The organism is Streptomyces rimosus (genome assembly GCF_008704655.1).
In the GTDB taxonomy this organism is placed as follows: Bacteria; Actinomycetota; Actinomycetes; order Streptomycetales; family Streptomycetaceae; genus Streptomyces; species Streptomyces rimosus.
Genome location: NZ_CP023688.1, coordinates 3,845,691 through 4,069,729, shown reverse-complemented (window position 1 = coordinate 4,069,729; position 224,039 = coordinate 3,845,691). Strand labels below are relative to the sequence as shown.

The 224,039-nt window shown below is 71.6% G+C and carries 211 protein-coding genes, 1 tRNA gene, 3 rRNA genes, 1 pseudogene and 1 riboswitch (2 of these 217 cut by a window edge); of the genes and pseudogenes, 115 read left to right on the top strand and 101 right to left on the bottom strand.

Features of this window, described 5'->3' with window-relative positions; genetic code table 11:
- The 10 genes from CP984_RS17085 to CP984_RS17040 all read left to right on the top strand — a co-directional run.
- Positions 1 to 499: the 3' portion of a Rossmann-like and DUF2520 domain-containing protein gene (locus CP984_RS17085; RefSeq protein WP_004571892.1), read on the top strand. It extends 479 nt beyond the left edge of the window; 499 of the gene's 978 nt are visible here — the last part of the coding sequence; the start codon falls outside the window, past its left edge; the stop codon is at positions 497 to 499.
- On the top strand, positions 496 to 1,521 hold the full coding sequence (gene panC / locus CP984_RS17080; protein ID WP_030184249.1) for a pantoate--beta-alanine ligase: 1,026 nt from the start codon (positions 496 to 498) through the stop codon (positions 1,519 to 1,521). Before CP984_RS17085 ends, panC begins: the two co-directional genes overlap by 4 nt.
- A 71-nt stretch (positions 1,522 to 1,592) precedes the next feature.
- Entirely contained in the window at positions 1,593 to 3,359 is a 1,767-nt protein-coding gene (locus tag CP984_RS17075; RefSeq protein WP_032921095.1) for an L-aspartate oxidase, read from the top strand.
- Positions 3,356 to 4,372, top strand: a complete 1,017-nt coding sequence (nadC, locus tag CP984_RS17070; RefSeq protein ID WP_003982972.1) for a carboxylating nicotinate-nucleotide diphosphorylase — start codon at positions 3,356 to 3,358, stop codon at positions 4,370 to 4,372. The genes CP984_RS17075 and nadC overlap by 4 nt, the downstream gene beginning before the upstream one ends.
- Positions 4,373 to 4,377: 5 nt before the next feature.
- Positions 4,378 to 5,175, top strand: coding sequence for a type III pantothenate kinase (locus CP984_RS17065; protein ID WP_003982973.1), 798 nt, complete (start codon positions 4,378 to 4,380; stop codon positions 5,173 to 5,175).
- A gap of 250 nt (positions 5,176 to 5,425) precedes the next feature.
- A complete protein-coding gene (locus CP984_RS17060; protein ID WP_003982974.1) occupies positions 5,426 to 6,022 on the top strand; it encodes a hypothetical protein in 597 nt (198 codons plus the stop codon).
- 46 nt (positions 6,023 to 6,068) lie between these two features.
- Complete coding sequence (locus CP984_RS17055; RefSeq protein WP_003982975.1) at positions 6,069 to 6,248, top strand: hypothetical protein; 180 nt, start codon at positions 6,069 to 6,071, stop codon at positions 6,246 to 6,248.
- A 209-nt stretch (positions 6,249 to 6,457) separates the two neighbouring features.
- The gene (locus CP984_RS17050; protein WP_078575499.1) at positions 6,458 to 6,949 is read left to right on the top strand and encodes a BlaI/MecI/CopY family transcriptional regulator; all 492 of its coding nucleotides are present in this window, start codon (positions 6,458 to 6,460) and stop codon (positions 6,947 to 6,949) included.
- A gap of 9 nt (positions 6,950 to 6,958) precedes the next feature.
- Positions 6,959 to 7,477: an amino-acid N-acetyltransferase gene (locus tag CP984_RS17045; RefSeq protein ID WP_003982977.1), complete on the top strand. Its 519-nt coding sequence runs from the start codon at positions 6,959 to 6,961 to the stop codon at positions 7,475 to 7,477.
- Positions 7,478 to 7,633: 156 nt separating this feature from the next.
- A complete protein-coding gene (locus CP984_RS17040; RefSeq protein ID WP_003982978.1) occupies positions 7,634 to 7,966 on the top strand; it encodes a histone-like nucleoid-structuring protein Lsr2 in 333 nt (110 codons plus the stop codon).
- Here CP984_RS17040 and CP984_RS17035 read toward each other — a convergent pair.
- Positions 7,897 to 8,595: an SCO3374 family protein gene (locus tag CP984_RS17035; RefSeq protein ID WP_043978339.1), complete on the bottom strand. Its 699-nt coding sequence runs from the start codon at positions 8,593 to 8,595 to the stop codon at positions 7,897 to 7,899. The two genes, CP984_RS17040 and CP984_RS17035, sit on opposite strands and share 70 nt — an antisense overlap.
- A 508-nt stretch (positions 8,596 to 9,103) precedes the next feature.
- Here CP984_RS17035 and CP984_RS17025 point away from each other — a divergent pair.
- On the top strand, positions 9,104 to 11,623 hold the full coding sequence (locus tag CP984_RS17025) for an ATP-dependent Clp protease ATP-binding subunit (RefSeq protein WP_003982979.1): 2,520 nt from the start codon (positions 9,104 to 9,106) through the stop codon (positions 11,621 to 11,623).
- Positions 11,624 to 11,967: 344 nt separating this feature from the next.
- On the opposite strand, the gene CP984_RS17020 is transcribed toward CP984_RS17025, so the two are convergent.
- Positions 11,968 to 14,580 carry an NACHT domain-containing protein gene (locus CP984_RS17020; RefSeq protein WP_030184252.1) on the bottom strand — a complete coding sequence of 871 codons (2,613 nt, stop codon included), beginning with the start codon at positions 14,578 to 14,580 and terminating at the stop codon, positions 11,968 to 11,970.
- 577 nt (positions 14,581 to 15,157) lie between these two features.
- Here CP984_RS17020 and CP984_RS17015 point away from each other — a divergent pair.
- Positions 15,158 to 15,847 (top strand): M23 family metallopeptidase, encoded by a 690-nt coding sequence (locus CP984_RS17015; protein ID WP_003982981.1) that lies wholly within the window; start codon positions 15,158 to 15,160, stop codon positions 15,845 to 15,847.
- Positions 15,848 to 15,898: 51 nt separating this feature from the next.
- On the opposite strand, the gene CP984_RS17010 is transcribed toward CP984_RS17015, so the two are convergent.
- A complete protein-coding gene (locus tag CP984_RS17010) occupies positions 15,899 to 16,504 on the bottom strand; it encodes a TetR/AcrR family transcriptional regulator (RefSeq protein WP_003982982.1) in 606 nt (201 codons plus the stop codon).
- Between the two features lie 139 nt (positions 16,505 to 16,643).
- Here CP984_RS17010 and CP984_RS17005 point away from each other — a divergent pair, with 139 nt between their 5' ends.
- The 3 genes from CP984_RS17005 to CP984_RS16995 all read left to right on the top strand — a co-directional run bounded on the left by CP984_RS17005 (position 16,644) and on the right by CP984_RS16995 (position 19,465).
- On the top strand, positions 16,644 to 18,257 hold the full coding sequence (locus tag CP984_RS17005; RefSeq protein WP_003982983.1) for an MDR family MFS transporter: 1,614 nt from the start codon (positions 16,644 to 16,646) through the stop codon (positions 18,255 to 18,257).
- A gap of 244 nt (positions 18,258 to 18,501) precedes the next feature.
- Positions 18,502 to 18,942, top strand: a complete 441-nt coding sequence (locus CP984_RS17000) for a helix-turn-helix transcriptional regulator (protein WP_043978393.1) — start codon at positions 18,502 to 18,504, stop codon at positions 18,940 to 18,942.
- A 67-nt stretch (positions 18,943 to 19,009) separates the two neighbouring features.
- Positions 19,010 to 19,465: a VOC family protein gene (locus CP984_RS16995; RefSeq protein ID WP_003982985.1), complete on the top strand. Its 456-nt coding sequence runs from the start codon at positions 19,010 to 19,012 to the stop codon at positions 19,463 to 19,465.
- Between the two features lie 48 nt (positions 19,466 to 19,513).
- Here the strand turns inward: CP984_RS16995 and cseC are convergent, their stop codons facing one another.
- The 5 genes from cseC to CP984_RS16970 all read right to left on the bottom strand — a co-directional run bounded on the left by cseC (position 19,514) and on the right by CP984_RS16970 (position 24,247).
- The gene (gene cseC / locus CP984_RS16990; RefSeq protein ID WP_003982986.1) at positions 19,514 to 20,815 is read right to left on the bottom strand and encodes a two-component system sensor histidine kinase CseC; all 1,302 of its coding nucleotides are present in this window, start codon (positions 20,813 to 20,815) and stop codon (positions 19,514 to 19,516) included.
- A gap of 8 nt (positions 20,816 to 20,823) precedes the next feature.
- Complete coding sequence (cseB, locus tag CP984_RS16985) at positions 20,824 to 21,534, bottom strand: two-component system response regulator CseB (RefSeq protein WP_003982987.1); 711 nt, start codon at positions 21,532 to 21,534, stop codon at positions 20,824 to 20,826.
- Between the two features lie 9 nt (positions 21,535 to 21,543).
- Complete coding sequence (locus CP984_RS16980) at positions 21,544 to 22,149, bottom strand: hypothetical protein (protein ID WP_003982988.1); 606 nt, start codon at positions 22,147 to 22,149, stop codon at positions 21,544 to 21,546.
- 239 nt (positions 22,150 to 22,388) lie between these two features.
- On the bottom strand, positions 22,389 to 22,940 hold the full coding sequence (locus CP984_RS16975) for a SigE family RNA polymerase sigma factor (RefSeq protein ID WP_030023568.1): 552 nt from the start codon (positions 22,938 to 22,940) through the stop codon (positions 22,389 to 22,391).
- Positions 22,941 to 23,296: 356 nt separating this feature from the next.
- Positions 23,297 to 24,247 (bottom strand): HhH-GPD family protein, encoded by a 951-nt coding sequence (locus CP984_RS16970; protein WP_003982990.1) that lies wholly within the window; start codon positions 24,245 to 24,247, stop codon positions 23,297 to 23,299.
- Between the two features lie 205 nt (positions 24,248 to 24,452).
- Between CP984_RS16970 and CP984_RS16965 the strand changes: the two genes are divergently transcribed.
- A complete protein-coding gene (locus tag CP984_RS16965; RefSeq protein ID WP_003982991.1) occupies positions 24,453 to 24,935 on the top strand; it encodes a hypothetical protein in 483 nt (160 codons plus the stop codon).
- Between the two features lie 52 nt (positions 24,936 to 24,987).
- Here CP984_RS16965 and CP984_RS16960 read toward each other — a convergent pair whose 3' ends face one another.
- Positions 24,988 to 25,572, bottom strand: a complete 585-nt coding sequence (locus CP984_RS16960) for a phosphatase PAP2 family protein (RefSeq protein WP_003982992.1) — start codon at positions 25,570 to 25,572, stop codon at positions 24,988 to 24,990.
- Between the two features lie 229 nt (positions 25,573 to 25,801).
- Between CP984_RS16960 and CP984_RS16955 the strand changes: the two genes are divergently transcribed.
- Both CP984_RS16955 and CP984_RS16950 read left to right on the top strand, forming a co-directional pair.
- Complete coding sequence (locus tag CP984_RS16955) at positions 25,802 to 26,629, top strand: hypothetical protein (RefSeq protein ID WP_003982993.1); 828 nt, start codon at positions 25,802 to 25,804, stop codon at positions 26,627 to 26,629.
- Between the two features lie 120 nt (positions 26,630 to 26,749).
- On the top strand, positions 26,750 to 27,748 hold the full coding sequence (locus tag CP984_RS16950) for an NAD-dependent epimerase/dehydratase family protein (protein ID WP_032921090.1): 999 nt from the start codon (positions 26,750 to 26,752) through the stop codon (positions 27,746 to 27,748).
- Between the two features lie 104 nt (positions 27,749 to 27,852).
- Here the strand turns inward: CP984_RS16950 and disA are convergent, their stop codons facing one another.
- Together disA and radA are read right to left on the bottom strand one after the other, a co-directional pair.
- Positions 27,853 to 29,007, bottom strand: coding sequence for a DNA integrity scanning diadenylate cyclase DisA (gene disA / locus CP984_RS16945; protein WP_030184262.1), 1,155 nt, complete (start codon positions 29,005 to 29,007; stop codon positions 27,853 to 27,855).
- Positions 29,008 to 29,216: 209 nt separating this feature from the next.
- A complete protein-coding gene (radA, locus tag CP984_RS16940; protein ID WP_003982996.1) occupies positions 29,217 to 30,659 on the bottom strand; it encodes a DNA repair protein RadA in 1,443 nt (480 codons plus the stop codon).
- A 222-nt stretch (positions 30,660 to 30,881) separates the two neighbouring features.
- Between radA and CP984_RS16935 the strand changes: the two genes are divergently transcribed.
- Entirely contained in the window at positions 30,882 to 32,726 is a 1,845-nt protein-coding gene (locus CP984_RS16935) for a hypothetical protein (RefSeq protein WP_003982998.1), read from the top strand.
- A 50-nt stretch (positions 32,727 to 32,776) separates the two neighbouring features.
- Here the strand turns inward: CP984_RS16935 and CP984_RS16930 are convergent, their stop codons facing one another.
- Positions 32,777 to 33,610, bottom strand: coding sequence for a hypothetical protein (locus tag CP984_RS16930; protein ID WP_003982999.1), 834 nt, complete (start codon positions 33,608 to 33,610; stop codon positions 32,777 to 32,779).
- Positions 33,611 to 33,703: 93 nt separating this feature from the next.
- Between CP984_RS16930 and CP984_RS16925 the strand changes: the two genes are divergently transcribed.
- The 4 genes from CP984_RS16925 (at position 33,704) to ilvD (ending at position 38,146) form a co-directional block, all read left to right on the top strand.
- Positions 33,704 to 34,636: a Ppx/GppA phosphatase family protein gene (locus CP984_RS16925; protein ID WP_003983000.1), complete on the top strand. Its 933-nt coding sequence runs from the start codon at positions 33,704 to 33,706 to the stop codon at positions 34,634 to 34,636.
- A gap of 57 nt (positions 34,637 to 34,693) precedes the next feature.
- Positions 34,694 to 35,506, top strand: a complete 813-nt coding sequence (locus tag CP984_RS16920) for a sugar phosphate isomerase/epimerase family protein (RefSeq protein ID WP_003983001.1) — start codon at positions 34,694 to 34,696, stop codon at positions 35,504 to 35,506.
- On the top strand, positions 35,503 to 36,132 hold the full coding sequence (locus CP984_RS16915) for a TetR/AcrR family transcriptional regulator (RefSeq protein ID WP_030184266.1): 630 nt from the start codon (positions 35,503 to 35,505) through the stop codon (positions 36,130 to 36,132). The genes CP984_RS16920 and CP984_RS16915 overlap by 4 nt, the downstream gene beginning before the upstream one ends.
- A 163-nt stretch (positions 36,133 to 36,295) precedes the next feature.
- Positions 36,296 to 38,146 (top strand): dihydroxy-acid dehydratase, encoded by a 1,851-nt coding sequence (gene ilvD / locus CP984_RS16910; protein ID WP_003983003.1) that lies wholly within the window; start codon positions 36,296 to 36,298, stop codon positions 38,144 to 38,146.
- A 33-nt stretch (positions 38,147 to 38,179) separates the two neighbouring features.
- Here the strand turns inward: ilvD and CP984_RS16905 are convergent, their stop codons facing one another.
- Positions 38,180 to 40,555 (bottom strand): protein kinase domain-containing protein, encoded by a 2,376-nt coding sequence (locus CP984_RS16905; RefSeq protein ID WP_003983004.1) that lies wholly within the window; start codon positions 40,553 to 40,555, stop codon positions 38,180 to 38,182.
- A gap of 159 nt (positions 40,556 to 40,714) precedes the next feature.
- On the opposite strand from CP984_RS16905, the gene CP984_RS16900 reads away from it, so the two are divergent.
- Complete coding sequence (locus CP984_RS16900) at positions 40,715 to 41,095, top strand: SH3 domain-containing protein (RefSeq protein WP_003983005.1); 381 nt, start codon at positions 40,715 to 40,717, stop codon at positions 41,093 to 41,095.
- A 52-nt stretch (positions 41,096 to 41,147) separates the two neighbouring features.
- Here the strand turns inward: CP984_RS16900 and CP984_RS16895 are convergent, their stop codons facing one another.
- On the bottom strand, positions 41,148 to 41,867 hold the full coding sequence (locus CP984_RS16895) for a hypothetical protein (protein ID WP_156100323.1): 720 nt from the start codon (positions 41,865 to 41,867) through the stop codon (positions 41,148 to 41,150).
- A 123-nt stretch (positions 41,868 to 41,990) separates the two neighbouring features.
- Between CP984_RS16895 and CP984_RS16885 the strand changes: the two genes are divergently transcribed.
- Positions 41,991 to 42,509, top strand: a complete 519-nt coding sequence (locus CP984_RS16885) for a hypothetical protein (RefSeq protein WP_003986493.1) — start codon at positions 41,991 to 41,993, stop codon at positions 42,507 to 42,509.
- A 17-nt stretch (positions 42,510 to 42,526) separates the two neighbouring features.
- On the opposite strand, the gene CP984_RS16880 is transcribed toward CP984_RS16885, so the two are convergent.
- Entirely contained in the window at positions 42,527 to 42,985 is a 459-nt protein-coding gene (locus CP984_RS16880; RefSeq protein WP_030184269.1) for a nuclear transport factor 2 family protein, read from the bottom strand.
- Positions 42,986 to 43,083: 98 nt separating this feature from the next.
- Between CP984_RS16880 and CP984_RS16875 the strand changes: the two genes are divergently transcribed.
- On the top strand, positions 43,084 to 43,887 hold the full coding sequence (locus CP984_RS16875; RefSeq protein WP_030184271.1) for a class I SAM-dependent methyltransferase: 804 nt from the start codon (positions 43,084 to 43,086) through the stop codon (positions 43,885 to 43,887).
- A 39-nt stretch (positions 43,888 to 43,926) separates the two neighbouring features.
- Here the strand turns inward: CP984_RS16875 and CP984_RS16870 are convergent, their stop codons facing one another.
- From CP984_RS16870 to CP984_RS16860, 3 genes are all read right to left on the bottom strand, one after another.
- The gene (locus CP984_RS16870) at positions 43,927 to 45,336 is read right to left on the bottom strand and encodes a M1 family metallopeptidase (RefSeq protein WP_003986490.1); all 1,410 of its coding nucleotides are present in this window, start codon (positions 45,334 to 45,336) and stop codon (positions 43,927 to 43,929) included.
- A 102-nt stretch (positions 45,337 to 45,438) separates the two neighbouring features.
- Positions 45,439 to 46,980: a SulP family inorganic anion transporter gene (locus CP984_RS16865; RefSeq protein ID WP_078575498.1), complete on the bottom strand. Its 1,542-nt coding sequence runs from the start codon at positions 46,978 to 46,980 to the stop codon at positions 45,439 to 45,441.
- 169 nt (positions 46,981 to 47,149) lie between these two features.
- Complete coding sequence (locus CP984_RS16860; protein ID WP_003986487.1) at positions 47,150 to 47,530, bottom strand: hypothetical protein; 381 nt, start codon at positions 47,528 to 47,530, stop codon at positions 47,150 to 47,152.
- Between the two features lie 211 nt (positions 47,531 to 47,741).
- On the opposite strand from CP984_RS16860, the pseudogene CP984_RS16855 reads away from it, so the two are divergent.
- The 3 genes and pseudogenes from CP984_RS16855 to proC form a co-directional block, all read left to right on the top strand.
- Positions 47,742 to 48,536, top strand: a pseudogene (locus CP984_RS16855) (ABC transporter ATP-binding protein); the annotation flags it as partial.
- A gap of 305 nt (positions 48,537 to 48,841) precedes the next feature.
- On the top strand, positions 48,842 to 49,600 hold the full coding sequence (locus tag CP984_RS16850; protein ID WP_003986484.1) for an ABC transporter permease: 759 nt from the start codon (positions 48,842 to 48,844) through the stop codon (positions 49,598 to 49,600).
- Positions 49,601 to 49,982: 382 nt separating this feature from the next.
- The gene (gene proC / locus CP984_RS16845; RefSeq protein WP_003986483.1) at positions 49,983 to 50,792 is read left to right on the top strand and encodes a pyrroline-5-carboxylate reductase; all 810 of its coding nucleotides are present in this window, start codon (positions 49,983 to 49,985) and stop codon (positions 50,790 to 50,792) included.
- Between the two features lie 95 nt (positions 50,793 to 50,887).
- Here the strand turns inward: proC and trpS are convergent, their stop codons facing one another.
- Positions 50,888 to 51,910, bottom strand: a complete 1,023-nt coding sequence (gene trpS, locus CP984_RS16840) for a tryptophan--tRNA ligase (RefSeq protein WP_003986482.1) — start codon at positions 51,908 to 51,910, stop codon at positions 50,888 to 50,890.
- A 954-nt stretch (positions 51,911 to 52,864) separates the two neighbouring features.
- Here trpS and CP984_RS16830 point away from each other — a divergent pair.
- From CP984_RS16830 to CP984_RS16815, 4 genes are all read left to right on the top strand, one after another.
- Positions 52,865 to 54,391: ribosomal RNA gene (locus CP984_RS16830) — 16S ribosomal RNA — on the top strand.
- Positions 54,392 to 54,694: 303 nt separating this feature from the next.
- Positions 54,695 to 57,819, top strand: a 23S ribosomal RNA gene (locus tag CP984_RS16825).
- 74 nt (positions 57,820 to 57,893) lie between these two features.
- Positions 57,894 to 58,010 (top strand): 5S ribosomal RNA (gene rrf, locus CP984_RS16820).
- Together the 16S, 23S and 5S rRNA genes form the textbook arrangement of a ribosomal RNA operon.
- Positions 58,011 to 58,121: 111 nt before the next feature.
- Positions 58,122 to 58,664, top strand: coding sequence for a GNAT family N-acetyltransferase (locus tag CP984_RS16815; RefSeq protein WP_003985762.1), 543 nt, complete (start codon positions 58,122 to 58,124; stop codon positions 58,662 to 58,664).
- 62 nt (positions 58,665 to 58,726) lie between these two features.
- On the opposite strand, the gene CP984_RS16810 is transcribed toward CP984_RS16815, so the two are convergent.
- From CP984_RS16810 to CP984_RS16765, 10 genes are all read right to left on the bottom strand, one after another.
- Positions 58,727 to 60,301 carry a type IV secretory system conjugative DNA transfer family protein gene (locus CP984_RS16810; protein WP_003985763.1) on the bottom strand — a complete coding sequence of 525 codons (1,575 nt, stop codon included), beginning with the start codon at positions 60,299 to 60,301 and terminating at the stop codon, positions 58,727 to 58,729.
- 32 nt (positions 60,302 to 60,333) lie between these two features.
- On the bottom strand, positions 60,334 to 61,758 hold the full coding sequence (locus CP984_RS16805) for an ATP-binding protein (protein ID WP_030180105.1): 1,425 nt from the start codon (positions 61,756 to 61,758) through the stop codon (positions 60,334 to 60,336).
- A gap of 28 nt (positions 61,759 to 61,786) precedes the next feature.
- Complete coding sequence (locus tag CP984_RS16800) at positions 61,787 to 63,349, bottom strand: SCO6880 family protein (protein ID WP_003985765.1); 1,563 nt, start codon at positions 63,347 to 63,349, stop codon at positions 61,787 to 61,789.
- The gene (locus tag CP984_RS16795) at positions 63,346 to 64,740 is read right to left on the bottom strand and encodes a hypothetical protein (protein ID WP_030180102.1); all 1,395 of its coding nucleotides are present in this window, start codon (positions 64,738 to 64,740) and stop codon (positions 63,346 to 63,348) included. Before CP984_RS16795 ends, CP984_RS16800 begins: the two co-directional genes overlap by 4 nt.
- Positions 64,730 to 65,575 carry a hypothetical protein gene (locus tag CP984_RS16790; RefSeq protein WP_003985767.1) on the bottom strand — a complete coding sequence of 282 codons (846 nt, stop codon included), beginning with the start codon at positions 65,573 to 65,575 and terminating at the stop codon, positions 64,730 to 64,732. Before CP984_RS16790 ends, CP984_RS16795 begins: the two co-directional genes overlap by 11 nt.
- 591 nt (positions 65,576 to 66,166) lie before the next feature.
- Positions 66,167 to 66,475: a hypothetical protein gene (locus tag CP984_RS16785; RefSeq protein WP_003985768.1), complete on the bottom strand. Its 309-nt coding sequence runs from the start codon at positions 66,473 to 66,475 to the stop codon at positions 66,167 to 66,169.
- Between the two features lie 216 nt (positions 66,476 to 66,691).
- Positions 66,692 to 66,919, bottom strand: coding sequence for a DUF397 domain-containing protein (locus CP984_RS16780; RefSeq protein WP_003985770.1), 228 nt, complete (start codon positions 66,917 to 66,919; stop codon positions 66,692 to 66,694).
- A gap of 35 nt (positions 66,920 to 66,954) precedes the next feature.
- A complete protein-coding gene (locus CP984_RS16775; protein ID WP_003985771.1) occupies positions 66,955 to 67,152 on the bottom strand; it encodes a DUF397 domain-containing protein in 198 nt (65 codons plus the stop codon).
- A 43-nt stretch (positions 67,153 to 67,195) separates the two neighbouring features.
- On the bottom strand, positions 67,196 to 67,396 hold the full coding sequence (locus CP984_RS16770) for a DUF397 domain-containing protein (protein ID WP_003985773.1): 201 nt from the start codon (positions 67,394 to 67,396) through the stop codon (positions 67,196 to 67,198).
- Between the two features lie 9 nt (positions 67,397 to 67,405).
- The gene (locus tag CP984_RS16765; protein ID WP_003985774.1) at positions 67,406 to 68,287 is read right to left on the bottom strand and encodes a helix-turn-helix domain-containing protein; all 882 of its coding nucleotides are present in this window, start codon (positions 68,285 to 68,287) and stop codon (positions 67,406 to 67,408) included.
- Between the two features lie 192 nt (positions 68,288 to 68,479).
- Here CP984_RS16765 and CP984_RS16760 point away from each other — a divergent pair, with 192 nt between their 5' ends.
- The 3 genes from CP984_RS16760 (at position 68,480) to CP984_RS16750 (ending at position 70,917) form a co-directional block, all read left to right on the top strand.
- Complete coding sequence (locus CP984_RS16760) at positions 68,480 to 68,911, top strand: ATP-binding protein (protein WP_003985775.1); 432 nt, start codon at positions 68,480 to 68,482, stop codon at positions 68,909 to 68,911.
- Between the two features lie 93 nt (positions 68,912 to 69,004).
- Positions 69,005 to 70,009: a bifunctional lytic transglycosylase/C40 family peptidase gene (locus tag CP984_RS16755; protein WP_003985776.1), complete on the top strand. Its 1,005-nt coding sequence runs from the start codon at positions 69,005 to 69,007 to the stop codon at positions 70,007 to 70,009.
- Positions 70,010 to 70,218: 209 nt separating this feature from the next.
- Positions 70,219 to 70,917, top strand: a complete 699-nt coding sequence (locus tag CP984_RS16750) for a phosphatase PAP2 family protein (RefSeq protein WP_030180097.1) — start codon at positions 70,219 to 70,221, stop codon at positions 70,915 to 70,917.
- Positions 70,918 to 71,089: 172 nt separating this feature from the next.
- Here the strand turns inward: CP984_RS16750 and CP984_RS16745 are convergent, their stop codons facing one another.
- The 3 genes from CP984_RS16745 to CP984_RS16735 all read right to left on the bottom strand — a co-directional run bounded on the left by CP984_RS16745 (position 71,090) and on the right by CP984_RS16735 (position 73,295).
- Positions 71,090 to 71,305: an antibiotic biosynthesis monooxygenase gene (locus tag CP984_RS16745; RefSeq protein ID WP_157849119.1), complete on the bottom strand. Its 216-nt coding sequence runs from the start codon at positions 71,303 to 71,305 to the stop codon at positions 71,090 to 71,092.
- Between the two features lie 36 nt (positions 71,306 to 71,341).
- Positions 71,342 to 72,928: an FAD-binding oxidoreductase gene (locus CP984_RS16740; protein WP_003985780.1), complete on the bottom strand. Its 1,587-nt coding sequence runs from the start codon at positions 72,926 to 72,928 to the stop codon at positions 71,342 to 71,344.
- Positions 72,929 to 73,112: 184 nt separating this feature from the next.
- Complete coding sequence (locus CP984_RS16735; protein WP_078575062.1) at positions 73,113 to 73,295, bottom strand: hypothetical protein; 183 nt, start codon at positions 73,293 to 73,295, stop codon at positions 73,113 to 73,115.
- Positions 73,296 to 73,441: 146 nt separating this feature from the next.
- On the opposite strand from CP984_RS16735, the gene CP984_RS16730 reads away from it, so the two are divergent.
- Both CP984_RS16730 and CP984_RS16725 read left to right on the top strand, forming a co-directional pair.
- A complete protein-coding gene (locus tag CP984_RS16730; RefSeq protein ID WP_003985781.1) occupies positions 73,442 to 74,425 on the top strand; it encodes a hypothetical protein in 984 nt (327 codons plus the stop codon).
- A gap of 138 nt (positions 74,426 to 74,563) precedes the next feature.
- Positions 74,564 to 74,758 carry a hypothetical protein gene (locus CP984_RS16725; protein WP_030180091.1) on the top strand — a complete coding sequence of 65 codons (195 nt, stop codon included), beginning with the start codon at positions 74,564 to 74,566 and terminating at the stop codon, positions 74,756 to 74,758.
- 57 nt (positions 74,759 to 74,815) lie between these two features.
- On the opposite strand, the gene CP984_RS16720 is transcribed toward CP984_RS16725, so the two are convergent.
- Positions 74,816 to 75,217: a metal-sensitive transcriptional regulator gene (locus CP984_RS16720; protein ID WP_030180089.1), complete on the bottom strand. Its 402-nt coding sequence runs from the start codon at positions 75,215 to 75,217 to the stop codon at positions 74,816 to 74,818.
- Between the two features lie 194 nt (positions 75,218 to 75,411).
- Here CP984_RS16720 and CP984_RS16715 point away from each other — a divergent pair, with 194 nt between their 5' ends.
- Both CP984_RS16715 and CP984_RS16710 read left to right on the top strand, forming a co-directional pair.
- Positions 75,412 to 76,032, top strand: coding sequence for a DUF47 domain-containing protein (locus tag CP984_RS16715; RefSeq protein WP_003983068.1), 621 nt, complete (start codon positions 75,412 to 75,414; stop codon positions 76,030 to 76,032).
- Between the two features lie 6 nt (positions 76,033 to 76,038).
- Positions 76,039 to 77,037: an inorganic phosphate transporter gene (locus tag CP984_RS16710; RefSeq protein WP_003983067.1), complete on the top strand. Its 999-nt coding sequence runs from the start codon at positions 76,039 to 76,041 to the stop codon at positions 77,035 to 77,037.
- Positions 77,038 to 77,204: 167 nt separating this feature from the next.
- On the opposite strand, the gene pstB is transcribed toward CP984_RS16710, so the two are convergent.
- From pstB to pstS, 4 genes are all read right to left on the bottom strand, one after another.
- On the bottom strand, positions 77,205 to 77,981 hold the full coding sequence (gene pstB / locus CP984_RS16705) for a phosphate ABC transporter ATP-binding protein PstB (RefSeq protein ID WP_003983066.1): 777 nt from the start codon (positions 77,979 to 77,981) through the stop codon (positions 77,205 to 77,207).
- A 38-nt stretch (positions 77,982 to 78,019) separates the two neighbouring features.
- Positions 78,020 to 79,099: a phosphate ABC transporter permease PstA gene (gene pstA / locus CP984_RS16700; RefSeq protein ID WP_003983065.1), complete on the bottom strand. Its 1,080-nt coding sequence runs from the start codon at positions 79,097 to 79,099 to the stop codon at positions 78,020 to 78,022.
- Positions 79,096 to 80,091 (bottom strand): phosphate ABC transporter permease subunit PstC, encoded by a 996-nt coding sequence (pstC, locus tag CP984_RS16695; protein ID WP_030180084.1) that lies wholly within the window; start codon positions 80,089 to 80,091, stop codon positions 79,096 to 79,098. Before pstC ends, pstA begins: the two co-directional genes overlap by 4 nt.
- 99 nt (positions 80,092 to 80,190) lie before the next feature.
- The gene (pstS, locus tag CP984_RS16690) at positions 80,191 to 81,318 is read right to left on the bottom strand and encodes a phosphate ABC transporter substrate-binding protein PstS (RefSeq protein WP_003983064.1); all 1,128 of its coding nucleotides are present in this window, start codon (positions 81,316 to 81,318) and stop codon (positions 80,191 to 80,193) included.
- A 253-nt stretch (positions 81,319 to 81,571) separates the two neighbouring features.
- Here pstS and CP984_RS42630 point away from each other — a divergent pair, with 253 nt between their 5' ends.
- The 3 genes from CP984_RS42630 to CP984_RS16680 all read left to right on the top strand — a co-directional run bounded on the left by CP984_RS42630 (position 81,572) and on the right by CP984_RS16680 (position 84,625).
- On the top strand, positions 81,572 to 81,694 hold the full coding sequence (locus CP984_RS42630; protein ID WP_255304232.1) for a hypothetical protein: 123 nt from the start codon (positions 81,572 to 81,574) through the stop codon (positions 81,692 to 81,694).
- 204 nt (positions 81,695 to 81,898) lie between these two features.
- Complete coding sequence (locus CP984_RS16685; protein ID WP_003983063.1) at positions 81,899 to 82,924, top strand: C40 family peptidase; 1,026 nt, start codon at positions 81,899 to 81,901, stop codon at positions 82,922 to 82,924.
- Positions 82,925 to 83,299: 375 nt separating this feature from the next.
- Positions 83,300 to 84,625, top strand: coding sequence for a PP2C family protein-serine/threonine phosphatase (locus tag CP984_RS16680; protein WP_003983062.1), 1,326 nt, complete (start codon positions 83,300 to 83,302; stop codon positions 84,623 to 84,625).
- Between the two features lie 69 nt (positions 84,626 to 84,694).
- On the opposite strand, the gene CP984_RS16675 is transcribed toward CP984_RS16680, so the two are convergent.
- From CP984_RS16675 to CP984_RS16655, 5 genes are all read right to left on the bottom strand, one after another.
- The gene (locus CP984_RS16675) at positions 84,695 to 85,036 is read right to left on the bottom strand and encodes a DUF2516 family protein (protein ID WP_003983061.1); all 342 of its coding nucleotides are present in this window, start codon (positions 85,034 to 85,036) and stop codon (positions 84,695 to 84,697) included.
- 98 nt (positions 85,037 to 85,134) lie between these two features.
- Positions 85,135 to 85,728, bottom strand: coding sequence for a hypothetical protein (locus CP984_RS16670; RefSeq protein WP_003983060.1), 594 nt, complete (start codon positions 85,726 to 85,728; stop codon positions 85,135 to 85,137).
- Positions 85,729 to 85,762: 34 nt separating this feature from the next.
- A complete protein-coding gene (locus CP984_RS16665; RefSeq protein WP_003983059.1) occupies positions 85,763 to 86,188 on the bottom strand; it encodes a helix-turn-helix domain-containing protein in 426 nt (141 codons plus the stop codon).
- A 312-nt stretch (positions 86,189 to 86,500) separates the two neighbouring features.
- Entirely contained in the window at positions 86,501 to 87,724 is a 1,224-nt protein-coding gene (locus tag CP984_RS16660; RefSeq protein ID WP_003983058.1) for a cytochrome P450, read from the bottom strand.
- 489 nt (positions 87,725 to 88,213) lie between these two features.
- The gene (locus tag CP984_RS16655; protein WP_003983057.1) at positions 88,214 to 89,140 is read right to left on the bottom strand and encodes an NADP-dependent oxidoreductase; all 927 of its coding nucleotides are present in this window, start codon (positions 89,138 to 89,140) and stop codon (positions 88,214 to 88,216) included.
- A 96-nt stretch (positions 89,141 to 89,236) separates the two neighbouring features.
- Between CP984_RS16655 and CP984_RS16650 the strand changes: the two genes are divergently transcribed.
- Together CP984_RS16650 and CP984_RS16645 are read left to right on the top strand one after the other, a co-directional pair.
- Positions 89,237 to 89,617 carry a winged helix-turn-helix transcriptional regulator gene (locus tag CP984_RS16650; protein WP_003983056.1) on the top strand — a complete coding sequence of 127 codons (381 nt, stop codon included), beginning with the start codon at positions 89,237 to 89,239 and terminating at the stop codon, positions 89,615 to 89,617.
- A 191-nt stretch (positions 89,618 to 89,808) separates the two neighbouring features.
- Entirely contained in the window at positions 89,809 to 90,183 is a 375-nt protein-coding gene (locus CP984_RS16645) for a VOC family protein (protein WP_003983055.1), read from the top strand.
- Positions 90,184 to 90,221: 38 nt separating this feature from the next.
- On the opposite strand, the gene CP984_RS16640 is transcribed toward CP984_RS16645, so the two are convergent.
- On the bottom strand, positions 90,222 to 90,782 hold the full coding sequence (locus tag CP984_RS16640) for a GNAT family N-acetyltransferase (protein ID WP_030180081.1): 561 nt from the start codon (positions 90,780 to 90,782) through the stop codon (positions 90,222 to 90,224).
- A 755-nt stretch (positions 90,783 to 91,537) separates the two neighbouring features.
- A complete protein-coding gene (locus CP984_RS16630) occupies positions 91,538 to 91,906 on the bottom strand; it encodes a hypothetical protein (protein ID WP_003983052.1) in 369 nt (122 codons plus the stop codon).
- Positions 91,907 to 92,050: 144 nt separating this feature from the next.
- On the opposite strand from CP984_RS16630, the gene CP984_RS16625 reads away from it, so the two are divergent.
- The 3 genes from CP984_RS16625 to CP984_RS16615 all read left to right on the top strand — a co-directional run bounded on the left by CP984_RS16625 (position 92,051) and on the right by CP984_RS16615 (position 95,545).
- A complete protein-coding gene (locus CP984_RS16625) occupies positions 92,051 to 92,509 on the top strand; it encodes a helix-turn-helix domain-containing protein (protein ID WP_003983051.1) in 459 nt (152 codons plus the stop codon).
- Between the two features lie 69 nt (positions 92,510 to 92,578).
- A complete protein-coding gene (locus CP984_RS16620) occupies positions 92,579 to 92,992 on the top strand; it encodes a VOC family protein (protein WP_003983050.1) in 414 nt (137 codons plus the stop codon).
- Between the two features lie 162 nt (positions 92,993 to 93,154).
- Positions 93,155 to 95,545, top strand: coding sequence for an ATP-binding cassette domain-containing protein (locus CP984_RS16615; protein ID WP_003983049.1), 2,391 nt, complete (start codon positions 93,155 to 93,157; stop codon positions 95,543 to 95,545).
- Here the strand turns inward: CP984_RS16615 and CP984_RS16610 are convergent.
- Together CP984_RS16610 and CP984_RS16605 are read right to left on the bottom strand one after the other, a co-directional pair.
- On the bottom strand, positions 95,530 to 96,480 hold the full coding sequence (locus CP984_RS16610) for a GNAT family N-acetyltransferase (RefSeq protein WP_003983048.1): 951 nt from the start codon (positions 96,478 to 96,480) through the stop codon (positions 95,530 to 95,532). The two genes, CP984_RS16615 and CP984_RS16610, sit on opposite strands and share 16 nt — an antisense overlap.
- Positions 96,481 to 96,547: 67 nt before the next feature.
- Positions 96,548 to 97,408 (bottom strand): putative protein N(5)-glutamine methyltransferase, encoded by an 861-nt coding sequence (locus tag CP984_RS16605; protein ID WP_003983047.1) that lies wholly within the window; start codon positions 97,406 to 97,408, stop codon positions 96,548 to 96,550.
- 343 nt (positions 97,409 to 97,751) lie between these two features.
- Between CP984_RS16605 and CP984_RS16600 the strand changes: the two genes are divergently transcribed.
- Together CP984_RS16600 and CP984_RS16595 are read left to right on the top strand one after the other, a co-directional pair.
- The gene (locus tag CP984_RS16600; protein ID WP_030417428.1) at positions 97,752 to 99,137 is read left to right on the top strand and encodes a carotenoid oxygenase family protein; all 1,386 of its coding nucleotides are present in this window, start codon (positions 97,752 to 97,754) and stop codon (positions 99,135 to 99,137) included.
- A gap of 75 nt (positions 99,138 to 99,212) precedes the next feature.
- On the top strand, positions 99,213 to 99,428 hold the full coding sequence (locus CP984_RS16595) for a hypothetical protein (protein ID WP_003983045.1): 216 nt from the start codon (positions 99,213 to 99,215) through the stop codon (positions 99,426 to 99,428).
- Between the two features lie 34 nt (positions 99,429 to 99,462).
- Here CP984_RS16595 and CP984_RS16590 read toward each other — a convergent pair whose 3' ends face one another.
- The 6 genes from CP984_RS16590 to CP984_RS16565 form a co-directional block, all read right to left on the bottom strand.
- Positions 99,463 to 99,822: a winged helix-turn-helix transcriptional regulator gene (locus CP984_RS16590; protein ID WP_003983044.1), complete on the bottom strand. Its 360-nt coding sequence runs from the start codon at positions 99,820 to 99,822 to the stop codon at positions 99,463 to 99,465.
- Between the two features lie 97 nt (positions 99,823 to 99,919).
- The gene (locus CP984_RS16585; RefSeq protein WP_003983043.1) at positions 99,920 to 100,486 is read right to left on the bottom strand and encodes an NADPH-dependent FMN reductase; all 567 of its coding nucleotides are present in this window, start codon (positions 100,484 to 100,486) and stop codon (positions 99,920 to 99,922) included.
- A gap of 132 nt (positions 100,487 to 100,618) precedes the next feature.
- Positions 100,619 to 101,050 carry an ankyrin repeat domain-containing protein gene (locus tag CP984_RS16580; RefSeq protein ID WP_003983042.1) on the bottom strand — a complete coding sequence of 144 codons (432 nt, stop codon included), beginning with the start codon at positions 101,048 to 101,050 and terminating at the stop codon, positions 100,619 to 100,621.
- Between the two features lie 118 nt (positions 101,051 to 101,168).
- On the bottom strand, positions 101,169 to 102,410 hold the full coding sequence (locus tag CP984_RS16575) for a GNAT family N-acetyltransferase (protein ID WP_003983041.1): 1,242 nt from the start codon (positions 102,408 to 102,410) through the stop codon (positions 101,169 to 101,171).
- Between the two features lie 76 nt (positions 102,411 to 102,486).
- The gene (locus CP984_RS16570; protein ID WP_030180074.1) at positions 102,487 to 103,467 is read right to left on the bottom strand and encodes an asparaginase; all 981 of its coding nucleotides are present in this window, start codon (positions 103,465 to 103,467) and stop codon (positions 102,487 to 102,489) included.
- Positions 103,468 to 103,524: 57 nt separating this feature from the next.
- On the bottom strand, positions 103,525 to 104,199 hold the full coding sequence (locus tag CP984_RS16565) for an RsiG family protein (RefSeq protein WP_078587088.1): 675 nt from the start codon (positions 104,197 to 104,199) through the stop codon (positions 103,525 to 103,527).
- A 185-nt stretch (positions 104,200 to 104,384) separates the two neighbouring features.
- Here CP984_RS16565 and dtd point away from each other — a divergent pair, with 185 nt between their 5' ends.
- On the top strand, positions 104,385 to 104,810 hold the full coding sequence (gene dtd, locus CP984_RS16560) for a D-aminoacyl-tRNA deacylase (protein ID WP_003983038.1): 426 nt from the start codon (positions 104,385 to 104,387) through the stop codon (positions 104,808 to 104,810).
- 40 nt (positions 104,811 to 104,850) lie between these two features.
- Here the strand turns inward: dtd and ygfZ are convergent, their stop codons facing one another.
- From ygfZ to CP984_RS16530, 6 genes are all read right to left on the bottom strand, one after another.
- The gene (ygfZ, locus tag CP984_RS16555; protein WP_003983037.1) at positions 104,851 to 105,831 is read right to left on the bottom strand and encodes a CAF17-like 4Fe-4S cluster assembly/insertion protein YgfZ; all 981 of its coding nucleotides are present in this window, start codon (positions 105,829 to 105,831) and stop codon (positions 104,851 to 104,853) included.
- Positions 105,832 to 105,885: 54 nt separating this feature from the next.
- Positions 105,886 to 106,368 (bottom strand): Fur family transcriptional regulator, encoded by a 483-nt coding sequence (locus tag CP984_RS16550; RefSeq protein WP_030180071.1) that lies wholly within the window; start codon positions 106,366 to 106,368, stop codon positions 105,886 to 105,888.
- A gap of 55 nt (positions 106,369 to 106,423) precedes the next feature.
- The gene (locus tag CP984_RS16545; RefSeq protein ID WP_003983035.1) at positions 106,424 to 107,464 is read right to left on the bottom strand and encodes an ABC transporter substrate-binding protein; all 1,041 of its coding nucleotides are present in this window, start codon (positions 107,462 to 107,464) and stop codon (positions 106,424 to 106,426) included.
- An 8-nt stretch (positions 107,465 to 107,472) separates the two neighbouring features.
- Positions 107,473 to 108,267 (bottom strand): ABC transporter ATP-binding protein, encoded by a 795-nt coding sequence (locus CP984_RS16540; protein WP_003983034.1) that lies wholly within the window; start codon positions 108,265 to 108,267, stop codon positions 107,473 to 107,475.
- A gap of 37 nt (positions 108,268 to 108,304) precedes the next feature.
- Positions 108,305 to 109,405, bottom strand: a complete 1,101-nt coding sequence (locus tag CP984_RS16535) for a FecCD family ABC transporter permease (RefSeq protein WP_003983033.1) — start codon at positions 109,403 to 109,405, stop codon at positions 108,305 to 108,307.
- A 240-nt stretch (positions 109,406 to 109,645) separates the two neighbouring features.
- Positions 109,646 to 110,209: an FABP family protein gene (locus CP984_RS16530; protein WP_003983032.1), complete on the bottom strand. Its 564-nt coding sequence runs from the start codon at positions 110,207 to 110,209 to the stop codon at positions 109,646 to 109,648.
- Between the two features lie 260 nt (positions 110,210 to 110,469).
- On the opposite strand from CP984_RS16530, the gene CP984_RS16525 reads away from it, so the two are divergent.
- The gene (locus CP984_RS16525; RefSeq protein ID WP_003983030.1) at positions 110,470 to 110,835 is read left to right on the top strand and encodes a DsrE family protein; all 366 of its coding nucleotides are present in this window, start codon (positions 110,470 to 110,472) and stop codon (positions 110,833 to 110,835) included.
- A 46-nt stretch (positions 110,836 to 110,881) separates the two neighbouring features.
- Here CP984_RS16525 and CP984_RS16520 read toward each other — a convergent pair whose 3' ends face one another.
- From CP984_RS16520 to CP984_RS16495, 7 genes are all read right to left on the bottom strand, one after another.
- Positions 110,882 to 111,163 carry a DUF3099 domain-containing protein gene (locus CP984_RS16520; protein ID WP_003983029.1) on the bottom strand — a complete coding sequence of 94 codons (282 nt, stop codon included), beginning with the start codon at positions 111,161 to 111,163 and terminating at the stop codon, positions 110,882 to 110,884.
- A gap of 122 nt (positions 111,164 to 111,285) precedes the next feature.
- A complete protein-coding gene (locus tag CP984_RS16515) occupies positions 111,286 to 111,573 on the bottom strand; it encodes a DUF1416 domain-containing protein (protein ID WP_003983028.1) in 288 nt (95 codons plus the stop codon).
- Positions 111,574 to 111,628: 55 nt separating this feature from the next.
- Positions 111,629 to 112,474, bottom strand: a complete 846-nt coding sequence (locus CP984_RS16510) for a sulfurtransferase (protein ID WP_003983027.1) — start codon at positions 112,472 to 112,474, stop codon at positions 111,629 to 111,631.
- Positions 112,475 to 112,606: 132 nt separating this feature from the next.
- A complete protein-coding gene (locus CP984_RS43015; protein WP_351860202.1) occupies positions 112,607 to 112,714 on the bottom strand; it encodes a putative leader peptide in 108 nt (35 codons plus the stop codon).
- A 268-nt stretch (positions 112,715 to 112,982) separates the two neighbouring features.
- Positions 112,983 to 113,693, bottom strand: a complete 711-nt coding sequence (locus CP984_RS16505) for an LmeA family phospholipid-binding protein (RefSeq protein ID WP_030180067.1) — start codon at positions 113,691 to 113,693, stop codon at positions 112,983 to 112,985.
- A 185-nt stretch (positions 113,694 to 113,878) separates the two neighbouring features.
- On the bottom strand, positions 113,879 to 115,453 hold the full coding sequence (locus tag CP984_RS16500; protein ID WP_030180063.1) for a hypothetical protein: 1,575 nt from the start codon (positions 115,451 to 115,453) through the stop codon (positions 113,879 to 113,881).
- 8 nt (positions 115,454 to 115,461) lie between these two features.
- Positions 115,462 to 115,725: a MoaD/ThiS family protein gene (locus CP984_RS16495; RefSeq protein ID WP_208853437.1), complete on the bottom strand. Its 264-nt coding sequence runs from the start codon at positions 115,723 to 115,725 to the stop codon at positions 115,462 to 115,464.
- A 226-nt stretch (positions 115,726 to 115,951) separates the two neighbouring features.
- Between CP984_RS16495 and CP984_RS16490 the strand changes: the two genes are divergently transcribed.
- The gene (locus CP984_RS16490; protein WP_030180060.1) at positions 115,952 to 117,685 is read left to right on the top strand and encodes an ABC transporter ATP-binding protein; all 1,734 of its coding nucleotides are present in this window, start codon (positions 115,952 to 115,954) and stop codon (positions 117,683 to 117,685) included.
- 59 nt (positions 117,686 to 117,744) lie between these two features.
- The gene (locus CP984_RS16485; RefSeq protein WP_100246749.1) at positions 117,745 to 119,646 is read left to right on the top strand and encodes an ABC transporter ATP-binding protein; all 1,902 of its coding nucleotides are present in this window, start codon (positions 117,745 to 117,747) and stop codon (positions 119,644 to 119,646) included.
- Positions 119,647 to 119,728: 82 nt separating this feature from the next.
- Here the strand turns inward: CP984_RS16485 and CP984_RS16480 are convergent, their stop codons facing one another.
- Entirely contained in the window at positions 119,729 to 120,601 is an 873-nt protein-coding gene (locus tag CP984_RS16480; protein WP_030180055.1) for an alpha/beta hydrolase, read from the bottom strand.
- Between the two features lie 293 nt (positions 120,602 to 120,894).
- Here CP984_RS16480 and CP984_RS16475 point away from each other — a divergent pair, with 293 nt between their 5' ends.
- The 6 genes from CP984_RS16475 to CP984_RS16450 all read left to right on the top strand — a co-directional run bounded on the left by CP984_RS16475 (position 120,895) and on the right by CP984_RS16450 (position 127,065).
- Positions 120,895 to 121,734, top strand: coding sequence for a response regulator transcription factor (locus CP984_RS16475; RefSeq protein ID WP_030180052.1), 840 nt, complete (start codon positions 120,895 to 120,897; stop codon positions 121,732 to 121,734).
- Positions 121,735 to 121,758: 24 nt separating this feature from the next.
- A complete protein-coding gene (locus CP984_RS16470) occupies positions 121,759 to 122,829 on the top strand; it encodes a LacI family DNA-binding transcriptional regulator (protein ID WP_043979922.1) in 1,071 nt (356 codons plus the stop codon).
- Positions 122,830 to 122,962: 133 nt separating this feature from the next.
- Positions 122,963 to 124,108, top strand: a complete 1,146-nt coding sequence (locus CP984_RS16465) for a S1C family serine protease (protein WP_030180045.1) — start codon at positions 122,963 to 122,965, stop codon at positions 124,106 to 124,108.
- Positions 124,109 to 124,367: 259 nt separating this feature from the next.
- A complete protein-coding gene (locus CP984_RS16460) occupies positions 124,368 to 124,670 on the top strand; it encodes a hypothetical protein (protein WP_030180042.1) in 303 nt (100 codons plus the stop codon).
- A gap of 161 nt (positions 124,671 to 124,831) precedes the next feature.
- A complete protein-coding gene (locus CP984_RS16455) occupies positions 124,832 to 125,569 on the top strand; it encodes a response regulator transcription factor (RefSeq protein WP_003981295.1) in 738 nt (245 codons plus the stop codon).
- On the top strand, positions 125,566 to 127,065 hold the full coding sequence (locus tag CP984_RS16450; protein ID WP_030417429.1) for a sensor histidine kinase: 1,500 nt from the start codon (positions 125,566 to 125,568) through the stop codon (positions 127,063 to 127,065). Before CP984_RS16455 ends, CP984_RS16450 begins: the two co-directional genes overlap by 4 nt.
- A gap of 45 nt (positions 127,066 to 127,110) precedes the next feature.
- Here CP984_RS16450 and CP984_RS16445 read toward each other — a convergent pair whose 3' ends face one another.
- Positions 127,111 to 128,484: an LmeA family phospholipid-binding protein gene (locus CP984_RS16445; RefSeq protein ID WP_003981292.1), complete on the bottom strand. Its 1,374-nt coding sequence runs from the start codon at positions 128,482 to 128,484 to the stop codon at positions 127,111 to 127,113.
- 257 nt (positions 128,485 to 128,741) lie between these two features.
- On the opposite strand from CP984_RS16445, the gene CP984_RS16440 reads away from it, so the two are divergent.
- Positions 128,742 to 129,596 (top strand): NAD(P)H-binding protein, encoded by an 855-nt coding sequence (locus CP984_RS16440; RefSeq protein WP_003981291.1) that lies wholly within the window; start codon positions 128,742 to 128,744, stop codon positions 129,594 to 129,596.
- Between the two features lie 22 nt (positions 129,597 to 129,618).
- On the opposite strand, the gene CP984_RS16435 is transcribed toward CP984_RS16440, so the two are convergent.
- Positions 129,619 to 130,077 carry an ATP-binding protein gene (locus CP984_RS16435; protein WP_003981290.1) on the bottom strand — a complete coding sequence of 153 codons (459 nt, stop codon included), beginning with the start codon at positions 130,075 to 130,077 and terminating at the stop codon, positions 129,619 to 129,621.
- Between the two features lie 132 nt (positions 130,078 to 130,209).
- Between CP984_RS16435 and CP984_RS16430 the strand changes: the two genes are divergently transcribed.
- Together CP984_RS16430 and CP984_RS16425 are read left to right on the top strand one after the other, a co-directional pair.
- Complete coding sequence (locus CP984_RS16430) at positions 130,210 to 131,067, top strand: helix-turn-helix domain-containing protein (protein WP_003981289.1); 858 nt, start codon at positions 130,210 to 130,212, stop codon at positions 131,065 to 131,067.
- A gap of 10 nt (positions 131,068 to 131,077) precedes the next feature.
- Entirely contained in the window at positions 131,078 to 131,275 is a 198-nt protein-coding gene (locus tag CP984_RS16425) for a DUF397 domain-containing protein (RefSeq protein WP_003981288.1), read from the top strand.
- Between the two features lie 6 nt (positions 131,276 to 131,281).
- Here the strand turns inward: CP984_RS16425 and CP984_RS16420 are convergent, their stop codons facing one another.
- Positions 131,282 to 131,716, bottom strand: a complete 435-nt coding sequence (locus tag CP984_RS16420) for a VOC family protein (protein WP_003981287.1) — start codon at positions 131,714 to 131,716, stop codon at positions 131,282 to 131,284.
- Positions 131,717 to 131,807: 91 nt separating this feature from the next.
- Here CP984_RS16420 and CP984_RS16415 point away from each other — a divergent pair, with 91 nt between their 5' ends.
- The gene (locus tag CP984_RS16415) at positions 131,808 to 132,023 is read left to right on the top strand and encodes a DUF4287 domain-containing protein (RefSeq protein WP_003981286.1); all 216 of its coding nucleotides are present in this window, start codon (positions 131,808 to 131,810) and stop codon (positions 132,021 to 132,023) included.
- Between the two features lie 24 nt (positions 132,024 to 132,047).
- Here the strand turns inward: CP984_RS16415 and CP984_RS16410 are convergent, their stop codons facing one another.
- Positions 132,048 to 132,764, bottom strand: coding sequence for an NADPH-dependent F420 reductase (locus CP984_RS16410; RefSeq protein WP_003981285.1), 717 nt, complete (start codon positions 132,762 to 132,764; stop codon positions 132,048 to 132,050).
- Positions 132,765 to 132,909: 145 nt separating this feature from the next.
- Complete coding sequence (locus tag CP984_RS16405) at positions 132,910 to 133,431, bottom strand: DUF3574 domain-containing protein (RefSeq protein WP_003981284.1); 522 nt, start codon at positions 133,429 to 133,431, stop codon at positions 132,910 to 132,912.
- A 197-nt stretch (positions 133,432 to 133,628) separates the two neighbouring features.
- Between CP984_RS16405 and CP984_RS16400 the strand changes: the two genes are divergently transcribed.
- Positions 133,629 to 134,549, top strand: coding sequence for an META domain-containing protein (locus CP984_RS16400; RefSeq protein WP_078575068.1), 921 nt, complete (start codon positions 133,629 to 133,631; stop codon positions 134,547 to 134,549).
- A gap of 72 nt (positions 134,550 to 134,621) precedes the next feature.
- Here the strand turns inward: CP984_RS16400 and CP984_RS16395 are convergent, their stop codons facing one another.
- Positions 134,622 to 136,454 carry a bifunctional metallophosphatase/5'-nucleotidase gene (locus CP984_RS16395; protein ID WP_063604370.1) on the bottom strand — a complete coding sequence of 611 codons (1,833 nt, stop codon included), beginning with the start codon at positions 136,452 to 136,454 and terminating at the stop codon, positions 134,622 to 134,624.
- 135 nt (positions 136,455 to 136,589) lie between these two features.
- Here CP984_RS16395 and mshD point away from each other — a divergent pair, with 135 nt between their 5' ends.
- The 8 genes from mshD (at position 136,590) to CP984_RS16355 (ending at position 145,017) form a co-directional block, all read left to right on the top strand.
- Positions 136,590 to 137,537, top strand: a complete 948-nt coding sequence (mshD, locus tag CP984_RS16390; RefSeq protein ID WP_003981281.1) for a mycothiol synthase — start codon at positions 136,590 to 136,592, stop codon at positions 137,535 to 137,537.
- A 314-nt stretch (positions 137,538 to 137,851) separates the two neighbouring features.
- A complete protein-coding gene (locus CP984_RS16385) occupies positions 137,852 to 138,736 on the top strand; it encodes an MEDS domain-containing protein (protein WP_003981280.1) in 885 nt (294 codons plus the stop codon).
- Positions 138,737 to 138,740: 4 nt separating this feature from the next.
- On the top strand, positions 138,741 to 139,223 hold the full coding sequence (locus tag CP984_RS16380; RefSeq protein WP_003981279.1) for an ATP-binding protein: 483 nt from the start codon (positions 138,741 to 138,743) through the stop codon (positions 139,221 to 139,223).
- Positions 139,224 to 139,456: 233 nt separating this feature from the next.
- Entirely contained in the window at positions 139,457 to 139,711 is a 255-nt protein-coding gene (locus CP984_RS16375) for a hypothetical protein (RefSeq protein ID WP_030417430.1), read from the top strand.
- A gap of 321 nt (positions 139,712 to 140,032) precedes the next feature.
- Positions 140,033 to 142,315, top strand: coding sequence for an RNA degradosome polyphosphate kinase (locus CP984_RS16370; RefSeq protein ID WP_003981277.1), 2,283 nt, complete (start codon positions 140,033 to 140,035; stop codon positions 142,313 to 142,315).
- Entirely contained in the window at positions 142,299 to 143,504 is a 1,206-nt protein-coding gene (locus CP984_RS16365) for a CHAD domain-containing protein (RefSeq protein WP_371280485.1), read from the top strand. The genes CP984_RS16370 and CP984_RS16365 overlap by 17 nt, the downstream gene beginning before the upstream one ends.
- 7 nt (positions 143,505 to 143,511) lie before the next feature.
- Positions 143,512 to 143,940: an NUDIX hydrolase gene (locus tag CP984_RS16360; protein WP_003981275.1), complete on the top strand. Its 429-nt coding sequence runs from the start codon at positions 143,512 to 143,514 to the stop codon at positions 143,938 to 143,940.
- 654 nt (positions 143,941 to 144,594) lie between these two features.
- Positions 144,595 to 145,017, top strand: coding sequence for an Hsp20/alpha crystallin family protein (locus tag CP984_RS16355; protein WP_003981274.1), 423 nt, complete (start codon positions 144,595 to 144,597; stop codon positions 145,015 to 145,017).
- Between the two features lie 51 nt (positions 145,018 to 145,068).
- Here CP984_RS16355 and CP984_RS16350 read toward each other — a convergent pair whose 3' ends face one another.
- Positions 145,069 to 146,076 carry an aldo/keto reductase gene (locus tag CP984_RS16350; RefSeq protein WP_003981273.1) on the bottom strand — a complete coding sequence of 336 codons (1,008 nt, stop codon included), beginning with the start codon at positions 146,074 to 146,076 and terminating at the stop codon, positions 145,069 to 145,071.
- A 236-nt stretch (positions 146,077 to 146,312) separates the two neighbouring features.
- Here CP984_RS16350 and CP984_RS16345 point away from each other — a divergent pair, with 236 nt between their 5' ends.
- Positions 146,313 to 147,164: a helix-turn-helix transcriptional regulator gene (locus CP984_RS16345; RefSeq protein ID WP_003981272.1), complete on the top strand. Its 852-nt coding sequence runs from the start codon at positions 146,313 to 146,315 to the stop codon at positions 147,162 to 147,164.
- Between the two features lie 21 nt (positions 147,165 to 147,185).
- Here CP984_RS16345 and CP984_RS16340 read toward each other — a convergent pair whose 3' ends face one another.
- Positions 147,186 to 147,998: a methyltransferase domain-containing protein gene (locus CP984_RS16340; protein ID WP_003981271.1), complete on the bottom strand. Its 813-nt coding sequence runs from the start codon at positions 147,996 to 147,998 to the stop codon at positions 147,186 to 147,188.
- 202 nt (positions 147,999 to 148,200) lie between these two features.
- Here CP984_RS16340 and mshA point away from each other — a divergent pair, with 202 nt between their 5' ends.
- Together mshA and CP984_RS16330 are read left to right on the top strand one after the other, a co-directional pair.
- Positions 148,201 to 149,595, top strand: coding sequence for a D-inositol-3-phosphate glycosyltransferase (gene mshA / locus CP984_RS16335; RefSeq protein ID WP_003981270.1), 1,395 nt, complete (start codon positions 148,201 to 148,203; stop codon positions 149,593 to 149,595).
- A complete protein-coding gene (locus tag CP984_RS16330; protein ID WP_003981269.1) occupies positions 149,588 to 150,082 on the top strand; it encodes a type III secretion system chaperone family protein in 495 nt (164 codons plus the stop codon). Before mshA ends, CP984_RS16330 begins: the two co-directional genes overlap by 8 nt.
- 33 nt (positions 150,083 to 150,115) lie before the next feature.
- Here the strand turns inward: CP984_RS16330 and CP984_RS42625 are convergent, their stop codons facing one another.
- Positions 150,116 to 151,201 carry an alpha/beta hydrolase family protein gene (locus CP984_RS42625; RefSeq protein ID WP_324604676.1) on the bottom strand — a complete coding sequence of 362 codons (1,086 nt, stop codon included), beginning with the start codon at positions 151,199 to 151,201 and terminating at the stop codon, positions 150,116 to 150,118.
- A gap of 488 nt (positions 151,202 to 151,689) precedes the next feature.
- Between CP984_RS42625 and CP984_RS16320 the strand changes: the two genes are divergently transcribed.
- From CP984_RS16320 to CP984_RS16305, 3 genes are all read left to right on the top strand, one after another.
- On the top strand, positions 151,690 to 152,451 hold the full coding sequence (locus CP984_RS16320; protein WP_003981267.1) for a phosphoglyceromutase: 762 nt from the start codon (positions 151,690 to 151,692) through the stop codon (positions 152,449 to 152,451).
- 234 nt (positions 152,452 to 152,685) lie between these two features.
- Positions 152,686 to 154,533, top strand: a complete 1,848-nt coding sequence (asnB, locus tag CP984_RS16315; protein WP_003981266.1) for an asparagine synthase (glutamine-hydrolyzing) — start codon at positions 152,686 to 152,688, stop codon at positions 154,531 to 154,533.
- Between the two features lie 394 nt (positions 154,534 to 154,927).
- A complete protein-coding gene (locus tag CP984_RS16305; protein WP_003981265.1) occupies positions 154,928 to 155,110 on the top strand; it encodes a hypothetical protein in 183 nt (60 codons plus the stop codon).
- A 377-nt stretch (positions 155,111 to 155,487) separates the two neighbouring features.
- On the opposite strand, the gene phoU is transcribed toward CP984_RS16305, so the two are convergent.
- Positions 155,488 to 156,165, bottom strand: a complete 678-nt coding sequence (gene phoU, locus CP984_RS16295) for a phosphate signaling complex protein PhoU (protein WP_003981264.1) — start codon at positions 156,163 to 156,165, stop codon at positions 155,488 to 155,490.
- A gap of 233 nt (positions 156,166 to 156,398) precedes the next feature.
- On the opposite strand from phoU, the gene CP984_RS16290 reads away from it, so the two are divergent.
- Complete coding sequence (locus CP984_RS16290; protein WP_003981263.1) at positions 156,399 to 157,673, top strand: sensor histidine kinase; 1,275 nt, start codon at positions 156,399 to 156,401, stop codon at positions 157,671 to 157,673.
- Positions 157,670 to 158,350, top strand: coding sequence for a response regulator transcription factor (locus tag CP984_RS16285; protein ID WP_003981262.1), 681 nt, complete (start codon positions 157,670 to 157,672; stop codon positions 158,348 to 158,350). Before CP984_RS16290 ends, CP984_RS16285 begins: the two co-directional genes overlap by 4 nt.
- A gap of 207 nt (positions 158,351 to 158,557) precedes the next feature.
- Here the strand turns inward: CP984_RS16285 and CP984_RS16280 are convergent, their stop codons facing one another.
- Positions 158,558 to 159,217 carry a copper chaperone PCu(A)C gene (locus tag CP984_RS16280; RefSeq protein WP_003981261.1) on the bottom strand — a complete coding sequence of 220 codons (660 nt, stop codon included), beginning with the start codon at positions 159,215 to 159,217 and terminating at the stop codon, positions 158,558 to 158,560.
- A 747-nt stretch (positions 159,218 to 159,964) separates the two neighbouring features.
- Here CP984_RS16280 and CP984_RS16270 point away from each other — a divergent pair.
- From CP984_RS16270 to CP984_RS16240, 7 genes are all read left to right on the top strand, one after another.
- On the top strand, positions 159,965 to 160,447 hold the full coding sequence (locus CP984_RS16270) for a CarD family transcriptional regulator (protein WP_003953493.1): 483 nt from the start codon (positions 159,965 to 159,967) through the stop codon (positions 160,445 to 160,447).
- Positions 160,448 to 160,841: 394 nt separating this feature from the next.
- Complete coding sequence (gene ispD, locus CP984_RS16265) at positions 160,842 to 161,627, top strand: 2-C-methyl-D-erythritol 4-phosphate cytidylyltransferase (RefSeq protein WP_003981260.1); 786 nt, start codon at positions 160,842 to 160,844, stop codon at positions 161,625 to 161,627.
- Positions 161,620 to 162,120: a 2-C-methyl-D-erythritol 2,4-cyclodiphosphate synthase gene (gene ispF, locus CP984_RS16260; protein ID WP_003981259.1), complete on the top strand. Its 501-nt coding sequence runs from the start codon at positions 161,620 to 161,622 to the stop codon at positions 162,118 to 162,120. The genes ispD and ispF overlap by 8 nt, the downstream gene beginning before the upstream one ends.
- Before the next feature lie 275 nt (positions 162,121 to 162,395).
- Positions 162,396 to 162,800: a PPOX class F420-dependent oxidoreductase gene (locus tag CP984_RS16255; protein WP_003981258.1), complete on the top strand. Its 405-nt coding sequence runs from the start codon at positions 162,396 to 162,398 to the stop codon at positions 162,798 to 162,800.
- A 105-nt stretch (positions 162,801 to 162,905) separates the two neighbouring features.
- The gene (cysS, locus tag CP984_RS16250) at positions 162,906 to 164,300 is read left to right on the top strand and encodes a cysteine--tRNA ligase (protein ID WP_003981257.1); all 1,395 of its coding nucleotides are present in this window, start codon (positions 162,906 to 162,908) and stop codon (positions 164,298 to 164,300) included.
- A gap of 230 nt (positions 164,301 to 164,530) precedes the next feature.
- Positions 164,531 to 165,484, top strand: a complete 954-nt coding sequence (rlmB, locus tag CP984_RS16245) for a 23S rRNA (guanosine(2251)-2'-O)-methyltransferase RlmB (RefSeq protein ID WP_003981256.1) — start codon at positions 164,531 to 164,533, stop codon at positions 165,482 to 165,484.
- A 284-nt stretch (positions 165,485 to 165,768) separates the two neighbouring features.
- Entirely contained in the window at positions 165,769 to 167,406 is a 1,638-nt protein-coding gene (locus tag CP984_RS16240; RefSeq protein WP_078575072.1) for a DoxX family protein, read from the top strand.
- A gap of 121 nt (positions 167,407 to 167,527) precedes the next feature.
- On the opposite strand, the gene CP984_RS16235 is transcribed toward CP984_RS16240, so the two are convergent.
- The 3 genes from CP984_RS16235 to CP984_RS16225 form a co-directional block, all read right to left on the bottom strand.
- On the bottom strand, positions 167,528 to 168,253 hold the full coding sequence (locus CP984_RS16235; RefSeq protein ID WP_030180005.1) for a nucleotidyltransferase family protein: 726 nt from the start codon (positions 168,251 to 168,253) through the stop codon (positions 167,528 to 167,530).
- Between the two features lie 30 nt (positions 168,254 to 168,283).
- Entirely contained in the window at positions 168,284 to 168,703 is a 420-nt protein-coding gene (locus tag CP984_RS16230) for a hypothetical protein (RefSeq protein ID WP_030180004.1), read from the bottom strand.
- A gap of 515 nt (positions 168,704 to 169,218) precedes the next feature.
- Positions 169,219 to 170,355 (bottom strand): ABC transporter ATP-binding protein, encoded by a 1,137-nt coding sequence (locus CP984_RS16225; protein WP_003981252.1) that lies wholly within the window; start codon positions 170,353 to 170,355, stop codon positions 169,219 to 169,221.
- A gap of 177 nt (positions 170,356 to 170,532) precedes the next feature.
- Between CP984_RS16225 and CP984_RS16220 the strand changes: the two genes are divergently transcribed.
- Positions 170,533 to 170,606: transfer RNA gene (locus CP984_RS16220), tRNA-Thr, on the top strand.
- Between the two features lie 108 nt (positions 170,607 to 170,714).
- A complete protein-coding gene (locus CP984_RS16215; protein ID WP_043978851.1) occupies positions 170,715 to 171,152 on the top strand; it encodes a nuclear transport factor 2 family protein in 438 nt (145 codons plus the stop codon).
- Positions 171,153 to 171,214: 62 nt separating this feature from the next.
- Here the strand turns inward: CP984_RS16215 and CP984_RS16210 are convergent, their stop codons facing one another.
- On the bottom strand, positions 171,215 to 172,087 hold the full coding sequence (locus CP984_RS16210; RefSeq protein WP_003981250.1) for an AraC family transcriptional regulator: 873 nt from the start codon (positions 172,085 to 172,087) through the stop codon (positions 171,215 to 171,217).
- Between the two features lie 235 nt (positions 172,088 to 172,322).
- Here CP984_RS16210 and CP984_RS16205 point away from each other — a divergent pair, with 235 nt between their 5' ends.
- Entirely contained in the window at positions 172,323 to 173,444 is a 1,122-nt protein-coding gene (locus tag CP984_RS16205) for an aminopeptidase P family protein (RefSeq protein ID WP_030179997.1), read from the top strand.
- A 131-nt stretch (positions 173,445 to 173,575) separates the two neighbouring features.
- On the opposite strand, the gene CP984_RS16200 is transcribed toward CP984_RS16205, so the two are convergent.
- Positions 173,576 to 174,574 (bottom strand): zinc-binding dehydrogenase, encoded by a 999-nt coding sequence (locus CP984_RS16200; protein ID WP_003981248.1) that lies wholly within the window; start codon positions 174,572 to 174,574, stop codon positions 173,576 to 173,578.
- 173 nt (positions 174,575 to 174,747) lie between these two features.
- Positions 174,748 to 176,025 (bottom strand): FAD-dependent oxidoreductase, encoded by a 1,278-nt coding sequence (locus tag CP984_RS16195; RefSeq protein WP_003981247.1) that lies wholly within the window; start codon positions 176,023 to 176,025, stop codon positions 174,748 to 174,750.
- A 458-nt stretch (positions 176,026 to 176,483) separates the two neighbouring features.
- On the opposite strand from CP984_RS16195, the gene CP984_RS16185 reads away from it, so the two are divergent.
- Positions 176,484 to 177,128, top strand: coding sequence for a pentapeptide repeat-containing protein (locus CP984_RS16185; protein WP_030179991.1), 645 nt, complete (start codon positions 176,484 to 176,486; stop codon positions 177,126 to 177,128).
- Positions 177,129 to 177,203: 75 nt separating this feature from the next.
- Here CP984_RS16185 and CP984_RS16180 read toward each other — a convergent pair whose 3' ends face one another.
- The gene (locus tag CP984_RS16180; protein ID WP_003981245.1) at positions 177,204 to 177,701 is read right to left on the bottom strand and encodes a hypothetical protein; all 498 of its coding nucleotides are present in this window, start codon (positions 177,699 to 177,701) and stop codon (positions 177,204 to 177,206) included.
- A gap of 337 nt (positions 177,702 to 178,038) precedes the next feature.
- Between CP984_RS16180 and CP984_RS16175 the strand changes: the two genes are divergently transcribed.
- Positions 178,039 to 179,397, top strand: a complete 1,359-nt coding sequence (locus CP984_RS16175) for an SGNH/GDSL hydrolase family protein (protein ID WP_003981244.1) — start codon at positions 178,039 to 178,041, stop codon at positions 179,395 to 179,397.
- A 543-nt stretch (positions 179,398 to 179,940) separates the two neighbouring features.
- Here the strand turns inward: CP984_RS16175 and CP984_RS16165 are convergent.
- Positions 179,941 to 181,401 (bottom strand): erythromycin esterase family protein, encoded by a 1,461-nt coding sequence (locus CP984_RS16165; protein ID WP_030179985.1) that lies wholly within the window; start codon positions 181,399 to 181,401, stop codon positions 179,941 to 179,943.
- A gap of 223 nt (positions 181,402 to 181,624) precedes the next feature.
- On the opposite strand from CP984_RS16165, the gene CP984_RS16160 reads away from it, so the two are divergent.
- Positions 181,625 to 182,059 (top strand): type II toxin-antitoxin system Phd/YefM family antitoxin, encoded by a 435-nt coding sequence (locus CP984_RS16160; protein ID WP_003981242.1) that lies wholly within the window; start codon positions 181,625 to 181,627, stop codon positions 182,057 to 182,059.
- 405 nt (positions 182,060 to 182,464) lie between these two features.
- Here CP984_RS16160 and CP984_RS16155 read toward each other — a convergent pair whose 3' ends face one another.
- Positions 182,465 to 183,040: a TerD family protein gene (locus CP984_RS16155; protein ID WP_003981241.1), complete on the bottom strand. Its 576-nt coding sequence runs from the start codon at positions 183,038 to 183,040 to the stop codon at positions 182,465 to 182,467.
- A 208-nt stretch (positions 183,041 to 183,248) separates the two neighbouring features.
- Between CP984_RS16155 and arfB the strand changes: the two genes are divergently transcribed.
- Complete coding sequence (gene arfB, locus CP984_RS16150; RefSeq protein ID WP_003981240.1) at positions 183,249 to 183,686, top strand: alternative ribosome rescue aminoacyl-tRNA hydrolase ArfB; 438 nt, start codon at positions 183,249 to 183,251, stop codon at positions 183,684 to 183,686.
- A gap of 244 nt (positions 183,687 to 183,930) precedes the next feature.
- Here arfB and CP984_RS16145 read toward each other — a convergent pair whose 3' ends face one another.
- Positions 183,931 to 184,431, bottom strand: coding sequence for a flavin reductase family protein (locus tag CP984_RS16145; protein ID WP_003981239.1), 501 nt, complete (start codon positions 184,429 to 184,431; stop codon positions 183,931 to 183,933).
- Between the two features lie 404 nt (positions 184,432 to 184,835).
- Between CP984_RS16145 and cdgB the strand changes: the two genes are divergently transcribed.
- Both cdgB and CP984_RS16135 read left to right on the top strand, forming a co-directional pair.
- Positions 184,836 to 186,524, top strand: coding sequence for a diguanylate cyclase CdgB (gene cdgB, locus CP984_RS16140; RefSeq protein ID WP_003981238.1), 1,689 nt, complete (start codon positions 184,836 to 184,838; stop codon positions 186,522 to 186,524).
- A gap of 211 nt (positions 186,525 to 186,735) precedes the next feature.
- The gene (locus tag CP984_RS16135; protein ID WP_003981237.1) at positions 186,736 to 187,698 is read left to right on the top strand and encodes a carbohydrate-binding protein; all 963 of its coding nucleotides are present in this window, start codon (positions 186,736 to 186,738) and stop codon (positions 187,696 to 187,698) included.
- 83 nt (positions 187,699 to 187,781) lie between these two features.
- Here CP984_RS16135 and CP984_RS16130 read toward each other — a convergent pair whose 3' ends face one another.
- From CP984_RS16130 to CP984_RS16120, 3 genes are all read right to left on the bottom strand, one after another.
- The gene (locus CP984_RS16130; RefSeq protein WP_003981236.1) at positions 187,782 to 188,711 is read right to left on the bottom strand and encodes a 1-phosphofructokinase family hexose kinase; all 930 of its coding nucleotides are present in this window, start codon (positions 188,709 to 188,711) and stop codon (positions 187,782 to 187,784) included.
- Positions 188,712 to 189,058: 347 nt separating this feature from the next.
- Entirely contained in the window at positions 189,059 to 190,267 is a 1,209-nt protein-coding gene (gene nagA / locus CP984_RS16125; protein ID WP_003981235.1) for an N-acetylglucosamine-6-phosphate deacetylase, read from the bottom strand.
- The gene (locus CP984_RS16120; protein WP_030179979.1) at positions 190,267 to 191,199 is read right to left on the bottom strand and encodes an ROK family protein; all 933 of its coding nucleotides are present in this window, start codon (positions 191,197 to 191,199) and stop codon (positions 190,267 to 190,269) included. Before CP984_RS16120 ends, nagA begins: the two co-directional genes overlap by 1 nt.
- Positions 191,200 to 191,458: 259 nt before the next feature.
- Between CP984_RS16120 and CP984_RS16115 the strand changes: the two genes are divergently transcribed.
- From CP984_RS16115 to otsB, 3 genes are all read left to right on the top strand, one after another.
- Positions 191,459 to 192,727: an extracellular solute-binding protein gene (locus CP984_RS16115; RefSeq protein ID WP_003987423.1), complete on the top strand. Its 1,269-nt coding sequence runs from the start codon at positions 191,459 to 191,461 to the stop codon at positions 192,725 to 192,727.
- 80 nt (positions 192,728 to 192,807) lie between these two features.
- Positions 192,808 to 193,077 carry a DUF3263 domain-containing protein gene (locus CP984_RS16110; protein ID WP_003987422.1) on the top strand — a complete coding sequence of 90 codons (270 nt, stop codon included), beginning with the start codon at positions 192,808 to 192,810 and terminating at the stop codon, positions 193,075 to 193,077.
- A 102-nt stretch (positions 193,078 to 193,179) separates the two neighbouring features.
- Positions 193,180 to 194,037, top strand: a complete 858-nt coding sequence (gene otsB / locus CP984_RS16105; protein ID WP_030179976.1) for a trehalose-phosphatase — start codon at positions 193,180 to 193,182, stop codon at positions 194,035 to 194,037.
- A gap of 10 nt (positions 194,038 to 194,047) precedes the next feature.
- On the opposite strand, the gene CP984_RS16100 is transcribed toward otsB, so the two are convergent.
- Positions 194,048 to 195,508: an alpha,alpha-trehalose-phosphate synthase (UDP-forming) gene (locus tag CP984_RS16100; RefSeq protein ID WP_003986829.1), complete on the bottom strand. Its 1,461-nt coding sequence runs from the start codon at positions 195,506 to 195,508 to the stop codon at positions 194,048 to 194,050.
- Between the two features lie 95 nt (positions 195,509 to 195,603).
- Positions 195,604 to 196,551 (bottom strand): glucosyl-3-phosphoglycerate synthase, encoded by a 948-nt coding sequence (locus tag CP984_RS16095; RefSeq protein WP_003986830.1) that lies wholly within the window; start codon positions 196,549 to 196,551, stop codon positions 195,604 to 195,606.
- A gap of 163 nt (positions 196,552 to 196,714) precedes the next feature.
- A riboswitch (SAM riboswitch) is annotated at positions 196,715 to 196,867 on the top strand.
- A 17-nt stretch (positions 196,868 to 196,884) separates the two neighbouring features.
- Between CP984_RS16095 and thrC the strand changes: the two genes are divergently transcribed.
- The 6 genes from thrC to CP984_RS16065 all read left to right on the top strand — a co-directional run bounded on the left by thrC (position 196,885) and on the right by CP984_RS16065 (position 203,930).
- On the top strand, positions 196,885 to 198,174 hold the full coding sequence (thrC, locus tag CP984_RS16090) for a threonine synthase (protein ID WP_030179972.1): 1,290 nt from the start codon (positions 196,885 to 196,887) through the stop codon (positions 198,172 to 198,174).
- Positions 198,175 to 198,329: 155 nt separating this feature from the next.
- Positions 198,330 to 198,608, top strand: coding sequence for a MoaD/ThiS family protein (locus tag CP984_RS16085; RefSeq protein WP_003986832.1), 279 nt, complete (start codon positions 198,330 to 198,332; stop codon positions 198,606 to 198,608).
- A 432-nt stretch (positions 198,609 to 199,040) separates the two neighbouring features.
- Entirely contained in the window at positions 199,041 to 199,244 is a 204-nt protein-coding gene (locus CP984_RS16080; protein ID WP_003986833.1) for a cold-shock protein, read from the top strand.
- A gap of 366 nt (positions 199,245 to 199,610) precedes the next feature.
- A complete protein-coding gene (gene groL, locus CP984_RS16075; RefSeq protein WP_003986834.1) occupies positions 199,611 to 201,236 on the top strand; it encodes a chaperonin GroEL in 1,626 nt (541 codons plus the stop codon).
- 171 nt (positions 201,237 to 201,407) lie between these two features.
- Positions 201,408 to 202,283, top strand: a complete 876-nt coding sequence (locus tag CP984_RS16070) for an SDR family NAD(P)-dependent oxidoreductase (RefSeq protein WP_030179967.1) — start codon at positions 201,408 to 201,410, stop codon at positions 202,281 to 202,283.
- Between the two features lie 168 nt (positions 202,284 to 202,451).
- Positions 202,452 to 203,930 carry an alanine/glycine:cation symporter family protein gene (locus tag CP984_RS16065; protein ID WP_003984367.1) on the top strand — a complete coding sequence of 493 codons (1,479 nt, stop codon included), beginning with the start codon at positions 202,452 to 202,454 and terminating at the stop codon, positions 203,928 to 203,930.
- 13 nt (positions 203,931 to 203,943) lie between these two features.
- Here CP984_RS16065 and CP984_RS16060 read toward each other — a convergent pair whose 3' ends face one another.
- From CP984_RS16060 to CP984_RS16050, 3 genes are all read right to left on the bottom strand, one after another.
- Positions 203,944 to 205,530, bottom strand: coding sequence for a PTS transporter subunit EIIC (locus tag CP984_RS16060; protein ID WP_003984366.1), 1,587 nt, complete (start codon positions 205,528 to 205,530; stop codon positions 203,944 to 203,946).
- Positions 205,531 to 205,585: 55 nt separating this feature from the next.
- Positions 205,586 to 206,545 (bottom strand): N-acetylmuramic acid 6-phosphate etherase, encoded by a 960-nt coding sequence (gene murQ / locus CP984_RS16055; RefSeq protein ID WP_003984365.1) that lies wholly within the window; start codon positions 206,543 to 206,545, stop codon positions 205,586 to 205,588.
- Between the two features lie 86 nt (positions 206,546 to 206,631).
- Complete coding sequence (locus CP984_RS16050; protein ID WP_003984364.1) at positions 206,632 to 207,579, bottom strand: MurR/RpiR family transcriptional regulator; 948 nt, start codon at positions 207,577 to 207,579, stop codon at positions 206,632 to 206,634.
- Between the two features lie 110 nt (positions 207,580 to 207,689).
- Between CP984_RS16050 and CP984_RS16045 the strand changes: the two genes are divergently transcribed.
- Both CP984_RS16045 and CP984_RS16040 read left to right on the top strand, forming a co-directional pair.
- Positions 207,690 to 208,052: a hypothetical protein gene (locus CP984_RS16045; protein WP_003984363.1), complete on the top strand. Its 363-nt coding sequence runs from the start codon at positions 207,690 to 207,692 to the stop codon at positions 208,050 to 208,052.
- 1 nt (position 208,053) lies between these two features.
- Positions 208,054 to 208,326: a DUF4031 domain-containing protein gene (locus CP984_RS16040; protein ID WP_003984362.1), complete on the top strand. Its 273-nt coding sequence runs from the start codon at positions 208,054 to 208,056 to the stop codon at positions 208,324 to 208,326.
- Positions 208,327 to 208,371: 45 nt separating this feature from the next.
- Here CP984_RS16040 and CP984_RS16035 read toward each other — a convergent pair whose 3' ends face one another.
- Positions 208,372 to 209,595: a Cmx/CmrA family chloramphenicol efflux MFS transporter gene (locus tag CP984_RS16035; RefSeq protein ID WP_003984361.1), complete on the bottom strand. Its 1,224-nt coding sequence runs from the start codon at positions 209,593 to 209,595 to the stop codon at positions 208,372 to 208,374.
- A 275-nt stretch (positions 209,596 to 209,870) separates the two neighbouring features.
- On the opposite strand from CP984_RS16035, the gene CP984_RS16030 reads away from it, so the two are divergent.
- Both CP984_RS16030 and CP984_RS16025 read left to right on the top strand, forming a co-directional pair.
- Entirely contained in the window at positions 209,871 to 210,341 is a 471-nt protein-coding gene (locus tag CP984_RS16030; RefSeq protein ID WP_003984360.1) for a DUF2243 domain-containing protein, read from the top strand.
- Entirely contained in the window at positions 210,338 to 211,147 is an 810-nt protein-coding gene (locus tag CP984_RS16025) for a cytochrome c oxidase assembly protein (protein WP_003984359.1), read from the top strand. Before CP984_RS16030 ends, CP984_RS16025 begins: the two co-directional genes overlap by 4 nt.
- Here the strand turns inward: CP984_RS16025 and CP984_RS16020 are convergent.
- On the bottom strand, positions 211,134 to 211,865 hold the full coding sequence (locus tag CP984_RS16020) for an HD domain-containing protein (protein WP_003984358.1): 732 nt from the start codon (positions 211,863 to 211,865) through the stop codon (positions 211,134 to 211,136). The genes CP984_RS16025 and CP984_RS16020 overlap by 14 nt on opposite strands.
- Positions 211,866 to 212,062: 197 nt before the next feature.
- Here CP984_RS16020 and CP984_RS16015 point away from each other — a divergent pair, with 197 nt between their 5' ends.
- Positions 212,063 to 212,767, top strand: a complete 705-nt coding sequence (locus CP984_RS16015; protein ID WP_003984357.1) for a copper homeostasis protein CutC — start codon at positions 212,063 to 212,065, stop codon at positions 212,765 to 212,767.
- A gap of 104 nt (positions 212,768 to 212,871) precedes the next feature.
- Here CP984_RS16015 and CP984_RS16010 read toward each other — a convergent pair whose 3' ends face one another.
- Complete coding sequence (locus CP984_RS16010; RefSeq protein WP_003984356.1) at positions 212,872 to 214,929, bottom strand: HelD family protein; 2,058 nt, start codon at positions 214,927 to 214,929, stop codon at positions 212,872 to 212,874.
- Between the two features lie 390 nt (positions 214,930 to 215,319).
- Between CP984_RS16010 and CP984_RS16005 the strand changes: the two genes are divergently transcribed.
- Both CP984_RS16005 and CP984_RS16000 read left to right on the top strand, forming a co-directional pair.
- Positions 215,320 to 215,511 (top strand): hypothetical protein, encoded by a 192-nt coding sequence (locus CP984_RS16005; RefSeq protein ID WP_030179948.1) that lies wholly within the window; start codon positions 215,320 to 215,322, stop codon positions 215,509 to 215,511.
- Between the two features lie 197 nt (positions 215,512 to 215,708).
- Positions 215,709 to 216,998, top strand: a complete 1,290-nt coding sequence (locus CP984_RS16000; protein ID WP_003984354.1) for a glycosyltransferase 87 family protein — start codon at positions 215,709 to 215,711, stop codon at positions 216,996 to 216,998.
- Positions 216,999 to 217,039: 41 nt separating this feature from the next.
- Here CP984_RS16000 and CP984_RS15995 read toward each other — a convergent pair whose 3' ends face one another.
- A complete protein-coding gene (locus CP984_RS15995) occupies positions 217,040 to 218,683 on the bottom strand; it encodes a DNA repair helicase XPB (RefSeq protein ID WP_003984353.1) in 1,644 nt (547 codons plus the stop codon).
- A 162-nt stretch (positions 218,684 to 218,845) separates the two neighbouring features.
- On the opposite strand from CP984_RS15995, the gene CP984_RS15990 reads away from it, so the two are divergent.
- Positions 218,846 to 219,475 (top strand): TetR/AcrR family transcriptional regulator, encoded by a 630-nt coding sequence (locus CP984_RS15990; RefSeq protein WP_030179945.1) that lies wholly within the window; start codon positions 218,846 to 218,848, stop codon positions 219,473 to 219,475.
- Positions 219,476 to 219,490: 15 nt separating this feature from the next.
- On the opposite strand, the gene CP984_RS15985 is transcribed toward CP984_RS15990, so the two are convergent.
- Positions 219,491 to 222,244: a helicase C-terminal domain-containing protein gene (locus tag CP984_RS15985; protein WP_003984351.1), complete on the bottom strand. Its 2,754-nt coding sequence runs from the start codon at positions 222,242 to 222,244 to the stop codon at positions 219,491 to 219,493.
- A gap of 141 nt (positions 222,245 to 222,385) precedes the next feature.
- Here CP984_RS15985 and CP984_RS15980 point away from each other — a divergent pair, with 141 nt between their 5' ends.
- Positions 222,386 to 223,675 carry a hypothetical protein gene (locus tag CP984_RS15980; protein ID WP_003984350.1) on the top strand — a complete coding sequence of 430 codons (1,290 nt, stop codon included), beginning with the start codon at positions 222,386 to 222,388 and terminating at the stop codon, positions 223,673 to 223,675.
- Positions 223,676 to 223,714: 39 nt separating this feature from the next.
- Here CP984_RS15980 and CP984_RS15975 read toward each other — a convergent pair whose 3' ends face one another.
- A protein-coding gene (locus CP984_RS15975) for an ABC transporter substrate-binding protein (RefSeq protein ID WP_003984349.1) crosses the window boundary here: on the bottom strand, positions 223,715 to 224,039 show its 3' end. It continues 740 nt past the right edge of the window; only the last 325 of its 1,065 coding nucleotides appear in the window; its start codon lies beyond the right edge, outside the window; it ends in the stop codon at positions 223,715 to 223,717.

Here is a 224,039-nt window from a genome sequence, read left to right as displayed (position 1 = left end):
GATGGCCGCCGAGGCGCTGGTCATCGAGATGGGCGGGGAGCCGGAGTGGATCGAGGAGGACGCCCGTCCGCTCTACCACGCGGCCCTCGCGATCGGCGCGAACCACCTGGTCACCCTGGTGGCGCAGGCCATGGAACTGCTCCGGCGCGCCGGGGTCGGCGCGCCCGACCGCATGCTCGGACCGCTGCTGGGCGCCGCCCTCGACAACGCGCTGCGCTCGGGGGACGCCGCACTGACCGGCCCGGTCGCCCGCGGCGACGCCGGTACGGTCGCCGCCCACGTCTCCGAGCTGCGTAAACACGCCCCGCAGAGCGTCGAGGGCTACCTCGCCATGGCCCGTACGACGGCCGACCGCGCCCTCGCGCACGGCCTGCTGAAGCCGGAACTGGCCGAGGACCTGCTGGGCGTCCTGGCGAACATCGGCACCGGCCCCGCAAACCCAGGCACCGGCCCCCAGGAGGACCAGGGGCCCGACCACCCCGAAGAAGGCGACCGATGACCGCCCCGCGCCCCCGCCTCGTACACACCGCGGCCGAACTGCGGGCCCTGCCGGACCGCCCCGGGCAGCGGGCCGTCGTCATGACCATGGGCGCTCTGCACGAGGGACACGCGACGCTGGTACGCGCCGCTCGCGAGCAGGCCGGGCCGGACGGGCTCGTCGTCGTCACCGTCTTCGTCAACCCGCTCCAGTTCGGCGCAGGCGAGGACCTCGACCGCTATCCGCGCACCCTGGAGGCGGACCTCGTGCTGGCCGGCGCGGCCGGTGCGGACGTGGTGTTCGCGCCGGGCGTCGACGAGGTCTACCCGGGCGGGGCGCCGCGGATACGGATAGCCGCCGGCCCCATGGGCGACCTCCTGGAGGGCGCCAGCCGGCCCGGCCACTTCGACGGCGTCCTGACCGTCGTCGGCAAGCTGCTGCACCTCACGCGCCCTGACGTGGCCCTGTTCGGCCAGAAGGACGCGCAGCAACTGGCCGTCATAGAGCGCATGGTGACCGACCTGAACTTCGGCGTACAGATCGTCGGCGTCCCCACCGTCCGCGAGGACGACGGGCTGGCGCTCTCCAGCCGCAACCGCTACCTCTCCGCCGCCGAGCGCCGTACCGCCCTGGCACTGTCCCGGGCCCTGTTCGCGGCCCGCGACCGGCTCGCCGCCGAAGAAGCGCTGCGCGACCGCGCCTCCTGTACGGCGCGCACGGCACACCGCGCGCACGACCGTTCCGCGGCGCTCGCCGCCCTCGGTGAGGACCGCGCGGCAGCCGACGCGCACGCCCTCGCGCACGCCGTCGCCACCCCGCTGCACGCCCCCGCGGTGGCCCGCGCGGCGGCCCACGCCGTCCTGGAGGACGCCGCCCGCCTCGACCCGCCGCTCGCGCTCGACTACGTGGCGCTCGTCGACCCGGCCGACTTCACCGAGGTCCCGGACACCTACGAGGGCGAGGCAGTCCTCGCGGTCGCCGCCAAGGTCGGCACCACCCGCCTCATCGACAACATCCGCCTCACATTCGGAGCGCCCCGATGACCGGCACCGGCCCCATCGGCCACCACGACCCCATCGGTCACGACAACCCCAGCGGCCCTACCGGCCCCGACATGCCCACCGCCTCCGACCACGCCACCCTCCGCCTCCAGGCCCCCGCCCCCGGCTGGTCCATCGAGGCCGATGTCGTCGTGGTCGGTTCGGGAGTCGCGGGCCTGACCGCCGCCCTGCGCTGCGCCGCCGCGGGCCGCCGCACCGTCGTGGTGACCAAGGCCCGCCTGGACGACGGCTCCACGCGCTGGGCCCAGGGCGGCATCGCGGCCGCGCTCGGCGAGGGCGACACCCCCGAGCAGCACCTGACCGACACCCTCGTGGCGGGCGCCGGGCTGTGCGACGAGAACGCCGTACGCACCCTGGTCACCGAAGGCCCGGACGCCGTCCGCCGCCTCATCGCCACCGGCGCGCGCTTCGACACCACGCCCGGCGGCGACGAGATAGCCCTCACCCGCGAGGGCGGGCACCACCGCCGCCGCATAGCGCACGCGGGCGGCGACGCGACCGGCGCCGAGATCTCCCGCGCCCTGGTCGACGCCGTACGCGCCCAGGGCCTGCGCACCATCGAGAACGCGCTCGTCCTCGACCTGCTCACCGACGCCGAAGGACGCACCGCCGGCGTCACCCTGCACGTGATGGGCGAGGGCCAGCACGACGGCGTGGGCGCCGTGCGCGCCCCCGCGGTCGTCCTCGCGACCGGCGGCATGGGCCAGGTCTTCTCCGCGACCACCAACCCGGCCGTCTCCACGGGCGACGGCGTGGCCCTCGCGCTGCGCGCCGGCGCCGAGGTCTCCGACCTCGAATTCGTCCAGTTCCACCCGACGGTCCTCTACCTCGGCCCGGACGCGGAGGGGCAGCAGCCGCTCATCTCGGAAGCGGTACGCGGCGAGGGCGCCCACCTGGTGGACGCCGACGGCATCCGCTTCATGACCGGACAGCACGAACTCGCCGAGCTGGCCCCGCGCGACATCGTCGCCAAGGCGATCATGAGGCGCGCCCACGAGCGGGGCACCGAGCACATGTACCTGGACGCCCGGCACTTCGGCGCGCGCATGTGGGAGGAGCGCTTCCCGACCATCCTCGCCGCCTGCCGCGCCCACGGCATCGACCCGGTCACCGAGCCGATCCCGGTCGCGCCCGCCGCGCACTACGCCTCCGGCGGCGTACGGACCGACCTGTACGGCCGGACGACCGTGCCGGGCCTGTACGCGTGCGGCGAGGTCGCGTGCACCGGCGTGCACGGCGCGAACCGGCTCGCCTCCAACTCCCTCCTGGAGGGGCTGGTCTTCGCGGAGCGCATCGCGGACGACATCACGTCCGCGCCCGCCCGCCGCCCGGGACCGGCCGTCGAGCCCGCCGCCGCCCCTGTACCGCTGCTCGCCCCCGAGGCACGCACCGCCATCCAGCGGATCATGACCGCGGGCGCCGGAGTGCTGCGCTCCGCCGCCAGCCTCACCGAGGCCGCCACCGCCCTCGCCCGCCTCCAGCGCGACGCGGCCGAAGCAGCCACCACAGCGGCCCAGACCGCCGCCCCGGAAGCCACCCCCACCGACCGCCCCAAGCCCGCCGAGCCCGGTGTCGAGGCGTGGGAGGTCACCAACCTCCTGCTGGTCGCCCGGGTGCTGGTCGCCGGGGCGATGCGCCGCGAGGAGACCCGCGGCTGCCACTGGCGCGAGGACCACGCCGACCGGGACGATGCGCACTGGCAGCGGCACTTCCTGGTCACCCACCGCCCCCCGCACACCCTGCACACCCGTACGACCGACACCGCCGCGTTCCCCGCGACGACCGCCGCACCCGCGCCCGAAACGGAGCCGACCCAGTGAGCACTCCCGACGACCTCCCCCTGCACCAGATCGGACGTCAGGACCAGGCCCCGGCTTCCGGCGGCGGCTGCGGCGACTCCTGCGGCTGCGGCGACGGCGACGCGTACGAACTCGACCCGACGGCCTGCGGCCTCGACCCCGCCCTGGCCGCCCTCCTGGTCGAAGCCGGCCTGGATCCCGTACAGGTCGAGGACATCGCCCACGTGGCCCTCGCGGAGGACCTCGACCAGGGCGTGGACGTGACCACCGTCGCGACCGTGCCCGAAGAGGCCGTGGCCACCGCCGACTTCGCCGCCCGCCAGGCGGGCACCGTGGCGGGCCTGCGGGTCGCCGAGGCCGTGCTGTCCCTGGTGTGCACCACCGAGTTCGAGGTGGAACGGCACGTCGAGGACGGCGACCGCGTCGCGGCCGGCCAGAAGCTGCTCAGCGTCACCGCCCGCACCCGCGACCTGCTGACCGCCGAGCGCACCGCCCTGAACCTGCTGGGCCGCCTGTCCGGCATCGCCACCGCCACCCGCGCCTGGGCCGACGCCCTGGAGGGCACCGGCGCCAAGGTCCGCGACACCCGTAAGACGACGCCCGGACTGCGCGCCCTGGAGAAGTACGCGGTGCGCTGCGGCGGCGGCGTCAACCACCGCATGTCCCTCTCGGACGCGGCCCTGATCAAGGACAACCACGTCGTCGCGGCGGGCGGCGTGGCCGAGGCGTTCAAGGCCGTACGCAGCGGCTTCCCCGGAGTGCCGGTCGAGGTGGAGGTGGACCGGCTGGACCAGATCCCGCCGGTCCTCGCCGAGGGCGCCGACCTGATCCTGCTGGACAACTTCACGCCCGGGCAGACGCGGGAGGCCGTGGCGCTGGTGGCCGGGCGGGCGGCCCTGGAGTCCTCCGGCGGGCTCACCCTCGACAACGCCCGCGCCTACGCCGAGACCGGCGTGGACTACCTGGCCGTGGGCGCGCTCACGCACTCCTCCCCGGTCCTCGACATCGGCCTCGACCTGCGCGAGGAGCGCTGACGCAGATGCTGCTGACCATCGACGTGGGCAACACCCACACCGTCCTCGGCCTGTTCGACGGCGAGGAGATCGTCGAGCACTGGCGCATCTCCACCGACGCCCGCCGCACCGCCGACGAACTCGCCGTGCTCCTCCAGGGCCTGATGGGCATGCACCCGCTGCTCGGCGAGGAGCTGGGCGACGGCATCGAGGGCATCGCCATCTGCTCCACCGTCCCCTCCGTCCTCCACGAGCTGCGCGAGGTCACCCGGCGCTACTACGGCGACGTGCCGGCCGTCCTGGTCGAGCCGGGCGTCAAGACCGGCGTGCCGATCCTCATGGACAACCCCAAGGAGGTCGGCGCCGACCGGATCATCAACGCGCTGGCGGCGGTGGAGCTGTACGGCGGCCCGGCGGTGGTGGTCGACTTCGGTACGGCCACCACGTTCGACGCGGTCAGCGCGCGCGGCGAGTACGTCGGCGGTGTGATCGCCCCCGGCATCGAGATCTCGGTGGACGCGCTCGGCGTCAAGGGCGCCCAGCTCCGCAAGATCGAACTGGCCCGGCCGCGCAGCGTCATCGGCAAGAACACCGTCGAGGCCATGCAGTCCGGCATCCTGTACGGCTTCGCCGGACAGGTGGACGGCGTGGTCCAGCGCATGGCGCGGGAGCTGGCCGACGACCCGGACGACGTCACGGTGATCGCCACCGGCGGGCTGGCCCCCATGGTGCTCGGCGAGTCCTCGGTCATCGACGAGCACGAGCCGTGGCTGACGCTGATCGGGCTGCGCCTGGTGTACGAGCGCAACGTTCCCCGGAGCTGATCCGTACGGGACGGTCGGACCGGCCGTCCGGCCCGGCGGGCGGCCGCCGGCCCGGGGCCGTCCGTCCCGACCGGATGGCATGGCGAATTTCCCACTTGGCCCCTATACGTACCTACTTCTAACTGATGAGGCTTTTGCTGCCCTCTGCGAGTTCCGCGACACTTGCAGCATTCCAATGGTGTTAAGCGGATTTTGTCCGTCAACGGCGTAAGGTCGGCCCATGCCTATGCCATACGGATCCCGCGGCGGTATGGCCTTCAGCGCCGACGAGTTGCGCGTGCTGCGGCGCGCCCTCGCCGCCGCTCTCGGGCCGACGCGCCACACGACCGGTGCCCCGGACGCCCCGGCGGGCTACGACGCCGACGGCGCCCAGGAGGTCCAGGAATATCTGCGGCTGGCCGAGGCCGTGGACGAAGCGGCGCGCGAGGGCGGGCGGCTGCGCGCCTTCCTCCTCGCCGACCTCGTCCGCTACCGCGAAGCCCTGCCCGGCTCCGCCAGTGGCTACCTGGCGCATCTCCAGGAGGCCCTGGCGGTCGGTTACGATCCCGCCCCCGCCGACCTCGCCGCCCTGCGTTCGCTGGTCGCGGGCGCCCGGGGAGCGGCCGAAAGCGAGCGCCGCACCGCCCTGCTGCGCCGCTGCGAGAGCCTGGCCGAGCAGTTCGTACGGGCCCGGCTGCGCGCGCTTCCGGGCGGGAGGGGCGCCAAGGAGTCCGAGCCCGCGCCCCGTCCCGCACCGGTGCGCCCGCAGCCGAAGGCGCCGCGCCCCGGCCGTCCCGTCCCCACGCCGGGCGAGGTGTTCCCGCCACGCCGCAAGCCGGCGCCGCCCCCCGCGGCCCGGACCGCCTGAGCGCTGCGTACTCTGGAAGCCTCACTCCCGAAGGAGGCCCCTGGTCATGGATTACGTCGCAGCGCTGGTACCGCCCGTGGTGATGGCCGTGGCGTTCGTCGCGCTCATCGTGACGATCGTGAAGAGCCAGGGCGGCGAGAACAAGTCCAAGGAGGACGCGGCGGTCGACGCCGCGCTGGCCCGCGCCGAGGGCGCCCGCCAGGAGCCCAAGGCCCACGGCGCCTGACCGCCGCCGGCCGGACCCCTCCGGCCGCTGCCGCCCGTTCCGGGCCGCCGACGGAATTCGTTTGTCCGTTCGGCGGCCGGTCCGGCTGTGCGCACCGAATCCGTCCCGTACGGCCCGAGATCGCGTGTCCCGGGCCGTACGGCCTTTTTCCGGCGCAAATCAATCGGGTAAGAACCGGCATTCGCGACATCTCCCACTATTGTGCTGGTGTGCCACGACGCTTGGGTGATCTGGAAGACGCGGTCATGACGCGGGTGTGGGAGTGGAACCGCCCGGTCACCGTTCGGGAAGTCCTGGAAGACCTGCAGAAGGAACGGTCGATCGCCTACACGACGGTGATGACCGTATTGGACAACCTCCATCAGAAGGGCTGGGTGCGCCGGGAAGCCGAAGGGCGCGCCTATCGATATGAGGCGGTCTCCACTCGTGCCGCCTACGCGGCCGCACTGATGAACGAAGCGTGGTCCGCGAGTGACAACCCCGCGGCGGCTCTGGTGGCCTTCTTCGGCATGATGTCGCCGGAACAGCGCCATGCGCTACGGGATGCCGTACGGATGGTGCAGGGCGACGAACCGGCGGAACCCGCACCGGCCGCGCAGCAAGCAGAGCGGGCGGAACCCGAAGCCGCCGCACCTGCGGATGCGGGGGAAGCAGATGCGGGGGAAGTACCCGCGGCGGGTTCCGGCGACTCGGGGCGATAGCGTCGCCGCATGCCGCCGCTATCCAATGGAGTCACCGTCCGCCGCGCCAGGACCAGCGATGTACCTGCTGTACGCAGCCTCATCGACGCCTACTCGCAGGACGGCATCCTCCTCGACAAAGCCACCGTGACGCTTTACGAGGACATCCAGGAGTTCTGGGTGGCCGAGCGGGACGAGGACGCCGCGGTCGTCGCCTGCGGAGCCCTGCACGTCATGTGGGAAGACCTGGCCGAAGTGCGCACATTGGCCGTCGATCCGCGCCTGAAGGGCACCGGAGTCGGCCACCAAGTCCTCGACAAGCTGCTGCGCACCGCGGGCTGGCTCGGAGTGCGGCGCATTTTCTGCCTCACCTTCGAAGTCGACTTCTTCGCCAAGCACGGCTTCGTGGAGATCGGTGAGACGCCCGTCGACGGCGATGTCTACAGCGAGCTGCTGCGTTCCTATGACGAGGGCGTTGCCGAGTTCCTCGGTCTCGAACGAGTGAAGCCCAACACCCTGGGCAACAGCCGCATGCTTCTGCACCTGTGATCAGCGTTCTATGTCCGAATCGCGCCCCTATCTCATAGCTGTGGAAGCAAGCGTTCCCCGGCTGCCGTGCAACTGAACCCTACCCAGGGGTTTGTGTTTTTCCCGGAAAAGCGGTTTGCTTTCCGTCGTAATCCACATTCGATGAAAGGGAAACCGGTGGCACAGAAGGTTCAGGTTCTTCTTGTCGACGACCTCAACGGCGGCGAGGCCCATGAGACCGTGACGTTCGCCCTCGACGGCAAGTCCTACGAGATCGACCTGTCCGACGACAACGCCCAGAAGCTGCGCGACTCGCTCGCCGAGTTCGTGAAGGCAGGCCGCAAGACCGGTGGCCGTTCCGGTGGCCGCGGCAAGGCACGGGCGTCTTCCGGCGGCAGCCAGGACACCGCGAAGATCCGCGCGTGGGCCAAGGAGAACGGCTACAACGTCAATGACCGCGGCCGGGTGCCCGCGGAGATCCGTGAGGCGTTCGAGAAGGCGAACGGCTGATCGCCGTACCCGCGATCTGTTTGTCTTCGAGCTTGACGACCGCGCAGCAAACGGGCCCGGTGGCATTCCGTGGCCGCCGCGCTCACGAGTCGTACGAGGTCGGGGGCGCGCCCCTGGCGATCAGCGAGGGGAATTCCGCGGCCCCCGTGCCCTGCCCCCGTCCCCGTGGTGGGCAGGCAAGCCTCGATCTCGTACCCCGGCTCGGGAGGCCGCACCCACCCCGCGGCCTCCCGCGGACCGGTTCCGCACGGCCACCGCGCGTGCGGGGCCGGCGGCGGTGACGGCGCGGGCATCCGGTCCCCGGTGCCGCGCGCGGTCAGATCCAGCCCCAGCGAGCCCCATTCCAGCCATTCCAGGAGACCGGCCAGCTCCTCGGCCGCACCGGCGGCCACGAGCATGAGCATCCTGGGGCCGGCGGTGCCGCTGCGGTCGATCGCCACGGGCCCCGTGCGGCCCACCCGCCCCAGTACGGCCCGGCCCGCGTCGGCGGGCAGGTCCAGGGCGTCGAAGCGCTCCCCGGTCAGCAGCTCCACCGGCTCCGTGCCGGTGGTCGGCCAGCGCAGCTCGTCCTCGTACCACTGCCGTACGGCGGCGAGGGGGAAGCGGGATCGCGGGATCGCGACGGGCATACCCGGAGCAACTCACCAAGCCCCGAGAAGTTACGCTGGGTTGACGTACGGGTACGTACTGTCGCCAGGGAAGGGGGTGGGCGGGGCGTGACGGCGCATTGAACGGCGCGCGGGTGTTCGCCCGTAGCGGAGGGAAGAGGCCCGCGCCGCATGGAGTGTCAGTGGCGGCGGGTAAGACATTACCGGTGGGAAGAGACGGTGCAGCGGCGTGCGCAGCGCTTTTTCCGGAGCGGCGGCGGACTCCGGGCGGGCGTGTCGGTCAAGGGTGCGTTCGCCACGGGCGTACTGACCCGGGGCGTATATGCCTGGCCTGCGGGAACATCGTCTCGCACCATCGGGTTGGAGCAGATGTCGGCTGTTCGGCAGCAGATTTCCCCGCCGACGCGGGGGTGATCCGGACGGATGTCGGCAGTTGGAATGAGCTGTCCCGTCCCACGGGACTAGCATGCGGAAGGACAGGGAGGGGACCGACCCCTAACTGCCTGACCGCTCTGAGGAGCGATTAACGATGTTCGAGAGGTTCACCGACCGTGCGCGGCGGGTTGTCGTCCTGGCTCAGGAAGAAGCCCGGATGCTCAACCACAACTACATCGGCACCGAGCACATCCTCCTGGGCCTGATCCACGAGGGTGAGGGTGTCGCCGCTAAGGCCCTGGAGAGCCTCGGGATTTCGCTCGAGGCGGTCCGCCAGCAGGTGGAGGAGATCATCGGCCAGGGGCAGCAGGCCCCGTCCGGTCACATCCCCTTCACCCCCCGTGCGAAGAAGGTCCTGGAGCTGTCGCTCCGCGAGGCCCTTCAGCTCGGCCACAACTACATCGGTACGGAGCACATCCTGCTCGGCCTGATCCGCGAGGGTGAGGGCGTCGCCGCCCAGGTCCTCGTGAAGCTGGGCGCCGATCTGAACCGGGTGCGGCAGCAGGTCATCCAGCTGCTCTCCGGCTACCAGGGCAAGGAGGCCGCCACCGCAGGCGGCCCGGCCGAGGGCACGCCCTCGACCTCGCTGGTCCTGGACCAGTTCGGCCGCAACCTGACGCAGGCCGCCCGCGAGACCAAGCTCGACCCGGTCATCGGGCGCGAGAAGGAGATCGAGCGGGTCATGCAGGTGCTGTCCCGCCGTACCAAGAACAACCCGGTCCTCATCGGCGAGCCCGGCGTCGGCAAGACGGCGGTCGTCGAGGGCCTGGCCCAGGCCATCGTCAAGGGCGAGGTGCCCGAGACCCTCAAGGACAAGCACCTCTACACCCTGGACCTGGGCGCCCTGGTCGCCGGCTCCCGCTACCGCGGTGACTTCGAGGAGCGCCTGAAGAAGGTGCTCAAGGAGATCCGCACCCGCGGCGACATCATCCTGTTCATCGACGAGCTCCACACCCTGGTGGGTGCGGGTGCCGCCGAGGGCGCGATCGACGCCGCGAGCATCCTCAAGCCGATGCTGGCCCGCGGTGAGCTGCAGACCATCGGTGCGACGACGCTCGACGAGTACCGCAAGTACCTGGAGAAGGACGCGGCCCTGGAGCGCCGCTTCCAGCCCATCCAGGTCGCGGAGCCGTCGCTGCCGCACACCATCGAGATCCTCAAGGGCCTGCGCGACCGTTACGAGGCGCACCACCGCGTCTCGATCACGGACGAGGCCCTGGTGCAGGCCGCCCAGCTGGCCGACCGCTACATCTCCGACCGCTTCCTGCCGGACAAGGCGATCGACCTGATCGACGAGGCCGGCTCCCGGATGCGCATCCGCCGGATGACCGCGCCGCCGGACCTCCGCGAGTTCGACGAGAAGATCGCCGACGTGCGCCGGGAGAAGGAGTCCGCGATCGACTCGCAGGACTTCGAGATGGCCGCGGGTCTGCGCGACAAGGAGAAGCAGCTCCTGGCCGCGAAGGCGAAGCGGGAGAAGGAGTGGAAGGCCGGCGACATGGACGTCGTCGCCGAGGTCGACGGCGAGCTGATCGCCGAGGTCCTGGCCACGGCCACCGGCATCCCGGTCTTCAAGCTCACCGAGGAGGAGTCCTCGCGGCTGCTGCGGATGGAGGACGAGCTCCACAAGCGCGTCATCGGCCAGAAGGACGCCATCAAGGCGCTGTCGCAGGCCATCCGCCGTACGCGGGCCGGTCTGAAGGACCCCAAGCGCCCCGGTGGCTCGTTCATCTTCGCCGGTCCGTCCGGTGTCGGTAAGACCGAGCTGTCCAAGACGCTCGCCGAGTTCCTCTTCGGCGACGAGGACGCGATGATCTCCCTCGACATGTCGGAGTTCAGCGAGAAGCACACGGTCTCCCGGCTCTTCGGTTCGCCCCCCGGCTACGTCGGCTACGAAGAGGGCGGCCAGCTCACCGAGAAGGTGCGCCGCAAGCCGTTCTCCGTCGTGCTGTTCGACGAGGTGGAGAAGGCCCACCCCGACATCTTCAACTCCCTGCTGCAGATCCTGGAGGACGGTCGCCTGACCGACTCCCAGGGCCGCGTGGTGGACTTCAAGAACACGGTCATCATCATGACGACCAACCTCGGGACCCGGGACATCTCCAAGGGCTTCAACCTGGGCTTCGCCGCCCAGGGCGACACCAAGAGCAGCTACGAGCGGATGAAGAACAAGGTCAACGAAGAGCTCAAGCAGCACTTCCGGCCCGAGTTCCTCAACCGTGTGGACGACACGGTGGTCTTCCACCAGCTCACCGAGGAAGACATCATCCAGATCGTCGACCTCATGATCGCCAAGGTGGACGAGCGCCTGAAGGACCGCGACATGGGCATCGAGCTCAGCGGTGAGGCCAAGAAGCTGCTCGCCAAGCGCGGCTACGACCCGGTGCTGGGCGCCCGCCCGCTGCGCCGGACCATCCAGCGCGAGATCGAGGACGCTCTCTCGGAGAAGATCCTCTTCAGCGAGCTGCGCCCCGGCCACATCGTGGTCGTGGACATCGAGGGCGAGGGGGAGAACGCCAAGTTCACCTTCCGCGGTGAGGAGAAGTCGGCGCTGCCCGACGCCCCGCCCGTCGAGTCCGCGGCCGGCGGCCCGGACCTCTCGAAGGACGCGTGACGCCTCCGGCGCCCGCCGCCTGAGCGCTACGGCACCCGCCGCGGCCCGGAACCTGCTCCAGGTTCCGGGCCGCGGCGTTGCCGTGTCCGTGTACCGGCCCGCGTGGAAGCGTATTTCCGCAGCGGGTGCGGACGGATTTCCGTAACCGCGGACGGGGCCTTCCGGCCGGTACGGGAGCGGCCGCGGCTATTGCGCGCGGCGCAAAAGGAAATCGCCATTCCGGATTGCTCCGCCGATGTCCGGCGCAAATGCGGAAGGAGATATTCCGCGACCCGAAGTCTCCAAGGCGGCGACTGGGAACGGCTCCCGTTCTTGCAGGCGTACGGCCCCATAGGGCCGCGGTATCACAGCTCGACCACGCGGATCCCTTCCGGAACACCGGTCACCGGCGGCAGCCTGCCGCTGATCCGCAGTTCCTCCAGCCGGGGGAAGGCGGCCAGCCACGCCATCGAGGCCCCCAGGCCGTACGCCAGCCAGAGCCGCACCAGGCCGTCCGCCGGGACGATGCCGTCGATCAGCTCGGCCACCGTGAACTCCCCGGCGATCTGGAGGTACGGCCGGCCGCCGAGCTCCCGCAGGGCGTGCAGCTCCTCCGTGTCCGCCACGGGGAAGAACAGTTCGTCCGGGTCCAGGTGGGCGATGATCTCCCGGGCGTAGCGTGCGGTGTCGTACCGCCGCCAGGCACCGGCCAGCTGCGCCCGCACATCCGGGGACGTCCGCTTGCGCAGCCCGGCCAGGTAGTCGATCGCCATGTCGTCGGCGATGGACGTGGCCGTGACCGCGAGCAGATACGCCTCGTCGTCCGAGACCTCGGCCGGCTCCGGCAGCATCTCCAGGACGATCGGGCCGATCCAGCCCAGCGCGCGGGCCCCGGCCACGGTGCTGGGGCGGACCATGTCGCGGGTGAAGCGCCGCACCCGGTGGCGTACCTCCGGGTCCAGCTCGGCGGCGTGTCCCACACAGGCCGCGGCGAGCAGCTTGCGGTGCCGGGCCTCCGCGGCCCGGATGCCGGGGCGCGGGGCGAGCAGGCCGTTCAGCAGCGCCGCGCACTCGTCGGGGCGGGCCAGCGCGACGGCCATGCGGATGACGTCCTCCCACTCGGAGAGGTGGGCGTGGTTCAGCAGCAGCCCGAAGTCGTGGCGCTGCACGGTGGCGCGGGCGGCCAGGAAGTCCTGGAAGGTGCGGTGCACGAAGTCGACGGTGCCGGGGGCCGGTTCGCGCAGCAGTCCGGTGCGGTTCAGCAGGTGGCGGTATATCTCCTCGGGGTCTCCCTGGCGCGCGGCGTCGGGGATGGCGGGCAGGTGCTGTGCGAGCGTGTCGACGGCGATCTCGCGGTCCATCTCCGAACGCCCGTTGACCAGCATCCAGTGGGCCAGCTTCTGCAGCAGCTGGATCTTGGGCTGGCGCGGCAGGTCGATGCCGTCGGTGGTGCCCATGGCCCGTTCCCGGTCCCGCCGCTCCAGCAGCATCGACAGGGCGGCCTCGTACAACTCCTTGCGCCCGTTGGGCAGATAGCCGCGGCGGTCGCGGTGCAGGGCGCAGATCATGCCGCACATCAGCGGGTTGGTGGCGAGGCGGCCCAGGTCGCGGGTGATGCGTACGGCGTTGAGCAGCGTGCGTTCGTAGTGCGGCAGGCGGTCCATGTCGTCGGGGGCCTGCTGGGCCGCGGCGCGGTGCCAGCGCTGGATGAACGCGGCGATGTCCTCGCGGCTCATCGGGGCCAGCGACAGTTCGGTGAAACCGTCGGCCGTCAGCCAGTCGGCGCGGACGGCGGAGGGGCGGGAGGTGACGATCCAGACGTTGCCCGGATACAGGGCGGTCCAGTCGCGGAGCTTGCGGCGCAGCGCCTCGCGCCTGTCCTCCGGGGCCTCGTCCACGCCGTCTATCAGCAGCAGGGCCCGCCCTGCCCTTAGTACGCGGTCGGCCCAGCCCGGCGGCTGGGCTTCGGCGCCCGGATAGCAGACGGCCGCCAGGAAGGCGCCGGGGGAGGGCAGGCCGTGGTGGGCGAAGCGGCGTACTGGCAGGAGGAACGGGACGCGGCCGTAGAGCGCGCGGCGGAGCGCCGGGGGCAGCTCGCCGCGCGCTGTGGCGACGGCCAGCCACTGGAGCAGCGTGGTCTTGCCCGAGCCGGCCACGCCCCGGACAAGGACGCGGCACAGGCCGGACAGGGCGTGCTCGGCGGGGACGGCCGGTTCGGGCGCGCCGCCGCGGTCCGCGGCGGGCGGTTCCGGCTCGCAGCGCAGGCCCAGGTAGGCGGCGTCCAGCGGCCAGCTGTCGGGGGAGTGCACGAGATCCAGGCCGAAGATCGTGAGGTGGCTGTGGAGGACGGCGGTGTCCAGGGCGTACTGCGCCTCGAAGGCGGCGTCCTCGGCGGACCGGGACGGCAGCCGGGCGGCCAGCGCGCCGACGGTGTCGTCGATCCTGCCGAGGGTGCGCCGGTTCTCCACGACGGTGCGCGCGACGAAGCCGGTCAGCTGGGTGAAGTGGTTCAGGATGTGCAGCGCCGCGGTGTCCACGAGGACGGAGTGCAGCTCGGCGCCGTCACCGGTCAGCTCGCGGGCGGCGTCCGGGGCGGCCCGGCGCAGCTGCCGGGCGAGTTCGCCCGCCTCCAGCCGGGCGTCCTGGGCGATCTCGGTGTCCAGGTCGCCGAGCGCCCAGAGCGTACGGGAGAGGGCGTCCGTCACGGCCCGGTCCTCGTCGGGGGCCACCGGCCGCTCGCGGGCCGGGCCGGTGGCGCCGGGCAGCGGGGTCACGGCGCGCTCGACCAGTTTGGCGGCGATCCGCCGTACCTCGCGCTCCCCGAGGGTGCGCTGCTCGCCCCGGAAGGAGACCAGGCGGGCGATCCGTAACGGCCGGCCCACCAGGAAGGCGCCGGGCCCCGGCCGGACGAGGAGTTTCCTGACGAGCGGGCCCACGACCTTCGGTGCCAGCCGGGCCATGATGATCATTGGATCCATGCGGTGATCCCCCATCACCTGTGCGGCGCCGGGCGCCGCCGGATGTCCAGCCTAGAGGAGTCGGCGGTTCCCGGGAGGCCGCTCGGCCAGGTGGTGCCGTACGGGCGGGCGGGGCGCGCGGGGAGTTTCCGTACGGGGCCTTTGGTCCCGGTACGGACCGGCGAAAGACCCGCCGCGCGGCCGGGGGAACCCGGGCCGCGGTGACATGCCGCACAGGCCCCCGGCGGCCTACTACGCGGAATAGCGGACGCTTTCCGCGGTACGGCGGGGTGGTGCGGACGCGGTGGCCGGCGCGGGCGGGGAGGAGGGCGGCCGGGGTGCCGGGCGACTTCGTACGGCCGGGTAAAGCCGCAGGTCACGGCCCGGGAGGCGGAGGCGCGCAGCGGCCGGAAGAGGGAGGGGATCGGTGTGTTTGAGACCTGGGGCGGAGGGTACCGGCGGGGATTTATTTCCCCGGCTTTTGCTACGGGATGAGGTAGTAGAAGCGGCTATTGGCAACATGTCGGATTCCGGTTACCAAGGATGAGCGATCCCGGTCGACGGCCGGGACCCCGTCTTTTCCGGAGGTAGTTCCCGCATGACGAAGCACCACCCCCTGCACCGCCCGACGACGAAGTCCGTTCTCCGTACCCGCACCTCCGTGCTCGCGGCGGGCCTGGGCATCTCCGTCGCCATGGGCGCCGGGGTGGCGATGGCGGCCGGCGGCGACGCGCAGGCGATCGCGCTGAACGGGCTCACGTCCGACATCCGCTCCTCGGTGAGCGCGCAGGCCGACGCCCAGCAGAAGGCCGCCGAGGCGGAGAAGCAGGCGGCCGAGAAGGCCAAGAAGGACGCCGAGGAGAAGGCCCGCTCCTGGGTCAAGCCGGTGGACGACTACACGCTGGGCATGACCTTCGGGCTGGCCGGCAAGCACTGGGCCCACAACCACAGCGGCCAGGACTTCGTGGTGCCCAGCGGCACCGCCGTGCACGCCGTCCACGGGGGCACCGTGGTCAAGGCCGGCCCGAACGGCGGCGGCGACGGCCCCGCGTACGGCAACGCGATCGTGATCAAGCACGACAGCGGTACGTACACCCAGTACGCGCACCTGACCAGCACCGAGGTCAAGGTCGGCCAGACCGTGGAGACCGGCCAGGAGATCGCGAAGTCCGGCAGCACCGGCAACTCGACCGGCCCCCACCTCCACTTCGAGGTCCGTACCGGCCCGAACTACGGCTCCGGCGTCGAGCCGACCGCCTTCCTGAAGGCGCGCGGCGACGGCGTCTGATCCGCCCGGCGGGCGGTGCCTCAGCGGGGGATACCCCGGTAGGCAGTGTTCTCAGCGGGCGGTGCCCGGTGACAGGGTCTGACCGTGGCTCCCCGGCTGGGCCGCGGTGACCAGTTCGGTGGCGACCTCCAGGATGGCCTTGCGCTTGTCCTCGGGGTCGCCTTCGAGCGTCTGCATCGCGAACAGGCCCGCGTGCATCGAGAAGATCGCGGTGATGCAGCGCACCTGGTCCGTCAGCTCCGCCTCCGGCTCCCTGAGCAGCCCGGTGAGCCGGATCATCCGCTGCTTGAAGGTCTCCCCGATGCTCAGGTCCCGTACGGCCGCCTGGTTCTCCTGCATGAAGCGGAACAGCGGCTCGGCGGAGCGCAGCGCCTCGCTGTAGCGGCGCAGGATCTCCTGCTTGGTCTCCAGGGTGCGCGGCTGCGTGCCGGCCCATTCGATCAGGTCGTCGATCGGCCGGCCCAGGTCCTGGAAGAGGCCGATGACGATGTCTTCCTTGGTCTTGAAGTGGTAGTAGAGCGCGGCCTTGGTGACGTCCAGCCGCTCGGCGATCTCGCGCAGCGAGGTCTTCTCGTACCCCTGCTCGGCGAACAGCTCCAGGGCGACGTCCTGGATGCGCTGGCGGGTGTTGCCCCTGCGCGGGTGCGGTGTGCCCATGCTGCTGTTCTCCTGCGTCGATCGGCCGGGCCGAGGTCACGGGGGTCACTCGGAAACTTACTTGACGCCCGGCTAGTTGTTCCTTACCTTCTTCACTGTACTGAACTAGCCGGGCGGCAAGTAAGTGGGAGAAGCGAAAATGGGGAAGTCGCAGACGGAAGCGACCCCAGCGGGGGACATATCCAAACCGGCGGACGGCGGGGGGAAGCAGCCGGCCAGCGTCCGCGTGGTGCTGTTCGCGCTGATGATCGCCATGCTGCTGGCGATGCTGGACAACATGATCGTGGGTACCGCCATGCCCACCATCGTGGGCGAGCTGGGCGGGCTGAGCCACCTGTCCTGGGTGGTGACCGCGTACACGCTCGCGACCGCCGCCTCCACCCCGATCTGGGGCAAGCTGGGCGACCTGTACGGCCGTAAGGGCGTCTTCCTGACGTCCATCGTGATCTTCTTGATCGGCTCCGCGCTGTCCGGCATGGCCCAGGACATGGGCCAGCTGATCGGCTTCCGCGCCGTACAGGGCCTGGGCGCGGGCGGTCTGATGGTCGGCGTCATGGCGATCATCGGCGACCTGATCCCGCCGCGCGAGCGCGGCAAGTACCAGGGCATGATGGCCGGCGTCATGGCCGTCGCGATGATCGGCGGCCCGCTGGTCGGCGGCACCATCACCGACCACCTCGGCTGGCGCTGGAGCTTCTACATCAACCTGCCGCTCGGCGCGATCGCCCTGGTCATGGTCACCGCCGTGCTGCACCTGCCGAAGAAGCGCTCGCAGGCGCGCATCGACTACGTGGGCGCCGCGCTGCTCACCGCCGGCATCACCTCGCTGGTGCTGATCACCACCTGGGGCGGCACCGAGTACGACTGGCTGTCGGGCCAGATCATCGGGCTCGGCGCGGTCGGTGTCGTGGCGCTGCTGGCCTTCGTCTTCGTGGAGACCAAGGTCCGCGAGCCCGTCCTGCCGCTGCACATCTTCCGCAACCGCAACTTCAGCCTCGTCACGGTGATCGGCTTCCTGGTCGGCTTCGTGATGTTCGGGTCGATGACCTTCCTGCCGCTGTTCCAGCAGACCGTGCAGGGCGCCTCGGCCACCAACTCCGGGCTGCTGCTCCTGCCGATGCTGCTCGCGATGATGGCCGTCTCGCTGGTCGCGGGCCGGGTCACCACCAACACCGGCAAGTACAAGATCTTCGTGGTGGGCGGCGGCGCGCTGATCACCGCCGGGCTGGCGCTGCTGTCCCTGATGGACACCGGCACCACCCGCTTCACCTCGGGTCTGTACATGGCGGTGCTGGGCGCCGGCATGGGCTTCCTGATGCAGACCACGATGCTGATCGCGCAGAACAGCGTCGAGATGAAGGACATGGGCGTCGGCTCCTCGTCGGCCACCCTCTTCCGTACGATCGGCGGCTCCTTCGGCGTCGCGATCTTCGGGGCGATCTTCAACAACCAGGTGCAGGACGTCATGAAGGAGCGGCTCGGCGCCGCGGGCGCGAAGGCGACCGCGGGCGGGGGCCAGATGGACCCGAAGAAGCTGGAGCAGCTGCCGGCCGCGATCAAGGACGCGTACATGCACGCGGTCTCCGGCGGCACCCACCAGGTCTTCATCTGGGGCGCCCTGATCAGCATCATCGGTTTCGCCGCGGCCTGGTTCCTCAAGGAGGTGCCGCTGCGCGGCGGCCCCGCCAAGCCCGCCGACAAGGCGGAGAGCGACGCGGCCCCGGTCGCCGCCGCGATGGCGGAGCCCGTCTGATCCGGCACTGAAAACGCAGGCCAGCGGCCCTCGGCGGACACGCCGGGGGCCGCTGTCGTGCTTACGGGCAAGCCGCCGCCGGGCCGTTGTCAGTGGTGCGTGCCAGCATCGGAATGTGAACGGCGACGGGGCGGTGGACGCCACCGGGACGGGGGACGGGCGGACGGACGGGCGCGCGGCGGGCGGCGCCACCGTCCCGGTCCCCCTCGCGCGGCTCCGGCAGCTGCGGCTGGCGAAGGACGTGATGGACCGCGACTGGGCCACCCCGCTGGACCTGGACGCGGTCGCGGCGCACGCCGGGTATTCCCGCTTCCACTTCCTCCGCGCCTTCAAGCAGGTGTACGGCCTGACCCCCGGCCAGTATCTGAGCCGCCGCCGGATCGAGCGCGCCGAGGAACTGCTGCGTACGGCCGATCTCTCCGTCACGGAGATCTGCTGGCTGGTTGGCTTCGGCAGCCTGGGCACCTTCTCCGCGCGCTTCAAGAAGCAGACCGGCCTGACCCCGAGCGACTACCGGAAACGGCACGTCGGGCGGGGCGCCGGGCTGATACCGGGCTGCTATGCCCTGCTGTGGTCCGGCGGCTTCAAGTCCTTCGAGGGCCGGGAGGGGGAAGGCCCCGGGAAGGGGGCCGGAAAGGGGGCCGGGACCGGGCCGGGAGACCGCAATCGTGGAGAAGGCGGGTAGTCGGCGGGCTGCCTACGGTGAAACCGGGGACGCGCGAAGACCGCGCACGAGCCATGGGAGGCACGTCATGATCAAGGGTTTGGCCATCACCACCGTATGGGTCCTCGACCAGGACCGGGCGAAGGAGTTCTACACCGAGAAGCTCGGCATGGAGGTCCGTACGGACCTGCGGATGGGCGGCGAGGACGGCATGCGCTGGCTGACCGTCGGCGCGAAGGACCAGCCGGAGGTGGAGCTGACGCTGATGGTCCCCGGCCCGCCCGGCATGGACCCGGAGGCCGGGGAGAGCCTGAAGCAGCTGGTGAGCAAGGGGCTGATGGGCGCCGGGGTGCTCAGGACGGACGACGTCAAGGCCGACTACGCGGCGCTGAAGGCCAAGGGGGTCGAGTTCCTCCAGGAGCCGCAGGAGCGCCCGTACGGCACCGAAGCGATCTTCCGCGACGACTCCGGCAACTGGTTCTCGCTCACCCAGCCCAGCGAACAGCTCGACCTGAGCAAGGGGTGGGGCGACTGCGTGGAGTAGGCGAGCGACGCGACTGGGTGCTGATGAGGTTCCGGTCCGACCGCCCGGTCACCGGTCCGGCAGCTGGATGACCGGGAAGCTGCCGGTGCTCGTCGGCGCGTTCTCCGGCAGCCACAGCACGGACACCGCGCCGGTCGAGCCGTCCGTCAGCTCGTCCGCGTTGCGGAAGGTCAGCCGGGCGCCCAGCACCCGCGCCTGGCCCGCCGCGATGGTCAGGCCGAGCCCGTGGCCGCGCCCGGCCCGGTCGCTGCTGCCCGTACGGAACCGGCTCGGGCCCTCGCGCAGCAGCGCCTCCGGGAAGCCGGTGCCGTGGTCGCGCACGCGCACCACGCGCCCCTCGACCGTGACCTCGATCGGCGGCTTGCCGTGCCGGGCCGCGTTGGCGATCAGGTTGCCCAGGATGCGTTCCAGGCGCCGGGGGTCGGTGGAGACCTCCGCGTCCCGCAAGATGTCGATCTTGATGTCCGGGTTCAGGGCCCGCACCCGCCGGGTGACGAACTCGCCCAGCGCCACGTCCTGCAGCTCGGCCCGCTCCGCGTAGCCGTCCAGCCGCGCCACCTCCAGCACGTCCTCGACGAGCGTGCGCATCGCCTGCGCCCGGTCCCGTACCAGCTCCGAGGGGCGGCCCGGGGGCAGCAGCTCGGCCGCGGTGAGCAGCCCGGTCACCGGGGTGCGCAGCTCGTGGGCGATGTCGGCGGTCACCCGGCGCTCCGCCTCGATGCGCTTCTGGAGCGCGTCGGACATCGCGTCCACCGCCCAGGCCAGGTCGTCCGTCTCGTCCCGGATGCGCCCGCCGACCTCGTCCCGAATGCGTACGGAGGTGTCGCCGTCGGCCAGCTTGCCGGCCGCCGCCGCGGCCTTGCGGAGCCGCTTGGACAGCCGTCCGCCGATCAGCACGCCGAGCGCGCAGCCGCCGACCACGACCGCCGTCGAGCCGATCAGCAGCGCCTGGTCGAGGTCGTCCAGCACGGCGAACCGGTCGGGGAAGTAGCCCTGGATGGACAGCACCCGGCCGCCCGCGACCGGTGCCGCCGCCCACACCTTGGGCGTGGTCTGGCCGGTGTCCTCCAGATAGGTCGCCCGCTTTCCCTTGGCGACCTCGTCACGCAGTGCCTTCGGCAGCGCCGGGTCGTCCAGCTTGGCGCCGAAGCGCAGCTGGTGCGTGGTTTCGTAGATCTTCTGCGTGAAGTTGAGGCGCTCGGTCTGCACATCGCGGCTGTTGTCCAGCATCGAACCGCGGGCCGCGTTGTGCACGACGAGGCTCAGCGCGATCGCGACCAGCGCTCCGACGAGCGCGATCGCGGCGCTGAGCTTCCACCTCAGCCCCGTACGCAGGGCGAGCCTGACCACCGCAGGAGTCAGCCTCTCAGCTTGTATCCGAAGCCGCGGACGGTCTCGATCCGGTCCTGGCCGATCTTGCCGCGCAGCCGCTGTACATGGACGTCCACGACCCGGGTGTCACCACCCCAGCCGTAGTCCCACACCCGCTCCAGCAGCCGGTCGCGGGAGAGGACCGTGCCGGGCGAGTTCGAGAACTCCAGCAGCAGGCGCATCTCGGTGGGCGTCAGCGCGACCGGCCGGCCGCCTTTGCGCACCTCCATGCCCTCCGTGTCGACCTCCAGGTCACCGAAGCGCAGCACGGCCTCGGCGGGCTCGGCCGCCTCCGACCCGGCGGCGTGCGAGCCGTCCGGGCCCGAGGCGTGCCCGAAGCGGCGCAGCACCGCGCGGATCCGGGCCACCAGCACGGCGCCGTCGAACGGCTTGGTCACATAGTCGTCGGCGCCGGCCTCCAGGCCGAGCACCACGTCGATGGAGTCCGCGCGCGCCGACAGCATGATCACCGGCACGGTCGACTCGTCACGGATGCGGCGGCACAGGCTGACCCCGTCCAGGCCCGGCACCATCACGTCCAGCAGGGCGATGTCCGGCCGGTCGGCGCGGAACGCCTCCAGTCCCGCCAGGCCGTCGGGCATGGCGGTGACCACGAAGCCGTCCCGCTCCAGGGCGAGCTGCGTCGCCTCGCGGATGACGTCGTCGTCCTCGACGAAGAGGACATGGGTATCGGCCATGCGGTGTTCTCAATCCTCCGGTCCGGTCGGGTCCGCGGGCGCGGGCTCGGTGCCCCCGGTCTTGCTGTAGTCGGTGTGGTACCGGGCGTACTCGACGAAGCGGCTACCCGTCCAGCGGTAGGTCATCACATCCTCGCCGGAAGCGCAGCACAGGTTGTCGTCGGAGTTGTAGGTCTGTTTGGAGACCTCCAGCTCGCCCTTGTTGACGCTGGCGTACACCGAGGGCTGCTCGTTGGCGAAGACATTGTCGTAGTCCCCGCCGTCCTTGCGGTAGACGTAACTGCCGATGCCGACCGAATCCGCGCAGGTCATCACGTTGACCACGACATCGGGGTCCTTGCTGCCGGTGAGCTTGGCGTAGGTCACCTCGACCGGGTACTCGTCCGCGGCGCAGGGCTTGGCGAGGGACTTCTTGACGTCCGCGCCGACCTTCGGGTCGTGCTTCATCAGGTCCACCGCGTCGACCTTCCGGTACGCGACCGAGGCGGAGGGGGACGGGGACGGCGCCTGGGCGGAGCGGCCCTTGGGCGCCGGGGTGCTGCTCGCCGAACCCTCGGTCCGTACGCCCTCGCCGCCCGGATTGCACCCGGCCAGCAACAGCGAGAGGGCGGCCATCGATGCGATGGCCGCTCCGGTGGTCGTGCGGAAGGCTCCGGTCCGCCGGGACCGGAGCCGTGCCGTGTGTTTCGGGCGGAGCCGTTCGGAGGCCGGGCGTCCCGGGCCCGGCCCCAGCCCTTTCGGCCGGCACCGGGCGGCCGGCGCGCTCCCGGCCGTCCCGCCTCCGGCCAACCTGTTCCTGGTCAAACCGCTCCCGCTCACAGTCCCTCTGGCCAAGCCGCCGGTGTCGCAGCCGGTCAGGCCGCGCACCGCTCCCGCTCCTGCTCGCCGCGCTCCAGCATCCGCGCGTCGATGTCGCGATTCTCCAGTTCCTGGCGCAGCCGGGCCAGTGCCCGGTGCAGCGTGCTCTTGACCGTACCGGTGGACATGCCCAGCGCCGCCGCGGTCTCCTCGGTGCTCATCTGCTCCCAGTGTCGCAGCACGACGACGCTGCGCTGCTTGGGCGCGAGCACCCCGAGGATGTCCATCAGCAGGGCCCGGTCGGCGCGCTGCTCGGTGCCGTCGTCGACGCTGGCGTCCGGGAGCTGCTCGGTAGGCACCTCCTCCAGCTTGCGGGCGCGCCACCACTCCGTACGGGTGTTGATCATGACCCGGCGCAGATACGCGTCGGCCAGCGACTTGTCGGCGATGCCGTCCCAGCGCCCGTAGGTGCGGACCAGGGCCGTCTGGAGCAGGTCCTGGGCGTCGACCGGGTCGGGCACCAGGCGCCGGGCGCTGCGCAGCAGGGCCTCCTGCCGCGTACGCACGTACTCTTCGAAGTCCAGTACCTTGCCGCCGCTGGTCGCCATCCCGACGCCTCCGATCCGCTTGCGATTCCCCACGTTGACCGTGCCGGTGGTCACCTCCAGCACGAGGAAGACGCTACGGAGGGGGTGTTGCGGCGTAATGTGCGTCGGCCCCACAGGCAGTGCACGGAAAACCGTCGGTTGTGTAACAGCGGGCCGGGTGTCATACCTGCGACGGACCGGGTCCCGGCCCGTGTCCTTCTTGCGAGGGACGGCGGGGGAGGCCGGAAGAGCCATGGGCCGCGGGCCGGGCGGGCGGCGGGGCACCGGGCGTCACGGAGGCGTCATCCGGCACCCGGCGCACAGGGGTCAGCTGTCACACGGCCGTCGTCACACAGCCGTCCGTCGTCACACACCCGTCATGAGGACGCGCCGCGCCCGAGCGGCAGGCGGTACTGGCCGCCCGCCAGCGGCTCCACGAGGCCGTCCGCGACCAGACCGTCCAGCGCCCGCGCGCGCTGCACCGGCTCGTCCCACACCGCGTCCAGTACGGCCTGGGGCACAGGCCCGACCGCCTCGCGCAGGACGGCGAGGAGCTTGCCGCGCACCTGGCGGTCCGTACCGGCGTACGTCTGGCCGCGGCGCGGGGGGCCGTCGTGCGCGGGTGAACCCGCCAGCCGCCAGGTGCACTGCGACGAGATCGGGCAGCGCACACACTCCGGGCTGCGGGCGGTGCACACCAGCGCGCCCAGCTCCATCGTGGCGGCGGCCCACTTCGCCGCGAGCGGCTCGTCCTCGGGCAGCAGCGCGCGGGCCAGCTTGCGTTCGGCGGCGGTGGTGGCGTTCGGCGGGTACTGCCGGCCGCCGACCGCGCGCGCGAAGACCCGGCGGACGTTGGTGTCCAGTACGGCGTGCCGCTGCCCGTACGCGAAGGAGGCCACGGCCGCCGCCGTGTACTCGCCGACGCCGGGCAGCGCGAGGAGCTGGGCGTGCTCGCGCGGTACGTCGCCGCCGTGGCGCTCCTGTATCGCGGAGGCGGCGGCGTGCAGGCGCAGCGCGCGACGCGGGTAGCCCAGGCGGCCCCAGGCGCGCACCGCCTCGCCGGGCGGCTCGGCCGCCAGGTCGGCGGGGCGCGGCCAGCGCACCAGCCACTGTTCGTACACCGGCAGCACTCTGCTGACCGGCGTCTGCTGCAGCATGAACTCGCTCACCATCACGCCCCAGGCGCCCGCCTCGGGGCGGCGCCAGGGCAGATCGCGGGCGTGCTCGTCGAACCAGTCGGTGACGGGACCGTGCAGCCGGGCCCCTTGGGCGGCTTCTTCGGCGGCGGTGACAGGGGCGGCGCCGGTGGCGGCAGGAGTGGAAGTCATGGCACTGCCGATCCTGGCACGACGGCGCTCCGCCGTGAAACGCACCGGGCCCGCGCCACGAAGTGCCCACCCGCTCGCCGGAATGTCCGGCCCGGTCCGCGCCCTCTCACGAGATGTGACGAGGCCCGGTGCGTGGCCCGTGGGGCGCGCGGGGTGAGGATGTCCACATGATGTGGATGCCGACCGGACCGGCGGGAGAGCCGCGATGACCACCGCAAGCGACTGCCCGGCCACGATCCGCCGGGCCCTGGCCGCGCACACGACGCTGACGCTCGCCTACGCCGACGACGGGGGACCGCAGGCGTGCGCCGTGCTGTACGCCACGGCGGACGGCCCGGTGCCCTCGCTCGTCCTCGTCACCGCAGAGTCCACCCGCCACGGCAGGGCCTTCGCGCGGGCCGCCGGAACCGGCCCCGGCGCCCGCGTCGCCTTCACGGCACAGCGCGACGGGCAGGAGTGGACCGCGCTCACCGGGGTGCAGGGCCGGGGCGTCTGCCGCCGGCTGACGGGAGCGGACCGGGCGGCCGGGTGGCGTGCGTATCTGGAGCGCTTCCCCTTCGTCGCGGCCGACGACCGGCTCGCGGGGGCGCTGGAACGTACCGCACTTTGGGAAGTCCGCCCGGACTGGCTGCGGTTGATCGACAACGGGCGCGGCTTCGGGCACAAGGAGGAGTGGTACGCGCCGTAACCACCGGGAACGGCGGGGGCGTCCTCGGAGACGCCCCCGGCCGGAAAGCGGGCTACGCCCGCACCAATATCTTCCAGCGCCCCGCCGCCAGCCGGACGACCAGCGAGGTCAGCGGCCCGGCGAGCAGCGTCACGCACAGCGTGGCGGTCAGGGTGCCGAGCGCCAGGCCCGCCACCACGTCGTGCGGGTAGTGCGCACCGACGAACACCCGCGAGAAGCCGGTCAGCAACGCGATCGGCAGCACCAGCCAGGCCAGCGCGCGCCAAGCGAACACGATGCCGACGGCCAGCGCCGCCGCGATCGTGGAGTGGTTGCTGGGGAAGGACCAGTCGCCCTGCGGCGGGCACGGGACGATGGAGGCGGCGGCGCCCGCCACGGCCCGGCAGGGCCGTTCCTCGTTCACGAAGCTCTTGACGATCTCACTCACCAGATACGCGACGGCCGTGGCTATCGGCACCAGGATCGCCAGCGCGACCAGCCGCTCCTCCCCCTTTCGGGACCGCCACCAGCCGACGACGGCCAGTGCCATGAGCAGCAGGATGCCGCCTTCCGTGCCGCCGGCGGCCAGCGAATGAATCCAGCCAGGGGTGTCGTGCGCGAAGTCGGTGACGTCGCGATAGAGATCGGTGCTGTACATGAACGCATACGGTACGGACTGTTACGTCAAAGCTGCATCTGGCGAACGTCAAGGGGTGCCCCTGGCGAAAGTGGGGTGGCCGGCGGGGGGTGCGGGCGGCCGGGGATCACGAAGGGATCACGGCCCCGGGCGGCGCGGGACCCGTTTCCGTGCTGATGATCTGAAAAGTTGCAGCTTCGTGCGGCGGGTACTGGCCGGTGTGACAGCTGATCTCTCGTAGAGTTTCCGCGTGGGATCTCTGCGCAATCCGATCGGGCCGCTTCCCTCCTCCATCTACTGGCGGCGGAGGGCCGTTGCGCTGGCCATCCTTGCCCTGCTCGTCCTGTTGGTGGTGTGGGCCCTCAACTGGAGCGGCGACGACGGCAAGGCCGGCGGCGACGGCAAGGGGCAGGGCGCGCCGGGTCCTGCCACGTCCATCACGCCGGGGCCGAACGCGACGGATTCCGGGAACAGCCAAAAGCCGGGCGGCCGCGACGAGTCGGGCGGCGGCAGCGGCGGCTCCGGCCCGGGTTCCGGCGGCGCCGGCGGCTCGGACGGTGGTGCCGCGGGTTCCGGCGGTGGTACGGGCGGCAGCGGCGGCGCCTCGGGCTCCGGCGGCGCGCCCATAGGAGTGGGCAGCGGCGCCGTGACCGTACCGTCCGGCTCGGCGCTCCCGAACTGCGCGCAGGACGACACGAAGTTGAAGCTGCGCAGCCTGAAGGACACCTACGAGCCGGGCGAGAAGCCGAAGTTCGAGGTCACGGTCGAGAACGCGGCCGACAGCGCCTGCAAGGTGGACCTCGGCCGCGGCTATGCGGCGCTGACCATAACCGAGACCTCCCAGGACGAGCGGATCTGGTCCTCCGGCGACTGCCCGCCCGGCAGCGGCAGCAGCGCTCCCGTACAGGTGCCGGCGGGCGGCTCGGTCACCCGGACCGTCGAGTGGGACCGCAGGCCCAGCACCTCGGAGTGCGCGACGCCGCAGGCCGATCCGGTCGGGCCCGGTACGTACCAGGTCGAGGCCAAGGTGGGCGGGCTGGCCGCGGTGCGGGCGTCGTTCGTACTGGCCAAGGACTGAACCGCCGCCCGGAAGACGGACGTTCGAACGTGGCCGGACATCGCCCCCGGCTCCGGCGTCGATTGCGCTGAGAGCGTGCATCCATGGCCCGCCCGGCCATGATCCGGCACAGTCGGCCGCATGAAGCTACTGATGCTGGGCGGAACGGAGTTCGTGGGGCGCGCGGTCACCGAGGCCGCGCTGGCCCGCGGCTGGCAGGTCACGGTCTTCCACCGGGGACGGCACGCCCCGGTGCCGGGAACGGCCGTCGTGCACGGCGACCGCACCGACGCGGCCACCCTCACCGCGCTCGCCGACGGCACCTGGGACGTCGTCGTGGACACCTGGGCCGGGGCGCCGACCGCGGTGCGCGACGCGGCCCGGCTGCTCGCGGACCGGGCCGGGCGGTACGTGTACGTGTCCACCGGCTCGGTGTACCGGCATCCGGCCGGACCCGGGCACACCGAGGCCGGCCCCCTGGTGGACGGCTCACCGGACGCGGAAGCGGTGGCGTACGCGGAGGACAAGCGCGGTGGCGAGCTGGCCGCGCTGGCGGCCTTCGGCGAGGACCGCACGGTGCTGGCCCGCGCCGGGATGATCCTCGGGCCGTGGGAGAACATCGGCCGGCTTCCCTGGTGGCTGACGCGCATCGCCCGCGGCGGCCCGGTGCTCGCGCCGGGCCCGCGGGACCTGGGCCTTCAGTACATCGACGTCCGTGACCTGGCCGCATGGGTCCTGCACGCCGCGGAGACCGGGCTGAGTGGCCCGTACAACCTCATCAGCGAACCCGGGCACGCCACGATGGGCGAACTGCTGGAGGCGTGTGTGGCGGTCACCGGATCGGACGCCGAACTGCGCTGGAGCGGACCGGAGGAGATCCTCGCGGCGGGCCTGGCCCCCTGGACGGAACTGCCCGTCTGGCTGCCGCCGGGCGAGCTGTACGACGCCATCCACCGCGGCAACCCGGCCAAGGCGCTCGGCGCCGGGCTGCGCTGCCGGCCGGTCGCGGAGACGGTGGCCGACACCTGGGCGTGGCTCCAGGAGCTGGACGGGCCGCCCCCGCTGCGGCCCGGGCAGCCGGTCGGGCTGGCGCCGGAGAAGGAGGAGGCGTTTTTGCGCGGTGAGATTCCGCGCGGATGAAACTCCTGCGCGGGGGAGGTGAGATCCGGTGGCGTGCGGGCGTACGGGCGCCCGCACGCGGGACGGAGGACCGGTCCGGGCTCCGCGCGTACGGCCGGTGAGCCCTACACGTACCGTTCGAGGATCGACGACTCCGCCAGCCGGGACAGACCTTCCCGTACGGACCGGGCGCGGGCCTCGCCGACGCCGTCCACCGCCTGGAGGTCGTCCACGCTCGCCGCGAGCAGCTTCTGCAGCCCGCCGAAGTGGTCGACCAGCCGGTCGATGACGGCGCCCGGCAGCCGCGGCACCTTCGCCAGCAGCCGGAAGCCGCGCGGCGAGACCGCCGAGTCCAGCGTCTCGGGCGAGCCGCTGTAGCCCAGGGCGCGCGCCACGATGGGCAGTTCCAGCAGCTCGGCGTGGCTGAGGGCGTCCAGCTCGGAGAGCGCCTCGGGCACCGTACGGGAGCGCTTGGCGGTCGGCTCGGGGACGTAGTCGCGCGCGACCAGCTCGCGCTCCGGCTCGACGCCCGCGATCAGCTCGTCCAGCTGGAGGGAGAGCAGCCGGCCGTCCGTGCCCAGCTCGACCACGTACTCGGCGATCTCGGTCGCGATGCGGCGCACCATCTCCAGCCGCTGCGCGACCGCGGTGACGTCCCGGACCGTGACCAGGTCCTCGATCTCCAGCGCTGACAGGGTGCCGGCGACCTCGTCCAGACGGAGCTTGTAGCGCTCCAGGGTGGCCAGGGCCTGGTTGGCGCGGGAGAGGATCGCCGCCGACTCCTCCAGGACGCGGCGCTCACCGTCGACGTACAGCGCGATCAGGCGCATCGACTGGCTGACCGAGACGACCGGGAAACCGGCCTGTATCGAGACGCGCTGGGCGGTGCGGTGGCGGGTGCCGGTCTCCTCGGTGGGGATGGAGGCGTCCGGGACCAGCTGCACTCCGGCCCGCAGGATCTTGGTGATGTCCTTGTCCAGGACCAGGGCGCCGTCCAGCTTGCACAGCTCGCGCAGCCGGGTCGCCGAGAACTCCACGTCCAGCACGAAGCCGCCGGTGCACATCGACTCGACGGTCTTGTCGAACCCCAGGACGATCAGGCCGCCGGTGTTGCCGCGCAGGATGCGCTCCAGGCCGTCACGCAGCGCCGTACCGGGCGCCACGGCGCTCAGCGAGGCCCGCATCAGGCTGTCCGTACCGCCGCTGTCGCCCGACCTCCGGGTGGGCGGCCCCCAACCGGACCTGCCACCAGACGACGATGCCCGGTCGTTGGCTGCCACTGCACTCCTCCGTCGCAAGGTCTGTCGGTGCCGCAGGCCGCCCGGCAGATGCCTTGGTCACGCAGCTCACGGGCTGCGCGGGCCGACGGCATGACTTCTTTGACAGGCGAGACCGGGGCAAAGTCTACCGGCGCCCAGGCTAGAGGCTGTCTGTAAATGCACGCCGTCCGCCCGTGGGACGGACTGCCGCCCGTGTGGCGGGCATCGCCTCACGAGGCAGGGGCATCACCGCCCGGGCCGGTCTGTCCGGCCGGGGCCTTCTCGCGCGCCTCCCGGCGCGGCCGCCTGGGCAGGACGCGCAGCGCCTCGCCCACATCGGCCACCTCCAGCACCCGCATGCCCGCCGGGATCTTGCCAGGGTCGGCCGGGACCAGGGCGTGGGTGAAGCCGAGGCGGGCCGCCTCGGCCAGCCGGCGCTGTACGCCCGTCACCCGTCTGACCTCGCCCGCGAGGCCCACCTCGCCGATCGCGACCAGGTTCTTCGGCAGCGGGGTGTCGCTGGCGGCGCTGGCCAGCGCGAGCGCCACGGCGAGGTCGGCGGCCGGCTCGGTCAGCTTCACACCGCCGACCGTCGCGCTGTAGATGTCGCGCTTGCCCAGGGAGGCGATGCGCCCGCGCTGCTCCAGCACGGCCAGCATCATCGAGACGCGGGAGGTCTCCAGGCCGGAGGTGGTGCGGCGGGGGGACGGGATCTGCGTGTCGACGGTCAGCGCCTGCACCTCGGCGACCAGCGGGCGGCGGCCCTCCAGGGTGACCGTCAGGCACGTGCCGGGCACCGGCTCGTCGCGGCGGGTCAGGAAGAGGCCGGACGGATCGGCCAGACCGGTGATGCCCTCGTCGTGCAGCTCGAAGCAGCCGACCTCGTCGGTGGTGCCGTAGCGGTTCTTCACACCGCGCACCAGGCGCAGACGGGCGTGCCGGTCCCCTTCGAAATTCAGTACGACATCGACCAGGTGTTCCAGGAGGCGGGGGCCCGCGATGGCGCCGTCCTTGGTGACGTGGCCGACCAGCAGGGTGGCCATGCCGCGCTCCTTGGACGCGCGGATCAGGGCGCCGGCGACCTCGCGGACCTGGGCCATGCCGCCGGGCGCGCCGTCGATCTCGGGGGAGGCGACGGTCTGGACGGAGTCCACGATCAGCAGGGACGGCTTGACCGAGTCCAGGTGGCCCAGGACGGCGGACAGGTCGGTCTCGGCGGCGAGGTAGAGGTGGTCGTCGATGGCGCCGATGCGGTCGGCGCGCAGCCGCACCTGGCTCGCGGACTCCTCGCCGGTCACATACAGCGTGCGGTGGTCGTCGCTGGCGGCCTTGGCGGCGACGTCCAGCAGCAGGGTGGACTTGCCGACGCCGGGCTCGCCGGCGAGCAGTACCACGGCGCCGGGGACCAGGCCGCCGCCCAGCACCCGGTCCAGCTCGTCCACGCCCGTGGAGCGGGCGGTGGCCCGGCGGCCGTCCACCTGGCCGATGGGCAGCGCGGCCGTCGTGACGCGGCCGGGCGCGGTCGTACGGACAGCGGGGGCGCCGCCGAACTCCTCGACTGTGCCCCACGCCTGGCACTCCGGGCAGCGGCCGAGCCACTTCGCGGTGGTCCAGCCGCATTCGGTGCAGCGGTACGAGGGCCGCTCCTTGGCCGAGGATTTACGAGTTGCCATGGGGTTCACCGTAGCCGTGGGGTGTGACAACGCGGGCGGACGGCGCCGACGGGAAGGGACCGGTGGGGCGCGTGCGGGCGGCCGGTACAGAACGTGAACGAGAGCGTCGAGTGGGAAACCAGGGCCTCGGGTCCCCTTTCGAGCGAGAAGACCACCCGTACGGATTAAAAGAGGCCATGCGGCGCGATAGGCCCCGCATCACCCCCCTACCGTCGCCGGGTGATGAGCAGCAGGTCCGATCACCCCACGCACGCCACCGGCGCACATCAGGCGCACGGCGACGGCCGCCGCGCCCTGCCGAGCCTCCCCGAGCGGTACGAACCCCACCTGGACGGCCTGTTCACCTACTGTCTGTCCGTCCTGTGCGAGCACGACGCGGCCACCGCCGTCCTCGGCGAGGTGCTCGCCGTCGCCGACCGGCACCACGGCCGACGGCCCCCCGACACCGCCCTCTACCGCTCCTGGCTGTACGCGCTGGCCCGGTGGGCCTGCCTGCGGCGGCTCGCGGACCGGACCCCGGACGGCGGAGCGGACCACGGTACCGGGGTTCCCGCGGAACCAGCGGCCCCGGACGCCGGGGCCGGTACGGACCCCGCCACGCACCAGGGCGTCACCACCTTCGGTACGGGCGCGTCCACCGAGTTCGGCGCCCCGGCCGGTCCCGGCGACGCCCCCGAAGCGGCGCGCCGCCGCCGCGAACTGGCCTCCCTGGCCTGGCCGGAGGCCGCCGGCACGACCCCCGAGCAGCGCGAGGCGCTGGAGCTGTCCGTGCGCCACCGCCTGTCCACCGAGGAGGTGGCCGCCGTCCTCGGAGGCGACCTGGTCGCCACCCGCACCCTCCTGGCGGCCGCCTCCTGCGAGGTCGAGCGCACCCGCGCCGCGCTCACCGTCGTCGAGTTCGGCCGCTGCCGGGACGTCGCCCAACTCGCCGGAGACACCCAGATGCTGCTGGGTGTCGCGCTGCGCCGGGAGCTGGTCCGGCATGTGGACGACTGTGCCGAGTGCCGCCGTACGGCCGAGCGGGTCACCGCGCACGGCCCCTGGCCGGGCACCGCGCCGCTCGGGCATGGCGCGTTGTCGGTGGTCACCGCCCCGCGTACGGCCGTGCGTACGGCCATGGCGGCGGCGCGCAGCTCGCGTTCGGGGCGCGCCGAGGGGGTGGCGGGCGCGGGCGCCTCGCCGCGCTCCGGGCGTGTGGGCCGCTCCGCTGGCGTAAACGGTTCTCCTCGCTACGACCGGCGTGGCTTCCCCGTCCGCCCCAAGGATCCGGCGACCCGCCGGCGCCGGGCGCGGACCCGGGCCGTGACCACGACCGTGCTCGCCACCGTGCTGGCGGCGCCGGTGCTCGCCCTGTGGGCCGCCTACCGTGGCGCGCCGATGACCGGCGAGTCCGAGGGGCCGTCGGTGACGGCCGGCGAGGCGGACGGCTCCGGAGCGCTCGACGGCGACCCGTACGAGAACGCGGGCAGCGCGCGGGCCCCCGGCGCAGCGCACTCCGCAGCGAGCGGCCTGCCCGCCGTCTCGGTGCAGGTGGTCGGCGCGGACGGGATGCCGCTGCGCCCCGGTGAACCGGACCGTTCCCGCACCGGCCCCGGGCGGCTGACCGTCACGGCCCGGCCGAGCGGCTTCGGCACGGCCGTCACGCTCACCGCCTCCGGCGGCGAGCCGGTCCACTGGTCGGCGCGGCCGGGCGCGCCGTGGCTCCTGCTGAGCAGCACGGGCGGAGTGCTCGACCCCGGCGAGTCCGTCACGATCGTGGTGACCGTGGACCACGGCCGCGAACCGGACGGCTACTGGAACGCGCGGATCACGCTTGCCCCCGGCGGCACGACGGTGACGCTGGAGGGGTGGGGCGAGGGCGGCCACCGGCCGGGTCCCGGGCGGCCCCCGGGCCCCGGCCCCGGACACCATCCCGACCCGAGGCCGACCCCACCGGCGCCGGACCCGACGCACCACCCGACCGCGTCGCCCACCCCCAGTCCCTCACCCACGCCCACGCCGACGTCGGGGGAGCCGACCAGGGGCCCGAGCCCGTCACCGTCCGATACGACGGGACCGGCGGGCTGAGCGGCGGGCTGATCAGCGGATGCGCGCGGCGTACGGCCCCGAAGCGACCGCTACTTGGGGTCCGCCGGATGCGGCGCCATCGGCAGCGTCGCCGCCAGGCGCTCCTCGCAGAGCTCCACGAGCCGGTCGTAGCCCTCCTTGCCCATCAGCTCGGTCAGCTCCGGCCCGTAGGACACATACACCGGCTCGCCGGCGCCGTGTGCCGAGGTCGCCGACGTGCACCACCAGTGCAGGTCGTGGCCGCCGGGGCCCCAGCCGCGGCGGTCGTACTCGCCGATGGTGACCTGGAGGACGCGGGTGTCGTCGGGGCGGTCGATCCAGTCGTAGGTGCGCCGGACCGGCAGCTGCCAGCACACGTCCGGCTTGGTCTCCAGGGGCTCGCGGCCCTCGCGCAGCGCGAGGATGTGCAGCGAGCAGCCGGCGCCGGCCGGGAAGCCGGGGCGGTTCTGGAAGATGCACGAGCCCTTCCAGCACCGGGTCTGGCGGTCGCCGTCCTCGTCCTCCTGGGTCCAGCCGGTGGAGGTGCCGACGTCGTGGAACTGCCACAGGTCGGGTGTGAGCCGCGCCACGTGCTCCGCGACCCGCTGCTCGTCCTCCTCGTCGGAGAAGTGCGCGCCGAGCGTGCAGCATCCGTCGTCCGCGCGCCCCGCCTCGATGCCCTTGCAACCGCTGCCGAAGATGCACGTCCAGCGGGAGGTGAGCCAGGTCAGGTCGCAGCGGAAGACCTGCTCGTCGTCGGCGGGGTCGGGGAAGGTGACCCAGGCGCGGGCGAAGTCCAGACCGCCGACCTCGTCGGCCCGAGCCCCTTGCGCCTCCCGTGCCGCGCGCTGCTTTTCCGCCTTCTTCAGGGCTTTGTTCTGCTTCGCCTTGTTCGTCTTAGCCACTACTCCAGCGTAAGGCGGCCGGTACGCGGATCCGCCTTCCTGCGGGCAGGGCCTCGCCGTCGGTTCCCGGCCACGCGAGAGTAGGTTCAACGTATGAGACTCGGTGTCCTCGATGTGGGTTCGAACACGGTGCATCTGCTGGTGATGGACGCGCACCCGGGTGCGCGCCCGCTGCCCGCCTACTCCCACAAGGCGGAGCTGCGGCTGGCCGAACTCCTCGACGAGGGCGGCGCGGTCGCCGAGGCGGGCGTGGAGCGGCTGGTGGCCACGGTACGGGCCGCAGTACAGGTCGCGGAGGACAAGGGCGTCGAGGACGTGCTGCCGTTCGCCACCTCCGCGATCCGCGAGGCGGCCAACGGGGAGGACGTGCTGCGCCGGGTCGAGCGGGAGACCGGCGTACGGCTGCGGGTGCTGTCGGGCGAGGACGAGGCCCGGCTGACGTTCCTCGCGGCCCGCCGCTGGTTCGGCTGGTCGGCGGGGCGGCTGCTGGTGCTGGACATCGGCGGCGGCTCGCTGGAGATCGCGTACGGGCTGGACGAGGAGCCGGACGCGGCGGTGTCGCTGCCGCTCGGCGCGGGCCGGCTGACCGCGGGCGATCTGCCGGGCGACCCGCCGGAACCGGAGGACATACGGGCGCTGCGCAAGCGCGTACGGGCCGAAATCGCACGGGTGGTGAGCGATTTCACGCGCTTCGGCACCCCCGACCACGTCGTGGGCACCTCCAAGACCTTCAAGCAGCTGGCCCGTATCGCCGGTGCCGCCCGGTCCGCCGAGGGCCTCTACACCCAGCGTGAGCTGGACCGTAAGGCGCTGGAGGAGTGGGTGCCGAAGCTGGCGGCGATGACCGGCGCGGAGCGCGCCAAGCTGCCCGGCGTCTCCGAGGGCCGCTCGCGCCAGCTGGTGGCCGGAGCGCTGGTGGCGGAGGGTGCGATGGACCTGTTCGGCGTGCGCACGCTGGAGATCTGCCCGTGGGCGCTGCGCGAGGGCGTGATCCTGCGCCATCTGGACCACCTGCCTCCGGCATAGGGGCGCGGCCCCCGCCCGTCGGCGGCGGCCCGTACCCTGTCCCTCGTGACGGAGCCAGTGGTGCGCATCCCGGATGCGAAGGTCGCCCTGTCCACGGCCTCGGTGTATCCGGAGTCGACGGCGACGGCCTTCGAGATCGCCGCGCGCCTGGGCTACGACGGCGTCGAGGTCATGGTGTGGACCGACCCGGTCAGCCAGGACATCGAGGCGCTGCGCCGGCTCTCCGACTACCACGGGGTGCCGATCCTGGCCGTGCACGCGCCGTGCCTGCTGATCACGCAGCGGGTGTGGTCCACGGACCCCTGGGTGAAGCTGCAGCGCGCTCGCAACGCCGCGGAGAAGCTCGGCGCGTCGACGGTGGTCGTCCATCCGCCCTTCCGGTGGCAGCGCAATTACGCCCGCGAGTTCGTGCGCGGAGTGTGGCGGATGGAGAGCGAGACGGACGTCAGATTCGCCGTCGAGAACATGTATCCGTGGCGCTACCGGGACCGCGAGATGCTGGCGTACGCGCCGGACTGGGACCCGACCAAGGACGACTACCGCCACTTCACCGTCGACCTCTCGCACACCGCCACCTCCCGCAGTGACGCGCTGCACATGGTCGACCGGATGGGCGAGCGCCTGGCGCACATCCACCTCGCCGACGGCAACGGCTCCAACAAGGACGAGCACCTGGTGCCGGGGCGCGGCTCGCAGCCCTGCGCCGAGCTGCTGGAGCGGCTGGCGGCCACCGGTTTCGGCGGGCACATCGTGGTCGAGGTCAACACCCGGCGGGCGATGTCCGGCGCCGAGCGCGAGGCCGATCTCGCGGAGGCGCTGGCGTTCACCCGGCTCCACCTGGCGTCGCCGACGTGGGTGCCGGGGTCGTGACGGACGGCCCTGCCGTGGCCGGGGGTGCCCGCAGGCGCGGCCGCCCCTCCCGTACGGATTCCGTGGAGGGCCCCGGCGCGCGCGAGCGCATCCTGACGGCGGCCCGCGCCGAGTTCGCCGCGCGTGGCTACGAGAAGGCGTCGATCCGCGGTATCGCCAAGGCGGCGGACGTGGACCCGGCCCTGGTCCACCACTACTACGGCACCAAGGAGCAGGTCTTCGAGGCGGCGGTCGAGATGTCCTTCGCGCCCGCCCTGAACGCCCCCGAGGCGGTGCTCGACGGCGGCCTGGACGGCGTGGGCGAGCGGATGACCCGCTTCGTCCTCGGCGTCTGGGAGAACCCGGTCACCCGCGAACCCCTGCTGGCGATCGTGCGCAGCGCCCTGACCAACGACGTGGCCGCCGCGGTCTTCCGCAAGCTCGTCGTCCGCCAGCTGCTGCGCCGGATCGCCGGCGAGCTGGCCGTACCGGACGCCGAGCTGCGGGCCGAGCTGGCGGCGGCGCAGCTGGTCGGTACGGCCCTCATGCGGTACGTGATCAAGCTGGAGCCGCTGGCGTCGGCGGACCCGGAGCGGATCATCGCCCGGGTGGCGCCGGTGGTGCAGCAGCATCTGACCGGGTCCTGACCGGCCGGGAGCGCCCCCGGCGGTGTCCGCCCAGCGGTCATCTGTCTCACATGCCGGATTCGCTGTCCAGATCTTGGAGGCGGGGCGTAGTCTCGACTGATTCACATACGTACGCGCACCGGGCGTACGGGAGATGTACACGCACCCGAGGGAGTGGATCCACGTGCCCGAGCTGAGGTCCCGCACCGTCACCCATGGCCGCAACATGGCCGGCGCCCGCGCGCTCATGCAGGCGTCGGGCGTAGCGCGCGAGGACTTCGGCAAGCCCGTGATCGCGGTGGCCAACAGCTTCACCGAGTTCGTGCCGGGCCACACCCACCTCCAGCCGGTCGGCCGGATCGTCAGCGAGGCGATCAAGGCGGCCGGCGGCATCGCCCGCGAGTTCAACACCATCGCGGTGGACGACGGCATCGCCATGGGCCACGGCGGCATGCTCTACTCGCTGCCGTCCCGCGACCTGATCGCCGACTCCGTCGAGTACATGGTCGAGGCGCACTGCGCGGACGCGCTGATCTGCATCTCCAACTGCGACAAGATCACCCCGGGCATGCTGATGGCCGCGATGCGGCTGAACATCCCCACCGTCTTCGTCTCCGGCGGCCCCATGGAGGCCGGCCGCGCCACCCTCGTCGACGGCACCGTCCGCAAACTGGACCTGATCAACGCGATCTCCGACGCGGTCGACGAGAACATCTCGGACGAGGACATCCTCCGTATCGAGGACAACGCCTGCCCGACCTGCGGCTCCTGTTCCGGCATGTTCACCGCCAACTCGATGAACTGCCTGACCGAGGCCATCGGCCTGTCGCTGCCCGGCAACGGCTCGGTGCTGGCCACCCACACCGCACGCAAGGCGCTGTACGAGAACGCCGGCCGTACGGTCGTGGAGATCACCAAGCGGTACTACGACGAGGACGACGCGACCGTGCTGCCGCGCAGCATCGGCTCCCGCGCCTCCTTCGAGAACGCCATGGCCCTGGACATCGCCATGGGCGGCTCCACGAACACGATCCTGCACCTGCTGGCCGCCGCCCAGGAAGCCGGTCTCGACTACGACCTGGAGGACATCAACGCCGTCTCGCGCCGGGTGCCCTGCCTGGCCAAGGTCGCGCCGAACGTCGCCCCCGGCGGCACGTACTACATGGAGGACGTGCACCGGGCCGGCGGCATCCCCGCCATCCTGGGCGAGCTGTACCGTGCCGGGCTGCTCAACGAGGACGTGCACACCGTGCACAGCTCCTCGATGGCGGACTGGCTCAAGACCTGGGACGTGCGCGGGGGTTCGCCGTCCCCGGAGGCCGTCGAGCTGTGGCACGCCGCCCCCGGCTGCAAGCGCTCCGCCACCGCCTTCTCCCAGTCCGAGCGCTGGGACACCCTCGACCTGGACGCCGAGGGCGGCTGCATCCGCGACTTCGCCCACGCCTACTCCGCCGACGGCGGCCTGGCGGTCCTCAAGGGCAACCTCGCCGAGGACGGCTGCGTGGTGAAGACCGCGGGCGTCGACGAGTCGATCTGGACGTTCGAGGGCCCGGCCGTGGTCTGCGAGTCGCAGGAGGAGGCCGTCGAGAAGATCCTCGGCAAGAAGGTCAAGGAGGGCGACGTGGTCGTCATCCGCTACGAGGGCCCCAAGGGCGGCCCCGGCATGCAGGAGATGCTCTACCCGACGTCCTTCCTCAAGGGCCGCGGCCTGGGCAAGGCGTGCGCGCTGGTCACCGACGGCCGCTTCTCCGGCGGCACCTCCGGCCTGTCCATCGGCCACGCCTCGCCCGAGGCGGCCTCCGGCGGCACCATCGCCCTGGTCGAGGACGGCGACCGCATCCGTATCGACATCCCGAACCGCACCATCGAACTCCTCGTTTCCGAGGAGGAGCTGACGGCCCGCCGGGAGGCGCTGGGCGGCGTGTACGCGCCGAAGCAGCGCGAGCGCAAGGTCTCGCAGGCCCTGCGCGCCTACGCGGCGATGGCCACCAGCGCCGACAAGGGCGCGGTGCGCGACGTGACGAAGCTGGGCTGAGCCCCGTAACGGCTCCCCGGAACCCCGCCCGCCTCACCAGCGGGCGGGGTTCTCCGCGTTCGCGGCGAAGACCGAGCCGTCCGGCGCGGCCGCGTAGATCCGGCCGTGCCGCGGGTCCGGCAGCGGCGCGGGCAGCTTCTCCAGGTAGCCGCTGCGGCCGGTGGCCAGCCGGGGCGGCGTCTGGCCGAGCAGCGCGCCGCGCCGGGTGTCCACGGCCAGCAGCCGGCCGTCGGCGCCGGTGAAGTACAGCCGCTCGCCCCGCGGGTCGAGCACCGGCGCGGAAGCCCGGCTCACCGACGTCTCCATGGTCCAGTGCCGGTCGCCGACCGCCTGGAGGGTGCCGCCGGCCGCCAGCACATAAGCCGTCTCCCCGCGCACCACGGCCGCCGCGTCGTCCACCGGCGCGGCCAGCGGCAGCCGCCGTACCCGGTGGGTACCGGGGTCGTAGCGGACGACGGCCGCGGTGCGGGTGACGATCAGCGGGTCGGCGGCGGTCAGGTAGACCGAGCCGGACGCGCCCGCGCCCACCACGGTGAGCGAGCCGGGCAGCCGCCGCTCCCAGCGGACCGTGCCGTGCGCCGGGTCGATCGCGGTGACCATGGTGGTGGCGCCGTCGGCCGCGACGGTGGCCGCGTAGGCGGTACGGCCGTCCCCGTACGCGGTGAACTGCCCCAGCGGCTGCGCCGGGTAGCGCTGGTGCCACAGTTCCTTGTGCGTGGCGCTGTCCAGGGCGGTGACCATGCCGTCCGCCGACGTCAGGAGTACGGCGCCGCCCACGAACCGGACCTCGGGTCCGTACCCGGCCAGGCTCTTGCTCCAGCGCGTCGCGCCCCGCCCGCCGGCCGACGGGTCGAGCGCTTCCAGCCGCTTGCCGTCGGGGGACCGTACGTACAGCAGCCCGCCGGAGAAGACCGGGGCGCCCGGCGGGGTGTCGCTCTCGCGCACCGGCTCGCCCGTGCGCCGCCACGTCACCGTGCCGGTCCCCGGATCGACCCGCGCGGCCTTCAGGCCCCGCTCGACGCAGAAGAGGGCAGGAGCGTCGGCGGAGGCGCCGTATGTGCAGAAGGGCATCTCGGCCGGGTGGCCGGCGGGCCGCCGCATCAGCGGGGTGTGCCAGGGGCGGAAGGCCGCGGCGGTGCCGCCGGTGGTGTGCGTCTGGAGCGCCGGGGCGTCGTCGGAGTCCAGCATCTGCACGCCCGTGAAGATGCCCGCACCGGCCAGCACCGCCGCCAGGGCGGCCCAGGCGGCCCAGCGGCGGCGCACGCCACGCCCGGCGCGGTCCGCGTCCTCCTCGTCCGGAGGGGCGGCGGCAGTGGGCTCCGCAGCGCCCGCGCCGGCCTTCTTCCCCGCCTCCGCTTCGGGTTCCGCTTCCGCTTCCGTCCCTGCCCCGGCTTCCGGCTTCCGGTCCCGTACGTGCGTCTCCTCGCCCCGGCCCGGCGCGGCGGACGGCACGGGTGGCGGAACGATCCGTACGGGCTCCCGCAGAGCCTCCCCTTCGGCCTCACGCTGAGCCGGTACGCGCACGTCCCCCGCAGCGGGGGCGTCCGCGAGCAGCACGCCCAGGTCGTCGTGGATCTCCGTGGGCATCTCGGTGTGCAGCATCCGCATCAGCACGTCCGGCGTCGGCCGGTCGGACGGCCGCTTCGCCAGGCAGGTGCGGATCAGCGGCGCCAGGTCCTCCGGAACGCCCGTCAGGTCCGCCTCGTCGTGCACCACTTGGTAGGCGACGATGTACGGGCTCTCCGAGTCGAACGGCCCCCGCCCGGTCGCCGCGTGCACCAGCACCGACCCCAGCGCGAAGACGTCCGCCGCCGGGCCCACCTCGCGCGGGCGCTGGAACTGCTCGGGCGCCATGAACGGCGGCGTACCGATGAGCTTGCCGGTCTCGGTGCGCATCTCGCTGTCCGAGGGGCGCGAGATACCAAAATCGATGACCTTGGGGCCGTCAGCGGCGAGCAGCACGTTGCCGGGCTTGAGGTCGCGGTGCACCACGCCCGCCCGGTGGATGTCGCGCAGCGCCTCGGCCAGGCCCGCGGCCAGCCGCCGCACCTCGGCGGGCGCCAGCGGGCCGTTGCGCTTGACGTGCTCGCCGAGGGTCGGTCCTGGGATGTAGAGGGTGGCCATCCAGGGGCGGTCGGCGTCCGGGTCGGCGTCCACGACCGGCGCGGTGAACGCGCCGCTCACCCGCCGCGCCGCCGCCACCTCCTGCCGGAACCGGCCGCGGAACTCCGGGTCCTGGGCGAAATCGGCGTGCACGACCTTCACCGCCAGGCGCAGCCCCGACGACGACCGCGCCAGGTGCACCACGCCCATTCCGCCGGAGCCCAGGCGCGCGTCCAGGCGGTACCGGCCGGCGTACTGCGGACGTTCCGCTTCCGGGTCCGCCTCGGAACCGCGCAGCGGCGGCATCTTCCACCCCCGTGTCCATGGGCCGCGGATGCGACGCACGGAGCCTAGTCGATGGTGCGTACGGGACAGGAGAGGCTTGCTAGCGTGCGCGTTGCACCGGCCGCGGCCCGCGGACCGGCCCGTGACACCGGAACCAGAGCATTCAACGGGGGAGTACGCATGAGCGGCACACAGGAGAACACCGTCGGTACGGCGGACGGCACCGGCGCCGACGAGGCCGCGGTGGTCGCGGAGGCGGAGGCGGTCACGGAGGCCGAGGGCGTGGCCGCCGAGGCGATGGCGGCGACCGCGGCCACCTACCAGGTCGCGCCCGGCTACCAGGTCAACGTCCGCAGCGGCCCGAGCACCAGCGCCTCCGTCGTACGGCAGCTCCCGTACGGCGCGCGGGTCTCCATCCGCTGCCAGCGCCGCGGCCAGCGGGTCAGCGGCCCGTACGGCACCACCGACATCTGGGACAGCATCGCGCCCGGCCAGTACGTCTCGGACAGCTACGTCCACACCGGCAGCGACGGCTTCGTGGCGCCGAACTGCGCGAACTGAGCGGCGGAGCCGGGCACGGCCGCCCGGCCCTCCCCCGTACCTCCGGCCGCCGTCAACCGGCGGCGGCCTGCCGCAGCTTCTCCGTGGCCTGGGCGGTCAGGGACTCCACCAGCCCCGGGTCGTCGCCGGTGGCCCCGGGGAACGTGACCACGGTGACGCTGGTGCCGACCCGGATCACGAACTCGTCGAACCGGTTGCCGCCCACCCGCATGCGGACACCCACCGACTCATCCCCGCGCCGCGGCCCCTCCAGCACCCCGTAACGCACCGGGTACGGCCCCGCCGTGGCCGTCGCGCACGCCTGCCGCAACTGCCTGGCCTCCTCGACGGCCTGACGGGCACCCGTGACGCTCGGAAACGTCTTGACCTCGAACATCAGGGAGCGCCGGGCCATGGGATTCTCCATCGTCCGGCCGACCACGGCGCTCGGCCGTACGGAACGGAACGAGTCGGCGACCACGCGGTTGCACGCCGCGTCGCCCTTCACGTCCTGAATGCCGTGATCGTCCTTCTCCACCGCGGGCGACAGGTCCTCCTTCGCCACCGACCAGCCCACCGGCAGATCGATGGTCGAGAGCATCGCCCGGGCCGTCTGCGCTCCGGTCAGGGGGCGCGGCTCCGTGGAAGCACCGGTTCCGGCGGGCGCGGGACGGCCGCCGGCGGGCGCGGGGCGGGCTCCGGCGGTCGCGGTGCGCTCGCCCGTGGGGCCGGGCGCCGGGCCGCCGCACCCCGCGACGGTGACCGCCAGCAGGGGCAGGGCCCCGATCGCCATGACCATGCGTCCGTAATGCCTGCGCATACTGAACCTTCCCCCGGTTGGCATGTACAGGCGGATGCTAGCGGGATACGCGCCCGCCTCCCGGGGCGCCCCGGCCCACCGGGGATAATCGGCCCCATGAGCGACGAGACACGGCACGCGCCGGACCGGTCCGGCCCCGAGCCGGCCCCGATCCGCTTCTTCGGGACGACCTGGGTGCACCACGACGGCGGCTACGGCCTGCGCCGGGCCGGGGTCGCCGTGGGCTCCCTGGCACTCGCCGCCGCCGGCGCGGTGGTGCTGCGCTTCGCCTTCCAGGGCCTGGAGATCGCCGAGGTCGGCTCGTTCCTGAACGTCCTGGTCGTGGCCTGCTTCGCGGTGTGCAGCGCGGTTGCCTTCCGCCGTACGTGGGAGCGCCTGACCCGCCCCGCCGCCGAGGCCGCCGCCGACCGCCCGGCCGACCGCTCCGCACAGAGCCTCCTGCTCATCGGCTTCATCGGCTCGCTGCTCGCCTACTTCTGCCGCGCCCTCGTCGAAGCGCCGGGGGAGGGCGTACGGCGCGCCGAGTACGAGGAGGAACGCGCGCGCTACGAACGCCGCCGGACGGCGCGTACCGGCAACCCGGCGGGCAAGAAGGCGAAGAAGAAGCGCGGCTAGGACGGGGCGCGGCCGGTTCAGCTCCCGGGGGTGCAGGCCGCGGCGATCGCCAGGCTGTCCTCGTAGACGTGATGCCGCACGATCGCCCCGTCCCGCACGGTGAAACGCAGCGCGAACGGCGACCGGAAAGCCTTGCCGGTGGCCCGGACCGTCCCCCAGAGGTGCCCGGTCAGCACCGCCTCAGGGCCCGAGATCACCAGCGCGTCGATGGACGCACCGCCCGCGCCAGGCACGGTGTGCTCGCGCAGCTCACGCCAGTGCGCGGCGACGTCGTCCCGCGTCGCGCGCGGCCGCAGCCACGGCACCACCGGATTGTCGGCACACATCCAGTCGACCCGCTCCGCGTAGTGCGCGGCGATGCGCTCGGGCGTCGCTTCCGGGTCGGCGACCGTGGCGAGGTAGGCGTCGACCACGGCACTCGTCGCGGCGCTCTTGTTCTCCGTGGCTGCCGTCTGCACGGCATCAGTGCTGCTCATGCGGACGATGCTGCCGCCGGCCCGGCCGCCCGTCGATTACGTCACAGGTAATGCGGCAGGTCGTGCCACGGTTCCGCCCCGCCCGGCACCATGCCCGTATGCCACAGCCGACGCCCCGCCCTCCGGCGCGCCCGGACCTCGCCCGGTCCTTCGACGCCGTCGCCGCGCAGTACGCCGCCGCCCGCCCCGGCTACCCGCCCGCCCTGTTCGACACCCTCGAAGACCTCACCGGCCGCCCGCTCAGCGGCTCCCGGGCCCTCGACGTGGGCGCCGGTACGGGCATCGCGACCCGGCTGCTGGCGGCGCGCGGCGCCCGCGTCACGGCGGTGGAGCCGGGCGCCGCGATGGCCGCGGAGCTGCGCTCCGCCTGTCCCGGCACGCCGCTCGTCCGCGCCCTCGGCGACGCCCTGCCCTTCGCGGACGGCGCGGGCTTCGACCTCGTCACGTACGCCCAGTCCTGGCACTGGACCGACCCGGCCCGCTCCGTCCCGGAGGCGATGCGGGTCCTGCGGCCCGGTGGCGCGCTCGCGGTCTGGTGGAACGTTCCGGACCCGCGCGTGGGGTGGGTGAGGGAGCAGGAGGCCCGGCTCGCGCGCGTACTGCCCGGCTACCACGCGCACAGCGTCGCCCCCGGGGCCCCGGACCTGATCCGGGGCCTGGACCCGGGCCTCGCACCCGTACTGCGCGAGCTGAGCTGGACCCGCCGGGTGCCGCTGGAGACCCACCTCCGGATGCTCGGCAGCCGCTCCTACTTCGCGGCGATCGGCCCCGAGGCCGCCCGCCCGGTCCTGGCGGCCGAGCGCGCCGCGCTCCTCGGGGTGTTCCCCGACGGAACGGTCGAAGAGCGCTATGCCCTCGATGTGACCGTCACGCTCCGGCCGGCCAAACGGTCGCTCCCGTAGAGCCATAGAGCCGTACGGAAACGCCCCGCCCCGTGCGCCTCAGAACTCCCAGTCCGGCTTCCCGTCCCCGTACAGCCAGTCGTCGAAGAGGTCCGTCAGGTCGACGTCCGTGCGGTCCGCGCAGAAGTCGATGAACTGCTGGGTGTCGGCGCTGCCGTGGCGGTGTTCCGCCGGCCAGTCCTTCAGGATCGAGAAGAAGACCTTGTCGCCGACGGCCTTGCGGAGCTGCTGGAGGACCATGCCGCCGCGGTAGTAGACGGAATCGCCGGTCACGTTCTTCGGGCCGCCGGGGTCGCCGGGCGGGAAGCCCCAGACTTCCTCGTCGTCCTCGTCCGTCGCGTACAGCGCGTCGAACTGCTGCTGCGCCGTGCGGCCGCCCTTGTCCTCCTCCCACAGCCACTCCGCGTACTGCGCGAACCCCTCGTTGAGCCAGATGTCCTGCCACGTCTTCGGCGTCACCGAATCGCCGAACCACTGGTGCGCGGTCTCGTGCACGAGCGTGCCCTCGTCCGGCGCCCCGGCGTAGACCGGCTTGGTCTGCGTCTCCAGGGCACCCCAGTCGATCCGCTCGGGCGTGTGGTCGACGATGGCTCCGGCGCTGGAGAACGGATACGGGCCGAACCGTTTCACCGACCAGTCCAGGATCGCGTCCAGCCGCTCCAGCGGCCCCGCGCTCTCCTTGGCCTCCGCCGGGTCCACCGCCGTGTACACGGGCAGCCCGCTCTTCGTCCGCGACTCCTTGACGGTGAACTTCCCGATGGTCGCGGTGGCCAGGTAGGAGGCCATCGGCTCGCCGTTGTGCCACTCGAAGGTCGTGCGCCCCTTCTCGCTCTTACGGCCGCGCAGTTCGCCGTTGGCGACGGCGGTGTACCCGTCCGGCACGGTGATCCGGAAGTCGTACGCCGCCTTGTCGCCCGGGTGGTTGTTGCCGGGGAACCACGTCATGGACCCGGCCGGCTGGCCCGCGACGAACGCCCCGTCCTCGGTGCGCACCCAGCCCTCGGTGGAGCCGTCCTCGTCCGTCATCTCCTCCGGCGTGCCGTCGTAGTCGACGGTCGTACGGAACGTGGCGCCCTTCTTCACCGTCCGCGGCGGCCGGACCGTCAGCTTGTGGCCCTTGCGCGAGAACTCCGCGTCCTTGCCGTCCACCCGTACGCCGTGCACCTTCATCCCCTGGAGGTCCAGCTTGAAGGAGGCGAGGTCGGCCTGTGCGGTGGCGCTGATCTCGGCGGTGGCGTCGAGGGTGCCGCCGCGTACGTCGTAGTCCAGGTCGAGCCCGTAGTGGCTGACCTCGTACCCGCCGTTGCCGAGGGCGGGGAAGAGCGGGTCCTGCACGCTGCCCGCGCCCTCCGTGCCGTCCAGCCGGGACGCGCTCGTACAGGAGGACAGCAGCAGGGCGACGGAGAGCGCGGCGGTCGCACCACAGGAGCGGAGAGGCCGGCGGATCACGGGGCTCCTCGGGTCGTCGGTCGAGTGGATCAAGCCTCCCGACCCTACGGCCCTTTGGCCCCGCAACGCCGCCCCCTTCCACTTAACGACGCTTATGCACAGTTATGTCCGGATGGTGGAGCCGGCACCGGTACCGACGCCGGTGCCGGGCCCGGCATCAGGAACGGGACCGGCGCCGGCGCCGGCGTCAACCGGTTCCGGCCCGTCCCCCGGCCGCCGCCGCTCCGCCCAGCTGCCGAGCGCCGCCGCGCAGGCGCGGTCCAGGTGACGCAGCCCGGAGAGGTCCAGTACGACGGTGCGCTCGCGCGGCAGCGCCTCCAGCTGGTCCAGCAGCCTCGGCAGCCGCAGGAACGTGGCGTTCCCCAGGGCGCGTACGAGAATGGGCCCCGCCCCGGGCCCGCGGTCCTCCAGCCCCGACACCTCCAGGTGCGCGTGCGAGGTCTCCCAGGCGGACTTCGCGACTGCCATCAGCAGCCCGATGACGACCCCCTCGAACAGGTTGGTCACCACGATCGCCACCGCCGTCCCCGCGAGCACCACCGCTTCGCCCCGGTGCTCCCGCCACAGCGGCAGGAGATCCCGTACGGGGACGAGCTTCCAGCCCGCGTGCACGAGCACCCCCGCCAGCGCCGCCAGCGGCACGACGCCCAGCGCGGCCGGGAACGCCGCCGCGAACAGCAGCAGCCACACGCCGTGCAGCACCCGCGACGCCTTTGTCCGCGCCCCCGCCCGTACGTTCGCGGAGCTGCGCACGATCACCGCGGTCATCGGCAGCGCGCCGAGCAGCCCGCACGCCGCGTTGCCCACCCCCTGCGCCATCAGCTCCTTGTCGTAGTCCGTACGGGGCCCGTCGTGCAGCCGGTCCACGGCCGCCGCGCTGAACAGCGACTCGGCGGACGCGATCAGCGCGAAGGCCAGCACGGTGCCGACCGCGCCGGCCTCCGCCAGCCGGGCGAAGTCCGCGCCGCCCGGCGGCTGTACGGCGGACAGCAGCCCCTCGACCTCCACCCGCGCCACCGGCAGCCGCAGCACGGCGACGGCGACGGTGGCCAGGACCACGGCCGCGAGCGGCGCGGGCAGGACCCGGGCCGCCCGCTGCCAGCGCGGCCACAGCGCCAATACGGCGATGGTGCCCACGCCGATCGCCGCCGCGGTCAGCGCCTGGTCCGACCAGATCGTGTCGGCCGCCAGCTCCGGCAGGCCGCCGAGGTTGCCGAGGCCGCCGCCGGGCGGTTTGGCGTCGGTGAGCGCGTACAGCTGACCGAGGATCAGGACCAGGCCGATGCCCGCGAGCATGCCCTGCACGACGGCCATGGAGATCGCGCGGAACCACCGCCCCAGCCGCAGCGCCCCCATGACGAGCTGCAACACCCCGGCCGCCAGCACCAGCACGCCCAGCGCGCTCAGCCCGAACTCCCGCACCGCCTCGTACACGAGGACGGTCAGCCCGGCCGCCGGACCGCTCACCTGAAGGCTGCTGCCCGGCAGGAATCCGGTGAGCAGCCCGCCGACGATGCCGGTGACGAGCCCGAGTTCGGCCGGGACGCCGGAGGCGACGGCCACGCCGACGCACAGGGGCACGGCGACCAGGAAGACGACGAGGGAAGCGGTGAAATCGGGGCGTATGGCCATGATTTTTCGCATGCGGCTGCCTCCAGCGCGTTGCGGTGGACCGCACGGCGCGAAGGTGCGCCGTGCGGGGGAGAGGGACGGATGTCCGGGTGGCTCCGTGCACTCGGTGCTGCGCGCGGGCGGGGGACGGCCCGTGGAGCGCCTGGCGTGCCGCCGGTGTCCGGCGGCGGGCGGGCGCCGCTCAGCAGCGGAAGACGCGGTGACTGACGGGCAGTTGTCCCGACCTCGTCAGGGGTATGGCGCGGGTGCCGCCGACCGGGCCGGCCGGTGACGGCCTCTCGGTGGGCGGGACCGTCGGGTCGCCCGTGCACCTGGTCGGGTCGCCGGTACGGGAGCCCGGTATGCCGGTCGCGGAGCGGGTGGCGCGGCCGGTCGGGCAGTGCTCGGCCGTCGGGTCCGCCGGGCCGTCCTCGTACGCGTACGGGGCGACGGCGGTCCGTACGCCGGTCCCGGGCGCGGCCGCGACCGTGCCGCGGCTCTCGGCCGCCCGCCCGTACGCCTTCTCGCCACCGACCGGGAACGCCAGCAGCGCTGCCACGAGGAACAGCAGCACGCGGCGCATGGCGTCAGCCCCCTCTTCCGGTGCGGATGGTTGGGCGGTCAACTTCATTCTGTCCAGCGGTACATGACTTTGCGCGAGTCGCCGTGTAACCGTCATGTAAACGCTGAGTCAGCGAAACGGAACAGTCAATTCCGATCGCTACGGCACCCGCCGGAGTGCGCCGCCGCGCGGACACCTTGACGTCCCGGGCCGTCCGCGCAATATTCAACACATGATGAATTACGGTCGCGCCCCGGCCGGTACGGGCACCGCCGCCCCGACCGCCCCCGCCGCCGTCCGGGCCCGCGCCCTCACCGTCGTACGCGGCCACCGCACCGTCCTGGACGACCTCACCTTCGATGTCCCGCACGGCCGGATCACCGGCCTCCTCGGCCCCTCCGGCTGCGGCAAATCCACCCTGATGCGCGCCGTCGTCGGCACCCAGGCCAAGGTCGGCGGCACCCTCGACGTACTCGGCCGCCCCGCGGGCCACGCCCGCCTGCGCCCCCGCATCGGCTACGTCACCCAGGCCCCGTCCGTCTACGACGACCTCACCGTCCGCCAGAACCTCGACTACTTCGCCGCCGTCCTGCACCCGGGACGGGCCGCCCGCGCCACCCGCCGGGAACAGGTACGCCGCGCCATCGAGGACGTCGCCCTCACCCGGCACACCGACGCCCTGGCCGGCCACCTCTCCGGCGGCCAGCGCAGCCGCGTCTCCCTCGCCGTCGCCCTCCTCGGCACACCGGAACTCCTCGTCCTCGACGAACCCACCGTCGGCCTCGACCCGGTGCTCCGCCGCGACCTGTGGCAGCTCTTCCACCGCCTCGCCACCGAACGCGGCGCCACGCTCCTGGTCTCCTCCCACGTCATGGACGAGGCCGAACGCTGCGACCGGCTCCTCCTCATGCGCGAGGGCCGCATCCTCGCCGAGGACACCCCCGAGGCGCTGCGATCCCGTACCGGTACGGACACGGTGGAGGAAGCCTTTCTGCACCTGGTGGACGCGGCAACGGTGGCGGAGCGCGAGGGCAGGCATGCCGGGGTGGGGGGTTCCGTTAGCGGCCGGGCCGAGGTGGCCGGTTCCGCCAGTGGCCGGGGCGAGGTGGTTGGTTCCGCTTCTGGTCGGGCCGAGGCGGTCGCTCCCGCTACCGGCCATCCCCAGGACCAGCCCCCACGCCCCTCTACCGGCCGGGCCGAGGCGGTCACTCCCGCCACTGGCTACTCCCAGGGCCAGCCTTCACGCCCCTCTACCGGTCGGCCCGAGGTGTCCGCACCTGCTACTGGCCACCCCCAGGACCAGCCCCCACGCCCCTCCGAGGAGCGCCCCGCATGACCACCGCAGCGCCGCCCTTCTCCGCGGCCCGAACCCTGGCCACCGCCGCCCGCGTGCTGCGCCAGCTGCGCCACGACCCGCGCACCATCGCCCTGATGCTGATCGTCCCCTGCGTGATGATCGCCCTGCTGCGCTACGTCTTCGACGCGCGCCCCCGGACGTTCGACAGCGTCGGCGCCTCGCTGCTCGGCGTCTTCCCGATGATCACGATGTTCCTGGTGACCTCCATCGCCACCCTCCGCGAACGCACCTCGGGCACCCTCGAACGCCTCCTCGCCATGCCCCTCGGCAAGGCCGACCTGCTCGGCGGCTACGCCCTGGCCTTCGGCGCCCTCGCCATCGTCCAGTCCGCGCTCGCCACCGCCCTGTCCGTATGGCTGCTGGACCTGGACATCAGCGGCTCCCTCTGGCTGCTCCTCCTGGTCGCCGTCCTCGACGCCCTCCTGGGCACCGCCCTCGGCCTTTTCGTCTCGGCCTTCGCCTCCTCCGAATTCCAGGCCGTCCAATTCATGCCCGCCATCCTGATGCCGCAGCTCCTCTTGTGCGGCCTGTTCACCCCACGCGACACGATGCAGCCGGTCCTCAGAGCGTTCTCAAATGTCCTGCCGATGTCCTACGCGGTAGACGGCATGACCGAACTCCTCACCCACCCCACCCTCACCACCGCTTTCCTCCACGACATCACCATCGTCACCGCCTGCACCCTCGGAATCCTGGCTCTGAGCACGACCACGCTGCGGCGGCGCACGGAGTGAGGGGCCCGACCCGTGCGGGGCACCTCCCGGCGTTGGCTGGGGAGGGCCGATAACCACGGTGGATTCCTGCCGCGATTCCGGGCCCGTACTGTTCAATTTCGGCCGCGATTCCGGGCTCGTCCCGGCTCAAATCAAGCCGCAGTTACAGGCCCCACCCCAACCACTTCAAGCCCGTCCGGCGATTGAGGACGAGCCCGCCGGGCGATCACGGCGTCCAAGCCCAACCTCACCCACCCACCTCACCGCACCCGACCCTGCCCACAACGTGAACGCCCCCACCCGCCGAACCCCCACGATGCGACGATGACCGGGCAGCAACAACGGCCGGCCGCCCGGGCGGCCACCAGACCCCCGAAGCCCCACCGGCGAGGTGAACCGCAACATGACCCAGAAGGTCGCCGTACTCGGCACCGGAAAAATCGGCGAAGCCCTCCTCAGCGGCATGATCCGAGGCGGCTGGGCCCCCACCGACCTCATGGTCACCGCCCGCCGCCCCGAACGCGCCGACCAGCTCCGTACCCGCTACGGCGTCACCCCGGTGACCAACGCCGAGGCCGCCAAGTCCGCCGACACCCTCATCCTGACGGTCAAGCCGCAGGACATGGGCGCGCTCCTCACCGAGCTGGCCCCGCACATCCCCGCCGACCGCCTCGTGATCAGCGGCGCCGCCGGCATCCCGACGGCCTTCTTCGAGGAGCGGCTGCCCGCGGCCACCCCGGTCGTACGTGTCATGACGAACACCCCCGCCCTCGTGGACGAGGCCATGTCCGTCATCTCCGCGGGCACCCACGCCACCGCCGCGCACCTCACCCGCGCCGAGGGCATCTTCGCCACCGTCGGCAAGACGCTGCGGGTCCCGGAGTCCCAGCAGGACGCCGCCACCGCCCTTTCCGGCTCCGGCCCGGCGTACTTCTACTTCCTGGTCGAGGCGATGACCGACGCCGGCATCCTGCTGGGCCTGCCGCGCGACAAGGCCCATGACCTGATCGTGCAGGCGGCGATCGGCGCCGCGACCATGCTCCGGGACAGCGGCGAGCACCCGGTGACCCTGCGCGAGAACGTCACCTCGCCCGCCGGCACCACCATCAACGCCATCCGCGAGCTGGAGAACCACGGTGTACGGGCCGCCCTGATCGCCGCCCTGGAAGCGGCCCGCGACCGCAGCCGCGAACTCGCCGGCGGCAACGGCTGACCAGTCCGCGCCCGGGAACCGGCCTTGCGCCCACTACGCACGTAGTACGCACAAGGCCGGTACAAGGCCGACCCGTACCCCACCGGGCCCCGGGCTCACCCCACCGGCAGCAACCCCACCCCCCGATACGCCGCATCCACCCGCGGCCGCGCCATCCCCCGCGCCCGCTCGGCCCCATCCCGCAGGACGGAGTCCACGTACCCCGGGTCCGCCACCAGCTCCGCGTGCCGCTCCCGCACCGGCCGCAGCAGCTCCACCACCGCCTCGGCCGTGTCCTTCTTGAGCGCGCCGTACGAGTCGTACTCACCCGCCAGCTTCTCGGGATCGCCCCCGCCGCACGCCGCCAGTACGTCCAGCAGGTTCGCCGCCCCGGGCCGCCCGGCCCGGTCGTACACGATGTCCGCCCCGGCATCCGTCACCGCGCCCATGACCTTCTCGCGCACGGCCTCCGCCTCGTCGAGCAGATAGACGACCCCCGCCCCGCGGGCATGTGACGTCCCCATCGCCGACACCGGATCTTGGAGATCCATCACCCGCACGGCCACGGCCGGACGTGTCACCTTCGGCACCACGAACGTGTGCCCGTACCGCCGGTTGAAGCGGATCGCCAGTTCCCGCGTCAGCTCCAGCTGCTGCGCCTGGTCCCCATCCACCGGTACCTCGTCGGTCCCGTACGCGAGGATGTCGGCCGCCATCAGCGCCGGATACGTCAGCAACGACAGCCGTACGCTGCCGCCCCGCGCCCGCTCGCTCGCGGCCTTCTCCCTGTACCGGGCCATGCGCCGCATCTCGTCGTCGTCGGCCGTGCACTCCATCAGATACGCCAGCCGAGTGTGCTCGGCGACGTGACTCTGTACGAACAAGGTGCACCGCCGTGGATCGAGCCCCACCGCCAACAACAGCGTGACGGCCTGCCGGCTGAGTCTGCGCACGCGCGCCGGATCGTGGTCCACGGTCAGCGCGTGCAGATCCACGACGCAGAACAGGGCCTCCGCACGGTGCTGGTCCTCGTCCGCCCAGCGGCGCAAGGCGCCCAGGTAGTTCCCCAAGGTCAGATGCCCGGTCGGTCGCACTCCGCAGAAGATCCGCGTCTTCTCCCGCCGCTCTCGCCGCGTCATTTTCCGTCTCCCGTCCTGCCGGTCCCGGGACCGCCGCGCCCACCACCGGCCGACTGCGAGGAGATACGCGAAACGGCCGCCGGGGGCGGCGGCCGTCGTCTGCATGCGCTGGGGGCGGCCGCCGTCAGGCGGGCCACCACTGCTGTGCGAGCGCACGCGTTGTCATACGGGCCACCGTACGCTTCCGACCGCCCTCGGACGCGGGTTTGAAGCCCCCCCAGGGCCTCGTGTAGTGTTCTCCGAGTTGCCACGGGGCCAACAGGCACCGTGACGACCCCTCACGCCGCACCGGCGGCACACTCACTACCAGCACGACTCCCGAACGGGACGGATTTCTGCATGCCGGAATTCCGGACCACCGACTCGATTATGAGTCGGGCGGGGAAAGCCGCTAAAGTAGTGAGCACGCCGGAAGGCGCGAACAAACCCCCTCCGAAGGGGAATCGGATTCAAATTCGAACCGACCAGCTTCCTTCACCGGAAGCCCGGAACGGAAAACGGATCTGATAGAGTCGGAAAGGCCGGAAAGCGAAAGCCGGACGGTCACCCCGCTCCAACGGGGAGCCGGAAACGGAAAGCGGAAACGCCGAACGGATCTGGTAAGGTTGGAACCGCGTAGAAGCCGAAAGGCCGAAACGCACCGGCGGAAATCAGGACCGCGAGGATCTGATAGAGTCGGAAACGCAAGACCGAAGGGAAGCGCCCGGAGGGCCCGGTGAAACGGGACCGAAGGAAGCGTCCGTTCCTTGAGAACTCAACAGCGTGCCAAAAGTCAACGCCAGATATGTTGATACCCCGTCCACCGGCATCACGCCGGAGGATGAGGTTCCTTTGAAAAGCCCACCGGCACCGTGATGGTGCGGGTGGCACACACAGCGAGGACGCTGTGAACGGTCGGGCTTATTCCGCCCGCCGTTCCGCTCTCGTGTGTGTTGACCCGATTACGGGTAAACATTCACGGAGAGTTTGATCCTGGCTCAGGACGAACGCTGGCGGCGTGCTTAACACATGCAAGTCGAACGATGAAGCCCTTCGGGGTGGATTAGTGGCGAACGGGTGAGTAACACGTGGGCAATCTGCCCTGCACTCTGGGACAAGCCCTGGAAACGGGGTCTAATACCGGATATGACACACGACCGCATGGTCTGTGTGTGGAAAGCTCCGGCGGTGCAGGATGAGCCCGCGGCCTATCAGCTTGTTGGTGGGGTAATGGCCTACCAAGGCGACGACGGGTAGCCGGCCTGAGAGGGCGACCGGCCACACTGGGACTGAGACACGGCCCAGACTCCTACGGGAGGCAGCAGTGGGGAATATTGCACAATGGGCGCAAGCCTGATGCAGCGACGCCGCGTGAGGGATGACGGCCTTCGGGTTGTAAACCTCTTTCAGCAGGGAAGAAGCGCAAGTGACGGTACCTGCAGAAGAAGCGCCGGCTAACTACGTGCCAGCAGCCGCGGTAATACGTAGGGCGCAAGCGTTGTCCGGAATTATTGGGCGTAAAGAGCTCGTAGGCGGCTTGTCGCGTCGGATGTGAAAGCCCGGGGCTTAACCCCGGGTCTGCATTCGATACGGGCAGGCTAGAGTTCGGTAGGGGAGATCGGAATTCCTGGTGTAGCGGTGAAATGCGCAGATATCAGGAGGAACACCGGTGGCGAAGGCGGATCTCTGGGCCGATACTGACGCTGAGGAGCGAAAGCGTGGGGAGCGAACAGGATTAGATACCCTGGTAGTCCACGCCGTAAACGTTGGGAACTAGGTGTGGGCGACATTCCACGTCGTCCGTGCCGCAGCTAACGCATTAAGTTCCCCGCCTGGGGAGTACGGCCGCAAGGCTAAAACTCAAAGGAATTGACGGGGGCCCGCACAAGCGGCGGAGCATGTGGCTTAATTCGACGCAACGCGAAGAACCTTACCAAGGCTTGACATACACCGGAAACCTCTGGAGACAGGGGCCCCCTTGTGGTCGGTGTACAGGTGGTGCATGGCTGTCGTCAGCTCGTGTCGTGAGATGTTGGGTTAAGTCCCGCAACGAGCGCAACCCTTGTTCTGTGTTGCCAGCATGCCTTTCGGGGTGATGGGGACTCACAGGAGACTGCCGGGGTCAACTCGGAGGAAGGTGGGGACGACGTCAAGTCATCATGCCCCTTATGTCTTGGGCTGCACACGTGCTACAATGGCCGGTACAATGAGCTGCGATACCGCGAGGTGGAGCGAATCTCAAAAAGCCGGTCTCAGTTCGGATTGGGGTCTGCAACTCGACCCCATGAAGTCGGAGTCGCTAGTAATCGCAGATCAGCATTGCTGCGGTGAATACGTTCCCGGGCCTTGTACACACCGCCCGTCACGTCACGAAAGTCGGTAACACCCGAAGCCGGTGGCCCAACCCCTTGTGGGAGGGAATCGTCGAAGGTGGGACTGGCGATTGGGACGAAGTCGTAACAAGGTAGCCGTACCGGAAGGTGCGGCTGGATCACCTCCTTTCTAAGGAGCACTTCTTACCAAGCCTGGCTTGGTCAGAGGCCAGAACATCAGCGAACGTCTGATGCTGGTTGCTCATGGGTGGAACGTTGACTACTCGGCACACTCGGTTGATTGATGACTAGTACTGCTTCGGCGTGGAACGTGATCGGTTGGCTGGATGTGTCGGGCACGCTGTTGGGTGTCTGAGGGCACGGGCTTGAGCCTGTTCCTTCAAACGCCGGCCCCAGTGAACTCGCCGAGTGTGGCGGGGTGGTGGGTGGCTGGTCGTTGCTTGAGAACTGCACAGTGGACGCGAGCATCTGTGGCCAAGTTTTTAAGGGCGCACGGTGGATGCCTTGGCACCAGGAACCGATGAAGGACGTGGGAGGCCGCGATAGGCCCCGGGGAGCTGTCAACCGAGCTTTGATCCGGGGGTGTCCGAATGGGGAAACCCGGCAGTCGTCATGGGCTGTCACCCGTACCTGAACTCATAGGGTATGTGGAGGGAACGCGGGGAAGTGAAACATCTCAGTACCCGCAGGAAGAGAAAACAACCGTGATTCCGGGAGTAGTGGTGAGCGAAACCGGATGAGGCCAAACCAGTCACGTGTGATACCCGGCAGGGGTTGCGTGGTTGGGGTTGTGGGAGTTCTCTTGATCGGTCTGCCGGCCGGTCGGTGAGTCAGAAACCGTTGATGTAGGCGAAGGACATGCGAAAGGTCCGGCGTAGAGGGTAAGACCCCCGTAGCTGAAACATTAGCGGCTCGCTTGAGAACCACCCAAGTAGCACGGGGCCCGTGAAATCCCGTGTGAATCTGGCGGGACCACCCGTTAAGCCTAAATATTCCCTGGTGACCGATAGCGGATAGTACCGTGAGGGAATGGTGAAAAGTACCGCGGGAGCGGAGTGAAATAGTACCTGAAACCGTGTGCCTACAAGCCGTGGGAGCGTCGCGCAGAGAACTTGTTCTTTGCGTCGTGACTGCGTGCCTTTTGAAGAATGAGCCTGCGAGTTTGCGGTATGTTGCGAGGTTAACCCGTGTGGGGAAGCCGTAGCGAAAGCGAGTCCGAAGAGGGCGACCCAGTAGCGTGCCCAAGACCCGAAGCGGAGTGATCTAGCCATGGGCAGGTTGAAGCGGAGGTAAGACTTCGTGGAGGACCGAACCCACCAGGGTTGAAAACCTGGGGGATGACCTGTGGTTAGGGGTGAAAGGCCAATCAAACTCCGTGATAGCTGGTTCTCCCCGAAATGCATTTAGGTGCAGCGTCGTGTGTTTCTTGCCGGAGGTAGAGCACTGGATAGGCGATGGGCCCTACCGGGTTACTGACCTTAGCCAAACTCCGAATGCCGGTAAGTGAGAGCGCGGCAGTGAGACTGTGGGGGATAAGCTCCATGGTCGAGAGGGAAACAGCCCAGAGCATCGACTAAGGCCCCTAAGCGTGTGCTAAGTGGGAAAGGATGTGGAGTCGCAGAGACAACCAGGAGGTTGGCTTAGAAGCAGCCATCCTTGAAAGAGTGCGTAATAGCTCACTGGTCAAGTGATTCCGCGCCGACAATGTAGCGGGGCTCAAGCACACCGCCGAAGTCATGTCAATCCAGCATGTGGACCAACGTCCGCTGGGTTGGGTAGGGGAGCGTCGTGTGCCGGGTGAAGCAGCGCCGGAAGGTAGTTGTGGACGGTTCACGAGTGAGAATGCAGGCATGAGTAGCGATACACACGTGGGAAACGTGTGCGCCGATTGACTAAGGGTTCCTGGGTCAAGCTGATCTGCCCAGGGTAAGTCGGGACCTAAGGCGAGGCCGACAGGCGTAGTCGATGGACAACCGGTTGATATTCCGGTACCCGCTTTGAAGCGCCAAACATCGAATCCTCTGATGCTAAGGCCGTGAAGCCGCCCTGAGCTCTTCGGAGCGTAGGGGAGTGGTGGAGCCGCTGATCCAAGGTGGTAGTAGGTGAGTGATGGGGTGACGCAGGAAGGTAGTCCAGCCCGGGCGGTGGTTGTCCCGGGGTAAGGGTGTAGCCCGTCATCCAGGCAAATCCGGATGGCACATAAGGGTGAGACCTGATGCCGAGCCGATTGTGGTGAAGTGGATGATCCTATGCTGTCGAGAAAAGCCTCTAGCGAGTTTCATGGCGGCCCGTACCCTAAACCGACTCAGGTGGTCAGGTAGAGAATACCGAGGCGTTCGGGTGAACTATGGTTAAGGAACTCGGCAAAATGCCCCCGTAACTTCGGGAGAAGGGGGGCCACGGCTGGTGATGGGACGTGCTCCCTGAGCTGGTGGTGGCCGCAGAGACCAGCGAGAAGCGACTGTTTACTAAAAACACAGGTCCGTGCGAAGCCGTAAGGCGATGTATACGGACTGACGCCTGCCCGGTGCTGGAACGTTAAGGGGACCGGTTAGCTCCATTTCGGTGGGGCGAAGCTGAGAACTTAAGCGCCAGTAAACGGCGGTGGTAACTATAACCATCCTAAGGTAGCGAAATTCCTTGTCGGGTAAGTTCCGACCTGCACGAATGGCGTAACGACTTCTCGACTGTCTCAACCATAGGCCCGGTGAAATTGCACTACGAGTAAAGATGCTCGTTTCGCGCAGCAGGACGGAAAGACCCCGGGACCTTTACTATAGCTTGATATTGGTGTTTGGTTCGGCTTGTGTAGGATAGGTGGGAGACTGTGAAGCCGTGACGCCAGTCATGGTGGAGTCGTTGTTGAAATACCACTCTGGTCGTGCTGGATGTCTAACCTGGGTCCGTGATCCGGATCAGGGACAGTGTCTGGTGGGTAGTTTAACTGGGGCGGTTGCCTCCTAAAGGGTAACGGAGGCGCCCAAAGGTTCCCTCAGCCTGGTTGGCAATCAGGTGTTGAGTGTAAGTGCACAAGGGAGCTTGACTGTGAGACTGACGGGTCGAGCAGGTACGAAAGTAGGGACTAGTGATCCGGCGGTGGCTTGTGGAAGCGCCGTCGCTCAACGGATAAAAGGTACCCCGGGGATAACAGGCTGATCTTCCCCAAGAGTCCATATCGACGGGATGGTTTGGCACCTCGATGTCGGCTCGTCGCATCCTGGGGCTGGAGTCGGTCCCAAGGGTTGGGCTGTTCGCCCATTAAAGCGGTACGCGAGCTGGGTTTAGAACGTCGTGAGACAGTTCGGTCCCTATCCGCTGTGCGCGTAGGAGTCTTGAGAAGGGCTGTCCCTAGTACGAGAGGACCGGGACGGACGAACCTCTGGTGTGCCAGTTGTTCTGCCAAGGGCATGGCTGGTTGGCTACGTTCGGAAAGGATAACCGCTGAAAGCATCTAAGCGGGAAGCCTGCTTCGAGATGAGGGCTCCCTCCCACTTGATGGGGTAAGGCTCCCAGTAGACGACTGGGTTGATAGGCCAGATATGGAAGACCGGTAACGGTTGGAGTTGACTGGTACTAATAGGCCGAGGGCTTGTCCTCAGTTGCTCGCGTCCACTGTGTTTGTTCTGAAGTAACGAACTCGCCTTGCTGGCTGGAGTTCATCTTCATAGTGTTTCGGTGGTCATAGCGTTAGGGAAACGCCCGGTTACATTTCGAACCCGGAAGCTAAGCCTTTCAGCGCCGATGGTACTGCAGGGGGGACCCTGTGGGAGAGTAGGACGCCGCCGAACAATTTTTGTGGGGGAGCCCCGCACCGTATGGTGCGGGGCTTTTCTGCGTTCGGGGTGGGAAAAGAGGGACGACGTGTGGTCAGGGGGGTGGGGTGCTGGGATGCTGGGGCGATGGGGTATCTGATCAGGCCGGTGAAGGCGGACGAGTGGAAGCGGCTCAGGGAACTCCGGCTGGCGGCCCTCGCCGATCCGGTCGCACGCATCGCCTTCAACGAGTCCTTCGAGAAGGTCGCGGCGTACCCGGACGAGGTATGGCAGCGACGGGCGGGCCGGAGCGACGAGGACCGGGACCCGCTGACGTTCATCGGTGAGGGCCCCGACGGCGGTTGGGGCGGCATGGTCGTCGTACTCGTGGAGAAGGAGGGCGCGGACGAGCGGGGCGGCGAGGAGCCGTGGGCCCACATCGTCGGCGTCTACGTACGGCCGGAACACCGCGGCACCGGGCTGGCGCGCGAGCTGTTCGCGGCGGCGGTGGAGTGGGCGTGGAGCCGCTCCGAGCCGGCGGTGGAACGCGTACGGCTCTGGGTGCACGAGGAGAACGAGCGCGCGCTGGCGCTCTACCGGTCGCTCGGCTTCGTGGAGACCGGCCGGACGATGGCCGACCCGAAGGACGGGACGGCCATCGAGCACGAGATGGCGCTGGAACGCGCCTAGCCGACCGGGGAGTTCGCGTAACGACCGATGACTGCGCCGGACCGTCCGCTCAAGTGCGCCGGTCAGCCCGGCAGGGCGTGGTGCGGCCAGCGGGCGCGGGCCTGTTCCTGGGAGCGCAGGGTGGCCAGCGTCAACAGCCCCTGCTCACGGCCGGTTTCGAGGAGGCCGGGCAGCGCCGGGAACGGCGCGAGCGCCGCGATGTCGTGCAGCACGAGGGTGAGTGGTGGGTCGAGCCGACCGGCGGATGACCGTTCGGCCATGCGGCGGCCGCGCTCGACCACGTGGGAGAGGAGCGCGATGAGCAGCGGCATCGCACCCGGAGCGGTCCGCGGATCCTCGATGGATTCCCCTGCCACGTAAAGCGTTCCCCCTTCGTCGATGAAAGATTCGAGAAGCAGGGCATCGGATCGCGCCGGATTGCAGGCGTCCCGGATGTGGATCGAGGAGAGGCACGCCAGGGTGCGGGAGACCAATTCCTGCGCCATCTCGCGGCGTTCCGCATGTGCGGTCAGTACGGACTCCAGCTCGCCCGCCTGGCCCGCCGACGCCTTCCGGTTCGTACGCAGAACACGTACCGGTTCGTGCGCGGCGCCGCTGGTGTGCGCCCAGCGGTGCAGCTGGCGGAAAGGCCGTCCGTCCACCGCGGCGGCGTGCAGCCAGCAGCGCAGCAAGGTCGTCGCGGAGTCGGCCACCGCCGAGTCGAGGACGCTGGAGGGCCGTACGGGGGTGAGCAGCGCGGCCGCGCGCTCGGCGGCGACGGCGATGTCCTCACAGCCGGACGTCGGGGACCAGCGCAGCCGGGCCGGGGTGTCCAGGAGGTGCTGGGGATCGTAGGTCAGCAGCGGGCCCAGCTTGGCGCGGGCGTCCTTGGTGTCGGCCCACAGCGCGGGGTCGGTGGTGGCCACGACGAGGGGCCCCTCGGCCGCGGCGATGGCCTCGGAGGCGAGCGCGATGGCTTGGCGGCGGTCGGTTCCGTAGTGCACGGGCGGGGCGATCGGGCCGGCCGGGGCCGGAACGGGAGCGGGTGTGAGGTCAGGTGCGAGAGCGGGAGCGCTGGGGGCGACCGAGGGCGTCTCGGGCCCGGCCGCCGGGGCGGGCATAGGCGCTTCCAAGGCGGGCGACGACACCGGGACAGGCGCAGCAGATGCCGGCGCCACCGCAGCCGCCTCAGGGACACCCGCGGGCGCCGCCCCACCCCGTACGACATCCTCGGTGCCCCCGGCACCCCCGTCCGACCCCCGGCCCTCGGCCCGCCGATTGGCCCGTACCACCCGGTAGCGGGCGATCGTCCCCAGCGCGAACACCGTCAGCACCACCAGCACCAGCAGTTCGCTGATGAGGATGCCCCAGAACAGTCCGTACCCGGAGAGCTGGGCGGCGGGGGTGCCGGGCCAGGCGGCCGGGAGATCGTGCGGGGCGGCTATCAGGCTGCGCAGGGCCAGCGGCGTACGGGTGAAGGTCACGCCGTCCGGCCAGGCGCCGTGGGTGAAGAGCCCGGCCAGGCCCGTCGCGGTCCACGCCAGGACGGTGAGGCCCAGGAGGAAGACCAGTACGCCTATCAGGAGGGAGTCGGGAACGCCCCGACCCCGGCCGCCACCCGGGCCGCCCGTACCGCCCGGCCCCTGCTCCTGCCGCAACCCCTGGCCCCGCCCGTTCCCGTATCCCCGCGTCACGCCACCGTCTCGCTCGACTCGTCCCGGAACTGCCGCTGCATCGCGATCGCGTCGGCGCGCTGGGCGGCCTCCGCGTCCGCCGCCCGCTCGATCGCGAGCGCTTCCTCGGTCATCGACGCCGAGGTCTCGGTCATCGCCCGGTCGGTGTAGACCAGCGGCCGTTCCGCCTCGGTGATCAGGTGTTTGACGACCTGGACGTTGCCGTTGACGTCCCACACCGCGATGCCGGGGGTGAGCGTCGGAATGATCTCGACCGCCCAGCGGGGCAGGCCCAGGACGCCGCCGGTGGCCCGCGCCTCGTCCGTCTTCTGGGCGTAGATCGTACGGGTGGAGGCCATTTTCAGGATCGCCGCGGCCTCCTTGGCGGCGGCGCCGTCCACCACGTCGCTGAGGTGGTGGACGACGGCGACGAAGGACAGGCCGAGGCGCCGGCCGAACTTCAGCAGCCGCTGGAAGAGCTGGGCGACGAACGGCGAGTTGATGATGTGCCAGGCTTCCTCGACGAGGAAGATCCGTTTCTTCCGGTCGGGCCGGATCCACGTGTGCTCCAGCCACACGCCGACGATGGCCATCAGGATCGGCATCGCGATCGAGTTGCGGTCGATGTGCGACAGGTCGAAGACGATCAGCGGCGCGTCCAGGTCGATGCCGGCCGTGGTCGGGCCGTCGAACATGCCGCGCAGATCGCCGTCGACCAGCCGGTCGAGCACCAGCGCCACGTCCAGACCCCAGGCCCGTACGTCGTCTATGTCGACGTTCATGGCCTCCGCCGACTCCTCCTCGGGATGGCGCAGCTGCTCGACGATGTCCGTCAGCACCGGCTGGCGGTTGGTGATCGTCTCGTTGACGTACGCGTGCGCCACCTTCAGCGCGAAGCCGGAGCGCTCGTCCAGGCCGCGGCCCATGGCGACCTCGATGATCGTACGGAGCAGGGCCAGCTGGCCGGTCGTGGTGATCGACGGGTCGAGGGGGTTCAGGCGGATGCCGCCGTTGAGGGCCGCGGTCGGGTCCAGGCGGATGGGGGTGATGCCCAGCTGCTGGGCGATCAGGTTCCACTCGCCGACCCCGTCCTCGCCCTGCGCGTCCAGGACGACGACCTGCCGGTCGCGGAAGCGCAACTGGCGCAGGACGTACGTCTTCTCCAGCGCCGACTTGCCGTTGCCGGACTCGCCGAGGACGAGCCAGTGCGGGGCCGGCAGCTGCTGGCCGTACAGCTGGAAGGGATCGTAGATGTAGCCCTTGCCGCTGTAGACCTCGCGGCCGATGATCACGCCGGAGTCGCCCAGGCCGGGCGCCGCGGTCGGCAGGTAGACCGCCTGGGCCTGGCCGGTGGAGGTCCGTACCGGCAGTCGCGTCGTCTCCACCTTCCCGAACAGGAAGCTGGTGAACGCCTCGGTGAGTGCCGCGAGCGGATCGAGCATGGCCATGACGTACGCGCCTCCCAGCGGCTTAGCGGCGGATACCGGTCGCGAACGGCAGCGTGTTGACAAAGGCGCGGTGGTGTTCCCGGTCGCACCACTCCAGTTTGAGGTAACTCTTGCCCGCCGAGGCGCGGATGGTGCGCTTGTCGCGGGCCAGCGCCTCCGGGGAGCGGGAGGAGACGGTGATGTAGCCGACCAGGTTGACGCCCGCGGCGCCCGAGGCCAGGTCCTCGCCGCGCTGGTCGACGCGGCCGTGGTGGGCCACGTCGCGCGGGTCGACCACCCGGTTCATCTTGGCGGCCCGGCTGGCCTCCGCGTCGTCGTTGGTCTTCTCCGTCAGCATCCGCTCGATCGCGATCTCGGTGGGCTCCAGGTCCATGCAGACCGCCACCGTACGGATGACATCGGGAGTGTGCACAAGCAACGGTGCCAGGAAGTTGACGCCGACCGGGGTCAGCGGCCACTCCTTGATCCAGGCGGTGGCGTGGCACCACGGTGCGCGGGTGGCCGACTCGCGGGTCTTGGCCTGGAGGTACGTCGGTTCCATCGCGTCCAGCTCGGCCGGCCAGGCGTTGCGCTTGGTCATGGCCTGGATGTGGTCGATGGGGTGGTCCGGGTCGTACATGGAGTGCACCAGGGAGGACAGCCTGCTCTGCCCGAGGGGCTGCCGTACGCGGATGTCGGCCTCGGCCAGCCGCGCGCAGATGTCGGTCAGCTCGCGCGCCATGACGACGGCGAGGCCCGCGTCCCGGTCCAGCTTCTTGCGGACCAGCCCGCCGTTGTGCAGCTGCGCGGCGCGCGCCATGGTCTGAGCCTCGGAGGCCAGTTCGCGCGTGTAGTGCATGCAGGCGACCAGGTAGGCGCGGTGCTGCTCGGAGGAGGTGGAGACCATGGACTGGAGCTGGTCGTAAGAGTCCTGGAGCCAGTCAGGGGAGTCCGGGTTTCCGCGCTGGGCGACGTCCTTGGCGTGCGCGTCGGGGTCGGCGGGGAGCGTACGGGCCAGCATCTGCAGGCGGGTGACGAAGCCGTCCCCGTTGGCGACGTGCTTGAGCAGCGTGCCGAACCGCTCGACCAGCGCTTCCTGGTCCTCGCTGTCGCGCAGGCCGACGCCGGGGCCCTCGATCTCGATGGCGGCGGTGACCGTACGACGGTCGGCGTGCAGCAGTACGGCGATCTCGTCCGGGCCGAACGGGGCGCTCAGCCAGTTGATGCGGCCGATGCCCGGCGGCGGGCCGATCTCCACCTCCCGGCCGTCCAGGCGGATGCCCGCCTCGGCGGCGCCGGAGCGGTACGTGGCGCCCCGGCGGACCGTGCGCCGGTAGCTGCGGTTGATTTCGAACCACTTGTAGAACGTACGGCCGCGGTACGGGAAGTAGACCGCGGCGATCGCCAGCAGCGGGAAACCGGTCAGGCTGGCGATCCGCAGGGACAGCACCGGCACCAGCAGGCCGCACAGCATGCCGAGGAACGCGCCCGCGATGATCAGCGCGATCTCGCCGGTCTCGCGGTTCTTGCCGACGATCGCGTTCGGACGGGCGCGGCCGATCAGATATGTGCGGCGGGGCGTGAGCGGGTGCGACTGGGTCGTCAACGCCCGTCACCTCCTGAGGTCTTGCCGGTGCGGGAGTTGCCGGGCGAGCCGGAGCTCGAACCGGGGGAGGGATGCGTACGGGACGCGGGGGCGGAGGGGGCCGGGACGCGGCCGCCGCCCCCGGAGGAGCCGCTGTTACGGCTGCTGTGGGCGGCCACACCGCCGGACACCGCGTCCGCGGGCCGGGCCTGGCCGCCACTCTGCTCCGGGCCGCCGCCACCGCCGGACCTGCGGGAACTGTGTGTCTTGATGCCCTGGGACACCAGCGCGGCGGGCGAGGAGATCACCGCGGCGGCCTGTGACCCCTCGGTGGCCTGCTTCTTGTTCGTACGGGCCGAGACCATCTCGTCGCCGAAGCCGGGGACGAAGCGGTAGATCACGGCGCTGGCGAAGATGGCCAGCAGGATGATCGCCAGGCCGGAGACCACGGCGGAGAAGGAGTTCGGGCCGTCGCCGGAGGAGAGCGCGCCGGCGATGCCCAGCACGATCACGATGACCGGTTTCACCATGATCACGGCGATCATGATGCCCGCCCAGCGGCGCACATGGCCCCACATGTTCTTGTCGACCAGGCCCGCGTAGACGACCGTGCCGAGCAGCGCGCCCACGTACAGCAGGGCGGCGCGGATCACCAGCTCCAGCCACAGCACACCGGCCGCGAGCACGGAGACCAGCGAGACCACGATCAGCATGATCGGGCCGCCGCCGATGTCGGTGTCCTTCTTCAGGGCCGCGGCGAACGCGCCGAAGAACGTGTCGGTCTGCGCGCCGGTGCCCTTGGCGATGATCTCGGTGATGCCGTCGGTGGCCGACACGACCGTATAGAGGATCAACGGCGTGAACGCCGACGCCAGCACGGTCAGCCACAGAAACCCGATCGCCTCGCTGATCGCCTCGGTCAGCCGCACGCCGCGCACGGCCCGCTTGGCGACGGCGAGCAGCCACAGCACGAGCGTCAGCACGGTCGAGGCGGCGAAGACGACGGCGTACTGCTTCAGGAACGCGGCGTTGGTGAAGTCGACCTGCGAGGTCGCTTTCACGGCGTCGGACAACTTGTCGACAATCCACGCGGCGGCGTTCGCACAGCCCTTGGCGAGGGAGCTGAGGGGGTCGAGGGGGTTGTTGTCGGTGAGGCCGCCGGGGGATTTGGGGGCGGTGGCGCCGGACTTGTCGCCGTTCTGGCAGTACTCCTTGGCCATGCCGCGGATGAGGTCACAGGGATCGTCGCTCGGGGAAGGGCTCGCCGAGGGACTCGCAGGCGCGCTGCCCGTGGGGGTGGGAGTGGGAGTGGGCGCCGCGAAGGCGTGGGACGCCGCGACGAGGACGGCAGTCTGCACACCCGTCACCAGTGCGGTGAGGGAGAGGGCACGACGGCGATGGTTAGCGGGCATACGTGAACCCTCCGAAGCCTTGCACAGCCTTGGACATCTCCTCGGCCGACGACGCGGCCTGGTCCCGGCCGACCGGAGCCGGTCCGTCCTTCTGCGTGAAGCCGGTGATCTTCCAGTCGCCGTCGATCCACTGCAGGTCGAAGGTGTTCGTGTACCAGCCCTCCGCGACCGGGTTCTTGGAGGCTGCTCCGGCGATGCCGAAGAGGGCCGAGTACCAGACCGAGACCTTGGCCGTGGCACCCGAGAACTTCTCGACCTTGGTGCCGACCGGGTTGGCGCGGGAGACGAACATCGAGCCCTCCGGCGCCCGGCCATCGGGCTTCAGCCCGATCCGGCCGAGGAACCCCGGATCGCCGTACGCCTTGTCGAGATCGCTCTCACGGGCCGCCACCACGGATGGCGCGTACACCGTCGTGACTATCTCGTGGCGCCGGTCCTTCGTGTACATGCCGTCACTGTTGAGCGCCACCGCATAATTCGCCGCCGCCGACTGCGCCCCCTGCTCCGTCTTCGCGAAGCCCGTCGCGATGCCGCCGTTCTTGCCTTCGACCGGCTTGGTGCCGGTGGGGGCGGTCGACTGGGCCTCGGCGTCCTTCGCGGTGCCGTCGGAGGACCCCTTCCCGTCGCCGCCCCGGTTCGCGAACGCGATGGCCGCGATCAGGAGGACGACCACGCCGACGACCGTGATCAGGTTCCGGCTGGAGAAGCCGGTACGGGGGCGGCGCCCGGAGCCGTACGTGTCGCCGCCGCCGTCCGGGAGTCTGGTACGGGTCTGGCCGCCCGTGTCCGGGCCGCCGGGCTCGCCGCCGTACCCACCGCCATCGCTGAGACTCATCGCGCCTGTGCCCCCTCAACCGACATAGCCGTCACTGCCGTCGTTTCGCCACCCGTGTATGACCGTAGCCGCGCGGGCGGCGGCTCGGGCGTAGTGGTACGAGTACATCTCACCGTGACGGAACCTCAGATGCTGGGCGGTAGAGGCGTATGGGGGACCTTGCGGCTTTTGCGACCGCCTCGTGTACCGCGCCCGCCGCACCGTCCCCGCCAAGCCCTTGTGTCCCCGTCCGGAACGCGGCCCAATCGGCCCGTTGCCCGCCGCGATGGCGCAAAGCGGAACCGGGCGGGGCGGTGCGGGCGGGCATCGGCATGTGCTCTCGGCGGTGAGTGGGGCCGGTGGGATCGGAGGTGAGGGAGAGCCGGGCTCACGGGGTGCGGAGGGGCGTACGGAGAGGTGCGGGACGGCGCGGTGCGGGACCGGGAGCGTTGGCGGGGGCGCGGGGCGGCCGGTGCGCGGTGTGCGGGGGCGGTGGGGTGGCGCGGGACGGGGTGCCGGCCCGGGTGACTGCGGGTGCCGCGCTCCGGCGTCCCGCAGTCCGGCGGCCGCGGCGGGCCGTACCGCTCTTCGGCGGCCCCGGCGGTACGGCGGCTACACCGCCATCCCGTACACGATCGTGAACAGCGTCCCCAGCGAGCCGATGATGAAGACGCCGGTCAGGCCCGCGACGATGAGGCCCTTGCCCTGCTCGGCGCTGAACGTGTCGCGCAGCGCGGTGGCGCCGATGCGCTGTTTGGCGGCGCCCCAGATCGCGATGCCCAGGCAGAGGAGAATCGCTACTGCCATGACCACTTCGATCATCACGCGCGCCTCGTTGCCCAGCGTCCCGAACGGACCCCAGTTCGGGGCGATTCCGCCAATGATGGTGGTGATGTCGCCCTTTTCGGCCGCCAAGTACATGTATGAACTCACCGCCCCTAATGCGTAGTTGCGCAACCCGCGCCACACGGTGCGGGCCAGCCTCTATCTTCGCTGACAAAACCGCCATCGCATGTCGACTTGACGGCTTTCTTTGACGGATCCCGTGGGGATTCCGTGCATACGGGGACGCGCGGCGCTCCAGGGCCCATCAGTGTGACCGTGTGTATCACGCCCGGCCACCCCAGGCAATTGCCACTAAAGCCCTACGAAGTGGTCGAACTCGCCGGCCTTCACCCCGAGAACGAACGCGTCCCACTTGGTACGCGTCGTCACCACGACGTTGTCCGGCTCGATGTTCGTCCGCAGGTAGACATGGTCATCGTCCCCGAAGGCGACCTCGATGTACTCGGGCGCACTCTCGTCGTCCGTGGCCTTCTGCCAGTTGAGGTCGGCGGGGATGGGCGGGGTGGGCGGCATGGCCATTCCTTCGTAGGGGATGCAAGCGGGCTGAGGGCCGGTCAGCGGAAGCCGGCCGCGCAGCGGTCGGCCTTGACGGCCCGGAGGAACGCGGCCCAGCTGGGGGCGGTGGCCCGCCCGACTGTGGCGGGGTGGTCGCCCTCACGGTAGAGGATGGGGCCGCCGGGGTGGGGCGTTACCTCTATGCAGTCGTCCTGGGCGTGTGTGCTGTACGACGACTTCTGCCAGGTGGCCTGCATGGCGGTTCCTTGGGGGTGGCATGCATGTGGTGGTGGGGCAGGGTCAGTCGCGTTTGAGGGCGCAGCCGTTGGACTTGACGGCGCGGAGGAACGCGGCCCAGCTGGGGGCGGTGGCCCGCCCGACTGTGGCGGGGTGGTCGCCCTCACGGTAGAGGATGGGGCCGCCGGGGTGGGGCGTCACCTCTATGCAGTCGTCCTGGCCGCTGCCGCTGTACGAGGACTTCTGCCAGGTGAGCCGGGGCATCGCGTTCTCCTAGGAGGCGTACATCAGGTGCTGGATGAGGGTCAGTGAGTCCCGACCGTCATGAGACTCAGGCTTTGCCTCCGGGTCAACTTGCGGCAGTGCGAGTTCGGACAGCTTTGCGAAGAGCTTGCGGTAGCGATGCGTGTCTTCTTCGTCGCGCAGGATCGTGGAAGTCACCGCCTGTTCGAGGCGGACGGTGTCGAGCGCGGGCGTGGGCCCGCCGTAGATGCTGAAAGAGCGGCTCACTCCTGAGTAGGGCCCGGCCTCGAAGGGGAACACCTGCAACGTCACGTGAGGGAGCCGGGCGATCTCGATGAGGCGGCGCAGTTGCCGGCGCATGATCTCCGGGCTGCCGACGCGGGTGCGCAGCGCCCCTTCCTGGATGACCGCGTGGTACGGAGTTCCGGGCTGCCGTTCCAGGATGCGCTGGCGGTCCATCCGGAACTGGACGTACCGGTCGAGCTCCGCGTCGGGCTCGTCGAACGTCTCGCACACCGACCGCGCGTAGTCGGCGGTCTGCAGCACTCCGGGGATCACGAGTGGTTCGTGGTTGCGGATGTACGTGGCGCGGGATTCCAGTTCGGCGAGGTCGAGGGCCGGACGCCCCATCACGTCGCGGTACTCGTCCCACCACCCCTTCCCCCGATGCTGCGCCATCGCCATCAGCCCCTCGAACAGCGGCCCCTCCGCGCAGCCGTAGGAGCGCAGGAGGTTGTAGAGGCCGTTGCGGGGGACGTCGACGCGACCGCTCTCGATGTGGCTGACGCGCTGGCGGTCGGCGTCGATCACGGCGGCGGCCTGGTCGCCGGAGAGGCCCGCGGCCAGGCGCAGTTTGCGCAGCTCGGCGCCGAGGCGACGCTGGCGCTCGGTGGGCTGGGTTCTGGGAGCCATGGGTTCCTCCTCGGTGTCCGGCCGCAGTGTGGCGCGATTCCGCGGCAGAGAAACAGGTTTGGGCCGGTCTGCCACTCGTCCGAGGGGGATTCAGGGGACTCGGTTGCAACTACCTCAACTTCGTCCCTAGCTTCATCGGGCAGGCCCTCGTGCGCCCCGCACCCCCGGCCCGTGACCCGAGGAGGCCACACCATGTGTCCCACCACCGAGGCCGCTCACCATCCGCACACGCTGTGTGACTTCTCGCTCGTCTTTCCGCCGGATCCGGGGTGGGTGCGTACGGCCAGGGACGCGGTCGGTACGGCGGTGCGGGCCGCCGGGCGGGGGGAGCTGGCGGACACCGCGGTGCTGCTGACGTCCGAGGTGGTGACGAATGCGGTCAACGCCTGCCGCAGCGGTGGCTGTTCCGAGCCGGTGACGCTGTACGGGGAGTGGCCCGCGCCGGCCACGCTGCGGGTGCTGGTGCACGACGGGGCGCCGGGGCTGCCGGTCCCGCGATGGCCCGTGGGTGACGCGGTGGGCGGCCGGGGGCTGTACCTGGTCGGTACCTGTGCCGACGAGTGGGGCGTGTGCCGTCACGGGCCGGGGCGCGGGAAGTCGGTCTGGTTCGAGCTGGGGCGCTGAAGGCGCGGGCGAGCGGGCCGGTACGGCCACCGTGTGGCGAGGTACATGCCGAAAACGGCGGTGAAACCCGCCCGTTTGGGGGAGGGTTGTGGGGTGCGCAAATTCTGGGTGGCGGGTGGGCTCGGGGTCGGACTGGTGCTCTGCTTCCTCGCGCTGCTCGTGGTGGGCGTGTACGCGGCCGCCGCGGGACTGGCGGGCGGTGCGGGCCGGGCCGTGGGGCTGGCGAAGGGGGCCGTACCGGCCGCGTACCAGCCGTTGGTGCAGAAGTGGGGCAACCTCTGCCCCGCCATCAACCCGGCGCTGCTCGCCGCGCAGCTCTACCAGGAGAGCGGCTGGAACCCCCGCGCCCAGAGCCCGGCGGCGGCGCAGGGCATCGCCCAGTTCATCCCCGGCACGTGGCAGACGCACGGCATAGACGGGAACGGGGACGGCCGGCGGGACGTGTGGGACCCGGCGGACGCGATCCCTTCGGCGGCGTCGTACGACTGCGAGCTGGCGAAGTACGTGAAGGACGTGCCCGGCGACCCGGCGCACAACATGCTCGCGGCGTACAACGCGGGCGCGTACCGCGTCATCCGGGCGGGCGGGGTGCCGGCGATCAGCGAGACGCAGAACTACGTACGGATCATCACGACCCTCGCGAAGAGCTTCGAGGCGCCGGTGGGGCGGGTCGCGCCGTCCCGGCAGGCGGCCTCCGCGATCTACTTCGCCCAGGAGCAGCTGGGCAAGCCGTACCTGTGGGGCGGCAACGGCACACCGGAGCAGAACGGGCGTTTCGACTGTTCGGGGCTGACGAAGGCGGCGTACCACTCGGTGGGGATCGAGCTGCCGCGCGTCGCCAACGACCAGTGGAACGCCGGGCCGCATCCGAAGCGGGACGAGCTGCTGCCGGGGGACCTGGTGTTCTTCGCGCACAACCTGAACGATCCGCGCTCCATCCACCACGTGGGGATCTACGTGGGCGGCGGGTACATGATCAACGCGCCGTACACCGGCGCGGTGATCCGGTTCGACAAGATCGACAAGCCGGACTACATCGGGGCGACCCGGGTCACCGCGGACGGCGCGAAAGCGCTGCCCAGCGCGAACGCTGCGTGAACATGGGGCCCTGAACTGCGGACATCAGTCTCTCTTCGGTAACGTCCTGGTGATCATCCGGTAGAAGGTGGAACGGCTCGGATGCGCATCGCGTTTCCTAGGCGTGGAGACATGGCGGGGCCGTGGGAATGAGGCCACGCCCGACGACCACGGGGGTTGGCAGCACTCACACGGCGCTCGCGCGCGCGAAAGGTAAGGGGCCGCGGCAGATGGCTGGACTCGCAATGGACGGGTCGAACCCCGATGTGGACGTGCTCGACGGCATCAACGGCCTCGCGAAGGACGCACCGCACTGGCTCAACCGCGCCATGGAGTACCTCGGCGAGTACGGCATCATCGCCGGCCTCGCGGTGCTGTGCCTGATCGCCTGGTGGGGCGCCCGCAAGCGGCCGGACGCGCCGTCCGCCGTGGCGGGCCTGGTCTGGGCGCCGCTGGCGGCCGGTATGGCGCTGCTGGCCAACATCCCGATCCGGGCGGTGGTGGAGCGGCCCCGGCCGTTCAAGGACCACGCGGGCCTGGAAGTGCTCATCCCGGGCAAGAGCGACTTCTCGTTCGTCAGTGACCACGCGACGCTGACCATGGCGGTCGGTGTGGGGCTGTTCATCGCCCACCGCAAGTACGGCCTGATCGGTATCGCGCTGGCGCTGCTCGAAGGGTTCTGCCGGGTCTACATGGGTGTGCACTACCCGACCGACGTGATCGGCGGCTTCGCGCTCGGCACGGCGATGGCGCTGCTGCTCGCGCCGGTGGCGCTGGCGCTGCTGGTGCCGGTGACGACCGCCGTGAGCCGCTCGCCCGGGTGGTGGCTGGTCCGGGCCGGCGGCCCGGCGGCGCGCCCGGTGTCCGGGCCGGTGACGGCCGTACCGCCGGTGTCCCACACGGAGCGGGACGAGGACCTGGCGGCGTAGCCGAGCGCGTCACGCCGCACATCGGGGGGAGGACGGGGCCACGGGGCCCGGTCCTCCCCCCGACGCATGACGGCCCGCTGCCCGCTGAGCCCGAGGCCCGCGGCAGCCGCGCCGATTCCCCTGCTGCCGCCGGTGACCAGGGCGGTACGGCCGGACAGCGGCCGTTGGGCGGTCATGCCTGCCGGCCGTTGCGGTGGTGGACCGAACGGACCCGTAGGAGGGCCAGGTCGTGGGCTTCCGCGAGCGCCGCCACCTGGCCGATGTGCTCGCGGACGTCGGGGCGCCGCAGCGCTTCCTCGTACTGTTCCTCGCCCGCCCACTGCACGTAGTTGACGACGCGGCGGCCGTCCAGGCTGACGTGCAGGTGCGCGGACACGAAGCCGGGCACGGCCAGGAACACGTCACGGGTCGCCCGGTCGAGGGGTCACAACGCCTGCGGAAACGTCCTGAACAGCCCGTTCGGGTCGTACTGCTGCTTCAGCTTGGTGAGCCGGTCGGCGGCCGGGCCGTAGTAGGCCTTCTTCCAGTCGGTCAGGGCCGCGTCCGTGTAGTTCTGGTACGCCGCGCCCGACGCGTACCGCCGCATCGCGCCGTGCACGCTCGTCAGCCACGCGCTCTGCGCGGAGCCGGAACCGCCCGCCTTCCAGGACGCCAGGTACTGCGCGAGGAAGCGCGAGCGGCGGTGCACGAAGGCGGTGTCCGTGGGGCGGACCCGGTTGATCGCGCCGCCCAGCGCGGTCAGCGACGCGTTGCCCGCCACGCCCTTGCGGCTCGCCGCCTCGATCTGGCCCAGCAGGGCCCGCATGCCGGCCGCGTCCAGCGAACGGTCGAAGAAGTCCGAGCGGGCGGCGTACGTCTCGCGGAGCAGCTTGCCCGAGGCGCTGCGCCCGGGGACGGCGCCCGGCAGATGGCACTGCTCGGTGCTCTTCGAGGAGCAGCCCGCGTACGACTCCATCGCGTCCAGGTACGAGGTCGGCGTCAGGCGCACCGACTTCGCGGGGCCGGGGCCACCCGCCCGGTCGGCCAGCCTGTCCACGGCGTTCTGGAGGTCGCCGTACGAGCCCAGGGAGAACGCCGCGACGGCGACGGACGGGGTGCCTCCGGGGTGGGCGTCCAGGTGCAGTGACGACCATATTTCGCCGGGCTGGGCGGGGCCCCACTCCTGCCAGGAGCGCAGGACGGCGGTGGCCTTGGACCAGGGCCACGTCATGTAGGCCATGACCGATCGGGGCGCCGCATGGGTCTGGAAGCGGAGTTCGGTGACGACGCCGAAGTTGCCGTTGCCCGCGCCGCGCAGCGCCCAGAAGAGGTCGCTGTTGCGCCGGGCGCCGCACTCCACGGTCTTGCCGTCGGCCGTGACGAGGGTGGCGCCGACCAGGCTGTCGCAGGTCAGGCCGTACGCGCGGGACGCGACGCCGTGGCCGCCGCCGAGGGTGAGGCCGGATATGCCGACGGAAGGACAGGAGCCGCCGGGGATCGTGACGTTGTGCTTGCCCAGGCCCTCGTAGACCTCGATGAGCTTGGCGCCGGCGCCGATGCGGGTGACGCCGCCGGACGGCGCGGAGACCGAGTTCAGGGCCGAAACGTCGACTATCAGCGCGCCGTTGCCGCTGGACCAGCCGGCGTACGAATGACCCCCGTTGCGTATCGCGACGGGGGCGGCGTAGCGGCGGGCGAACGACAGGCACTCGGCTATGTCGGACGGATGGCGTACGTACGCCACGGCCGCGGGCTTCAAGTTGTCGAAGCGGGTGTTGTACAGGCGCCGGGCGGTGTCGTACGCGGCGTCCCCGGCCTGGATCAGCTTGCCGTCCAGGCTCTTGCGCAGCGCCTCCCAGGACGCCTTGTCGGCCGGGCGCTTGGCGGCCTGCGACCCCGCCGTCAGGCTGACGCCGCCGGGCGACGGGCCGGTGCCCGGCGGGCTTGCGTGGCCGGAACCGCCGCCGCAGGCCGCGGTGACCGCCGTCGCCGCGAGTCCGCCGCCGGCCGCCAGTATCGTGCGCCGCTTCATCGTGAACTGCCCCTTTTGGGACCCCCGTGGGGCCCGCGCGCCGTGGATGACTTCCCTCTACTCAGATGGGGCGGGAGGCGCGGGAGGTTCCAGGGGCGTGCTGACGGGCGGTCGGCTGCGGGGACGGCGCGCCCGCCCGGGGACTGTCGTCAGGGCACGTCACGCGGTGCGGCGGGGCTCAGGCTCACTCCGTCCGCAGGTGCCGCTCCGCGTCCGTACGGGCCTGGGAGCGGGCCCGGCGGGCCGGTCCGTGCCAGCCGCAGCTGCAGCGGGCGAGGCAGAAGGAACCCCGTTCGACGGTGGTGGTCCGGTGGTCGGTCGGCTCTGAGGACTGCGGTATCGGCTCTGCCGAGGCTCGGTCGCGCACGGCGCCACGGTACGCGCCGGGGGTGTACGGGCGTGACGAAGCGGCCTGAACGGTCGTTGAACGGAACGGGTCGGGCTGCTCCGGGGCAACCGGAACATCTCGGTCCGGAACTTCACGAGCAGAGCGGCCGAGGGGGCTCGTACGCGATGGTGGTGCAGGACAGGCGAGGCGGTGCTGTCGCGGCCGCCGCGTGCGGGGTGGGCCTGGCGGTCGGACTGTTCACGACGGGCTGCTCCTCGAACGGGGCGGCGGCCGACGACCAGACCTCGGCCGGCCGCTTCGCAGACGGCCCGGTGGGCGGGTCGGCGGCCGGGCTGCCCTTCACCGACCGTGCCCGCCCACCGGGCGCCCGGCCCACCGGGGAGCCGGACCCGGCGGGCCCGTCCGCCGCCGGGTCCCCCTCCGGCCGCACGGACTACGCCGCCGCCCTGCGCGCCTGCGCCGACGCCCTGGTCCGGGCGGGTTCCTCCCGGGTGCGTACGGACCTGGAGACCACCAGCGGCGGCACCCGTATCGCCATCCGCGGCACCGGCGGCCACGACTACCGCAGGCGCACCGGGCAGCTGAACGTACGCCTCCCGGACACCGGCGACGGCCGCGGCGCGGACCGCACGATCACGGAGATCCTCACGCCGGGCGCCCTCTACATGAAGAACCGCGGCGCGGGCGTGCCCGCCGACAAGTGGGTGCGGGTGGACACCGCCTCGCTCGCCGACGGCAATCTCGTCACCGGCGGCGCGACCGACCCGATGGCCGCCGCCGAACTGCTGCGCGGGGTGCGCGAGGTGACGTACGAGGGCCGGGAGCGGCTGGACGGCACCTGGGTGCGGCACTTCAGCGGCATGGCGCACATCGGCTCGGCCGCGCGGATGGCGTCCCCGGCGTACCGGCCCGCGCTGACCGCGGCGGAGAAAGGCTTCACCACCGACGAGGTGGCCTTCGACGCGTATCTGGACGACGCCGGGCGGCTGCGCAAGGTCCGCCAGCGATTCCGCTTTGCCAACGGCAGCACGGGGGGTACGTCGGTGACCTCCACGACCACCCTCCACGGCTTCGGCGCCCCGGTTCCGGTCCGGCTGCCCGACCGGCGCGACATCTACTCGGGCCGGGTCACCGCCGACGGCGGCTGAGGTCCACGGCCCGGCGGGTGCGCACGGCCTGTGCGAACCGGCGGAAATGGTCCATCCGTGCCATGCGCGGAGCGTGCGCCCGTACCTACTCTGGGCGTAACCACCAGAAGAGTGGGGAGGCGCTCGAAGGAGGAGGTGTTGCACGTGGCCGGACATCGCAACCCGACGGTTCAGGACCACGTGGCCCTCGTCGAGATCGACCTGACTGGTGAGTTGATGATCGCGGCGGCCGCCGCGAGCGAGGATCGGCTCAGCTCGGACCGTATCGACGAGGTGCTGGACGTGGACGCGGACCGCGCGCGGCCGGGGCCGGGACCCGGCGGCCTGACGTGACGGGGCGGCGGCGCCGTGCGCGGCGGCGCGCGGCGGCCGTGCGCCCGGCGGCCGCTCTCAGGTGCGCAGCATCCGCTCGATCGCCTTGGTGGCTTCCTTGACCTTCTCGTCGATGGCCTCGGGTCCCTTGACGGCGGCGTCCGCGACACAGTGCCGCAGATGCTCCTCCAGGAGCTGGAGGCCGAAGGACTGCAGGCCCTTCGTGCTCGCCGAGACCTGGGTGAGTATGTCGATGCAATACACATCTTCCTCCAGCATGCGCTGGAGGCCGCGGATCTGGCCCTCGATCCGGCGCAGCCTCTTGAGGTGCGCGTCCTTTTGCTTCGCGTAACCGTGGATGCCCAGATCGTGATCGGTGACGGCGTCGGGGTCCGGCCGGACGGCGGTTTTCGGCCCCTCGGCGTGGCAGGCCGCGGCGGCTGCGGTGCTGCCGTCGGTGTCGGCGTCCGTGGTCGTCATGGCCATCTCCCGTGGTACGTAGGCGGTCCATATACCCCTAGTGGGTATATGGTACAGAAATGCGCGGGCGCGGGCGGTCCCCCGTGCAGAGCATGCTGCCCGATGGGCGACACTGAAGGAATGCCGGTTAGCTGTGGCTGGATGATGCGCCTAGCATCAACTCGACCGAATCCGATGCACCCCGAGGATTTCACGTGCGCTTTCGTCTGACCCCCAGGGAGACGAGCTTCTACGACATGTTCGCCGCGTCCGCGGACAACATCGTCACGGGCTCCAAGCTCCTGATGGAACTGCTCGGGGCGGACGCCTCCGCGCGGACAGAGATCGCCGAGAGGATGCGGGCGGCGGAGCACGCGGGGGACGACGCGACCCACGCGATCTTCCACCAGCTGAACTCCTCGTTCATCACGCCGTTCGACCGCGAGGACATCTACAACCTCGCCTCGAAGCTGGACGACATCATGGACTTCATGGAGGAGGCCGTCGACCTGGTCGTCCTCTACAGCATCGAGGAGCTGCCCAAGGGCGTCGAGCAGCAGATCGAGGTCCTGGCGCGGGCGGCGGAACTGACCGCCGAGGCGATGCCGAACCTGCGGACGATGTCCAACCTCACCGAGTACTGGATCGAGGTCAACCGTCTGGAGAACCAGGCCGACCAGATCCACCGCAAGCTGCTCGCGCACCTGTTCAACGGCAAGTACGACGCCATCGAGGTGCTCAAGCTCAAGCAGATCGTGGACATCCTGGAAGAGGCGGCCGACGCCTTCGAGCATGTCGCCAATACGGTCGAGACGATCGCCGTCAAGGAGTCCTGACCTCCGGTGGACACCTTCGCGCTCATCGTGACCATCGGGGTCGCGCTCGGTTTCACGTACACCAACGGCTTTCACGACTCCGCGAACGCCATCGCGACCTCGGTCTCCACGCGGGCGCTGACCCCGCGGGCGGCGCTGGCGATGGCGGCGGTGATGAACCTCGCCGGTGCCTTCCTGGGCAGCGGGGTCGCCAAGACGGTCAGCGAGGGGCTGATCTCCACGCCCGAGGGCTCCAAGGGGATGGGCATCCTCTTCGCGGCCCTGGTCGGCGCGGTGGTCTGGAACCTGGTCACCTGGTACTTCGGACTGCCGTCGTCGTCCTCGCACGCGCTCTTCGGCGGCATGGTGGGCGCCGCGCTGGCGGGCGGTACGACCGTCTACTGGTCGGGCGTCATAGAGAAGATCGTCGTTCCGATGTTCCTCTCGCCCGTGATCGGCCTGGTCCTCGGCTATCTGGTGATGGTCGTGATCATGTGGCTGTTCCGGAAGTCCAACCCGCACAAGGCCAAGCGCGGCTTCCGTATCGCGCAGACGGTCTCGGCGGCGGGCATGGCGCTCGGGCACGGCCTCCAGGACGCCCAGAAGACCATGGGCATCGTGGTGATGGCGCTGGTCATCGCCGATGTCCAGAGCGCGGGCGACGCCATCCCGGTCTGGGTGAAGATCGCCTGTGCGCTGACCCTGTCGCTCGGCACCTACGCGGGCGGCTGGCGCATCATGCGTACGCTCGGCCGGCGGATCATCGAGCTGGACCCGCCGCAGGGCTTCGCGGCCGAGACGACCGCGGCGTCCGTCATGTACACCGCATCGTTCATGTTCCACGCGCCGATCTCCACCACCCATGTCATCACCTCGGCGATCATGGGTGTGGGCTCGACGAAGGGCACCCGGGCGGTGCGCTGGGGCGTCGCCAAGAACATCGTCATGGGCTGGTTCATCACCATGCCCGCCGGCGCGGCGGTGGCCGCCCTGAGCTACTGGTGCGTCCACCTCGTGTTCGCGTGAGGTGACCACGGCCCGCACGGGCCGTACGTACGTTCTTGTGGGCCCGCCCTCCGAAGCCGGAGGGCGGGCCCTCGTCCTTGCGGTGGCACCGCCATGCAGCACCGCAGGACGCGCGGGGCCGGCCGGAGCCGGTGTCCGGGACCCGGGCGGGCCCCGGACACCGCCCCTCAGCCGAAGCGGCCGGAGATGTAGTCCTCCGTGGCCTGGACCGACGGGTTGGAGAAGATCCGCTCGGTCTCGTCGATCTCGACCAGCTTGCCCGGCTGGCCGACCGCGGCCAGGTTGAAGAAGGCCGTACGGTCCGAGACGCGCGCGGCCTGCTGCATGTTGTGCGTCACGATGACGATCGTGAACCGTTCCTTCAGCTCGCCGATCAGGTCCTCGATGGCGAGGGTGGAGATCGGGTCGAGCGCCGAGCACGGCTCGTCCATCAGCAGCACCTGCGGCTCGACCGCGATGGCGCGGGCGATGCACAGCCGCTGCTGCTGGCCGCCGGACAGGCCCGAGCCGGGCTTGTTCAGCCGGTCCTTGACCTCGTTCCAGAGGTTGGCGCCCTTGAGGGACTTCTCCACGACGTCGTTCAGCTCGGACTTCCTGTACGAGCCGTTCAGCCGCAGGCCCGCCGCCACATTGTCGAAGATCGACATGGTGGGGAACGGGTTCGGGCGCTGGAAGACCATGCCGACGGTACGGCGCACCGCCACCGGGTCCACGCCGCTGCCGTAGAGGTTCTCGTCGTCCAGCAGCACCTTGCCCTCGACACGGCCGCCGGGGGTGACCTCGTGCATCCGGTTCAGGGTGCGCAGGAACGTCGACTTGCCGCAGCCCGAGGGGCCGATGAAGGCGGTCACCGAGCGGGGCTCGACGGTCATGGAGATGTCGTCGATGGCCTTGTGGCTGCCGTAGTAGGCGGAGAGGCCGCTGACGTCGATTCGCTTGGCCATGGAGATCACTGCTTCTTTCGTGGAGCTGGGGGAGGAGGTCAGCGGCCGGTCTTGGGGGCCTTCCAGCGGGCGATGCCGCGGGCCACCAGGTTGAGGATCATGACGAAGGCGATGAGCACCAGGGCCGCGGCCCAGGCGCGGTCGTAGGAGGCATCGGAGCCCTGCTGCCACTGCTGGAACACATACAGCGGCAGCGACTGCTGGGCGCCTTCGAAGGGGTTGTTGTTGATCGTCTTCGCGCCCCAGACGAGCAGCAGGACGGGCGCGGTCTCGCCGGTGATACGGGCGACGGCCAGCATCAGACCGGTGGTGATGCCGCCGATCGAGGTCGGCAGGACCACCTTGAGGATGGTGCGCCACTTCGGTACGCCGAGGGCCAGCGACGCCTCGCGCAGCTCGTTGGGCACCAGCTTGAGCATCTCCTCGGTGGAGCGCACGACCACCGGCATCATCAGGATCGCCAGGGCCATCGCGCCGGCGAAGCCGGACGGGCCGAAGCCGAGGATCAGGATCCACACCGAGAGGATGAACAGGCCGGCGACGATCGAGGGGATGCCGGTCATCACGTCGACGAAGAAGGTGACGGCCTTGGCGAGCTTCCCGCGGCCGTACTCGACCAGGTAGATGGCGGTGAGCAGGCCGATCGGCGCGGCGATCAGGGCGGCGAGGCCGACCTGCTGCAGGGTGCCGATGATCGCGTGGTAGATGCCGCCGCCGGGCAGCGCGTCGGGCAGGGTGCCCATCGAGTGGCTGAGGAAGTAGCCGTCGAGGACCTTGAGGCCGCGCGCGATCGTCTCCCAGATGAGGGAGGCCAGCGGGACCACGGCCAGGACGAAGCAGATCCAGACCAGGCTGGTGGCGAGGCGGTCCTTGGCCTGCCGGGTGCCTTCGACGGCGGTGGCGAGCGCGTACGTACCGAGGATGAACAGCAGGGCGGCGATCAGGCCCCACTGGATGCGGCTCTCCAGGCCGGCGGCCAGGCCGATGCCGCAGCCCACCACGACCGCGGCCAGGGCGAGGGCGGCCGGGGCCCAGCGGGGCAGCCGGGGCTGCTTGAGCGAGACCGGGAGCGGGGCGCTGTCGGCGACGGGCCGGGGCGGGGTGACCGTGTTGCTCATGCGTTGGCCCCCGAGTACTCCTTGCGGCGCGCGATGATCATGCGGGCCGCGCCGTTGACGAGCAGCGTGATGACGAAGAGGACGAGGCCGGAGGCGATCAGGGCGTCCTGCCCGAACTCGTCGGCCTCGCTGAACTTGCTGGCGATGTTCTGCGCGAAGGTGCCGCCGCCCGGGTTCAGCAGGCTGACGTTGATCAGGAAGCTGGGGGACAGCACGGTGGCCACGGCCATCGTCTCGCCGAGCGCGCGGCCCAGGCCCAGCATCGAGGCGCTGATGACGCCGGAGCGGCCGAACGGCAGCACCGACATGCGGATGACCTCCCAGCGGGTCGCGCCGAGCGCGAGCGCCGCCTCCTCGTGCATCTTCGGCGCCTGGAGGAAGACCTCGCGGCTGACGCTGGTCACGATCGGCAGGATCATGATCGCGAGCAGGATGCCGACGGTGAACAGCGCGCGGGGGGCCCCGTCGGCGTAGGAGAAGATCCCGGTCCAGCCGAAGTAGTCGTCCAGCCAGCTGAAGAGGCCGGTCAGGTGCGGGACGAGGAAGAGGGCGCCCCACAGGCCGTAGATGATGCTGGGGACGGCGGCGAGCAGGTCGATGACGTACCCGAGCGGGGAGGCCAGCCTGCGCGGCGCGTAGTGCGAGATGAACAGCGCGATGCCGACCGCGACCGGGACCGCGATGAACATCGCGATCACCGAGCTGACGACGGTGCCGAAGGCGAGGACCGCGATGCCGAACTTCGGCTCGGGGCCCGAGGTGTTCCACTCGAAGTAGGTGAGGAAGTTCGCGTGGTCACCGGAGATGGCGATCACCGAGCGGACGGTGAGGAAGGCCGCGATGGCGGCCATGATCACCAGGAGGGCGATGCCGGAGCCGCGGGAGAGGCCGAGGAAGATCCGGTCTCCGGGGCGTACCGCCTTGCCGGACACCGAGGAGGCGGGCGGCGCTGACGGTGGTGGGGCGCTGGATATGGAAGGTGCTGAATTCATGGTTTCTCCGGTCTGCGGAGCCCGGCGGGGGCTCCTGGCGCGGCGGTGCACCGGAAGGGCGGCGGCTCGCGCGGGGTGCGCGGGCCGCCGCCCGGTGGGTCAGGAGAGCGCGGAGACGGCCGAGCGGACCTTGTCGGCGATCTCGGTGGGCAGCGGCGCGTAGCCCAGTTCCTTCAGGGAGTTCTGGCCGTCCTTGCTGGAGATGTAGGTCAGGAAGGACTTGGTGGCGGGGAGCGTCTCCGCCTTGTTGCCCTTGTCGCAGGCGATCTCGTACGTGACGAGGGTGATCGGGTAGGCGTCCTCGGCCTTGGTGGTGTAGTTCAGCTTCAGGGCCAGGTCGCTGCCCTGGCCGACCTGCTTGGCCTCGGCGATGGCCTTGGAGGCGTTGTCGACGGTGGCCTCGACGGGGGCCTTGGCGCCGGTGTTCAGCTTGACCGTGTTGATCTTGCCGGCCGTGGCGTACGACAGCTCGAAGTAGGAGATCGCGCCGCTGGTCTGCTTGACCTGGGAGGACACGCCGGCCGAACCGGACGCGGCCTGGCCGCCCTTGCCCTCCCAGGTCTTGGCCGGCTCGTGCTTCCAGGCGTCGGGCGCGGCACCCTTGAGGTACTTGGTGAAGTTGTCGGTGGTGCCCGAGTCGTCCGAGCGGTGGAACGCCTGGATCTTCAGGTCCGGCAGCTTGGCGTCGGGGTTCAGCTTCTTGATCGCCTCGTCGTTCCACTTGGTGATCTCCGAGTCGAAGATCTTGGCGAGGGTCGGTGCGTCCAGCACGAGGCTGTCCACGCCGGGCACGTTGTAGCCGACCGCGATCGGGCCGCCGACCATCGGCAGGTTGATCGCCTGGCCGCCCTTGCAGATCTTCTTGGACTTCTCCACCTCCTCGGGCTTGAGCGCCGAGTCGGAGCCCGCGAAGGCGGTCTGGCCCTGGAGGAAGGTGGTGATGCCGGCCCCGGAACCGGTGGGCTGGTAGTTGATGCTGGTGTCCTTGCAGGCGCCGGAGTACGCCTGCACCCAGGCGTCCATGGCGTTCTTCTGCGCGGACGAGCCGGAGGCGAGCAGCTTGCCCTTGCCCTCGCACTTGATGTTGCCGGCCTTCGCCGAAGACGCCGCACCGCCGCCACCACTGGTGTCGTCGGAGCCGCACGCCGACAGGGCCAGGGCACCGGTGACGGCGAGAGCGCCGACGGCGAGGGCGCGAACCCGGTTCTTGCGCTGCAGCTGCTTCACTGTCGTGAGTTCCTTCCTGGGGCGCGCCGCTTCTTCGGCGTGCGGTGGAGACAGGTGTGGTCACCGGGGCGGTGGCCGGGACGGTCACCTGGAGGGCGACCTGTGCCGGTCACTGTGCGGCGGCCGAAGCGGTGGGACAAGGGCCGCCGGAGCCGGTTGCCCGGTGGCCCAGCAATGCCGTGCCGCGCTCGTCCCGAAGGAGCGGCGCGCCGCTCGGTACGGCCGAAATTAGGCAGATCAGGTGAAGCCGCCGATGGAGGACGGTGAACGCAGGGTGAACCTCGGCCGACAGCTGGGGGTGGCGTTCGTACGGCCCGGAATCCTCGGCGTCGCCCTGTCGGATTACCCGCCGGTATGGCAGCATCCGCGCCTGTAGGGGTGCACGAATCGGTGCGGATCGAGCCGGAGGTGGCTGGTGGGGCGGCAGGGGGCAGGGCGGGGCATTCGCGGTGCGTACGGCATTCGGGAGGTACGGAGCGTCAACGGTGCGGCGGGGGTGCCGGGTCCGGCGGGGCCGGTGGGCGTACCGGGGCGCCGCGGCAGGGGGAGCCGGCCTGGCGTACGGGGGCTGCGCGCCGCGGTGACGGCGACGGCCGTGGTGCTGGGCGTGACGGGGATGCTCGCCGGTACGGCACCGGCCGCGTACGCGGACCCCGGGCCGACCGTGTCCGAAACGCGCCTGGAGGAGGTCCGCACGCAGCTGGAGAACCTCTACCGCGCGGCGGAGAAGGCCACCGAGGCGTACAACGCGGCCAAGGAGCAGGTGGATCTCCAGCAGAAGGAGATCGTCAAGCTGGCGCGGAACATCGAGACGACGCAGCGGCGGATGGACGAACTCAAGCGCCAGGCGGGCGCGCTGGCCAGCGCGCAGTACCGGGGCGGCGGCATTCCCCCCGAGGCCCGCCTGATGCTCAACAAGGACCCCGAGCGCTTTCTCGACGACGCCACGCTGGTACGCAAGAGCCAGCACGCCGCCAACGACCTGATCGCGCAACTCGGCCGCACCAAGAACGCCTTGGAGGGCTACTCCCAGGACGCGACCGACCGCTGGGAGCGGCTGGAGGAGAACCGCCGGAAGAAGGAGGCCGCGCAGCTCGACATCCGCAAGAAGGTCGAGGCCGCACAGCAGCTGGAATCCCGGCTGGCCGCCGAGGAGAAGGAGCGGCTGCGCAAGCTGGAGGACGCGCGGGCCCTCCTGGAGCAGCAGAAATGGCTGGATTCCGGTGTACTGAAGGACATCAACGCCCACGCCTCGGAGGCCGGCAAGAAGGCCGTGGCGTTCGCGACGGCGCAGATCGGCAAGGACTACGTATGGGGCGCCGAGGGGCCGGACACCTTCGACTGCTCGGGGCTGACCATGCGCGCCTGGGAGGCGGCGGGCAAGGCCGTACCCCGTACCTCGCAGGAGCAGTGGCGGCAGCTGCCGCGCATCGACATCAAGGACATGCGCCCCGGTGACCTGATCATCTACTACGGCGACGCGAGCCACGTCGGCATGTACGTCGGCGACGGCGCGATCGTGCACGCGCCGCGGCCGGGGCGGCAGGTCACGCTCGCCGGTGCCGGGTCGATGCCGATTCTCGGGGTGGTGCGGCCGGACAAGTGAGGGGGCGCTGCCGCGCGCACCGCTCGGTGAAGCGGACGGTCCGACCGTACGGCTGGACCGTTCGCGACGCTCTACGGAGCGTGACTCCCGCGTGCGTTTCGTCACGGTGCGTGGAGGGCGAACGTGCCGTCCGCGAGGTGATGTTCGTCATTCCGCAGTCCTCCCTTCCCAGGTCAAAACGTCTGTGGCGGACGGCATATGCCAAGAGCGGGGTGCCGTCGGCCATTCCCTCCCCCTCGGCGCTACCGCTATGGTCGCGTCTCGGTGCCCGGTGGCGCACCGCCCGGACCGACCGCCGGGCGGCGGCGGAACCGGGCACAGTGGCGCGCCGTTCGGCGGGCCCGCGCACCCTCGGGGGAGGGAAGGAAGCAGAGCATGTCCGTACCGATACCGCGCCAGCGGACGGCCGTGCTGCCGCACGAGGCAGCGCCGGCGGGCTCCACGCGCGACGACGCGGCGGGCACGGCGGAAGCGGCGGGCACGGCGGCGGAGCCCGCGGACACCGGCGGGCCGGGGCTGACCCTGCTGCTCATCGGCGAGGACCCCACCAGCTCGGTGCCCGAGATGCGGGACCGGGACGGCCGCCGGGCCCGCGTCCGTACGGCCCGCAACCTCACCGAGGCGGAGCGGCTGCTCACCGACGACGTGCACTGCATCCTGCTCGACCTGGCACCGGCCGGAGCGGGGGACGGCCTGGTGCCCGAGGCGGACGGCGGCCCCGACGAGCTGGGCGCCCTGCGCGCGGTGCTGCGGATGGCCCCGGCCCACGCCGTCCTCGTACTGACCGCCGAGGCCGACGCCGAACGGGGCGCCGAGGCCGTCCGCGTCGGCGCGCAGGACTACCTCTTCCGCGACGAGCTGGACGCCTCGGTCCTCAGCCGGGCCGTGCGCTACGCCGTCGAGCGCAAGCGCGCCGACCTCGCGCAGCGCCAGCTCACCGAATCCCGGATGCTGGCCCAGGAGAACCGCCGCCTGGAGCGCGGCCTGCTGCCCACCCCGCTCCTGGACGGCTCCGACCTGCGCTTCGCGGCCCGCTACCGCCCCGGCCGCAGCCGCGCGCTGCTCGGCGGCGACTTCTACGACACGGTGCGCACACCCGACGGCACGGTCCACGCGATGATCGGCGACGTCAGCGGCCACGGCCCCGACGAGGCCGCCCTCGGCGTGGAACTGCGCATCGCCTGGCGCGCGTTGACCTTCGCCGGCCTGTGCGGTGACGCGCTGCTGTCCACCCTCCAGAAGGTCCTGGAGAACGAGCGCGCCGACGACGAGATCTTCGCGACGCTCTGCCTGGTCGACATCGCACCGGACGGACGCCACGCCGGCGTCTGCCTGGCCGGCCATCCCGCGCCCCTGCTCGCCCGCTCCGGCGGCGCGCCGCGACTGCTCCCGTACGAGGAGGGCGGCCCGGCCCTCGGCCTGCTCCCGGGAGCCCGCTGGCCGCGCCGCCAGTTCGTGCTGGGCGGCTCCTGGAGCCTGATGATGTACACGGACGGCCTGATCGAAGGCCGTATCGGCGAAGGCAGGGAACGCCTCGGCCAGGAAGGCATGGCCGAACTGGTGGGCCGTCAACTGGCCGCCGGACTACGGGGCGAGGAACTGCTCGACGCGGCGGTCACGGAGGTGCGGGACCTCAACGGCGGGGAGCTGACGGATGATGTGGCCGTACTGCTGTTGGACCGGGGGAGGGTGGGGGGCTGACGTACGGGCTCTGCCGGGACCGGGGACGGAGCTGACGTACGGGGTGCCGCGGCCGGGGCCGAAACCTTTCTACCGCCCGTTGAACGGACCGTACGGCCCGTCCGAGCTCGACCCGCCGCCGCGGCGTGGTCCGCGGCCTCCGGAGACCGCCTTGATCGCGGGCCGTACGTCCACCGTGTAGACGATCACCGCGATGAGCCCGATGATCGGCAGGAACGACATCAGCGGCAGCAGGAACAGCAGCGCCGTGGCGATCACCAGGAAGATCAGCCACATGCCCTTGGTCTGCTTGTCGGCGGCCCGGTAGGCGTCCTCGCGCCGTACGGCCGCGTCCACGAGCATCACGGCGGCGTACACGGCCAGGGCCAGCTGCACCCAGCTCAGCACGTTCTGGAACCCGTAGATCAGCACTGCCACCACCCGTTCGACTCGGTCCGTCGCCGCCCCACCGTACCCGGAGAACGGGCCGGACACGCGGTGCGTGCCCGGCCCGCGGCCCCCTGGATGCGTTACTTGCCGTTCTCGGCCGGCGACGTGGTCTTCTTGGCCGTCGTCTTCTTCGCGGGGGCGGTCTTCTTGGCGGAAGCCGCCTTCGCGTCGCTGTCCGGCCCGATCGCGCCCTCACCCTCGGAGCGGGGCTCCGTCACGGGCTCCTGCTTGGGCTCCGGCTCGATCGCGACCGCCAGGTCCTCGGTGGCCTCGGCGGTCTCGGAACGCCAGGTCTGCACCGCGTTGCGGCCGCGCTCGGCCAGCTCCTCGTACCCCTCACGCGCCTTGACGGCGGCCTCGGCCGCCCGGCCCACGCCCTGGAGCACCAGGTCCTGCGTCTGCTGGCTCAGCTTCTTGAAGTCGGAGTCGAGCAGGCTCAGCTGCCGGGTGATCCAGTCCTGCGCCTCCTTCGCCTCCTTGCTGACACGGTCCTGGACGGTCTTCGGGTCGGTGTTGCGCACGGCCTCGAAACGCTTCGGGGCCTCCTCGCGGATCTTCTCGACCAGGCCCGGGATCTCCTTGGCCTTCTCGGCGGCGAAGTCCACGGTGCCCGCGATGGCGTACAGCGGAGTCGGGTCGGTCAGCGCCTTGCGGACGTCGTCGGTGATGGCCATGGCGTGGTTCCTCCTGGAATCGGTGGTCGGTCGCTCAGGTGGCGTGCGGGTCGCCGTCGGCCTCTCGGGCATCCGGAGCGGGCTCGCCGGCGGGCGTGCCGTCGCTCCCGCTCCCGTGTCCGTTCTCCTTGCGGAAGGACTCGTAGATCTGCAGCAGCACCTGCTTCTGCTTCTCGGTCAGCGCCGGATCGGTGAGGATCGCGGTATGCACCTCGACCCCGTCCACCTTCCGCTCGTCGAGGATCCCGGCCTGCACATACAGCGTCTCGGCGGAGATCCGCAGCGCCTTGGCCAGCTGCTGCAGAATGTCCGCACTCGGCTTGCGCAGCCCGCGCTCGATCTGACTGAGATACGGGTTGGACACCCCGGCGGCATCCGCGAGCTGCCGCAGACTCAGCTGCGCGGTGCGCCGCTGCTCCCGCAGGAACTCGCCGAGGTTGCCGACGTTGAGTGATGCCATACCCCGATGGTGCGGCATCGTGCTAACTATTGCAAGCGGGCGCTAGCAAAAGTGGGTGTGTCGGGGTGGGGAGCGGGTGCCGGGTACCCACTGTCCCGCTCTTTGCGCCCCGCTGAGGACTTCTGGCCGGAAGGCGCTGGGAAGTTCGCAGTGGCGGCTGAGGGGTGCGCCCGGGGTGCCGGGGGCTATGAGCGGGTCGGGTTCTGGATCGCCGGTGCTCCACCACTTGCTACGGCGACACCCTCCGCGCCGGACCTGGCCGACCTGCCGCTACCCACCGGAAGCCGGCAGGCCCCCGGTGGGTGGTGGCGGTCATTCCGGGTCGCCCTGCCAGGTCACGCGCATCGCCACCGGTCCCCGGATGTGCGGCCGTACTCTCCACGTGAGGTCGCGGACGGTCAGCTCCGGGGCCCTGGTGAGCAGCACCCGCAGCCCTTCCTGGAGGTCGATGCGCCCGAGCTGGGCGCCGACGCAGTAGTGCGCGCCATAACCGAAGGTGAGGTGCCCGCCGGGTGGCCGGGTGAAATCGATCGCGTCGGGGTCCTCGAACCGGGCCGGGTCGTGGTTGGCCGACTCGACGGCGATGGTCAGGGCTTCGCCCGCGCGCACCAGCGTGCCGCCGACGTTGACATCCTCCCGCGCATAGCGGACGAACAGGCCCGCGCCGGCGGAGGCGTTGTTGCGCAGCAGCTCCTCGACCGCCGCGGGCAGCTCGGCCGGATTCGCACGCAGCCGGTTCCAGAGCGCCCGGTCGCCCCGCGTGAGAACGTAGACGCAGTTCGGGATCTGGGTGATGATCGCCTCGAACCTGGCCAGCAGCATGCTGACGACCAGCTCGATCAGCTCGGCGTCGGTGAGCCGGTCCTCCTCGTCCCGGGCCTGGATCATCGCCGACATCAGGTCGTCGCGGGGGCGGGCCCGGCGCTCGGCGATGAGCCGCTCGGTGCAGGCGCGCAGCTCACCGAACCGCCGCATCATGTCCTCGGCGCCGACGGCGCTGCCGGGGAGCAGTGCCGCGCTGGTCGACTCGAACGCCTCCCGGTCCGAGGCCGGCACGCCGAGCAGGTCGCAGATGGACAGCACGCTCATCTGCTGCGCGTAGTCCACCACGATGTCCATGCCCGGCCCGGCGTCCATCGCCGACGACAGCAGCGCGTCCGCCGTCGCGCGCACCGTCGGGCGCTGCGCGTCGATACGGGATTTGCTGAGGGCTTTGACCAACAGTGTGCGCAGCCGGGTGTGTTCGGGGGCGTCCATGGTGATCAGCCCGGCCAGTTCCGTCGCTTCCTCCTGGCGCGGGAAGTCCCGGCCGACCGACATGGCACGGCTGAACCGCGCGTCGCCCAGCACCAGCCGGGCGTCCGCGTAACGGGTGACCAGCCAGGTGGGTTCACCGTAGTCGAGCCGCACCCGGAGCAGCCCCGCGCGCTCCCGCAGCTCCCGGAACCGCTCGTGGACCTCGATGCCACGGCCGTCGTCGAAGGGGAAGTGCTCCAGCGCCTCTGTGGCGTCGGGAAGATCGGGAACGGTCGTCATAGGAGCTGTACCTCCGTCAGCCAGTCGTGCGGTTCGCTGGGAACAGGTCGGCGTGCTGGGACAGGACGGTGAGGTGATCGCCGGGCAGCCTGCGTACGCGGTGCGCCGGTTCGGCCGGGAACGGGTGGCCCTCCGAGCTGGTGGCATCCCCGCGATGACCTCTCTGGCGAGCAGGTGCAGGATCGGCGCCTCCAGCGGACCACCTCGACTCGTTCGGAGATCAAGGACGACCGTATGACTGGTGATACCCGATTTTCCCTAGAATCGGGTTGGGGTCGGATGAGGGCGAAACTCAGCCGTCCATCCGAAGCTTCCGGGGGAAGCCGTGGCTGTGCCGACGCTGATCCTTCTGGGGCGGCGGGAGGCGTGTTGCGCGGGCTTGTGGACGTCTACGCCCGGTAAGCGGTCCGCCGTGCCCACCTGCTATGACCGCCCGGGCAGGAGGGCGAACCGCCGCGGTTCCCACCGTATTTCGCCCCCTGAGACGGGTCAGACGGTGAGGACGAGCTTGCCTTGGAGGTGACCGCCGTCGAGCACCCGGTGTGCGTCGGCGACGCGCTCGAACGGGAACGTTTCCTGTACGTGGACCCGGAGTCTGCCCTGTTCGACGAGTGCGACGAGGCCGCGCAGGGCGACCGGGTCGGGGTCGACCGCGATGCCGCTGAAGCGCATGCCGGCCGCCTCGTACTTGGCGATGAGCTTCGAGTCCTCGTCGGCGACCGCCGTCACCAGGTGACCACCCGGACGGAGCACTTCGAGCGAGCGCTCGGCGGTGTCGCCGCCGATCGTGTCGAGCACGACATCGACGTCCCGGATCTTCTCGGTGAAGTCGGCTGCCGTGTAATCGATCACCTCATCGGCGCCGCACCCCTCGACGAACTCCCGCTTGCTCCCGCCGGCTGTCGTGATCACGTGCGCGCCGAGCGCCTTCGCTATCTGGATCGCGACGTGGCCGACCCCGCCGCCACCGCCGTGGATCAGGACGCGGTCGCCCTCGCCGACACCGGCCAGGTCGACGAGGCCCTGCCACGCGGTGAGCCCGACGACCGGCAGCGCCGACGCCTCGACGTGCGAGAGCGACGCCGGCTTGCGCGTCAGGTGCAGCGCCGGTGCCGGGACGACCTCGGCGTACGCGCTCGCCGCCCGCGGGAACAGCGGCATCCCGAATACCTCGTCGCCGGGCCTGAAGCGCCACGTCACCGCCTCCTCGACCACGCCGCTGATGTCCCAGCCGAGGACGAACGGCGGCCGCCCGATCAGCGGGAACTCGCCGGCGCGCAGCCGCGCCTCCAGCGGGTTCAGACCGATCGCCTTCACGCGGACGAGAACTTCGGTCGGCAGGGGGCGGGGCTCGGGCGCGTTCACGAGGGAGAGCACCTCGGGGCCGCCGAGCGTCTGTTGGGTGATGACTCGCATGACTCTCCTGGCTTCGAAAGGGGGGAGAGATTCCAGGCTAGGTTTCCGACAGGAACCGGCAGGTTCCTGTCGGAACCAGCAGCTACCTTGGGCGCCATGAGCGGTTTCGGTCCCGGTGATCCCTTTCTCGCCGACTGTCCGGCGCGTCTGGCGGTCGAGCTGATCGCCGACAAGTGGACGGTGGTGGTGCTCTACGGCCTCAGCAGGGGTCCGGTGCGCCACGGCGAGCTGATCGGGCTGATCGGCGGTATCTCCCGCAAGATGCTCACCCAGACGCTCCGACGGCTGGAGGCGCACGGACTCGTCCGCCGCCACGCGTACGCCGAGGCGCCGCCCCGCGTCGAGTACGAACTCACCCCGCTCGGGGCGACGCTGATCGAACCGATCCACATGCTGACCGAGTGGGCGAGGGCGAACGGCGACGCGGTGCTGGACGCGCTCGACGCCGGCGCTGAGCCGGTCGCCCATGGCGACTGAGGTCCTGTGCGTTACCGGGTGAAGTGGCGGGGGTCCGGGGGTCCCGGGCGGTCTGTGCGCAGGCAGTCCGGACCGATGACGGTGACCGGGGCACCGGAACCGACCTCTGGCCAGGCGGCCCCCGCCTGCTGGCCCGGTGAATGTCACCCAAGGTCTGGCCGGGCGCAGTTGGTGCCCGTAGGGTGCCGGCCATGGCTTGTCGTATCTCCGAACTGATAATTCCCTGCCGGGATCCGCAAGGGCTGGCGGCGTTCTGGTGCGAGGTGCTGGACTTCGTCGTACTCGATCCCGATGACCACGGCGCGGTGGAGATCGGACCACGGGAAGGGTTCGGCGGACTGCAGCCGACTCTGGTCCTCGTCCCCACCACCGAGCCCAAGACGGGCCAATTGCGTCTGCATTTCGACGTCAACGCCACCGACCGCGACCAGGACGCCGAACTGGAGCGCCTCCTGAAGCTCGGGGCGCGCCCGGCCGATATCGGCCAGAGCGGCGATGAGCCTTGGCACGTACTCATCGACCCTGAAGGCAACGAATTCTGCCTTCTGCGCGCCCGGTTGAGCTGAGCGGCGTCCATTACGTCAGCGGTACGGGGTATCGGCCCCTAACGGCGCCGCTCCCACTCGGCCCGCGTGAGCTCGTACTCGACCTCGCCGTGCTCCGAGCCGGGAATCGCCTCCGGCCAATCGCCGGTGAAGTGCCGGAGGAATGACAGGCCGGACTTCTCCATCACCCGCCGGGACGCCCGATTGACCGCCATGGTGTTGGCGGTCACCCGCTCCACGGCGAGTTCGGTGAATCCCTTGTCGATGAGCGCCCGCGCGCCTTCGGTGGCATAGCCGCGGCCCCAGGCCGCTTTGTCGAGCCGGTAGCCGAGTTCGGCCACGGCGGGATTGTCGTCCTCCAGAGGCCGGAACTCGAACCAGCCCAGGAATACGCCGGTGTCCTTCTCCTGCGCCGCCCAGTATCCGCGCGTTCCGAAACACGGGTAATCGTGCAGGAGTCGCGGCAAGGTCCGCTCCACGATGACCTCGTGGCTCGTGGGCCGGCCGCCGTTGATGAAACGCATGACGTCCGGGTCGTTGTCGAGTGCGAAGAGGCGGTCGGCGTCGTCGGCGGTGAACGGCCGCAGCACCAGCCGGTCGGTCTCCAGGAAGGCACGCATGCCGCGATCCTGGCGGGTGCCGACCGCGGGGCGCCACCGGATTTGTCGTGGCCGGTGGAAGGCGACGATCGGCGGGCGGAATGGCAGGCGGAGGCCCGCCATTCGGATCAGTCTTCCGGGGCGGCCCGACGTGGCGGCAGGCCGATGGTGCGATGCGTATGGAAGCTGGGGACCGGACCAGGCAGGAGCAACCGTGGACGGTCCCGGCCGCCGAGGGGCCCGGAGCCTGGCGTCCACCGGCTCCGGCCGTGAAGCTGCCGGTCAGCCGGGCGTCATCGCCATCGGACTCGCCGCCGTACTGACGGCCGCGCTCGCGCGGGGTTCGTGGCAGTGGTTCGCCACCTATATCGGGGTCACGCTGCTGGCGGTGATCTTCTCCTTCTGCCGGCATGGCGGCCCGGCCTCTGGTCCGCGCCCGTACATAACCCGGCGGCGTACTCGCTGGTCGTCGGCCTGTGCGTGGCGATCGCACTGGCCCCCATGCTGCAACGTTGGGCGTGGCTGTTCCCGATGCCGGGCACACGCGCGAGGTGCCCTGCGCTGGGTACGTACGAGAGCATCCGCACGGAGGCGGCGCCGGCGAACCTGGCGGACCGCGATGGCGCCGCCCTGGCCCAGGCCCAGGACACCGACAGCCATGACGCCGTGGCCGACTGCCTGTCCGCCACCACGACCCTGTGGCTGCCGGTGTACGCGGCCGGAGTGGCCGTGCTGGTGGGGGGTGACCGGGTCCGGGCGGGGCCCGTTGAAGGGCGTTACAGGAGATCCGCGCCCGACGTGGGCCGGGCGCCCAATGCGACGCCGGTGCATGCGAGTACGGCAGTCGCCGCGGCATCGAGGAACAGGAGGAACGACCAGGACCTGTCCGCGGTGTCGATCCGACCGATGCGCAGCGGATCCTGCCCTGCCGCTTCGAGGGTCTTGACGGTCGCGGCGAGGCTCTGGGTCGGCTGGCCGCGTCGCACCGTGCGACGGAGCCGGGCCCGGTAGACGTGGGCGAGTCGGTCGGCGGGCGTCATGCCATCCCAGACGATGAAATCGCCCCCGCCGAGCAGAGCCGCGCGTGCTGCCCCGCATGCCGACGTCTGCTCGCCGAGCATCCCGGCCAGGTCTTCGCGTGTCACCGTCCGCCCCTCCGCCCTTCGCCTCTCCGGCCCGCTTCGCGAAACCAGCCGAGGGCGGCGCCACTGCCACCGCCTGTCCGATGCAAACTACCTGGCCGCGCAGGTCACAGCCCCCCGTACGCCCTCCCATGCGATCCTGACCCCGTGAAGCTGGAAGACCTGGTTCAGCTGCGGCGGGCGCGGGACCTGATGGATCGGGATTACGCGCAGCCGCTGGACGTGCCGGCGATGGCGCGGGCGGCGCATATGTCGCCGGGGCATTTCTCGCGGAGTTTTCGTGCCGCTTACGGGGAGACGCCGTACGGCTACCTGATGACGCGCCGGATCGAGCGGGCCAAGGCGCTGCTGCGGCGTGGGGACCTGTCGGTGACGGAGGTCTGCTTCGCGGTGGGGTGTACGTCGCTGGGGTCGTTCAGCTCGCGGTTCACCGAGCTGGTGGGGGAGAGCCCGAGCGCGTACCGGGCGCGCTCGCACGAGCCGGGTGCGGCCATCCCGGCCTGCGTCGCCAAGATCTACACGCGGCCGGTACGGAACGGGCCCCCGCCACCCACCGGCACCGGCACCGGAACCGGTGACGACGACGGCGCCGACAGCAACGGCTGAGTCCGGCCCCGCCCCAACCGGTCACGAATGGAGAAGCGCCGCGCACGGCCCCGCCGTAGCGTGTTGCGCATGGACATTCACCTTTCCACCTGCTTCATCGCCGTCGACGATCACGACAAGGCGCTGCCCTTCTACCGGGACGTGCTGGGCCTGGAGGTGCGCAACGACGTCAAGTTCGAGGGGATGCGCTGGGTGACGGTCGGCTCGCCGTCGCAGCCCGGTGTGGAGATCGTGCTGGAGCCGCCGCTCGCGGACCCGAACGCCTCGCCGGCCGACCGGCAGGCCATGGCGGAGCTGCTCGCCAAGGGCATGCTGCGCGGCGTGATCTTCTCGGCCGACGATGTGGACGCGGTCTTCGAGCGCATTCAGGCGTCGGGCGCCGAGGTGCTCCAGGAGCCGGTCGACCAGCCGTACGGGGTGCGGGACTGCGCCTTCCGCGACCCCGCCGGCAATATGCTGCGCTTCGCTCAGCGCAAGAAGTGAACCGGGCGCCGGCCGGTGACCGCACCGGCCGGCGGCGGTGCCGGTCCGTATCGGTACCGGACCGGCGCGCACCGGTCGTACGGCCGCAAGCTGCCACTCGGAAACAGGCGACGCCGACGGGGGAACCGCGGCGGCGGCGCCGCCTCACACAGGGAGAAACGTATGAGCACGGGCCCGAAGACGGATCAGGCGCCGGGTGCGCGGCACGCCGCCGACAGCCACGACGTGATCCGCGTGCACGGCGCGCGCGAGAACAACCTCAAGGACGTCAGCATCGAGATCCCCAAGCGCCGCCTGACGGTGTTCACCGGGGTCTCCGGCTCGGGCAAGAGCTCGCTGGTGTTCGACACGATCGCCGCCGAGTCGCAGCGGCTGATCAACGAGACGTACAGCGCGTTCGTGCAGGGCTTCATGCCGAACCAGGCCCGCCCCGAGGTGGACGTACTGGACGGGCTGACCACCGCGATCATCGTCGACCAGCAGCGGATGGGCTCCGACCCCCGCTCCACCGTCGGCACCGCCACCGACGCCAACGCGATGCTGCGCATCCTCTTCAGCCGCCTCGGCACGCCGCACATCGGCCCGCCCGGCGCGTACTCCTTCAACACCGCCTCGGTGTCGGCGAGCGGCGGGTTCCGGGTCGAGCGCGGGGAGAAGACGAAGACCGAGAAGGTGACCTTCAGCCGTACCGGCGGCATGTGCGTCCGCTGCGAGGGCCGTGGCAAGGTCTCCGACATCGATCTCACCCAGCTCTACGACGACTCCAAGTCGATCTCCGAGGGCGCGTTCACCATCCCCGGCTACACGGCGGGCGGCTGGAACGCCCGGCTCTACGCGGAGTCGGGCCTGTTCGACGCGGACAAGCCGATCCGCAAGTTCACCAAGAAGGAGCTGCACGCCCTCCTCCACCAGGAGCCGACCCGGATGAAGATCGCGGGCATCAACATGACCTACGAGGGTCTGATCCCGCGGGTGACGAAGTCGTTCCTGGCCAAGGACAAGGAGGCGATGCAGCCGCACATCCGGGCCTTCGTGGAGCGGGCCGTCACCTTCACCACCTGCCCCGAGTGCGACGGCACCCGGCTCAGCGAGGCCGCCCGGTCCTCGAAGATCAAGGGCATCTCCATCGCGGACGCGTGCGCGATGGAGATCCGCGACCTGGGCGAGTGGGTGCGCGGCATCGCCGAGCCCTCGGTGACGCCCCTGCTCACCGCGTTGCAGGGCACCCTCGACTCGTTCACCGAGATCGGCCTCGGCTACCTCTCCCTCGACCGCCCGGCGGGCACCCTCTCCGGCGGCGAGGCGCAGCGCGTCAAGATGATCCGCCACCTCGGCTCCTCGCTCACCGATGTCACCTACGTCTTCGACGAGCCGACCGTCGGCCTGCACCCGCACGACATCCAGCGCATGAACAACCTGCTGCTGCGGCTGCGCGACAAGGGCAACACGGTGCTCGTCGTGGAGCACAAGCCGGAGACGATCGCGATCGCCGACCATGTGGTGGACCTCGGGCCGGGCGCCGGCATGGCGGGCGGCACCGTCTGTTTCGAGGGCACCGTAGAGAAGCTGCGGGCGAGCGGCACCGTCACCGGCCGCCACCTCGACGACCGCGCCGCGCTCAAGGAGTCGGTGCGCGAGGCCACCGGCACGCTGGAGGTCCGCGGCGCCACGGCGAACAACCTGCGGGACGTGGACGTCGACATTCCGCTCGGGGTGCTCTGCGTGGTCACCGGTGTCGCGGGCTCCGGCAAGAGCTCGCTCCTGCACGGCTCGATCCCGGCGGACACGGGCGTGGTCGCGGTGGACCAGGCGCCGATCCGCGGCTCGCGGCGCAGCAACCCGGCGACGTACACCGGGCTGCTCGACCCGATCCGCAAGGCGTTCGCCAAGGCCAACGGCGTGAAGCCGGCGCTGTTCAGCGCCAACTCCGAGGGCGCCTGCCCGGCCTGCAACGGCGCCGGCGTGATCTACACCGACCTGGCGATGATGGCCGGTGTGGCGACGACCTGCGAGGACTGTGAGGGCAAGCGGTTCCTGGCGTCGGTGCTGGAGTACCGCCTCGGGGGCCGCGACATCAGCGAGGTGCTGGCGATGCCGGTGGCCGAGGCGGAGGAGTTCTTCGGCGCGGGCGAGGCGCGCCTCCCGGCGGCCCACAAGATCCTCCAGCGGCTCGCCGATGTCGGCCTCGGCTACCTCACCCTCGGCCAGCCGCTCACCACGCTGTCCGGCGGCGAGCGGCAGCGCCTCAAGCTGGCCACGCACATGGGCGACAAGGGCGGCGTCTACGTCCTGGACGAGCCGACCACCGGCCTCCACCTCGCCGATGTCGAGCAGCTGCTCGGTCTGCTGGACCGCCTCGTCGACTCCGGCAAGTCGGTCATCGTCATCGAGCACCACCAGGCCGTCATGGCCCACGCGGACTGGATCATCGACCTCGGCCCCGGCGCGGGCCACGACGGCGGCCGGATCGTCTTCGAGGGCACCCCCGCCGACCTGGTCGCCGCGCGCTCCACGCTCACCGGCGAGCACCTGGCGGACTACGTGGGCGCCTGACCGGGCGGCACGGGCGTACGCCCGGAGGTGCGCGTACGGGTGTACGTGTACGTCCGGGCGTACGCGGCGAACCCCAGCGACTCGTACAGCCGCTTGGGTATCGGATAGGCGGCGTCACCACGGGCCTGCACGACGGCGCGGTGCCCGCCGGCCCGGGCGAAGGCATGCAGGACCGCGGCGCACACGGCCCGCGCCAGCCCGAGCCGGCGGTGGTCCGGCCGGGTGCCGACCGGCTCGAACACGCCGGTACGGTTCACCTCGTCGTACCAGCCCTGGCAGTAGGCCACGATGCCGCCGCCGGGGGAGACGACGATGAGGTCGAACTCCGGACGGTACGGCCAGGTCGCACGCATCCGGGCGTGGCGCCCGGCGGTGATCCGGTCCGACCCGAAGGCGGCACGGTGGGCTGCCGCCCGGCCCGCCACGTCCGCGTCGTCCCGCTGGGCGCGGATCACGTAGCCGTCCGGCAGGCGGGGCCGGGGCGGGAGATCGCCGGTGAGCGGGCGGCCGAGGCAGGTCATGTACGGGCCGGTGGTGGGGTCTCCGCCCGGTCCGCCGGTCTCCCGTACGTACCCGCGCAGCTCCAGCGCCTCGATCACGGCCCGCTCGGTGTCGGCGACCTCCACGCTGAGCGGGCCGGACCCCGCCGTACGAGCCGTCTCCTCAGCCCAGTCCAGCACGTCACGCACCAACTCCGGCCGCTCCGGATCGATCTGGAGCATCAGCCCGTCGGGCAGCTCCAGCCAGCCCCACGCCACCGTCCGGCCGCCGTCGCTCCAGACCGCCGTCGGGCAGTGGTCGGCACGGTCGAGCGCCAGGCACCAGTTCCAGGCGAGGTCGCCGGCATGGCGGTAACCGGTCGCCGGGAAGGCGCGGACGGCCAGGCTCTGCATGGCGCGCAGCGCCAACGGACCGGCGTACTCGTCACGTTGCACGGAGCGCCATGCTGCCGCCCCGGCTCCCCGCCGGACAACGGGATATCCGCTGTCCGGCGGGCCCGTATCAGGGCGCTGCGCCATCCCGTCCGGTCCCTATGACCACCGTCGCGCACAGATCCTCATCGTCGGCCGGCCAGGCCCGCAGCCCACCGCGCCGGAAGGCGTCGAGCGTGTGCGGCGCCTGGCGTTCGCTGGTCTCGATCAGGAGGTGGCCGTCGGGGGCGAGCCACTGAGCGGCCTCGGCCGCCACCCGGCGCTGCACGTCGAGCCCGTCCGCGCCGCCGTCCAGCGCCACCAGCGGCTCGTGGTCGCGGGCTTCCGGCGGCAGCAGGCCGATGGCGTCGGTCGGTACGTACGGGGCGTTGACGACCAGGATGTCGACGCGTCCGCGCAGGTCGGGCGGCAGCGCGGCGTACAGGTCGCCCTCGTACACCCGGCCCGTGGAGGGCGGGATGTTGCGGCGGGCGCACCGTACGGCGGCGGGTTCGATGTCGGCGGCGTGGAGTTCGATCTGCGGAGTGGACGTGTCCGCGTGACTGCCGACGGCCGCCGCCAGCGCCGCGCCCACCGCGCCCGTACCGCAGCACAGGTCGACGACGACGGGCCGCGGCCGGGGTGCGGCGCGCAGCAGGGCGGCGGCCTGGCCGACGAGGAATTCGGTGCGGCGGCGGGGGACGAAGACGCCGGGATCCACGGCGATCCGCCGGCCGCAGAACTCCGCCCAGCCCAAAACCTGTTCGAGCGGGAAGCCGGCGACGCGCCGGTCCGTCATGGCGGCGAGGTCGGACGGCGTGCGGGCCGTGGTGAGGAGCAGTTCCGCCTCGTCCTCGGCGAAGACGCAGCCGGCCGCGCGGAGTCTGGCGACGAGGGCGGGCAGCGGGGCGGGTTCGGAGGGCGAGCAGGGCGAAGACAGGTGGTGTGACATGCGAGTTCGGGCCTTTCGGTATGCCGAAGGGCGCTCTCGCGGTCACCTGCCTCGGAGGGACCGTACAGCCGTGCGGTGAGAGCACCCGGCCTGGACAGCGGTAATGGGTCTCACCTCCTCGTTCACTGCTTGAGGCGGTCACCTTACCCGAAGCGGGGCGCGAGGACGCGGTACGCGGCTGCCGGGCGGTTCCGCTGGGGCGCGCGCAGGCACCCTTCGCGCCCCCGGGGCCGCAGGTGGTCTCGACGCGGCGGTGCCGGGGCTGGAGGGTGGAGGCGGGGTGCTGCGCGGGAGGCGGTGACCGGGGGGTCGTCGCGGGGCGGAGCCGGGAAGGTGGGCGGCGATGGCGGATGCCAGGAATCCGTACATGCGGGGACTGTTCGCGCCGGTGAAGGAGGAGACCACCGCGTACGAGATGGCCGTGACCGGCCGGATACCGGAGGAGCTGGACGGCCGGTACGTACGCAACGGGCCGAACCCGCTGGGCGTGGACGACCCGGCGGCGTACCACTGGTTCAGCGGCGACGGGATGCTGCACGGCGTCCGGCTGCGCGGCGGCCGGGCCGAGTGGTACCGCAACCGCTGGGTGCGCTCCGACGCGATGGCGATGCGCCTGGGGGAGAAGATCCTGCACGGCCCGCGCCACCTGGACATGGACTTCGCGCCCAACAGCCACGTCACCCGCTTCGCCGGGCGCCTCCTCGCGCTGGTCGAGGGCGGCTCGCTGCCGTACGAGGTGGACGCCGAGCTGGACACGGTGGGCCCCTTCGACTTCGCCGGCACCCTGCCGGGCGGTCTCGCCGCGCACACCACCATCGACCCGGACACCGAGGAACTGCACTGCGTGGCGTACTGCTGGGCCTGGCCGTATGTGCAGTACCTGGTCGTGGGGACGGACGGCCGCGTCCGGCGCCGCGTGGACGTCCCCGTCGACGGGCGGCCGATGATGCACGACTTCTCGCTCACCGAACGGCACGTGCTGCTGTACGACCTGCCGGTGGTCTTCAACCCGGGCGGCGTCGGCGTCGGCCCGTCCTTCCCGTACGTGTGGGAGCCGGGGCGCCCGGCCCGGCTGGGCGTGCTGCCGCGGGAGGGGCAGGCGGCGGACGTGCGGTGGCTGGAGATCGACCCGTGCTTCGTCTTCCACCCGATGAACGCGTACGAGACCGAGGACGGCAGCGGCCGGATCGTGGTCCACCTCGTGCGCTACGAGCGGCTGTTCGCGAAGGGGCGTACCGGCCCCGACGGGGCGCCGCCCGTGCTGGAACGCTGGACCGTGGACCTGCGGGCGGGCCGGGTCCACCGCGAGCGGCTGGACGAGCGGCCGGTGGAACTGCCGCGCGTGGACCCGCGGCGGCTCACGCTGCCCCACCGGTACGGCTACGCGGTGCTGGAGTCCGCCGACTCGGACCTGCGGGCCGCCCGGTTCCCGGGGATCGAGCGGATGGGCTGCGGGCTGGTGAAGTACGACCTGGAGCGCGGCACCAGCGAGGTGCGCCGCTTCACCTCGCAGGGCGGCGTCGGCGAGGCCGTGTTCGTGCCCGCCGGCCCGGACGCCGCCGAGGACGACGGCTGGCTGCTGGCGTACGTCCACGCCCCGGAGCGCGATGCGACGGACCTCGTCATCCTCGCGGCCCGGGACATCACGGGCGAGCCGGTCGCGCGGGTGCATCTGCCGGTGCGGGTGCCGGTCGGTTTCCACGGGAACTGGATACCGGACCGGGAGTGACCCCCCGTTCCCCCGCCCCCGCCTTTCCGATGCGCTTGCATTGGTACGCTGAGGGAAACCAGCGAAGGGGACGGCATGACCGGCAACGACGAACAGGTGCGGCGCGCGACCACAGCCCTGGAGACGTACACGCTCTCCGAGGAGGGCTGGCGGACAAGCCCGAGCGAGACCCTTCAGCGCGTCCTGGCCGACCTGATGCACTGGTGCGAAGCAACGCAGCGAGGCTTCGACCGGTCACTGGCCCTGGCCCGGGAGCGATACGGGGAGGAGCGCGCGCCGCAGCAGCCGTGAACCCCTCGCGCTACAGCCGTGCTGGAGCCGGCCCTCAGCTGGCGCGGGGGTGGCGCGCCTCGTACGTCGCCTCGATCTCTCCCATGTGTGCCCGGCCCCACACGCCGAGCGGTTCCAGCGCTGCGTTGAGCGAGGTGCCCAGCTCGGTCAGCGAGTACTCCACCTTCAGCGGGACCTGGTGGTAGACCTCGCGGTGCACGATGCGGTCGGTCTCCATCTCGCGCAGCTGCTGACTCAGCACCTTCTCGCTGATGTCCGGCAGCGCGCGCTTCAGCTCACCGAAGCGCTGCGGCCCTTGCGCGAGCTGCCACAGCAGCAGGACCTTCCACTTGCCGCCGATGACGTCCACGGCGGCGTCCAGGCCGCACTCGTACGGGCCTTTGCGTCGGCTCATGACCGTGTCCCCCTCGTTCGCCGCCGGACGCGACACATCGTAAGCCGACGGCAAACGCGGGGAGGGCGGGCCCGGCCCGCCCGCCGGACACGCGGCCTCAGCTCCCGTACGGCCGCGCCTCGCGCGCCTCCCGCAGCGCCTGCGCCCACCAGGCCAGCTGGTCGAGCAGCACGACGGCGGCCCGGTCCGCGTCCTGGGGGTCGCGCAGCTGCCCGCCCTCGTCGAAGAGGTTCCCGGCCATCGGGAAGCTGACCGTCTCGCGCACCGTGGTGGCATGCAACTCGGCGAACACCAGCCGCAGTTGCTCGACGGCGCGCAGTCCCCCGGACACCCCGCCGTACGACACGAACCCGACCGGCTTGGCCTGCCACTGCTGGTGCAGCAGGTCGATGGCGTGCTTGAGCGGGGCGGGGAAGGAGTGGTTGTACTCGGGCGTGATCACGACGAACGCGTCCGCCGCGCCGACGCGCTTGGCGTACGTCTCCATCTCCTCGCTGCCCGCCCGCAGTTCGTACGGCCGGACCTCGTCCAGATCGATGACGTCCACCACGACGTCGTCACGCCGCCCGGCATGCGCGGCGAACCAGTTCGCCACCACGGGCGCGAACCGGCCCTCCCGGGTGCTGCCGACGATGACGGCCAGGGTGAAGGGGCGCTCGGGCATGGCAGGTCCTCCTGAAGACGGCGGAACGGAGCCGGCGGTCGGCTCCAGGACCAGACGCTAAAACCTCAACCAAAGTTGATGTCAAGGTGTGGCCTTGGGGTCACGCCGCTCCGCCGCCTCCGCCCCCCGCCCTCACTCCGCCCCGAACAACCCCAGCAACTCCCCCTTCTGGAACATCCGCGCCGTGTCCACCGCCGACGGCGTCCCCGCGGCCGGGTCGGCGCCGTGGGCCACCAGGAGGCGTACGACCGCGTCCTCGCCCTTGAAGACGGCGCCGGCCAGGGGGGTCTGGCCGCGGTCGTTGGGGCGGTCGGGGTCGGCGCCGCGTTCCAGGAGGGCGGCCACGGTGTCGGCGTGGCCGTGGTAGGCGGCGAGCATCACCAGGGAGTCGCCCTTGTCGTTGGTGAGGGTGGCGGGGACCCCGGCGTCGACGTAGGCGGCGAGGGTGCTGGTGTCGCCGTGCCGGGCCAGGTCGAAGACCTTGGCCGCGAGCTGTAGTACCTCGGGGTCGTGGGCGTGCTCGGTCGTGTCGGGACCCTGCGGCTCCGTGTTCGCGTCACTCATGGTCGCCGTCCTCCTGCTCCGGTGGTGGGCGGTGTCCTGCAACTTCCGCCTGGGCCGTTACCTGTTTCCGCCACCTTATGCAGCACACCACCGCCGGGCCCCCGGCGCGCGGCGCCGGTCAGAAGATGTCCGGGCACCAGGGGCGGCGGGCGGTGTGCAGCAGGAGGTCGGAGGTGGCCAGGGCACCCGGGCGTTCTTCGGTGACGCGGCCCAGGGCGTGCAGGCGTACCGCGGACTCGTCGCCGAGGTAGAGCGCCGCGAAGTCGGCCACGTCGAGGGTGAGTTCGGCGGGCCGGTCCGTGCGGGTGCAGGTGGCGCCCTGCGGGGTGGCTTCCAGGAGGTAGCGGCCGTCGGCCAGGCCCGCCTTGTCCCGGATGTCCAGGACGAGGGAGCCTTCGGCGGGGTAGGTACGGGCCTCCAGCAGGTGGGGAACGTCCAGCGGCCGTATCCACAGGTAGTCGGCGTGCTGTTCGATCCGCGCCGCGCGCGGGTCGCCGAGGTGGTACGGCAGGAGGTCGTCGGGGCCGCGGTAGCCGGACTTGATGTGCATGACCCAGTCGATCGAGCACAGGAACCGCCACAGGGCCCGCTCGGCAGCCGGGGTGAGCGCGGTCAGGCGGTCGACGGTGACCGTGTTCTGCGGCAGCTTGTGCTCCCACGTGTCGTCCGCCCGGTACGAGACCAGGCCCTCGACCTCGCCGGACGCGTTGCGGTAGAGGGCGTGGAAGCGGTCCTTGGCGGGGTTGTGCGGGCGCGGGTTCGCGCCGGTGAGCTCGCGCCACCAGTCGTGGGAGAGGTCGATCGCGCCGGGCTGCCGGGCCCGGAACCGGTCGTGGAGAGCGGGTCCCGCCTCAAGGATCCCGGCTGCGTCGGCGAAGTCGATCCGGCCGCCGCAGTTCGGGCCCGCGTGGCGCGGGTCCAGCCCGGCGCGCGCGACGTCGATGTGCCACTCGGTGGTCCAGGTGGCCGGGCCGAAGCCGTACCGCCCGTAGATCGGGAACTCCGCTGCGATCAGTGTGGCGAGGGCTTCCCCCCGCTCCTTGGCGGCCCGCAGGTCGTTCGCCATCATCCGGCTGAGCAGGCCGCGGCGGCGGTGGGTGGGGGAGACCGTCACGTTCGAGACGGCGTCGGCGGGCACCGGAGCCCCGCCGACGACGGTCAGTTCTTGCGCGAAACTGCGGAACGTGGCGACACAGCGGCCGTTGTCGTACGCGCCCTGCGAACGGGCCGGGTCGTAGCGGGCGCGGCGGTACTCGATCCGCTCCTCGGAGATCTCGGGCGCCCGCAGGAAGCCCACCTCCATGGCCCGCATCCATTCGGGCAGGTCGTCGTCGCCGACCGTACGCACCTCGATGTCCATGCGCGTACGGTAGCCACGGCCCTGTACCGCCGTCGCGGCAATTTCGTGCGGCGGGTGCCCGCGGGCACCCGGTGCCTCAGAACGCCGCGCGGATCTCCCCGACGCGCTCGGCCCCGCCCAGTAGCGGCGCCTCCCCGATGCGCGCCAGTACCGGCGACTCGACGCCCATCTCCCCGAGGACGCGGGCGAGTATCGGCCCGAGGGTACGGGTCGCCCCGTCGTCGACCTTGAACGCCAGCGCGCGCCCGTCCGGCAGCGCCACCGCCTGTACGGCCTCCGCGCCCATCTTGGACAGCACGCCGGGCACCGCCTGCATCAGCCAGGTGTCGGGGCGGCGGGTGCCGGCCACGTACTCCGGGTGGGCGCGCATCGCGTCGGCCACCCGGCGCTCCGGCGTGCCCTCGCCGGCCAGCACGAAGTGCCGGAAGGAGCGGGCCAGGCCGGTCAGCGAGATCGCCATCAGCGGGGCGCCGCAGCCGTCCGTACCGATGTGCTCGACGGGCTCGCCGCTCGCCGAGCGCACCGCGTCCAGCACCAGCTGCTGGAGCGGGTGCTCCAGGTGGAGGTACGACTCCAGCGGCCAGCCGTTGGCGGCGCAGGCCGCCAGCATCGCGGCGTGCTTGCCGGAGCAGTTCATCGTCAGCGACTCGCGCACCCGCCCGGACGCCAGGTAGGTCTCCGCCTCCGCGGGGTCCAGCGGCAGGTCCGGCGGGGTGCGCAGCTGGTCCGTGGACAGGCCGTGCTCGCTGAGCATCTTCTGCACCAGGTCGAGGTGGAAGCCCTCGCCCGAATGGCTCGCGGCGGCCAGCGCCAGCCGCTCGCCGGACAGGTCCAGGCCCGCCCGCAGGATGGCCGCCGCCTGCATCGGCTTGTTGGCGGAACGGGGGAAGACCGGGGAGGTGACATCACCGAGGGCGGTCTGCACGCTGCCGTCCGCCGCCAGGACCACGAGCGATCCGCGGTGCCTGCCCTCGACGAAGCCCGAACGCACGACCTCGGCGAGGACGGGGGATATACCGGACGGGGCGGACCCTTCGGTAACGGGGGCAGTACTCATCGGCGGCGGCCTTCCGGGAGGTGGCCCGCGCTCCTCCCGGAACCTGTGGCCGCGGGGTCAGGAGAGCAGGTCGTCTACTTGTGCTTCGCCTTCACGGTACCTGCGCGCGATCTCCGCACTGCAATCGTCGGCGGTCCGCTGGAGGGACTGGCGGCGCCGGGAGACCTGCTGCTCGTAGCGGACCAGGCGGCACATCGCGTCGTGCAGCTCCTGGTCCGTACGGGCGGTGAGGTCCGACAGCTCCACCTCGCCGGCCAGCTGCTCCGCCAGCTGGCGGTACTCCTCGCTGTGCGGCATGCCCAGCGTCACATGGCGGGCCGAGGAGCGGTGCCGGGACGGCCCGTCGGTCAGGATCTCCGGGAGGCGGTCCAGCAGGGGTGAGTGGGGGGCCGTGCGGCGGGTGCTCTCGGCGCGCAGGATGTCGATCCGGCCCTGGAGCAGCCGCCGTACATAGCTCAGATCGGCCTCCTCCCGCTGCGCCTCGCGCCGCACCACCCGCAGGTCGGGCAGGGTCAGTCCGTTCAGGTCGGGCCGGGACACCGGGCGGAAGCGGTCGCGTTGCAGTGGGGCGCGGTGCGGCGCCGCGGCCGTGCCTGCCTGGACCATGGGACCGTCCTCCGTGCGGGCGGGCCCTGGGCCCGCCTGGGCCGTCGTGGTCGTACGGGCCGCGGGCGGCGCCGTACGGGCGGTCGGTACGGGACCGGGTGTGTTCCCGGAACCGGCAGTGCTCATGAGTCGTTTCCGTCCCCTCGTCCGGTGCGGTCGCACGGGCGGGTTGTCCGTGGAACGCACCGCGTGCACGCATCGTGCCACTGCGGGCGGGGCCCCCGCAGGGCCAGCCATGGCCATGGCACCCGAACGGCCCCGGCCCGGTACGGCTGTCGGGGGCCCGCGGGGCCCGGTGCATCATGGGCGGTATGCGAGCAGTGGTACAGAGGGTCGACGGCGCACGCGTCGAGGTGGGCGGCGAGACGGTCGGGGAGATCGTCGGAGAAGGGCTGTGCGTGCTGGTCGGGGTCACGCACGACGACACTCCGGCGAAGGCGGCGCAGCTCGCCCGCAAGCTGTGGTCGGTGCGGATTCTGGACGGCGAGAAGTCCTGCTCGGACACGGGTGCGGGCCTGCTGGTGGTCAGCCAGTTCACTCTCTACGGTGACGCCCGCAAGGGCCGTCGGCCCACCTGGAACGCTGCGGCCCCCGGTCCGGTGGCCGAACCCCTCGTGGACGAGGTCGTCACTCAGCTGCGCGATCTGGGCGCGGAGGTCGCCACGGGCCGCTTCGGCGCGGACATGAAGGTCTCGCTGACGAACGACGGCCCGTTCACGGTGCTGCTGGAGGTGTGAGCGGGCGCCCGCCGGTCCGGCGGGCGCCGTACACAGGCTCCTACGGCTCGACCACGACCTCCTGCGCCGCCGCGGTGCTCTCCGCGAGGAGCGGCGCGTCCACGGGGACGTTGCGCTTGACCAGGGCCAGCGCGATGGGGCCCAGCTCGTGGTGGCGGGCCGAGGTGGTGATGAAGCCGAGCTGGCGGCCTTCGGGGCCGTCGGCGGCGAGGCGTACGGGGGCGCCGTGCGGCGGCAGGTGCACCTCGCTGCCGTCCAGGTGCAGGAAGACCAGGCGGCGCGGCGGCTTCCCCAGGTTGTGGACGCGGGCCACCGTCTCCTGGCCGCGGTAGCAGCCCTTCTGGAGGTGGACGGCGGTGCCGATCCAGCCCAGCTCGTGCGGGATGGTGCGGTGGTCGGTCTCCAGGCCCAGGCGCGGCCGGTGCGCCTCGACGCGCAGCGCCTCCAGGGCCAGGGTGCCGGCGGCGGGACCGTTGGCCGCCGCGAAGGGCTCCAGCTCGCCGCGCGGCAGGAACAGGTCCCGGCCGTGCGCGGTCTCCCGTACGACGGCGTCCTTCGGGGCCTCGGCGATGGAGCCGGCCGGGAGGTGGACGACCGCGTACTCCGGTGTACGGTCGGCGATCTCGACCCGGTAGAAGAACTTCATGCTCTCCAGGTAGGCGAGCAGCGGCTCCTCGTCGCCCGGCTCGGTGTGCAGCCAGGTCGTCTCCCCGTCGTCGACGAGGTAGAGGGCGTGCTCGATGTGCCCGTTGGCGGAGAGGATCAGCGCCTCGGTGGCGTGGCCGGGCGGCAGCTCGGTGACGTGCTGGGTCAGCAAAAGGTGCAGCCAGCTCAGCCGCTCGGGGCCGCTGACGGTGATCACACCGCGGTGCGAGAGGTCCACGAAGCCACGGCCGTCCGCGAGGGCGCGTTGCTCGCGGAACAGGTCGCCGTAGTGGGCGGCGACACCTTCGTCGGGGGCCTCGGCCGGGACGGCACCGGGCAGCGACAGCAGCGGACTGGCTTCACGTTGGCGCGGCATACCCCCAGCCTACGACCGGTGCGCCGGTGCCCTGCCCCGGGCGGGTACGCCCGGCTACGACCCGGCCCCGGAGGCGCCGCCCGCGGCCCCCGGCCCGTCGTCGGGTGCCGCGGCCGCGCTCTTCTGCGTACACGCCGCACAGCACCCGAAGATCGCGAAGTGCTTCAGATCCGTGTCGAAGCCGAACGTTTCCCGAAGCGTCGCCGTGAACGGCTCGGCCACCGACAGATCGGCCTCGATCACTTCCGTGCAGTCCCGGCACACCAGGTGGATGTGGTGGTGCCGGTCGGCGAGGTGGTACGTGGGCGCGCCGTGCCCGAGGTGGGCGTGGCTGACCAGCTTCAGCTCCTCCAGCAGCTCCAGCGTCCGGTAGACGGTGGAGATGTTCACGCCGCCCGCCGTTCTGCGCACCTCGGTGAGGATGTCGTCGGGGGTGGCGTGTTCGAGTTTGTCCACCGCCTCCAGCACGAGCTGGCGCTGCGGGGTCAGCCGGTACCCGCGCTTGCGGAGGTCGCTCTGCCAGTCGGTGCTCACCACGCTCCCAGTGTAGGAGGGCGTCCGGCGGGCGCGTTCGTCCGGCGGCCGTGTTCGGTCAGTGGCCGCGCACGCCCCGCAGGTATCCGGCGAGCGCGGTGACGGCCGCGGGATTGCGGGGGCTCTCCACCAGGTCGGCGTAATCCATGACGAAAATGCGATCGTTCTTGATCGCGGATACGTTCTTCAGGGGCGCGTAGGACTTGAGGAATGACTTCTTCTGTTCGGCGGTCGGTGTGCCGTAATCGTTGATGACGATCACGTCGGGATTCTGCTCGACCACCGTCTCCCAGCCCACCGTGGTCCAGGAGTCCTTCAGGTCCTTCATCACATGGTCGCCGCCGGCCTTGGTGATGATGTCGTGCGGCCCGGCGAAGCGGCCGGAGGTCATCGGCTTTTCCTGGCCGCCGTCGTACAGGAAGACGGTCGGCCGCGCGCCGTCCTCGGGCGCCTTGGCCTGCGCGTCGGCGACCTGCTTGCGGTACTTGACGATCAGCGCGTCCGCCCGGTCCTCGACGTCGAAGATCTTCCCCAGCGTCCTCAGGTCGGTGTAGAGCGCGTCCAGCGGCGGCATCACGCCGCGCGCCGTGCCCTTGCCGCCGTCGGTCCCGTTGCGGCACGACTCGGTCAGCACATAGCTGCCGATGCCGAGCTTCTTCAGGGAGGCGGGGGTGACGTCGCTGTCCTCGCCGAAGCCGTAGTTCCAGCCGGCGAAGACCAGGTCGGCCCTGGCGTCCAGGGCGATCTCCTTGGTGATCGCCTTCTTGGCCAGCCAGGGCACCTTGCCGTACGCGTCCTTCCAGGCGACGGCGTCGATCCGGCCCCGGTACTCCGGCATGACGTACCCGGCCATGTGGTCCTCCAGCCCGAGCGCGAACATGATGTCCGCGATTCCGACGTCGTTGGTGACCACCCGGCGCGGCGCCTTGTCGTAGGTCGTCTTCGTCCCGCAGTTCTCGATGGTGACCGGGTAGTGCCCGGACGCGGACGCCTTGGCGGAGTCTCCCTTCCCGTCCTCGGCGACGTGCGCGCCGCAGCCGGTGAGCGCGGCGAGCGCGAGGGCGGTGAGCAGGGCGGCGGTGCGGTGGCGGGTGCGCATGAAGGTCCTCATGGGGTGGTCGGTGCGCCGGTACGGCCGGGCAGGCGGTCGAACAGCAGCTGGACGGCGCCGGTCTCGGGGTGCGGTACGCGGTGCGCGCGCACCCCGAACACCTCGGCGAGCAGCTCCGGCGCCAGTACGTCGTGCGGCGCGCCGGAGGCGACGATCCGGCCGCCGGAGATGACGTACAGCTCGTCGCAGTGCCCGGCCGCCAGATTGAGGTCGTGCAGCGCGGTCAGCACCGTCAGCCCGCTGTCCCGCACCAGCGTCAGCAGCTCCAACTGCTGCGCGATGTCGAGGTGGTTGGTCGGCTCGTCCAGTACGAGCACCTTCGGTTCCTGGGCCAGCGCGCGGGCGATCAGGACGCGCTGCTTCTCGCCGCCGGACAGGCTCAGGAAGGCCCGCTCGGCCAGGTGCGCTGCGCCGGTACGGTCCAGCGCGCGCTCGCACACCCGCAGGTCCGCGGCGCTGGGCCGCCCCGATCCGCGCTGGTGCGGCAGCCGCCCCATCGCGACCACCTCGGCCGCCGTGAAGCCGAATTCGGTCGCCGACTCCTGTGGCAGCGCTGCCAGTTGGCGGGCTCCCTCGCGTACGTCCATGGCGTGCAGGTCGGCGCCGTCCAGCCGTATCGCCCCGGCGGCGGGGCGCAGCGCGCGGTAAGCGCAGCGCAGCAGCGTGGACTTGCCGCTGCCGTTGGGCCCGACCAGCCCGACGACCCGGCCGCTGCCGGCGTGCAGGGTGATGTCGTGCACGAGCCGGGCCCCGGCCACGTCCACGGACACCGCGTCGATGTCGAGCCGCATCAGACCTCGCCTCCGAACGATGTGCCGTATCCCCGCATCACGCGCTGCCCCCGAACGCGTAGCCGCGCCGCCGCATCAGCAGGACGAAGCACGGCACCCCGATGACGGCCGTGATCACCCCGACCGGCAGCTCCACGGGCGCCAGCAGCACCCGGGACAGGATGTCCACCCACACCAGCAGCACCGCGCCCAGCAGCGGCGCCACCGCCAGCACCCGGCGGTGCCCGGCGCCCACCAGCATCCGCGTCACATGCGGCACCATCAGCCCGACGAACCCGATCGCCCCGCTGACCGCGACGACCGCGCCGGTGACGGCCGCCGTGACCGCGAACAGCTCCCGGCGCAGCCGCCCCGGGTCCACGCCGAGCGCGGCGGCCGACTCGTCGCCCATGGCGAGCGCGTTCAGGCGGCCCGCGGAGAGCGTCAGGTACAGCAGCGCGCCGGCCACCGCGGCGGCGGCGACCGGTACCGAGCCCCAGCCCGCGCCGCTGAGGCTGCCGAGCAGCCACATCATCGCGGAGCGCGCCGCCTCGCCGTGGTCGTGAGCGAAGATCATCAGCGTGGAGACGGCGGAGAAGCCGTAGTACATCGCGGAGCCGGTCAGGACCAGGCGCAGCGGGGTCAGACCGTGCGCGCTGCGGGCCGCCGCGTACACCAGCACCATGGCCAGCAGCGCCGAGCCGAACGCGGCGGTGGACAGCGCCCAGACGCCGAGCGCGCTGAGCGAGCCGAAGAGCAGGACGGCGTTGGCGCCGACCGCGGCGCCGGAGGAGATGCCGAGCACGAACGGGTCGGCGAGCGCGTTGCGCACCAGGGCCTGCACGGCGACACCGATGGCGGAGAGCCCGGCGCCGACCACGGCGGCCAGCACGGCGCGCGGGAAGCGCAGCTCCCACACGATGGTGTACGCGGAGACCTCGTCCGGGGCGATGGTGCCGCCGGTCAGCCCCGCGCCGAGGTAGCGCAGCACATCGGCCCAGCCGACGCCGGAGGCGCCGAGGCCGACGCCGCACAGCAGCGAGACGAGCAGCGCCAGGACCAGCCCGGCGGCCAGCGGCACGGTACGCACCGGGGCGGCGGTACGGCGCGGGCCGGTGGTGGGCTCCGGGGGAGCGGCGGTACGGGCGGAGGCGGCCAAGGGGACGTACGCCTTCGGCTCGGGCCGCTTCCGTACGGTAAGGGCGACGGCGCGTGGCGCGAGGCCGGCGGCGGAGTCCCCTCGCAGTCCACGGCGAGTTGTCAGGAACGGGCGCCCCCGCGGGCGATCGGGCTTGCGGAAGCAGGCTTCCGCTTACCGTTGCGGGTCAGCGCCGGACTCTCACCGGACTTCCCCCGCGGGGCGCTGTGTGACGGTGTGCTGTCTTTTTGAAGAAGCTGTCTACTTGAAGAACGCGATGCCGTCGTCCGGCAGGTCCTTGATGTCCTTGGCCCACTCGCGCGGGTCGACGACCTTCTTCAGGTGCGCGGACATGTACGGGCGCAGCGGCACCTCGGGGGTGGCCTTCTCGCCAACCCACATCAGGTCGCTGTTCACGTAGCCGTACAGGCGCTTGCCGCCGCTGTACGGGCCGGAGGCGGCGGTGCGCGCGACGGCGTCGGTGGCCAGGTCGATCTGCGGCTTCTGGTCGGCCAGCTCGCCGTACCAGACCTCCGCGACCCCACCGTCGCGGATCATCACGATCTCGACCTTGCGGTCCTTGTCGATGCGCCAGTAGCCGGACTCGGTCTCCAGCGGAGCGACCTTCTTGCCCTCGCCGTCGAGCACCCAGGTGTGCGAGGTGTATTCCAGGAAGTCACGGCCGTCGTGGGTGAAGGTGACCTCCTGGCCGAAGTTGCACTTCTCGGTACCGGGGAAGTCGGCGACGCCCGCGCCCTCCCAGTTGCCCAGCAGGAAGGCGAGGGGCACGAGGGCCGGGTTCAGGTCGGACGGGATCTCGATCATCAGCTCAGGCGATCTGTATTGGGGGAGGTTCTGGCTCTGTCCGGCGGGGGGTCAGCGCTGGCCCTGGTACAGCTTCTTCCAGGTCAGCCCGGCGAAGGCGACGACGCCGACGGCGACCAGGACGAGCAGGGTGGTGAAGACTGCCTCAAGCACGAGCGCGCTCCTCGGACGTCAGTGAGGTGTTACGGACCGGGAGCGAGTCTAGTCGGCGTGGCCGGGGGCGGCGCTGTGAGGTCCGCCGCGCGCCCTAGAGTGGCCGCATGGCGAAGAAGCTGGTGATCAAGGTGACGGCGGGGGCGGACGCTCCCGAGCGGTGCTCACAGGCGTTCACCGTGGCGGCGGTGGCCGTGGCGAGCGGGGTGCAGGTCTCGCTGTGGCTGACCGGGGAGTCGGCGTGGTTCGCGCTGCCGGGGCGCGCGGCGGAGTTCGAGCTGCCGCACGCGGCCCCGCTCCCCGACCTGATCGAGTCGATCACGGCGGGCGGCGGCACGATCACCGTGTGCACGCAGTGCGCGGCGCGCCGGGACATCGAGGAGAAGGACCTGATCGAGGGCGCCCGCATCGCCGGGGCGCAGGTCTTCGTCAGCGAGGTCATGCCGGACGGCGTGCAGGCGCTGGTGTACTGAGGCGGGCGCGTACGGCCAGGAGGCGGGCCGGCCGGGCGTACACGGCTCAGCGGCGCCCGTGGCCGTGATCGTCGAGCTCGCGCCACCACCGGTCGGACTCCGGGTCGCCGGACTCGTCCCACCAGCGCTCACCCGGCTCCCGCCGGTTGCCGGTGATCGCCGCGAACGGCGGGATGACCATGGCGACCACACACATCGCCACGGCCGCCGGGACGGACCACAGCCGCACCACGCCCCACGCCAGCACGAACAAGGTGATGCACACGCCCATCAGGGCGAAGTACCGGCGGTGCCGGCGCTGCGCGGGCGGACGCTGGTGCGCGGACATGTTTCCACCGTAGGTCCGGCGGGGGTGCCTGGGAAGCGCGGAGGGCCGCACCCCCAGCCAAGGCGTCCAAACCCCTGGGGTGCGGCCCTCCGGCCGTACGCGTGTACGTATGGGTGCCGTCCTCAGACGGCGATCGCGACCTCCGCGAGACCGCCCTGCCGGGCGACCACGGTGCGGTCGGCGGTCGCGCCCGGCACCAGCGCGCGCAGCGTCCAGGTGCCCTCGGCCGCGTAGAAGCGGAACTGCCCGGTCGCCGAGGTGGGGACCTCCGCGGTGAACTCGCCGGTGCTGTCCAGCAGGCGCACGTAACCGGTGACGGGCTGGCCGTCGCGGGTCACGCTGCCCTGGATGGTGGTCTCGCCCGGCTTGATCGTCGAGGCGTCCGGGCCGCCGGCCTGTGCTCCACACATGTCGGTACTTCCTTGGAGGGTTGAGGGGTACGGGGGCGGTACTGCGGCGGTGCGCCTACTTCGCGGCGCCCAGCTCGATCGGCACGCCGACCAGCGAGCCGTACTCGGTCCACGAACCGTCGTAGTTCTTGACGTTGGACTGGCCGAGCAGCTCGTGCAGGACGAACCAGGTGAGCGCGGAGCGCTCGCCGATCCGGCAGTAGGCGATGGTGTCCTTGGCCAGGTCCACGTTCTCGGCCTCGTAGAGGGCCTTGAGCTCGTCGTCCGACTTGAAGGTGCCGTCGTCGTTGGCGTTCTTCGACCACGGGATGTTGCGGGCGCTGGGCACGTGGCCGGGGCGCTGCGACTGCTCCTGCGGCAGGTGCGCGGGGGCGAGCAGCTTGCCGCTGAACTCGTCGGGGGAGCGCACGTCGACCAGGTTCAGCTTGCCGATCGCGGCGACGACGTCGTCCCGGAAGGCGCGGATGGAGGTGTCCTGGGCCTTGGCCTTGTAGTCGGTCTGCGGGCGGTTCGGCACCTGCGAGCCGTCGACCAGGTCGCGGGAGTCCAGCTCCCACTTCTTGCGGCCGCCGTCGAGCAGCTTGACGCTGTCATGGCCGTACAGCTTGAAGTACCAGTACGCGTACGCGGCGAACCAGTTGTTGTTGCCGCCGTAGAGGACGACGGTGTCGTCGTTGGCGATGCCCTTCGCGGAGAGCAGCTTCTCGAAGCCCGCCTGGTCGACGAAGTCGCGGCGCACCGGGTCCTGGAGGTCCTTCTGCCAGTCGATGCGGACGGCGTTCTTGATGTGGTTCTTGTCGTAGGCCGAGGTGTCCTCGTCGACCTCGACGATGACCACCTTCGGGTCGTCGATGTGGGCCTCGACCCAGTCGGCGTCCACCAGGACGTCGCTACGGCTCATGTTGTTCTCCTCCGGGGCAGTTGCGGGGCACGCGTACGCCGGTGCGCGCTGCGGCGGGGGGCGCGGCGCTGCGTGGGAAATGGCAGGGGTGGCCTCAGGGGGCCGGGCGTGTACGGGGGGAGAGGCCGCCCGTCAGGCAGTGCGACAGAGCATGGCGGCGACGCGGCACAGATCGACTGCCCGCCGCTTCGTGAGATTCGCCTGTCCCCGGTGACGGGAACCGCTCAGAGAGCTCTGCATGCGACCGATCGTAGGGAGGGACGGCTTGACGTGTCACCGGTGTGTCGGATGTTGAGACGCGGTCGTCCGTATGGCGGTACGCGGTGTGACGGGGGGAGGGGTGCGGGGCGTCCGGGCGCGGCCCGCGCGGCGGTGCGGGTCTGATGTACGGGACGGGGTGTCTCAGTGCGCGGACGGCCGGGTGATTCGCGGTGTTTCGTACCGTTGCCGTTGCCGTTACCGGTCCGGCCGGGGGTGGGGGGTGCCCCGGCCGGCGCCGCGTACGGGGTCAGCCCTGGAGCTTGACGTTCGTGCCGCTCGCCGAGATCGAGATGCCGTCGCGCGTCGAGACGACCTTGTCCAGCTTCAGGCCGCCGGGCAGCCGGTTCAGCTTCCACTCGTGGTCGGTCTGCGCGCGGACCTGGTCGCGGCAGGCGGACAGCTGCGAGCACAGGGCCGGCAGCGAGTCGGCGCGCAGCCGTACGGTGTCGCCGTTCACGACGCTCACCGTGCCGGTGACCTCCAGCGCGTTCAGCATCGGCAGGTTCGGCAGATTCGGCGAGATCTTCACCTGGCTCTTGCCGTTCTTCTCGCCGCCGTAGCTCACCTTGACGTTCCTGCCGGACGCGGTGGTCAGGTCCGCGTACGAGATACGGGCCTCGCCGGACGCGCTCGCGGCGCTCTCGATCGAGGTGTAGTCGCTGGTCAGCTTCACGTCGTGGAACTTCGCCGAGAGCTGCTGGATGCGCAGCGTGTGCCCCTCGGCGGTGGCGTTCAGCCCGTCGATGGTGGCGTCCACCTCGTCCAGGCTGCGGCTCGCGACCTGCGTCAGGAACGGGAAGCCGGTGATCGAGACCTCCGGCGTACGGTCCAGCCCCTGGCTGCTGCGGATCTTGTCGGCGGCCTTGTCCTCGGCGATGTTCACGGCCACCCGGTCGGCGGCCACGAACAGGCCGCCGAGTATCACGACGATCACCAACAGCACTCGTAGTGCGCGCATCGAACCCTTACCCCCAGGCGTGGGGCCGATTTCGGCCCGGTTTCGTACCGGGTCAGACCCCCGGTCTGTTCCCGCGAGCCTAACCGGCTCGTAGGAGCCGGTGTTTTTCCGCGGCCCGGGACACCGCTCCCGGTACGGGAAAGCGGGCCCGGAGCGAACCCCGGACCCGCCTGTGATCAGCGACGTCAGGCCAGCGCCCGCCCCAGCACGTACACCGCCGGCGCCGCCAGCGTCAGCGGCAGGGCCACGCCCGCGGTCAGGTGGACGAAGCGGGAGGGGTAGTCGTAGCTGGCCACGCGGAGGCCGATCAGGGCGCAGCCGGCGGCGACCAGGCCGAGCAGGGCACCGGCCGCGCCCAGGCCGTTCAGCTGGCCGGCCGCGATGCCCGCGCCCGCGCCGCCGAGCAGGGCGACGGCGAGCGAGGGGACCGGGGGCAGCGGCAGCGCGCGGGCGAGGGTGGCCACGGCCACCGCGACGCAGCCCACCGTCACCGCGCTCGCCGCGGCCGCCAGCTGGCCGGCGGCCAGCACCGTGAGGGCGGTCGAGGTGAGGCCCGCGGTCAGCGCGTACATCCGCTCGTCGGCGCTGCTGCGGTTGCGCAGCTGGAGGATCAGCACGAACAGGCACCAGACGCCCAGCGTGCCCATGGCGACCAGGGGCGCCTGCTCGCGTTCGGTGGCCAGCAGCGCGATGTCGGTGGTCACGCCCGCCAGGAAGGCGAGCGCGATGCCCTGCCGGGCCGGCCACATGCCGTTCAGGCGGAACCAGCCGGCCGCGGTGACGGCCTGGAGCAGCACCACCGGCACCATCAGGGCCACCCGGGGCAGCGGCGCGGCGAGCGCCAGGAGCAGGGCCAGCGCGGCGGTGACGGCCGCGGGCTGGAGGCCCGGCGCAATGATCGGCGACCGGCCCTCGGCACGGGCCCGCTGGTTGGGCGCGAGCCGCGACAGGTCGGGCGCGGGCCCGTCCGACGGCCGCTCATGCTCCGCGGCGCCCCGGTGCTGCCCCGGCCGCGCGCCGGTCTGCGGCGGGGTCTGGGGGCGGGGCTGCGGCTGCGGGCTCCGCGCGGCGGCCGGCGCGGGGCTCTGCTTCGGCAGGTACGCGGTTTCCGCGGCCGACGGGTCGCTGCCCGCGTCCGCCGCGCCCAGGACGGGCAGCTGGGCGCTGGTGTCCCAGGTCGGCGCCGTCCAGATCTGGGTCTGCGGGTCTTCGTGGCCGCCGCCCGTGGCATAGGCGTCCTGCCCGTACGAAGCGCCCTGGGCCGGGGCCTGGCCGTAGCCCGCCCGGCCGTCGTGGCCGGTGGGGTACTGGCCGGACTGCCCGCCCTGACCCGGCTGTCCGTACTGACCGGTCTGCTGTTGTTGACCGGCCGCCGCGGGCCAGGCCGTCTGCTGCGGCTGCCCGTACGCGTCGTAAGCCTGTTGCGGGGGGTGCTGTTGGTGCTGCTGCCGGCCGTACGGCGGGGTTCCGTATGCCTGGTGGCCGTACGGCTGCTGCGGCTGCTGCCCGTATGCCTGCTGCCCGTGCTGCTGGCCGTACGGCTGCTGCGGCGCCTGGCCGTAGGTGCCGTCGTGACCGCCGTACGACTGCGGTGCCTGCTGCCCGTACGCACCGCCGTTCTCGTACGTCCCAGGGGCCCCGTACGGAGCCTGCGGGTCCGGCGCGGGCTGCTGCGGCTGCCGCTGGTCGTGCGGCTGCTGGTCGTGCGGCTCGTACGGGCCGTAGGGCCCGTACGGATTCGGCGACTGGTTCTCGCTCATGCTCTCGCTCATCCTCCCGCGAACGGCGGCAGGACCTCGACGGTGCCGCCCTCGGCCAGCCGGACGGCCGCGTGATCGCGGCTGCCGACCGGGTCCCCGTCCACCAGGAACGAACAGCGCAGCAGGACGCGGGCGAACTCCGGGTTCGCGGCGTGCCGCTCGCGCGCCGCGGCCAGTGCCTCGGCGAGCGTCGCCGCCGCGTACGGCTCCTCGGCGGTGCCGGCGGCGGCCTTCGCCGCGGCCCAGTAGCGCACGGTGCCAGTTGTTGTCACGGCGGCCTCTTCGTCGTGTTCGTCGTGTTCGGCGTGCTCGTCGTTGTTCTTGTCGTCACGTCGTTGCGTCGTTCAGGGTGCCTCCATGATGGCGTACGCCGCGACGGCTCCCGTTCCGGTTGACCGTGGCGGGTGTCCGGACAAGTTCTGGCAAAGCCTGCTGGTCCGTTCGGGTGGCGCCGGAAAATTCGATTGCCGGTGGTCACCACTCGCTTAGGCTCGAAAGGTGTTGGTCCGATTGGCGCGGGCGCATCTGCGACCCCATATGCGCCCCATATCCCTGATCGTGCTGCTCCAGCTCATCCAGACGCTGGCCACCCTCTACCTGCCCACCCTCAACGCCGACATCATCGACGACGGCGTCATCAAGGGGGACATGGGCTACATCCTCGGCCTCGGCGGCGTCATGATCGCCGTGACGCTGCTCCAGATCTGCTGCTCCATAGGGGCGGTGTACTTCGGCGCCCGTACGGCCATGGCGCTGGGCCGGGACATCCGCGCCGCGGTCTTCGACCGGGTGCAGTCCTTCTCCGCCCGTGAGGTGGGCCGGTTCGGCGCGCCGTCCCTGATCACCCGTACCACCAACGACGTGCAGCAGGTCCAGATGCTGGTCCTGATGACGTTCACGATGATGGTCGCGGCGCCCATCATGTGCGTCGGCGGCGTGGTGATGGCGCTCAACCAGGACGTGCCGCTGTCCGGCCTCATCCTGGTCATCGTGCCGGTCCTGGCGGTCCTGGTGTCGCTGATCGTGCGCCGGATGCGCCCGCTGTTCCGCGGCGTGCAGGAGCGCATCGACACCGTCAACCGGGTGCTGCGCGAGCAGATCACCGGCATACGGGTCATCCGGGCATTCGTCCGCGACGGCTACGAGCGCGAGCGCTTCAAGAGCGCCAACCACGACCTGTACGACGTCTCGCTGCGCGCCGGCCGGCTGATGTCGCTGATGTTCCCGCTGGTCATGCTGATCGTGAACGTCTCCAGCGTGGCCGTGGTCTGGTTCGGCGGGCACCGGATAGACAGCGGCGGCATGCAGATCGGCGCGCTGACCGCCTTCCTCAGCTACCTGATGTACATCTTCATGTCGATCATGATGGCGACGTTCATGGTGATGATGCTGCCGCGCGCCGAGGTCTGCGCCGAGCGCATCCAGGAGGTGCTGGGCACCGACACCAGCGTCACCCCGCCGAAGGCCCCGGTCACCGAGCTGCGACGGCACGGCGAACTGGAACTGCGCGGCGTCGAGTTCCGCTTCCCGGGCGCCGAGGAGCCGGTCCTCAAGGACATCTCGCTGCTCGCCCGGCCGGGCGAGACCACCGCCGTCATCGGCTCCACCGGCAGCGGCAAGTCCACCCTGCTGGGCCTGGTGCCCCGGTTGTTCGACGCGACGGGCGGCCAGGTGCTGGTGGACGGCGTGGACGTACGCACCCTCGCTCCGGAGACGCTGGCCTCCGTCATCGGCCTCGTCCCCCAGAAGCCGTACCTCTTCTCGGGGACCGTCGCCACGAACCTGCGCTACGGCAACCCGGACGCCACCGACGAGGAGCTGTGGCACGCGCTGGAGACCGCGCAGGCCCGCGACTTCGTCGAGCGCATGGAAGGCGGCCTTGACGCGCCGATAGCCCAGGGCGGCGGCAACGTCTCCGGCGGGCAGCGGCAGCGCCTGGCCATAGCGCGGGCGCTGGTGCGCAGGCCGGAGATCTACCTGTTCGACGACTCCTTCTCGGCCCTGGACTACGCGACCGACGCGGCGCTGCGGGCCGCGCTGGCCCGCGAGACGGACCGCGCCACCGTCGTGATCGTCGCCCAGCGGGTGTCCACGATCCGCGGCGCCGACCGCATCGTCGTCCTGGACGAGGGTCGGGTCGTCGGCACCGGCACCCACACCGAACTGATGGCGGACAACGAGACGTACCGGGAGATCGTCCTCTCCCAGCTCACCGAGCAGGAGGCCGCGTGAGTAGCCAGGAGGCGCCACAGCGGCGCGGGCCCGCGCCGGCCGCCGGTCCCGCGCGCATGATGGGCGGCCAGCCCACCGAGAAGGTCATGGATTTCCGCGGCTCCGGCCTGCGGCTGCTGCGGCAGATGCGGCCCGAGCGCGCCGTCATGTGGGTGGCGGTGGTGCTCGGCCTGCTGGGCGTCGCGCTGTCCGTACTGGGCCCCAAGGTCCTCGGCCACGCCACCGACCTGATCGTGGCGGGCATCGTCGGCCGGCAGCTGCCGGCCGGCATCAGCAAGGACCAGGCCGTCGCCCATCTGCGCGACCAGGGCGACAACGGGCTGGCCGACATGCTCGGCACGATGCCGGTCGTACCCGGCCAGGGCATCGACTTCGGCGCCGTCGGCACCGTGCTGATGTGGGTCTTCCTGATCTACGTGGGCGCGTCCGCCTTCGGCTTCGTGCAGGCCCGGATCGCCACCTTCGTCGTGCAGCGCACCGTCTTCCGGCTGCGCGAGCAGGTCGAGGAGAAGCTGGCGCGGCTGCCGCTGCGCTACTTCGACAAGCAGCCGCGCGGCGAGGTGCTCTCCCGCGCGACCAACGACATCGACAACATCCAGCAGACGCTCCAGCAGACCCTGAGCCAGATCCTCACCTCGCTGCTGACCATCGTCGGCGTGCTGGCGATGATGTTCTGGATCTCGCCGCTGCTGGCCCTGGTCGCGCTGGTCACCGTCCCGGTGTCGGTCGTCGTCGCCACCAAGGTCGGCAAGCGGGCGCAGCCCCAGTTCGTCCAGCAGTGGAAGACCACCGGCAAGCTGAACGCCCACATCGAGGAGATGTACACCGGCCACTCCCTGGTCAAGGTCTTCGGCCGCCAGAAGGAGTCCGCCGAGCTGTTCCGCAAGGAGAACGAGGACCTGTACGAGGCGGGCTTCAGGGCGCAGTTCATCTCCGGGATCATCCAGCCCGCGATGATGTTCATCGGGAACCTGAACTACGTCCTGGTGGCGGTGGTCGGCGGCCTGCGCGTCGCCTCCGGCGCGCTGTCCATCGGCGACGTACAGGCGTTCATCCAGTACTCCCGGCAGTTCAGCCAGCCGCTCACCCAGGTCGCCTCGATGGCGAACCTGGTGCAGTCCGGCGTCGCCTCGGCGGAGCGGGTCTTCGAGCTGCTGGACGCCGCCGAGCAGGAGCCGGACGCCGCCGCGCCCGAGCGCCCGGAGCACATCAGCGGCCATGTCGTCTTCGAGGACGTCTCCTTCCGCTACGAGGACGACAAGCCGCTGATCGACGATCTGTCGCTGGCCGTCCACCCGGGCCAGACCGTCGCGATCGTCGGCCCGACCGGTGCGGGCAAGACCACGCTGGTCAACCTGCTCATGCGGTTCTACGAGGTGCGCGGCGGCCGGATCACCCTGGACGGCGTGGACATCCAGGCGATGAGCCGCGAGGAGCTGCGCGCCAACATCGGCATGGTGCTCCAGGACACCTGGCTCTTCGGCGGCACCATCGCCGAGAACATCGCCTACGGGGCTCCCGAGGGCACCTCGATGGACAAGATCATCGAGGCGGCGAAGGCCACCCATGTGGACCGCTTCGTGCGCACCCTCCCGGAGGGCTACGACACCGTCATCGACGACGAGGGCGCCAATGTCTCGGTGGGCGAGAAGCAGCTGATCACCATCGCCCGCGCCTTCCTCGCCGAGCCCGCGATCCTGGTCCTGGACGAGGCCACCAGCTCGGTCGACACCCGTACCGAGGTCCTCATCCAGCACGCCATGGCGCAGCTGCGCACCGGCCGCACCAGCTTCGTGATCGCGCACCGGCTCTCCACGATCCGCGACGCGGACCTGATCCTGGTCATGGAGTCCGGCGCGATCGTGGAGCAGGGCACCCACGACGAGCTGCTCGCGGCGGACGGTGCCTACGCGCGGCTGTACGCGGCGCAGTTCGCGGAGCCGGTGGCGGAGGCCGAGTAACCGGATTCCGGCAACACGGTCTGTCGCCGGATATCCGGCGACACAGGCGGCGGCCCGTACCAGTAAGCGGTACGGGCCGCCGTCAGTCTCCGTCCGGTTCCGCCGCTCGCTCCGCTGCCCGCTCCGCCGTCCACGCCGCGATACGGCCGAGCAGCGCCTCGGGCGCCGCGTTCTCCGCGTGGCCGAAGCCGCGCTCCAGCCACAGCTCGGCGGTGTCCGGGTCGGCGGCAGCGGCCAGCATCCTCGGATGGTCCAACGGGAAGTACGGGTCCTGATCGCCGTGCACGATCAGCAGCGGGGTGGGGGAGATGCGCGGGACGGCGGCGACGGGGGAGAGCGGTACGGGGTCCCAGTCCTCCGGATGGATGCGCGTCTTCAGCCCCAGGCGTGACACCAGGCGGCCCGTGGGCCGCGTCACCACCCAGTGCAGCCTGCGCATCGGCGCCGTACCCCGGTAGAACCACCGCGCGGGAGCACTCACCGACACCACCATGTCGGTCCGCGCATCCGTGCGCCCCCCGCGCGCCCCTCCGAACAGCGCGGCGTGCCGCAGGACGACCGAGCCGCCCATGGAGAAACCCACGGTCGCGACGCGCCGGTGGCCCAGGGCCCGCGCCCAGCCCACCGCCGCGGCCAGGTCCAGCACCTCGCGGTCGCCGACCGTGGACCGCCCGCCGGACCGCCCGTGCCCCCGGAAGGAAAATGTGATCACGGCCGCATCCTGGGCGAAGACCCCGGCCGCGCGGCGCAGCGCGGGCCGCTCCAGCGCCCCGGTGAAGCCGTGCGCGAGAACCACGGCGAGGACGTCCGAGGGGGCGCCCGCGGGGGCGCGCGGAGGCGTGTACAGGGCCTCGATGCGGACCCCGTCCTCCGTCAACAGCGACGTGCGCCGGCCACTCGAAGTGATCGACGGAACACAAGATCGCGCAAAATCCGCCTCGGGTCCGGAAGTCATGTGGGCTATTCTGCTGGGCAAGAAGGATCCGGGCAGCGTTGCCCCCGGGTCCTTTTGTGCTTTGAAACGCGTTCACGCGCCGATGAGCACCGGCGCTCCGCAGGGCCCTCGGGCGGCAGCGGAGCCCGCCCGTAGGAAGCAGTGCCGCAGACGCCCCCATGGCCGCCGGAGAACGCCATGGGAGGGGCCCCGTTCGCAGGGACCGAGGAGGAACCAGACGTAATGGGCGAGCGAAGCGTGCAGGACACAAAGGGCAGTAAACGGCCGGCCGGGGCCCGGGCGGGTGATCGGCGATGAGCTCGCTGCTGCTCCTGACCAACGCCCTCCAGCCCTCGACGGAGGTGCTGCCCGCGCTCGGCCTGCTGCTCCACAGCGTGCGGGTCGCCCCCGCCGAGGGGCCGGCCCTGGTGGACACCCCCGGGGCCGACGTCATACTGATCGACGGGCGGCGTGACCTGCCGCACGTACGGTCGCTGTGCCAGCTGCTGCGCTCCACCGGGCCCGGCTGCCCGCTGGTGCTGGTGGTGACCGAGGGCGGTCTGGCGGCCGTCACCGCGGACTGGGGCATCGACGACGTCCTGCTGGACACCGCGGGCCCGGCCGAGGTCGAGGCCCGGCTGCGGCTGGCCATGGGCCGCCAGCAGATCACCGCCGACGACTGCCCGATGGAGATCCGCAACGGCGATCTGTCGGTGGACGAGGCGACCTACAGCGCCAAGCTCAAGGGCCGGGTCCTGGACCTGACCTTCAAGGAGTTCGAGCTGCTGAAGTACCTGGCGCAGCACCCGGGCCGGGTCTTCACCCGCGCCCAGCTGCTGCAAGAGGTCTGGGGTTACGACTACTTCGGCGGTACGCGCACCGTCGACGTCCACGTACGGCGCCTTCGCGCGAAGCTCGGCCCGGAGCACGAGTCGCTGATCGGCACCGTGCGCAACGTCGGGTACCGCTTCGTGACCCCGGAGAAGCCCGAGCGCGCGGCGGAGGACCGGGAGCCGCAGGACAAGCGCGGCGGCCGGGCCGCGGCGAACGGCGACGGCTCGGAGGACGGCGCGGGCGCGGGCGCGCGCCGCACGGCGCCCTCGCGCGCCGGTGCCGGGAGAGAAGCCGCTGCCGCTCGGCCTGCCGAGCGGTAGAACCACCCGCGTAGACTGCCGCGCGTGGCCAAGGTGACGCGGGATGATGTGGCAAAACTGGCGGGTACCTCGACCGCCGTGGTGAGTTACGTCATCAACAACGGACCGAGGCCGGTCGCCCCGGCCACGCGCGAGCGGGTGCTCGCCGCGATCAAGGAGCTGGGGTACCGCCCGGACCGGGTGGCCCAGGCGATGGCGTCCCGGCGCACGGACCTCATAGGACTGATCGTGCCGGACACCCGGCAGCCGTTCTTCGCGGAGATGGCGCACGCCGTCGAGCAGGCTGCCGCCGAGCGCGGGAAGATGGTCCTGGTCGGCAACGCCGACTACCTGGACGAGCGCGAAGTGCACTATTTGCGTGCTTTCTTGGGGATGCGCGTGGCGGGCCTGATCCTGATCAGCCAGGGGCCCAGCGAGCACGCCGCCGCCGAGATCGACGCCTGGGACGCCCGGGTGGTCCTGCTGCACCGGCGACCTGACGCGATCGACGACGTGGCCGTGATGACGGACGACGTCGGCGGCGCGCAACTGGCGACCCGGCACCTGCTGGAGCACGGCCACCCTTACGTCGCCTTCCTCGGCGGCACGGAAGAGACGCCGAAGTCCGGCGACCCGGTCACCGACCACCTGGAGGGCTGGCGCCGGGCGATGTCGGAGTCCGGAAAGTCCCTCGAAGGCCGGTATTTCCAGGCGCCGTACAACCGCTACGACGCCTACCGGGTCGCCCTGGGCCTGCTCTCCGGACCGGACCGGCCGCCGGCCATCATGTGCGCCACCGACGACCAGGCGATCGGCGTCCTGCGGGCCGCCCGCGAGCTGCGCATCGACGTACCGGGCGAACTGGCCGTGGCCGGGTTCGACGACGTCAAGGAAGCCGCGCTGACCGACCCGCCGCTGACCACGGTCGCCTCGGACCGGGTGGCGATGGCGCGGGCCGCGGTGGACCTGGTGCTGGACGACGGCCTGCGGGTGGTCGGCTCGCGGCGCGAGCGGCTGCGGCAGTTCCCGGCGCGGCTGGTGGTCCGGGGCTCGTGCGGCTGCGGCCCGGCGGCCGGCGGCTCGGTGCCGAGCGTCGACCAGTCGCCCCGCGCCTGACCCGGGCGGCCGCCCCCGACCGGGTCGGCGACTCCCCGCCGCTGATCTTCCTTACACCGGGCATACCTACTTCTGTCGGGCCTCTCAGGGCCTTCTCAGACGGTTCTCATGGTCGGCCCGCACAGTCGGGTTCATGACCGAAACGTACCGCCGCAGCGGCGACGAGACTCCTCAGTACCAGGGTTACGCCCACGGGCCGCAGGCGCAGGGCGGGACGAGCGGGGCGGGCTACCCGCCGCCCCCGCCCCACCCCCCGTATGGCGCGCAGCAGTCGGCGGCGGACACCCCCGCGGCCCCCGGCGGTCCGGGCGGCACGGCCGGTTTCGGCAACCCGAGCGGCCCCGGTGGCCCGGGCGGTCCGGAAGGCCCCGACGTCACCGGTACGGGCGCGCCCGCGCCGCGCCGCCGGGCCCGCCGTCCGGTCGCGCTGATCGCGGCCGTGGCGCTGGCCTCCGGCCTGATAGGCGGCGGCAGCGCCGCGCTCATCGGGAGCGCGACGGACCGGCCGCAGGCGAGCACGACCACCCCGGCGGTCAACGCGGGCTCCTCCAAGAGCGGCGGTGTCTCGGCGGTCGCCAAGGCGGTCAGCCCCGCCATAGTCGAGATCAAGGCGCGTACGTCCAGCGGCCAGTCCACCGGCTCCGGCGTGGTGATCACCCCGGACGGCGAGATCGTCACCAACAACCACGTGGTGGCCGGCGCTTCCTCGGTCGAGGTCACCTTCAGCGACGGCAGCAAGAAGCAGGCCGACGTCGTGGGCACCGACCCGGACAAGGACCTGGCGCTGATCAAGGTCAAGGGCGCCAAGAACCTCACCACCGCCTCGCTCGGCAACTCCGACAACCTGGCGGTCGGCGACGAGGTCGTCGCGATCGGCTCGCCCGAGGGCCTCACCGGCTCGGTCACCAGCGGCATCGTCTCCGCCCTCAAGCGCGATGTGACGGTCCCCAAGGACGACGGGCGCCAGCGCCGGCAGGAGCAGGGCGGCCCGGGCTGGCCGTTCGAGTTCGGCGGCAACCAGTACAACGGCGACACCGGCCAGTCGAAGACCACGTACAAGGCCATCCAGACCGACGCGGCGCTCAACCCCGGCAACTCCGGCGGCGCGCTGATCGACATGAAGGGCCAGATCATCGGCATCAACTCCGCGATGTACTCGCCCAGTTCCGCACAGGGCAGCAGCTCGGCCGGAAGTGTCGGCCTCGGCTTCGCCATCCCGATCAACACGGTCAAGGCGGACCTGGCGAAGCTGCGGGCCGGGGGCGGCAGCAACAGCTGAGGCGGTGCGGTGGCTGTCAGGCGTACGGCCGCTTCCGGGGCCGTATCGGGCGCCGCTTCCCGCCGTTGGCGCCGCTTCCCGTCCCTGGCACCAGCTCTGAACCCGGGGCTCCCGGGACCAGCTCCGAACTCCGGGCTCCCGGGACCAGTCGGCTCTGAACTCCGGCCCCCGTGACCACCCCCGAAACGTTTCTCCCGCTCCCCCCTCCTGCCTCCTTCTCCCGCCCCACCCTCCGAACCTCACATACGAGGAGGCCCCCATGGCCAGCAAGATCACCGTCCCGGTCCACCGTGCCCGCCGCGCCCTCGCGGCCGCCATCGCCTGGAGCGCCGGCGAGGAACGGCGCAGCGCGGGCGTGTGGACCGTCGACCACGGCGCGGACGCCCGTACCGGGCCCGCCGACCTGGACCTGGCCCTCGACCTGGCGGAGGCCGAGGCACGGGTGGCGGGAGCCCGTACGGAACGCCCGGCCGAGGTCGCGGCGGCGGCGCGCCCCCGCCCCAAGCGGCCCACTGCGGCGGGCCCGGCCCGGCCGCCCCGGGCAGCGGCCGCCCGGAGGTGAACGCCACGCCCCCATGTCCCGGCCGCGCGGTGCCGCATCCCCCGCGCGCGCTGAACACCGTGCCGAGCGGCGTGCCCCGGCCGCCGACGTGCGAGGCTGACAGGCAGGACCGCGGAATCCCCGGTCAGCCGTCCACATCGACATCCGAGGTAGTCACAGCCATGAGTCCCGCCGAGCACGGTGACCAGCCCGCCCGCATCCTGATCGTCGACGACGAGCCGGCCGTCCGCGAGGCGTTGCAGCGCTCCCTGGCCTTCGAGGGGTACGGGACCGAGCAGGCCGTCGACGGCCTCGACGCGGTCGAGAAGGTCGCCGCGTACGACCCCGAACTGATCGTCCTCGATGTGCTGATGCCCCGGATGGACGGGCTGACGGCCGCCCGGCGGCTGCGGGCGAGCGGCGTGACCGTACCGATCCTGATGCTGACCGCCCGCGACACGGTCGGCGACCGCGTCACCGGGCTGGACGCCGGCGCCGACGACTACCTCGTCAAACCCTTCGAGCTGGACGAACTCCTCGCCCGTATCCGCGCCCTGCTGCGCCGCAGCTCCTACGCGGCGGCCGCCGGCGCGCCCCCCGCGGAGGGCGACACGCTGACCTTCGCCGATCTGCGGATGGACCTGGCGACGCGGGAGGTGACTCGCGGGGACCGGCAGGTCGAGCTGACCCGTACGGAATTCACGCTGCTGGAGATGTTCCTCGCGCACCCGCGCCAGGTGCTCACCCGGGAGCAGATCCTCAAGGCGGTCTGGGGCTTCGACTTCGAGCCGACCTCCAACTCCCTGGACGTGTACGTGATGTATCTGCGCCGCAAGACGGAGGCGGGCGGCGAACCGCGGCTGGTGCACACGGTGCGCGGGGTGGGGTACGTGCTGCGGGCCGAGGGCGGCGCCGAATGAGTCAGGAACCGGCCGGTTCCGCACCGGCTCCCGCCACCGGCAGGAGACCCGGCCTCAAGGAACGCATCGTGCGCCGCTACCGGCTGCTGCCGCTGCGCTCCCGGCTGGCCGTGCTCACGGCGGTCGCCGTGGCGGTCGCCGTGGCCGCGTCGGCCGCTGCCTGCTGGGTGGTGACCCGGGACCGGCTGACGGAACAGGTCGACGAGACCCTCAAGCGCCAGGGGGTGGCCGCCGAGTACGTGCAGGACCTGGCGGGCAGGTGCAACAGCCCGGTGCCGGGCAACGTCCAGCTGCGGCTGCCCACGCCGTACACGGTGCAGATCGTGATGTCCGACGGCAGCGTCTGCACCTGGTGGGAGAAGACCCGCATCCCCGCGGAGACGTCCGACGTGGACGTGGCGCAGGGCCGGTCCGGCGAGGCGCTGCACACCACCCGGGCCGCCGACGGCACGGAGATGAGGGTGATCACCCGTCCGTACCGCGGTCCGCTGATCGACGCGTCCGGCCACCAGGTCGCGGTCTCCATCGCGACCCCCATGGACCCGGTCACCCAGCCCCTCAACCAGCTCGCCCTGATCCTCCTGATCGTCACCGGCGTGGGTGTGCTGGGCGCTGCCACCGCGGGCCTGTGGGTCGCCCGCGCGGGCCTCAGGCCCGTGGACCGGCTCACCGAAGCCGTCGAACATGTCGCCCGTACGGAGGACTTGACGATCCGCATCCCCGTCGATGGCGAGGACGAGATCGCCCGGCTCTCGCGCTCCTTCAACTCCATGACCGCCGCGCTGGCCTCCTCCCGCGACTTGCAGCAGCAGCTGATCGCGGACGCTGGACACGAGCTGCGGACGCCGCTGACCTCGCTGCGTACCAACATCGACCTGCTGGTGCGCAGCGAGCAGTCCGGGCGGCAGCTGCCCGCCGAGGACAAGCAGGCGCTGCTGTCCTCGGTGAAGGCGCAGATGGGGGAGCTGGCCGCGCTCATCGGCGACCTCCAGGAACTCTCCCGTACGCCGGAGACCGGGCCGGGCGGCGCGGGCTCCGTACCGGTCGTCGCGCTGCACGACATCGTGGACTCGGCCCTGCGCCGAGCCCGGCTGCGCGGCCCGACGCTGGACATCACCGCCGAGCTGGACCCCTGGTACGTACGGGCCGAGCCGGCCGCGCTGGAGCGGGCGGTGGTCAACCTGCTGGACAACGCGGTCAAGTTCAGCCCGGAGGGCGGCGCCGTCGAGGTCGCTCTGCGCAAGGGCGAACTGCGGGTGCGCGACCACGGCCCCGGCATTCCCGAGGAGGAACTGCCGCACGTCTTCGAACGGTTCTGGCGCTCGCCGTCGGCCCGCAGCCTGCCGGGCAGCGGGCTCGGCCTGTCGATCGTGGCGCGCACGGCGTACCAGGCGGGCGGCACGGTGGAGCTGCGGGCGGCGGCGAGCGGCGGCGCGGAGGCCGTACTGAACCTGCCCGGGGCGGCCACGCCGCCGCCGGATCTGCCGGAGGAGTAGGGGGCGTGCCGGGGCGGTCCCGCGCCCCGGCACCGTCCGTCCGCCCTACTTCCCCTTGGCCGCGCTCCCGATCGGCAGCCCGGTCCCGGAGAACTTCACCCGGATTCCGTCCCGCTCCACCGAGATGTCCCGCAGCCGCACGTCACCGGGCGTCTTGGGCAGCCGGAAGGAGAGCGACAGCCGGTCCGCCAGCTGCGGCTTGGTCAGGCCGGACAGCGCGCCCAGGATCTTCGGGTCGATGCCGACCTTCTGGAGCAGCCACGGGTGATCGATCACCACGTCGACGAGGTTGACCTGCATCAGCTGCTCGATGAAGCGCGGCGCGCCGGTCAGTTCGTGCAGCTTCTTCTCGCTGCGCAGCGCTTCGTCGATGGTCTGCCGCGGAATCCCGAGGCGCTCCGCGATGGCGGGCACGCCCAGCATGGCCTTCACCTTGGCGGCCTGCCGGCTCACCTCGGCCGCGGCCTTGCGGGTCAGCCGCAGGCCCTCCTCCTTGCCGGTGCCCGGGCGGTAGACGGCCACGTCCGCGATGTCCAGCCGCATCTTGCTGATGTCCGTGCTGATCCCGCGGTCACCGGCCTGCCGGATGTGCGCCTCCGCCTGTACGCGCAGCTCGTGCCCGGCGATCGGCAGCTGCCCGACCGCGCGCACGGAGTTCGGGCCCAGTTCGCTGAACTTGACCTGTGACGCGCCCAGTTCCCGGTTCATGTCGTCGAACGACAGCAGCACGGTGCCCTGCATGCTGCCGACCGTGGCGCCCGTGAGGGAGCTGGGCAGGTCGCCGATGATCTGTATGTCCTTCGCGGTCGCCTCGACCTTGGCCAGCGACACCCGGTCGGCCGCGAGGTCCGGAATGGTGACGTCCACCTGGTCCAGCCGCTTGCCGACGACCTGCGTCAGGAACGGGAACCCCTTGATGTCCACTTCCGGAGCGGCGTTCAGATGCAGCGACTCCTTCATCTTCTCCGCGGCCGCGTGCTGCGCGTACAGCACGGCGAACCGGTCGGACAGCGCCAGGAACGCCATGCACACCAGGACCGCGACCAGCAGCTTCGCCGCCTTCGGCACCGCCGCGAAGCGGCTGATCCCGCGCTTGCGGCGCCTGTGGTTCGGCGGCGCCCACGCCTGTGGATCGTCGTCCTCGGAGCGCAGGCCCAGGCCCAGCGGGTCGTCGCTGCCGTCGCGCTCGTTGAGGTACGTACGCCGGTTCAGCCGAGCCGGGCCGCCCGCGGGCTCCGCGCCCGGGTCCGGCTCGGGGTCGGCCAGTGCGGCCAGATCCGCGTACGGGTTGATCTTCTCGAACTGCGCGGTGTCGCCCGTGTCGCGGCCGGGAGCGTCGCCGAGGCCCTGACGCTTCCCGCCGCCTTCGCCCGCACCGGACGTGCCGCCTGTGCCGTCCGTACCGGCTGTACTGCCCATATCGCCCGAGCTGCCCTGTTCGTCTGTGTCCGGTGTGGGGGGAAGGTTCGAGGAGGGTGAGGGTATGCGTGGGGGGATGCGCATCAGGACATCCCACCATGCGTACAACCCTCGAACGCAAGTCCTACTGGCGGTAAGTGAGATTTGCACGGGCTTGTCCCGCCCGCTTGGCCCGAACCGGCCGGTCGGGAATTACCGGAGCGCCCCGGCGTTGACCGAAATCAACAGCTTCGCCGCACCCCCTGGAGGGCCCCGCGATGATCGTAGTAACCGGCGCCACCGGCAACATCGGCCGCAGCCTGGTCGACCACCTGCTCGCGGAGGGCGCCGCCGTACGCGCGCTGACCCGCGACCCCGAGCGGGCCGGCCTGCCCGCCGAGGCCGAGACGGTACGGGCCGACCTGACCGACCCGGCCTCGCTCGGACCGGCCCTGCACGGCGCCGACGCGCTGTTCCTCAACCTGGCGGCGGGCGGCGGCGACGCGGCCCGCACCGTCGTGGACGCGGCGGTAAAGGCCGGGGTGCGCCGCATCGTCCTCAACTCCTCCATAGCCGTCAGCGAAGGCCCGCAGGACGCCGACAACTTCCTCGCCCGGATGCACGGCGCGGTGGAGGACGCGGTACGCGCCTCCGGCCTGGAGTGGACCTTCGTACGCGGCGGCGCGTACGCCGCCAACGCGCTCCAGTGGGCCGAGGAGATCCGGGAGGGGGGCGTGGTCCGCGACCCGCACCCCGGGGCCGCCACCTCGCCCGTACACGAGGACGACCTCGCCGCGGTGGCCGGCGCGGCCCTCCTGGACACCACGGGCGCGCACGCCGGTCAGGCGTATGTCGTCACCGGACCGGCGTCCCTCACCAGGGAGGACCAGGTCGCCACCATCGGCCGCGTCATCGGCCGCCCCACGCGGGTGGAGACGATCCCCGAGGAGCAGGCCGCCGAGGAGCGCGCGACGCCGGGGGTCCCGAAGGAGGTGCTGCTCCAGCTCTTCCGCCTCTTCGCCACCGCCGTCGGCACGACGGCCCCGGTCACGGACACGGTTGAGCGGGTCACCGGCCGCCCGGCCCGCACGTTCGAGCAGTGGGTCGAGGGCCACGCCGCCGACTTCCGCTGATCCGCCAGGCGGGGCGCTCCGCTTACGCCGCGACGTCGAACGCGTCGCGCCCCGCGACCAGCTCGAACCAGAGCGCCTTCCCGTCCAGCCCGAAGAGCCCCGACCCGATCGGGTGCCCGCCCCAGTTGGCCGCGCAGAGCCGGACGAGCAGCAGCCCACGCCCGGCCTCCGCGTCCGGACCGGCCCCCGCCCCGCCGAAGGAGGCCGGAATCGCCGGGTCGGTGTCCCACACACTGACCCGGACCCGGCCCTCCCGCACGCGCCGCATCCGCACCGAGGAGGGCCCGTCGGTGTGCAGATACGCGTTGGTGACCAGCTCACTGGTCAGCAGCTCGGCCACCTCGGCCACCTCGGCCAGCTCCTCCATGCCGTGGTGGTCAAGCGCGGCCCGCAGTATCACCCGCGCGATCCGGGGTGCCCCGGCGGAACGGGGGAGTTGGAGGGTGTAGGCCCAGTTCTGGGGCGGGGATACGGTGGCCATGGCAGTCTCCCGTCAGGGGATGCGAGGAGTGGCTTGGAACACACGGTAGGGCCTTAGGTGGCCTATATTCCATTGCTGCGGCGGAATGAAGGCCAAGTCCCCCTGTGTGGGTGACCCGGGTGGCAGGAAGGGATGCTGGTGCCATCAAGTGCTCCCCCAACGCTGCGACAGCGGCGACTCGGAGCTGAGCTGCGCAAACTGCGGGAGCGTGCCGGTCTGTCCACGACCGGGGCTGCCGGGCTGCTGGGGGTCAACCAATCCCGCATCAGCAACATCGAGTCGGGCAGGTACGCCGTCGGGCCCGAACGGGTGCGGGTCATGGCCCACAATTACGCATGCGTCGATGACCGGCTCATCGGTTCGTTGGCCGCCATGACGGGCGGACGCACGCGTGGCTGGTGGGAGGAGTACCGCGAATTGCTTCCCGCCAGTCTGCTGGACCTGGCCGAACTCGAACACCACGCAACGAGCCTGCGCGTCGCGTCCGTCGTCCACTTGCCCGGCCTCCTGCAGACCCCGGCTCATGCCAGGGCCATCTTCAGCGAGGTTGTCCCGAAGCTGGCGGCGTACGAGATCGAATACCGCGTTTCGCACCGGATCAAGAGGCAGTCCATCCTCTACGGCGACCGGCCGACACCGGTGACGGTGGTGCTGCACGAGGCAGCCCTGCGGATGGGCTTCGGAGGCCGGGACATAGCTCGGGAGCAGCTGAAGCACTTGAACGAGATGGGCGAAAGCGACCACGTGAGCGTCGTGGTCATCCCCTTCGGGGGCGGCGCTTTCCCCGGTTCCGGCCAGCCCATCGTGTACGTGTCCGCGTCGGTGCCGCAGCTCGACACCGTCCAACTCGACACGGACCACGGGCAGGAGTTCCTGGACGCGGAAGCCCAGTTGGGCAAGTACCGGTCGGTACTCGACCGGATGGAAGGGTGCGCCCTCACGCCGGACAAGTCCCGTGACCTGATCCATGGCGTCACCCGCGAACTGTGAAAGGGGACCGATGGGCCACGGCTCATGGCAGAAATCGTCGTTCAGCGGCGAGGGGGCGAACTGCGTTTACGTGGCGGTGGACGAGGGCGGTGAGGGTGTCAACCTGGTGGAAAGCGACACCCCCGACACCATCCTCGGGGCCGCCCCCCAAGCGCTGCGCGGCCTCATAGGCCACATCAAGGCCGGCAGGCTTGACCGGAGGGGCTAGTTCCGCTCAGTCGAGGCAGAACTCGTTGCCCTCGACGTCCTGCATGACGATGCACGACTCGTCGTACTCGTCGGCGAGCAGAACGCGCACGCGTGTCGCGCCGAGTGCGACCAGGCGTGTGCACTCGGCTTCGAGCTTGGCGAGGCGTTCCTCGCCCACGAGGCCGGTGCCGACGCGGACGTCGAGGTGTACCCGGTTCTTGACGACCTTGCTTTCGGGGACGCGCTGGAAGAACAGGCGCGGGCCCACGCCCGAGGGGTCGCCGCAGACGAACGACGCGCCCTGCCGCTCGGCCGGCAGCGTGCGGTCGTAATCGGCCCACGAGGCGAACCCCTCCGGGGGCGGCGGTACGACGTACCCCAGCACCTCGCACCAGAAGCGGGCGACGCGTTCGGGTTCCGCGCAGTCGAAGGTGATCTGGACCTGCTTGATCGAGGACATCGGCGCAACATAGCAGGGGGCCTGCCGCCCGGCCGCCCATTTTCCGGGCGGAGGAAGGGGCGTTGTCAGTGGTGGGTGTCAGACTGCGGCCATGACTGAAACCGCTGTGAAAGGCCCGGCCAGTTACTTCCCGTCGATCGAGAAGAAGTACGGGAAGCCGATAGCCGAGTGGAAGGACCTCATCCGCGCTTCGTCGCTTGCCAAGCACATGGAGCTGGTCGGCTGGCTCAAGACCGAGCACGGGATGGGGCACGGCCACGCCAACGCACTGGTCGCCCACACGCTCGCGGAGGACAAGGGCAAGTAGGCCGGGGAGGGCCGACGGCACCGCTCAGTACGTGCGGTTGGCGACGCGTACGCGCTGGGCGTGGGCGAGGGCCGTGCACAGGCCCTCGGCCGGTACGGGCAGGCCCGGCACGTCGAACAGGCGCTCGCGTGGGACGTCCGGGTCGGCGGCGTACAGCCGGGTGTAGGCGGCCGACTCCGGCTCGAAGCGCCAGCTCTCGGCCAGCGGCCCGGCGTCCACCGTGTCGAAGCCGAGCCGGTCGATCAGGGCCGCCGCCGTCCGCTTCGCGTCGCCGTCGTCGCCGGCGATGGGCAGCGCGGACCGGTCCGGTGCGGCGGAGGGGCGGGCGAGCTGGGGGATGTGGTGCGCCAGGATGTTGTTGAACGCCTTGACGAGGCGGGCCCCGGGCAAGTGCTGCCGCACCAGTTCGCTGGTGGTCAGCTCCTCGGTGTCGAGCGGGGTGATCCGGCCGTCGCGGCGCGGGTAGTAGTTGCTGGTGTCGAGGACGGTCCGGCCTCGTAGGGCGGATACGGGGAGGCTGGGTACGGCCGTCAGCGGGACGGCGGTCACGACGACATCGCCGGCCAGCGCGGCTTCCTCGGCGGTGCCCGCCGTGGCCGACGGGCCGAGTTCGCCGGTGAGCTGGGCAAGGGTCTCCGGGCCGCGGGAGTTGGCCAGGACGACCTGCATGCCGGCCGCCACCGCCAGCCGGGCGACCGCCGCGCCGATGTGCCCGCTTCCGATGATTCCCAGAGTCGTCATGGCCCTCAACCTCGCTGCTGTCGTGGCGGATCGTCGGCCCGGCCGGGTGCGCGGGTGCACCCCCCTGCCGCTCCCGGCCGGGCTGCGGCCACCCTAGCCTATGTTCACCCTAGGGTGAACATGCATGGGTGGTGGTCGGCCACCTTCAGAAGTCCACCCGCGCGCTGTCGTCGATACGGGCCACCGATTCCTGGCCGAAACGCTTCATGTAGGCGGCGCGGATCTGCTCGATCTTCGGGCCGTTGGGCCGGGCCTGGGACGTCGGGTAGAGCAGGATCAGCTCGTACGAGCGCTCCCGCTCGATCGTGCCGTGGGAGTCGCGGTACTGCCCGTAGCCGTCCTGCACCGTGAGCCCGGCGGGGAAGCGCGGCGTGACGTACGCGTCCACGAAGGCGTGGAACTCCTTGTCGGTGACCGGCGGCCCGCCGTTCGGCCGGGCGGTGCCGAACAGGAGGCTGGTCTCGATGTACGGGCGCCCCTCGACGGCCTTCTGGGGCGGGGCGGCGGTGCGCGTGGTGGCGGGCCGGGCGTCGTCGGTCAGTGCCGCGTACGCGGTGGGCGCACCGGCGCCCAGAAGCGCGGCGCTGAGCGTGATCGCGGCCAGGCGCGACCGGGAGCGGCGGGGTCCGCGAGAGGCGCGCGGGGAGTCGTCGGAGATCGGCGTCATCGGCTGTTCCTTCCGGGAAAGCGTGAGGTGGGCCGTTTCCTTGCGCTGCGACGCATTGAGAGGGTGGTGAGCGATGCAGGCGTGTCGAGTGTGGAGGAACAGGGAGCCATGGCGTCGGGGAATGGGCGGTTTCGGCGGTACCGCCTGACCGTCATCCGGGCAGTCAGGCAGAAGGAGGGGGAAGGCAAGTGACCTATATGCCATTCGGGGGCAGGGGAGTACGGCGCACGGCCATCGCGTCGGCGGCACTTCTGGTGAGTGTGACCGGCCTCGCCGGCTGCGGCACGGACCGTAAAGCGCAGGGCCAGGGAGAGGGCGGGTCCAGCGCGGCACCCGCATCGGACGACTCCTCGACCGACGAGGAGAATCCGCTCCCCCTGGCCGGTCAGCACTGGGACATATGGGAGTTGTCCATAGGAGACAGCGGGCTCAAGCGGGCGCCGCGGGGTGCAGCCTGGGTGAAGTTCGACGGGGCCGGCAAGGCGTCCGGGAGTTTCGGCTGCCACGAGTTCCGGGCGAAGGCCGATATCAAGGGCGACACGGTGACGGTACGGGACCGGGAGACCCTGCCGGGACCGGACGGCGGGAAGAGCTGCGACGCGCGGCATCTGGATTACGAGAAGGACGTCCAGCAGGTCCTCGACGGTGAGTTGAAGATCACCACCAACTACTCCTGGGTGAATCTGACCGACTCGCACGGGTCGAAACTCGTGCTGCACAAGAACCGGCCCGTATCCCTCGTCGGCAGCGAGTGGCGTATCAGCAAGCTCGACCACAGCGACGAAGAGTGGGCCATCGACGCCCACGCTCCGGATATCGGCAAGGTGTATTTCGTCCTCGACGAGGACGGTACCTTCCGCGGGAACTTCGGCTGCAACGATTACCGCGGGAAGGCCGATATCGGCCCAAAGACCATCACGTTCTCGCAGGCCGAACCGACCACGGACAAGCGGTGCTCAAAAGCGGTGATGAGTACGGAAGAAGAGGTACGCCAGCGGCTCGATCAGACAGTGGGCTACCAACTGGGCCCGGATTACCTGACCGCGAGCACGTATCCGTACCACAATCTGGCCACCGGGTTCGTCGCGGGCGCCAAGCAGAAGAACCAGAAGAACTGACGCCGCTACGGCCCGCGGCCCGGCGGATCCCCGCCGGACCGCGGCCCCACACCTACCGACAACCCCCGCCCGTTACTTGACCACCGTGATCCGGTCCGCCTTCGGCGGCGCCAGCGGCGCGGTGGCCGACGAGTGCGCGGTCAGGTACGCGGTGAAGGCGTCCAGGTCGGACGGGCCGACGTACTTGTCCTTGCCCTCTTTCAGGACGGCGAAGCCGTCACCGCCGCCGGCCAGGAACTCGTTCATGGCGACGCGGTAGGTCTTCGCGGGGTCCAGCGGCGCGCCGTCCAGGCGCACCGAGTCCTTGACGACGCGGTCGGCGCCCGACTTGGTGAGGTCCAGGGTGTACGCCAGGCCCTTCGACACCTGGAGAATCTTCGGGGACGCCTCGTTCGGGCCGCTGACCTGCTGCTGGAGCGCGGTGAGCAGCTGTGCGCCGGTGAGCGTCACGACGTTGGTCATGTTGGTGAAGGGCTGCACGGTGAAGGCTTCGCCGTAGGTGACCACGCCGTCGCCCTCGCTCCCGGACGCCTTGTGCGCCAGGTCGGAGCGGATACCGCCGGGGTTCATCAGAGCGAGCTGCGCCCCGCCCTTGTCCGCGGCCCCGGTGGCCTCCAGCTGCGCGTCGGCGATCAGGTCGCCGAGCGGCGTCTCGGGTGTCGCCTGTCCGCGGCCCGGTATGTCGGCGGAGATGTAGCCGACGGGCTTGTTGGCGACCGGCGCTGCGAGCTTGTTCCAGCGCTGGATCAGCGCGGTCATGTCGGCGGCCTTGGGCTGGGTGCGGTTGACGACGTGGTTGCGCGCGGTGGCCGACTTCACCGTCGTACGGACGATGTCCTTGGTGCGCCGGTCGTAGGTGAGCGTCGTGTCCGTGTAGAGCTTGCCGAAGGACGCGGCCGAGGTGACGGTGCGCGGCATGCCGGCCGGGTCCGGGACGGTGCACGCGTACGCCTGGTGGGTGTGGCCGGTGACCAGCGCGTCCACCTTCGGGGTGACCTTCTTGGCGATCTCGGCGATCGGCCCGGAGATGCCCGAGCCGGGGCCGGGGCTGTCGCAGTCGTAGTTGTACGCGGTGGAGGCGGGCATGCCGCCCTCGTGGATCAGCGCGACGATCGACTTCACGCCCTGCCGGTCCAGTTCCCTGGCGTACTTGTCGATGGTCTCGGCCTCGTCGTGGAACTTCAGGCCCTTGACGCCGTTGGCGCTGACCACGTCGGGCGTGCCCTCCAGCGTGACCCCGATGAAGCCGATCTTGACGCCCTTGTGCTTCCAGACGGTGTACGGCTTGAGGATCGGGCGGCCGGTCTTCTCGTCGGTGACGTTCGCGGCGAGGTAGGGGAAGTCGGCGCCCTTGAAGCGCTTGCCCTTCTCGTAGCAGCCGTCCTTGGGGTGGCAGCCGCCCTTCTGGAGGCGGGTCAGTTCGGCGCGGCCCTCGTCGAACTCGTGGTTGCCGACCGAGGTGACGTCCAGGCCGAGCTTGTTCATCGCCTCGATGGTCGGCTCGTCGTGGAAGAGCCCGGACAGCAGCGGGCTGGCGCCGACCATGTCACCGGCCGCCGCGGTGACGGAGTACGGGTGGCCCTTGCGCGCCGTACGCAGCGCGTTGGCGAGGTACTCGACGCCGCCCGCCTCGACCTTCTTGCGGCTGCCGTCGGGCTGGACCTCCTCGACGGTGCCGGAGGAGCCCTGCGGGGCCTCCAGGTTGCCGTGGAAGTCGTTGAAGGAGAGCAGCTGGACGTCGACGGTGCGGCCGGAGTGGCCGCCGTGGCGGGCGTGCGAGGCGGCCGCGGTGCCTTCGGCACCGGCCGGCGCTGCCGCCGCCGTGATGCCGGCGGCCACGGCGAGCGCCGCCGCCCCGGCCGTCAGGGCACGCGTCGCGCGCCGCCGCTGAGGTCTCGGTGACATGAGGTGGGTCCCCCTTGTGGGCTGGTGTCCGAGCGGACGTAGCGTACGGTCAACGCGCGTAGCGGAACAGGGGGTACCGGGTGACGGACCGGTGTGCATCGGGTGTACCGGCGTCCGGGCCGTACGCTTCGAGGCATGACTGACGCAGCACAGGACAAGGCCCGGACCGGCCGGCGGATCGAGGTGGCGGACGCACTGGCGCCGGACACGGCCGCCGCCGTCCTCGAACTGATCGAGCTGGCCGCGGCGACGGACGGACAGCCCGCGGTGTCCGAACAGGGGCGTCTCCAGCTGCGCGGCGGACGGCGCGAGGGCGTACGGCACCTGCTGCTGTACGTACCGGGCGGCCCGGACGACGAGGCCGGGGCGCTCGCCGGTTACGCACAGCTGGAGGACACCGACCCCGTGGAGGCGCCCGCCGCCGAACTGGTCGTGCACCCCTCCCACCGGGGGCACGGCCACGGCCGCGCGCTGGGCACCGGGCTGCTGGAGCAGTCCGGCCGCCGCCTGCGGGTGTGGGCGCACGGCGGGCACTCCGCGGCCCGCCATCTCGCCCAGACCCTCGGCATGACGCTCTTCCGCGAGCTTCGGCAGATGCGCCGGCCGCTGAACAACCTGGACCTGGCGGAGCCGGTGCTTCCGGAAGGCGTGACCGTACGCGCCTTCCAGCCCGGCACGGACGACGCGGCGTGGCTGGAGGCCAACGCGGCGGCCTTCGCCCACCACCCCGAGCAGGGCTCGCTGACCCAGCGGGACCTCGACGACCGCAAGAGCGAGCCCTGGTTCGACCCCAAGGGCTTCTTCCTCGCCGAGCGCGGCGGCCGGCTGATCGGCTTCCACTGGACCAAGGTCCACTCGGAGGAGGGGCTGGGCGAGGTGTACGTGGTCGGCGTCCGGCCGGACGCGCAGGGCGGCGGCCTCGGCAAGGCGCTCACCGCCATCGGCCTGCGGCATCTGGCGGCACAGGGCGTGCCGACGGCGATGCTGTACGTCGACGCGGACAACGGCCCCGCCGTCTCGGTCTACGAGCGGCTCGGGTTCACCACGCACGAGACGGACCTGATGTACCGCACGGAGACCTGAGGGGGCGCGCGACAGCGCGGCGGGCGCGGGCGCGGGCGCACGGCAGGTCGGGGGCGGCCGCCGCCCGGAACCCCCGTATGCAACCAGCCTCATAAACGCGCCGAGTTGAGCCGCTCAACGATCACAACCGATCGCCCGTCACTCCGCAGCGGACCATGGATGCCGTCGACCCGTCTCCCGGGGCGACGGCATCCGTCGTCCCGCTACCCTGCCGCCGGGTGCCCGCACTCGGTACGGCCGGGTGCTCCCGCATTCGGCGAGGGCGGCCGGGATGGCGGCAGGCGCCGAAACAGCGGCAGACGTAGGAGAGTTCCTTGCCCTTCCAAGCCGAGGAGCACGCGCGCATCGTGTCGGTGGAGCGTCTGCGGCCGGGCGACCACGCCTTCGCGAGCTACACGGACGAGGAATCGCGGTGGGCCACGATCGGCTCGTACGCCCATGCCGGCATCAGCCGCGGCGAGCGGGTGCTGCTCTTCGCGGACCCGGCCCTGCCGAACGCCACCGTGCTGGAGCACCTGGAGGCGTACGGGCCGCCGGTCGGCTTCTCCGTACGCCGCGGCCAGTTGAAGCTGCTCGCCATGGACCGGATGTGGCGGCCGCGGCCCCTCTCGGTGGAGCGGCAGATGGCCGGGCTGCGGCGGGAGGTCGAGGAGGCGCTGGACGACGGGTACGCGCGGGTCCGCAGCGCCATCGACATGGCGTGGGTGGCGGCCTTCGGCGCGGACATCGAACAGGTGCTGTGGCGGGAGAGAGAAGGCTGCCACTACCTGTTCGACGACGCGCGCTACACCGAGATCTGCACCTACGACGAGACCCGCTTCAGCGACGAGGTGCTGGACCGGGCGTCGGCCGGGCACCCCACGGCGCTGCTGGAGCGCCCCGGCAGCCTGCTGGCCGCCCCGCTCACGGAGGGCGGCGACGACACGTACGGGCTGCGGCTGATCGGTGAGGCCGACCTGTCCACCCGCGAACGGTTCGACGCCGCCCTGCGCCGCGTCGCCGCTTCCCCCGCGCCGCGCCTGGTCCTGGACCTCACCGAGCTGACCTTCCTCGACGTCTACTGCGCGCGGGCCGTACTGCGGCTGGCCGCCGCCGCGCACGGCAGGCACGTCGTCGTCCGGGGCGGCGGCATACACACCCACACGTTCCTGCTTCTGGGGGCGCTCGACATCCCGCAGCTGACGGTGGAAGGCGAGTGACGCAATGGGACCGACGACCGAGGGCTCCCCGGCCGGAGGCCCGGACCGGCCGCCGGGGGGGCCGGCCCCGGATCTGCCGGCCGACTGCTGCCTGGAGACCGGTTTCGGCTCGGCCGACCTGCCGCGGCTGCGTCTTCTGATCGGCTCGTACGCGGCCCGCCTGGGCCTGGCGGGGCACCGGCGCGACGCCCTGCTGGTGTCCGCCAACGAGGTGGCGGACAACGCGATCCGGCACGCGGGGGGCGGCGGGCGGCTCGCGCTGTACCGCGACGGGCTTCTGGTGTGCTGCCGGGTCTCCGACAGCGGTCCGGGCTTCGACGCGTCCGTCATCCCGGACCGCGCCCCCGGACTGGGCAGCGCGGCGGGGTGGGGCCTGTGGACCGTACGACAGCTCACGGACAGTCTGGAGATCGGCCGGGGCGTCGGCGGCCGGCCGCGGGGGGCCGTCGTCACGTTCTGCGTACGGTTGACGCCCCCGGCCCGCTGATCAGGGGCTTGAAGCCTGCTGATCCGACGTCGATGCGCCGCTGAACGGGTGGTTCACGTATGGGTGAATGCGTCGTGCATGCCGGTGACCCTGGGGCGAACGACCAATCGTCCGACTGTCCTACCGCGGCACCGCCCGTACCCGCGGTCGCCGGGCCTCGTTCGCAGCCCATGCACATCAGGGGTGTCGCGGTAACGGTAGGGCTGGCCATCACGATGGTCGGAACGGGGCTGATGACCGCGCCCCACGCGCGTGCCGGCGGCACCGCCAGTATCGGCGCCGCCTCATTCGGCACCAAGTGCCTCACGCTTCACCACTCGGGGCTGGTGCAGACCGCCGCTCAGGGCAATCCCGGCCTGGCCGACAGCAACCTCCTGCAGATGTCGAGCCAGATCCCCTACAACCACTGCGGTGGGGCCGATGTCAATCCGGACCTCCTCCTCGCGGACGAAACGAGCGAGTACATCCCCCTGAACCCGCTGAAGTAACCCGTACGGCCCTGTTCCCCGCCGTACCGCGGCAAGCACGATGGCGCCGTGGTCCCCTCCGGGGGCGCACGCCGGGGCCTTCGCGCGCCCCCTTGTGCGCCCTGGGGCGCGCCCCGTCCCGCACAAGACACGGGAATGTAAACACCGGCCAGTAGCGGCCCGCTTGCCTGGCCGCCATGTCCGCGTTACCGGTGATTCAACGTCGCTTGCGAGCATCACTGAATGCAGCCCGCTGTCCCGAACGCCGCCGGTCGCCGCCTGCGCCCCGTACCGACTCCGTCCGACGGGCTGGTATCGCCCTCGGCGCGGAAGAATAAGGCCATGAACCAGCAGCCCAGCGCCCAGGCAACGGACCGTACCGAGACGCCGGCGTCCCGGGCGGCGGACCACCTGCCGCCGTCCGCGCAGCCGTCGGTGGGCTCCATAGCCGCGCACCGGCCGCACGCGGTCGCCGTGCCGGTGCCCGAGCTGGAGCCGGATCTCGACGCCGACCTGGACGATTACGAGGAATCCGGCGCGGCAGGCGCCGACGGCGAGGAACTGCCCGCCGGCCGCTTCCTGGACCGTGAGCGGAGCTGGCTGGCGTTCAACGAGCGGGTACTGGAACTGGCCGAGGACCCGGCCACCCCGCTGCTCGAACGGGCCAACTTTCTCGCGATCTTCGCGAGCAACCTCGACGAGTTCTTCATGGTCCGCGTCGCGGGCCTCAAACGGCGCATCGCGACCGGTGTCGCCACCCGCTCCGCCTCCGGCCTCCAGCCCCGCGAGGTGCTGGACCTGATCTGGACCCGCTCGCGCGAGCTGATGGCGCGGCACGCCGCCTGCTACCAGCAGGACGTCGCCCCCGAACTCGCCGACCAGGGCATCCACCTGATCCGCTGGCCCGACCTGACCGAGAAGGAGCAGGCCCGCCTGTTCACGCTGTTCCGGCAGCAGATCTTCCCGGTCCTCACGCCGCTGGCGGTCGACCCGGCGCACCCGTTCCCGTACATCTCCGGCCTGTCCCTCAACCTGGCCGTCGTCGTACGCAATCCGGTCAGCGGCCACGACCACTTCGCACGGGTGAAGGTGCCGCCGCTGCTCTCCCGCTTCCTGGAGGCCGCTCCGCAGCGGTACGTGCCCATCGAGGACGTGATCGCCGCCCACCTGGAGGAGCTGTTCCCGGGGATGGAGGTGCGGGCCCACCACATGTTCCGGGTGACCCGCAACGAGGACCTGGAGGTCGAGGAGGACGACGCGGAGAACCTGCTCCAGGCGCTGGAGAAGGAGCTGATGCGGCGCCGCTTCGGGCCGCCGGTGCGCCTGGAGGTCGAGGAGACCATCGACCCCGCCGTACTGGACCTGCTCGTCCAGGAGCTGAAGGTCTCCGACTCCGAGGTCTATCCGCTGCCCGGACCCCTGGATTTGACCGGCCTGTTCGGCATAGGGGCGCTGGACCGCCCGGAGCTGAAGTACCCCAAGTTCGTGGCGGGCACCCACCGCGACCTCGCCGAGGTCGAGTCCGCCTCGGCGCCCGACATCTTCGCCGCGCTGCGCGCCCGTGACGTGCTGCTCCACCACCCGTACGACTCGTTCTCCACCTCCGTGCAGGCGTTCCTGGAGCAGGCCGCCGCCGACCCGGACGTCCTGGCGATCAAGCAGACGCTCTACCGCACCTCGGGCGACTCACCGATCGTCGACGCCCTGATAGACGCCGCGGAATCCGGCAAGCAGGTGCTCGTCCTCGTCGAGATCAAGGCGCGCTTCGACGAGCAGGCCAACATCAAATGGGCGCGCAAACTGGAGGAGGCGGGCTGCCATGTCGTGTACGGGCTGGTCGGGCTCAAGACGCACTGCAAACTGTCGCTGGTCGTCCGCCAGGAAGGCGAGATGCTGCGCCGTTACGCGCACGTGGGGACGGGCAACTACCACCCCAAGACCGCCCGGCTGTACGAGGACCTGGGGCTGCTGACCGCCGACCCGCAGGTGGGCGCCGACCTCTCCGACCTCTTCAACCGGCTCAGCGGCTACTCCCGCCGGGAGACCTACCGGCGGCTGCTGGTGGCCCCCAAGTCGCTGCGCGACGGCCTGGTCCAGCGCATCACCAAGGAGATCGCCCACCACCGCGCGGGGCGGCCCGCCTACGTCCGCATCAAGGTCAACTCGATGGTGGACGAGGCCGTCATCGACGCGCTCTACCGCGCGTCGCAGGCCGGTGTGCCGGTCGACGTGTGGGTGCGCGGCATCTGCGCCCTGCGGCCCGGGGTCGAGGGGCTCAGCGAGAACATCCGGGTGCGCAGCGTCCTCGGCCGCTTCCTCGAACACTCCCGGGTCTTTGCATTCGGCAACGGCGGTGAGCCCGAAGTCTGGCTCGGCAGCGCCGACATGATGCACCGCAACCTGGACCGGCGGATCGAGGCGCTGGTACGGGTCACCGACCAGGGCCACCGCGCCGCCCTCAACCGGCTCCTGGAGACCGGCACGTCGGACGCCACCTCGTCCTGGCACCTGGGCCCGGACGGCAACTGGACCCGGCACGCGGTCGACGCGGACGGCGCGCCGCTGCGCAACGTACAGGAAATGCTCATTGACGCCCGGAGGCGCCGGCGTGGCCCAGCGACATGACTTCCCCCCGCTCCGCTACGAGCCCGCCGGGCCCGGCGGCGCGCCCGCCGCGCTGGCCGACGGCCCGGCACGCACCGGCTCGCCGCCGCGCTCAGGCGGCCGGCCACGCCCGTACGGAACCGGCAGCCCCACGCTTACGGGACACACCGCCCGCGAAGTCCTCGCCGCCCATCTGCACCACCAGGCGACGGACTTCCTGCGCAGCCTGCGCTCCCACCGCGAAAGCGGCTCCGACGCGGAAGGCACCCGCGAGGCCGCCCGCCAGCTCCGCGCCGCCGCCCGGCGGATCGGCGGCGCGCTGCACACCTTCCGCCCGCTCACGGACGAGAAGTGGGCCGACCAGCTGCGCGGCGAACTGGCCTGGCTTTCGGGGACGCTGGGCCGCGAACACGCCAGTACGGCACGGCTGGACCGCCTGCTGGGCGCGCTGCAACGGCTGACCGGCCGCGCGGAACGGGAACGCGAGGCCGTTGCGGCCCGTACGGCCGCGGGGAACGCCACCGTTGCCGAAGCCCCGCCCGCCGCCTCCGGCCGGGACGGCGCGGACGCCGGGGAGGCCGACGCGCTCCTCTCCGCCGGGGCGGCGCGCGCCGGGGCCCTGCTGGAACGGCAGATCACCCTCGCCCGCACCCGTGCGCACTCCGCCGCCCTCCAGGCGCTCGGCTCCTCCCGCTTCCACGCGGTCGCCGACGCCGTCGCCGTACTGGCCTCGGAGGCGCCGCTCACCGTCGCCGCCGACCGGCCGGCGGCGGACGTCCTGCCGCCGCTGGCCGAACAGGCCCACCGGCGGCTCGCGGAGGCCGTCGCGGCGCTGCCGCTGGCCCGCGCCGGACACCCGTACAACGCCGACGCGCTCACCTCCGACGCCCGCCAGGACGCGCCCTGGCACCAGGTACGGATACTGGCCCGCCTGAGCCGGTACGCGCAGGAAGTGCTCGACCCCGACGACATCGACCCACGGCTCGCCGAGGCGGGCCGGGCCCTGGAACGCCACCGCGACGCCGCCGAGGCCGCTGCCGCCGCGGCAGCCGCCGCCCGCACCCCGCGCATCGCCCCCGCCACCGCCTACGCACTCGGCGTCCTGCACGCCGACCAGCGCCACGAAGTCGAGGCGGCGCGCTTCGCGTTCGGCCGGGCCTGGATTCCGGCCCCGGTCCCCGAGGCGGCCCAGCCGGTCCGGAAGGGATGAGGGAAAGATGTTGGTGCCCGGGAAACCCATCAAGGCGGCAGGCTGCGTATTGTGGCGCCGTTCTCCCGCCGACGGCGGACTCGAAATCGCCATCGTCCACCGGCCTAAATACGATGACTGGTCCCACCCGAAAGGGAAACTGAAGCGCGACGAGGACTGGCTCGCGGGCGCCCTGCGCGAGGTATCCGAAGAAACCGGGATGCGGTGCCACCCGGGCGCCGAACTCCCCACCGTGCATTATCCGGCCAACGGCCGCCCCAAAGAAGTCCGTTACTGGGCGGCGGAGGCGGTCGCGGGCGAATTCGACCCGAACGACGAGGTCGACCGGCTGCTGTGGCTGCCCCCTGACCAGGCCCGGCGCATCCTCACGCAGGGGCGGGACCAGGAATTGGTCGATGCGCTGCTGGAAGCGTTGCACGAGGTCGGCAGGGGCTGAAGCGGGAATCCGGCAGGGCCCCGGGGCGGCCGGGCGTCATCTCACGGGCCGGGGCGCGAGGTGTTCCTTCGGTCCCCGCCGGCCGTGCTGGATCGCTCTCGCCGACGACTGCCCGCATTGCCGGCACGGAGCCCGTACGACGCGGTAAAGCCGCCCTTTCACGTCGTACTCGAAAACGTCGCACACCATTCCCGCGCACCGGTCGGTCCGGCACGGCGCACTTCCGATCGCCCGCCCTTCCGGCGGAGCCGGATATACGGCGTTCCGGTCGCAGTGCAGGCAGGGGAAGGGCGTCAGCCCGCCCCCGTTGGCCACATAGGCGACCCCCTCGGCGCGGTCACAGCGCGGGCAGATCCAGGCCATGAGTGTGTCCTTCGGGTGGGGTCCTTCGGCCGGTGGGGACGGAGTATTCCGGGTCGGGGTGCCGATTTGGGGTGAATGCGTGGGGTGTCACCTGCATGGGGGACGGGCGTACGGGGGCGGTGGCGCCCGCCCCGCCTCCCGGCCGCGTGCCCGGTCTCCGCCGTCCGTCCTGATCTCCACTGGCAGACGCTTCAACTAACCTGAGTCCGGGCTTGTCAATTTTCCTTCGTGGGGCTATACCAGAAGGCGAAGGGCATCGCACCCAGTGCCTTCGGAAGGAGATGACCCGTGATGCTCATGCGCACCGATCCGTTCCGCGAGTTCGACCGCCTCACCCAGCAGGTGTTCGGAACGACGGCGCGTCCCGCGGCGCTGCCGATGGACGCCTACCGCTCCGGCGACGAGTTCGTGATCCACTTCGACCTGCCGGGGGTCGACCCGGAGTCCATCGATCTCGACATCGAGCGCAATGTGCTCACCGTCCGCGCCGAGCGCGCCTCCGCCGCCCCGGAGGGCGCCGAGATGATCGCGAGCGAGCGGACGACCGGCAAGTTCAGCCGGCAGCTGTTCCTCGGCGAGACCCTCGACAGCGAGCGGGTGGACGCGTCGTACGAGAGCGGCGTACTGACGCTGCGCATCCCCGTCGCGGAGCAGGCCAAGCCGCGCAAGATCCAGATCACGGGCGAAAGCTCGCGCAAGCAGATCTCCCAGTGACACGGGCCGGCCGCGCGGCACCACGGCCGCGCGGCCGGCACACCGGCCCGCCTACCGCCGCCGCAGCGACGCGTCCGCGACGGCCGGCGGCGTGTAGTAGAGGTCGGCCTTGTTCAGGTCCGTGCCCGGCGGCACGATCGCGTCGATACGGTCCAGCACCTCGGCGTCCAGCGTCACCTCCGCACCGTCCAGCAGGCTTTCGAGCTGGTCGTACGTGCGCGGCCCGATGATCACGGACGTGACCGCGGGGTGCGACCGTACGAACGCCGTCGCCAGGTGCGGCAGCGTCAGCCCCGCCTCGGACGCCACCTTCGCCAGCTCGGCGACCGCCTCCGCCTTGCGCGCGTTCTCGGGGACGGACAGATCGAACTTGGCGTTCTCCAGGGCGGCCCGCCCGCTCGCCGAAAGGTCCCGCCCCGACAGCCAGCCCGCGCTGAGCGGCCCCCAGGTCAGCACGCCCATTCCGTACCGCTGCGCGGTCGGCAGCACCGCCGCCTCGACGCCGCGCGCCAGCATCGAGTACGGCGGCTGCTCGCTGCGGAAACGCACATGGCCGCGGCGCTCGGCCGTCCACTGCGCCTCGACGATCGCCTCGGCGGGGAAGGTGGAACTGCCCACCGCCCGCACCTTGCCGGACCGTACGAGATCCGAGAGCGTGCCCAGCGTCTCGTCGATGTCGGTCGCCGGGTCGGGACGGTGCGCCTGGTAGAGGTCGATGTAATCGGTGCCCAGCCGCCGCAGGCTGTCCTCCACCGCCCGTACGATCCAGCGCCGCGAACTGCCGCCGTGGTTGGCGTCCGGCCCCATCGGATTGAAGAACTTGGTGGCCAGGACCACGTCCTCGCGCCGCCCCTTGAGCGCCTTGCCGACGATCTCCTCGGACTCGCCCGCCGCGTACACGTCCGCCGTGTCGATGAAGTTGATCCCCGCGTCCAGCGCGCGGTGCACGATCCGCACGCTGTCGTCGTGGTCCTTGTTTCCCCAGGCTCCGAACATCATCGCGCCGAGCGCGTACTCGCTGACCGAGATGCCGGTGCCGCCAAGAATCCTGCGCTGCATGAGTCCTCTTCTCCTGCGGGTGCCGCTGCCGGGTCGCGTGCGCGGGGCTTGCGTACGGCCTTGATACGGCTCGTGTACGGCCTGCCGTACGTACCCGTGCGACGTCGTGCACACCACCCTGCGCGCCGCCTCCGCCCCGAACCAGGCCCGCCGCAGCCTGGGTCCGGCGGAACCACCCTGACGGCCGACGTCTTGAACCGGGCCTCCCGCGCGCGCCCGCGCCGCATACTGGAGCGATGGGTGTGCACACGGAACCCGAGATCAGAGCGTTTCTCAAGGCGCGCCGCGCGGCGCTGGACCCTGCCGAACTCGGCCTGCCGGACGGCATCACCCGGCGCCGCGTGCGCGGTCTGCGGCGCGAGGAGGTCGCGCAACTGGCCGGCATCAGCGTCGACTACTACACGCGCATCGAACAGGGCCGCGCCAACGCCATCTCGGAACCGGTGCTGGACGCCATCGAACGCGCCCTGCGGCTGACCGCGGCCGAGGCCCGCTACCTGCGCAACATCGCGGGGCCCCGGCGCCCCGCCCCGGCCCCGGAGCCGGAACGGCGCGTACGGCCCGAGATCCGGCACCTGCTGGACGCCCTGGACGAGACCGTCCCCGCGTACATCCAGGGCCCCGGCATGGACGTCCTCGCCTGGAACCGCCTCGCCGCCCGCCTCGCCTTCGACTACGACACGATCGAGCCCGCGCGGCGCAACAACGCCCTCCTGATCTTCCTGGACCCGTCGGCCCGCACCCTCCACCTGGACTGGGAAGAGATCGCGGAGAGCGTCGTCGGCAATCTGCGCGCCGAGGCCGGCCGCAGCCCGGAAAGCCCCCGGCTGTGCGCCGTCATCTGCGAACTCCTCGACCACAGCGCGGACTTCCGGCGCCTGTGGGAGGCCCAGTCCGTACAGGAGCGGTGCAGCGGCACCAAACGCGTGCGGCACCCCGAAGCCGGCGAACTCGTCCTGTGCTACGAGAGCTTCCGGCTGCCCCAGGATTCCGAGCAGTCGCTGTGTACGTATACGGCGCCGCGCGACTCACCGACGGAACGGAAGCTGCGGGAGCTGGCCCGGGGAGTGGCGGTGGGGGCGCCGTAGCGCCGCCCCGCGGCCCCGCGGTCACACCGGCGCCAGCGCCTCCCACCGCACCGTGACCTCCCCCTGCCGCCACCGCCGTGGCCCGTCGGCCAGCGGCCATGCCGTACTGAGGGCGAGCACGCTGCGCATCCACCGCTGCCGCGCGCCCAGCGACGCGTACGGGGCGGCCGCCGCCCACGCCCGGTCGAAGTCGCGCAGGAACGCGTGCACGGGCTGGCCCGGCACATTGCGGTGGATCAGTGCCTTCGGCAGGCGTTCTGCCAGGTCGGACGGGGTTTCCAGGGCGCTGAGCCGGGCCGCGAAGGTGACCGTGCGCGGCCCTTCGGGACCCAGCGCCACCCATACGTGCCGCCGCCCGATCTCGTCGCAGGTGCCCTCCACCAGGAGCCCGTCAGGGGCCAGCCGCGCGCACAGCCGCTCCCAGACGGCGGCGACCTCGTCCTCGGCGTACTGGCGCAGCACGTTCGCCGCCCGGATCAGCACCGGCGGGCGCCCGCCCGGCAGCGGCACCTCGAAGCCGCCGTGCGCGAAGACCAGCCCAGGGCACGCGTACGGCGCCGCGGCGGCGACCCGCTCCGGGTCGATCTCGATGCCGACCACCTGCACGTCCGCCCGTACGGTACGCAGCCGGACCAGCAGCTCCACGGCGGTCCAGGGCGCTGCGCCGTAGCCCAGGTCCACGGCGACGGGGGCGGGGCCGCGGCGCAGCGCGGCGGCGTGCGTGGCGGCGATCCAGCGGTCCATGCGGCGCAGCCGGTTCGGATTGGTGGTTCCGCGCGTCGCGTTCCCGAGGGGGCGGGAGGGCGGGGGAGAGGCGGACGTGCTGCGGACCATGTCCCGACCTTATGCGCACGAGGGGCCCGCCCGTCCCGGAAGCCGCTGCCGGGCGCCCGGCCCCGCCGTACAAGGTCACACTTTGGCAAAGTGGCGGGAGAGCGGGCTCACAGGGAAATGGATGCACCGGTTCCGTTGTTACGGGCTTCGGAGGCGCCGTACGCCCCGGCCAAGGCCGTACCGGCTAGGAGGTTAGCCCGCAGTGAGCCAATACGTGTCCAGGCTCCGCAGCCGTTCCCACGGTCCGTTCCCGGGCCGCACCGGGCTGCGCCTGCCGGGCGCGGCCCGCCGCCCGCGCCGGGTCGCCATGCTGAGCGTGCACACCTCCCCGCTGCACCAGCCGGGCACCGGCGACGCCGGCGGCATGAACGTCTACATCGTCGAGCTGGCCAGGAAACTCGCCGCCCTCAACATCGAGGTCGAGATCTTCACCCGCGCCACGACCGGCACGCTCCCGCCCGCCGTCGAGCTGGCCCCCGGCGTCCTCGTACGGCACGTGGACGCCGGCCCCTACGAGGGCCTGGCCAAGGAAGAGCTGCCGGCCCAGCTCTGCGCCTTCACGCACGGCGTGATGCAGGCATGGGCGGGCCACCGCCCCGGCTACTACGACCTGGTGCACTCCCACTACTGGCTCTCCGGCCACGTCGGCTGGCTCGCCGCCGAGCGCTGGGGCGTCCCGCTCGTCCACGCCATGCACACCATGGCCAAGGTCAAGAACGCCGCGCTGGCCGCGGGCGACACCCCCGAACCCGCCGCGCGCGTCATCGGCGAGACCCAGATCGTGCGCGCCGCCGACCGGCTGATCGCCAACACGGACGAGGAAGCCGGCGAGCTGATCCGCCACTACGAGGCCGAGCGGGGCAAGGTCGCCGTGGTGCATCCGGGGGTGAACCTGGACCGGTTTCGGCCCGCGGACGAAAGCACGCCCGGCGAAGCCGCTTCCGACACCTCCGGCTCCCGCGCCGCCGCCCGTGCCCGCCTCGGCCTGCCCCAGGACGCCCTGATCCCGCTCTTCGCCGGCCGCATCCAGCCGCTGAAGGCCCCCGACATCCTGCTGCGCGCCGTCGCCGTCCTGCTCGACGAGGAACCGTCCCTGCGGTCGCGCCTGGTCGTCCCCGTGGTCGGCGGCCCCAGCGGCAGCGGCCTGGCCAAGCCCGAGGGCCTGCAGAAGCTGGCCGCACGCCTCGGCATCGCCGACGTCGTACGCTTCCGTCCACCGGTCGGACAGGAACAGCTCGCCGACTGGTACCGCGCCGCGTCCGTGCTGGTCATGCCGTCCTACAGCGAATCGTTCGGCCTGGTCGCCATCGAGGCCCAGGCGTGCGGCACCCCCGTGATCGCCGCCGCCGTCGGCGGCCTCCCGGTGGCCGTACGCGACGGCGTCAGCGGCTTCCTGATAGCCGGCCACGACCCGGCCGACTACGCCCGCGCCCTCGGCCGCTTCGCCCGCGACACCTCCCTGGCCGGCCGGATGGGCGGGGCCGCCGCCCGGCACGCCCGGTCCTTCGGCTGGGACACCGCCGCCGCCGCGACCGCCGAGGTGTACACCGCCGCGATGCAGGAGCGGCGCCGTCACCTACGATCACCCCATGGCTGACGACACGGCACGACAGGTGATCGAGACGGCTCTCGACGACGCCGGCCTGACGTGGGAATCGCCCACCGACGGCACGTACGTGGTGACCCTGCCCGGCACCCGCAAACTCTCCACGACCTGCTCCCTGATCGTCGGCAAGCACTCCCTGTCGGTCAACGCCTTCGTCGTCCGCCGCCCGGACGAGAACCACGAGGCCGTGCACCGCTGGCTCCTGGAGCGCAACACCCGCCTGTACGGCGTGAGTTACGCGATCGACAAGCTCGGCGACATCTACCTCGTCGGCAAGCTCCCCCTCACGGCCGTCACCCCGGACGAACTCGACCGCATCCTCGGCACGGTCCTGGAGAACGCCGACGGCAGCTTCAACACCCTCCTGGAGATGGGCTTCGCGTCCGCCATCCGCAAGGAGTACGAATGGCGGGTGGCGCGCGGGGAGTCGACGCGGAATCTGGAGGCGTTCAGCCATCTGACGCGGCCGTCGGACTGAGGGCGGCTGCGTCCCCCCGCTCCCGTACGTACCTCACCGTACGAACCGGATCTCCGGGAACCGGGCCGACGGTCCGTCCAGCAACTTCCCGCCCCGCCCCCGCAGCCACCGGTCGAAGAACGCCGTCACACAGGCCCGCTGCACGGCCACCGAGCGGTCCGGCGCGACCGTACCCACCAGCTTCTCGACGGTCTTCCGCGACAGCCCGCCCTCCCCGTCTTGCCCGGCCAGCTGCGGCACCAGCGACTGCGCGTCCGTGAAGCTCGCGTGCGCGGCGCCGGTCAGGGTGAGGTCCCGGTGCCACCCCGAACTGTGCTCCCACACCGCTTTCCAGGACGCGACCGTGTGGTGGTCGTCGCCCTCCTTGCCCATCAGGAGCAGCGGACGGTCCAGCCCGTCCGTGCCGACCGTGGACGGATGGGCGGGATCGTCATCGCGCTGCGTATAACCCATCACCCCGTCCATGTTCACCGCCGCCTTGATCCGGCGGTCGTCGTGCATGGCCTGCGCCGCGGTGAACCCACCACCGGACTGTCCGAACATCCCCACCGCCCGCAGATCCAGCGCGCCGCGCAGGGGGCGCGGCAGCGCCGACCGGCCCAGCTCGTCCAGGACGAACCGCGTGTCGGCCACCCGTACGGCCGTCAGCTTCTTCAGCAACTCGGTGACCTGCGCGGGCGTCTTCGCCTTCCCGGCCTCCTCCGGCATACGGGTACGCGCCACCCGCCCGTCCGGAAACTGCACCCCGGGCGCTTCGTACGTGTGATCAACGCTGACGACGGCGTACCCGCGGGAGGCCAGCTCGTCGGCGAGCGTGCTGCCCAGCGAGCGCGGATCCGCCGCCCCGGGCGAGTAGATCAGCACCGGGAATCCCCGCCCGGAGTGGCGCGCGACCGGCGCGTCAAGGTGCGCGTGCGCAAGGGTGGCGCCCCAGTCGGCCAGGCCCTTCGGGATGTCCGCCGAGAAGTTGCTCCAGTCCTCGAACGCGGCGGCCTCGCCCGGCAGCATCTGAGGCGCGCGCGGATGCCCGCCGGCCGCACGGGCCGGGTAGCGGACGCTCACCATCAATTCCCGGTACGGGCGCGCCGCCACCCAGGGGTCGCGACGGGCTCTGTCCACCAAGTGGAGTGAGGTCACGCCCACTTGATACGGGCCGGTCGGAGCGGGGAGCGTCATCCGGACCGGTGTCGCGCGCCGCGGGGCGGCCTTCGCCGTATTCGCCGTATTTGCCGTGTCCGTCGTGCTCCCGGGCGCCGGAGAGGCGAGGGTGAGGGCCGCCACGGCGGCCAGCCCTGTCATCACACAGCCACGCCGCGTAAAGGTCGTCATTCAGGTTCTCCCCGTTCCGGTGGTCTGTCGTTCCGGTGGTCTGCCGTTCCGGTGGTCTGCCGTTCCGGTGGTGCGTCCGGGGCGTCCGCCGCCCCGCGTCCAGCCTTCCGAACCCGTACGCGCGGCGCGATCGTGCCAGCACCCGTATCGGCGCCCGTACCCCCACGACCCGGTGCCCGGCCCCACCCGAAGATCAACCTCGCGCCCCGGGCGCGGTCACCTCCGCCGACCGTGGGCCGCGGCGATCCCCTGGCCGAAAGTGGATTACGCTCGAAGGCATGGCCGACGCACCGTACAAGCTGATCCTCCTTCGCCACGGCGAGAGCGAGTGGAACGCGAAGAACCTGTTCACCGGCTGGGTGGACGTCAACCTGAACGAGAAGGGCGAGAAGGAGGCGGTCCGCGGCGGTGAGCTGCTCAAGGACGCCGGCCTGCTCCCCGACGTCGTGCACACCTCCGTCCAGAAGCGCGCCATCCGCACCGCGCAGCTGGCCCTGGAGGCCGCCGACCGCCACTGGATCCCGGTCCACCGCAGCTGGCGCCTGAACGAGCGCCACTACGGTGCGCTCCAGGGCAAGGACAAGGCGCAGACCCTGGCCGAGTTCGGCGAGGAGCAGTTCATGCTCTGGCGCCGCTCGTACGACACGCCGCCGCCCCCGCTGGCCGACGACGCCGAGTTCTCCCAGATCGACGACCCGCGCTACGCGATCATCCCCAGCGAGCTGCGCCCGCGCACCGAGTGCCTCAAGGACGTCGTCGGGCGCATGCTGCCGTACTGGTACGACAGCATCGTCCCCGACCTGTCCGCCGGCCGCACCGTCCTGGTCGCCGCCCACGGCAACTCGCTCCGCGCCCTGGTCAAGCACCTGGACGGCATCTCCGACGCGGACATCGCCGCCCTGAACATCCCCACCGGCATCCCGCTCTCCTACGAGCTCGACGCCGACTTCCACCCGGTCACCCCGGGCGGCACCTACCTCGACCCGGAGGCCGCCAAGGCCGCCATCGAGGCGGTCAAGAACCAGGGCAAGAAGAAGTAAGCATCGCGATCACGGCCTCTCACCCGCACGTTCGGTGCGGGTGAGGGGCCTTGGTCTTTTCCGGGGCGCCCGCGGGCCGCAACCTGCCGTGCGCCCTCCTCTTGACAGCTCGGCCTGGTCCGATCGGGACCACCTGACGGAGCTAACCAGCCATTGTAAAGAAAACACTAAAAAATCCACGGGACGATCCACGTCGTTGGCAATTCAACCGATGACGACGACGGGAGTGCCGAGATGTGCGGAATCTCCGGCTGGCTCGCGTTCGACCGCGACCTGACCAAAGAGCAGGCGACGGTGGACGCGATGACCGGGACCATGGCCTACCGGGGCCCCGACGCCGGGGGCACCTGGGTGGACCGGCACGTGGCACTCGGCCACCGCCGCCTGGCGGTGATCGACATCGAGGGCGGCACGCAGCCGATGCGTGTCGACACCCCCAACGGCCCGGTGGCCATCACCTACAGCGGCGAGGTGTACAACTTCACCGAGCTGCGCGAGGAACTGCGTCGTCACGGCCACCGCTTCCGGACGGCGAGCGACACCGAGGTCGTGCTGCGCGGATACCTGCAGTGGGGCGAGGCACTGGCCGACCGGCTCAACGGCATGTACGCCTTCGCGATCTGGGACTCCCGGAACGAGAAGCTCGTCATGATCCGCGACCGGATGGGCATCAAGCCCTTCTACTTCCACCCCACCGCCGACGGCGTGCTGTTCGGCTCGGAGCCCAAGGCCATCCTGGCCCACCCGATGTTCAAGCGGGTGATCGAAGCCGACGGCCTGTTCGAGCTGCTGAGCGTGTGCAAGACGCCGGGACATGCGATCTGGTCCGACATGCGCGAGGTCCGGCCGGGCAGCCTCGTGGTGGTCGACCGCGCCGGTCTACGCGAGCGGACGTACTGGAAGCTGACGACCCAGGAGCACACCGACGACCGGGACACCACGGTCACCAAGATCCGTGAGCTGCTCGAAGACATCGTGCGGCGCCAGCTCGTCGCGGACGTGCCGCAATGCGTGCTGCTCTCGGGCGGACTGGACTCCAGCTCGATCACGGCGCTGTCCGCGCGGGAGCTGGCCGCGCACGGCGAGAAGGTGCGCAGCTTCTCCGTCGACTTCGTCGGGCTGGCCGACAACTTCCGGCCCGACAACATGCGGGCCACCCCGGACTCGCCGTTCGTGCACGACGTGGCCGATCACGTCGGCTCCCTGCACGAGGACATCGTGCTGCCCCACACCGCGCTCACCGACCCCGACGCGCGCAGGGCGGTCCTGGCGGCCAAGGACTTCCCCAGCGGCCTCGCCGACGTGGACGTATCGCTGTACATGCTGTTCAAGGCGATCCGCGAGCACTCCACGGTCGCGCTCTCCGGTGAGACGGCGGACGAGCTCTTCGGCGGCTACCCGTGGTTCCAGGACCCGGTGGCGCAGCGCGCCGGCATCTTCCCGTGGATGGTCCCCGTGCTGTCCGAGTGGTCCAAGGCGAACGCGCTGGGGCTGCTCAACCCGGACCTGATCGCCATGAGTGACCTGGGGACGTACGTCAAGGACCGGTACAGCGAGGCGGTCGCCGGCGTCGAGCCGTTGCCCGGGGAGGACGTACAGGAACGGCGCATGCGCGTCATGTCCCATCTGCACCTCACCCGGTTCCTCCAGGTGCTGCTCGACCGCAAGGACCGGATCAGCATGGCGGTCGGCCTGGAGGTCCGGGTGCCGTACTGCGACCACCGGCTGGTGGAGTACGTCTACAACACCCCGTGGGCGATGAAGAGCTTCGACGGCCGGGAGAAGAGCCTGCTCCGCGCGGCCGCCGGCGATCTGCTCCCGCGATCGGTGGTGGAACGCCTGAAGAGCCCCTACCCGTCCACCCAGGACCCGGGCTACGCGGGCGGACTCCAGCAGATGGGCAAGCAACTGCTCTCCGAGCCGGACCATCCGATCTTCCAGCTGGTGACCCGCGCATCGCTCGACAAGATGGTGAAACTGGACCCGGCGAAGATGCCGGACGCCATCCGCGAGCAGCTCGACCGGATGATGGACATCGCGACCTGGCTGGAGATGTATCAACCGGAGATCCGGATGTCCTGACCGATTGGTGTCAGGGTCGATGGCGGGCCCTGAACCGGGCCTGAGCCTCCTGCCTGCGGCTTCTCCGCCGGCAGGGGGCTTTGCCGTTTACGGGGCCGCCCGGGCGTCCGGCGCTGCGCGTCTCGTGCTCCTCCTCGGCCGGACCTCCCCCGTCGGAGGAGCGTCCGGCGGCAGCCGAGCCCGGTCCAGGGGGTTCGGCCGGTCCGTGTACCGATACCGGAAGAGGACGTGATCATTGATCACCGCGTACTCGTCCCTCGCACGTCCCGCATGGCCCCGCCCAGCTCCCGTGCAGGGTCCGCCAGGTTCGCGCGTGCCGCTTCCGCGAGCGTGGAGCCGTATGAGCTCCGCTTCTTCAGCCGCGCCGCGAGGTGGGTGTTGTCACGTGTGACAGGTGCGCCAAGCGCCTACAAGGGAACTGGGGGCGCACACGAAGCTCGTCTGCGTCTTCTTCACAGCCGATGTGGAGAGCGGCATCCACGTCATCCACTGGGGGGAAGCCCACCTCGAACTCGACCGCACCTTCACCTGGCTGCACAGCGAAGAGCTTCCTGTCACCGGTCCGCCCGTCGGGTGACCGCGGGCAAGGGCCCCGGTCGGCGGTGTGCCGAGCGGGGCCCGTCCCTCCCGCCGCAGTCGTCCCCCAAACACCCGCCGGAACGTTTGGGCGGGACTGCGGGCGGGAGCCGGCCGCGGCGACGGCCCTGAATCAGCCGCAGCTGCCGCCGCACTGGCACGGGCCGCCGGACTGGCAGCCGCAGGAGCAGCCGGGGCCGCAGCCGCAGTTGGAGAGGTGGGGCTCGGGGGTGGAGGTGCGCGGCATGGGTTGCCTCCTTGGGAAGAGGGGCATCGGTTGTCGTCCTCTTCCATTGGAGGCCCGCTCGATGAGGCGCATCAACGGCGCGCGGTGGCACGGCGCGCCGTCGAACGAGTCCTGGACGGAGCCGGGCGCCGCTACGCGCCCTCCACCGGTGCCGGCGCGGCGATCTCGTCCGCGTGCTCGCCGGTGACCAGGTAGACGACGCGCTTGGCGACCGACACCGCGTGGTCGGCGAACCGCTCGTAGTAGCGGCCGAGCAGCGTCACGTCCACGGCGGTCTCGATGCCGTGCTTCCAGCGGTCGTCCATCAGGTGCTGGAAGAGGGTGCGGTGGAGGAGGTCCATCGCGTCGTCGTCCTGTTCCAGCTGCAGCGCCAGGTCGACGTCCTTGGTGATGATGACCTCGCCGGCCTTGGCCATCAGGCGCTGGGCGAGCTGGCCCATCTCCAGGATCGTGGCGTGCAGGTCCCGCGGTACGGCGCGCTCGGGGAACCGCAGCCGGGCGAGCTTGGCCACGTGCTGGGCCAGGTCGCCGGAGCGTTCCAGGTCGGCGCTCATCCGCAGGGAGGTGACGACTATCCGCAGGTCGGTGGCGACCGGCTGCTGGCGCGCCAGCAGGGCTATCGCGCGGGCCTCCAGGTCCCGCTGGAGATCGTCCACCTTCTCGTCGGCGGCGATGACGGCCTCGGCCAGCTTCAGGTCCGCGTCGAGTATCGCCGTGGTGGCGCGCCCGATCGCGGAGCCGACGAGCCTGGCCATCTCGACGAGGCCCTCGCCGATCGAATCCAGCTCCTCGTGGTACGCGTCCCGCATCAGTGACCTTCTCTCGGTTCGGGGGGTGCCGTGTCGCCCGGGAATGATCCGGTGTCCGGGGTGGTGTCGTGGGGGCCGGAATCCCCACGCTCCCACGTTCCGGGCCGAACGCGACCGGTTCTGCCACCCGGAGTGAACCGGCGCCGACACCAAGGTGAACTCTGGGCGACGTATGTTCGAGCAGGCCCTCGAACGGCTGGGGAAGTGTCACAGCCGACGCATAACCTGGAGTCATGAACGTGGACGCGGCCGTCGCCGCAGTGGCAGCGATCGCCGGTTTGTGCACCGGCGTCTTCGCCATGCTGGCGTTCCGCTGGAGTGAGCGGGATCAGGCCAAGCCCACCCGTACCTCCCTGCACACCGACGCGGTGCTGCCACCCGGTGTCGACACGGTCCTGTCCGTGCTGCGCTCCTCGGCCGTCGTCCTGGACGAGGCCGACGCCGTCGTCAAGGCCAGCTCCGCCGCGTACGCCCTCGGGCTCGTACGCGGCGGCAAGCTGGCCGTCGAGCCGATGCTCCAGATGGCCCGCGAGACCCGCCGCGACGGCGAGATACGCCAGATCGAGCTGGACCTGCCGCGCCGGGGCACGGGCCGGGGCGGCGACGCCCTGGCGGTCTCCGCGCGGGTCGCGCCCCTCGGCTCGCGGCTGGTGCTGCTCCTGGTCGAGGACCTGACCGAGGCCCGGCGCATAGAAGCGGTACGCCGCGACTTCGTCGCCAACGTCAGCCATGAGCTCAAGACCCCGGTCGGCGCGCTGTCGCTGCTGTCCGAGGCGGTCATGGACGCGAGCGACGACCCGGAGGCCGTCGAGCGCTTCGCGGGCCGGATGCAGAACGAGGCCACGCGCCTGACCAACCTCGTCCAGGAACTGATCGACCTCTCCCGGGTGCAGAACGACGACCCCCTGGAGGACGCCGAGCCGGTGCGCGTGGACGAGCTGGTCGCCGAGGCGATCGACCGCTGCCGCCAGCAGGCCGGCAGCAAGCAGATCACCATGGCCGCCGCCGGCACCGCCGACCTGCACGTCTGGGGCAACCGCGGCCAGCTCGCCGCCGCTCTCGGCAACCTCGTCGAGAACGCCGTCAACTACTCACCGGCCCGTACCCGGGTCGGTATCGCGGGCCGCCGTGTCCAGGCACATGGGGGCGACCTCATCGAGATCGCGGTGACCGACCAGGGCATCGGGATATCGGAGAAGGACCGGGACCGTATCTTCGAGCGGTTCTACCGCGTGGACCCGGCGCGCTCGCGCGCCACCGGCGGGACCGGCCTCGGCCTCGCCATCGTCAAACACGTGGCCGCCTCGCACGGCGGGGAGGTCACCGTATGGAGCGCTGAGGGACAGGGCTCCACCTTCACCCTGCGTCTCCCGGAGGCCGGCGCCGTGCGTGACCGTGCGCGCGCCGCCTCCGACCCGTCGGCGGAGGGCCTCGACGACGAGGACCGCCCGTACGAGACCTTCAACGATCCGCTCCCTGCTCACCCTGCCCCGGAGGTCCTTCCGTGACCCGAGTGCTCGTCGTCGAGGACGAGGAATCGTTCAGTGACGCCCTGTCGTACATGCTCCGCAAGGAGGGCTTCGAGGTCGCCGTCGCGGCCACCGGCCCCGACGGCCTGGACGAGTTCGAGCGCAACGGCGCCGACCTGGTCCTGCTGGACCTGATGCTGCCGGGCCTGCCCGGCACCGAGGTCTGCCGTCAGCTGCGCGGCCGCTCCAACGTCCCGGTCATCATGGTGACCGCGAAGGACAGCGAGATCGACAAGGTGGTCGGTCTGGAAATAGGAGCCGACGACTACGTCACCAAGCCCTTCTCCACCCGGGAACTGGTCGCCCGGATCCGCGCGGTGCTGCGCCGTCGCGGTGAGCCGGAGGAGGTCACGCCGCAGGCCCTGGAGGCCGGGCCGGTACGGATGGACGTGGACCGCCACGTCGTCACGGTCTCCGGCGGGAAGGTGGACCTGCCCCTGAAGGAGTTCGACCTCCTGGAGATGCTGCTGCGCAACGCGGGCCGGGTGCTGACCCGTATGCAGCTGATCGACCGCGTCTGGGGCGCCGACTACGTGGGGGACACCAAGACGCTGGACGTCCACGTGAAGCGCCTGCGCGCCAAGATCGAACCGGACCCGGGCGCGCCGCGGTACCTGGTCACGGTCCGCGGGCTGGGGTACAAGTTCGAGCCGTAAAAAGCGGCAAGAGGCAAAGGACGACGGCCGGGCAGCGAGCCCGGCCGTCTTCAGGGCACCGAGGTTCCCCGTGCCGGATCACGGGCCGTACCAAGGGTTCTACGCGAGCGCCGTGCGCCCCGGATCATCCGGGACCACACGGCGCTCGCGGTCGTTCTGTGCGTGACGGCTGCGCGCCGTCGGCGGCGCGTCAGCGGCCTTCCGGCCTCAGCGGCCCTCGGGCGACTGCGGCGTGCCGTTGCCGCCCGGCGTGGCGCTGCCGCTGGACGAGCCGCTCGGCGTGGCCGCGCCCGAGGGGCTGCCGGACGGCGAGGCGCTGCCGGACGGGCGGGCCGAGCCGGACGGCGACGGCATCTCGCTCGGGCCGAAGTCCTTGAAGTAGCTCTTGGCCGGGACGACGAAGGCCCGCAGGGAGACCTTCCCGGCGTCGCTGAAGTCGAAGGTCACGGGCTGCGCGTCGCCGTTCTTCACGGCCTCGCGGCCGCTGTTCAGTACGGCGGAGGCGTTGCCCTTGCCGCCGATGACGACCGAGCCGCCGGCCGGGACCACGATCGGCCCGGAGCCCTTGGCGGGCGCCAGCTTGGCTTCCTTGTTCGTACCGTTGACCTTGATGGACTCCAGCGTCTGGTCCTTGCTGCCGTTGTTGAACACGGTCGCGGTCACCACGGCCGGGCCCTGGGCGTTCGGGTCGGGCTGGGTGACGACGGAGGCGTTCTGGATCTTGATGTCGCCGACGCTGGTCGCGGCGTTGTCCGGCTTGACCTGGAGCGTCTGGGCGTCGTTCCCGGCTCCGCACGCGGAGAGCGTGGCAATCGAGAGCGTGAGGACGGTGGCGGCGAGGACGCCGCGTCGAAGGCTGCGGCTCACGGCGGCGGCATCTCCTTGGACGAACTACGGCGGCCGAACTTCGAGCCCGGTCGCGGGGGCGGCTGGGCGGCCCGTGCGCGGGCGCCGTGTCGACGTCCGCGTAAAGCCGCCCTAAGGGTGTGTCAGCGCCGCTAGGTTACCGAGCCGCCCCCGGGCCGCCGCACCCGACCCGCCCCCAGGACGATCACACCCTCGTCACATCCCTCCACAGCACGCCACGGGCGCCCTCCGCCGTACGTCCGAATGGCGCGGACCGCCCGTCACCGGGGAAGTTCCCGGGCCGCTCCGCGTAAGGCCCCGGCGAGTCCGTAGAAGAAACCCGAATATGAGGCAAGCGGCCGTTCGGGTGAAGCGCGGCGGTTTCCCCGGAGGTAAATCGGCATTCGCAGGGAATGCGACGGCTTCCCGGAATTGATCACGTACGGCGTCCGGGACGTGATGATCAATTCATGATTCGGCGGACACCCGCCTCCCGGAACCGAACGGAGTAGCGGAACTGCGACATCCGGATTCCGGCAAAACGGGACGTACGGGCGTCGTGCCGGGCCTCTTGCGGGGTGTGACGTACGTGTTTCAGGCCGCGCGCGAAGCGCCTCCGACCTGCGAATTCCTGCGCCCGGAGGGTTGCCGAAGCACGTTCCGGCCGTTGTTGTCAAGCCCCGAGATATGCCCTGACCTGCGAAAACGCCATTCAGAACAGCCCGTTCCCGTGTTAGCATGGATAGCCACGGAAGGGGTACCTGTCACATGACGTTCAAGGTTGGCGACACCGTGGTCTATCCCCATCACGGGGCCGCGCTGATCGAGGCCATCGAAACTCGCCAGATCAAAGGCGTGGACAAGACCTACTTGGTGCTGAAGGTCGCCCAGGGTGATCTGACTGTTCGTGTACCAGCGGACAATGCGGAGTTCGTCGGCGTACGCGATGTGGTCGGCCAGGACGGGCTGGACCGGGTCTTCGAGGTGCTGCGCGCACCGTATGCCGAAGAGCCGACGAACTGGTCCCGTCGTTACAAGGCAAATCTGGAGAAGCTCGCTTCGGGTGACGTGATCAAGGTCGCCGAGGTGGTGCGTGACCTGTGGCGTCGTGAGCGGGAGCGCGGACTGTCCGCCGGTGAGAAGCGGATGCTCGCCAAGGCCCGCCAGATTCTGGTGAGCGAACTCGCCCTCGCGGAGAACACCAACGAGGACAAGGCCGAGGCCCTGCTCGACGAGGTCCTCGCGTCCTGACGACGTAAGAATGCCGCGGTGCCCGAGTGGCGGCCGACTCCGGCTCGGAGCGGTCAGTTGCCGGGCGCTGCGGCATATCTGCCTGCGCTGCGGTCCGCACTACAGGAACCGTACGCGCGCGTCGCGCAGGCTGCGGGAAAGCGTGCGGAACCGTGCACCACTACCGAACTCTGTGATCGTTCCCCGTGGTGATCGCCCCCGTGTTCGTCCCGCCAAGATCCGCCGTCTCGCCGGCTTATGGCGTGCCGGGCCCGGGCAGCTGTCCCGACCGGTCGTCACGGAAGGGTCCGGATCGGGGCGTCGCGCCCGGCACACTGCGGCCATACCCATGTCGGCTCAGGAAACAAACCTGTCTGCGCTAATTCCGGGGTCTCCCCGGGCTTCGGAGCAACCGATGTCAGACGTATCCCCAGATTCCGCCGGTCACACCGGCACGCCCCGGCTCCGTACGGCCGCGGTGATCCCCGCCGCCGGACGCGGCGTACGGCTGGGCCCGGGCGCCCCCAAGGCGCTCCGGGCGCTGGGCGGCACACCCATGCTCGTGCACGCCGTACGCGCGATGGCCGCCTCCCGCGCCGTCTCCCTCGTCGTGGTCGTCGCCCCGCCGGACGGCGCCACCGAGGTCCGCAACCTGCTGGACCAGTACCCGCTCTCCGAACGCACCGACCTGAAGGTCGTGCCCGGCGGCGAGACCCGTCAGGAGTCCGTGCGCCGCGGCCTGGAAGCGCTGCCCGACACCATCGACGTGGTGCTGGTGCACGACGCGGCCCGGCCGCTGGTCCCCGCCGACACGGTCGACTCGGTGATCGCCGCCGTACGGGACGGCGCCCCGGCCGTCGTACCGGCGCTGCCGCTGGCCGACACCGTCAAGCAGGTCGAGCCGCGTACCGGCGGGCGGGCCGGCGAGCCGGAGCCCGTGGTGGGCACCCCGGAGCGGGCCCGGCTGCGCGCCGTACAGACCCCGCAGGGCTTCGACCGGGCGACCCTGGTCAAGGCCCACGAGACGGTCGCCCTCCAGGGTGACGGCGCGACCGACGACGCCGGGATGGTCGAGCAGCTCGGCGCGCCCGTCGTGGTGGTGCCCGGCCACGAAGAGGCGTTCAAGGTGACCCGGCCGCTGGACCTGGTGCTCGCCGAAGCCGTACTCGCCCGCAGGAGGGCCACCGATGGTTATGTATGAGCCGCAGCGCATGCCGCTGGTGGGCATCGGCACCGATGTGCACGCCTTCGAGAAGGGGCGCGAACTGTGGGTCGCCGGGCTCCTCTGGGACGACGCGGCAAGCGACGGTTACGGCCTGGCCGGGCACAGCGACGGCGACGTGGTCGCGCACGCGGCCTGTGACGCGCTCTTCTCGGCCGTCGGAGTCGGCGACCTCGGCGCGCACTTCGGCACCAGCCGCCCGGAGTACGCCGGCGCCTCCGGCGTGACGCTGCTGTCCGAGGCAGCCCGCATCGTACGGGCCGAGGGCTTTGTGATCGGCAACATCGCGGTGCAGGTCATCGGCGTACGCCCGAAGATCGGCAAGCGGCGCGCCGAGGCCCAGAAGGTCCTCTCGGAAGCGGCCGGCGCGCCGGTCTCGGTCTCCGGCACGACCTCGGACGGCCTGGGCCTGACGGGCCGCGCGGAGGGACTGGCGGCGGTGGCCACGGCCCTGGTGCTGCCGGGGGTCTAGACGGCGGAGCCGGGCGCGGGCGTACGGGCGGGGAGCGCATACCGGCCAGGCGCGGGCGTACAAACCGGAGCATTCAGCCGCCGCAGGCCGACCGCCCCGGCCGCCGCAGGCCGACCGCCCACGGGTGAATATCGGTCAGGCGGCGTGGGAATCCCGCGCGGCGCACGGGAGTTGGGCAGAGTCGGGAGTGCGGATCCGTCCGTACCCCGCGGTCCGCGTCCCGTACCCCCGCGGCCCGTCGCCGCCCGCCCGACAGCCCGCAGGAAGGATTCGCCATGGCAGTCGCCCTGTCCGACGACCTCAAGGCCCTCCTCGACGGCCCGGTCTTCGTCACCCTCGCGACCATCCAGCCCGACGGCAGCCCCCAGGTGACCCCGGTCTGGGCCAAGCGGGACGGCGACGACGTGCTGATCTCCACCACCGTCGGCCGCCGCAAGGAGCAGAACCTGCGCCGCGACCCGCGCGCGACGGTGCTGGTGCTCCCGTTCGACTCGCCGTACACATACGCCGAGATCCGCGGCACGGCCACCCTGACCGTCGACGAGGAGCGGCAGCTGGTCGACGAGCTGTCGCACAAGTACACCGGCAAGCCGTACGACGAGTTCAACCCCGGCAGGCCGGACGACTCCCCGCGCGTCATCATCCGGATCACCCCGCGCAAGGTGATCGGCCGAATCTGAGGCCGCGGTGTCCACATGCGTCGCGTCGAGGGGAAATATCACGCTTCTGTGACCGTGTGCCCCGGGGGTCGCGGGGCACTGTCCGGTTCGGACTACCCTTGACGCGTGACTATTCGCCTGTACGACACCAGCGCCCGGCAGACTCGTGATTTCACCCCGCTCACGCCGGGCTGTGTCTCGATCTACCTGTGTGGCGCGACCGTGCAGGCCGCACCGCACATCGGGCACATCCGGTCGGGGCTGAATTTCGACATCATGCGCCGCTGGTTCCTCCACCGCGGCTACGACGTGACGTTCATCCGGAATGTCACGGACATCGACGACAAGATCATCACGAAGGCCGCCGACCAGGGCCGTCCGTGGTGGGCGATCGGCTACGAGAACGAGGTCGCCTTCAACACGGCCTACGACACGCTCGGCTGCCTGCGCCCCACGTACGAGCCGCGCGCGACCGGTCACATCCCCGAGATGATCGAAATGATGCGGGGCCTGATTGACCGCGGTCACGCTTACGCGGCGGACGGCAACGTCTACTTCGACGTACGGTCCTTCCCGGGCTACCTGGAGCTGTCCAACCAGGAGCTGGACAACCTGCTCCAGCCCTCCGGCGAGGGCGAGACCGGCAAGCGCGACCCGCGCGATTTCGCCATGTGGAAGGCGGCGAAGCCGGGCGAGCCGAGCTGGGAGACCCCCTGGGGCCGCGGCCGGCCCGGCTGGCACCTGGAGTGCTCGGCCATGGCGCACAAGTACCTGGGCGCCGCCTTCGACATCCACGGCGGCGGCGTCGACCTGGTCTTCCCGCACCACGAGAACGAGATCGCGCAGGCCAAGGCGTACGGCGACGACTTCGCCGGCTACTGGTGCCACAACGCCTGGGTGACCATGAGCGGCGAGAAGATGTCCAAGTCGCTGGGCAACTCGGTGCTGGTCTCGGAGATGGTCAAGCGCTGGCGCCCGATCGTGCTGCGCTACTACCTGGGCACCCCGCACTACCGCTCGATGATCGAGTACAGCGAGGAGGCGCTGCGCGAGGCCGAGTCCGCGTTCGCGCGGATCGAGGGCTTCGTCCAGCGGGTGGTGGAGAAGGCCGGCCCGGTCGAGCCCGCCGCCGAGGTGCCGCCGGCCTTCGCCGAGGCGATGGACGACGACCTCGGCGTCCCGCAGGCGCTCGCCATCGTGCACACCACCGTCCGGCAGGGAAACTCCGCGCTGACCGCCGACGACAAGGAATCGGCCGTCGCGCGCCTGGCGGAGGTCCGCGCCATGCTCGGCGTGCTGGGCCTGGACCCGCTGGACGAGCACTGGTCGGGCGGTGGCACGGACCGCGGCGAGGACCTGCACGGCGTCGTCGACTCGCTCGTCCGGCTGGTCCTGGAGCAGCGCCAGGCGGCCCGCGCCCGTAAGGACTACGCGACCGCCGACGCCATCCGCGACCAGCTCCAGCAGTCCGGTCTGGCCATCGAGGACACCCCTTCGGGGCCCCGCTGGTCGCTGTCCTGAGGCTGACCGTCGTCCTGAGGCGTCGCTCGGGGCAGGCATCCACGGCAACCGGTCGGCAGCGGCTCGCCGCACCGGCCGGTTGGCCGTACCGGCCGTCTACAGGCGACACTTCTTGCAGACACGCGCCGGGCGCACAGCACACCTGCGCCCGGCGCACCAGACACACATCCGTACGTACGTATCCACTCCACGTCGCGAGACGTCGAGAGCAGTGAAGAGACAGGTGACCCATGGCCGGCAACAGCCAGCGCAGGAACCGCCGCACGTCCAACAAGAAGGGCATGCAGGTCGGCAGCGGCGGCCAGCGGCGCCGGGGCCTGGAAGGCAAGGGCCCGACCCCGCCCGCGTCCGCGCGCAAGGGACATGTGAAGAACCGCATCGCCAACGCCAAGGCCAAGCAGGCCGCCCACCGGCGCCCGGCCCCGCGCCGCGGCGGCGCCAAGGGCACCTCGGAGCTGGTCGTCGGCCGTAACCCGGTCTTCGAGGCGCTGCGCGACGGCGTGCCCGCGACGACGTTGTACGTGCAGCAGTTCATCGAGAACGACGAGCGGGTGCGCGAGGCGCTGCAGCTCGCCGCCGACCGCGGCATCAACCTGATGGAGGCGCCGCGCCCCGAGCTCGACCGGATGACCAACGGGCTCAACCACCAGGGCCTCGTCCTCCAGGTGCCGCCCTACGAGTACGCGCACCCCGAGGACCTGGCGGCCGCCGCCTTCGACGACGGCGAGGACCCGCTGATCGTCGCGCTGGACGGCGTCACCGACCCGCGCAACCTGGGCGCCGTGGTGCGCTCCGTCGCCGCGTTCGGCGGACACGGCGTGGTCGTGCCGGAGCGGCGCGCCGCCGGTATGACGGCGGGCGCGTGGAAGACCTCGGCGGGCACGGCGGCCCGTACGCCGGTCGCGCGCGCCACGAACCTGACGCGCACCCTGGAGGGCTACCAGAAGGCGGGCATGACCGTCGTGGGCCTCGCGGCGGACGGCGAGATGGAGCTCCAGGACCTGGAGGTGCTGGACGGCCCCGTCGTCATCGTCGTCGGCAGCGAGGGCAAGGGCCTGTCGCGGCTGGTCGGCGAGACCTGCGACGTCCGCGTACGCATCCCGATGCCGGGCGGCGCGGAGTCGCTGAACGCGGGTGTCGCGGCGGGCGTGGTCCTGTGGGAGGCGGCGCGCCGGCGCGCGTGAGGTGGTGAGGCGCGCGGGCGGGTGGCTCACGGCCGAGCCCCTGCCCGCCGGTCCCTCCGCCCGTACCACCCCGTCCACTCTCGTACGTACGTCCGAATCGTCACCCGGAAGGCTGTTCGGCGACGGCGTACGTCGAAACCCGTACGGCCGGGGCCTCCCCGCGGCCATGCGCAGGCCGCCCGCACGACCGCCGGTGATCCCGGACGATCCCGCCCTTCCTTTGACGGGCCTCGGACAGATCGGCGCGGTCGAAGCAGTGTCTTAAACGCGGGTCACTCGGTTAGATGAGCGTGGACACCAGAACACCCCGCACGCCTACGGGGGGACGCTCGCCGGGCTTCGATGACGAGCCGGTGCTGAGCTCGGTCAAGGTGCCGTGCGATCCCGCGCAGGTCATCGTCAATCACGCCAGCTTCCGCGTGCAGCTCGCCGCGCCCGCCACAACCAGCAGCGCCCTGGCCGACACCGCCAGCATCCCTGTGGTCCGGGAGCCGGTGGTGGGCAGACGTCGCGCGCCCGTGGTGTGGAGCGGCCGCACCGAACCCGGCGGCACGACCGCGGCCACCAGCCAACTCCTGCACGCCGTACGGAACTCCGGCCGCACCACCGCCGAGCGGGGCGAGGACGCCGGCACCACGACCCAGGTCCTGCCCAGGGTCCGGCTCGACGAGGAGCAGCCCGCCGCGGGCTCCGCAGGTCCGTCCTCGACCGTGGTCGGCCAGCGCGGCCCCGTGGACGGGGACACCACCCTGCTGGAGGGCGTACGCCCGACCACCGGCGCCTACGACCACTACGAGGACGAGCCGCCGTACGCGGACGACGAAGCCGCGTACGAACGCCCCGACGACGGGCCCAAGCGGCGCGGCGAGACGATCCGCCACGCCTACTACCCCGGGCACCGGATGAACCTCGGCGTCGTCCTGCTGCCGCTGCGCATCTTCCTCGGCCTGATCAGCGTGTACGCGGGCATGGGCAAGCTCTGCGACCCCGTCTACTTCGACGGCGGCGAGCGCGGCTCGATGGTCAAGTGGCTCCAGTCGCTGCACCCGTGGTCGCTGGTGGCGCCGCTGCGCGACTTCGCGCTCTCGCACCCGGTGGGGGCCGGCCTGACCGTGGCCTTCCTCCAGGTCGTGGTCGGCGTGCTGACCATGTGCGGGCTGTGGCAGCGGGTCGCCGCGTCGTTCGGCGCGCTGCTGTCCGCCACGCTCCTGATGACGGTCAGCTGGCGCACCGTACCGGTCTACGACGCCCCGGACATCATCTACCTCGCCGCCTGGAGCCCGCTGGTCATCGCGGGCGCGCCGGTCTACTCGATGGACGCCAGGCTGGCCGGGGAGGCGTGGCGCCGGCTCGGCCCGCGGGTCGAGCTGTGGGCCCTGCGGCGCCGGGTACTGCGCCGCGGCGCCGTCCTGACGGCCGTGGTCGTCGGCCTGACGCTGCTGACCGGGTCGCTGCTGGGCAGTGCCGTACGGTCCGCCACGGTGCCGTCCGTACCGAAGCCCGGCGAGCCCGCGATCAACAACCTGCCCGGCTCGCCGCTGCCCCAGCAGTCCGAGCGCGGCGGCACCAAGGTGCGGCCCGGCCCCGGACGCCCCGGCAAGACGCCGAAGCACCCCGGAAAGCCGTCGGCCGACGCCTCGCGCAAGGCAGGCACCCCGAAGTCCAAGACCCCGTCGGCCTCGGCCCCCGGCATGGCGCGGGCCACCGGCAGCGTCACCGGGTCGGCCCAGCAGCCCGGCCACACGTCCAACGGCACGCCGCCGCGGCAGTCCGTACCGACACGGGCCCCGGCGACGACCCCCCAGGCCCCCTCCGTGGGCGGCACCGCCGGCGGCGCCAACGGAGGCGCGAGCGAGAGCGGTTCGAGCAGCTCCAGCAACGGCAGGGGGCGGGGGAGCACGCTGGGCGGGTTGCTGGGGTGAGGGCCTGGGCCCTCACGTGAGCCGGATACGACGGACCGCCCCTACGGCAACGGCTGTGGGGGCGGTCCGTCGTGCGGCCGCGGGGCCACCTGTACGTACAGGAGCTCAGGCGCGTTCGCGCTCAGACCCCCCGCGAGCCCAGCTCCTTGGCCGCCTCGGTCAGGTCCTTGGCCGTGTCGATGGCCCGCCAGTACGCCCCGTGCGGCAGCGGGAAGCCCGCCAGCCGGCGTTCGCGGGCCAGGCGGGGGAACGTGGTGCGCTCGTGGTCCCCGCGCGCGGGCAGCAGCCCGGTGAAGGCGGCGGAGAAGACGTACACACCGGCGTTGATCAGGTAAGGGGAGGGCGGCGCCTCGATGAAGTCGAGGACATGGCCGAACTCGTCGGTCTCCACGACGCCCCAGGGAATGCGCGGCCGGGCCAGCGCGAGGGTGGCGTCCGCGCCGCGCTCATGGTGGAAGTCCGCCATCTCGCGCAGGGAGAAGCGGGTCCAGATGTCGCCGTTGGTCGCGTACCAGGGCTCTTCCGGCCGGGGCAGCGAGGCGGCGGCGTACTTCAGACCGCCACCGCGACCGAGCGGCTCGGTCTCGACAACGGTCGTGACATTCAGGGGAAGTTGTGCCTGGGACAGCCAGTCCTGGAGCACTTCGGCCAGATGGCCGCAGGAGACGACCGCGTCCGTGACGCCCTCGGAGGCCAGCCAGGCGAGCTGGTGGCCGATGATCGGGGTTCCGGTGCCGGGAATCTCGACCATCGGCTTGGGACGGTCGTCGGTGTACGGGCGAAGTCGCGAACCCTGGCCTCCGGCCAGGACCACGGCCTGCGTGGGGTGCGGGTACGGGGCTGTCATGGTTCGCACCCTATGCGGTGCGAGCCGGGGTCACTGGACAGAGGCGACGCCGGTGGCGAACGACGTATCGCAGACCGGCCGGGACCATGCCTGCGCACGGTGCGTGGCACCGCCGTACTTGGCGACCGCGGCACGGCCCAGGGCGCGCGCGATGGCCATGCAGTGCTTGGCCAGCGAGGGCCGCTTGGTGGTCTCCTCCTGGAGGTGGGTCAGGGCGACACCGGGGTCCTTGTCCTGGAGTTCCACCAGGAGCCGGTCGCGGAGCACGTCCTGCGGCGCCCGGGAACCGGCCTTGGTGGAGGCGTTCTCGGAGGACGCGGTCAGCATCTGCGAGTCCGTCCCGGGAGACGCCCACGGGACGCGGGTGACGGCGAGCGTCCCGGACAGGACGAGCACGACGGGAAGGACTAGGGCGAGGGTTCGGCCGATACGGCGGGCTGCGGAGTTCACGGGGCGATGGTAGCGAGTAGTGATGATTTGGCGACATTTAGTCACCGAATCGAGCGATATTTTCGCTCTCTCAACGCGCGCGATGTTGACGTACAGGCTCGAAATGACGGCTGTGCCGGGGTATTTGTCGACAAGGGGGCTGGGTGGGGGGGCGGGCTCCTGGCGCGACGGGGCGGCGGTGGCGGCCTCGGTGGGACGGGACGGCGGTGGCGGCCTCGGTACGACGGGACGGCGGTGCCGGCCTTGGAGGGCGGGCACCGCCGTGTGGGAGGAGCTGGTGGGCCGTCCAGGCCGCTGCATCACGCGGCGGGCGGGGGCTAGCCTACGGGGTGGCCGGGCGACCCGGCAGCGTACGGGGCGGCCCGGCCAGCCGGCAGCGTACGGGGCGGCCTGGCGGCCCGGCAGCGGCCCGGTCACTCAATGGCGGCTCGGTTGCTGAGCGGCGGCTCGGTTGATGGGGGCGCCGGCCCGATTGGGGGCGCCGGCCCGGTTGATAGGAGCGCCGGCTCAGTCATTCAGTCACTCAGCCGCTCACCCGTCGACGTCGAGAAGACGTGCGTCTCACCCGGCCGCGGCACGACGTGCAGCTCGGTGCCCTTCTCCGGCACCTGCCGCCCGTTGACACGTACGACCAGGTCCTTGTGCTCGTCACCGACGACCGCCGACCCGTACACGTACCCGTCGGCACCCAGCTCCTCGACCACGTTGACCGTGACGGCCAGGCCCGCCGGGGCGTCCGCGGCCTCCTTGGAGAGCGACTTGGCGGCGCTGCCGTTCTGCTCCACGATGTCGAAGTGCTCGGGACGGACGCCGACGGTGACCGTACGGTCCCCCTTGTCGGCCGCGGCGGCCAGCGCCTCCCGGCTCACCGGCACGACGCTGTTGCCGAACTTCACACCGCCGTCCGTGATCGGCACCTCGACGAGGTTCATCGCCGGCGACCCGATGAAGCCCGCGACGAAGAGGTTGCTGGGCCGGTCGTACATGTTGCGCGGCGAGTCGATCTGCTGGAGCAGCCCGTCCTTCAGGACGGCCACCCGGTCGCCCATCGTCATGGCCTCGACCTGGTCGTGCGTGACGTACACGGTGGTGATCCCGAGGCGCCGCTGCAGACCGGCGATCTGCGTACGCGTCTGTACGCGCAGCTTCGCGTCCAGGTTGGACAGCGGCTCGTCCATGAGGAACACCTGCGGCTCGCGCACGATGGCGCGCCCCATGGCCACCCGCTGACGCTGACCACCGGAGAGCGCCTTGGGCTTGCGCCCCAGGTACTCGGTCAGGTCCAGGATCTTCGCCGCGTCCTCGACCTTCTGCCGGATCTCCGCCTTGTTCACGCCCGCGATCTTGAGCGCGAAGCCCATGTTGTCGGCGACGGTCATGTGCGGGTAGAGCGCGTAGTTCTGGAACACCATGGCGATGTCCCGGTCCTTCGGCGGCAGATGCGTGACGTCCCGGTCCCCGATCCGGATCGCCCCGTCGTTGACGTCCTCCAGCCCCGCCAGCATCCGCAGCGAGGTCGACTTCCCACATCCGGACGGCCCGACCAGGACGAGGAACTCGCCGTCCTCGATCTCGATGTCCAGCTTGTCGACGGCGGGCTTCTCGGAACCCGGGTAGATCCGGGTCGCCTGGTCGTAGGTGACCGTAGCCATGGTGTATCCCTTCACCGGCAGGAACGTGCCGGACGATCCGAGTAAAAGGAGTGGTGTAGTCCACTGCTGAGGACTGACCGTGACGGTACCCGCGCCGACGCCCGCTGTCAGTAGCCCGCGGGTCACGAAATAACGGCGCCAGGTAGGCTGCGACCCTGGGTACACTTCACCAGGCACGCCTCCTTAGCTCAGCTGGTCAGAGCAACGCTCTTGTAAAGCGTAGGTCGTCGGTTCGAATCCGACAGGGGGCTCTGTCGCTGACCAGGCGAAACGCATTGGGACACCCCTCCGGAAGGTCTTCCGGAGGGGTGTCTGTGTTTTGGCTGTTCGTGGATGGCGGGCGCTCTACCCTGGCGTGCATGACGGGTCTGCAGCGGCACCCCCTTGTGGATACGGCGGTTCGTTATCATCAGGCTGTTGGTCGTGGTGCTGTCGGGGAGGAGCTGGCCGGGTTCTTTCATGCGGATGTTGTGCAGCGTGAGTTCCCCAACGTGCTATTTCCTGATGGGGCGGTGCGGGACCTGGCCGGCATCCTTGAGGCTGCTGAGCGGGGGCGCGGGGTGTTGCGGTGCCAGAGGTTCGACGTGCTCAATGCTGTTGCGGTGGGTGATCAGGTGGCCCTTGAGGTGGACTGGGCCGGGACGCTGGCGGTGGCGTTGGGGGACCTGCCCTCAGGGCATGTGCTGCGGGCTCGCATCGCGGTTTTTCTGGAGTTTCGCGACGGTCGGATTGTCGCTCAGCGTAACTATGATTGTTATGAGCGTTCGCGGTCGGTCGGGGAGCGGGAGGCCGGGTAGCCGGATGGGGACGTTCTGGTTGGGGGCGGCTTGCGGGCTCACGTGCTGCTTTTCGGCCTGCGTTATCCGGCGTCGTTCAGCCTCTCCACCGGAATCCAAAGCTCTGCGTCCGCCTGTGATGAATCTTGCGACAAGCGGGTGCGCAGGATCTCCGGCCCCGGTCGGCTCTGATACGGGTTGGACGGGAACCACTGGGTGAATACGTCGCGCCAGAGGAACTGCAGCGCCTCCGGGAACGGGCCGGAGTTCTCGAAGACTGCCCAGGTGCCGGCGGGGACGACCAGGGTGTCCAGGTCGTCCGGGGCGGGCAGCTGGCTCACCACGCCGTGGTAATAGTCGAGTTCGGTGCCCTCGGCCCGGCTCGGGTCGAGGTCGTCGCAGACCGCGACGAGTCCCTCCGGCTGCTGGTCGGACAGCGCCGTGATGCGGTCCAGGGTTTCCTGGCCGATGCCGCGGATGAAGTCCGCGATCGCCGGGTTCACGCCCTGGTGGACGAGCGGAACCCGGGCCTTCTTGCCGATGACGTGGAACTGTTCCTTCTCCACGACCCGGTATCGCATGCTGCTGCTCCCTTCGATGATGAGACGGAAGGACATCCGGGGCTGGGAGTGCAGTGCGGCGCCGGTCCGCCGGGCCTCGCCCGGCCCCACACCGTGTACGGCCCGGAACGCGCGGGCGAACGCTTCGCCCGAGCCGTACCCGTACCGCACCGCGATCTCCAGCAGCGTCCGCTCCCCGGCGAGCACCTCGGCCCCCGCGACGGTGAGCCGCCGGCGCCGGATGTACTCCGACAGCGAGACTCCCGCCAGCGCGGAGAACATGCGGCGGAAGTGGTATTCCGACGTCATCGCGATCCGCGCCAGCCGGCTCACCTCGATCTGCCGGTCGAGGTGGGACTCGATGTGTTCCAGGGCCTCGTTCAGCCGCTCCAGCACTTCGGCCTCCTTCCCTTGTGCTCGTCACGTTAGGAAGATCGCATGTGGCCGGGCCCGACATTCTGTGCCCGGTCCGGTCGGGTGCGATGGAGGGAGGGGAGGACGGTCGAATGCGGTCGAGTTCGTTCGGGGGCGGTCTGGTGTGGGCGGGCTCGGTCGGGGTGCTCGCGGGTGGCGTGTTTCGTCGGGTGCGCTGTACGTGCGACGGCGTAGGTTCACCGGCATGGCGACTTCGATGGGGCGTGTGGATCACGAGCGACGGATGACGCGGGCGGTTCGGGCCGCGGAGGACGCCGGGCTGACGGGACTGATCGTGACGCCGGGGCCCATGATGGTGTGGCTGTGCGGATACACCCCCGCGAGCGTTCGGGGGCTGGTGACCGCGCTGGTCATCACCTCGGAGCCCGCGGAGCGGCGGCCCCAGCTGCTGGTGCCCGCGCACGAGAAGGCCGTCGCGGAGCAGGCCCCAGGCGCGGGCGCGCTGGAGGTGACCGCTTGGGCGGTGGGTGCGGCGGACCCGTACGCCCTGCTGGCGGACTGGCTGGCTCCGGATGGGCGTTACGCGGTCTCGGACATGACATGGGCACGCGACCTGCTGGCTTTGCAGCGCGCCGCGCCGGGCACCTCGTATATCGCGGTTACGGAGGCGCTGCCCATGCTGCGCGCCGTCAAGGACGCCCACGAGGTGGCACGGCTGGAAGCCGCGGCGGTGGCCTCGGATGCCACGTACGAGGCGGCCCTCGGCCTGCGCTTCGCCGGGCGGCGGGAGCGTGAAGTGGGCGCCGATATCACGCGATTGCTCACCGGGAACGGACACGAGGCGGTCGCCTTCGTGGTCGTGGGGTCCGGCCCCAATGGGGCCGATCCACAGCACGAGGCGGGCGAGCGGGTCATCGAGGACGGGGACATGGTGGTGCTCGATTTCGCCGGCCTGAAGGACGGCTACTGCTCCTACACCGGCCGGACCGTACGCGTAGGGGCGCCGCCGTCCGCCGAGGAGCGCAAGGTGTACGAGGTCGTACGGGAGGCGCAGCGGGCGGCCTTCGAGGCGGTGCGGCCGGGCGCGGCCTGCCAGGAGATCGACCGGGCGGCCCGGAGGGTCATCAAGGCGGCGGGTTACGGGGAGTACTTCACCCACCGTACGGGCCGGGGAATCGGTTCTGTCCCGCACGAACCGCCGTACCTCGTGGAGGGCGAACAACTGCCGCTGGTTCCCGGGATGTGCTTCTCGATCGAGCCGGGGATCTACCTTCCGGGGCGGTTCGGCGTGCGGATCGGGGACGTCGTGACGTGTACGGATACGGGCGGGCGGTGGCTGAACCGTAGTGAGAGGGAGATGTTGGGGGTGGTGAGCTGAGGGGTGTCAGCGGGGGGGGGAGGCGCAGCTGTGCATAACGGCTGCCACACACTGCCCGCGATGCTCCCCCTCGTGACACACACCGCTCGCGACGCGCATCCTCCCGCCCGGGCCCCCGCCACCCACCGCCCCTACGGAATCAGCACAACCTTCCCCATCGTTCCCCGGGTCTCCAGTGCCCGGTGTGCCGCTGCCGCTTCCGCGAGCGGGAAGCGCTGTACGTCCGGTACAAGGCGGCCCGCTGCTGCTTCGGCGAGCGACGCGGTTTCCAGGGTGCGCATCGGGTTGTCGCCGCCTGCTTTGGCCAGCATGACGGGGCCGAGTACGGATTCGGAGGTGATGCCGCGCTCGGCCAGCTCGCCTTCCGCGAACTCCAGGGGCACGCCCGAGGACCAGCCGAAGACGAGGTGCTGCCCGCCCCGGGCGAGCAGGCCCACGGCGGCGCGGCCCGGTTCGCCGCCCACGGAGTCGAAGACGACGGTGGCGCCCGGGAGCGCGCGCACTGCCAGGAACGCGCGCACCACTGAGGGCCAGCCGGCGTTGGTGTAGTCCACCGCGAGGTCGGCGCCCAGCTTCCGTACGCGTTCGACCTTGGCCGGGCCGCCCGCGAGGCCGATGACGGTGGCGCCGACGTTCTTCGCGTACTGGACGAGGAGCGAGCCGATGCCGCCGGCCGCGGCCGGGACGAGGGCGACGTCGTCGGCGGTGAGGTCGGTGAAGCCGAGGATGCCCATGGTGGTGCGGCCGGTGCCGATCATGGCGACGGCCTGGGCCTCGTCCAGGTTGCCGGGAATCTCGTGGAGCTTTTCGGCATGGACGACGGCCTGCTCGGCGTAGCCGCCCGGGTTCATGCCCAGGTGGGCGACGACCCGGCGGCCCAGCCACGCGGGGTCGGTGCCCTCGCCGAGGGCGTCGACCGTGCCCGCGACCTCCCGGCCGGGGATGGTCGGCAGCTCGGGGAGCGGGGCCGGGCCGCCCGCGACGCCCTGGCGCAGCGCCGTGTCGAGCAGGTGGACGCCGGCCGCCGCCACGGCGATCCGGACCTGGCCGGGGCCGGGCAGCGGTGTCTCGGTCCGCTCGTATACGAGGTTCTCGGCGGGGCCGAAGGCGTGCAGGCGGATCGCGTGCATGGTGGTCTCCAGGGGAGGGCGGTAAAGCGGGCGTACTGGTGGACGGCGGTCTGAGGACGGTCCTGTAGAGGCGTGGCCGTCCCGACCGGTGGCCCTCACTCTGGTTCCTCAACTTTGGTTGAGGTCAAGGTCGGTTGCTGTCAACGCTCCTCTCAGGGGGCGTCACGTCCGGCTCACGAGGCCCTGGAGTGCGGGGTGGTTACGGTGCCGTCGGCTTCGGTGGTGTCGCTGGTGCTGAACTTGGTGCCGGTGCCGGTGCCGGTGCCGGTGGGTACGTACGGCGCCGCGCGATCGGCCCTGGTGGAACGGAGCGCCAACGTGCTCGCTTCCAGGGCGCTGCTGAACGAGACCTCACTGAGTACGCCGGGCGCCGCCACCTGGTCGCCCACCAGGTAGACGCCGTCCCCGCGCTCGACGGCGGGCCGGTCGCGCCAGGTGGTGCCGGGCAGGTCCACCGCGCCCGTACGGCCGAGGGAGAGCGCTTCGCGGCGCCAGGTCAGGCGCTCGCGCCACTGCGGGAAACCGGCGTCCAGCAGGCGCTCGGCGCGGGCGATGCCATCGGTGCGGTTCTCGTCGGGGCCGATGCCGACCTGGCACTGGAGGAGTTCCTCGCCGTGCGGGGCGAGGGAGCGGTCCTGAGCGGTGAAACGTTCGACCCAGCCCGGGAAGTCGATGCCGGAGATCGCGAACAGGTCGCCGCGCCGGGAGCGCAGAGCGACGTCGAGCAGCATCGTGCGGGCGCTGTCCCAGGTCAGGCGATCGTCCTTGAGGAGGGCCCGGGCGGATTCGAGGTGCGTCGCGACGATCACCGGGCCGTCCTCGGGCAGCGCGTCGACACGTGCGCCGGTCTCGATGCGTACGCCCAACTGGCGCGCGTGTTCGGCCATACGGGCGATCAGCTCGCACCAGCCGCCCCGGATGTAGTGCGCCTCGGGCGGGAACGAGATGGTACGGCGCAGCCGCTCCTGGACGAAGGCGGCGGCGAGCATGCCGGGGTCGTGGTGGAACGTCGCGACGCCGACGTAGTGGGCGGCGGCGCGTGCTGCCGCCTCGCCTTCCTGGGAGGCGGCCCAGCTGAAGAAGTCCTGGTCGACCGGCGCGTTCTTGTACCTGCGCAGCTTGAGCAGACCCGCCGGAGGGACGCGGCGCAGCACGCCGTCGCGGTGGAAGCGGAATCGGGTGGCCTGTAGGGGTGGCAGCGGGGCGAGCGGCTTGAGGAGGCCGCGCTGTTCGAGCCAGGTCCAGTGAGGGCCGCCGTTGTAGAGGGCGTGCGGGCCCTCGTTCGTACGGTACGGGCCGTCGGCCGTACGGGCCCGGCCGCCCAGCGAACGGTGCGCCTCGTAGAGGGTGACCGAGGCGCCGCCCTCGGCGCAGGAGATGGCCGCGGTCAGGCCCGCGAAGCCGCCTCCGATGACGGTGATGGTGGGGCGTCCCGTGGTGGCTTGTCGCATGGTGGGTCCTCCTTGGGTGAGGTGAAGCGGTAGAGGGCGGATCGCGGGCGGTTGAGTGATCGGGCGGCTGGGTGGCTGCGCGGTCGGGTGGCTGGGTGGTCGGTGGCTGATGGTCGGGTGGCTGGGGGTCCTTGTGCATGGGACGAGTGGGGTGGCGACGGTTGTGACATGCGTGCGGGGTCAGGGGCATCTGTGCTGGTCAGGGGCTGGATTCGGGCGATTGTCAGTGGGGTGGTTCACGATGGGGTCAGTCGGCGGTGCGCGGGCGGAAGCGGCAGGGACGGGCAGGAAGGCGGTGGGCAGGCGTGTGGGAGCGTGACGAGGGGGCGGGGCGGCCGGGACGGGCGGCTGCGGAGGGCCGTTCGGTGGGGGAGGGGCGTTCCGTACGGGAGGGGCGAGCGGCGCGTACGGGGCGGGCCGCCGCGCAGGAGGGGCAGGCGGCAGGTACGGGGCGGGCCGTGCAGGAGGTACGGCGGCCGTCGGTGCGGCTGCCGGAGCTGAGCCCGTACACGGACGCGGAGTTGGAGACCGAGGGGGATTACGACGGGCTGGAGTTCGCGGACACCGATCTGACGGGGCAGGCGGGGCGCGGGGCCCGGTTCATGGACTGCGCGGTGCGGCGGTGCGCGCTGGACGAGACGGTTCTGAGCCGGGCGCGCTTCATCGACAGCGTGCTGGACGGGGTGCGCGGTGTGGGGACGGACCTCTCGCAGGTGTCGCTACGCGACGTGGAGGTCCTGGACGCCCGGCTCGGCGGCGTTCAGATGCACGGAGCGGTGCTGGAGCGGGTCGTGGTGCGCGGCGGGAAGGTCGACTTCCTCAATCTGCGCAAGGCGAAGCTGAAGGACGTCGCGTTCGAGGGCTGTGTGCTGGTCGAGGCGGACTTCGCCGGCGCGGAGCTGGATCGGGTGAGCTTCGACGACTGCACGCTGACCCGGGTGGACTTCAGCGGCGTACGGATGCGGGACGTCGATCTGCGCGGGGTCGCCCGCCTGGACATCGCGCGGGGCATCGACCAGCTGTCGGGCGCGGTGATCAGCCCGGCCCAGCTGATGGATCTTGCTCCGGCGTTCGCGGCGGAGATGGGGGTGCGGGTGGAATGACGGTACGGGCGGGGACAGGAGCGTGGGGCGGGGTGGGGTCGCCCGTACGAGCGGCCGCGATCGGGCCGGCGCCGCTCATACGCGAGGGAAGCGGGCCTGGAGGTCCCATACGGCCGGGTTGTCGGCGAGCCCGTCGTGCAGGTCGGTAAGGTCGGCGATCAGGTCGTGCAGGAAGTCGCGGGCCTCGCGGCGCAGCTCGGAGTGCTGGAAGGTGAGCGGGGCCTCGTCGGCCGGCATCCAGTCGGAGTCGACGTCCACCCAGCCGAAGCGGCGCTCGAAGTACATCCGGTCCGCCGATTCGGTGAAATCCAGCTCGGCGTACTGCGGCTGCGCGGCGCGGTTGCCGAGCGGATCACGGTCGATCCGTTCCACGATGTCGCACAGGGCCCAGGCGAAATCCAGCACCGGCACCCAGCCCCAGGCGGTCGAGACCTCACGGTCCTCCTTGGTGTCGGCCAGGTAGACGTCGCCGCAGAAGAGGTCATGGCGCAGGGCCCGTACGTCCGCGGTGCGGTAGTCCGTTTGCGGCGGGTCCGGAAAACGGCGGGAAAGGGAGTAGCCGAGGTCGATCACGTCCTCGATGGTGTCACGTTCGTACGTTCGTCCGCGCCGCCGCGGTCGGCACAGCCGCCCGGGGTGTCGTCGGCAGGGGGCACGGCGCCTGCGTAACGACTCGGGCCAACGGGTCCGGGGCGACGAGCCCGGACCAACCAACTCAACAGGAGCAATGAGCCCGGGCCGAGGAAGCCAACCGGCGTCACGAGCCCGGATCGACGCAGCAGATCGACGCAGCAGATCGACGAAGCAGGGCCAACGAACCAGGATCAACGAAGCCGGAACAACCAACCCGGAGCAACCAACCCGGAACAACCAATCCGGATCAACGCATCCGGTCAGTCAGAGGGTGGGGATGATCATGTCAGGTACCAAGGCCAGACGCTCGGGCGTCGCGCTGTTCGCCGCCGCGGCGCTGGTGACGCTGCCGGTGATCGGTACGGAACGGGGCGCGGCCGCCATGGCCGCGTCGGCGCCGGCACCGACGGAAGGGGCCGCGGGCGCGGGGGAGGCCGCGGGGAAGAACAGCGCCTCGCCCGGTGATCGCGGCTGTGGGCAGCGGTGGCGCGGCGCCTGGGCGACCTCGCCGCAGGCGCCGCACGCGCTGATGCCCAACTGGTCGGTGGCGGGCTTCACCGATCACACGGTCCGGCAGGTGGTCCGGGTCAGCACGGGCGGCACCAAGGCCCGTATCGAGCTGTCCAACCGCTACGGCCGTACGCCGCTGAAGGTGACCGGCGCGACCATCGCCCGTGCGGGCAAGGGGGCGTCGGTGCAGGACGGTTCCGTGCGGGACCTGCTCTTCGGGGGGCACCGGTCGGTGACCGTGCCGGCGGGTGGCGAGGTGCGCAGCGATGGGCTGCCGATGAAGGTCCGTGCGCTGGAGTCACTGACCGTGACGCTGTACCTGGCCGGGCCGACCGGACCGGCCACCTTCCACCAGACAGCCTTGACCACGACCTACCGCGCGAAGGGCGACCACCGGTCGGACACCGGCGCGGCGGCCTTCACGGAGAAGTCCGAGTCCTGGTACTACCTGACCGGCGTCGAGGTTTCCGGCGGCAAGGACGACGCGCGCCGGAAGGCGGTGGTGGCCTTCGGCGACTCCATCACCGACGGCTACGGCTCCACCACCGGCGCGAACCGCCGCTACCCGGACGCGCTCGCCGAACGCTTCGCGGCCACCGGACGCCCGCGCGGGGTGCTCAACCAGGGCATCGGCGGCAACCGGATCACCGCGGACTCGTCCTGGGCCGGGGAGAAGGGCGTGGCCCGCTTCCGGCACGACGTACTCGGTGAGCCCAACGTGGGCTCGGTCATCGTGCTGGAGGGGATCAACGACATCGGCGCCAGCGCCTCGCCGAACTGGCCCGATGGCTCGGCCCCTGATGTGTCGGTCGCCCAACTCATCCAGGCGCACCGTTCGTTGATCCGCCAGGCGCACGCGGCCGGGGTGAAGGCGATCGGCGCGACGGTCACGCCGTTCAAGGGCGCCGCTTACTACTCCGAGCGCGGCGAAACCAAGCGCGACGCGCTCAACGCCTGGATACGCACCTCCGGTGAGTACGACGAGGTGGTCGACCTGGACCGGGCCCTGTCCGACCCGTCCGACCACGACCGCCTCGCCCCGGCCTACGACTCGGGCGACCACCTCCACCCGAGCGACGCGGGGTACCGCGCGATGGCCGAGGCGGTGGATCTGGACGAGCTGTGAGGGGGTGAGGAGGCGGGGTGGTGAGGCGGTGGCGCTGCCCGGGGGTGGGCGGGGCGTGGTCCCCGTCGGTTGTGGTGTAGGGCCGTCCGGGAGAGTTGCCTCCGCCGTGCCCGTCCTGCTGTGTCCCTGCAGTGGTGCCCTTGCCGCTGCGTCCCGGGAGGGCCCAGCCGTCGACGAGCGTCGTTTACGGAAGTCCATGGGGCGGCCGGGGAGGGGGCGTCGCGTGCCGCCCCCCGGCGTCGGCCACGACCCGCTCGGCTGGTGCTGCGCGGGTCGCGGTGACCGCAGCATGGTTGAGGTCGCGGGGGCCGCGAGCCTCTCCGCGGGAAGGCCCGTGGAGAGGCTCGCGGAGAGGCTGCGCAAGATCGTGATGGGGCGGGCGCCGACGTCGGGAGAGCGCTGAGGTGGGGAGGGGCGGAAGTGCCGGGGGCGGCGGAGGCGCCGGGGACGGCGGAGGCGCGCGCCGGATACCGCGTGGCCGGGGTGCCCGGCGCGGCTGCTTGAAGCTGGGGATCGGGTCGCGGGAGGGGCCGGGAACGCGTGTTACGGCTTTGTCTTTGTGGCCGCGGTGACCTCGTGGAGGTGGATGAGGACATCGAAGGAGCGGGCGATCGCTACGCGGGCGTCCGGGTGGGGGAATTCGGTGCCGATGTTGCGTGTGGGGCGGGTGGTGTTCAGCCAGGTGCGGGCGGCCAGCGGGGCGTGGCGTACGTCGAGGTAGAAGTTCCGGTGGCGGACCTTGTCGAGGACGTACTCGTTCGTGGTGGGCTTCGGGGTGCCCACGGTGAATTCTTTCCAGTCGCCGGCGAGGGCGGCGTCCTTCGACAGGAAGGAGCCCTGGTAGAAGGTGAAGCCGATGGGGAGGTAGTTCCCGCCCATCAGGTCGCGCAGGAACGAGCCCTGCGTCTTGGGGTACAGCTCGGGGTCGCCGGCGGCGTAGCCGACGTGGTCGTTCTGTGCGGAGAGAAGGATCTTGTGGCCGGTACGCCGCTGCCACCAGGTGACGTTCCGGGCCATCACCTCGTCGCGGAAGCGCTGGGCGGCGGTGACCGAGGCGGGGTCGTTGATGTCCATGGTGAGGAACTTGGTGGTCTGGGCGATGAACTGGGCGTTCTGCACGGCCCAGGCGTACGCGTCGCCGCCGCTCGAGGTGCCGGCCCTGGCCCCGGCCCCGGCTCCGCTTTCGGTCCCGGCCCCGGAGTCCTTGCGGTTGGTGATCAGTTCCAGGGCCTGCTGTGCTCTGTCGGCCAGTCGCTGTCGTTCCGCCATCGGCTTGCGGAAGTAGGCGAAGACATCGTCGATCGGGCGCAGTCCGGCGTACAGCTCGTTGAGCCTTGGCAGCGACTCCGGGTGGGTGCGCTGTACGTAGCCGGTCACCCGGGCGAAGAAGGCGTCGTTGATCGACGGGGCGCCGAGGTCGTCGCCCATGAAGTGGACGGTGCGGTGGGGGTGGCGGCGGTTGTAGTCGCGCATCCACGTGATGAGGCTGACGAATTCCTCGCGGTCCCAGGGCGAGTTGGCCAGCGCCCGCTTGGCGATCCGGCGGGCGTCGCCCTTGCCGGTCTGCAGGTACTCGTCTATTTCGAGACCGGCGGACCAGCTCAGCTCCAGGGCGAAGGTGGTGAAGCCTTTCTCCTCGACCAAGTGGCGGAAAAGGCGTTCCTTCAAGGTGAAGAACTCGTGGGAGCCGTGGGTGGCTTCGCCGAGCCCCACCACCTTGGCGTTGCCGATCATTGAGGAGAGGGCGCGCAGATCGGTCGTGTTCCGGCCGGGATCGGTTGAGCGGAGCGGGTGGGCTGCCTGCTCCAGGGCGCGGACGGGGCTCTGGTCCCCGTAAACGGGAGCGGCCCGGCCCGTTGAGGCCGCCGACGCCGACGCCGACGGTGCGGGAGCTGCCTGGGACGCCTGAGCCGTAACGGGGGAGAGGGCCGCCGCTCCCAGCGTGATCACCGCTGCCGTCGTCAGGAGTCTCCGTCGGCTGATGCGGTTACGGTGCTTGGCCATGATGTCCGTCCCTGCGCTTGTTTGTGGTGGCTTGGGATGGATCATGGCCCGCGTGCCCATGGCTGCGCGCTGGGGCCAGCCGCCCGATTTGGTAGGGGGTGCCCTCAGTAGAAAGGTGCACCCACCAGGGGAACGCCCTCACCGGGAGGGGTGTATCCAAGGGCACCCCCCGCAGGGCGCCTCCGCCTCCCCGTGGCATCAGCGACCAGTAATCTCGCCCCTCATGAGGAGCGTCGAACTGCGGGACGCCGTCGAGGACTTCGGTCACCTGGTTGCTCACGTAGAGCAGAACGGAGAGCGCGTGCTCCTCACTCAGGACGGCCAACCGCACAGCGTGCTGCTCCCGGCGGCCGAGCTGGCCGAGTTGGGGCACTGGGCGCAGCGGTTCCTCGGCGCCCCTATACCGCTGCCGGATGCGGCCCGGGAACGGCCGCCCGGGCCGGTGCGGCACGGCCCGTACGTGCGATACGTGCACGCGGACGGCGAGCGTATGACGTTCACCCGCGGGCGGGCGGTGGTGGCCGAGTTGCGTCCTGCCGGGTGGCTCAGTTGGCTGGAGCAGCAGGCGACCTTCGGGCGGCAGGAGTACATGGACCCGGAGCAGGCGGCGGCGTTCGCCGAGTTCCTGGCCAGGCAGCCACCCGTCGGCGAGCAGTGACGGACGGGGCCTGGGTGGCCTGGGGGGGGAGGGGATGGCCGGCAAGCACGTCCGTGAATGACAACGTCGGCCTTCACGACCACGGAAGGCCGTAAAGACCGACGTCATGCCGGGCACGAATCGCCCAGCGCAATCGCCCTACGGACCCGGCTGACGGAAGCGCCCCACGGACCCGCCCGACGGATCCACCTGACGGATCCACCCGACGCAACCGCCCGAATCCGCAGCGGACGCGCCGGACGCGATGCCCCGCCCAGGCGCAAGCCGCCCACCAGCAGCTCGCGCCCGTCGCGGACGTACGGAACGAGGCCGAATCTCTACGCGATCAGACCGCTGAGAGATCAAACCGCCACGACCTCAAACCGCCACGATCTCAAACCGCCACGACCTCAAACCACCACGACCTCAGACGTTGACGCCGAAGTCCTTGGCGATGCCCACCAGGCCCGAGGCGTAGCCCTGGCCGACGGCGCGGAACTTCCACTCGGCGCCGTTGCGGTACAGCTCGCCGAAGACCATGGCGGTCTCAGTCGCCGCGTCCTCGCTCAGGTCGTAGCGGGCAATCTCGGCACCGCCGGCCTGGTTGACGATGCGGATGAAGGCGTTGCGGACCTGGCCGAAGTTCTGGCTGCGGTTCTCGGCGTCGTAGATCGAGACCGGGAAGACGATCTTGTCGATGTCCGCCGGGAGGGCGGCCAGGTTGACCTTGATCTGCTCGTCGTCGCCCTCGCCCTCACCGGTGACGTTGTCACCGGTGTGCTCGATGGACTGGTCCGGCGTGACCTTGTTGTTGAAGAAGACGAAGTGCTGGTCCGAGTAGACCTTGCCGGCCGCGTTGACCGCGATGGCGCTGGCGTCGAGGTCGAAGTCCGTGCCGGTGGTGGTGCGGACGTCCCAGCCGAGGCCGACCGTGACGGCGGTCAGGCCCGGTGCCTCCTTGGTGAGCGAGACGTTGCCGCCCTTGGACAGGCTTACAGCCATGGGGATGTCCCTTTCCTCGTCGAAATCGTCGGGCTCCGTACTCCGGACGAAGCTACCGTCACCCTGGACAACGCCATGAAGGGACCGTCGGGTTCCAGCTCCCTTTACTTTCTTTGCCAATTCCTGATGCCGGGTGGTGCGGGAGGGGCGGCCGGGCGGCCCGGCAAAACGACGTGACGCGGGCGGGCGGACGCGAGATCATGGGGGCATGTCAGGGCCCTATGTCATCCGCGGCTCGGTCGCTCTCCCGGAGGCCGAGCTGATGTGGCGTTTCTCGCGCTCCTCGGGGCCCGGCGGCCAGCACGTCAACACGTCGGACAGCCAGGTCGAGTTGCGTTTCGACGTGGCCGCCACGGAAGTGCTGCCCGAGGTGTGGAAGGAGCGGGCTCTCCAGCGGCTGGCCGAGCGCGGCAGGCTGCTGCAGGGCGGAGTGGTGTCCGTACGGGCCTCCGAGCACCGTTCCCAGTGGCGCAACCGGGAGACCGCCGCCGTACGGCTCGCCGCCCTGCTCGCCGAGGTCACCGCGCCGCCGCCCAAGCCGCGGCGCAAGAAGCGAATACCGCGCGGTATCAATGAGCGCCGGCTGCGGGAGAAGAAGCAGCGCGGCGACATCAAGCGCGGGCGCTCCGGCCGCGACTGGACGTGAGTGAAGCCGCAGCGTGAGCGAACAGCCGCGATGCAAGCGCAGGGGCCGCGATGCGCGGCAAGAGCCGCGAAGCACGGAACGGACCCAGCCCACGCCGACATCCCCAGCCGTACGCCTTCCCGCGGTCCCGCCGTACGCCTCCCCGCAGCCCACCCGTACGCACCCCCGCACCTCAAATCCCGCACCCCAAGCTCCCACCCAGGGCCCCTCACCCCGAATCCACCCCCACCCCCACCCGGGCCCCTCACCCCAAATGCCGATACTTCCCCCGGAAGTACATCAACGGCCCCCGATCCTCCCCCGCGGTGTGCGCCGTCAGCACCCGTCCGATGACCAGTGTGTGATCACCCGCGGCCACCCGCTGTTCCGTGCGGCATTCCAGGCGGGCCAGGGCGCCGCCGATCAGCGGGGCGCCGGTGGCTTCGCCCTGTTCTGTGGGAATGTCCTGGAAGAGAAGTCTGTCGCTGATGCGGTTCTTCATGGCGAACCGGCCCGCAATGTGCCGCTGCCCTTCCGACAGCACCGAAACCGCCCATAGGGGCTGACGCTCCAGAAGGTCGTCCATGCGGGAGTCGTTGCGAACGCTCACCATCACCAAGGGGGGTTCGAGCGAGACGGACAGGAAGGCCGTGGCGGTCATGCCCACGTCCTCGCCGCGCGGGCCGTCCTCCGGATCGTGTGCGGTGATCAGTACGACCCCGGCGGCGAGCCGGGACAGGGCGGCGCGGAACTCGTCGTCACTCACCCCACCAGGATGGGGGATCGCCGCTCCACCGGGCGCGGAGCGTGGCGGAACGGGCGCGGCGGAGCGGTCGCCGGGCGTGGTGGCGGAGGTTTTCGTGAACACGCCATGAACGCTAACGAAGGGTGTGCGGCGCCCGCATCGGGCCCGGGGACCATACGCGCCCTAGGTCCGGCGGCGGAGCACTCCCTTGCGTCCGGATTTGCGTTCAGGAATTGTAGAAGTTCCTCCAGTGGCGCCCGTTCGGAGATCATCAAGCGGTCGCCACGCTCTGTGACTTGAGTCACAGCAGCCAGTAATTGTTGACCCTGTGTACCGAGTGAACAGCTCACTGTGATTCAGTGGCCGTGGCAATCGGACGACACCCAATCCTGGAGTTGCTGTCGAGGTCTCGGGGAGAGCGAGCGATGGAGACCGAGTCGGAGCCATACGTCCGTCTTGCGACCCTGCGGCAGCTGCACCAAGTGGTCGCCGATCTGAACACCGCACGCAGCCTTGCAGACACCCTGCAGACCGTCGCCGACGGCGTGATCACGGGGCTCGGTTACGAGCTCGCCGCGGTCAACCTCGTACGGCCCGACGGTGACCTCGTGGTGGCCGCGGTTGCCGGCAGCGCCGGCGCCGAGGCCCTCATGGCCGGCCGGGTCGGCTCCCGCGCCTCGTGGGACCGCCGGCTGAACATGGCCGAGCGCTGGGGCGGCCTGTGCTTCATCCCGCACACCGAGGGCTGGGTGCTGGACGACGACGATGTGCCGCAGTGGCACGCCGCCGGGCCCGAGCCGCGCTTCCCCGACGAGTGGCATCCGATGGACCGCCTCTTCGCGCCCATGTACACGGCAGCGAACGGTGGCGGCGAACTCCTCGGCGTGCTCTCCGTCGACAAGCCGCGCAACGGCCGCCGACCTGGGGCGTGGGGGCGGGAAGCGCTCCAGATGTACGCCTTCCAGTCGGCCATCGCGATCAGCAACGCGCGGCTGCGCGCCAACATGCAGCGCGCGCTGGTGCGCCTGGAGCGCGAGCAGCAGGCCCTGCGCGCCAGTGAGGAAAGCTTCCGGCAGGCATTCGAGTACGCGCCCAGCGGCATGGCCATCGCCGAAATGGGTGGCGACCAGCACGGGCGTCTGCACCGTACGAATGACGCGCTGTGCCGGCTGCTGGGCCGCCCCGCCTCCGCCATGCGCCGCTACTCGTTCTCCGACCTCGTCCACCCCGAGGACATCGGCACGCTGCTGCGCACCTCCGCCGAGGGCGGGCGCGCCGAGCTGCGCCTGGCGCGCCGCGACGGCACGTACGTATGGGTCTCGCTGCGCAACTCCGTCGTCGCGGACACCGCCGACGGGCCGCGCTTCCTGCTCACCCACGTCGAGGACATCGAGGAGCGCAAGCGCCACGAGCTCCAGCTCGCGCACCGCGCCAGCCACGACGCGTTGACCGGGCTGCCGAACAGTGCCGAGCTGCGGGCCAGGCTCGGCGCCCGGCTGTGTTCGCGCCCGCCCGGTTCGGACGCGGACGCGTACGCCTCGGCCGCGTCCGCCGCCTCGGTCGCCGCCTTCCAGGAGGCGCACGGTTTTGGCTCCGACACCTCCGAGGTCTTCGACGGGTACGACGCCGTCGACGGGCCGGACGCGGTGGCGGCGGGCCCGTACGACCATCATGTGCACGTCATCGCACCCTCGGACGGGCCGGAGGACGACGGGGCCAAGGGGCTCGCGGTCCTCTTCTGCGACCTGGACGGCTTCAAGTCGATCAACGACCGCTTCGGGCACCACACGGGTGACGCGGTGCTCATCGAGGTGGCCCGGCGGCTGACCAACGGCGTACGGGACGGTGACACGGTCGCCCGGCTCGGCGGCGACGAGTTCGTGGTCCTCGCGGACGGCCTGGGCAAGGCCGACGCGCAGGACCTCGCGGTCCGGCTGCGCAACGGGATCATCCCGCCGATCCGGGTGGACGGCCGGGCGGTACGCGTCGGCGCCAGCTTCGGCATCGGCTGGGCCGCCTGCGGGATGTCCGCCGAGGAGGTCCTGCAGTCCGCCGACCAGCGGATGTACGTCGAGAAGCGGTCCCGCTCGAAGGCGAGCCGGCGCGCGGGGTGAGCGGAGCGCGCGCCGGCGGGTGCGCTGTGCGGCGCGCCGGGCCGGAGCCGTACGGCGCGCCCGCCGTGCGTCATCTGTAGCGGTCCTGTACCCGTTCCGGCTCGGCGTGGCGTCCCCCGAACGGGGTAGGCTGCGCCGATGCGGCGGGGCGCCGCCGGGGCCTGAAGATCAGTACAGCCATCTCGTACAGACCGCTGGGGAGTGACACGGAATGACGGCCGGCAACAACGGCGCGGGCACGCCCGAGGACGACGACCCGTTCGCCCACCTCTACCGCTCCGAGGGCGGCGAGGGCGGCGCACAGGGCGCGGCGGGCGGCTCGGCGGCGCGTCGGCCGGGCGTACCGCGGGCCTCGTACAACCAGGTGCGTGCGGTGGGCGAGCGGCAGTACGGCCAGCGCCAGTACGGCCAGCAGCAGGTCCCCGCGCAGCAGCCGTACGGGCAGCAGGGCCAGCAGCCCTACGGCCAGCAGAACGCCCACTACGCCGCCCCCGAGACGCTCCCGGGCGGCAACGGCACCCGCCAGGGCCCGCCCCCGGGACACGGTCAGGACGGTCCGCCCCGGCGCAGCCACAAGGGACTGCTGATCGGCGCGATCTCGGTCGTCGCGGTGGTGTGCATCGGTATCGGCGTGGCGATGCTCACCAATCAAGGTGACAAGAAGGACGAGGCGGGCGGCGGCGACCCGACGCCGACGGCGGGCGAGTCCGTGAAGCCCAGCGACAAGCCGTCCGACAAGCCGACGAAGGCCCCGCTCCCCAAGGAGGCGGCGGCCTCGCTGTCGCTCAGCCCGGAGGCGACCACGGACAAGTCGGTGCCGGGCGCGAAGGCGGCGAACGGCGCGTATGTGTCGCTGAACAAGGTCGGTGCCGCAGCCACCTGGTCGGTCGACGTTCCCGACGGCGGTGACTACACGCTGCTCGTCGACTACGGCGTGCCGGGCAAGGACGCGAAGACGTCGCTGTCGGTGAACGGCGGATCGCCCGACAAGATCAACATGTCGAACTTCGCCCACGCCGGTGAGGGCGCCTGGGACAAGGGCTGGACGCACACCTGGCGCTGGATCAAGCTCAACAAGGGCACCAACACGCTCAAGATCTCCTGCGAGCAGGGCGACCAGTGCGAGGTCAACCTCGACCGCGTTCAGCTCAAGGCGGGGCATGTGAAGGGCTGACGGACCGGCCGCGAAGTGCGCCGACGACCCCTCAGGGGTGGTCGGCGCACCCGCATTTCAGGCGGGTAAGGCGGTGTTGCCCCTCACACCCCCACCGGATGCTCCACAACCCTGATCTCCCCCAGCAGATCCTCATACGTCCCCCGGTCGAACTCCCCCGCCGCCGGAGCCCGCACCGTCGCCGCTGACAGGGCCACCGCGCGGGTCAGCCGTGCCGGCCAGGAAAGGCCCTCGACCAGGCCGGAGAGCAGGCCGGCGACCGCGGAGTCGCCGGCGCCGGTCGGGTTGCCGGCGATGCGGCGGGGTGGGGCGGCCTGCCAGGCGCCGTCCGCGGTGACGACCAGCATGCCGTCGGCGCCCAGGGAGGCGGCCACCGTGTGGGCGCCGCGGCGGCGGGCGTCGCGGGCGGCGCGCAGGGGTTCGGTGGAGCCGGTGAGGGCGGCCAGTTCGTCCGCGTTGGGCTTGGCGAGGTCGGGGCGGGCGGCCAGGCCGCGGCGCAGCGGTTCGCCGCTGGTGTCCAGGAGGACCGGTACGTCGGCCGTACGGGCGGCGCGGGTCAGCCGCGCGTAGACGTCGACCGGGACGCCCGGCGGCAGGCTGCCGCACAGGGCCACGGCCCGCGCGTCGGCGAGCAGTTCCCGGTAGGTGGCCATGAAGGTGTCCCACTCGGCGGGGGTCACGGTCGGGCCCGGCTCGTTGAGCTGCGTGGTGTCGCCGGTGGATTCGTCCACGACGGCGACGGTGCGCCGGGTCGCGCCGCCGACCGGGACCAGCGCGTCGGTCACCGAGGTCTCCTGGGCGAGCAGGGCGCGCAGCGCGTCGCCGGTGCCGCCGCCCGCGAAGCCGGTGGCGACCGCCCGGTGCCCGAGCGCGGTCAGCACCCGGGCGACGTTCAGGCCCTTGCCGCCGGGGCGCTCGACGACCTCGGTGACGCGGTGGGTGGTGTGCGGCTGGAGCCGGGGCACGCGATAGGTGACGTCGACGGCGGCGTTCAGCGTGACCGTGAGGATCATGGTTCCCCCTCCCCGGAACATACGTGGACGATCGCGGCCCACCGGGCCGGTGACCGGTGGGCCCGTGCGGGACGGACAGCCGCGCGGGTGCGCGAGTGCGCAGCGATCATGCCATTGCGGGCCGCGGTTGGCCCACCCCTTGGGCCAACCGCCGCACCGCCACGACCGGTACGGGGCCGTTCGGCCTCCGGCGCCCGGTCCGTTCGGCTCCGTACCGGCGTATCCGCACCGCCGTACGTACGCCCCCCCGCGGCACCTACGACCGGTCGCCCAACCGTCCCGGCGCCCCCAGGCCCCTGCCGTCCCTACGCTCCGGAGCCCGCACGCCTCTGCCGCCCGTACTCCCGTCACACCCCCTGCGGCCGCACCACCCACTCGCCCCGCCGCACCACGCCCACCAGGTCGTACGACGCGTCCAGGACGACCAGGTCGGCGTCCTTGCCGGGCTCGATCGAGCCGGTGCGGTCGTCGATGCCGAGGAGCCGGGCCGGGTTGGCCGACAGGGCGCGTACGGCCTGGCCGACGGTCAGTCCGTCGATGGTGACGGCGCGCTTGAAGGCGCGGTCGAGGGTGAGGGTGGAGCCGGCGATGGAGCCGGCGGTCGGGCCGCCGCTGATACGGGCGACGCCGTCCTTGACCTCGACCGTCATCGGGCCGAGCGGGTACATGCCGTCGTTCATGCCGGCCGCGCCCATCGCGTCGGTGATGAAGGCGACCCGGTCGGCGCCCGCGTCGCGGAAGGCCATCTCCAGGACGGCGGGGTGCAGATGCGTACCGTCGTTGATCAGCTCGACGGTGATCCGCTCGTCCTCCAGGAGGGCGGCGATCGGGCCGGGCGCGCGGTGCCCGAGCGGCGGCATCGCGTTGAACAGGTGGGTGGCGACGGTGGCGCCCGCGTCGATGGCCTCGCGGGTCGCGTCGTACGAGGAGTCGGTGTGCCCGATGGCGGCGATCACGCCGGCGTCGGCCAGCAGCCGTACGGACTCCAGGCCGCCGGGCAGCTCCGGCGCCAGGGTCATCATCTTCGCGGTGCCGCGCGCGGCGTCGACGAGCTTGCGCACGTCCGCCGGGTCGGGGTCGCGCAGCAGGCCGGGCTGGTGGGCGCCGCAGCGGTGCGGGGAGATGAACGGGCCCTCGAAGTGGATGCCGGCCAGTTCGCCCTGCTCGGTCAGCTCGGAGAGCACGGCGGCCTGCCGGGCCAGGTCGTCCAGGTCGCCGGTGACGGTCGAGGCGAGCATGGAGGTGGTGCCCCGCTGCCGGTGGGTGCGGATGGCAGTCAGGCACTCCTCCGTATCGGCGGACGAGAAGGAGCCGCCGCCCCCGCCGTGTACGTGGATGTCGACGAAGCCGGGGACGACGAGGTGCCCGGTCAGGTCGATGACCTGGTCCCCGGCGGCCGGGGCGGCTGCTTCGGCGCCGGTGGCCGCGGTGATCCGGGTGCCTTCGAAGGCCACCCGGCCTCCCTCGGCCACGCCGGCGGGCAGGGCGACCCGGGCGCCGGTCAGGACGGTGCGCCGGGGGCTCGGGGCGCTGTCCCCGGACTGTTGCAGCGGCATCAGGAAGTTACCTCCGTGGAGAGAAGATCCCAGGCGAGCAGACCTGCGCCCAGGCAGCCGGCGGCGTCCCCGAGCGCCGCCGGAACGATCAGGGGGAGCCGCTGGAAGGTCACCCGTGCGCGGACCGCTTCCCGCAGCGGCTGGAACAGCGTGTCGCCCGCCTCGGCGAGTCCGCCGCCGATGATCAGGGTGTCCGGGTCGAGCAGGGTCAGCGAGGTGACCAGGCCGTCGGCGAGCGCGTCCACCGCGTCCCGCCACACCGCCAGCGCGCGTCCGTCGCCGGACTCCACGGCCTTGGCGGCGTCGGCCGCGGTGGCCTCCGGGTCGGCGCAGGCGGCGGCCCAGGCGCGGCCGACGGCGGCGGCCGAGGCCAGTGTCTCCAGGCAGCCGCGCTGCCCGCAGCCGCACTCGGGCCCGCCTGGCCGGACGACGATGTGGCCGATCTCGCCCGCGCTGCCGTGCGCGCCCGCCTCGATGCGGCCCTCGATGCCGATCGCGCCCGCGATGCCGGTGCCCAGCGGTACGAACAGGAAGCGGTCGGCGTCCCGTCCCGCGCCGATCCGGCCTTCGGCCAGGCCGCCGGTGCGGACGTCGTGGCCGAGCGCGACCGGGACGCCGCCCAGCCGCTCGGAGAGCAGGGCGCGCAGCGGCACGTCGCGCCAGCCGAGGTTGGCGGCGTAGACGGCGATGCCGTGGGCGTCGTCGACGATGCCCGGTACGGCGACGCCGGCCGCGACGGCCGGGGCGCCGAACCGCGCGTGCCCGATCTCGCGCAGTTCCCCGGCGAAGTCCAGGATCGTGGCGACGACCGCCTCGGGGCCGCGCTCGCGGCCGGTGGGGCGCCGCGCCTCGTAGAGCAGCGTGCCGTCCGCGCCTGCCAGGGCGGCCTTCATTCCGGTGCCGCCCACATCAAGGGCGATGACGTGTCTCACGGGAACAGTCTGGCGCGATCCGCCGTGAAAGGTCTAGTCCACTCGCGGGGATGCGGCGGTTCCCCTGATATCCGTGCTGATCGAACCGGTGTGACCTGCGTATGTGACAGGCGATGCGCAAGCGATATGAGGGGTGGTGTAGACCTTGTGTGGGTAAACGGGGGAGACTCGTCGTTCATGCCGGTTGAGGGCGAACCCCTGAAGCCACGGGGCATCCCCGGCAAGCACGGAACATTCGGGACAAAAGGCGGTAATGGCAGTGCAGCGGCGGTACTTGAGCCTGGCGGCAGCGGGACTCACCACGGCCATGACGCTCTCCCTGTCCGCCTGCGGCGGCAGCGCGGACGGCGGCGACGTCACACTCAAGCTCGTCGCGGCGGACTACGGCGACACCGAGGCGAACTCCTCCCAGCACTACTGGGACAAGCTCGTCAAGGACTTCGAGAAGCAGAACCCGAACATCAAGGTCGAGGTCTCGGTCTACAGCTGGAAGGACGTCGACAAGAAGGTCGAGGACATGGTCAAGTCCGGTAAGGCACCGGACATGGCGCAGATCGGCGCGTACGCGGACTACGCCGCCGCGGGCAAGCTCTACAGCGCCGACCAGCTGCTCTCCATCCCCGTGCACGCCGACTTCGTGCCCGCCCTCGCGGAGGCGGGGGAGTACCAGCGCATCCAGTACGGCATGCCCTTCGGCGCCAGCACCCGCCGCCTGTTCTACAACAAGAAGCTCTTCGCCGAGGCCGGCATCGCCAACCCGCCGCAGACCTGGGCGGACATCGCGGCGGACGCGGCCAAGCTCAAGGCCAAGGGCGTCAAGATGCCCTACGCGCTGCCGCTCGGCCCCGAGGAGACGCAGGCCGAGACGCTGATGTGGATGCTCAGCGGCGGCGGCAGCTACACCGACAGCATCGGCAAGTACACGATCGACTCGCCGCAGAACGTCAAGACCTTCGAGTGGCTGAAGAAGGACCTGGTCGGCCCGGGCCTGACCGGCACCGACCCGGCCAAGCTCAACCGCCAGGACGCCTTCAACGCCTTCGCGGCCGGTGACGTCGGCATGCTCAACGGCCACCCCACCCTGATGAAGCAGGCCGAGGCCAAGGGCATCGACTACGGCACCGTCGAGCTGCCGGGCCCCTCCGGCAAAGCCAAGGCGACCATGGGCGTCGCCGACTGGATGACGGCGTTCAAGCAGAACGGCCACCGCGACCAGGTCGGCAAGTTCCTCGACTTCGTCTACAACGAGAAGAACGTGATGGACTTCTCCGGCGAGTACGGCCTGCTGCCCGTCACCACCTCCGGGTCCCAGGCGATGCTCGCCAACAGCAAGTACGCCAAGCTGCACAGCTTCCTGGGCCAGCTGGCCCAGGCCGAGTTCTACCCCGCGAACAAGACCTCCTGGCCGATGGTCAGCAAGACCGTCAAGGCGAAGATGGGCACCGCGGTGGGCGCCAACGGCAACCCGGCCGGTGTGCTCAGCGACATCCAGAACGCGGCGAACGAGGCGGACAACGCCGGTCAGTGAGCCGGCCTGCCGCACGCCCGGCCCTGGTGGGCGGGCGTGCGGCGGGGATTGTCATACCGCGGCCTTATCGTGGACGGGTGATGACGAGCGACAGCACCGAGGGCGGCACCGGAGGCGCCGGCACCGGAGCACTGTCCCCCCAGGACGAGGCGGTGCTCGGTGTCGAGCGCCGCTCCTGGCCGCGTCCCGGCGCCAAGGAGCGGGTCATCCGCGAGCGGCTCGGCATCTCGCCGACCCGCTACTACCAGCTGCTGAACGCCCTGCTGGACGACCCGCGGGCGCTCGCCCACGACCCCGTCACGGTCAACCGGCTGCGCCGCGTCCGCGACGCCCGGCGCAGCCGCCGCTGAGCCCGGCGGGAGGCGGGCGCGCGGCCCGGCGGCGACGGCGCGCAGCGCCGATGCGTCCGTACGCCCGGCACGCGCTCGCGCCCGCCCGGTAATCTCGTCCCCATGGGCAGCCCCTCGAACACCTTGCCGACGCCGGTCACCGAAGCGGGCCGGGACGGTCTCGCCGCGCTGCTGGACAGCCCCGGCCGCGCCGTGCTCGCGCTCGACTTCGACGGCACACTCGCCGGCATCGTGCCCGACCCCGAAAAGGCCCGCGCCCACCCCGGAGCCGTGGCGGCGCTGACCCGCCTGGCGCCGCTGCTGGGCTCGCTGGTGGTCATCACCGGCCGCCCGGCCGGCGTCGCGGTGCGCCTCGGCGGCTTCGCGGACGCGCCGGGCCTGGAGCGGCTCGTGGTCCTCGGCGGTTACGGCGCCGAGCGCTGGGACGCGGCCATGGGTACGGTCCAGGCCCCTCCGCCGCCGCCCGGCGTCGCCGCCGTACAGGCCGAACTCCCCGGCGTACTGGACGGGCTGGGCGCCTGGCACGCCTCGTGGGTGGAGGACAAGGGCCGCGCCATCGCCGTCCACACCCGCCGCGCCGCGGACCCGCAGGCCGCGTTCGAGCTGCTGCGCGCGCCCCTGTACGCGCTCGCCGAGCGGCACGGCCTGATCGTCGAACCGGGCCGCTACGTCCTCGAACTGCGCCCGCCCGGCATGGACAAGGGCGTCGCCCTGGCCGACCACGTACGCGAGACCGGCGCCACCACCGTCCTCTACGGCGGCGACGACCTCGGCGACCTCGCCGCCTTCTCCGCGGTGGACAAGCTGCGGTCGGACGGCCTGGCCGGGGTGCTGGTGTGCAGCGGCAGCGCGGAGGTCGCCGAGCTGGCGGGCCGGGCCGACCTCGTCGTCGACGGCCCGCCCGGCGTCGTCGCCCTGCTGCACGCCCTCGCGGACCGGCTGGGGGCGCCGCCCGCCTGAGGGGTCCCGGCTACTGCTCCAGCGCCCGCAGCTGCTGGAGGAACCACCGGTCCGGCGGCAGCGCGGTGGCCGCCGCGGCCAGCCGCTTCGTGCGCTCGGCCCGCTCGCCGTCCTCCAGGGACAGCGCCTCGTGCAGGGCGCGGGCGGTGCCCGTGATGTCGTACGGATTGACGCAGAACGCGTCGTCGCCCAGCTCCTCGTACGCCCCGGCCTCCCGGGACAGCACCAGCGCGCAGCCCCGCTCCGAGATCACCGGGACCTCCTTGGCGACCAGGTTCATACCGTCCCTGATCGGGTTGACCAGCGCCACGTCGGCGAGCCGGTAGGCGGCCAGCGACCGCGCGAAGTCGTCCTTCACGTGCAGCACGACCGGCTGCCAGCCCGGGGTGCCGTACTCGGCGTTGATCTCCTCGGCCAGCCGCCCGACCTCGTCGGTGTACGCGCGGTAGACCTCCAGGTCCTGCCGTGAGGGGTAGGCGAACGCGACGTGCACGACCCGCTCGCGCCACTCCGGGTGCCCGGCCAGCAGCGCCCGGTACGCGCGCAGCCCGCGCACGATGTTCTTCGACAGTTCCGTACGGTCCACCCGGACGATCGTCTTGCGGTCCGCGCCGCCGATCTGCTCGCGCAGCGCCGCCAGCCGCTCGTCCACGTCCGGCCGGTGCGCCCGCTCCCGCAGGAACTCCGCGTCCGCGCCGAGGCCGTGCACGCCGAGCCGGGTCGTACGGCCCTCGTGCGTGATGGTGACCTCGCCGTCCGCGCCGCGCGTCACCTCGGCGCCCAGCACCGCCGCGCAGCAGTCCGCGAACGCCTCGGCCCAGCGCCGGGTCAGGAACGCCGCCCGGTCGCCGCCCAGCATCCCGCGCAGCACCGCCTCGGCCACATCGTCCGGCAGCATGCGGAAGTAGTCGGCGGGCGCCCACGGCGTGTGCGAGAAGTGCCCGATGCGCAGGTCGGGGCGGCGGGCGCGGAGCAGGCCGGGCACCAGCGTGAGGTGGTAGTCCTGCACCAGGACCACGGCGCCGGGTGCGGCCTCGTCGGCGAGCGCGTCCGCGAAGGCCGCGTTGTACGCCTCGTACGACGCCCACCGCGCGCGGAACGCGTCGTCGAAGGAAGGCTCCAGCGGCGTCTGGTAGAGCATGTGGTGGACGAACCAGAGCACCGAGTTCGCGATGCCGTTGTAGGCGTCGGTGAAGACATCGGCGGGGATGTCCAGCATGCGTACGTGCTGGCCGCCCGTGTCGGCGGTGTCCAGGTGGCCGCCGCTGCGCCGGGCCGCCTCGCGGTCGCCGTCCCCGAGGGCGGCGCACACCCACACCGCACCGGCGTCGGACCCGATGGCGGAGAGACCGGAGACCAGCCCGCCGCCGCCGCGTTTGGCGGTGAGCGCGCCGTCATCTCCCTTCGTGTACGACACCGGGCCGCGGTTGGACGCGACGAGAACCTGGGCACCAGAACGCTCGGAGACCATGCTGCGAGACTAGCCCGCCGCCGATCCGCTCAAACGTGCGGAGCGCAGGGGGAACGTCACGGTTTCCGACGGGTACGACGAGTCCTGGACCCGCCTCAGGCCGCGCGCCGCTCCGCGTACTCCGGGATCTCCGCCATCGGCGGCCGCTCCTCGGTGTCCACGTCCCAGGTGCGCGGTACGAAACCGGCCTCGCCGCGCTCGAACTGGGTCAGCCGCGGGCGCACCAGGTGGCCGCGCGCCAGCCGCAGCTGCGCGGTGCGGTAGATCGCCGCGGCCATCCGGCCGAGCGCCTGGCCGCCCTGGTGGCGGTGTTTGCGCACCCCGACGTCCACCTGGGCCAGCGCGTCCAGCCCGGCCGTGTGCAGCGCGTCGACCAGCAGGCCCAGCTCCACGCCGTAGCCCACCGGGAACGGCAGCCGCTCCAGCAGGGACCGGCGGGCCGCGTACTCCCCGCCCAGCGGCTGCACGAACCCGGCCAGCTGCGGCCAGTGCAGGTTCAGCAGCGGGCGGGCGACCAGCTCGGTGACCCGGCCGCCCTGCCCGGCCGCCTCGCCCAGCGGACGGTCGTACATGCCCTTGACGAACTGCACACCCGGGTCGGTCAGCAGCGGACCGACGATGCCGGAGACGAACGTGGCGGAGAACTCGCGCAGGTCCGCGTCGATGAAGCAGACGACGTCACCGCGGGTGACCAGCAGGGAGCGCCACAGCACCTCGCCCTTGCCGGGCAGCGCGGGCAGCCGCGGCAGCACCTCGTCCCGGTGGACCACCCGCGCGCCCGCCTCCGCCGCGATCTTGGCAGTGCCGTCCGTCGATCCGGAGTCCAGCACGATCAGCTCGTCGACGAGCGGCACCGACGGTGTCATCAGTTCCGTACGGATCGCCTCGACGATCGCGCCGACCGTCGCCTCCTCGTCGAGCGCCGGCAGCACGACGGAGACCGTCTGCCCCGTCTCGCGCTTGGCGGCCAGCAGCCGGTCGAGCGGGCGGTCGTCGGCCGACCAGGACCGGCTGGCCAGCCAGCGCTCCACCTCTTGCAGCACCTGCGCGTCTCCTTCGTTCCCCGGACCACGATGTGATCCATCTCGCGGTGCGGACGACTGTCTCGACCGCCCGGCCCTTCGGCTACAGTCTTGAACAACGCGATCGCCCCGGACATGCCGGGGTCGGCGCGACAAACGCCTGGGCCCCGGCCCAGCGCCATACCGCTCATCCAGAGGGGCAGAGGGATACGGCCCGTTGAAGCCCCGGCAACCCTCCAGCCGTCTCGTCTCCGCGCACGCCGCGGACCGCGGGGCTCCGGCTAGGGAAGGTGCCAATTCCGTCTCGTGGCGAGATGCGCCGCGAGGAAGATGAGGAGAAAGGGCCTCGCCTCCATGGCTGTGCAGTCTGCTGAAAGCACCACCCGCCCCACCGTTTCCCTCGGCCCCGCCGTCGCGCTGTCCTGCCGCGAGTGCGGTGAGCGCTTCGACCTCGGCCCGATCTTCGCCTGCGCGGCCTGTTTCGGCCCGCTGGAGGTCGCCTACGACCTGCCGGCCGGCGACCCCGAGGGCCTGCGCAAGCGGATCGAGGCGGGCCCGAACAGCATCTGGCGGTACGCGCCGCTGCTGCCCGTCCCGGCCGACGTGGCGGACAAGCCCAACCTGAACCCGGGCCTGACCAAGCTGGTCAAGGCCGACAACCTGGCCCGCGAGTTGGGCGTCACCGGCGGCCTGTACGTCAAGGACGACTCCGGCAACCCGACGCACTCCTTCAAGGACCGCGTCGTCGCCATCGCCGTCGAGGCCGCCCGCGCCTTCGGCTTCACCACCCTTTCCTGCTCCTCCACCGGCAACCTGGCCGGCGCGGTGGGCGCCGCGGCGGCCCGCGCAGGCTTCCGCTCCTGCGTCTTCATCCCGCACGACCTGGAGGCGGGCAAGGTCGTCATGGCCGCGGTCTACGGCGGCGAGCTGGTCGGCATCGAGGGCACCTACGACGACGTCAACCGCTTCTGCTCGGAGCTGATCGGCGATCCGCTCGGCGAGGGCTGGGGCTTCGTCAACGTCAACCTGCGCCCGTACTACGGCGAGGGCTCCAAGACCCTCGCGTACGAGATCTGCGAGCAGCTCGGCTGGCGGCTGCCGGACCAGATCGTCATCCCGATCGCGTCGGGCTCGCAGCTCACGAAGATCGACAAGGGGCTCAAGGAGCTGATCGCGCTCGGGCTGGTCGAGGACAAGCCGTACAAGATCTTCGGCGCCCAGGCCGAGGGCTGCTCGCCGGTCTCGACCGCCTTCAAGGCCGGTCACGACGTCGTACGGCCGCAGAAGCCCGACACCATCGCCAAGTCGCTGGCGATCGGCAACCCGGCCGACGGCCCGTACGTGCTCGACATCGCCCGGCGCACCGGCGGCGCGGTCGAGGACGTGAACGACGGCCAGGTGGTGGACGCGATCAAGCTGCTGGCCCGTACGGAGGGCATCTTCGCGGAGACCGCCGGCGGCGTGACCGTCGGCGTGACCAAGAAGCTGATCGAGAACGGTCTGCTCGACCCGGCGCTGACCACCGTCGTGCTGAACACCGGCGACGGGCTCAAGACGCTGGACGCGGTCGCGCCGACCACCGGTCCGACGGCCACCATCCGGCCGAGCCTGGACGCGTTCCGCGCGGCCGGCCTGGCGGGCTGACCGCCGCACGTCCGGACGCGCCCGTACGCGTCCACGCGCGTCCGTACACCTCCGCACGCGTCGGTACGCACCCGTACGCGCCCCCGGGCCCCGGTACGCCCGCGCCCGCCCGCCCCTCCGCACACCCCTCCCGCGACCTGGAAGGCAGAAACACCATGAGCGTCAACGTCCGCATCCCGACCATCCTGCGCACCTACACCGGCGGTCGGGCCGAGGTGCCCGCCGAAGGGGCCACCCTCTCCGAGGTCATCCAGGACCTGGAGAAGAACCACGCCGGCATCGCGGCGCGCGTCCTGGACGACACCGGCAAGCTGCGCCGCTTCGTGAACGTCTATGTCAACGACGACGATGTGCGCTTCGAGCAGGGCCTCGAAACCCCGACGCCGGACGGCGCGGGCGTCTCGATCATTCCCGCGGTGGCCGGCGGCTGCTGAGCGCGGGAAAGTCCCAACGATCGTTTCCGGCCCTTTAGGGGGCCGGTGGCCGGAATCGCCCCGTCCACGGCAAGCGGACGGGGCGATTCCGTGTTGTTAAAGGCGATACAGTTGGGGTGACCCCCCGTCGAGCCCGTGCCGAGCGCATATGAGACCCCGGCAAGTTGTGGGCGAAGTGTGGACATGATTCGTCCCATTGGTGAGCTTTGCCCGGCCCGACTTGCCCGGGAGTAAGGGCTTATAACCGCATTTTTGCGATTGTTCGCGAGCAGAATTCTCGTCCGATTGACCTGTTGCGCTGGGCAGTTGGACAGATACATTCAGCGGCGGTCGACGCGTTCCGGCGCACACCCCCTCCTGTCGGGGGGTGAGGTCTGACCCGGGTCCGCGGAGTGCGGTCCTGTGCAAGGGCCAGTAATAGGGGAGTTAGGCATGGCTCAGGGCACCGTCAAGTGGTTCAACGCGGAGAAGGGGTACGGCTTCATCGCGGTCGACGGTGGTGCGGATGTTTTCGTCCACTACAGCGCGATCCAGATGGACGGTTACCGCACCCTTGAGGAGGGTCAGCGGGTCGAGTTCGAGATCTCGCAGGGCCAGAAAGGGCCGCAGGCGGACATGGTCCGCGTGGCCGGCTGATAGCGCCGACCGACTGCTGCGTACGAAGGTCCGCGTCCTCCCGTGGGGACGCGGACCTTCTGTGTTGGGGTGGGGTCCACGGGGAAGTGCCAGATCAGCCGGTCGCACCCCGTTTGACACCTGGGCTCGGCGGGGATGGCTCCCGCCAACGCGCTTGCACTCTCATGTGCCGAGTGCTAATCATTGCGTTAGCACTCTACGAGTGAGAGTGACAGCTAAGGACCGACTCGGTGAGGTCCGCGGGCCGGTGGGGCAAGGAACCACAGGGTCGCAGACCGTCCGTCGCGGGCGCCAGCACGGTCCGGAGTATCCACCCTCCCCCAGACGCAGTCCGGGGGGACCCCCAGTCCGGGAGGACCACTTCACATGGCCAAGATCATCGCGTTCGACGAGGAGGCACGGCGCGGTCTCGAGCGCGGGATGAACCAGCTCGCCGACGCCGTCAAGGTCACCCTTGGCCCCAAGGGCCGCAACGTCGTCCTCGAGAAGAAGTGGGGCGCCCCCACGATCACCAACGATGGTGTGTCCATCGCCAAGGAGATCGAGCTCGAGGACCCGTACGAGAAGATCGGCGCCGAGCTGGTCAAGGAGGTCGCGAAGAAGACGGACGACGTCGCCGGTGACGGCACGACGACCGCGACCGTCCTGGCCCAGGCCCTGGTCCGCGAGGGCCTGCGCAACGTCGCCGCCGGCGCCAACCCGATGGCGCTCAAGCGCGGTATCGAGCGCGCCGTCGAGGCCGTCTCCGCCGCCCTGCTGGAGCAGGCGAAGGACGTGGAGACCAAGGAGCAGATCGCCTCGACCGCCTCCATCTCCGCCGCCGACACCCAGATCGGCGAGCTGATCGCCGAGGCCATGGACAAGGTGGGCAAGGAAGGCGTCATCACCGTCGAGGAGTCCCAGACCTTCGGTCTGGAGCTGGAGCTCACCGAGGGTATGCGCTTCGACAAGGGCTACATCTCGGCGTACTTCGCCACCGACATGGAGCGTATGGAGGCGTCGCTCGACGACCCGTACATCCTCATCGTCAACTCCAAGATCTCCAACGTGAAGGACCTCCTTCCGCTGCTGGAGAAGGTCATGCAGTCGGGCAAGCCGCTGCTGATCATCGCCGAGGACGTCGAGGGCGAGGCCCTGTCGACCCTGGTCGTCAACAAGATCCGCGGCACCTTCAAGTCCGTCGCCGTCAAGGCCCCGGGCTTCGGCGACCGCCGCAAGGCCATGCTCGGCGACATCGCCATCCTCACCGGTGGCACGGTCATCTCCGAGGAGGTCGGCCTCAAGCTGGAGAACGCCGGTCTCGACCTGCTGGGCCGCGCCCGCAAGGTCGTCATCACCAAGGACGAGACCACCATCGTCGACGGTGCCGGTGACAGCGAGCAGGTCCAGGGCCGCGTCAACCAGATCCGCGCCGAGATCGAGAACAGCGACTCGGACTACGACCGCGAGAAGCTCCAGGAGCGTCTGGCGAAGCTGGCCGGCGGCGTGGCCGTCATCAAGGCCGGTGCCGCCACCGAGGTCGAGCTCAAGGAGCGCAAGCACCGCATCGAGGACGCCGTGCGCAACGCGAAGGCGGCCGTCGAGGAGGGCATCGTCGCCGGCGGTGGCGTCGCCCTGCTGCAGGCCTCCTCGGTCTTCGAGAAGCTGGAGCTGGAGGGTGACGAGGCCACCGGTGCCGCCGCTGTGAAGCTGGCGCTGGAGGCCCCGCTGAAGCAGATCTCCGTCAACGGCGGCCTCGAGGGCGGCGTTGTCGTGGAGAAGGTGCGCAACCTGGCCGTCGGCCACGGTCTGAACGCCGCGACCGGCGAGTACGTCGACATGATCGCCGAGGGCATCATCGACCCCGCCAAGGTCACCCGTTCCGCGCTGCAGAACGCCGCGTCGATCGCCGCGCTGTTCCTGACCACCGAGGCCGTCATCGCCGACAAGCCGGAGAAGGCCGCCGCGGCCGGTGCTCCGGGCGGCATGCCGGGCGGTGACATGGACTTCTGATCCTCCCGGGTCATCTGTCCTCGATCGCCGGGGCGGTACCCCTCCTCCCAGGGGGGTGCCGCCCCGGCGGCGTTTTCGTCCGGCGCGTCACCGGTCTCGTACGGCTGAGGTCCGCCGGTTCCGTACGGCGGTCCTTGCGCCGCCCCCGGGCCATCGGTGCACGATCGGCCCATGACGACTCGAAACGGGCGGACCGCCCGACCGGACCGGTTCGCCGCGGACACCGTCGCGCTGATCACCGGGGGCAGCAGCGGCGTGGGCCTGGCGGCCGCGCGGCGGCTGCTCGACGACGGCGCGCGGGTGGTGGTGTGCGGACGTGACGAGCGCCGCCTCGACGCGGCCGCCGCGCATCTGAGGGAGCGGGCGGAAGCGGCGGTGACGGGCGGCGAGCCGGCCGCCGCGGGTGGCGGTGTGGGCGTCGCCGGCGGCGGCACGGGTGTCGCGGGGGTGGCCGCCGACCGGGTGCTGGCCGTACGGGGCGACACCGCCTCCGTCGCCGATCTCGACGCCGTCGTGCAGGCCGTACGCGACCACTTCGGGCACCTCGACATCATCTTCGCCAACGCCGGCGTATACGCCGCGGCCCCCTTCGAGGACATCACCGAGGCCGATTTCGACCGCGCGGTCGGCGTGAACTTCAAGGGCGTCTTCTTCACCGTCCAGCGCGCGCTGCCGCTGCTGCGGGACGGCGGCGCGGTCGTCATCAACGCCTCGTCGCTGCTCCAGCGCGGGCAGGCGGACGCCACCCTGCACTCCGCGACCAAGGCCGCCGCGCACAACCTGGCCCGTACGCTCGCGGCGGCGCTCGCCGGGCGCGGCATCCGCGTCAACTCGGTCAGCCCCGGCTATGTCGACACGCCGATGTTCGCGGGCTCGGACATCGACCCGGCGGAGGCGGAGAAGCTGCGGGCGCAGACGGCGGCGGGCCGGTTCGCGCACCCGGAGGAGATCGCCGACGCGGTCGCCTTCCTGGCGTCCGGTGAGGCGTCGTACATCAACGGGCAGGACCTGGTGGTCGACGGCGGGCTGCACGGCTGTGCGCTGTGAGGGGGCGCCGTCGGGGCGTCGTGCCGTTATGTCGCTTTCTGTGAGATACGGCATGTAAGCCCGCTGGTTCCGGTATGGGGATGGCGGTCATACTTTCCGGAGCCTTCCCGGAAGACGATCTTCCGGTACGGCCGTCCCCCTGCCCCCGGACGCCCCGCAAGGACGCCCATGAGCACGCTCGACTCCGTGATCGTCGGTCTCAACGACGGTCTGTGGACCTACCTGCTGATACCGCTGGTGATCTGCGCGGGCCTCTACTTCACGGTCCGCTCCAAGGCCGTACAGCTGCGGCTCTTCCCCGAGATGCTGCGTGTGCTCAAGGACAGGTCGCAGCCCCGGGCGGACGGCTCCAAACCGGTCTCGTCCTTCGGCGCCTTCACCATCTCGGCGGCGGCGCGCGTCGGTACGGGCAACATCGCGGGCGTCGCCACCGCCATCACCCTCGGCGGCGCGGGCGCCATGTTCTGGATGTGGATGATGGCGCTCATCGGCGGCGCCTCGGCGTTCGTCGAATCGGCGCTGGCCCAGCTGTACAAGGTGCGCGCGGGGGACGGATCGGGTACGTACCGAGGCGGCCCCGCGTATTACATGCAGCGCGGGCTCGGCAAGCGCCGGCCCGGCGTCCTGTTCGCCGTCGCCATCACGGTGACCTTCGGTTTCGTCTTCAACGCCGTGCAGTCCAACACGATCACGGCCGTCGCCTCGGGGTCGGTGTCCGGCGGCGGGGCGGGGTGGTTCGCCCCGGCGGTCGGCCTGCTGCTGGCCGTCCTGCTGGGCATCGCGATCTGCGGCGGCGTACGCCGTATCTCCTCGGTCACGACCGTTCTCGTACCGGTCATGGCCGTCGTCTACCTGCTGATGGGCACCGCCGTCGTCCTCCTCAACCTGGACGACCTGCCGCGCGTCCTCGGCGACATCGTCGGCGGCGCCTTCGGTGTCAAGGAGCTGGCGGCCGGCGGGCTCGGCGCGGCGATCCAGCAGGGCATCCGGCGCGGCATGTTCTCCAACGAGGCGGGCCTGGGCTCGGCGCCCAACGCGGGCGCGGCGGCCGAGGTCACCCACCCGGTCAAGCAGGGACTCGTACAGTCCCTCGGTGTCTTCTTCGACACCCTGCTGATCTGCTCGATGACCGCCTTCGTCATCCTGACGACGACCCCGGAGCCGGCCGGCCGGCAGGGCGCCGACCTCACGCAGTCCGCGCTGACCGACACGCTCGGCGGCTGGGCCGGGCACGTGCTGACGGCCGTCGTCTTCCTGCTCGCCTTCAGCTCCATGATCGGGAACTATTACTACGGCGAGTCCAACATCGGCTTCCTGACGCGGCGCGCCTGGGTGCTGCCCGTCTACCGCGCCGTCGTGCTGGCGGTGGTCTTCCTGGGCGCGCTGGGTTCGGTCGGTGTCGTCTGGAACCTCGCCGACGTGTTCATGGGTGTCATGGCGCTGATCAACCTGCTTGCCATCCTCCCCCTGTCGGCGATCGCCTTCCGCCTCCTGGACGATTACCAGGCCCAGCGCCGGGCGGGGCGCGACCCGGTCTTCACCGGTTCCCGGATGCCGGATCTGCGGGGGGTGGAGTGCTGGCCGGACGAGCGGCCGGCGCCCGCGGTGGAGCGTGGCGGCGAACGGGTGGGCGCGGGCGCGTCCTGAGCCCGTACGTACGTCACCCGCCCCTGGCCGCCTTGAGGTCGGCCTTCTTCACCTTCCCCGGGGGCTGAGCGTCCGGACGGGGCAGAGCATCCGGGCGCGGCCGATCGTTCAGATCCGCCAGCGCCTGCTTGTCGAAGCCGAAGAAGTACGTGGCCAGGAAGCCGACCGCGTAGCCGACGAGCAGGCCCAGGGCGTAGACGAGGAGCGTCGCACCGAGGGACGCGTTGCCCTTGAGCAGGGGGAACAGGGCCCAGCCGGACGGGCCGATGGCGGTCGAACCCGCCGTCGTACCGAGCTGGTTGAACAGGCCCACGACGCCGCCGCCGAACGCGCCGCCCACGCAGGCGGTGACGAAAGGGCGCCCCAGCGGCAGCGAGACACCGTAGATCAGGGGCTCGCCGACGCCGAGGAGACCGGCGGGCAGCGCGGACCTGATCGTCGTACGGATCGAGCGGTTGCCCGGCAGCCGGAAGTAGACCGCCAGCGCGGCGCCCACCTGGCCGGCACCGGCCATCGCCAGGATCGGCAGCAGCACCGTGTAGCCCTGCTGCTCGATCAGCGTGGTGTGGATCGGGATCAGGGCCTGGTGCAGGCCGAGCATGACGAGCGGGAGGAAGAGCCCGCCGAGCAGGAACCCGGCCGCGGCGCCGCCGTGGGCGAGCAGCCAGGTGGCGCACGTGCCGATGGCGGTGGCGACCTCACCGGCCACGAACATCAGCCCGAAGAGCGTGACCAGGCCGGAGAGCAGCACGGTCACGGTGGGCGTGACCAGCACGTCCAGCGCCTCGGGGACGTGCCGGCGGCACCACTTCTCGATCTGTACGGCGAGCAGCGCCGCGCCCAGCGCCCCCAGGACGCCGCCCTGGCCCGGCGAGAGCTGCTGGCCGAACGCGGTCACCTTGGCGACGCCCGCGTACACGATGATCGCGGCCACCGCGCCGCCCAGCACGGGCGTGCCGCCGAACTCCTTCGCGGTGTTGTGGCCGACGAAGACCGCGATCAGCGACATGAAGCCGGAGGCGATGGCGGCCAGCGCCGGGACGAGGGCGGGCAGCACACCGAAGTTGGTCAGCAGGCCGTTCAGTCCGGCGATGATGCCGCAGCCGATGAGGGCGGGGATCAGCGGGACGAAGATATTGGCGATCCGGCGGAGGAAGAGCTTGACCGGGGTGGCGTTCCGGGCTTTCTGGCGGGCTTTCAGGGCGGCGCCCTGGGCGGCCAGTTCGTCGGCGGTGGCCGGGGCGGAGTCATCGGTGGCCGGGGCGCTTCCGGCTTCGCCGGTCCCGGTCTCTCCGGTCCCCGCCTCGTCGGCCTCGGCCTCACCTGCTCCCGCCGCATCACCCCCCGCCTCCACCAGCGCTGCGAACTCCGGCGTGACCCGGGCGACCGTACCGGGGCCGAGCACGATCTGGTACGTGTCGTCCTCCACCACGCCCAGCACGGCGGGCAGTGCCTTCAGGGCCTCGTCCTGGACCAGTGAGCGGTCCCGGATGCCGAGGCGGAGCCGGGTCATGCAGTGGGTGACGGAGGTGACGTTGGCGGCGCCGCCGACCAGGGGGAGGAGGGCGGCGGCGGTGGCGCGGTTCTTGTCGTCGGACATGGTGGTGCTGCCTTGCTGTGCGTGCCGGGACGGGGCGGGCGGGGGAGCGCGTGCGTCAGCCGTCCTGAGGGGGCGGGGTGTGCAGGGCGGTGTGCAGGGCGGCCCGGAGATGGCCGCGCGAATCGGCCAGCAGACGGGCCGCCGACGGCCCGTCGATCCCGGCGAGCACGACGAGGATGGCGTTCTTGACCTCCCCGTCCGTGGCGGCGAGCGCGGCCTCGATCTCCGCGTCCCCGGCGCCGGTGGCCAGCGCCACGATGCGGCGCGAACGGGCCCGCAGCTTCTCGTTGGAGGCCCGGACGTCCACCATCAGGTTCCCGTACGTCTTGCCCAGCCGGATCATGGTGATCGTCGAGAGCATGTTGAGGACCAGCTTCTGTGCCGTACCGGCCTTCAGGCGCGTGGACCCGGTGAGGAGTTCGGGCCCGACGACGACCTCGATGCCGTGGTCGGCGGCCGCGGCCAGCGCGGAGCCCGCGTTGCAGGACAGGCCGATGGTCAGCGCGCCGCGGGCCGCGCGGGCGTGCTCGACGGCGCCGATCGCGTACGGGGTACGGCCCGAGGCGGAGATGCCGACGACCGTGTCGTTGCCGGTCAGGCCGAGCGCGTCCAGGTCGGCGGCGGCCAGGTCCGGGCGGTCCTCGGCGCCCTCGACGGCGGTGACCATGGCGGCGGGGCCGCCCGCGATCAGGCCCACGACCTCGGCCGGGTCGGTGTTGAAGGTGGGCGGGCACTCGCTCGCGTCCAGCACGCCGAGGCGCCCGGCCGTGCCGGCGCCCGCGTAGATCAGCCGCCCGCCGCGGGCCATCCGCTCGGCGGTGGCGTCGATGGCGGCGGCGATCGCGGGGAGCTGGTCGGCGACGGCGGTGGGGACGGTGGCGTCCTCGCCGTTCATCGTGCGGGCGATCTCCAGGGTGGGCAGCCGGTCGATCTCGGCCAGGTCGGGCCGGAAGGCTTCGGTGGTCAGCGTGTCCAGCTGCGCGCGCAACCGGGCGTACTCGGCGGGGGAGGTCATGGCGGTGGCGGCTCTTTCCGGGCTCGTACGGCTCTGTACGGGGGGACGGAGACGGGAACGGGTGAGGCGGCGGGGCGTACGCGTGGTCAGCGGGCGGGGGAGCGGGGCGAGTGCCGGTGGGCGAGCGCTTCGTAGGAGGCGGACAGGGCGGGCGCGGCGGTTTCGTACGTACGCTGTGCCACGCCGACGAACAGGCAGTCCACGACCAGCAGTTGGCTCGTACGGGAGGACATGGCGGCCGGGCGCAGTTCACTCTCGCGGGCGGTGGACGTGGTGAGGATGTGGTCGGCGTACGAGGCGATGTCGCCGTCCGGGCGGCCGGTGATCGCGATGGTCGTCGCGCCGTGGTCGAAGGCCACCCGCAGCGGCTCTATGACGTCGGTCGTGCGCCCGGAGTGGGTGATCGCGATGGCCACGTCACCGGCGCGCATCTGGACCGCGTTCGTCACGGCGAGATGCGGGTCGGAGTGGGCGTGCGCGATCAGGCCGATCCGCAGCAGCTTCTGGACCAGGTCCTGGCCGACGAGGTTGGAGGCGCCTATGCCGTACACATCGATGCGCCGGGCGGCGGCCAGGGCGCCGACCGCCGCCTCCAGCTGCGTCAGGTCCAGCCCGGCGGCGGTGTCGGCCAGGCACTGCTGCTCCTCCTGGGCCAGCTTGGCGACCACGTCCGGGAGCGCGTCGTCGACCGCTATGTCGGCGGTGACGGCGGGGGCGCGGCCGGTGGCCTGCTGGGCGGCGAGGGCGGCGAGCGCGAGCCGCAGGTCGCGGTAGCCGGGGTAGCCGAGCAGGCGCGAGGTGCGTACGACGGTGGCTTCGCTGGTGCCCGTACGCGCCGCCAGGCCGGTGACGGTGAGCGCGGCGCAGCCGGCCGGGTCGTGCGCGACGGCTTCCGCGACCCGCTGCATGGAGCGGGTCATGGACGGCGCGAGCGTCCGCACCTTGGCGGCCAGGGCCGCGGGGGCGGGCGGGCTCGGGGCGGGCCGGACCGCGGCGCCGGAGTCCTTGAAAGTTTCCTTCAGGTCGGGGCTCACGCCTGAAAAGTAATTTCACCCCCGGTCCGCGTCAATACCCTGTGGACACCGCGGCGCCCGTGACCGGTGACGCCGGAGCGGTTGTCGGTGGTGCGGGAGACAATGGGCGCATGGAGCTCGAACAGGCACTGCACGCGGCCCGTGCCCTGGTCCTCGCGGACCTGGTGGCGGGCGAGGTCGCCGACGCGGAGATCGTCTCGCTCGTCGAGGACTCCGTGACGCACCGCCGATGGTGGGTCGAGCAGTGGCCCGAGGGCGCCGCGTATGTGGCCGGACTGGTAGCGCAGGACGTCCAGGACGCCCTGTTGGAGCGGTACGGCCGCTGGCCCCTGTGCCCGGTGTGCCTGCACGGCGGCGACCCCCACGCACTGGACGTGGAACCCGAGCTGGGCCCCGACCCGCACTGGGTCTGCCCCAAGACGGCCGTGTCGGTGGCGCCGGTCGGCTCGCTGGGCGCCACCCCGGGAGGCTGACATGGCGCTCTACATCGACCCGCCGACCTGGCCGGGCCACGGCCGCCTGTGGTCCCACCTGGTCAGCGACGCCTCGTTCGAGGAGCTGCACGCGTTCGCGGAGCGTCTCGGCTGCCCCCGTAAGGCGTTCGACCGTGATCACTACGACATACCGGCGGAGCGGTACGGCGATGCGGTGCGTGCGGGTGCCGCGGAGATCGGCAGCAAGGAGCTGGTCCACCGGCTTCGGGCGGCGGGTCTGCGCAGGCCGAAGAGCCGGGAGGCGAGCCGGTAGGGCGGGGCCTGCCCCAGGGGCCCGCTCGGGGGAGGCCCCTGGGAGTCAGACCCGGTCCGACGCCTCGACCGGTGCGCGCCGCGCGTCCTGCGAGGAGGCCACCACGCGGGAAGCGCTCCGCGCGCGGTGCAGCCGCAGGGCCACGACCGTGGTGACGACGCCCAGCGCCGCGAGCAGCGCGCCCGTCCACGCGACCGCCGGGTAGCCCCAGCCCGCGCCGATGACGAGCCCGCCGAGCCACGGCCCGACCGTGTTGCCCATGTTGAAGGCGGACGTGGTGGTCGCCCCGGCCAGCGTCGGCGCGGCGTGCGCCACGTTGAACATCCGGGCGTTCAGGGCCGGCGCGGTGGTGAACGCGGTCACGCCGAGCAGCAGCGAGAGCGTGACGGCGGCGACGGGGCTGTGCGCGGTCAGCGCGAGCAGCGTCAGCACGGTCGCCGAGGCGCCGATGCCCCCGAGGATCGTCCCGAACGGGTGCGCGTCCGCGATGCGCCCGCCGACGAACGTACCGATCAGCGCGCCCACGCCGAACAGCGCCAGCACGGTCGGCACGCTGCCCTCGGAGAGCCCGGCGGTGTCGGTCAGCAGCGGCGCCAGGTAGGAGAACAGCGCGAAGACCGCGGCGCCGTTCAGCGCGGTGCCGATCAGGGCCAGCCAGACCTGCTTGTCCCGGTAGATGCTCAGTTCGCGGCGGAGCGCGGGGCGCTCGTCACCGGTCGGCACGGCCGTACGGGGCACCAGCGCGATCACGCCGATCAGGCCGATCGCCGAAAGGACCGCCACGGCCCAGAACGCCGACCGCCAGCCCGCGTGCTGGCCGAGCAGCGCGCCCGCCGGGACGCCCGCGATGTTGGCGATGCTCAGCCCGCCGACCATCACGGCCATCGCCCGGGCCCGCGCCGTGACCGGCACCAGCGACACCGCGACGGCCGCGCCGACCGCCCAGAACCCGGCGCAGGCCAGCGCGCTCACCACGCGCGAGACGAACAGCACGCCGTACGACGGCGCCACCGCGCCCGCCACCTGTCCGAGTCCGAAGACCGTGAGCAGCCCGATCAGCGTGGTGCGGCGCGGCAGTTGGAGGGTGGCTCCGGCGAGCACCGGCGCGCCGACGACCATGCCGATCGCGAAGGCGGAGACCAGCAGACCGGCCTGCGGGATGGACACCCCCATGTCGCGGGCCAGCGGCTGGAGGATGCCCGACAGCATGAATTCGCTGGTTCCGAGGGCGAAGACGGACAGGCCGAGGACGTAGACCGCCAGGGGCATACGGGTGCGGGCAGGGGCGGGTGGGGAAGCAGGGGCGGGAGTGGGAGCGGGATGGTCTGGCATGTCACGCACGAACAGTGCCGACGCGCCTGACATTCCCGGCCGCTCTGTAAACCCCGCGACGGTACCGGCCGGTTCCGTACCGGGACTGCGCCGTCCCCACCCGGTACCGCTCGGTTCCGTACCGGTGGCCGGGTCGTATCGCCCCGGAGTTTCGCCTTCCGGGCCGGGGGTACCTCGGCGGCTCCGCCCGGCCCACAACGCGAGGAGGTCTCATGCGGTCGGTGCTCAGTGGCGTACTCACGGGGATCGGCACGGCTGCGTTCATCGACGAGACGGTGTTCCACCAGCTGCTGCACTGGCATCACTTCTACGACAAGTCCACCACCGACGTCGGCCTGGTCTCCGACGGGCTGTTCCACGCGGGCAGCTGGCTCGCGATGGTGGCGGGCCTGGTCCTGTACGCGGACGTGCGGCGCCGCGGGACGCTGGTGCCACGGAAGTGGTGGGGCGGGCTGTTCCTGGGGCTGGGCGGCTTCCAGCTCTACGACGGCACGTTCCAGCACAAGGGCCTGGGCATCCACCAGATCCGGTACGGCGTGGATCTGGCGCCCTACGACTGGACGTGGAACGGAATCGCCGTACTCCTCCTGGTGACCGGCGCGCTGCTGCTCGTGCGCGCCTCCCGTACGCCACGACCCGCCGCCCCGCGTACGGAACCGCGCACCCCGACCCGTACCCGATGACGTCCGCCCTGCCCGCGCCGTTCACCGCGGCCGTCACCACCGCCACCGTCCTCGGCTGCCTCGCCTACCTGGCCGCCGCGGCCCGGCTGCGGGCCCGCGGCGACGCCTGGCCGTACGGGCGCGACGCGCTGTTCTGCGCGGGCGGCGCGGTGCTGGTGGCGGGCGTCGCCGAGCCCTGGGGCGCCGCGCCGCCGTTCACCGCGCACATGCTCACGCACCTGTGCGTGGGCATGCTCGCCCCGCTGCTCCTGGTGCTCGGCCGCCCGCTGACGCTGCTCCTGCGCACCGCGCCCGTACCGCTGCGCCGCGGTCTGGTGGCGCTGACCCGCTCGCGCTGGGCGACGGCCCCGGCGCTGCCGCCGGTGGCCGCCCTGCTCGACTTCGGCGGGCTGTGGCTGCTCTACCGCACCCCGTTGCTGTCCGTCAGCCACCACAGCCCCTGGCTGAACACGCTCGTGCACGTCCACATCCTGCTCGCGGGCGTCCTGTTCTCCTTCGGGGTGCTGGCCCTGGACCCGATACGCCACCGCCCCGGATACGGCCTGCGGGCCGCCGTCCTGCTGATCGGGGGTACGGCCCACGCCGTCCTCGCCAAGTCCCTGTACGCGGCGGGCCCGCCCGGCATGTCCTTCGGCACCGCCGACCTGCACCTGGCGTCCCAGGTGATGTACTACGGCGGCGACGCGGTCGAGCTGGCGCTGGCGGCCGTCGTGGCATTGCAGTGGTACCGGTCCGAGGGCCGCGCCCTGCGCCGCGCGGGGCGCCCGGGGCCCGGCGGCGCCCCGGCCGCCGCTACCCGACGGTGAGCAGTTCCAGTTCGGTGGTCAGGTTGCGCCGCGCCACCCGCTCCCACTGCTGCTTGCCGTACGGCGTATGGAAGAGGTTCTCCATGTCCAGCAGCCGGCGCAGGATGTCCGCGCGCCCGGCGCGGAACTCCCGGTCCGGAACGAATACGTACTCCTCGCGGACGGCGGCGGCATAGGCCGCGTACTGCTCGGGCGGGCTCGCCAGAACCGCCAGATCCGCGTCGCACAGGGCCGCGCCGTTGTGGTCGTCCGGCGCCGGATCGTGGCCCGTGGTGAGGCGGACCAGCCGGGCGACCTCGGCGGTGCAGGCGTCGTCGATGCCCAGCTCCGGCAGGGCGCGCTCGGCGAGCGCCGCGCTGCGCTCCTCGTTCTCGGAGCGCTCGGGCCGGTAGACGGCGTCGTGGAACCACACGGCCAGCCGGACGACGTCCCAGTCCACGGGCACCCCGGCGTCCAGGTCCGTCGCGTGGACCGCCAGCTCGTCGACGCGGTCCAGGACGGCGATCAGATGAGCGGTGGTGTGGTAGCGGCGCTGCGGCTCCGACCAGCGGGAGAGCAGGTTGTCCGCGTACGGGGCGGGGTCGGGGCCGGTGGAGCCGCGGCCGTCCCGGGCACCGGCGACGGCGGTGGCCCAGCGGTGGTGGAGGTCCGGGAACGGGTCGGCGCCGCCACCGAAGTGGGTGTGCGCCGAGCCGGACGGAGGTGTCGTGCGAGCCATACGGGCCATTGTGCCCGCGCGGCGGTCAAGAGGGAGTTTCAGGTCGAGTACCGGGGCGTTGTGGACCACGGGGGCGGGTCGGCCCGTACTCTGGATATTGGACTAGACCTGTCGTCCTCTCGCTGTCCGTGTCGGCATCCCGTCTCGTCCTGCTGCAGTCGTCACGTGAAGTCGTCACGTCGAAGGAATGGGGACCCATGACCAAGCGCGCACTCCTGGAGGTGATCGCGCTCGACGCCGCGGACGCGGTGGCCGCCGAGGCCGGCGGCGCCGACCGCCTCGAACTCGTCAGCGACATGGCCGCCGACGGTCTCACCCCCACGCCGCGCACCTTCGCGGCGGTCCGGGCGGCCGTCGGCATCCCGGTGCGGGTGATGCTGCGCGCCGCCGACGGATTCGCGGCCGGTGAGGTGGACGCGCTGTGCGCGTCGGCCGCCGCGCTGCGGGCCGAGGGCGCGGAGGAGTTCGTCTTCGGCTTCCTCGACGCGGACGGGCGGCCCGACCTGGCGGCCGTCCGCGCGCTGGCCGGGGCCGTCGAGGGCTGCCGGTGGACGTTCCACCGGGCCATCGACCGGGCCGCCGACCGCGCCGCGCTGCGCAAGGAACTGGCCGGGCTGCCCGGCCTGGACACGTACCTGACGGCGGGCTCGCCGGCGGGCGTCGCCGACGGCCTGCCCACCCTGCTGGCCGAGCGGGCCCGTACGGCGGACGGCGAGCCCGGCTACGAGCCGCGGCTCCTGGTCGGCGGCGGCCTGGTCCTCGCCCACCTCCCGGAACTCCAGGCGGCCGGCGTGGACGCCTTCCACATCGGCGGCGCGGCCCGCCCGTCCGGCTGGGAGGCCCCGGTGGACCCGGCCGCGGTGGCGGAGTGGCGGGGGGCGCTGGAGGGCGTGCCGGTTTAACGGAGCGCGGGGCGGGCCCGTACGGCATACGGGACGTGCCCCTACGGCGTGCCTCTACGGCTTACGGCACGGGCCCGTACCGCATCCGGTACGGGCCCGCAGGCTCACCCGAGCCGCTCCGGCAGACCGGCCGCGTGCACCACCGTCAGCCCGGACACCGGCCGGGTCAGACAGACGTACAGGCGGCGCAGGCCGGTGCGCTCGTCCGGCTCGCCGTCGACGATCGCGGCGGGCTCGTCGAGCACGACGTAGTCGTATTCGAGGCCCTTGGCGAGGGTGGCGGGGACCAGGGTCAGCCGCGCCTCCGCCGAGGTCTCCTCGCCCGGGGACAGGACGGCCAGGCCCGCCGCGTCCAGCGCCGCGCGCAGCGCGGGCAGCCGGGCGTCGGCCGCGATCAGGCCGATCGATCCTTCCTTGGCCAGTGCCTCCCGGCAGGCGGCGATGACCGCCGCGTCCAGCTCCGCCGCCGGCACCCGCCGGATCGCGAAGTCGCCCGCCGCGTCGCGGATGGAGGTGGCCTCGGCCAGGTCGGGGGCGATCGCGGGCAGCAGCCGCGAGGCGTACGCGATCACCTCGCGCGGCACCCGGAAGCCCAGCGTCAGCTCCTCGATGGCGGCGCCCGGCTTGCCCAGGTGGGCCAGCGCCTCCTCCCACGTGTCGGTGGACCACGGCGTGGTGCCCTGCGCGATGTCGCCCAGGATCGTCGCCGAACCGGTCGAACAGCGCCGGCCCACCGCCCGGTACTGCATCGGTGACAGGTCCTGCGCCTCGTCCAGCACCACGTGGCCCAGCGAATGCGTACGGGAAACGAGGTCCGCCGCCTCGTCGATCAGCACCGCGTCCGCCGCCGACCACTTGGCGCTCTTCACACTGCGGGCCGGTTTCGCCCACAGGATCGTCTTCTGCTCCTCCGGCGTCAGGATGCCCTCCGCCTGCTCCGCCAGGAACTCCGCGTCGCCCAGCAGCCGCAGCACCAGCTTGGCCGGGTCCACCGGCGGCCAGACCTCCTTGACCACGGCCTTGACCGCCGCGTTGCGCGCCACCGCGTCCTGCACCCGGTCGTCCGGCGCCTCGCCGGCCTGCTCCATCCGTACGAGCACCGCGTGCGCGATCCGCTGCGGCAGGGCCTCCCGGGCCGCGCCGTACCGGATGTCGCGGCGCAGCAGCTCGTCGACGATCTCCTCGATCTCGTACGCGGGCACCCGCCAGCGCCGCGAACCGCGCACCACCACACACGCCTCTTCCGGCTTGCGCACGTGCGACCACACCGCCCGCCGCAGCACCTCCGCGAGCCGCGCGTCGCCCTTGACCGTCGCCGCGGCGGCGTCGTCCGCGCCCCGTACCTCGACGTGCGCCACCAGGTCGTCGACCGTGGCCTGCCTGACCTCCAGCTCGCCCAGCGCGGGCAGCACCTGCTCGATGTAGTGCAGGAACGAGCGGTTCGGGCCGATGACGAGGGTGCCGGAGCGGGCGAGGCGCTCGCGGTGCGCGTACAGCAGGTACGCGACGCGGTGCAGGCCCACCGCGGTCTTGCCGGTGCCCGGCGCCCCCTGCACGCACACCGTGCCGCCGATCCCGGCGCGCACGATCTCGTCCTGCTCCGGCTGGATCGTCGCGACGATGTCGCGCATCGGGCCCACCCGCGGCCGTTCGATCTCGGCCTGGAGCAGCTTGCTGTGCTGCTCGTCCTCCGCCGGGTCGGTCAGGTGCTCGTCCTCGTACGCGGTCAGCTGCCCGCCCGTGTAACCGAAGCGGCGGCGCAGCCTGAGGTCCATCGGGTCCTTCTTGGAGGCCCGGTAGAACGGCTGGGAGACCGGCGCGCGCCAGTCGATGACCATCGGGTCGCCGTCGGCGTCGTGGACGTGCCGGCGGCCGATGTAGAAGTTCTCGCCCGCCGCGCCCTCGGCCAGGTCCGTGCCCGGCGCGTGCAGATAGTCGAGGCGGCCGAAGAAGAGCGGGGTGCCGGCCAGGTCGGCGAGCGCCTTGATGCGGGCCTCCACCTCGCCCTGGAGAACTTCGGCGTTGACCCAGTTCGCGGTGACGTCGGCGATGTTGAGCGCCTCGGCGTCCCGGCGCATGGCGCGCAGCGCCTCCCGGGACGCGGCGAGGTGGGCGCGCTCGCGCTCCAGGGGGTTGTGCTGGTCGTGGGCGTGCGTGGGCACGGTGTTGCCTCCGGCGGGTCCGGCTACGTACGGGCCTGACTGGCGGACGTAGCCCTGGGGTGACGTATGCGGCTGCGTGGCACGGGAAGCCGGCCGGTTTCCGTGCGGCCGGTGGCGCTCCGCTGAGGGAGGCGGGAAGACCGGCGATTGTAGCCAGCAGCTTTCCGGGGCGCCAACGAATTTCGAGCGGTGGACGTCCTGCCGGGGGACGGGGCGGACGGCGTACGCGCTGCCGCCCCTGACCGTTCCACCCCCCGCCCCTGATCTTTCGGCCCGGCGGCCTCCATCTCCCGTAGGGGACGGCATGGCACCACGGACTGACCAAAGGCCGGGCAGGGATGGGCCCGTGGGCCGATGTGCCGGGCCACCGGGAAAACCATGATGGAGGACATGAGCAGCGCAACCATCACCCCAGGCACCCTGCACCCGACCCACGGCGCCACCGCCCTCGGCCAGGACACCGCCGACCGCGCGCCGCGCTCCCACGAACGTCACATAGCCGGCAACGTCTTCCGCGCGGTGAAGGTCTTCGCCGCCGCCGCGGTCAGCGTCGTCCTCCTCGGGGAGTACGCCGACGACTGATCCGCCGTCCGCCGTCCCGCCCGCCATTCCGACCCTCGTTCGAACCCGTTCAGCAACCGGATGACCGGAAACCGTTACAAACAGTCGGTCTCGATCGACTAGCGTCACCGCAGACAGCGTGCGTTCGGCGACGAGGAGGGGCCAAACAAGTGTCTGCCGCCGAGGGGACGCGATCGGTACCGCACAGGCGGCCGTGGGTGCGCCACATCACGCGCCCCGACAGGAAGACGCTCGCCGCCGTACTGCTGCTGGTGGTCTCCGCGAGCGCGCTGGCCGTCGTGTTCCGGCTGGTCCCGCTGTCGATGTCCGACATAGCGGTCTACCGCGCCGAAGGTGAGGCCGCGGCGAGCGGCGGCGATCTGTACGGCTTCACCGTCACCGAGTGGAAGCTGCCCGCCACCTACCCGCCCTTCGCCGCCCTGCTGTTCATCCCGACGACCTGGCTCCCGCTCGGCGCCCTCAAGGTCGCCTCCGTCCTCGTCAACGTCGCCCTCATCCCGGTGCTGCTGCACCTGTCGTACAAGGCCGCGTACACCACCGGCACCACCGACCCCAGGGGCACGGCCCGGCTGAGCGCCGCGCGGACCCTGCCGGCCGTGCTCGCCGCGACCGCGCTCGCCATCTGGCTCGAACCGGTCTTCCAGACCCTCGTGTTCGGGCAGATCAACCTCGCCCTCACCTGCCTCGTCCTGTGGGACCTGGCCCGCCCGGACGGCGCCCGCCTCAAGGGCTTCGCCATCGGCATCGCGACCGGCGTCAAGCTCACCCCCGCGGTCTTCGCCGTCTACCTGCTGATCACCGGCCGGGTGCGCGCCGCCTGCACCGCCCTGGCCGGGTTCGCGGTCTCCGTCCTGCTCGGACTGCTGGTGCTGCCGGACGCGAGCGTGGAGTTCTGGACGCGGCGGATGTTCGAGACCGGCCGGGTCGGCAAGGCGTGGATCGTCGACAACCAGTCCCTCCAGGGCCTGCTGACCCGGGTCCTGCACACCCCCGAGCCGGGCCTGCTGTGGGCGGCCCTGGCACTGGCGGCCGGCATGGCCGGCCTCCTCGTCGCCCGCCAGGTGTACCTGCGGCGCGGCCTGGACTCCTGGGGTGTGCTGTGCACCGCCGTGACGGCGCTGCTCGTCTCGCCGATCAGCTGGTCCCACCACTGGGTGTGGTGCGTGCCGCTGCTGGTCGCCCTCGGGGCGCACACCCGCGGCGTACGGTGGCGCCGCGTCCTGCTCGCGGCCGTTGCGGTCGCCTTCACGGCCCGCACGATGTGGGTGGTGCCGCACCAGGGCGACCTCGACCTGAAACTGCCCTGGTGGCAGCAGCCGCTCGCGGCCCCGTACCCGCTGCTGGGGCTGGCGCTGCTGGCGGCGGTCGCCTGGTGGAGCCGCCGTACCCCGGCCGGACCGCCCGCCGGTCCGGCCCGCCGCCCCTTCCCGCTGCCGCGCGCCTCCCGCCCGGCCCGCGAACTGAGCACCCGCATCCCCGAACGCTGACGCGCAACCGCCCGGCCGGGACCGGCCGGTCACGCGCCCCCTCAGCCCTCCGCCAGCAGCTCCGTCGCGTCCACGATCCGGTACGCGTACCCCTGCTCCGCCAGGAAGCGCTGCCGGTGCGCCGCGAAGTCCTGGTCGACGGTGTCGCGGGCGACGACCGAGTAGAACCGCGCCTCGTGCCCGTCCGCCTTGGGCCGCAGCACCCGCCCCAGCCGCTGCGCCTCCTCCTGCCGGGACCCGAACGTGCCCGACACCTGGATCGCGACCGTCGCCTCCGGCAGGTCGATCGAGAAGTTCGCGACCTTGGAGACGACCAGCACGGAGATCTCGCCCTCCCGGAACGCGTCGAAGAGCTTCTCGCGCTGCGCGTTGGTCGTCTCGCCCTTGATCACCGGGGCACCCAGATGCTCGCCCAGCTCGTCGAGCTGGTCGATGTACTGCCCGATGACCAGCGTCTGCTCGCCCTTGTGCCGCCGCACCAGCGCCTCGGTCACGCTCTGCTTGCTGGCCGTCGTCGCGCAGTACCGGTACTTCTCCTCGGGCTCGGCCGTCGCGTACGCCAGCCGCTCCGAGTCCGTCAGGTTGACCCGCACCTCGACACAGTCCGCCGGTGCGATGTACCCCTGCGCCTCGATCTCCTTCCACGGCGCGTCGAAACGCTTCGGCCCGATCAGCGAGAAGACGTCCGACTCGCGCCCGTCCTCCCGTACGAGGGTCGCGGTCAGCCCCAGCCGCCGCCGCGCCTGGAGATCGGCCGTGAACTTGAAGACCGGCGCGGGCAGCAGATGCACCTCGTCGTAGACGATCAGCCCCCAGTCCCGCGAATCGAACAGCTCCAGGTGCGGATAGACGCCCTTCCGCTTGGTCGTCAGCACCTGGTACGTGGCGATGGTGACCGGCCGGATCTCCTTCTTCGTACCGCTGTACTCGCCCACCTCGTCCTCGGTCAGCGAGGTCCGCTTCACCAGCTCGTGCTTCCACTGCCGGGCCGAGACGGTGTTGGTCACCAGGATCAGCGTGGTCGCCTTGGCCCGCGCCATCGCCCCGGCCCCCACCAGCGTCTTCCCCGCACCACAGGGCAGCACGACAACACCCGACCCGCCGTGCCAGAACCCCTCGACGGCCTGCTGCTGGTACGGCCGCAGCGCCCACCCCGACTCGTCCAGCTCGATCGGATGCGCCTCACCGTCCACATACCCGGCCAGGTCCTCCGCCGGCCAGCCCAGCTTGAGCAGCGTCTGCTTGATCTGCCCCCGCTCGGACGGATGCACCACCACCGTGTCCGGATCCAGCCGCGCCCCCACCAGCGGCTGCACCTTCTTCGACCGCAGCACCTCCTCCAGCACCGGCCGGTCGGTGGTGGTCAGCACCAGCCCGTGCGCCGGGTGCTTGCTCAGCGTCAGCCGCCCGTACCGCGACATCGTCTCGGCGATGTCCACCAGCAGCGCGTGCGGCACCGGATACCGCGAGAACTGCACCAGCGCGTCCACGACCTGCTCGGCGTCATGCCCGGCGGCCCGCGCGTTCCACAGCCCGAGCGGCGTCACCCGGTACGTGTGCATGTGCTCGGGCGCCCGCTCCAGCTCGGCAAACGGCGCGATGGCCCGCCGGCACGCCTCCGCCTGCTCGTGGTCGACTTCCAGCAGCAGCGTTTTGTCGCTCTGGACGATGAGAGGTCCGTTCACGCGCCTCGCCTTTCGCGTCACCTGCGCCGGGCCGCCCGCCTCCGCGGCCCCGGCACCCGGCCGTCCGTACGGCCAAACGTCCAGTGTGCCGCATCGGCGCGGCAGGCCGGGGTGCGTCTCCTCGTACGATGGCCCCTGCCCGTTCCAGCAAGAGGGGACCCCGTGAGCGACAACACGAGCCGCGAAGCCGGTGCGGATGCGGCCGGTGGGGGCGGTCCCAAGCGCGTGCGTGCTGATGTGCGGCGGAATCTTGATGCGTTGATCACCGCGGCCGGGGAGGTTTTCGCGGCCTCGGGGGTGGACGCGCCCGTGCGGCAGATCACCGCGCGGGCGGGGGTGGGGGCCGGGACGCTCTACCGGCACTTTCCGCAGCGGGCGGATCTTATTGCGGCGGTTTTCCGGCATGAGGTGGACGCCTGTGCCGACGCCGCCTCCGACCTCGCGGCGCAGTACGGGCCAGCCGAAGCGCTTTGCCGGTGGCTTCAGCGGTTCACGGCCTTCATCGCCACCAAGCGCGGGCTCAGCGCCGCTCTGCACTCCGGGGACCCGGCCTACGACACCCTGCCCGCGTACTTCGACCAGCGGTTCATGCCGGTTCTCGGCGCGCTCATCGACGCCGCGGTGCGCGCCGGGGAGATCCGGTCCGACGTCGATCCCGAGGATCTGCTGACCGCCACGCGCAATCTGACCCTGCCCGCGCAGGAGGACGACAGCGGCCATACGCGGCGGATGGTGGCGCTGCTGGTGGACGGGTTGCGGTACGGCGCCAAGGGCGGACCGGCTGCCGGGTGAGCGGGCCCGGGCGGCTCAGGACGCGGTCTCGTCGGCCAGTTCCGCGACGCCCGTGATGCGGTGCAGGGGGAACGTGCGGACCTCGTCGGCGGTGTGGTCGTAGGCGGTGACGAAGCCGCCCTCGACGCGGACCGGGGCGATCACGCGCTGGCTGGCGGCGCCGTCGGCGTTGACGTAGCCGATCCACAGGGTGGCGTTGGTCAGGACGGCGGCCTGCATGGTGGCCAGGGTCTCGGCCGAGGTGGTGCGGGGGAGGCCGCCGGGGGCCGGGGCGGCGGGGGCGCGTACCGGCTTGCGTTCGGCGGTGGCGGCCAGGTCGCCGGCGCGGATGGCGCGGACCGCCGCTTCCAGGAGGGTGCCGGCGGGCGCGGGCGGGCCGTCGGGGACCGGGGTGGGCGCGGTGCGCGGCGGGGTGCGGTAGGCGTCCGGGCGGGCGATCAGGACGTCGCCCTCGGCGGATTCGGCGGCGGGGGCGTAGCCCATCGCGCGCAGGACTTCCAGGAGCTGGTCGGGCGGGACGGCCGAGGCCAGCACGGTCGGTGCGAGCCGGCGCAGGCGCAGGGCGACGGCCCGGCGGTCGGCGAGGATCTCGGTGAGCAGCGCGTCGTCGTCGCAGCGTACGTACGCCGAGGCCGCGCCGACGCGGAGCCGGCCGTGGCGCCGCGCCACATCGTCGATGAGGTAGGCGAGCGGCTGCGGCACCGGGGTGCGGGAGTGGGTGGCGAGGAAGGTCTGCAGCTCGGCGGCGGACCGGCCGGCGTCCAGGGCGCGTCGTACGGAGGCGGGGGTGAAGCGGTAGACCGTGGCGCCGCCCTTGGACTCGACGTCGGCGAGGACGCCGAGCGCGTCGGCGAGCGGGCGCTCCAGCGGGCCGGGGGCCACGGCGGTGAGGTCGGCCTGGAGGAGGACGTGGTCGAGGGGTTCGGGGAGGAGCGGGGCGAGGAGGGCGGCGGCCCGGGCGGCTCGCTGAGCCTGCACGGCCGCGGGGTCGGCTGCTTCGGCGGGCTTGGTGTTCGCGGGCTTGGTGTTCTTGGTCTTGGAGCCTGCCGGGGCTGCGGATTCGGTGCCCAGGAGGGCGCGGGCGTGGTTGGCCAGGGCGCCGCGGCCGGTGATGCCGAGGAGTTCGGCCTCGGCGAGGGTCCAGCGGGCGAGGCGGGAGCGCAGGTCGTCGGTGGCCGGGGCGCCGGTGGTGCCCGCGTTGCCCGCCGCGCTCGCGTTGCGGGCCGCGTTGGTGTCGGAGGGGGAGGTAGTGGTGGCCGGGCGGCGGGGGCCTGCCTGCGGGCTGCTGTTCTGCGCGCCGCCCGGTTCCCCGGCAGCGGCTCCTGCCCCGCGCAGCGGGCGTTCCCAGCGCAGCCGGTCCAGGACGGCGTCGGCCGGTACGGAGGTGCCGGGGGCCAGGGACGCGAGCAGCGTGAGCGTCCGGCGGCGCACCTCGGGGGCCGGGGATCGGTCGAGGTTCGGGCCGAGCGCGGACAGGGTGCGGCCCTTGGGATCGGCGGTGCCGACCAGCCCGGCCGTACGGGTCGCCGCGAGCCAGGCCGTGGCCAGCCGCGCCCAGCGCTCCTCGGCGGGCAGCTGCCGCCAGTCCTCGGCGGCGGGCGTGGGGGCGTACCGCTCGTCGGCCTCGCCGTCGGACGCCACCAGCCCGGCGGCGTAGGCGAGTTCGAGCCAGAACGCGGCGACCTGTTCGGTGCAGTCCAGGGCGGCGGCGGTCCGCTTGAGGTCCCGTACGCTCAGCCCGCCCGCGCGCAGCACCCCCGGCCCGCCGAGGTCCCACTCCTTGAGCAGCTCCTCGACGGTGGCCAGGGCCGTGAACGCCTGGCCCGCCGCGGCGCTGTCCACAACCTGTGGATCACGTTCGGTGGCGGGCGCGAGGGCGGGCGGCAGCGGCTCGGGGATGCGGTGCGCGCGCCCGGCGCGCAGGTGCAGGGCGGCCTCGCGGGGGAGGACGACGTTGCGCGGCCCGGCGGGCAGCAGCACGCCCCGGTCGAGCAGCCATTGCAGGTGCGCGGCGGGCCGGTCGGTGACGGCGCCGTAGGGCGGGCCCCAGACCAGCCGGTCCAGGACGCTGTGCGCCTCCCGGGGGGCTTCGGCGAGCAGCGCGGCCATCCGCGTACGGTCCTCGAACAGCGAGGTCAGGGCGGCGACGGCGGTCACCGGGTCGTGGGTCGTGGGCAGCCCGGCGGCGGCCAGGATTTCCTGGAGGCGGCCGGGCGACATACCGGACGTGGCCTCGGCGACGGTCGGCCCGAGGCCGGTGGGGGAGGGGTGCGCGGGTCCGGGCGCGAGCAGTTCGCGGGCCGTGCGGACCAGGCGCAGCCGGTCGTCACCGCCCCAGACCAGCGCCTGTCCGCGCAGGGTCGATACGGCACGGGGAAGCTCGGCGGCGATGGCGGAGCGGGTGCCGGGGGGCAGGCCGGCGTCCGCATCCGGCGCGTCGGCTGCCGGAACGCCGGCTTCCGCAGCCGGAATCTCCGCCTCCGGCGCCGGAACCCCCGCCGCGGCGTCCCCCGCCATCAGGCCGAGCAGCGTTTCGTACGGGCAGGGGTCCGGAGCCACCGCCAGCGCCTCGGCGGTCTGCAGCGCGAAACGGTCCAGGCGCTCCACGGCCCGCACGACGGAGGCGCGGGTACCGGCACGGGTGGCGAGCTGGGTCAGGTCGCCGGGGACCGGGTTGAGGAGGTCGGGACGGGCCCGCAGCAGGTCGGCGAGCCCGCTGTCCGGGCGGGTGCGGAGCTCTTCGGCGAGCGTGCGGGGTGTTTCACTCATCCGCTACACGGTAGCGGGGGCCGCTGACGTTGTCGGGTGCAGCGCCGCGCCACCGCCGGTCGCGACGCTGTGCCGCCTCCGCGGCAGGGGCGATCGGCGGTACCGTCATCGGAGGAACCGGGCTGTGCCACAGGGGATTTCGTGGGGATCGAGAGCGACCAGCTGGTCTTTGACTATCTGAGCCGGGTCGGTGATCTGGCCCAGCAGCGCGGGCTGTCCTCCGGGGCGCGGATGCGCCTGGTGGCCGAGCTGCGGGCACAGGTGGACGCGGCGAAGCCGGACACGGTGCCGGGCGTCAGACGCGTGCTGTCTCGGCTCGGTACGCCCGAGGCGGTGGTGGAGGCGGCGGGCGGCAGCGGACCGCCGCCGTCGCCGGGGCCGTCGGGCGCGGCGGAACCGCAGCCGCGCCCCGGCCTGCGCGACAAATTGGGCGGCGCGGCGCGGCTGCTCGGTACGGGTGGTGCGGGCGGTACGTCCGGTACCAATGGCGGCGACGCCCCCCACACCCCACCCAGCCCCGGCGACCAGCACCCCACCCCCGCCAAGCCCACCGGCCCCACCCTCCCCAACCTCTCCGCCCTCGGCGAGGGGCTGCGCGAGGGGCTGCGCGGCCGTATCACCGGAAAGATCCCCGCCCCGCGCGACGGCAAGCGCCGCCCCGGCCGCGACCGGGAGCCGGAGCCGCCGCCCACCGCGTCCCCGCCCCACCTGGCGGGCTTCGACGAACTCGGTGACGGCAGCGCCGAGCCCGACTGGTGGCGCGTGCAGGAGGACCCGTACGGGCCGTACGGGCCCGGCGAGACGGTGCCCGGGTTCGTCGGCGGCATCGAGATCCCCGAGATCCGGGAGCGCCCGCCGGGCGAGCGCGCGGACGGCCCGCTGTCCCTGGAGAAGGGCGAGCGGGACGGCGACGACGACGCCGAGGACGCGGCGGAAGAGGACGACGAGGCGGGCGGCGAGTACGGCGAGGAGGCGGCCGAGGCGCCGCGCGGCGTGCTGCCGCGCGTGCTCGCGCGGTGGCGGAGGTCCGGCGCCGCTCCGGAGCCGTACGCCGAGGAGCCGGAGGCGGTGGAGTACGCGCCGGTCGCGCGGGCCCCGCTCAGCCCGGTCCTGCTGCTGGCCGTGCTCCTGCTGGTGGCGGGCGCGGTGACCGGGGTCTGGCTCGCGCTCGCCGGAGGCTGGGTGATCGCGTACACCTCGCGGCGGCTGCCCCGCCGCGAGGCGAAGTTCGCGGCGCTGGGGGTGCCGGGAGTGATCGTCGGCGGGCTGGTGGTGTGGCTGTGGGGCCGGGTCGACGGGCGGTGGGGCGATCCCATCGCCGAGGGGCAACTGGGGCACGAGCTGACCGGAGTGCTGCCGGTGGTGGTCCGTGTCGCGGCCGTCGCCTCGGCCGTGTTCCTGGTGTGGCGGATGCGGCGGCAGCCGCGCTGACGGACGGCGGGCCCGCGCCGGGCGGGCCCCCGGCCCCGCCTACGACTTCCCCAGCTTCCCCGCCAGCTCTTCCAGGATCTTGTCCGCCGCCGTGTACCCGATCCCCTGGATCCACAGTTCATCGTCGACGCGGAACGCCCGGCCGCTCTTGACCGCGTGCATGTTCTTCCACAGTGCCCCGCCGGTGACCTGCTTCTCCCCGGACTTCTCCGGGCTGCCGTAGGCCGTGTAGAAGAGCGTGTCCGCGTCCGCCTTGTTCATCTGCTCCGCGCTCACCTCGACCATCAGGCCGTCCGGCGCTCCCTCGACCACGCTGGTCGGGCCGGTGCCGGCGTCGTTCAGGACCGTGCCGATATAGCTGCGG

Excerpts from the sequence above, each read along its gene's own strand:
- panC (WP_030184249.1), top strand. The coding sequence starts at position 496 with ATGACCGCCCCGCGCCCCCGCCTCGTACACACCGCGGCCGAACTGCGG.
- CP984_RS17075 (WP_032921095.1), top strand. The coding sequence starts at position 1,593 with ATGCCCACCGCCTCCGACCACGCCACCCTCCGCCTCCAGGCCCCCGCC.
- CP984_RS17065 (WP_003982973.1), top strand. The coding sequence starts at position 4,378 with ATGCTGCTGACCATCGACGTGGGCAACACCCACACCGTCCTCGGCCTG.
- CP984_RS17060 (WP_003982974.1), top strand. The coding sequence starts at position 5,426 with ATGGCCTTCAGCGCCGACGAGTTGCGCGTGCTGCGGCGCGCCCTCGCC.
- CP984_RS17055 (WP_003982975.1), top strand. The coding sequence starts at position 6,069 with ATGGATTACGTCGCAGCGCTGGTACCGCCCGTGGTGATGGCCGTGGCG.
- CP984_RS17045 (WP_003982977.1), top strand. The coding sequence starts at position 6,959 with ATGCCGCCGCTATCCAATGGAGTCACCGTCCGCCGCGCCAGGACCAGC.
- CP984_RS17035 (WP_043978339.1), bottom strand. The coding sequence starts at position 8,595 with ATGCCCGTCGCGATCCCGCGATCCCGCTTCCCCCTCGCCGCCGTACGG.
- CP984_RS17025 (WP_003982979.1), top strand. The coding sequence starts at position 9,104 with ATGTTCGAGAGGTTCACCGACCGTGCGCGGCGGGTTGTCGTCCTGGCT.
- CP984_RS17020 (WP_030184252.1), bottom strand. The coding sequence starts at position 14,580 with ATGGATCCAATGATCATCATGGCCCGGCTGGCACCGAAGGTCGTGGGC.
- CP984_RS17015 (WP_003982981.1), top strand. The coding sequence starts at position 15,158 with ATGACGAAGCACCACCCCCTGCACCGCCCGACGACGAAGTCCGTTCTC.
- CP984_RS17010 (WP_003982982.1), bottom strand. The coding sequence starts at position 16,504 with ATGGGCACACCGCACCCGCGCAGGGGCAACACCCGCCAGCGCATCCAG.
- CP984_RS17005 (WP_003982983.1), top strand. The coding sequence starts at position 16,644 with ATGGGGAAGTCGCAGACGGAAGCGACCCCAGCGGGGGACATATCCAAA.
- CP984_RS17000 (WP_043978393.1), top strand. The coding sequence starts at position 18,502 with ATGGACCGCGACTGGGCCACCCCGCTGGACCTGGACGCGGTCGCGGCG.
- CP984_RS16995 (WP_003982985.1), top strand. The coding sequence starts at position 19,010 with ATGATCAAGGGTTTGGCCATCACCACCGTATGGGTCCTCGACCAGGAC.
- cseB (WP_003982987.1), bottom strand. The coding sequence starts at position 21,534 with ATGGCCGATACCCATGTCCTCTTCGTCGAGGACGACGACGTCATCCGC.
- CP984_RS16980 (WP_003982988.1), bottom strand. The coding sequence starts at position 22,149 with ATGGCCGCCCTCTCGCTGTTGCTGGCCGGGTGCAATCCGGGCGGCGAG.
- CP984_RS16975 (WP_030023568.1), bottom strand. The coding sequence starts at position 22,940 with ATGGCGACCAGCGGCGGCAAGGTACTGGACTTCGAAGAGTACGTGCGT.
- CP984_RS16970 (WP_003982990.1), bottom strand. The coding sequence starts at position 24,247 with ATGACTTCCACTCCTGCCGCCACCGGCGCCGCCCCTGTCACCGCCGCC.
- CP984_RS16965 (WP_003982991.1), top strand. The coding sequence starts at position 24,453 with ATGACCACCGCAAGCGACTGCCCGGCCACGATCCGCCGGGCCCTGGCC.
- CP984_RS16960 (WP_003982992.1), bottom strand. The coding sequence starts at position 25,572 with ATGTACAGCACCGATCTCTATCGCGACGTCACCGACTTCGCGCACGAC.
- CP984_RS16950 (WP_032921090.1), top strand. The coding sequence starts at position 26,750 with ATGAAGCTACTGATGCTGGGCGGAACGGAGTTCGTGGGGCGCGCGGTC.
- radA (WP_003982996.1), bottom strand. The coding sequence starts at position 30,659 with ATGGCAACTCGTAAATCCTCGGCCAAGGAGCGGCCCTCGTACCGCTGC.
- CP984_RS16935 (WP_003982998.1), top strand. The coding sequence starts at position 30,882 with ATGAGCAGCAGGTCCGATCACCCCACGCACGCCACCGGCGCACATCAG.
- CP984_RS16925 (WP_003983000.1), top strand. The coding sequence starts at position 33,704 with ATGAGACTCGGTGTCCTCGATGTGGGTTCGAACACGGTGCATCTGCTG.
- CP984_RS16905 (WP_003983004.1), bottom strand. The coding sequence starts at position 40,555 with ATGCCGCCGCTGCGCGGTTCCGAGGCGGACCCGGAAGCGGAACGTCCG.
- CP984_RS16900 (WP_003983005.1), top strand. The coding sequence starts at position 40,715 with ATGAGCGGCACACAGGAGAACACCGTCGGTACGGCGGACGGCACCGGC.
- CP984_RS16895 (WP_156100323.1), bottom strand. The coding sequence starts at position 41,867 with ATGGCGATCGGGGCCCTGCCCCTGCTGGCGGTCACCGTCGCGGGGTGC.
- CP984_RS16885 (WP_003986493.1), top strand. The coding sequence starts at position 41,991 with ATGAGCGACGAGACACGGCACGCGCCGGACCGGTCCGGCCCCGAGCCG.
- CP984_RS16880 (WP_030184269.1), bottom strand. The coding sequence starts at position 42,985 with ATGAGCAGCACTGATGCCGTGCAGACGGCAGCCACGGAGAACAAGAGC.
- CP984_RS16875 (WP_030184271.1), top strand. The coding sequence starts at position 43,084 with ATGCCACAGCCGACGCCCCGCCCTCCGGCGCGCCCGGACCTCGCCCGG.
- CP984_RS16865 (WP_078575498.1), bottom strand. The coding sequence starts at position 46,980 with ATGCGAAAAATCATGGCCATACGCCCCGATTTCACCGCTTCCCTCGTC.
- CP984_RS16860 (WP_003986487.1), bottom strand. The coding sequence starts at position 47,530 with ATGCGCCGCGTGCTGCTGTTCCTCGTGGCAGCGCTGCTGGCGTTCCCG.
- CP984_RS16850 (WP_003986484.1), top strand. The coding sequence starts at position 48,842 with ATGACCACCGCAGCGCCGCCCTTCTCCGCGGCCCGAACCCTGGCCACC.
- proC (WP_003986483.1), top strand. The coding sequence starts at position 49,983 with ATGACCCAGAAGGTCGCCGTACTCGGCACCGGAAAAATCGGCGAAGCC.
- trpS (WP_003986482.1), bottom strand. The coding sequence starts at position 51,910 with ATGACGCGGCGAGAGCGGCGGGAGAAGACGCGGATCTTCTGCGGAGTG.
- CP984_RS16815 (WP_003985762.1), top strand. The coding sequence starts at position 58,122 with ATGGGGTATCTGATCAGGCCGGTGAAGGCGGACGAGTGGAAGCGGCTC.
- CP984_RS16805 (WP_030180105.1), bottom strand. The coding sequence starts at position 61,758 with ATGCTCGATCCGCTCGCGGCACTCACCGAGGCGTTCACCAGCTTCCTG.
- CP984_RS16795 (WP_030180102.1), bottom strand. The coding sequence starts at position 64,740 with ATGCCCGCTAACCATCGCCGTCGTGCCCTCTCCCTCACCGCACTGGTG.
- CP984_RS16790 (WP_003985767.1), bottom strand. The coding sequence starts at position 65,575 with ATGAGTCTCAGCGATGGCGGTGGGTACGGCGGCGAGCCCGGCGGCCCG.
- CP984_RS16785 (WP_003985768.1), bottom strand. The coding sequence starts at position 66,475 with ATGTACTTGGCGGCCGAAAAGGGCGACATCACCACCATCATTGGCGGA.
- CP984_RS16780 (WP_003985770.1), bottom strand. The coding sequence starts at position 66,919 with ATGGCCATGCCGCCCACCCCGCCCATCCCCGCCGACCTCAACTGGCAG.
- CP984_RS16775 (WP_003985771.1), bottom strand. The coding sequence starts at position 67,152 with ATGCAGGCCACCTGGCAGAAGTCGTCGTACAGCACACACGCCCAGGAC.
- CP984_RS16770 (WP_003985773.1), bottom strand. The coding sequence starts at position 67,396 with ATGCCCCGGCTCACCTGGCAGAAGTCCTCGTACAGCGGCAGCGGCCAG.
- CP984_RS16765 (WP_003985774.1), bottom strand. The coding sequence starts at position 68,287 with ATGGCTCCCAGAACCCAGCCCACCGAGCGCCAGCGTCGCCTCGGCGCC.
- CP984_RS16760 (WP_003985775.1), top strand. The coding sequence starts at position 68,480 with ATGTGTCCCACCACCGAGGCCGCTCACCATCCGCACACGCTGTGTGAC.
- CP984_RS16750 (WP_030180097.1), top strand. The coding sequence starts at position 70,219 with ATGGCTGGACTCGCAATGGACGGGTCGAACCCCGATGTGGACGTGCTC.
- CP984_RS16740 (WP_003985780.1), bottom strand. The coding sequence starts at position 72,928 with ATGAAGCGGCGCACGATACTGGCGGCCGGCGGCGGACTCGCGGCGACG.
- CP984_RS16730 (WP_003985781.1), top strand. The coding sequence starts at position 73,442 with ATGGTGGTGCAGGACAGGCGAGGCGGTGCTGTCGCGGCCGCCGCGTGC.
- CP984_RS16720 (WP_030180089.1), bottom strand. The coding sequence starts at position 75,217 with ATGACGACCACGGACGCCGACACCGACGGCAGCACCGCAGCCGCCGCG.
- pstB (WP_003983066.1), bottom strand. The coding sequence starts at position 77,981 with ATGGCCAAGCGAATCGACGTCAGCGGCCTCTCCGCCTACTACGGCAGC.
- pstA (WP_003983065.1), bottom strand. The coding sequence starts at position 79,099 with ATGAGCAACACGGTCACCCCGCCCCGGCCCGTCGCCGACAGCGCCCCG.
- pstC (WP_030180084.1), bottom strand. The coding sequence starts at position 80,091 with ATGAATTCAGCACCTTCCATATCCAGCGCCCCACCACCGTCAGCGCCG.
- CP984_RS42630 (WP_255304232.1), top strand. The coding sequence starts at position 81,572 with ATGGAGGACGGTGAACGCAGGGTGAACCTCGGCCGACAGCTGGGGGTG.
- CP984_RS16680 (WP_003983062.1), top strand. The coding sequence starts at position 83,300 with ATGTCCGTACCGATACCGCGCCAGCGGACGGCCGTGCTGCCGCACGAG.
- CP984_RS16670 (WP_003983060.1), bottom strand. The coding sequence starts at position 85,728 with ATGGCCATCACCGACGACGTCCGCAAGGCGCTGACCGACCCGACTCCG.
- CP984_RS16665 (WP_003983059.1), bottom strand. The coding sequence starts at position 86,188 with ATGGCATCACTCAACGTCGGCAACCTCGGCGAGTTCCTGCGGGAGCAG.
- CP984_RS16660 (WP_003983058.1), bottom strand. The coding sequence starts at position 87,724 with ATGACGACCGTTCCCGATCTTCCCGACGCCACAGAGGCGCTGGAGCAC.
- CP984_RS16655 (WP_003983057.1), bottom strand. The coding sequence starts at position 89,140 with ATGCGAGTCATCACCCAACAGACGCTCGGCGGCCCCGAGGTGCTCTCC.
- CP984_RS16650 (WP_003983056.1), top strand. The coding sequence starts at position 89,237 with ATGAGCGGTTTCGGTCCCGGTGATCCCTTTCTCGCCGACTGTCCGGCG.
- CP984_RS16645 (WP_003983055.1), top strand. The coding sequence starts at position 89,809 with ATGGCTTGTCGTATCTCCGAACTGATAATTCCCTGCCGGGATCCGCAA.
- CP984_RS16640 (WP_030180081.1), bottom strand. The coding sequence starts at position 90,782 with ATGCGTGCCTTCCTGGAGACCGACCGGCTGGTGCTGCGGCCGTTCACC.
- CP984_RS16620 (WP_003983050.1), top strand. The coding sequence starts at position 92,579 with ATGGACATTCACCTTTCCACCTGCTTCATCGCCGTCGACGATCACGAC.
- CP984_RS16615 (WP_003983049.1), top strand. The coding sequence starts at position 93,155 with ATGAGCACGGGCCCGAAGACGGATCAGGCGCCGGGTGCGCGGCACGCC.
- CP984_RS16605 (WP_003983047.1), bottom strand. The coding sequence starts at position 97,408 with ATGTCACACCACCTGTCTTCGCCCTGCTCGCCCTCCGAACCCGCCCCG.
- CP984_RS16600 (WP_030417428.1), top strand. The coding sequence starts at position 97,752 with ATGGCGGATGCCAGGAATCCGTACATGCGGGGACTGTTCGCGCCGGTG.
- CP984_RS16595 (WP_003983045.1), top strand. The coding sequence starts at position 99,213 with ATGACCGGCAACGACGAACAGGTGCGGCGCGCGACCACAGCCCTGGAG.
- CP984_RS16590 (WP_003983044.1), bottom strand. The coding sequence starts at position 99,822 with ATGAGCCGACGCAAAGGCCCGTACGAGTGCGGCCTGGACGCCGCCGTG.
- CP984_RS16585 (WP_003983043.1), bottom strand. The coding sequence starts at position 100,486 with ATGCCCGAGCGCCCCTTCACCCTGGCCGTCATCGTCGGCAGCACCCGG.
- CP984_RS16580 (WP_003983042.1), bottom strand. The coding sequence starts at position 101,050 with ATGAGTGACGCGAACACGGAGCCGCAGGGTCCCGACACGACCGAGCAC.
- CP984_RS16575 (WP_003983041.1), bottom strand. The coding sequence starts at position 102,410 with ATGGACATCGAGGTGCGTACGGTCGGCGACGACGACCTGCCCGAATGG.
- CP984_RS16570 (WP_030180074.1), bottom strand. The coding sequence starts at position 103,467 with ATGAGTACTGCCCCCGTTACCGAAGGGTCCGCCCCGTCCGGTATATCC.
- CP984_RS16565 (WP_078587088.1), bottom strand. The coding sequence starts at position 104,199 with ATGAGCACTGCCGGTTCCGGGAACACACCCGGTCCCGTACCGACCGCC.
- dtd (WP_003983038.1), top strand. The coding sequence starts at position 104,385 with ATGCGAGCAGTGGTACAGAGGGTCGACGGCGCACGCGTCGAGGTGGGC.
- ygfZ (WP_003983037.1), bottom strand. The coding sequence starts at position 105,831 with ATGCCGCGCCAACGTGAAGCCAGTCCGCTGCTGTCGCTGCCCGGTGCC.
- CP984_RS16545 (WP_003983035.1), bottom strand. The coding sequence starts at position 107,464 with ATGCGCACCCGCCACCGCACCGCCGCCCTGCTCACCGCCCTCGCGCTC.
- CP984_RS16540 (WP_003983034.1), bottom strand. The coding sequence starts at position 108,267 with ATGCGGCTCGACATCGACGCGGTGTCCGTGGACGTGGCCGGGGCCCGG.
- CP984_RS16530 (WP_003983032.1), bottom strand. The coding sequence starts at position 110,209 with ATGATCGAGATCCCGTCCGACCTGAACCCGGCCCTCGTGCCCCTCGCC.
- CP984_RS16525 (WP_003983030.1), top strand. The coding sequence starts at position 110,470 with ATGGCGAAGAAGCTGGTGATCAAGGTGACGGCGGGGGCGGACGCTCCC.
- CP984_RS16520 (WP_003983029.1), bottom strand. The coding sequence starts at position 111,163 with ATGTCCGCGCACCAGCGTCCGCCCGCGCAGCGCCGGCACCGCCGGTAC.
- CP984_RS16515 (WP_003983028.1), bottom strand. The coding sequence starts at position 111,573 with ATGTGTGGAGCACAGGCCGGCGGCCCGGACGCCTCGACGATCAAGCCG.
- CP984_RS16510 (WP_003983027.1), bottom strand. The coding sequence starts at position 112,474 with ATGAGCCGTAGCGACGTCCTGGTGGACGCCGACTGGGTCGAGGCCCAC.
- CP984_RS43015 (WP_351860202.1), bottom strand. The coding sequence starts at position 112,714 with ATGCAGAGCTCTCTGAGCGGTTCCCGTCACCGGGGACAGGCGAATCTC.
- CP984_RS16505 (WP_030180067.1), bottom strand. The coding sequence starts at position 113,693 with ATGCGCGCACTACGAGTGCTGTTGGTGATCGTCGTGATACTCGGCGGC.
- CP984_RS16500 (WP_030180063.1), bottom strand. The coding sequence starts at position 115,453 with ATGAGCGAGAACCAGTCGCCGAATCCGTACGGGCCCTACGGCCCGTAC.
- CP984_RS16485 (WP_100246749.1), top strand. The coding sequence starts at position 117,745 with ATGGGCGGCCAGCCCACCGAGAAGGTCATGGATTTCCGCGGCTCCGGC.
- CP984_RS16480 (WP_030180055.1), bottom strand. The coding sequence starts at position 120,601 with ATGACTTCCGGACCCGAGGCGGATTTTGCGCGATCTTGTGTTCCGTCG.
- CP984_RS16475 (WP_030180052.1), top strand. The coding sequence starts at position 120,895 with ATGAGCTCGCTGCTGCTCCTGACCAACGCCCTCCAGCCCTCGACGGAG.
- CP984_RS16465 (WP_030180045.1), top strand. The coding sequence starts at position 122,963 with ATGACCGAAACGTACCGCCGCAGCGGCGACGAGACTCCTCAGTACCAG.
- CP984_RS16460 (WP_030180042.1), top strand. The coding sequence starts at position 124,368 with ATGGCCAGCAAGATCACCGTCCCGGTCCACCGTGCCCGCCGCGCCCTC.
- CP984_RS16455 (WP_003981295.1), top strand. The coding sequence starts at position 124,832 with ATGAGTCCCGCCGAGCACGGTGACCAGCCCGCCCGCATCCTGATCGTC.
- CP984_RS16450 (WP_030417429.1), top strand. The coding sequence starts at position 125,566 with ATGAGTCAGGAACCGGCCGGTTCCGCACCGGCTCCCGCCACCGGCAGG.
- CP984_RS16445 (WP_003981292.1), bottom strand. The coding sequence starts at position 128,484 with ATGGGCAGTACAGCCGGTACGGACGGCACAGGCGGCACGTCCGGTGCG.
- CP984_RS16440 (WP_003981291.1), top strand. The coding sequence starts at position 128,742 with ATGATCGTAGTAACCGGCGCCACCGGCAACATCGGCCGCAGCCTGGTC.
- CP984_RS16435 (WP_003981290.1), bottom strand. The coding sequence starts at position 130,077 with ATGGCCACCGTATCCCCGCCCCAGAACTGGGCCTACACCCTCCAACTC.
- CP984_RS16430 (WP_003981289.1), top strand. The coding sequence starts at position 130,210 with ATGCTGGTGCCATCAAGTGCTCCCCCAACGCTGCGACAGCGGCGACTC.
- CP984_RS16425 (WP_003981288.1), top strand. The coding sequence starts at position 131,078 with ATGGGCCACGGCTCATGGCAGAAATCGTCGTTCAGCGGCGAGGGGGCG.
- CP984_RS16420 (WP_003981287.1), bottom strand. The coding sequence starts at position 131,716 with ATGTCCTCGATCAAGCAGGTCCAGATCACCTTCGACTGCGCGGAACCC.
- CP984_RS16415 (WP_003981286.1), top strand. The coding sequence starts at position 131,808 with ATGACTGAAACCGCTGTGAAAGGCCCGGCCAGTTACTTCCCGTCGATC.
- CP984_RS16410 (WP_003981285.1), bottom strand. The coding sequence starts at position 132,764 with ATGACGACTCTGGGAATCATCGGAAGCGGGCACATCGGCGCGGCGGTC.
- CP984_RS16405 (WP_003981284.1), bottom strand. The coding sequence starts at position 133,431 with ATGACGCCGATCTCCGACGACTCCCCGCGCGCCTCTCGCGGACCCCGC.
- CP984_RS16400 (WP_078575068.1), top strand. The coding sequence starts at position 133,629 with ATGCCATTCGGGGGCAGGGGAGTACGGCGCACGGCCATCGCGTCGGCG.
- CP984_RS16395 (WP_063604370.1), bottom strand. The coding sequence starts at position 136,454 with ATGTCACCGAGACCTCAGCGGCGGCGCGCGACGCGTGCCCTGACGGCC.
- mshD (WP_003981281.1), top strand. The coding sequence starts at position 136,590 with ATGACTGACGCAGCACAGGACAAGGCCCGGACCGGCCGGCGGATCGAG.
- CP984_RS16380 (WP_003981279.1), top strand. The coding sequence starts at position 138,741 with ATGGGACCGACGACCGAGGGCTCCCCGGCCGGAGGCCCGGACCGGCCG.
- CP984_RS16375 (WP_030417430.1), top strand. The coding sequence starts at position 139,457 with ATGACCGCGCCCCACGCGCGTGCCGGCGGCACCGCCAGTATCGGCGCC.
- CP984_RS16370 (WP_003981277.1), top strand. The coding sequence starts at position 140,033 with ATGAACCAGCAGCCCAGCGCCCAGGCAACGGACCGTACCGAGACGCCG.
- CP984_RS16360 (WP_003981275.1), top strand. The coding sequence starts at position 143,512 with ATGTTGGTGCCCGGGAAACCCATCAAGGCGGCAGGCTGCGTATTGTGG.
- CP984_RS16355 (WP_003981274.1), top strand. The coding sequence starts at position 144,595 with ATGCTCATGCGCACCGATCCGTTCCGCGAGTTCGACCGCCTCACCCAG.
- CP984_RS16350 (WP_003981273.1), bottom strand. The coding sequence starts at position 146,076 with ATGCAGCGCAGGATTCTTGGCGGCACCGGCATCTCGGTCAGCGAGTAC.
- CP984_RS16345 (WP_003981272.1), top strand. The coding sequence starts at position 146,313 with ATGGGTGTGCACACGGAACCCGAGATCAGAGCGTTTCTCAAGGCGCGC.
- CP984_RS16340 (WP_003981271.1), bottom strand. The coding sequence starts at position 147,998 with ATGGTCCGCAGCACGTCCGCCTCTCCCCCGCCCTCCCGCCCCCTCGGG.
- CP984_RS16330 (WP_003981269.1), top strand. The coding sequence starts at position 149,588 with ATGGCTGACGACACGGCACGACAGGTGATCGAGACGGCTCTCGACGAC.
- CP984_RS16320 (WP_003981267.1), top strand. The coding sequence starts at position 151,690 with ATGGCCGACGCACCGTACAAGCTGATCCTCCTTCGCCACGGCGAGAGC.
- asnB (WP_003981266.1), top strand. The coding sequence starts at position 152,686 with ATGTGCGGAATCTCCGGCTGGCTCGCGTTCGACCGCGACCTGACCAAA.
- phoU (WP_003981264.1), bottom strand. The coding sequence starts at position 156,165 with ATGCGGGACGCGTACCACGAGGAGCTGGATTCGATCGGCGAGGGCCTC.
- CP984_RS16290 (WP_003981263.1), top strand. The coding sequence starts at position 156,399 with ATGAACGTGGACGCGGCCGTCGCCGCAGTGGCAGCGATCGCCGGTTTG.
- CP984_RS16270 (WP_003953493.1), top strand. The coding sequence starts at position 159,965 with ATGACGTTCAAGGTTGGCGACACCGTGGTCTATCCCCATCACGGGGCC.
- ispD (WP_003981260.1), top strand. The coding sequence starts at position 160,842 with ATGTCAGACGTATCCCCAGATTCCGCCGGTCACACCGGCACGCCCCGG.
- ispF (WP_003981259.1), top strand. The coding sequence starts at position 161,620 with ATGTATGAGCCGCAGCGCATGCCGCTGGTGGGCATCGGCACCGATGTG.
- CP984_RS16255 (WP_003981258.1), top strand. The coding sequence starts at position 162,396 with ATGGCAGTCGCCCTGTCCGACGACCTCAAGGCCCTCCTCGACGGCCCG.
- rlmB (WP_003981256.1), top strand. The coding sequence starts at position 164,531 with ATGGCCGGCAACAGCCAGCGCAGGAACCGCCGCACGTCCAACAAGAAG.
- CP984_RS16240 (WP_078575072.1), top strand. The coding sequence starts at position 165,769 with ATGAGCGTGGACACCAGAACACCCCGCACGCCTACGGGGGGACGCTCG.
- CP984_RS16235 (WP_030180005.1), bottom strand. The coding sequence starts at position 168,253 with ATGACAGCCCCGTACCCGCACCCCACGCAGGCCGTGGTCCTGGCCGGA.
- CP984_RS16225 (WP_003981252.1), bottom strand. The coding sequence starts at position 170,355 with ATGGCTACGGTCACCTACGACCAGGCGACCCGGATCTACCCGGGTTCC.
- CP984_RS16215 (WP_043978851.1), top strand. The coding sequence starts at position 170,715 with ATGACGGGTCTGCAGCGGCACCCCCTTGTGGATACGGCGGTTCGTTAT.
- CP984_RS16205 (WP_030179997.1), top strand. The coding sequence starts at position 172,323 with ATGGGGCGTGTGGATCACGAGCGACGGATGACGCGGGCGGTTCGGGCC.
- CP984_RS16200 (WP_003981248.1), bottom strand. The coding sequence starts at position 174,574 with ATGCACGCGATCCGCCTGCACGCCTTCGGCCCCGCCGAGAACCTCGTA.
- CP984_RS16195 (WP_003981247.1), bottom strand. The coding sequence starts at position 176,025 with ATGCGACAAGCCACCACGGGACGCCCCACCATCACCGTCATCGGAGGC.
- CP984_RS16175 (WP_003981244.1), top strand. The coding sequence starts at position 178,039 with ATGATCATGTCAGGTACCAAGGCCAGACGCTCGGGCGTCGCGCTGTTC.
- CP984_RS16165 (WP_030179985.1), bottom strand. The coding sequence starts at position 181,401 with ATGGCCAAGCACCGTAACCGCATCAGCCGACGGAGACTCCTGACGACG.
- CP984_RS16160 (WP_003981242.1), top strand. The coding sequence starts at position 181,625 with ATGAGGAGCGTCGAACTGCGGGACGCCGTCGAGGACTTCGGTCACCTG.
- CP984_RS16155 (WP_003981241.1), bottom strand. The coding sequence starts at position 183,040 with ATGGCTGTAAGCCTGTCCAAGGGCGGCAACGTCTCGCTCACCAAGGAG.
- arfB (WP_003981240.1), top strand. The coding sequence starts at position 183,249 with ATGTCAGGGCCCTATGTCATCCGCGGCTCGGTCGCTCTCCCGGAGGCC.
- cdgB (WP_003981238.1), top strand. The coding sequence starts at position 184,836 with ATGGAGACCGAGTCGGAGCCATACGTCCGTCTTGCGACCCTGCGGCAG.
- CP984_RS16135 (WP_003981237.1), top strand. The coding sequence starts at position 186,736 with ATGACGGCCGGCAACAACGGCGCGGGCACGCCCGAGGACGACGACCCG.
- CP984_RS16130 (WP_003981236.1), bottom strand. The coding sequence starts at position 188,711 with ATGATCCTCACGGTCACGCTGAACGCCGCCGTCGACGTCACCTATCGC.
- nagA (WP_003981235.1), bottom strand. The coding sequence starts at position 190,267 with ATGCCGCTGCAACAGTCCGGGGACAGCGCCCCGAGCCCCCGGCGCACC.
- CP984_RS16110 (WP_003987422.1), top strand. The coding sequence starts at position 192,808 with ATGACGAGCGACAGCACCGAGGGCGGCACCGGAGGCGCCGGCACCGGA.
- otsB (WP_030179976.1), top strand. The coding sequence starts at position 193,180 with ATGGGCAGCCCCTCGAACACCTTGCCGACGCCGGTCACCGAAGCGGGC.
- CP984_RS16100 (WP_003986829.1), bottom strand. The coding sequence starts at position 195,508 with ATGGTCTCCGAGCGTTCTGGTGCCCAGGTTCTCGTCGCGTCCAACCGC.
- thrC (WP_030179972.1), top strand. The coding sequence starts at position 196,885 with ATGGCTGTGCAGTCTGCTGAAAGCACCACCCGCCCCACCGTTTCCCTC.
- CP984_RS16085 (WP_003986832.1), top strand. The coding sequence starts at position 198,330 with ATGAGCGTCAACGTCCGCATCCCGACCATCCTGCGCACCTACACCGGC.
- CP984_RS16080 (WP_003986833.1), top strand. The coding sequence starts at position 199,041 with ATGGCTCAGGGCACCGTCAAGTGGTTCAACGCGGAGAAGGGGTACGGC.
- groL (WP_003986834.1), top strand. The coding sequence starts at position 199,611 with ATGGCCAAGATCATCGCGTTCGACGAGGAGGCACGGCGCGGTCTCGAG.
- CP984_RS16070 (WP_030179967.1), top strand. The coding sequence starts at position 201,408 with ATGACGACTCGAAACGGGCGGACCGCCCGACCGGACCGGTTCGCCGCG.
- CP984_RS16065 (WP_003984367.1), top strand. The coding sequence starts at position 202,452 with ATGAGCACGCTCGACTCCGTGATCGTCGGTCTCAACGACGGTCTGTGG.
- CP984_RS16060 (WP_003984366.1), bottom strand. The coding sequence starts at position 205,530 with ATGTCCGACGACAAGAACCGCGCCACCGCCGCCGCCCTCCTCCCCCTG.
- murQ (WP_003984365.1), bottom strand. The coding sequence starts at position 206,545 with ATGACCTCCCCCGCCGAGTACGCCCGGTTGCGCGCGCAGCTGGACACG.
- CP984_RS16045 (WP_003984363.1), top strand. The coding sequence starts at position 207,690 with ATGGAGCTCGAACAGGCACTGCACGCGGCCCGTGCCCTGGTCCTCGCG.
- CP984_RS16040 (WP_003984362.1), top strand. The coding sequence starts at position 208,054 with ATGGCGCTCTACATCGACCCGCCGACCTGGCCGGGCCACGGCCGCCTG.
- CP984_RS16035 (WP_003984361.1), bottom strand. The coding sequence starts at position 209,595 with ATGCCCCTGGCGGTCTACGTCCTCGGCCTGTCCGTCTTCGCCCTCGGA.
- CP984_RS16030 (WP_003984360.1), top strand. The coding sequence starts at position 209,871 with ATGCGGTCGGTGCTCAGTGGCGTACTCACGGGGATCGGCACGGCTGCG.
- CP984_RS16025 (WP_003984359.1), top strand. The coding sequence starts at position 210,338 with ATGACGTCCGCCCTGCCCGCGCCGTTCACCGCGGCCGTCACCACCGCC.
- CP984_RS16020 (WP_003984358.1), bottom strand. The coding sequence starts at position 211,865 with ATGGCTCGCACGACACCTCCGTCCGGCTCGGCGCACACCCACTTCGGT.
- CP984_RS16015 (WP_003984357.1), top strand. The coding sequence starts at position 212,063 with ATGACCAAGCGCGCACTCCTGGAGGTGATCGCGCTCGACGCCGCGGAC.
- CP984_RS16005 (WP_030179948.1), top strand. The coding sequence starts at position 215,320 with ATGAGCAGCGCAACCATCACCCCAGGCACCCTGCACCCGACCCACGGC.
- CP984_RS15985 (WP_003984351.1), bottom strand. The coding sequence starts at position 222,244 with ATGAGTGAAACACCCCGCACGCTCGCCGAAGAGCTCCGCACCCGCCCG.